Annotated in this window: 232 protein-coding genes, 5 tRNA genes, 1 other RNA gene, 7 pseudogenes and 1 riboswitch (2 of these 246 only partly in view); of the genes and pseudogenes, 111 read left to right on the plus strand and 134 right to left on the minus strand. The window is 69.3% G+C overall.

What is annotated here, in order from left to right:
• From AC0L5F_RS09045 to AC0L5F_RS09065, 5 genes and pseudogenes are all read right to left on the minus strand, one after another.
• On the minus strand, window positions 1–379 hold the 5' portion of the coding sequence (locus tag AC0L5F_RS09045) for a flavodoxin family protein (protein ID WP_473312999.1). The gene continues 323 nt to the left of window position 1, outside the view; 379 of the gene's 702 nt are visible here — the first part of the coding sequence; the start codon lies at window positions 377–379; its stop codon lies beyond the left edge, outside the window.
• Between the two features lie 25 nt (window positions 380–404).
• On the minus strand, window positions 405–1016 hold the full coding sequence (recR, locus tag AC0L5F_RS09050; protein ID WP_473313000.1) for a recombination mediator RecR: 612 nt from the start codon (window positions 1014–1016) through the stop codon (window positions 405–407).
• Window positions 1017–1045: 29 nt separating this feature from the next.
• Window positions 1046–3676 carry a chorismate-binding protein gene (locus AC0L5F_RS09055; protein ID WP_473313002.1) on the minus strand — a complete coding sequence of 877 codons (2631 nt, stop codon included), beginning with the start codon at window positions 3674–3676 and terminating at the stop codon, window positions 1046–1048.
• Window positions 3677–3680: 4 nt separating this feature from the next.
• Window positions 3681–5598 (minus strand): annotated as a pseudogene (locus AC0L5F_RS09060) (DNA polymerase III subunit gamma and tau).
• Between the two features lie 66 nt (window positions 5599–5664).
• Window positions 5665–6654 (minus strand): alpha/beta hydrolase, encoded by a 990-nt coding sequence (locus AC0L5F_RS09065; protein WP_473313003.1) that lies wholly within the window; start codon window positions 6652–6654, stop codon window positions 5665–5667.
• Between the two features lie 109 nt (window positions 6655–6763).
• On the opposite strand from AC0L5F_RS09065, the gene AC0L5F_RS09070 reads away from it, so the two are divergent.
• From AC0L5F_RS09070 to AC0L5F_RS09110, 9 genes and pseudogenes are all read left to right on the plus strand, one after another.
• Window positions 6764–7765: an adenylate/guanylate cyclase domain-containing protein gene (locus AC0L5F_RS09070; protein WP_473313005.1), complete on the plus strand. Its 1002-nt coding sequence runs from the start codon at window positions 6764–6766 to the stop codon at window positions 7763–7765.
• Between the two features lie 64 nt (window positions 7766–7829).
• Window positions 7830–9191, plus strand: coding sequence for a hypothetical protein (locus AC0L5F_RS09075; RefSeq protein WP_473313006.1), 1362 nt, complete (start codon window positions 7830–7832; stop codon window positions 9189–9191).
• Window positions 9192–9234: 43 nt separating this feature from the next.
• Window positions 9235–10545, plus strand: coding sequence for a threonine/serine exporter family protein (locus AC0L5F_RS09080; RefSeq protein WP_473313007.1), 1311 nt, complete (start codon window positions 9235–9237; stop codon window positions 10543–10545).
• Window positions 10546–10687: 142 nt separating this feature from the next.
• Window positions 10688–11467 (plus strand): annotated as a pseudogene (locus AC0L5F_RS09085) (acyl-CoA dehydrogenase family protein); the annotation flags it as partial.
• 82 nt (window positions 11468–11549) lie between these two features.
• Window positions 11550–11822 (plus strand): acyl-CoA dehydrogenase family protein, encoded by a 273-nt coding sequence (locus AC0L5F_RS09090; protein WP_473316177.1) that lies wholly within the window; start codon window positions 11550–11552, stop codon window positions 11820–11822.
• Window position 11823: 1 nt separating this feature from the next.
• Window positions 11824–12972, plus strand: coding sequence for an acyl-CoA dehydrogenase family protein (locus AC0L5F_RS09095; protein ID WP_473313008.1), 1149 nt, complete (start codon window positions 11824–11826; stop codon window positions 12970–12972).
• Between the two features lie 106 nt (window positions 12973–13078).
• Window positions 13079–14173, plus strand: a complete 1095-nt coding sequence (locus AC0L5F_RS09100; protein WP_473313009.1) for a LolA-like protein — start codon at window positions 13079–13081, stop codon at window positions 14171–14173.
• A complete protein-coding gene (locus AC0L5F_RS09105) occupies window positions 14170–15051 on the plus strand; it encodes an ABC transporter ATP-binding protein (RefSeq protein WP_473313011.1) in 882 nt (293 codons plus the stop codon). The genes AC0L5F_RS09100 and AC0L5F_RS09105 overlap by 4 nt, the downstream gene beginning before the upstream one ends.
• Window positions 15048–15863, plus strand: a complete 816-nt coding sequence (locus AC0L5F_RS09110) for an ABC transporter permease (protein WP_473313012.1) — start codon at window positions 15048–15050, stop codon at window positions 15861–15863. The genes AC0L5F_RS09105 and AC0L5F_RS09110 overlap by 4 nt, the downstream gene beginning before the upstream one ends.
• A gap of 1 nt (window position 15864) precedes the next feature.
• Here AC0L5F_RS09110 and AC0L5F_RS09115 read toward each other — a convergent pair whose 3' ends face one another.
• From AC0L5F_RS09115 to ffs, 4 genes are all read right to left on the minus strand, one after another.
• Window positions 15865–16113 (minus strand): helix-turn-helix domain-containing protein, encoded by a 249-nt coding sequence (locus tag AC0L5F_RS09115; RefSeq protein WP_473313013.1) that lies wholly within the window; start codon window positions 16111–16113, stop codon window positions 15865–15867.
• Window positions 16113–16730 carry a hypothetical protein gene (locus AC0L5F_RS09120; RefSeq protein ID WP_473313014.1) on the minus strand — a complete coding sequence of 206 codons (618 nt, stop codon included), beginning with the start codon at window positions 16728–16730 and terminating at the stop codon, window positions 16113–16115. The genes AC0L5F_RS09115 and AC0L5F_RS09120 overlap by 1 nt, the downstream gene beginning before the upstream one ends.
• A gap of 65 nt (window positions 16731–16795) precedes the next feature.
• Entirely contained in the window at window positions 16796–17581 is a 786-nt protein-coding gene (locus AC0L5F_RS09125; protein WP_473313016.1) for a lipase family alpha/beta hydrolase, read from the minus strand.
• 47 nt (window positions 17582–17628) lie between these two features.
• An RNA gene (ffs, locus tag AC0L5F_RS09130) (signal recognition particle sRNA small type) lies at window positions 17629–17725 on the minus strand.
• Between the two features lie 61 nt (window positions 17726–17786).
• Here ffs and AC0L5F_RS09135 point away from each other — a divergent pair.
• Window positions 17787–17874 (plus strand) — tRNA-Ser (locus AC0L5F_RS09135).
• Window positions 17875–17995: 121 nt separating this feature from the next.
• On the plus strand, window positions 17996–18184 hold the full coding sequence (locus AC0L5F_RS09140) for a hypothetical protein (RefSeq protein WP_473313017.1): 189 nt from the start codon (window positions 17996–17998) through the stop codon (window positions 18182–18184).
• A gap of 582 nt (window positions 18185–18766) precedes the next feature.
• Here the strand turns inward: AC0L5F_RS09140 and AC0L5F_RS09145 are convergent.
• From AC0L5F_RS09145 to AC0L5F_RS09200, 12 genes and pseudogenes are all read right to left on the minus strand, one after another.
• Window positions 18767–19576: pseudogene (locus AC0L5F_RS09145) on the minus strand (recombinase family protein); the annotation flags it as partial.
• A gap of 13 nt (window positions 19577–19589) precedes the next feature.
• On the minus strand, window positions 19590–20009 hold the full coding sequence (locus tag AC0L5F_RS09150; RefSeq protein ID WP_473313018.1) for a helix-turn-helix domain-containing protein: 420 nt from the start codon (window positions 20007–20009) through the stop codon (window positions 19590–19592).
• 190 nt (window positions 20010–20199) lie between these two features.
• The gene (locus tag AC0L5F_RS09155) at window positions 20200–20493 is read right to left on the minus strand and encodes a hypothetical protein (RefSeq protein WP_473313019.1); all 294 of its coding nucleotides are present in this window, start codon (window positions 20491–20493) and stop codon (window positions 20200–20202) included.
• Window positions 20494–20627: 134 nt separating this feature from the next.
• The gene (locus AC0L5F_RS09160; RefSeq protein WP_473313020.1) at window positions 20628–21200 is read right to left on the minus strand and encodes an antirestriction protein ArdA; all 573 of its coding nucleotides are present in this window, start codon (window positions 21198–21200) and stop codon (window positions 20628–20630) included.
• Window positions 21197–22135: a DNA-methyltransferase gene (locus tag AC0L5F_RS09165; protein ID WP_473313021.1), complete on the minus strand. Its 939-nt coding sequence runs from the start codon at window positions 22133–22135 to the stop codon at window positions 21197–21199. The genes AC0L5F_RS09160 and AC0L5F_RS09165 overlap by 4 nt, the downstream gene beginning before the upstream one ends.
• 81 nt (window positions 22136–22216) lie before the next feature.
• Entirely contained in the window at window positions 22217–23119 is a 903-nt protein-coding gene (locus AC0L5F_RS09170) for a replication-relaxation family protein (protein WP_473313022.1), read from the minus strand.
• Between the two features lie 276 nt (window positions 23120–23395).
• Window positions 23396–24850, minus strand: coding sequence for a type IV secretion system DNA-binding domain-containing protein (locus tag AC0L5F_RS09175; RefSeq protein WP_473313024.1), 1455 nt, complete (start codon window positions 24848–24850; stop codon window positions 23396–23398).
• Between the two features lie 875 nt (window positions 24851–25725).
• The gene (locus AC0L5F_RS09180) at window positions 25726–25920 is read right to left on the minus strand and encodes a hypothetical protein (RefSeq protein WP_473313025.1); all 195 of its coding nucleotides are present in this window, start codon (window positions 25918–25920) and stop codon (window positions 25726–25728) included.
• Window positions 25917–26447, minus strand: coding sequence for a hypothetical protein (locus AC0L5F_RS09185; protein ID WP_473313026.1), 531 nt, complete (start codon window positions 26445–26447; stop codon window positions 25917–25919). Before AC0L5F_RS09185 ends, AC0L5F_RS09180 begins: the two co-directional genes overlap by 4 nt.
• A gap of 124 nt (window positions 26448–26571) precedes the next feature.
• A complete protein-coding gene (locus AC0L5F_RS09190) occupies window positions 26572–26772 on the minus strand; it encodes a hypothetical protein (protein ID WP_473313027.1) in 201 nt (66 codons plus the stop codon).
• Window positions 26769–27029, minus strand: a complete 261-nt coding sequence (locus AC0L5F_RS09195) for a hypothetical protein (RefSeq protein WP_473313029.1) — start codon at window positions 27027–27029, stop codon at window positions 26769–26771. The genes AC0L5F_RS09190 and AC0L5F_RS09195 overlap by 4 nt, the downstream gene beginning before the upstream one ends.
• On the minus strand, window positions 27026–27328 hold the full coding sequence (locus AC0L5F_RS09200) for a hypothetical protein (protein ID WP_473313030.1): 303 nt from the start codon (window positions 27326–27328) through the stop codon (window positions 27026–27028). Before AC0L5F_RS09200 ends, AC0L5F_RS09195 begins: the two co-directional genes overlap by 4 nt.
• 736 nt (window positions 27329–28064) lie before the next feature.
• Between AC0L5F_RS09200 and AC0L5F_RS09205 the strand changes: the two genes are divergently transcribed.
• Window positions 28065–29387: a hypothetical protein gene (locus AC0L5F_RS09205; protein WP_473313031.1), complete on the plus strand. Its 1323-nt coding sequence runs from the start codon at window positions 28065–28067 to the stop codon at window positions 29385–29387.
• Between the two features lie 909 nt (window positions 29388–30296).
• Window positions 30297–30932 (plus strand): TetR/AcrR family transcriptional regulator, encoded by a 636-nt coding sequence (locus AC0L5F_RS09210; RefSeq protein WP_473313032.1) that lies wholly within the window; start codon window positions 30297–30299, stop codon window positions 30930–30932.
• Window positions 30933–30962: 30 nt separating this feature from the next.
• Here AC0L5F_RS09210 and AC0L5F_RS09215 read toward each other — a convergent pair whose 3' ends face one another.
• Window positions 30963–31976, minus strand: coding sequence for a helix-turn-helix domain-containing protein (locus tag AC0L5F_RS09215; protein ID WP_473313034.1), 1014 nt, complete (start codon window positions 31974–31976; stop codon window positions 30963–30965).
• Window positions 31977–32108: 132 nt separating this feature from the next.
• Here AC0L5F_RS09215 and AC0L5F_RS09220 point away from each other — a divergent pair, with 132 nt between their 5' ends.
• The 3 genes and pseudogenes from AC0L5F_RS09220 (at window position 32109) to AC0L5F_RS09230 (ending at window position 35042) form a co-directional block, all read left to right on the plus strand.
• A complete protein-coding gene (locus tag AC0L5F_RS09220) occupies window positions 32109–32429 on the plus strand; it encodes a 2Fe-2S iron-sulfur cluster-binding protein (protein ID WP_056287516.1) in 321 nt (106 codons plus the stop codon).
• 25 nt (window positions 32430–32454) lie between these two features.
• A pseudogene (locus AC0L5F_RS09225) lies at window positions 32455–33828 on the plus strand (cytochrome P450); the annotation flags it as partial.
• An 11-nt stretch (window positions 33829–33839) separates the two neighbouring features.
• The gene (locus tag AC0L5F_RS09230) at window positions 33840–35042 is read left to right on the plus strand and encodes an NAD(P)/FAD-dependent oxidoreductase (RefSeq protein ID WP_473313035.1); all 1203 of its coding nucleotides are present in this window, start codon (window positions 33840–33842) and stop codon (window positions 35040–35042) included.
• A 51-nt stretch (window positions 35043–35093) separates the two neighbouring features.
• On the opposite strand, the gene AC0L5F_RS09235 is transcribed toward AC0L5F_RS09230, so the two are convergent.
• The 11 genes and pseudogenes from AC0L5F_RS09235 to AC0L5F_RS09285 all read right to left on the minus strand — a co-directional run bounded on the left by AC0L5F_RS09235 (window position 35094) and on the right by AC0L5F_RS09285 (window position 44590).
• A complete protein-coding gene (locus AC0L5F_RS09235) occupies window positions 35094–35636 on the minus strand; it encodes a lysophospholipid acyltransferase family protein (RefSeq protein WP_473313036.1) in 543 nt (180 codons plus the stop codon).
• 131 nt (window positions 35637–35767) lie between these two features.
• Window positions 35768–36349: a PaaI family thioesterase gene (locus AC0L5F_RS09240; protein WP_473313037.1), complete on the minus strand. Its 582-nt coding sequence runs from the start codon at window positions 36347–36349 to the stop codon at window positions 35768–35770.
• Window positions 36350–36389: 40 nt separating this feature from the next.
• Window positions 36390–38021 carry a fatty acid--CoA ligase gene (locus AC0L5F_RS09245; RefSeq protein WP_473313038.1) on the minus strand — a complete coding sequence of 544 codons (1632 nt, stop codon included), beginning with the start codon at window positions 38019–38021 and terminating at the stop codon, window positions 36390–36392.
• A 58-nt stretch (window positions 38022–38079) separates the two neighbouring features.
• Window positions 38080–39147, minus strand: coding sequence for a BtrH N-terminal domain-containing protein (locus AC0L5F_RS09250; protein WP_473313039.1), 1068 nt, complete (start codon window positions 39145–39147; stop codon window positions 38080–38082).
• Between the two features lie 114 nt (window positions 39148–39261).
• Window positions 39262–40029 (minus strand): SDR family NAD(P)-dependent oxidoreductase, encoded by a 768-nt coding sequence (locus AC0L5F_RS09255; protein WP_473313040.1) that lies wholly within the window; start codon window positions 40027–40029, stop codon window positions 39262–39264.
• Entirely contained in the window at window positions 40026–41555 is a 1530-nt protein-coding gene (locus tag AC0L5F_RS09260; RefSeq protein ID WP_473313041.1) for an aldehyde dehydrogenase family protein, read from the minus strand. The genes AC0L5F_RS09255 and AC0L5F_RS09260 overlap by 4 nt, the downstream gene beginning before the upstream one ends.
• A complete protein-coding gene (locus AC0L5F_RS09265; RefSeq protein WP_473313042.1) occupies window positions 41552–42271 on the minus strand; it encodes a transglutaminase-like domain-containing protein in 720 nt (239 codons plus the stop codon). Before AC0L5F_RS09265 ends, AC0L5F_RS09260 begins: the two co-directional genes overlap by 4 nt.
• 470 nt (window positions 42272–42741) lie before the next feature.
• The gene (locus AC0L5F_RS09270; RefSeq protein WP_473313043.1) at window positions 42742–43152 is read right to left on the minus strand and encodes a ubiquitination-like system serine protease family protein; all 411 of its coding nucleotides are present in this window, start codon (window positions 43150–43152) and stop codon (window positions 42742–42744) included.
• The gene (locus AC0L5F_RS09275; RefSeq protein WP_473316231.1) at window positions 43149–43640 is read right to left on the minus strand and encodes a hypothetical protein; all 492 of its coding nucleotides are present in this window, start codon (window positions 43638–43640) and stop codon (window positions 43149–43151) included. Before AC0L5F_RS09275 ends, AC0L5F_RS09270 begins: the two co-directional genes overlap by 4 nt.
• 88 nt (window positions 43641–43728) lie before the next feature.
• Window positions 43729–44313 (minus strand): annotated as a pseudogene (locus AC0L5F_RS09280) (DUF6791 domain-containing protein); the annotation flags it as partial.
• Window positions 44288–44590, minus strand: a complete 303-nt coding sequence (locus tag AC0L5F_RS09285) for a multiubiquitin domain-containing protein (RefSeq protein WP_473313044.1) — start codon at window positions 44588–44590, stop codon at window positions 44288–44290. The gene AC0L5F_RS09285 and the pseudogene AC0L5F_RS09280, both read right to left, overlap by 26 nt.
• A 139-nt stretch (window positions 44591–44729) precedes the next feature.
• Between AC0L5F_RS09285 and AC0L5F_RS09290 the strand changes: the two genes are divergently transcribed.
• Window positions 44730–45029 carry a type II toxin-antitoxin system RelE/ParE family toxin gene (locus tag AC0L5F_RS09290; protein ID WP_473313046.1) on the plus strand — a complete coding sequence of 100 codons (300 nt, stop codon included), beginning with the start codon at window positions 44730–44732 and terminating at the stop codon, window positions 45027–45029.
• A 13-nt stretch (window positions 45030–45042) separates the two neighbouring features.
• The gene (locus AC0L5F_RS09295; protein ID WP_473313047.1) at window positions 45043–46119 is read left to right on the plus strand and encodes a HigA family addiction module antitoxin; all 1077 of its coding nucleotides are present in this window, start codon (window positions 45043–45045) and stop codon (window positions 46117–46119) included.
• A 42-nt stretch (window positions 46120–46161) separates the two neighbouring features.
• Here the strand turns inward: AC0L5F_RS09295 and AC0L5F_RS09300 are convergent, their stop codons facing one another.
• The 6 genes from AC0L5F_RS09300 to AC0L5F_RS09325 all read right to left on the minus strand — a co-directional run bounded on the left by AC0L5F_RS09300 (window position 46162) and on the right by AC0L5F_RS09325 (window position 49878).
• Window positions 46162–46542: a helix-turn-helix domain-containing protein gene (locus AC0L5F_RS09300; RefSeq protein WP_473316178.1), complete on the minus strand. Its 381-nt coding sequence runs from the start codon at window positions 46540–46542 to the stop codon at window positions 46162–46164.
• A 124-nt stretch (window positions 46543–46666) separates the two neighbouring features.
• Window positions 46667–47170 (minus strand): universal stress protein, encoded by a 504-nt coding sequence (locus AC0L5F_RS09305; protein WP_173490374.1) that lies wholly within the window; start codon window positions 47168–47170, stop codon window positions 46667–46669.
• Between the two features lie 25 nt (window positions 47171–47195).
• On the minus strand, window positions 47196–47564 hold the full coding sequence (gene crcB / locus AC0L5F_RS09310) for a fluoride efflux transporter CrcB (RefSeq protein WP_173491098.1): 369 nt from the start codon (window positions 47562–47564) through the stop codon (window positions 47196–47198).
• Complete coding sequence (locus tag AC0L5F_RS09315) at window positions 47564–48079, minus strand: fluoride efflux transporter FluC (RefSeq protein WP_217361347.1); 516 nt, start codon at window positions 48077–48079, stop codon at window positions 47564–47566. The genes crcB and AC0L5F_RS09315 overlap by 1 nt, the downstream gene beginning before the upstream one ends.
• A 10-nt stretch (window positions 48080–48089) precedes the next feature.
• A riboswitch (Fluoride riboswitch) is annotated at window positions 48090–48161 on the minus strand.
• Window positions 48162–48376: 215 nt separating this feature from the next.
• Window positions 48377–48976 (minus strand): uracil-DNA glycosylase family protein, encoded by a 600-nt coding sequence (locus AC0L5F_RS09320; RefSeq protein ID WP_173490372.1) that lies wholly within the window; start codon window positions 48974–48976, stop codon window positions 48377–48379.
• The gene (locus tag AC0L5F_RS09325) at window positions 48973–49878 is read right to left on the minus strand and encodes a LysR family transcriptional regulator (RefSeq protein ID WP_473313048.1); all 906 of its coding nucleotides are present in this window, start codon (window positions 49876–49878) and stop codon (window positions 48973–48975) included. The genes AC0L5F_RS09320 and AC0L5F_RS09325 overlap by 4 nt, the downstream gene beginning before the upstream one ends.
• Before the next feature lie 94 nt (window positions 49879–49972).
• Here AC0L5F_RS09325 and AC0L5F_RS09330 point away from each other — a divergent pair, with 94 nt between their 5' ends.
• Both AC0L5F_RS09330 and AC0L5F_RS09335 read left to right on the plus strand, forming a co-directional pair.
• Window positions 49973–51121: a TDT family transporter gene (locus tag AC0L5F_RS09330; RefSeq protein ID WP_173490370.1), complete on the plus strand. Its 1149-nt coding sequence runs from the start codon at window positions 49973–49975 to the stop codon at window positions 51119–51121.
• Window positions 51122–51160: 39 nt separating this feature from the next.
• A complete protein-coding gene (locus tag AC0L5F_RS09335) occupies window positions 51161–51394 on the plus strand; it encodes a hypothetical protein (RefSeq protein ID WP_173490369.1) in 234 nt (77 codons plus the stop codon).
• Between the two features lie 54 nt (window positions 51395–51448).
• On the opposite strand, the gene AC0L5F_RS09340 is transcribed toward AC0L5F_RS09335, so the two are convergent.
• The 4 genes from AC0L5F_RS09340 to AC0L5F_RS09355 all read right to left on the minus strand — a co-directional run bounded on the left by AC0L5F_RS09340 (window position 51449) and on the right by AC0L5F_RS09355 (window position 54780).
• On the minus strand, window positions 51449–51664 hold the full coding sequence (locus AC0L5F_RS09340) for a hypothetical protein (protein ID WP_173490368.1): 216 nt from the start codon (window positions 51662–51664) through the stop codon (window positions 51449–51451).
• A gap of 88 nt (window positions 51665–51752) precedes the next feature.
• On the minus strand, window positions 51753–51938 hold the full coding sequence (locus tag AC0L5F_RS09345) for a helix-turn-helix domain-containing protein (protein ID WP_367649067.1): 186 nt from the start codon (window positions 51936–51938) through the stop codon (window positions 51753–51755).
• Window positions 51939–52498: 560 nt separating this feature from the next.
• The gene (locus tag AC0L5F_RS09350; RefSeq protein ID WP_473313050.1) at window positions 52499–53005 is read right to left on the minus strand and encodes a hypothetical protein; all 507 of its coding nucleotides are present in this window, start codon (window positions 53003–53005) and stop codon (window positions 52499–52501) included.
• A 131-nt stretch (window positions 53006–53136) separates the two neighbouring features.
• A complete protein-coding gene (locus AC0L5F_RS09355) occupies window positions 53137–54780 on the minus strand; it encodes a SulP family inorganic anion transporter (protein ID WP_473313051.1) in 1644 nt (547 codons plus the stop codon).
• A 74-nt stretch (window positions 54781–54854) separates the two neighbouring features.
• Here AC0L5F_RS09355 and AC0L5F_RS09360 point away from each other — a divergent pair, with 74 nt between their 5' ends.
• On the plus strand, window positions 54855–55190 hold the full coding sequence (locus tag AC0L5F_RS09360; protein WP_473313052.1) for a MerR family transcriptional regulator: 336 nt from the start codon (window positions 54855–54857) through the stop codon (window positions 55188–55190).
• Here the strand turns inward: AC0L5F_RS09360 and AC0L5F_RS09365 are convergent.
• Window positions 55187–56188 (minus strand): AraC family transcriptional regulator, encoded by a 1002-nt coding sequence (locus tag AC0L5F_RS09365; RefSeq protein ID WP_473313053.1) that lies wholly within the window; start codon window positions 56186–56188, stop codon window positions 55187–55189. The two genes, AC0L5F_RS09360 and AC0L5F_RS09365, sit on opposite strands and share 4 nt — an antisense overlap.
• Before the next feature lie 83 nt (window positions 56189–56271).
• Here AC0L5F_RS09365 and AC0L5F_RS09370 point away from each other — a divergent pair, with 83 nt between their 5' ends.
• The 3 genes from AC0L5F_RS09370 (at window position 56272) to AC0L5F_RS09380 (ending at window position 59327) form a co-directional block, all read left to right on the plus strand.
• Complete coding sequence (locus tag AC0L5F_RS09370; RefSeq protein ID WP_473313054.1) at window positions 56272–57774, plus strand: flavin-containing monooxygenase; 1503 nt, start codon at window positions 56272–56274, stop codon at window positions 57772–57774.
• 118 nt (window positions 57775–57892) lie between these two features.
• A complete protein-coding gene (locus AC0L5F_RS09375) occupies window positions 57893–58801 on the plus strand; it encodes a DUF4328 domain-containing protein (RefSeq protein WP_473313055.1) in 909 nt (302 codons plus the stop codon).
• A 10-nt stretch (window positions 58802–58811) separates the two neighbouring features.
• Window positions 58812–59327: a GNAT family N-acetyltransferase gene (locus AC0L5F_RS09380; protein WP_473313057.1), complete on the plus strand. Its 516-nt coding sequence runs from the start codon at window positions 58812–58814 to the stop codon at window positions 59325–59327.
• An 86-nt stretch (window positions 59328–59413) separates the two neighbouring features.
• On the opposite strand, the gene AC0L5F_RS09385 is transcribed toward AC0L5F_RS09380, so the two are convergent.
• Window positions 59414–61567, minus strand: a complete 2154-nt coding sequence (locus tag AC0L5F_RS09385) for a DEAD/DEAH box helicase (protein ID WP_473313059.1) — start codon at window positions 61565–61567, stop codon at window positions 59414–59416.
• 289 nt (window positions 61568–61856) lie between these two features.
• Entirely contained in the window at window positions 61857–62585 is a 729-nt protein-coding gene (locus AC0L5F_RS09390) for a 2-phosphosulfolactate phosphatase (protein ID WP_473313060.1), read from the minus strand.
• A gap of 117 nt (window positions 62586–62702) precedes the next feature.
• Here AC0L5F_RS09390 and AC0L5F_RS09395 point away from each other — a divergent pair, with 117 nt between their 5' ends.
• The 9 genes from AC0L5F_RS09395 to AC0L5F_RS09435 all read left to right on the plus strand — a co-directional run bounded on the left by AC0L5F_RS09395 (window position 62703) and on the right by AC0L5F_RS09435 (window position 72423).
• Window positions 62703–63296 carry a nucleotidyltransferase family protein gene (locus AC0L5F_RS09395; RefSeq protein WP_473313061.1) on the plus strand — a complete coding sequence of 198 codons (594 nt, stop codon included), beginning with the start codon at window positions 62703–62705 and terminating at the stop codon, window positions 63294–63296.
• A gap of 9 nt (window positions 63297–63305) precedes the next feature.
• On the plus strand, window positions 63306–64178 hold the full coding sequence (locus AC0L5F_RS09400) for an AAA family ATPase (protein WP_473313062.1): 873 nt from the start codon (window positions 63306–63308) through the stop codon (window positions 64176–64178).
• A gap of 16 nt (window positions 64179–64194) precedes the next feature.
• Window positions 64195–65292 (plus strand): vWA domain-containing protein, encoded by a 1098-nt coding sequence (locus tag AC0L5F_RS09405; protein WP_473313063.1) that lies wholly within the window; start codon window positions 64195–64197, stop codon window positions 65290–65292.
• Window positions 65285–66427 carry an XdhC family protein gene (locus AC0L5F_RS09410; RefSeq protein ID WP_473313064.1) on the plus strand — a complete coding sequence of 381 codons (1143 nt, stop codon included), beginning with the start codon at window positions 65285–65287 and terminating at the stop codon, window positions 66425–66427. The genes AC0L5F_RS09405 and AC0L5F_RS09410 overlap by 8 nt, the downstream gene beginning before the upstream one ends.
• Before the next feature lie 188 nt (window positions 66428–66615).
• Window positions 66616–67761: a sigma-54-dependent transcriptional regulator family protein gene (locus AC0L5F_RS09415; RefSeq protein WP_473313065.1), complete on the plus strand. Its 1146-nt coding sequence runs from the start codon at window positions 66616–66618 to the stop codon at window positions 67759–67761.
• 114 nt (window positions 67762–67875) lie between these two features.
• Entirely contained in the window at window positions 67876–68361 is a 486-nt protein-coding gene (locus AC0L5F_RS09420; protein WP_473313066.1) for a (2Fe-2S)-binding protein, read from the plus strand.
• Window positions 68358–70823, plus strand: coding sequence for a xanthine dehydrogenase family protein molybdopterin-binding subunit (locus tag AC0L5F_RS09425; RefSeq protein ID WP_473313067.1), 2466 nt, complete (start codon window positions 68358–68360; stop codon window positions 70821–70823). Before AC0L5F_RS09420 ends, AC0L5F_RS09425 begins: the two co-directional genes overlap by 4 nt.
• Window positions 70820–71668: an FAD binding domain-containing protein gene (locus AC0L5F_RS09430; RefSeq protein ID WP_473313068.1), complete on the plus strand. Its 849-nt coding sequence runs from the start codon at window positions 70820–70822 to the stop codon at window positions 71666–71668. Before AC0L5F_RS09425 ends, AC0L5F_RS09430 begins: the two co-directional genes overlap by 4 nt.
• Before the next feature lie 5 nt (window positions 71669–71673).
• Window positions 71674–72423 (plus strand): SRPBCC family protein, encoded by a 750-nt coding sequence (locus AC0L5F_RS09435; protein WP_473313069.1) that lies wholly within the window; start codon window positions 71674–71676, stop codon window positions 72421–72423.
• Window positions 72424–72457: 34 nt separating this feature from the next.
• Here the strand turns inward: AC0L5F_RS09435 and AC0L5F_RS09440 are convergent, their stop codons facing one another.
• The 3 genes from AC0L5F_RS09440 to AC0L5F_RS09450 form a co-directional block, all read right to left on the minus strand.
• On the minus strand, window positions 72458–73264 hold the full coding sequence (locus AC0L5F_RS09440) for a phosphatase PAP2 family protein (protein WP_473313070.1): 807 nt from the start codon (window positions 73262–73264) through the stop codon (window positions 72458–72460).
• 111 nt (window positions 73265–73375) lie between these two features.
• A complete protein-coding gene (locus AC0L5F_RS09445) occupies window positions 73376–74332 on the minus strand; it encodes a helicase HerA-like domain-containing protein (RefSeq protein WP_473313071.1) in 957 nt (318 codons plus the stop codon).
• Window positions 74313–75098, minus strand: a complete 786-nt coding sequence (locus AC0L5F_RS09450) for a helicase HerA-like domain-containing protein (RefSeq protein WP_473313072.1) — start codon at window positions 75096–75098, stop codon at window positions 74313–74315. Before AC0L5F_RS09450 ends, AC0L5F_RS09445 begins: the two co-directional genes overlap by 20 nt.
• Before the next feature lie 48 nt (window positions 75099–75146).
• Between AC0L5F_RS09450 and AC0L5F_RS09455 the strand changes: the two genes are divergently transcribed.
• Entirely contained in the window at window positions 75147–75449 is a 303-nt protein-coding gene (locus tag AC0L5F_RS09455) for a type II toxin-antitoxin system VapB family antitoxin (RefSeq protein ID WP_473313074.1), read from the plus strand.
• Entirely contained in the window at window positions 75446–75970 is a 525-nt protein-coding gene (locus tag AC0L5F_RS09460; protein WP_473313076.1) for a LytR C-terminal domain-containing protein, read from the plus strand. The genes AC0L5F_RS09455 and AC0L5F_RS09460 overlap by 4 nt, the downstream gene beginning before the upstream one ends.
• On the opposite strand, the gene AC0L5F_RS09465 is transcribed toward AC0L5F_RS09460, so the two are convergent.
• Window positions 75963–77462, minus strand: coding sequence for a potassium/proton antiporter (locus AC0L5F_RS09465; RefSeq protein WP_473313077.1), 1500 nt, complete (start codon window positions 77460–77462; stop codon window positions 75963–75965). The genes AC0L5F_RS09460 and AC0L5F_RS09465 overlap by 8 nt on opposite strands.
• Window positions 77463–77561: 99 nt before the next feature.
• Between AC0L5F_RS09465 and AC0L5F_RS09470 the strand changes: the two genes are divergently transcribed.
• Window positions 77562–78428, plus strand: a complete 867-nt coding sequence (locus AC0L5F_RS09470; protein ID WP_473313078.1) for an alpha/beta hydrolase — start codon at window positions 77562–77564, stop codon at window positions 78426–78428.
• 10 nt (window positions 78429–78438) lie between these two features.
• Window positions 78439–79140 carry a lysophospholipid acyltransferase family protein gene (locus AC0L5F_RS09475; RefSeq protein ID WP_473313079.1) on the plus strand — a complete coding sequence of 234 codons (702 nt, stop codon included), beginning with the start codon at window positions 78439–78441 and terminating at the stop codon, window positions 79138–79140.
• Between the two features lie 4 nt (window positions 79141–79144).
• Here AC0L5F_RS09475 and AC0L5F_RS09480 read toward each other — a convergent pair whose 3' ends face one another.
• The 3 genes from AC0L5F_RS09480 to AC0L5F_RS09490 form a co-directional block, all read right to left on the minus strand.
• Window positions 79145–80104: a GGDEF domain-containing protein gene (locus AC0L5F_RS09480; protein WP_473313080.1), complete on the minus strand. Its 960-nt coding sequence runs from the start codon at window positions 80102–80104 to the stop codon at window positions 79145–79147.
• Window positions 80105–80188: 84 nt separating this feature from the next.
• The gene (locus tag AC0L5F_RS09485) at window positions 80189–81310 is read right to left on the minus strand and encodes an aminotransferase class I/II-fold pyridoxal phosphate-dependent enzyme (protein WP_473313081.1); all 1122 of its coding nucleotides are present in this window, start codon (window positions 81308–81310) and stop codon (window positions 80189–80191) included.
• Between the two features lie 46 nt (window positions 81311–81356).
• Window positions 81357–82214 carry an aldo/keto reductase gene (locus AC0L5F_RS09490; protein ID WP_473313082.1) on the minus strand — a complete coding sequence of 286 codons (858 nt, stop codon included), beginning with the start codon at window positions 82212–82214 and terminating at the stop codon, window positions 81357–81359.
• A 66-nt stretch (window positions 82215–82280) separates the two neighbouring features.
• On the opposite strand from AC0L5F_RS09490, the gene AC0L5F_RS09495 reads away from it, so the two are divergent.
• Window positions 82281–82448, plus strand: a complete 168-nt coding sequence (locus AC0L5F_RS09495; RefSeq protein WP_473313083.1) for a hypothetical protein — start codon at window positions 82281–82283, stop codon at window positions 82446–82448.
• 1 nt (window position 82449) lies between these two features.
• Here AC0L5F_RS09495 and AC0L5F_RS09500 read toward each other — a convergent pair whose 3' ends face one another.
• The 4 genes from AC0L5F_RS09500 to AC0L5F_RS09515 all read right to left on the minus strand — a co-directional run bounded on the left by AC0L5F_RS09500 (window position 82450) and on the right by AC0L5F_RS09515 (window position 84717).
• Complete coding sequence (locus AC0L5F_RS09500) at window positions 82450–83172, minus strand: dienelactone hydrolase family protein (protein WP_473313084.1); 723 nt, start codon at window positions 83170–83172, stop codon at window positions 82450–82452.
• Window positions 83173–83255: 83 nt separating this feature from the next.
• Window positions 83256–83837: a flavin reductase family protein gene (locus AC0L5F_RS09505; RefSeq protein WP_473313085.1), complete on the minus strand. Its 582-nt coding sequence runs from the start codon at window positions 83835–83837 to the stop codon at window positions 83256–83258.
• Window positions 83838–83849: 12 nt separating this feature from the next.
• Window positions 83850–84431: a hypothetical protein gene (locus tag AC0L5F_RS09510; RefSeq protein ID WP_473313086.1), complete on the minus strand. Its 582-nt coding sequence runs from the start codon at window positions 84429–84431 to the stop codon at window positions 83850–83852.
• Window positions 84432–84441: 10 nt separating this feature from the next.
• A complete protein-coding gene (locus AC0L5F_RS09515) occupies window positions 84442–84717 on the minus strand; it encodes a dihydrofolate reductase family protein (protein ID WP_473313088.1) in 276 nt (91 codons plus the stop codon).
• A gap of 395 nt (window positions 84718–85112) precedes the next feature.
• Between AC0L5F_RS09515 and AC0L5F_RS09520 the strand changes: the two genes are divergently transcribed.
• Entirely contained in the window at window positions 85113–85697 is a 585-nt protein-coding gene (locus tag AC0L5F_RS09520; protein ID WP_473313089.1) for a TetR/AcrR family transcriptional regulator, read from the plus strand.
• A 16-nt stretch (window positions 85698–85713) separates the two neighbouring features.
• Here the strand turns inward: AC0L5F_RS09520 and AC0L5F_RS09525 are convergent, their stop codons facing one another.
• Entirely contained in the window at window positions 85714–86352 is a 639-nt protein-coding gene (locus AC0L5F_RS09525; protein ID WP_473313090.1) for a ribonuclease H family protein, read from the minus strand.
• Window positions 86353–86421: 69 nt separating this feature from the next.
• Between AC0L5F_RS09525 and AC0L5F_RS09530 the strand changes: the two genes are divergently transcribed.
• Window positions 86422–87399 (plus strand): aldo/keto reductase, encoded by a 978-nt coding sequence (locus tag AC0L5F_RS09530; protein ID WP_473313091.1) that lies wholly within the window; start codon window positions 86422–86424, stop codon window positions 87397–87399.
• Here AC0L5F_RS09530 and AC0L5F_RS09535 read toward each other — a convergent pair.
• Window positions 87372–88829 (minus strand): sensor histidine kinase, encoded by a 1458-nt coding sequence (locus tag AC0L5F_RS09535; RefSeq protein WP_473313092.1) that lies wholly within the window; start codon window positions 88827–88829, stop codon window positions 87372–87374. The two genes, AC0L5F_RS09530 and AC0L5F_RS09535, sit on opposite strands and share 28 nt — an antisense overlap.
• On the minus strand, window positions 88826–89506 hold the full coding sequence (locus AC0L5F_RS09540; RefSeq protein WP_473313093.1) for a response regulator transcription factor: 681 nt from the start codon (window positions 89504–89506) through the stop codon (window positions 88826–88828). The genes AC0L5F_RS09535 and AC0L5F_RS09540 overlap by 4 nt, the downstream gene beginning before the upstream one ends.
• 122 nt (window positions 89507–89628) lie before the next feature.
• Between AC0L5F_RS09540 and AC0L5F_RS09545 the strand changes: the two genes are divergently transcribed.
• The 18 genes from AC0L5F_RS09545 (at window position 89629) to AC0L5F_RS09630 (ending at window position 106558) form a co-directional block, all read left to right on the plus strand.
• Window positions 89629–90030, plus strand: coding sequence for a hypothetical protein (locus tag AC0L5F_RS09545; RefSeq protein WP_473313094.1), 402 nt, complete (start codon window positions 89629–89631; stop codon window positions 90028–90030).
• Window positions 90023–90478, plus strand: a complete 456-nt coding sequence (locus AC0L5F_RS09550; RefSeq protein WP_473313095.1) for a hypothetical protein — start codon at window positions 90023–90025, stop codon at window positions 90476–90478. Before AC0L5F_RS09545 ends, AC0L5F_RS09550 begins: the two co-directional genes overlap by 8 nt.
• A gap of 3 nt (window positions 90479–90481) precedes the next feature.
• A complete protein-coding gene (locus AC0L5F_RS09555) occupies window positions 90482–91432 on the plus strand; it encodes an FAD:protein FMN transferase (RefSeq protein ID WP_473313096.1) in 951 nt (316 codons plus the stop codon).
• Window positions 91429–92919 (plus strand): 2Fe-2S iron-sulfur cluster-binding protein, encoded by a 1491-nt coding sequence (locus AC0L5F_RS09560; protein WP_473313097.1) that lies wholly within the window; start codon window positions 91429–91431, stop codon window positions 92917–92919. The genes AC0L5F_RS09555 and AC0L5F_RS09560 overlap by 4 nt, the downstream gene beginning before the upstream one ends.
• A 108-nt stretch (window positions 92920–93027) precedes the next feature.
• Window positions 93028–94047 carry a LacI family DNA-binding transcriptional regulator gene (locus AC0L5F_RS09565; RefSeq protein WP_473313099.1) on the plus strand — a complete coding sequence of 340 codons (1020 nt, stop codon included), beginning with the start codon at window positions 93028–93030 and terminating at the stop codon, window positions 94045–94047.
• The gene (locus AC0L5F_RS09570) at window positions 94044–94994 is read left to right on the plus strand and encodes a ribokinase (protein ID WP_473313100.1); all 951 of its coding nucleotides are present in this window, start codon (window positions 94044–94046) and stop codon (window positions 94992–94994) included. Before AC0L5F_RS09565 ends, AC0L5F_RS09570 begins: the two co-directional genes overlap by 4 nt.
• Window positions 94994–95398, plus strand: a complete 405-nt coding sequence (gene rbsD, locus AC0L5F_RS09575; RefSeq protein ID WP_473313101.1) for a D-ribose pyranase — start codon at window positions 94994–94996, stop codon at window positions 95396–95398. Before AC0L5F_RS09570 ends, rbsD begins: the two co-directional genes overlap by 1 nt.
• 8 nt (window positions 95399–95406) lie before the next feature.
• Complete coding sequence (locus AC0L5F_RS09580; RefSeq protein WP_473313102.1) at window positions 95407–96897, plus strand: sugar ABC transporter ATP-binding protein; 1491 nt, start codon at window positions 95407–95409, stop codon at window positions 96895–96897.
• Complete coding sequence (locus AC0L5F_RS09585) at window positions 96894–97919, plus strand: ABC transporter permease (protein ID WP_473313103.1); 1026 nt, start codon at window positions 96894–96896, stop codon at window positions 97917–97919. Before AC0L5F_RS09580 ends, AC0L5F_RS09585 begins: the two co-directional genes overlap by 4 nt.
• Window positions 97916–98899 (plus strand): sugar ABC transporter substrate-binding protein, encoded by a 984-nt coding sequence (locus tag AC0L5F_RS09590; protein ID WP_473313105.1) that lies wholly within the window; start codon window positions 97916–97918, stop codon window positions 98897–98899. Before AC0L5F_RS09585 ends, AC0L5F_RS09590 begins: the two co-directional genes overlap by 4 nt.
• Before the next feature lie 111 nt (window positions 98900–99010).
• A complete protein-coding gene (deoC, locus tag AC0L5F_RS09595) occupies window positions 99011–99994 on the plus strand; it encodes a deoxyribose-phosphate aldolase (protein ID WP_473313106.1) in 984 nt (327 codons plus the stop codon).
• A 1-nt stretch (window position 99995) separates the two neighbouring features.
• Entirely contained in the window at window positions 99996–101468 is a 1473-nt protein-coding gene (locus AC0L5F_RS09600; protein ID WP_473313108.1) for an aldehyde dehydrogenase family protein, read from the plus strand.
• Window positions 101468–102367, plus strand: coding sequence for an aldehyde dehydrogenase family protein (locus AC0L5F_RS09605; RefSeq protein ID WP_473313109.1), 900 nt, complete (start codon window positions 101468–101470; stop codon window positions 102365–102367). Before AC0L5F_RS09600 ends, AC0L5F_RS09605 begins: the two co-directional genes overlap by 1 nt.
• Complete coding sequence (locus AC0L5F_RS09610; RefSeq protein ID WP_473313110.1) at window positions 102367–103086, plus strand: polyamine aminopropyltransferase; 720 nt, start codon at window positions 102367–102369, stop codon at window positions 103084–103086. Before AC0L5F_RS09605 ends, AC0L5F_RS09610 begins: the two co-directional genes overlap by 1 nt.
• A 32-nt stretch (window positions 103087–103118) precedes the next feature.
• Complete coding sequence (locus tag AC0L5F_RS09615; RefSeq protein WP_473313111.1) at window positions 103119–103382, plus strand: type II toxin-antitoxin system Phd/YefM family antitoxin; 264 nt, start codon at window positions 103119–103121, stop codon at window positions 103380–103382.
• A 2-nt stretch (window positions 103383–103384) separates the two neighbouring features.
• Window positions 103385–103777 (plus strand): type II toxin-antitoxin system VapC family toxin, encoded by a 393-nt coding sequence (locus AC0L5F_RS09620; RefSeq protein WP_473313112.1) that lies wholly within the window; start codon window positions 103385–103387, stop codon window positions 103775–103777.
• Window positions 103778–103835: 58 nt separating this feature from the next.
• Window positions 103836–106253 (plus strand): ATP-binding cassette domain-containing protein, encoded by a 2418-nt coding sequence (locus AC0L5F_RS09625; protein WP_473313114.1) that lies wholly within the window; start codon window positions 103836–103838, stop codon window positions 106251–106253.
• Window positions 106250–106558 (plus strand): hypothetical protein, encoded by a 309-nt coding sequence (locus AC0L5F_RS09630; RefSeq protein WP_473313116.1) that lies wholly within the window; start codon window positions 106250–106252, stop codon window positions 106556–106558. Before AC0L5F_RS09625 ends, AC0L5F_RS09630 begins: the two co-directional genes overlap by 4 nt.
• 13 nt (window positions 106559–106571) lie before the next feature.
• On the opposite strand, the gene AC0L5F_RS09635 is transcribed toward AC0L5F_RS09630, so the two are convergent.
• From AC0L5F_RS09635 to AC0L5F_RS09660, 6 genes are all read right to left on the minus strand, one after another.
• Window positions 106572–106940, minus strand: coding sequence for a hypothetical protein (locus tag AC0L5F_RS09635; RefSeq protein WP_473313117.1), 369 nt, complete (start codon window positions 106938–106940; stop codon window positions 106572–106574).
• Window positions 106941–107071: 131 nt separating this feature from the next.
• Window positions 107072–108685, minus strand: coding sequence for a peptide chain release factor 3 (locus AC0L5F_RS09640; protein ID WP_473313118.1), 1614 nt, complete (start codon window positions 108683–108685; stop codon window positions 107072–107074).
• Between the two features lie 185 nt (window positions 108686–108870).
• A tRNA-Ser gene (locus AC0L5F_RS09645) sits at window positions 108871–108960 on the minus strand.
• Between the two features lie 24 nt (window positions 108961–108984).
• Complete coding sequence (locus AC0L5F_RS09650; RefSeq protein ID WP_473313119.1) at window positions 108985–110355, minus strand: DUF2254 domain-containing protein; 1371 nt, start codon at window positions 110353–110355, stop codon at window positions 108985–108987.
• A 4-nt stretch (window positions 110356–110359) separates the two neighbouring features.
• Window positions 110360–111862, minus strand: coding sequence for an alanine/glycine:cation symporter family protein (locus AC0L5F_RS09655; protein WP_473313121.1), 1503 nt, complete (start codon window positions 111860–111862; stop codon window positions 110360–110362).
• 38 nt (window positions 111863–111900) lie between these two features.
• Window positions 111901–112551, minus strand: a complete 651-nt coding sequence (locus AC0L5F_RS09660; protein ID WP_473313122.1) for a TetR/AcrR family transcriptional regulator — start codon at window positions 112549–112551, stop codon at window positions 111901–111903.
• 53 nt (window positions 112552–112604) lie between these two features.
• Here AC0L5F_RS09660 and AC0L5F_RS09665 point away from each other — a divergent pair, with 53 nt between their 5' ends.
• The gene (locus AC0L5F_RS09665) at window positions 112605–113471 is read left to right on the plus strand and encodes an SDR family oxidoreductase (RefSeq protein ID WP_473313123.1); all 867 of its coding nucleotides are present in this window, start codon (window positions 112605–112607) and stop codon (window positions 113469–113471) included.
• Window positions 113472–113487: 16 nt separating this feature from the next.
• On the opposite strand, the gene AC0L5F_RS09670 is transcribed toward AC0L5F_RS09665, so the two are convergent.
• From AC0L5F_RS09670 to AC0L5F_RS09700, 7 genes are all read right to left on the minus strand, one after another.
• Window positions 113488–114096, minus strand: a complete 609-nt coding sequence (locus AC0L5F_RS09670) for a CE1759 family FMN reductase (protein ID WP_473313124.1) — start codon at window positions 114094–114096, stop codon at window positions 113488–113490.
• Window positions 114093–115199, minus strand: a complete 1107-nt coding sequence (locus AC0L5F_RS09675) for an LLM class flavin-dependent oxidoreductase (RefSeq protein WP_473313125.1) — start codon at window positions 115197–115199, stop codon at window positions 114093–114095. Before AC0L5F_RS09675 ends, AC0L5F_RS09670 begins: the two co-directional genes overlap by 4 nt.
• A 133-nt stretch (window positions 115200–115332) precedes the next feature.
• Complete coding sequence (locus AC0L5F_RS09680) at window positions 115333–116430, minus strand: GNAT family N-acetyltransferase (RefSeq protein ID WP_473313126.1); 1098 nt, start codon at window positions 116428–116430, stop codon at window positions 115333–115335.
• Window positions 116431–116435: 5 nt separating this feature from the next.
• Window positions 116436–117410 carry an MsnO8 family LLM class oxidoreductase gene (locus AC0L5F_RS09685; protein ID WP_473313127.1) on the minus strand — a complete coding sequence of 325 codons (975 nt, stop codon included), beginning with the start codon at window positions 117408–117410 and terminating at the stop codon, window positions 116436–116438.
• Between the two features lie 7 nt (window positions 117411–117417).
• Window positions 117418–117984, minus strand: coding sequence for a GNAT family N-acetyltransferase (locus tag AC0L5F_RS09690; RefSeq protein ID WP_473313128.1), 567 nt, complete (start codon window positions 117982–117984; stop codon window positions 117418–117420).
• A complete protein-coding gene (tadA, locus tag AC0L5F_RS09695) occupies window positions 117981–118412 on the minus strand; it encodes a tRNA adenosine(34) deaminase TadA (protein ID WP_473316180.1) in 432 nt (143 codons plus the stop codon). The genes AC0L5F_RS09690 and tadA overlap by 4 nt, the downstream gene beginning before the upstream one ends.
• Window positions 118413–118429: 17 nt before the next feature.
• Window positions 118430–118900 carry a tRNA adenosine deaminase-associated protein gene (locus AC0L5F_RS09700; protein ID WP_473313130.1) on the minus strand — a complete coding sequence of 157 codons (471 nt, stop codon included), beginning with the start codon at window positions 118898–118900 and terminating at the stop codon, window positions 118430–118432.
• 46 nt (window positions 118901–118946) lie between these two features.
• On the opposite strand from AC0L5F_RS09700, the gene upp reads away from it, so the two are divergent.
• Window positions 118947–119588, plus strand: a complete 642-nt coding sequence (gene upp, locus AC0L5F_RS09705; protein WP_473313131.1) for a uracil phosphoribosyltransferase — start codon at window positions 118947–118949, stop codon at window positions 119586–119588.
• A gap of 161 nt (window positions 119589–119749) precedes the next feature.
• On the opposite strand, the gene pntB is transcribed toward upp, so the two are convergent.
• The 3 genes from pntB to AC0L5F_RS09720 all read right to left on the minus strand — a co-directional run bounded on the left by pntB (window position 119750) and on the right by AC0L5F_RS09720 (window position 123168).
• On the minus strand, window positions 119750–121144 hold the full coding sequence (gene pntB / locus AC0L5F_RS09710; protein ID WP_473313132.1) for a Re/Si-specific NAD(P)(+) transhydrogenase subunit beta: 1395 nt from the start codon (window positions 121142–121144) through the stop codon (window positions 119750–119752).
• The gene (locus AC0L5F_RS09715) at window positions 121141–122688 is read right to left on the minus strand and encodes a Re/Si-specific NAD(P)(+) transhydrogenase subunit alpha (RefSeq protein WP_473313134.1); all 1548 of its coding nucleotides are present in this window, start codon (window positions 122686–122688) and stop codon (window positions 121141–121143) included. The genes pntB and AC0L5F_RS09715 overlap by 4 nt, the downstream gene beginning before the upstream one ends.
• 81 nt (window positions 122689–122769) lie before the next feature.
• Window positions 122770–123168 carry a cyclic nucleotide-binding domain-containing protein gene (locus tag AC0L5F_RS09720; RefSeq protein ID WP_473313136.1) on the minus strand — a complete coding sequence of 133 codons (399 nt, stop codon included), beginning with the start codon at window positions 123166–123168 and terminating at the stop codon, window positions 122770–122772.
• 148 nt (window positions 123169–123316) lie between these two features.
• On the opposite strand from AC0L5F_RS09720, the gene AC0L5F_RS09725 reads away from it, so the two are divergent.
• The 5 genes from AC0L5F_RS09725 to AC0L5F_RS09745 all read left to right on the plus strand — a co-directional run bounded on the left by AC0L5F_RS09725 (window position 123317) and on the right by AC0L5F_RS09745 (window position 127523).
• Window positions 123317–124315 carry a hypothetical protein gene (locus tag AC0L5F_RS09725; RefSeq protein ID WP_473313137.1) on the plus strand — a complete coding sequence of 333 codons (999 nt, stop codon included), beginning with the start codon at window positions 123317–123319 and terminating at the stop codon, window positions 124313–124315.
• A gap of 22 nt (window positions 124316–124337) precedes the next feature.
• Window positions 124338–124853: an adenylate/guanylate cyclase domain-containing protein gene (locus tag AC0L5F_RS09730; RefSeq protein WP_473313138.1), complete on the plus strand. Its 516-nt coding sequence runs from the start codon at window positions 124338–124340 to the stop codon at window positions 124851–124853.
• Between the two features lie 135 nt (window positions 124854–124988).
• Window positions 124989–125945, plus strand: a complete 957-nt coding sequence (locus AC0L5F_RS09735) for an ABC transporter ATP-binding protein (protein WP_473313139.1) — start codon at window positions 124989–124991, stop codon at window positions 125943–125945.
• Window positions 125942–126742 carry an ABC transporter permease gene (locus AC0L5F_RS09740; protein WP_473313140.1) on the plus strand — a complete coding sequence of 267 codons (801 nt, stop codon included), beginning with the start codon at window positions 125942–125944 and terminating at the stop codon, window positions 126740–126742. Before AC0L5F_RS09735 ends, AC0L5F_RS09740 begins: the two co-directional genes overlap by 4 nt.
• 4 nt (window positions 126743–126746) lie before the next feature.
• Window positions 126747–127523 (plus strand): helix-turn-helix domain-containing protein, encoded by a 777-nt coding sequence (locus tag AC0L5F_RS09745; RefSeq protein ID WP_473313142.1) that lies wholly within the window; start codon window positions 126747–126749, stop codon window positions 127521–127523.
• Here AC0L5F_RS09745 and AC0L5F_RS09750 read toward each other — a convergent pair.
• On the minus strand, window positions 127498–128418 hold the full coding sequence (locus AC0L5F_RS09750; protein WP_473313144.1) for a 1,4-dihydroxy-2-naphthoyl-CoA synthase: 921 nt from the start codon (window positions 128416–128418) through the stop codon (window positions 127498–127500). The genes AC0L5F_RS09745 and AC0L5F_RS09750 overlap by 26 nt on opposite strands.
• Window positions 128419–128477: 59 nt before the next feature.
• Window positions 128478–129122, minus strand: coding sequence for an ACT domain-containing protein (locus tag AC0L5F_RS09755; RefSeq protein ID WP_473313145.1), 645 nt, complete (start codon window positions 129120–129122; stop codon window positions 128478–128480).
• Window positions 129123–129177: 55 nt separating this feature from the next.
• On the opposite strand from AC0L5F_RS09755, the gene AC0L5F_RS09760 reads away from it, so the two are divergent.
• Window positions 129178–129528, plus strand: a complete 351-nt coding sequence (locus AC0L5F_RS09760; protein ID WP_473313146.1) for a DUF3817 domain-containing protein — start codon at window positions 129178–129180, stop codon at window positions 129526–129528.
• On the opposite strand, the gene AC0L5F_RS09765 is transcribed toward AC0L5F_RS09760, so the two are convergent.
• Together AC0L5F_RS09765 and AC0L5F_RS09770 are read right to left on the minus strand one after the other, a co-directional pair.
• Entirely contained in the window at window positions 129515–130144 is a 630-nt protein-coding gene (locus AC0L5F_RS09765; RefSeq protein ID WP_473313148.1) for a Pr6Pr family membrane protein, read from the minus strand. The two genes, AC0L5F_RS09760 and AC0L5F_RS09765, sit on opposite strands and share 14 nt — an antisense overlap.
• The gene (locus AC0L5F_RS09770; protein ID WP_473313149.1) at window positions 130141–130719 is read right to left on the minus strand and encodes an LURP-one-related family protein; all 579 of its coding nucleotides are present in this window, start codon (window positions 130717–130719) and stop codon (window positions 130141–130143) included. Before AC0L5F_RS09770 ends, AC0L5F_RS09765 begins: the two co-directional genes overlap by 4 nt.
• Window positions 130720–130780: 61 nt before the next feature.
• Here AC0L5F_RS09770 and AC0L5F_RS09775 point away from each other — a divergent pair, with 61 nt between their 5' ends.
• From AC0L5F_RS09775 to AC0L5F_RS09810, 8 genes and pseudogenes are all read left to right on the plus strand, one after another.
• Window positions 130781–131530 (plus strand): DapH/DapD/GlmU-related protein, encoded by a 750-nt coding sequence (locus tag AC0L5F_RS09775; RefSeq protein ID WP_473313150.1) that lies wholly within the window; start codon window positions 130781–130783, stop codon window positions 131528–131530.
• A 68-nt stretch (window positions 131531–131598) separates the two neighbouring features.
• Window positions 131599–131730 carry a hypothetical protein gene (locus AC0L5F_RS09780; RefSeq protein ID WP_473313151.1) on the plus strand — a complete coding sequence of 44 codons (132 nt, stop codon included), beginning with the start codon at window positions 131599–131601 and terminating at the stop codon, window positions 131728–131730.
• 60 nt (window positions 131731–131790) lie between these two features.
• Window positions 131791–132693, plus strand: coding sequence for a non-homologous end joining protein Ku (gene ku / locus AC0L5F_RS09785; protein ID WP_473313152.1), 903 nt, complete (start codon window positions 131791–131793; stop codon window positions 132691–132693).
• A gap of 139 nt (window positions 132694–132832) precedes the next feature.
• Window positions 132833–133270: pseudogene (gene ligD, locus AC0L5F_RS09790) on the plus strand (non-homologous end-joining DNA ligase LigD); the annotation flags it as partial.
• 91 nt (window positions 133271–133361) lie between these two features.
• Window positions 133362–134579 (plus strand): non-homologous end-joining DNA ligase, encoded by a 1218-nt coding sequence (gene ligD / locus AC0L5F_RS09795; protein WP_473313153.1) that lies wholly within the window; start codon window positions 133362–133364, stop codon window positions 134577–134579.
• Between the two features lie 20 nt (window positions 134580–134599).
• On the plus strand, window positions 134600–135274 hold the full coding sequence (locus AC0L5F_RS09800) for a hypothetical protein (RefSeq protein WP_473313154.1): 675 nt from the start codon (window positions 134600–134602) through the stop codon (window positions 135272–135274).
• Window positions 135275–135487: 213 nt separating this feature from the next.
• Window positions 135488–136288: a sigma-70 family RNA polymerase sigma factor gene (locus AC0L5F_RS09805; protein WP_473313155.1), complete on the plus strand. Its 801-nt coding sequence runs from the start codon at window positions 135488–135490 to the stop codon at window positions 136286–136288.
• A gap of 60 nt (window positions 136289–136348) precedes the next feature.
• A complete protein-coding gene (locus AC0L5F_RS09810) occupies window positions 136349–136588 on the plus strand; it encodes a hypothetical protein (RefSeq protein WP_473313157.1) in 240 nt (79 codons plus the stop codon).
• On the opposite strand, the gene AC0L5F_RS09815 is transcribed toward AC0L5F_RS09810, so the two are convergent.
• Complete coding sequence (locus tag AC0L5F_RS09815) at window positions 136576–136953, minus strand: hypothetical protein (RefSeq protein ID WP_473313158.1); 378 nt, start codon at window positions 136951–136953, stop codon at window positions 136576–136578. The two genes, AC0L5F_RS09810 and AC0L5F_RS09815, sit on opposite strands and share 13 nt — an antisense overlap.
• A 101-nt stretch (window positions 136954–137054) precedes the next feature.
• Here AC0L5F_RS09815 and AC0L5F_RS09820 point away from each other — a divergent pair, with 101 nt between their 5' ends.
• Window positions 137055–137780 carry a GAF and ANTAR domain-containing protein gene (locus AC0L5F_RS09820; protein WP_473313160.1) on the plus strand — a complete coding sequence of 242 codons (726 nt, stop codon included), beginning with the start codon at window positions 137055–137057 and terminating at the stop codon, window positions 137778–137780.
• Between the two features lie 18 nt (window positions 137781–137798).
• Here the strand turns inward: AC0L5F_RS09820 and AC0L5F_RS09825 are convergent, their stop codons facing one another.
• Both AC0L5F_RS09825 and AC0L5F_RS09830 read right to left on the minus strand, forming a co-directional pair.
• Window positions 137799–138095 (minus strand): WhiB family transcriptional regulator, encoded by a 297-nt coding sequence (locus AC0L5F_RS09825; protein WP_473313162.1) that lies wholly within the window; start codon window positions 138093–138095, stop codon window positions 137799–137801.
• An 89-nt stretch (window positions 138096–138184) separates the two neighbouring features.
• Window positions 138185–138931 carry a cyclase family protein gene (locus AC0L5F_RS09830; RefSeq protein ID WP_473313163.1) on the minus strand — a complete coding sequence of 249 codons (747 nt, stop codon included), beginning with the start codon at window positions 138929–138931 and terminating at the stop codon, window positions 138185–138187.
• A 67-nt stretch (window positions 138932–138998) separates the two neighbouring features.
• On the opposite strand from AC0L5F_RS09830, the gene AC0L5F_RS09835 reads away from it, so the two are divergent.
• Window positions 138999–140327, plus strand: coding sequence for an alpha-hydroxy-acid oxidizing protein (locus AC0L5F_RS09835; RefSeq protein ID WP_473313164.1), 1329 nt, complete (start codon window positions 138999–139001; stop codon window positions 140325–140327).
• 45 nt (window positions 140328–140372) lie between these two features.
• Window positions 140373–140588, plus strand: a complete 216-nt coding sequence (locus AC0L5F_RS09840) for a hypothetical protein (protein ID WP_473313165.1) — start codon at window positions 140373–140375, stop codon at window positions 140586–140588.
• 33 nt (window positions 140589–140621) lie between these two features.
• Here the strand turns inward: AC0L5F_RS09840 and AC0L5F_RS09845 are convergent, their stop codons facing one another.
• The 3 genes from AC0L5F_RS09845 to AC0L5F_RS09855 all read right to left on the minus strand — a co-directional run bounded on the left by AC0L5F_RS09845 (window position 140622) and on the right by AC0L5F_RS09855 (window position 142086).
• On the minus strand, window positions 140622–140897 hold the full coding sequence (locus tag AC0L5F_RS09845) for a DUF7218 family protein (protein WP_473313170.1): 276 nt from the start codon (window positions 140895–140897) through the stop codon (window positions 140622–140624).
• Between the two features lie 49 nt (window positions 140898–140946).
• Window positions 140947–141438 carry an FBP domain-containing protein gene (locus AC0L5F_RS09850; RefSeq protein ID WP_473313171.1) on the minus strand — a complete coding sequence of 164 codons (492 nt, stop codon included), beginning with the start codon at window positions 141436–141438 and terminating at the stop codon, window positions 140947–140949.
• A gap of 159 nt (window positions 141439–141597) precedes the next feature.
• Window positions 141598–142086, minus strand: a complete 489-nt coding sequence (locus AC0L5F_RS09855; RefSeq protein ID WP_473313172.1) for a GNAT family N-acetyltransferase — start codon at window positions 142084–142086, stop codon at window positions 141598–141600.
• Window positions 142087–142151: 65 nt separating this feature from the next.
• Here AC0L5F_RS09855 and zwf point away from each other — a divergent pair, with 65 nt between their 5' ends.
• Together zwf and AC0L5F_RS09865 are read left to right on the plus strand one after the other, a co-directional pair.
• Window positions 142152–143561 carry a glucose-6-phosphate dehydrogenase gene (gene zwf, locus AC0L5F_RS09860; protein WP_473313173.1) on the plus strand — a complete coding sequence of 470 codons (1410 nt, stop codon included), beginning with the start codon at window positions 142152–142154 and terminating at the stop codon, window positions 143559–143561.
• A 10-nt stretch (window positions 143562–143571) separates the two neighbouring features.
• Window positions 143572–145407: a glycoside hydrolase family 15 protein gene (locus tag AC0L5F_RS09865; RefSeq protein WP_473313174.1), complete on the plus strand. Its 1836-nt coding sequence runs from the start codon at window positions 143572–143574 to the stop codon at window positions 145405–145407.
• Between the two features lie 12 nt (window positions 145408–145419).
• Here AC0L5F_RS09865 and AC0L5F_RS09870 read toward each other — a convergent pair whose 3' ends face one another.
• Genes AC0L5F_RS09870 through AC0L5F_RS09890 form a run of 5 tightly spaced genes read right to left on the minus strand, consistent with a single transcriptional unit; the run spans window position 145420 to window position 148551 of the window.
• Window positions 145420–145638 (minus strand): hypothetical protein, encoded by a 219-nt coding sequence (locus AC0L5F_RS09870; RefSeq protein ID WP_473313175.1) that lies wholly within the window; start codon window positions 145636–145638, stop codon window positions 145420–145422.
• Between the two features lie 28 nt (window positions 145639–145666).
• Complete coding sequence (locus AC0L5F_RS09875; RefSeq protein WP_473313176.1) at window positions 145667–146356, minus strand: glycosyltransferase family 2 protein; 690 nt, start codon at window positions 146354–146356, stop codon at window positions 145667–145669.
• Window positions 146343–146906, minus strand: coding sequence for a class I SAM-dependent methyltransferase (locus AC0L5F_RS09880; protein ID WP_473313177.1), 564 nt, complete (start codon window positions 146904–146906; stop codon window positions 146343–146345). The genes AC0L5F_RS09875 and AC0L5F_RS09880 overlap by 14 nt, the downstream gene beginning before the upstream one ends.
• Window positions 146903–147595, minus strand: coding sequence for a PIG-L deacetylase family protein (locus AC0L5F_RS09885; protein ID WP_473313178.1), 693 nt, complete (start codon window positions 147593–147595; stop codon window positions 146903–146905). The genes AC0L5F_RS09880 and AC0L5F_RS09885 overlap by 4 nt, the downstream gene beginning before the upstream one ends.
• Entirely contained in the window at window positions 147592–148551 is a 960-nt protein-coding gene (locus AC0L5F_RS09890; RefSeq protein ID WP_473313180.1) for an acyl-CoA dehydrogenase, read from the minus strand. Before AC0L5F_RS09890 ends, AC0L5F_RS09885 begins: the two co-directional genes overlap by 4 nt.
• Window positions 148552–148713: 162 nt before the next feature.
• On the opposite strand from AC0L5F_RS09890, the gene AC0L5F_RS09895 reads away from it, so the two are divergent.
• Both AC0L5F_RS09895 and AC0L5F_RS09900 read left to right on the plus strand, forming a co-directional pair.
• Window positions 148714–149286, plus strand: a complete 573-nt coding sequence (locus AC0L5F_RS09895) for a type 1 glutamine amidotransferase domain-containing protein (protein ID WP_473313181.1) — start codon at window positions 148714–148716, stop codon at window positions 149284–149286.
• 2 nt (window positions 149287–149288) lie between these two features.
• Window positions 149289–149765, plus strand: coding sequence for a hypothetical protein (locus AC0L5F_RS09900; protein ID WP_473313182.1), 477 nt, complete (start codon window positions 149289–149291; stop codon window positions 149763–149765).
• 6 nt (window positions 149766–149771) lie between these two features.
• On the opposite strand, the pseudogene ppc reads toward AC0L5F_RS09900, so the two are convergent.
• Window positions 149772–152617 (minus strand): annotated as a pseudogene (gene ppc, locus AC0L5F_RS09905) (phosphoenolpyruvate carboxylase).
• Window positions 152618–152709: 92 nt separating this feature from the next.
• On the opposite strand from ppc, the gene AC0L5F_RS09910 reads away from it, so the two are divergent.
• From AC0L5F_RS09910 to AC0L5F_RS09925, 4 genes are read left to right on the plus strand one after another with little or no spacing between them, the layout of a single operon-like run.
• Window positions 152710–153282 carry an ArsR/SmtB family transcription factor gene (locus tag AC0L5F_RS09910; RefSeq protein ID WP_473313183.1) on the plus strand — a complete coding sequence of 191 codons (573 nt, stop codon included), beginning with the start codon at window positions 152710–152712 and terminating at the stop codon, window positions 153280–153282.
• A complete protein-coding gene (locus tag AC0L5F_RS09915; protein WP_473313184.1) occupies window positions 153279–154550 on the plus strand; it encodes an MFS transporter in 1272 nt (423 codons plus the stop codon). Before AC0L5F_RS09910 ends, AC0L5F_RS09915 begins: the two co-directional genes overlap by 4 nt.
• A 2-nt stretch (window positions 154551–154552) precedes the next feature.
• Window positions 154553–155911 carry an FAD-binding oxidoreductase gene (locus AC0L5F_RS09920; RefSeq protein WP_473313185.1) on the plus strand — a complete coding sequence of 453 codons (1359 nt, stop codon included), beginning with the start codon at window positions 154553–154555 and terminating at the stop codon, window positions 155909–155911.
• 9 nt (window positions 155912–155920) lie between these two features.
• Entirely contained in the window at window positions 155921–156670 is a 750-nt protein-coding gene (locus tag AC0L5F_RS09925) for an ABC transporter permease (RefSeq protein WP_473313186.1), read from the plus strand.
• Here AC0L5F_RS09925 and AC0L5F_RS09930 read toward each other — a convergent pair.
• Genes AC0L5F_RS09930 through AC0L5F_RS09940 form a run of 3 tightly spaced genes read right to left on the minus strand, consistent with a single transcriptional unit; the run spans window position 156606 to window position 159479 of the window.
• Entirely contained in the window at window positions 156606–157127 is a 522-nt protein-coding gene (locus AC0L5F_RS09930) for a GtrA family protein (protein WP_473313187.1), read from the minus strand. The genes AC0L5F_RS09925 and AC0L5F_RS09930 overlap by 65 nt on opposite strands.
• Window positions 157114–157923, minus strand: coding sequence for a polyprenol monophosphomannose synthase (locus tag AC0L5F_RS09935; RefSeq protein ID WP_473313188.1), 810 nt, complete (start codon window positions 157921–157923; stop codon window positions 157114–157116). The genes AC0L5F_RS09930 and AC0L5F_RS09935 overlap by 14 nt, the downstream gene beginning before the upstream one ends.
• 5 nt (window positions 157924–157928) lie before the next feature.
• Window positions 157929–159479: a hypothetical protein gene (locus tag AC0L5F_RS09940; protein WP_473313189.1), complete on the minus strand. Its 1551-nt coding sequence runs from the start codon at window positions 159477–159479 to the stop codon at window positions 157929–157931.
• A gap of 90 nt (window positions 159480–159569) precedes the next feature.
• Here AC0L5F_RS09940 and AC0L5F_RS09945 point away from each other — a divergent pair, with 90 nt between their 5' ends.
• From AC0L5F_RS09945 to AC0L5F_RS09965, 5 genes are all read left to right on the plus strand, one after another.
• The gene (locus tag AC0L5F_RS09945; protein ID WP_473313190.1) at window positions 159570–160232 is read left to right on the plus strand and encodes a response regulator transcription factor; all 663 of its coding nucleotides are present in this window, start codon (window positions 159570–159572) and stop codon (window positions 160230–160232) included.
• 17 nt (window positions 160233–160249) lie between these two features.
• Complete coding sequence (locus tag AC0L5F_RS09950) at window positions 160250–161539, plus strand: sensor histidine kinase (RefSeq protein WP_473313191.1); 1290 nt, start codon at window positions 160250–160252, stop codon at window positions 161537–161539.
• Between the two features lie 68 nt (window positions 161540–161607).
• Window positions 161608–162429, plus strand: a complete 822-nt coding sequence (locus AC0L5F_RS09955; RefSeq protein ID WP_473313192.1) for a COG4705 family protein — start codon at window positions 161608–161610, stop codon at window positions 162427–162429.
• Window positions 162430–162495: 66 nt separating this feature from the next.
• A complete protein-coding gene (locus tag AC0L5F_RS09960) occupies window positions 162496–163146 on the plus strand; it encodes a phosphatase PAP2 family protein (RefSeq protein WP_473313193.1) in 651 nt (216 codons plus the stop codon).
• 18 nt (window positions 163147–163164) lie between these two features.
• A complete protein-coding gene (locus AC0L5F_RS09965; protein WP_473313195.1) occupies window positions 163165–163794 on the plus strand; it encodes a VTT domain-containing protein in 630 nt (209 codons plus the stop codon).
• Here AC0L5F_RS09965 and AC0L5F_RS09970 read toward each other — a convergent pair.
• From AC0L5F_RS09970 to AC0L5F_RS09990, 5 genes are all read right to left on the minus strand, one after another.
• Complete coding sequence (locus tag AC0L5F_RS09970; RefSeq protein WP_473313196.1) at window positions 163783–164151, minus strand: ArsR/SmtB family transcription factor; 369 nt, start codon at window positions 164149–164151, stop codon at window positions 163783–163785. The genes AC0L5F_RS09965 and AC0L5F_RS09970 overlap by 12 nt on opposite strands.
• Entirely contained in the window at window positions 164148–165971 is a 1824-nt protein-coding gene (locus tag AC0L5F_RS09975) for a phosphoenolpyruvate carboxykinase (GTP) (protein ID WP_473313197.1), read from the minus strand. Before AC0L5F_RS09975 ends, AC0L5F_RS09970 begins: the two co-directional genes overlap by 4 nt.
• A gap of 111 nt (window positions 165972–166082) precedes the next feature.
• A complete protein-coding gene (locus AC0L5F_RS09980) occupies window positions 166083–167270 on the minus strand; it encodes an EAL domain-containing protein (RefSeq protein ID WP_473313198.1) in 1188 nt (395 codons plus the stop codon).
• Window positions 167271–167318: 48 nt separating this feature from the next.
• Complete coding sequence (locus AC0L5F_RS09985) at window positions 167319–167987, minus strand: PAS domain-containing protein (RefSeq protein WP_473313199.1); 669 nt, start codon at window positions 167985–167987, stop codon at window positions 167319–167321.
• A gap of 289 nt (window positions 167988–168276) precedes the next feature.
• A tRNA-Arg gene (locus AC0L5F_RS09990) sits at window positions 168277–168352 on the minus strand.
• A gap of 263 nt (window positions 168353–168615) precedes the next feature.
• Here AC0L5F_RS09990 and AC0L5F_RS09995 point away from each other — a divergent pair.
• Window positions 168616–170436 carry a phosphoenolpyruvate carboxykinase (GTP) gene (locus AC0L5F_RS09995; RefSeq protein WP_473313200.1) on the plus strand — a complete coding sequence of 607 codons (1821 nt, stop codon included), beginning with the start codon at window positions 168616–168618 and terminating at the stop codon, window positions 170434–170436.
• 34 nt (window positions 170437–170470) lie between these two features.
• Here AC0L5F_RS09995 and AC0L5F_RS10000 read toward each other — a convergent pair whose 3' ends face one another.
• The gene (locus AC0L5F_RS10000) at window positions 170471–171238 is read right to left on the minus strand and encodes an enoyl-CoA hydratase-related protein (protein WP_473313201.1); all 768 of its coding nucleotides are present in this window, start codon (window positions 171236–171238) and stop codon (window positions 170471–170473) included.
• Window positions 171239–171282: 44 nt separating this feature from the next.
• On the opposite strand from AC0L5F_RS10000, the gene AC0L5F_RS10005 reads away from it, so the two are divergent.
• The 3 genes from AC0L5F_RS10005 to AC0L5F_RS10015 are packed head-to-tail and all read left to right on the plus strand — an operon-like array spanning window position 171283 to window position 173351.
• The gene (locus tag AC0L5F_RS10005; RefSeq protein ID WP_473313202.1) at window positions 171283–172053 is read left to right on the plus strand and encodes a thiolase family protein; all 771 of its coding nucleotides are present in this window, start codon (window positions 171283–171285) and stop codon (window positions 172051–172053) included.
• A 17-nt stretch (window positions 172054–172070) separates the two neighbouring features.
• Window positions 172071–172427: a hypothetical protein gene (locus AC0L5F_RS10010; RefSeq protein ID WP_473313203.1), complete on the plus strand. Its 357-nt coding sequence runs from the start codon at window positions 172071–172073 to the stop codon at window positions 172425–172427.
• Window positions 172428–172466: 39 nt separating this feature from the next.
• Complete coding sequence (locus tag AC0L5F_RS10015; RefSeq protein ID WP_473313204.1) at window positions 172467–173351, plus strand: TrmB family transcriptional regulator; 885 nt, start codon at window positions 172467–172469, stop codon at window positions 173349–173351.
• A gap of 28 nt (window positions 173352–173379) precedes the next feature.
• On the opposite strand, the gene AC0L5F_RS10020 is transcribed toward AC0L5F_RS10015, so the two are convergent.
• From AC0L5F_RS10020 to AC0L5F_RS10055, 8 genes are all read right to left on the minus strand, one after another.
• Window positions 173380–175020 carry a (2,3-dihydroxybenzoyl)adenylate synthase gene (locus AC0L5F_RS10020; protein WP_473313205.1) on the minus strand — a complete coding sequence of 547 codons (1641 nt, stop codon included), beginning with the start codon at window positions 175018–175020 and terminating at the stop codon, window positions 173380–173382.
• A 33-nt stretch (window positions 175021–175053) separates the two neighbouring features.
• The gene (locus tag AC0L5F_RS10025) at window positions 175054–176022 is read right to left on the minus strand and encodes an ABC transporter substrate-binding protein (RefSeq protein WP_473313206.1); all 969 of its coding nucleotides are present in this window, start codon (window positions 176020–176022) and stop codon (window positions 175054–175056) included.
• Window positions 176023–176102: 80 nt separating this feature from the next.
• Window positions 176103–177113, minus strand: coding sequence for a dihydrodipicolinate synthase family protein (locus tag AC0L5F_RS10030; protein ID WP_473313207.1), 1011 nt, complete (start codon window positions 177111–177113; stop codon window positions 176103–176105).
• A gap of 21 nt (window positions 177114–177134) precedes the next feature.
• A complete protein-coding gene (locus tag AC0L5F_RS10035; protein WP_473313208.1) occupies window positions 177135–177920 on the minus strand; it encodes an ABC transporter ATP-binding protein in 786 nt (261 codons plus the stop codon).
• Entirely contained in the window at window positions 177913–178710 is a 798-nt protein-coding gene (locus tag AC0L5F_RS10040) for an ABC transporter permease (RefSeq protein WP_473313209.1), read from the minus strand. Before AC0L5F_RS10040 ends, AC0L5F_RS10035 begins: the two co-directional genes overlap by 8 nt.
• On the minus strand, window positions 178707–179504 hold the full coding sequence (locus AC0L5F_RS10045) for an ABC transporter permease (protein WP_473313211.1): 798 nt from the start codon (window positions 179502–179504) through the stop codon (window positions 178707–178709). Before AC0L5F_RS10045 ends, AC0L5F_RS10040 begins: the two co-directional genes overlap by 4 nt.
• A gap of 11 nt (window positions 179505–179515) precedes the next feature.
• Window positions 179516–180277, minus strand: a complete 762-nt coding sequence (locus AC0L5F_RS10050; RefSeq protein ID WP_473313212.1) for an SDR family NAD(P)-dependent oxidoreductase — start codon at window positions 180275–180277, stop codon at window positions 179516–179518.
• A gap of 14 nt (window positions 180278–180291) precedes the next feature.
• Window positions 180292–181134 (minus strand): amidohydrolase family protein, encoded by an 843-nt coding sequence (locus AC0L5F_RS10055; protein ID WP_473313213.1) that lies wholly within the window; start codon window positions 181132–181134, stop codon window positions 180292–180294.
• Between the two features lie 74 nt (window positions 181135–181208).
• Here AC0L5F_RS10055 and AC0L5F_RS10060 point away from each other — a divergent pair, with 74 nt between their 5' ends.
• The 3 genes from AC0L5F_RS10060 to AC0L5F_RS10070 are packed head-to-tail and all read left to right on the plus strand — an operon-like array spanning window position 181209 to window position 182873.
• Window positions 181209–181373 carry a hypothetical protein gene (locus AC0L5F_RS10060; protein ID WP_473313214.1) on the plus strand — a complete coding sequence of 55 codons (165 nt, stop codon included), beginning with the start codon at window positions 181209–181211 and terminating at the stop codon, window positions 181371–181373.
• Window positions 181374–181380: 7 nt separating this feature from the next.
• Window positions 181381–182421: an AbrB family transcriptional regulator gene (locus AC0L5F_RS10065; protein WP_473313215.1), complete on the plus strand. Its 1041-nt coding sequence runs from the start codon at window positions 181381–181383 to the stop codon at window positions 182419–182421.
• A gap of 56 nt (window positions 182422–182477) precedes the next feature.
• On the plus strand, window positions 182478–182873 hold the full coding sequence (locus AC0L5F_RS10070; RefSeq protein ID WP_473313216.1) for a YccF domain-containing protein: 396 nt from the start codon (window positions 182478–182480) through the stop codon (window positions 182871–182873).
• Between the two features lie 455 nt (window positions 182874–183328).
• Here AC0L5F_RS10070 and AC0L5F_RS10075 read toward each other — a convergent pair whose 3' ends face one another.
• Window positions 183329–186463: a bifunctional glycosyltransferase/CDP-glycerol:glycerophosphate glycerophosphotransferase gene (locus AC0L5F_RS10075; RefSeq protein ID WP_473313218.1), complete on the minus strand. Its 3135-nt coding sequence runs from the start codon at window positions 186461–186463 to the stop codon at window positions 183329–183331.
• Window positions 186464–186496: 33 nt separating this feature from the next.
• On the opposite strand from AC0L5F_RS10075, the gene AC0L5F_RS10080 reads away from it, so the two are divergent.
• Window positions 186497–188239, plus strand: a complete 1743-nt coding sequence (locus tag AC0L5F_RS10080; protein ID WP_473313219.1) for a glycosyltransferase — start codon at window positions 186497–186499, stop codon at window positions 188237–188239.
• Window positions 188240–188242: 3 nt separating this feature from the next.
• On the opposite strand, the gene AC0L5F_RS10085 is transcribed toward AC0L5F_RS10080, so the two are convergent.
• The 3 genes from AC0L5F_RS10085 to AC0L5F_RS10095 are packed head-to-tail and all read right to left on the minus strand — an operon-like array spanning window position 188243 to window position 191278.
• Window positions 188243–189691 carry an MFS transporter gene (locus tag AC0L5F_RS10085; protein WP_473313220.1) on the minus strand — a complete coding sequence of 483 codons (1449 nt, stop codon included), beginning with the start codon at window positions 189689–189691 and terminating at the stop codon, window positions 188243–188245.
• A gap of 25 nt (window positions 189692–189716) precedes the next feature.
• Entirely contained in the window at window positions 189717–190634 is a 918-nt protein-coding gene (locus AC0L5F_RS10090; protein WP_473313221.1) for an alpha/beta hydrolase, read from the minus strand.
• Window positions 190631–191278, minus strand: a complete 648-nt coding sequence (locus AC0L5F_RS10095; protein WP_473313222.1) for a DUF998 domain-containing protein — start codon at window positions 191276–191278, stop codon at window positions 190631–190633. Before AC0L5F_RS10095 ends, AC0L5F_RS10090 begins: the two co-directional genes overlap by 4 nt.
• 59 nt (window positions 191279–191337) lie before the next feature.
• On the opposite strand from AC0L5F_RS10095, the gene AC0L5F_RS10100 reads away from it, so the two are divergent.
• Complete coding sequence (locus tag AC0L5F_RS10100; RefSeq protein WP_473316181.1) at window positions 191338–191769, plus strand: VanZ family protein; 432 nt, start codon at window positions 191338–191340, stop codon at window positions 191767–191769.
• A gap of 166 nt (window positions 191770–191935) precedes the next feature.
• On the opposite strand, the gene AC0L5F_RS10105 is transcribed toward AC0L5F_RS10100, so the two are convergent.
• The 5 genes from AC0L5F_RS10105 to AC0L5F_RS10125 form a co-directional block, all read right to left on the minus strand.
• Window positions 191936–192022: transfer RNA gene (locus AC0L5F_RS10105), tRNA-Ser, on the minus strand.
• Between the two features lie 95 nt (window positions 192023–192117).
• The gene (locus AC0L5F_RS10110; protein ID WP_473313224.1) at window positions 192118–192540 is read right to left on the minus strand and encodes a hypothetical protein; all 423 of its coding nucleotides are present in this window, start codon (window positions 192538–192540) and stop codon (window positions 192118–192120) included.
• A 4-nt stretch (window positions 192541–192544) separates the two neighbouring features.
• Window positions 192545–192633, minus strand: a tRNA-Ser gene (locus tag AC0L5F_RS10115).
• A gap of 53 nt (window positions 192634–192686) precedes the next feature.
• Window positions 192687–193742 carry a hypothetical protein gene (locus AC0L5F_RS10120; RefSeq protein WP_473313225.1) on the minus strand — a complete coding sequence of 352 codons (1056 nt, stop codon included), beginning with the start codon at window positions 193740–193742 and terminating at the stop codon, window positions 192687–192689.
• Window positions 193742–194521 carry a carbon-nitrogen hydrolase family protein gene (locus AC0L5F_RS10125; RefSeq protein ID WP_473313226.1) on the minus strand — a complete coding sequence of 260 codons (780 nt, stop codon included), beginning with the start codon at window positions 194519–194521 and terminating at the stop codon, window positions 193742–193744. The genes AC0L5F_RS10120 and AC0L5F_RS10125 overlap by 1 nt, the downstream gene beginning before the upstream one ends.
• Before the next feature lie 57 nt (window positions 194522–194578).
• On the opposite strand from AC0L5F_RS10125, the gene AC0L5F_RS10130 reads away from it, so the two are divergent.
• Genes AC0L5F_RS10130 through AC0L5F_RS10140 form a run of 3 tightly spaced genes read left to right on the plus strand, consistent with a single transcriptional unit; the run spans window position 194579 to window position 196727 of the window.
• Window positions 194579–195550 (plus strand): NAD(P)H-quinone oxidoreductase, encoded by a 972-nt coding sequence (locus AC0L5F_RS10130; protein ID WP_473313227.1) that lies wholly within the window; start codon window positions 194579–194581, stop codon window positions 195548–195550.
• A 19-nt stretch (window positions 195551–195569) separates the two neighbouring features.
• Entirely contained in the window at window positions 195570–196136 is a 567-nt protein-coding gene (locus tag AC0L5F_RS10135; protein WP_473313228.1) for a proteasome activator, read from the plus strand.
• 33 nt (window positions 196137–196169) lie between these two features.
• Entirely contained in the window at window positions 196170–196727 is a 558-nt protein-coding gene (locus AC0L5F_RS10140; protein WP_473313229.1) for a WhiB family transcriptional regulator, read from the plus strand.
• Window positions 196728–196992: 265 nt separating this feature from the next.
• On the opposite strand, the gene AC0L5F_RS10145 is transcribed toward AC0L5F_RS10140, so the two are convergent.
• Window positions 196993–197772, minus strand: a complete 780-nt coding sequence (locus AC0L5F_RS10145) for an HAD family hydrolase (protein ID WP_473313230.1) — start codon at window positions 197770–197772, stop codon at window positions 196993–196995.
• A complete protein-coding gene (serS, locus tag AC0L5F_RS10150; RefSeq protein ID WP_473313231.1) occupies window positions 197769–199037 on the minus strand; it encodes a serine--tRNA ligase in 1269 nt (422 codons plus the stop codon). The genes AC0L5F_RS10145 and serS overlap by 4 nt, the downstream gene beginning before the upstream one ends.
• Before the next feature lie 91 nt (window positions 199038–199128).
• On the opposite strand from serS, the gene AC0L5F_RS10155 reads away from it, so the two are divergent.
• Window positions 199129–200748, plus strand: coding sequence for a bifunctional phosphatase PAP2/diacylglycerol kinase family protein (locus AC0L5F_RS10155; protein WP_473313232.1), 1620 nt, complete (start codon window positions 199129–199131; stop codon window positions 200746–200748).
• Between the two features lie 132 nt (window positions 200749–200880).
• Complete coding sequence (locus AC0L5F_RS10160) at window positions 200881–203019, plus strand: putative Ig domain-containing protein (protein WP_473313234.1); 2139 nt, start codon at window positions 200881–200883, stop codon at window positions 203017–203019.
• A 46-nt stretch (window positions 203020–203065) separates the two neighbouring features.
• On the opposite strand, the gene AC0L5F_RS10165 is transcribed toward AC0L5F_RS10160, so the two are convergent.
• The 4 genes from AC0L5F_RS10165 to AC0L5F_RS10180 form a co-directional block, all read right to left on the minus strand.
• Window positions 203066–203554 carry an SRPBCC domain-containing protein gene (locus tag AC0L5F_RS10165; RefSeq protein ID WP_473313235.1) on the minus strand — a complete coding sequence of 163 codons (489 nt, stop codon included), beginning with the start codon at window positions 203552–203554 and terminating at the stop codon, window positions 203066–203068.
• Window positions 203551–203901, minus strand: a complete 351-nt coding sequence (locus AC0L5F_RS10170) for an ArsR/SmtB family transcription factor (protein WP_473313236.1) — start codon at window positions 203899–203901, stop codon at window positions 203551–203553. Before AC0L5F_RS10170 ends, AC0L5F_RS10165 begins: the two co-directional genes overlap by 4 nt.
• 31 nt (window positions 203902–203932) lie before the next feature.
• Window positions 203933–204949, minus strand: a complete 1017-nt coding sequence (locus AC0L5F_RS10175; RefSeq protein ID WP_473313238.1) for an adenosine deaminase — start codon at window positions 204947–204949, stop codon at window positions 203933–203935.
• Window positions 204950–205316: 367 nt separating this feature from the next.
• Complete coding sequence (locus tag AC0L5F_RS10180) at window positions 205317–205799, minus strand: hypothetical protein (protein ID WP_473313239.1); 483 nt, start codon at window positions 205797–205799, stop codon at window positions 205317–205319.
• Window positions 205800–205805: 6 nt separating this feature from the next.
• Here AC0L5F_RS10180 and AC0L5F_RS10185 point away from each other — a divergent pair, with 6 nt between their 5' ends.
• The 3 genes from AC0L5F_RS10185 to AC0L5F_RS10195 all read left to right on the plus strand — a co-directional run bounded on the left by AC0L5F_RS10185 (window position 205806) and on the right by AC0L5F_RS10195 (window position 207737).
• Window positions 205806–205961, plus strand: a complete 156-nt coding sequence (locus AC0L5F_RS10185) for a hypothetical protein (RefSeq protein ID WP_473313240.1) — start codon at window positions 205806–205808, stop codon at window positions 205959–205961.
• Window positions 205962–206014: 53 nt separating this feature from the next.
• Entirely contained in the window at window positions 206015–206476 is a 462-nt protein-coding gene (locus AC0L5F_RS10190) for a hypothetical protein (RefSeq protein ID WP_473313241.1), read from the plus strand.
• A gap of 130 nt (window positions 206477–206606) precedes the next feature.
• The gene (locus tag AC0L5F_RS10195) at window positions 206607–207737 is read left to right on the plus strand and encodes an HNH endonuclease signature motif containing protein (RefSeq protein ID WP_473313242.1); all 1131 of its coding nucleotides are present in this window, start codon (window positions 206607–206609) and stop codon (window positions 207735–207737) included.
• A 16-nt stretch (window positions 207738–207753) separates the two neighbouring features.
• Here the strand turns inward: AC0L5F_RS10195 and AC0L5F_RS10200 are convergent, their stop codons facing one another.
• Both AC0L5F_RS10200 and AC0L5F_RS10205 read right to left on the minus strand, forming a co-directional pair.
• A complete protein-coding gene (locus AC0L5F_RS10200) occupies window positions 207754–210252 on the minus strand; it encodes a glycoside hydrolase family 65 protein (RefSeq protein WP_473313243.1) in 2499 nt (832 codons plus the stop codon).
• On the minus strand, window positions 210249–210959 hold the full coding sequence (locus tag AC0L5F_RS10205; protein ID WP_473313244.1) for an HAD family hydrolase: 711 nt from the start codon (window positions 210957–210959) through the stop codon (window positions 210249–210251). The genes AC0L5F_RS10200 and AC0L5F_RS10205 overlap by 4 nt, the downstream gene beginning before the upstream one ends.
• Window positions 210960–211017: 58 nt before the next feature.
• Between AC0L5F_RS10205 and AC0L5F_RS10210 the strand changes: the two genes are divergently transcribed.
• Window positions 211018–212196 carry an arginine deiminase gene (locus AC0L5F_RS10210; protein ID WP_473313245.1) on the plus strand — a complete coding sequence of 393 codons (1179 nt, stop codon included), beginning with the start codon at window positions 211018–211020 and terminating at the stop codon, window positions 212194–212196.
• A 136-nt stretch (window positions 212197–212332) separates the two neighbouring features.
• On the opposite strand, the gene AC0L5F_RS10215 is transcribed toward AC0L5F_RS10210, so the two are convergent.
• Together AC0L5F_RS10215 and AC0L5F_RS10220 are read right to left on the minus strand one after the other, a co-directional pair.
• Window positions 212333–213172, minus strand: a complete 840-nt coding sequence (locus AC0L5F_RS10215) for a DUF5926 family protein (protein ID WP_473313246.1) — start codon at window positions 213170–213172, stop codon at window positions 212333–212335.
• Window positions 213173–213182: 10 nt separating this feature from the next.
• Complete coding sequence (locus AC0L5F_RS10220; protein WP_473313247.1) at window positions 213183–213572, minus strand: ATP-binding protein; 390 nt, start codon at window positions 213570–213572, stop codon at window positions 213183–213185.
• A gap of 98 nt (window positions 213573–213670) precedes the next feature.
• Here AC0L5F_RS10220 and AC0L5F_RS10225 point away from each other — a divergent pair, with 98 nt between their 5' ends.
• Window positions 213671–213991: a rhodanese-like domain-containing protein gene (locus AC0L5F_RS10225; RefSeq protein ID WP_473313248.1), complete on the plus strand. Its 321-nt coding sequence runs from the start codon at window positions 213671–213673 to the stop codon at window positions 213989–213991.
• 70 nt (window positions 213992–214061) lie between these two features.
• Here AC0L5F_RS10225 and AC0L5F_RS10230 read toward each other — a convergent pair whose 3' ends face one another.
• From AC0L5F_RS10230 to AC0L5F_RS10240, 3 genes are all read right to left on the minus strand, one after another.
• Window positions 214062–214340 (minus strand): HU family DNA-binding protein, encoded by a 279-nt coding sequence (locus AC0L5F_RS10230; protein ID WP_473313249.1) that lies wholly within the window; start codon window positions 214338–214340, stop codon window positions 214062–214064.
• 112 nt (window positions 214341–214452) lie between these two features.
• The gene (gene aat, locus AC0L5F_RS10235) at window positions 214453–215100 is read right to left on the minus strand and encodes a leucyl/phenylalanyl-tRNA--protein transferase (protein WP_473313250.1); all 648 of its coding nucleotides are present in this window, start codon (window positions 215098–215100) and stop codon (window positions 214453–214455) included.
• Complete coding sequence (locus AC0L5F_RS10240) at window positions 215097–216059, minus strand: aminoglycoside phosphotransferase family protein (RefSeq protein WP_473313251.1); 963 nt, start codon at window positions 216057–216059, stop codon at window positions 215097–215099. The genes aat and AC0L5F_RS10240 overlap by 4 nt, the downstream gene beginning before the upstream one ends.
• 125 nt (window positions 216060–216184) lie before the next feature.
• Here AC0L5F_RS10240 and AC0L5F_RS10245 point away from each other — a divergent pair, with 125 nt between their 5' ends.
• The gene (locus AC0L5F_RS10245; protein ID WP_473313253.1) at window positions 216185–216790 is read left to right on the plus strand and encodes an EcsC family protein; all 606 of its coding nucleotides are present in this window, start codon (window positions 216185–216187) and stop codon (window positions 216788–216790) included.
• Here AC0L5F_RS10245 and AC0L5F_RS10250 read toward each other — a convergent pair.
• The 3 genes from AC0L5F_RS10250 to AC0L5F_RS10260 are packed head-to-tail and all read right to left on the minus strand — an operon-like array spanning window position 216779 to window position 221147.
• Window positions 216779–217699 (minus strand): hydroxymethylglutaryl-CoA lyase, encoded by a 921-nt coding sequence (locus tag AC0L5F_RS10250; RefSeq protein ID WP_473313254.1) that lies wholly within the window; start codon window positions 217697–217699, stop codon window positions 216779–216781. The two genes, AC0L5F_RS10245 and AC0L5F_RS10250, sit on opposite strands and share 12 nt — an antisense overlap.
• Window positions 217696–219570, minus strand: a complete 1875-nt coding sequence (locus AC0L5F_RS10255; protein WP_473313255.1) for an acetyl/propionyl/methylcrotonyl-CoA carboxylase subunit alpha — start codon at window positions 219568–219570, stop codon at window positions 217696–217698. The genes AC0L5F_RS10250 and AC0L5F_RS10255 overlap by 4 nt, the downstream gene beginning before the upstream one ends.
• A 5-nt stretch (window positions 219571–219575) precedes the next feature.
• The gene (locus AC0L5F_RS10260) at window positions 219576–221147 is read right to left on the minus strand and encodes a carboxyl transferase domain-containing protein (RefSeq protein WP_473313256.1); all 1572 of its coding nucleotides are present in this window, start codon (window positions 221145–221147) and stop codon (window positions 219576–219578) included.
• 57 nt (window positions 221148–221204) lie between these two features.
• Between AC0L5F_RS10260 and AC0L5F_RS10265 the strand changes: the two genes are divergently transcribed.
• Window positions 221205–221392 carry the 5' portion of a TetR/AcrR family transcriptional regulator gene (locus tag AC0L5F_RS10265; protein WP_473313258.1) on the plus strand. It continues 358 nt past the right edge of the window, so the window shows 188 of its 546 coding nt (coding positions 1–188); its start codon is at window positions 221205–221207; its stop codon lies off the right edge, out of view.

Raw genomic sequence — 221392 nt, forward strand, 5'->3', positions numbered from 1 at the left:
TGCCGTAGAAGGCGTACTGGCCGGCGTCGTTGAGGATGCCCGACGCCGAGTACAGGCGCTCGATCACCTGCTTCATGATGCTGCTGTTGTCGCCCAGCCAGATCGGACCGGCCAGCACCAGGATGTCGGCGGCCAGGATCTGCTCGAGGATGCCGGGCCACGCGTCGACCTCCCACCCGTGCTCGGTCATGTCGGGGTAGACGCCGGTGGCGATCGGGTGGTCGATGGCGCGGATCTCGGTGACGGTCACGCCGTGCTCGCGCATGATGGCGGCGCTCTTGGTCACGAGGCCGTCGGTGTGGCTCGGCTCGGGGGACTTCTTCAGGGTCGCGTTGATGAAGATCGCGGACAGGTCGCTGACGTCGGGCGCATCGCTCATGCCCCGAGTCTGACGTACGGAACGGTCAGGCGGGAGTGGTCGTGGCGATGGACGTGCGGCCCTCGAACGCGCGGCCCAGGGTGAGCTCGTCGGCGTACTCCAGGTCGCCGCCGACCGGCAGGCCGCTGGCCAGCTTGCTGACCTTGATGCCCAGGGTCGACAGCTGGCGGATCAGGTAGGTGGCCGTGGCCTCGCCCTCGAGGTTCGGGTCGGTGGCGATGATGACCTCGGTGATGCCCGGGTCGTTGAGCCGCGCGAACAGCTCCTTGATGCGCAGCTGGTCCGGGCCGATGCCCGCGATCGGCGAGATGGCCCCGCCGAGCACGTGGTAGCGACCACGGAACTCGCGGGTGCGCTCGATGGCGATGACGTCCTTGCTCTCCTCGACCACGCACAGCACGCTGACGTCGCGGCGCGGGTCGGCGCAGATGCGGCACTCGGTGTCGACGGTGACGTTGCCGCAGGTGGCGCAGAAGTGCACCTTGGCCTTGACCTCGACCAGCGTGGCGGCGAACCGGTTGACGTCGGCGGGATCGGAGTCGAGCAGGTGGAAGGCGATGCGCTGGGCGCTCTTCGGACCGATCCCGGGCAGCTGCCCGAGCTCGTCGATGAGGTCCTGGATCACGCCGTCATACATGCCTGCAGCCTAGTCGGACCTGCCAGCGATCACCGGGACGCGAGGAAGGTGGCGACGAGATGGTGCCCGTGGGTGGTGAGGATCGACTCGGGGTGCATCTGGACTCCCTCGACCGGATGGACGCGATGCCGCACGCCCATCAGCAGCCCCCCGGCGGTGCGGGCGGTGGGCACGAGGTCGGACGGGAGGGTCGACTCGTCGATGACGAGCGAGTGGTAGCGGGCGAACGTGGCCGGGGTGGGCAGGCCGGAGTACACGCCGGCGCCGTCGTGGTGGATCAACGACGGCTTGCCGTGCACGACCTCGGGCGCACGCACGACGTCGGCGCCGTACGCCTCACCGATGGCCTGGTGACCGAGGCAGACGCCGAGCGTGGGCGTGGTGGGGCCGAGTCGTCGGATCGCCTCCACGCTGATGCCGGCGTCGGACGGTGCCCCGGGACCCGGCGACACGATCAGGTGGGTGAAGTCGCCTCGCCCGCGCGCCGCGACGAGGTAGTCGACCGTGGCGGCATCGTTGCGCACCACCTCGCACCCGGCCCCGAGCTCGGCGACGTACTGCACGAGGTTGAAGACGAACGAGTCGTAGTTGTCGATGAACAGCACCCGCGCGCCCGCCGCGTGTGCTCGTGGGGCGTCGATGGACCCGGCCGGCGGTCGGCCGCGCCAGAAGTCCCACAGCTCGTCGCGGATCCACGCGGTGGTGCGACCGATCGGCCAGGTGTGGGCGTCGACCGCCGTGACCGGCACGACCCCGCGCAGCGAGTTGGCCACGAACACCTCGTTGGCTCGGCCCAGGTCGGCGGCGTCGAGGCGGCGCTGGAAGACCGGCACGCCGCGGGCCCGCAGCAGCTCGACGACGCGGGCACGAGCGGTGCCCGGCAGGATGCGGCCGTCGGTGGGCGGGGTGTGGACACCGTCGTCCATCACCAGGAAGACCGACGCGCGACCGGCCTCGAGCAGGGAGAGGTCGGCGTCGACGAGCAGGACGTCGGCCGCCGGGCCGAGGGGGTCGCCGAGTGCCGAGCGGTCGTTCCACTTGTGCTCGCCGAGGCCGCCGGCGACGGTGCGCGTGTGCAGCGCCCACGCGTCGACGTCGTCGTCGATCGGTCGGGTGTCCAGGGTGACGGCGACGCCTGCCCCCTGCGGCAGGGCATCGATGCGCAGCCGGTGCCGACCCTCGAGCCGGGCGACCCGCCGCGCGACGGCCTCGTCCAGCCCCGCGCGGACCGTGCTGCCGTAGACCGAGCGCACCGAGGCGTCGAGCCGAGCGAGGTGCGCGTCGAGGTCGATCGCTGTCCCGTCCTCGACCAGCACGGTGTCGTAGACGCCCGCCGCAGGGTCGGCTGCTGCGAGGGGCAGGGCGCGTTCCCACGGCTGGCTGCTCGGCTCCACAGTCGCGGCCCGCAGCTCCAGCCGCCCGCCGATCGCCTCCACGAGCGGGCGCGCCTTGACCAGGCACTCGGCGAGCTCGCCCTCGGGCGTGGAGTCGGCCACGATCCCTCCACCGACTCCCAACCAGATGCGACCTCCGGAGATCTCGAACGTGCGGATGACGACGTTCAGCTCCAGCCCGGCCGCCGGGCTCACGTGGCCGATGGCGCCGGTGTAGGCCTCGCGACCGGTGGCCTCGAGCTCGTGGATGATCTGCATGGCCCGCACCTTGGGGGCACCCGTGACCGACCCCGGCGGGAAGGTGGCCCGCAGCAGCTCTGCGTCGGTGACGTCGTGGTCGAGGTGCCCGACGACGTCGGAGACGAGGTGCCACACCGCGTGCCGCTCGGCTCGCACCATGGCCGGCACGCGGACCGAACCCGGCACGCTCACCCGGCCGAGGTCGTTGCGCATGAGATCGACGATCATGACGTTCTCGGCGCGGTCCTTGGCCGACGCGACCAGCTCGGCGGGGTCGGAGTCCAGCACTGCGGTGCCCTTGATCGGCGACGTCAGCACCTCGTCGCCGGTGCGCCGCAGGAACAGCTCGGGCGAGAAGCTGACGAGGGCCCCCTCGGGCGACGTGACGAAGGCCGCGTACGCAGGCTGCAGCTCCTCGAGGCCGGCACAGAACGCGTCGATCGGGTCTCCGGACCACGCGGCCTCGAGTCGGGTGCAGAGGTTGGCCTGGAAGATGTCGCCGGCCCCGATGTGCTCGACGACCCGGGCCACGGCGGCACGGTGCGCCTCGGGGCCGGGCGTCATCTCGAACGTCCCGACGTCGAACGCGCGCGGCGGCGGGGCGGGTGCCTCGAGCACCGCCCGGATCGCCGCGTCTCGTTCGTCGTCGCGGGTCAGCGACTCCAACCACCACCGGCCGTGGACCCGACGCAGCACGTGGTCGTAGAAGGCGATGCGGTGGTCCGGCTGGGGCGCCGGCCGGTGCGGTGCCGGCGGGAGTCGCTCGAGCCGAGAGCCCAGCTGGTAGCCCCAGGCACCGATCCACCCGCCGCCGAACCCTCCCGGCGCCGGCACCGGGTCGAGGTCGACGTCGAACGGGTCGCCGTCGAGCACCCGCGCCGGATCGAAGGCGATCAGGGCCTCGCCGTGGTGCCACGCACCCACCAGGGCGACGAGGCGGCCGCGGCCGCGGAACCGCCGCAGCACGTCGACCGGCGCCCCGGACACCTCCGGGGGGAGCGTCAGCGGCGTGCGGTGGACCGGCACGGTGTCAGTCGTGGGTGGACTCGTCGATGACCTGGGCACCGAGCTCGCGGGTGAGCAGCTCCTCGGGATCGGTGGATCCGTCGTCGACCACCTCGTCGTCGGGGCGCGCGTCGGCGTCGGGGTCGCTCGGCTCCTCGACGGGAGCGTTGAGCTTGTCGCGCACCGCCTGGGCCGCGGCGCCCGTGGACTCGGCGCGGGCCGTCGGCGCGGCCGCACGGGTCGGCTCGGCCGGCGTGGGGGTGGCGGTGACGTCGATCATCGTGTCGATGGTCCAGGTGCCGCCGAGGACCTCGCTGAGGGCCTGCGCCAACGGCTCGCTGACCTTGTTGGCCACGAACGAGTCGCGCGCTCCGGCGTTGCTGAGGCCGATGGTGAGCTGCGATCCCTCGAGATCGACGACCTGGGCGTTCTGGCTCAGCATGACCCACGCGAAGCGGCGGATCTGCTGCACCTTGGCCAGCACGTCGGGCCACAGGCGTCGCACGTCGGCCACCGCGAGGGTGCCCGCGGGAGCGGCAGGCTCGGGCTCGGGGGCCGGCTGGGGTTCGGGTACGGGCTCAGGCACGGGCTCGGGTGGAGCCGGTACGTCGGGCACGGTCTGGGACGGAGGCACCTCGCCGGCCGGAGCCGGAGCCTCCTCGGGAGTGTCGTCGGGCTCGGCGGTCGGCTGCGGAGCAGCGGGTGGTGCCGCCTGTGGAGGCGGCGCCGGAGTGGGCGGCTCGGGCCGGCGTGCGGGCTCGGGGGTGGCGGGGTCGAAGGACATCCGCTTCTCGATGCGGTCGAGCCGGGCCTGCATCCCGAGCACCGAGTCGTCCGCACCGGGGATCAGGATGCGGGCGCACATCGAGCTCGAGCAGCATGCGCGGGGCCGTGGCGCCGCGGAAGTCGACCAGCGCGGTGTTGACGATGTCGGCCGTGCGCGCGAGCTCGGCCGGGCCGAACCCGGACGCCTGGGCGGACAGCGGCGCGACCCGGTCGCCGGGCACCTCGATGAGGCCTTGGGCCGCGGCGTCGGGCACGACCGAGATGACGATGAGGTCGCGCAGGCGCTGCAGCAGGTCCTCGGCGAACCGGCGCGGGTCCTGGCCGGACTCGATGATCTTGTCGATGACGCCGAACACGGTGCCGCCGTCGCGGGCCGCCATGGCGTCGGCCACCTCGTCGAGCAGCGAGTCGGGCGTGTAGCCCAGCAGCTGCACCGCGAGGTCGTAGGTGAGCCCCTCGGAGCCGGCTCCGCCGAGCAGCTGGTCCAGCACGCTGAGGGTGTCGCGCACCGACCCCTGGCCGGCGCGGACCACCAGCGGCAGCGCGGTGGGCTCGACGGCGACCTGCTCGGCGGTGCACAGCTGCTTGAGGTAGTCGGTGAGCGCGGCCGGCGGCACGAGCCGGAACGGGTAGTGGTGCGTGCGCGAGCGGATGGTGCCGATGACCTTGTCCGGCTCCGTGGTGGCGAAGATGAACTTCAGGTGCGGCGGCGGCTCCTCGACGAGCTTGAGCAGGGCGTTGAAGCCCTGCGCCGAGACCATGTGCGCCTCGTCGATGATGTAGACCTTGTAGCGGCTGCTGACCGGCGAGAAGAACGCCCGCTCACGCAGGTCGCGGGCGTCGTCGACACCACCGTGGCTGGCGGCGTCGATCTCGAGGACGTCGACGCTGCCGGGTCCGCCGCGGGCGAGGTCGCGACAGCTCTGGCACTCGCCGCACGGGTCGGCGATGGGCGCCTGCTCGCAGTTGAGGGCACGCGCCAGGATGCGGGCGCTGGTGGTCTTGCCGCAGCCACGGGGTCCGCTGAACAGGTACGCGTGGTGGGTGCGGTTGGCCGCCAGGGCGTGCCGCAGTGGCTCGGTGACGTGGTCCTGCCCGATGACCTCGGCGAAGGTCTCCGGCCGGTATCGGCGATAGAGAGCGAGGGGGGCGTCCACACGTGAACCCTATAGACGCCCACCGACGACGACCAGCGCGGTCGGCACCCGTCCGCTCGGTTCCCGTTAGCCGCCGAGGTCGAGGTCGCGCAGCCAGGTCTCGACGGTGGCGTACGCGGCGTCGCGGGCGGGCTTGGGCGAGAGGAACACGTCGTGCTTGGCTCCCACGAGCGGGCGCACGGTGATCTCGTTGCCCAGGCAGCCGGACCACCGGGCGATCTGCTTGACGTCGAGCACGGCGTCGGCGCCGACGACCTTCTCGCCGAAGCCCCGCGAGAACCAGCTGCGCGACGAGTGCAGCACCAGCGACGGCACGCCGACGTCGTGACCACGATGGAACGCCGCCTGGGCGCGCCGGATCGCGTTGAGCCAGCCGTACGTGATCGGGAACCCGTCGAGCGGCTTCCACTGCAGGTCGTAGTCCCACTCACCGTGCGCCCCGACGTAGAGGCTGGAGCCGTACGCGTCGGTGTGCGGCAGCTTCATCACGTCGCGCGACCGGAAGCGGGACACGCCGCGGATCAGCTGGGTGCCGAGGCTGCGCATCCACGCCGCCCCCTGCAGGTCGAACCACGGGCTGTTGAGCACCAGGCCGGCAACACCCTGCCCGCGCGAGCCGCCCGGAAGCCGCTGCAGCCGGGTCAGCCACATCGGCAGGACCAGCCCGCCGGTGGAGTGCGCCGACAGGACGACCGGCGCGTCGTCGGTCTCGGCCCGCACGGTCGCCAGCGCGACGTCGAGCTCGGCGTCGTAGAACGCGAGGTCGGAGACGTAGTGCGCGGTATGTCCCTCGCGCCGCGAGCGGCCGCACTTGCGCAGGTCGAGGGCGTAGAAGCTGAAGCCGTGGTCGATCCAGAAGTCGGCCAGCTCGCGCTGGAAGAAGTAGTCGGAGTAGCCGTGCACGTACAGGACGGCGCCGCGACGCTCATTCGGCTGCCGGACCGCGCGCACCATGGTGGCCACGATCTGGCCCTCACCGTCCGGGTCGTCGCCGAGCTCGATGGTGGACGACTCGTAGTCAGAGCCCAGCGCTGCATCCTCGACCCACTCGGTCATCTCGCTCGCCCCTCAGTCGTGTCCGGCCCATCGCATCCGCCGCGAGCCTACCGGCGCCCGCGACAGCCCGTCGGCCGTAGCATCGGGTGAGCACTCCCGAGGAGCGACCATGCCCGCAGGCGACGACCCGTCCGACGAGGACGAGTTCGCGTTCGACCCGGCCCTGCTGATCGACGTCGCAGGGCACTACCTGTTCGACAGCGCCCCCACCCTCACCCAGGCCGAGGTGGCCGACGCGGCGGGGGTCTCGCTCGACCAGGCCAACGCCATGTGGCGCTACCTCGGCTTCCCGACGGTCGGCGACGACAAGATCGCGTTCACCCAGGCCGACGTCGAGGCACTGCGGATCACCCGACGCCTGATCGAGCTGGGTGTCGTCGACGAGGAACGCATGCCGCAGTTCGTGCGATCGATGGGCCGATCGTTCTCGCGCCTCGCCGACTGGCAGACCCGCCTGCTGCTCAGCTCGATGTCGGCCGGCGACGGTTCGGACCTTCCGCCGCTGGAGATGCTCAGCGAGGTCATCCCGATGGTCGAGGAGGTCCAGGGCTACATCTGGCGTCGACACCTGCTCAGCACCGCCAGCCGCATCGCCCTCAGCGGCAGCGCCACCGCGTCGAACGCCACGATGGCGGTCGGCTTCGTCGACATCGTCGGTTACACCTCGCGCAGCCGGCAGATGAGCGCCCGCGCCCTGGGCGACATGGTCGAGGTGTTCGAGCGGGTCGTCACCGATCTGGTCGTGGAGCACGGCGGCCAGGTGGTCAAGACCATCGGCGACGAGGTGCTCTACCAGCTGACCGATCCGATCGACGCCGCACTGCTGGCCCTCGAGCTCACCGAGCGGGCCGACACCGACGACCGCTTCCCCGAGGTGCGCGTGGGGTCGGCGCAGGGCCCCGTGCTGGCGCGGCTCGGCGACGTGTTCGGGCCCACCGTCAACATCGCGTCGCGACTCACGTCCCTGGCTCGGCCGGGCACCGTGCTGCTCGACACCGAGCTCGCCGAGGTGCTGCGGGACGACGAACGGTTCAAGGTCCGGCGCACCCGCCACCGCTCGGTGAAGGGCTACGAGCACCTCGAGCCGTGGCGGCTGAAACGTCGCACCTGACGATCCCCCTCGACCGTCTGCGGCTCGCCCTGCGCGTTGCACCCTGACCTCTACAGTCGACAGCGTGAACCAGACGCCAGACGCCGACCTCCTGGAGAGCCCCGGTCGCTCCTGGGTCCCGTGGACCGGACTGCTGGTCACGCTCGCGATCATCGCGGCAGCCTTCACGCTGCCCGAGGTGTTCGGCTGGAAGGTGTACCCGCGGGCGACCATCGGTCCCGACGACATCTCGCCGCTGCACGGCCTCTGGGAACCCAAGTTGTTCGGACCCGGCACGATCCCGGCCGTCCTCATCGCCGTGCTCGGGTGGCACTACGGTCCTCGACTGGCCCAGCAGCTCACCTGGCGCCGCCTGCTGCTGGCCGGATTCGTCGTCGGCCTCGCATGGATGGTGTCGCTGGCCTACGTCGACGGCAGCAGCGGCATCAGCCGGGTGCTCGGCAACCCGTACGAGTACCTGCGCGACGCCCGCACCATCACCGACGTGCCCGCGATGCTGTCCGAGTACGTCAGCCGCATCCCGTACTCGGCACCGGACAACTGGGTCACCCACCTCGCCGGCCACCCGCCCGGCGCGCTGCTGTTCTTCATCGGGCTGGTCAAGATCGGCCTGGGCGGGGACTACGCCGCCGGCATGACCGTCACGGTCATCGCCGCCACCATCGCCCCGGCCGTCATGATCACCCTGCGCACGCTCGGCCACGAGGACTTCGCCCGCCGCTCGGCGCTCTTCCTCGTCCTGTCGCCCGCCGCCGTCTTCATGGCGGTGTCGGCCGACGCGATGTTCGCCGCCGTGGCCGCCTGGGGCATGGCCTGCCTGGCCATGTCGGCCACGCGTCGCCGCACCGCCCCCACGATCGGCTGGTCGATCGCCGCCGGGCTGCTCCTGGGCTACTGCGTGATGATGTCCTACGGCCTCCCGCTGCTCGGGATCCTCGCGCTCGCCATCGTGCTCGCGGCGCGTCGTTGGCAGCCGCTGCCGGGCGCGGTGGCTGCAGCCCTCGCCGTCGTGCTCGTCTTCGCCGCCTATGGCTTCCGGTGGTGGGATGCCTACCCGGTCCTGCGCGAGCGCTACTACGACGGCGTCGCCAGCATCCGGCCGTTCTCGTACTGGGTGTGGGCGAACCTCGCGGCGCTGGCCATCAGCGCGGGTCCGGCCGTCGGCATGGGTCTGGCGCGGCTGCTCGCGCTGGGCCGACGCCTCGACCGCACCCTGCTGCTCGTGATCGGGAGCGGCTTCCTGATGATCGCGGCGGCCGACCTGTCCGGCATGAGCAAGGCCGAGGTGGAGCGCATCTGGCTGCCGTTCATCCCGTGGATCACGCTGTCGCTGGGCCTGCTGCCCACCCGCTGGGCCCGGCTGGCGCTGGCGGTGCAGCTGATCAGCGCCCTGCTGGTGCAGCACCTGCTCTACACCAGCTGGTGACCGGCGTTTGGTAGGACGGGCCGCCAGCCGACACCATGTGACCATGGCCGACTCACACACCTACCGCGTGCTCGACCTGTCCTTGCGGATGGGCGAGATGCTGCTGGCCAACGGGGCCGGCGCGGCCGACACCACCGCGACGATGTCGACCGTGGCGCACCACCTCGGCGTGCGGGACGCCCGCGTGGACCTGACCTTCACGACGCTGACCATGAGCCACCAGCAGGGGCCCGACCAGCCGTCGGCGACCTCGGTACGGCACGTCAACCACCGCGAGACCGACTTCGACGACCTCACCCGCGTCGACCAGCTGGTCGGCGACCTGCTCGACGACGTCATCGACCTGGACGAGGCGCAGTGGCGGCTCGCGCAGATCGCGTCCACCGGGCATCGGGCGCCCCGCTGGGCGGTGTCGATCGCGTGGGCAGCGCTCGGTGCGTCGGTGGCCCTGCTGATCGGCGGAACGCCGCTGGTGCTGCTGATCGCCGCGGTGGCCGCCGCCGGTGCCGACCTGATCCGCCGCTACCTCGCTCCGTTCCGTCTCCCCGACTTCTACCTGCAGATCGCCGGCGGGATGTTCGCCTCGCTGCTGGCGGTGGCGAGCGCCGCCTCGGACCTGCCCGTCGACCCCGGCCGCGTGATCGTCTCGGGCATCGTCACCCTGCTGGCCGGCCTCGGCTTCATCGGTGCCTTCCAGGACGCCCTGTCGGGCTTCTACGTCACGGCCAACGCGCGCATCCTCGAGGTGATGCTGTCGACCGCCGGCATCCTCGCGGGCGTCAGCGCCGGCCTCGCCGTGGGCTCGATGTTCGGCGTCGAGGTGTCAGCCGGCACCTCACCCATCTCGCTGGCGCCGGTTCCCGTCGCGGCACTCGGCGGCGCACTCGCGGCAGCCGCGTTCGCCATGTCCTGCTACGCGCCGACCCGGTCCGCGCTGCCGATCGCGGCGGTCGCCGGCGCCGCCACGGCCATCTACGTGGCCATCGCGAACCAGAGCAACAGCATCGCCTGGCCCTCCGGCGTCGCCGCGCTGTTCGTGGGCATCGTCGGATACGGGGTGGCCCGCCGCGTCCGGGTGCCCGTGCTGGTGGTCGTCGTTCCGGGCATCGTGCCGCTGCTGCCGGGCCTGTCGATCTATCGCGGGTTGTCGCAGCTGTCGGCGGACAACTTCGTGGGGATCCTCTCGCTCATCACGGCCGTGGCCAGCGCCATCGCCCTGTCGTCGGGCGTCATCCTCGGCGAGTACCTCGTCCAGCCGCTGCGCCGCGAGGCTCGGCGTCTGGAGCGCCGGCTCAGCGGACCCCGTCTGGTCGGTCCGCTCCGCACCAGGTCACGCCGCCGGCGCGAAAAGTAACTACACGCCTTGTGCAGGAACCGACCGTGTGGGCAGACTGACTCCGGAGTAACGTTCGAACCAGACTTCCGTCCCCACCCGCCGCCAGGAGTATTCGATGCATCTGCAGCTGTCGCCGGAGGACGTGGCATTTCGCGAGGAGATGCGCACGTTCTTCACCACCCAGGTTCCGCAGCACATCCGAGACACCGTCGCCGCTCGTCGTGAGCTCTCGAAGGAGCAGATCGTCGAGTCGCAGCAGGTGCTGAACGCCGCCGGCCTGGCCGTGCCCAACTGGCCGGTCGAGTGGGGCGGCAAGGAGTGGACGCCGCTGCAGCGCCACATCTGGCACGAGGAGATGCAGATGGCGCACGTGCCGATCCCGCTGGCGTTCAACGCCAGCATGGTCGGCCCCGTCATCGCCGCCTTCGGTTCCGACGAGCTGAAGGAGAAGTTCCTGCCCAAGACGGCCAACCTCGACATCTGGTGGTCGCAGGGCTTCAGCGAGCCCGACGCGGGCTCCGACCTCGCCTCGCTGCGCACCACGGCGGTCCGGGAGGGCGACGAGTACATCGTCAACGGCCAGAAGACCTGGACCACGCTCGGTCAGTACGGCGACTGGATCTTCACCCTCGTGCGCACCGATCCCGACGTCAAGAAGCAGGCCGGCATCTCGTTCCTGCTCATCGACATGAAGAGCGAGGGACTCACCGTCCGCCCGATCGAGCTGATCGACGGCAGCGTCGAGGTCAACGAGGTGTTCTTCGACAACGTGCGCGTGCCGGCCGAGAACCTGGTCGGCGAGGAGAACAAGGGCTGGGACTACGCCAAGTTCCTGCTCGGCAACGAGCGCGTGGGCGTCGCACCGGTGGGCTCGACCAAGCGCGTGCTCGCCAGCGCCAAGGAGGTCGCCAAGACGGCCGGCCCCGGTGGCTCCTCGCTGCTGGACGACCCGCTGCTCGCGGCCCAGTTCGCTGACCTGGAGAACGAGCTGCTGGCGCTCGAGCTGCACGGCGCTGCGCGTCGTGGCCAACTCCGCCGACGGCAAGCCGCACCCGGCGTCGTCGGTGCTCAAGCTGCGTGGCACCGAGCTGCAGCAGGCGGTCACCGAACTGGTCGTCGACATCGCCGGACCCGAGGCGCTCGCCTCCGGCCACCCCGACGGCTCCGACGTGCCCGACTGGGCACAGGTGGCCGTGCCCAACTACCTGAACTACCGCAAGGCATCCATCTACGGCGGATCCAACGAGGTGCAACGCACCATCATCGCCGGAACGATTCTTGGACTGAGGGCCTGACATGGACTTTCTCTACGACGACGAGCAGGACGCACTGAAGGACGCGGTCCGCGGACTGCTGGGCAAGGCGTACGCCTCCTCTGAGGACCGCCGCGCCGTGACCAAGACCGACCCGGGCTGGGACGAGAAGACCTGGCAGCGCCTCGCCGAGATGGGAGCCCTCGGGCTGCCGTTCGCCGAGGCCGACGGCGGCATGGGCGCGGGCCCGGCCGAGGTCGCGATCGTGGCCGAGGAGATCGGACGCGTCATCGCACCGGAGCCCTACGTCGAGGTCGTCGTGCTCGCGGGAAGCCTCGTTCAGGCGGCCGGCACCGACGAGCAGCGCGGCGAGATCCTCGGCGGCATCGCCGAGGGCACGCTGGTCCCGGCCGTGGCCCACAGCGAGCCCGGCGCCCGCTACGCCACCGCTGCTGCCGGTGTGAAGGCCAGCGGCTCGGGCGACTCGTGGACGCTGACCGGCGTCAAGGAGCCGGTCATCACCGGCGAGCGTGCCGATCTGCTGATCGTCACCGCCGCCCTCGAGTCGGGTGGCACGGGCCTGTTCCTGGTGCAGCCCGACGCGTCCGGCCTGACCCGCAGCGGCTACCGCACGTTCGACGGCGGGCGTGCCGCCAAGGTCGAGCTCTCCGACACCCCGGCCACCCCGCTGGGCGAGGCCGGCGCCGACCAGACCGACGCCATCGCGCTTGCCGTGGCCAAGGCGCAGATCGCGTACTCGCACGAGGCGCTCGGCGCGATGGACACGGCGCTGCAGACCACCACGGAGTACCTCAAGACGCGCAAGCAGTTCGGCGTGCCGCTGATGACCTTCCAGGAGCTGACGTTCCGCGCGGCCGACATGTACGTGTCGCTCGAGCTGGCGCGCAGCACCGTCATGTGGTCCACGTTGGTCCTGATCGACAGCGACGACCCGGCCACCATCATCGAGGCGGCCACGCGCGCCAAGCTGCAGGTGAGCAAGGCCGGCCGGCACATCGGTCAGGACGCGATCCAGCTGCACGGCGGCATCGGCATGACCGCCGAGTACAGCGTGGGGCACTTCACCGCACGGCTCACCGCCATCGACCACGTGCTGGGCGACGGCCGCACCCACCTGGCCACCCTGGCCGGATCCCTCGACGACCACGACGTCGTCGAACCCCTGCCCTAATCACCAAATTTTGCGGGCCCAAGCACCGTTTCACCTCATCGATTCGGTGCTTGAGTCCGCAGAATTCGGTACCTCGGGATTGGGAGGATGTCGGTAGCGTGGCCGAATGACGGCTGGGCGACGGTGGGTGGTGGTCGCGGTACTGGCCGTGGTCGCACTGGCGGCACCGCTGATCGCGGCCGTGATTCCGGCGAGCGGCTCGGACGCGACGGCCGCACAGGTGCTGCAGTCGATCCGCGCCTCACGCTCGCTGGGGTGGTCCGGAGACGTCGTCACCCGCGGCACGCTGCAGATCCCTGACACCGACTCCTTCGCCGGCGTCGCGCGCCTGCTGGGCGAGCAGAACGACGTCCGCGCCTGGTGGCGCGACCCGGAGCACTGGCGGGTCGACCGGGTCCGGCAGACCGGGGAGACCGACCTCGTCCGCGACGGCGCGCAGGTGACGTCGTGGAACTTCGAGTCGAACACGGCGACCGTCTCGCCGTACTCGGCCGTGCGACTCCCGGACATCAGCGACCTGCTGCCCAACCAGCTCGCCCAGCGGCTGCTCGCCGGCGCCACGGCGGACGAGATCAGCCGCCTCCCCGCCCGACGCGTGGCCGGGCGGGACACCGTGGGGCTGCGTCTGGTGCCGGCCGGCACGGCGACGACGATCGACCGCGTCGACCTCTGGGCCGACGCCGGCACAGGACTGCCGCTGCTGGTCGAGGTGTCGGACTCAGGCGGCTCGCGTCCCGTCCTGACCTCGGAGGTCACCCGCCTGGACACCGACCGCCCGTCGGCCGACGTCGTCTCGTTCACCCCCGCCCCCGACGCCAGGGTGCGCAGCCGCGACGCCGTCGACCTCGCGGCCGGGGCCAACGTCTTCGCACCCTTCACGCTGCCGGACTCCGTGGCGGACCTGGCCCGACGCGGCGATCCAGCGGACCTCGGCGCCGTGGGCATCTACGGCCGGGGCCCCACGGCGTTGGTGGCCATCCCGTTGCGACGCAGCGTGGTCGGCAAGGTCCGCGATCAGCTGTCGGCGTCGGCCGCGGCCCGACAGACCAGTGCGGGCACGTCGCTGAGGATCGGTCCGCTGTCGGTTCTGCTGACGCAGGGGCGCCGTGGCGGCGGGACGTTCCTGCTCGCCGGCACCGTGACGCCCGAGACGCTCGCCCGCGCCGGTGACCAGCTGATCGCCGAGGTGCAGGTCCGATGATCCGCACCCACGGCCTCACCAAGCGCTACGGCGGCCTGACCGCGGTCGACGGCATCGACCTCGACGTTCGCGCCGGCGACGTCTACGGCTTCCTCGGGGCGAACGGGTCGGGCAAGACCACCACCGTGCGCATGCTGCTCGGACTCGTGCTCGCCACCTCGGGCGAGGCCGAGGTGCTCGGCGAGCTCATGCCGGCCGCGAGCCAGTCGGTCCTTCCGCAGGTGGGCGCACTGGTCGAGGGACCCGGCGCCTACGACCACCTGTCAGGTCGCGCGAACCTGACGACCTTCGACGCCGCCGGAGCCGGCCAGCGAGCAGGCCGTGCGCGCATCGACGAGGTGCTCGACCGGGTCGGTCTCGACCCGTCGGACCGTCGGCCGGTGCGCACCTACTCGCTCGGCATGCGTCAGCGACTCGGGCTCGCCTCGGCCCTGCTGCGTCGCCCGAAGCTGCTGGTCCTCGACGAGCCGACCAATGGGCTCGATCCGCAGGGCATCCACGAGATCCGCGACCTGCTGCTCGAGCTCAACGCGCAGGGCACCACGATCTTCCTGTCCAGCCACCTGCTCGCCGAGATCGAGCAGATGTGCACCCGTGTCGGCGTGCTCGATCGGGGTCGGCTCGTGCTCCAGGATGACCTGGCCACGCTGGTCGCCCCCACCGGTCGCCTGGTGGTGCGCACCCCGCAGGCCGAGTGGGCGGCCGAGGTGCTCGGCGAGCGTGTCGAGTCCGTCGACGGCGGACGCCTTGTCGTGCGGTCCGACGACCCGGCCGCCGTCAACGCCGAGCTGGTCGGCGCCGGCCTCTCGGTGACCGAGCTGGGCCCGTTGCGCGTGAGTCTCGAGGACGTCGTGCTGCGCGCGAGTGAGAGCGCATGATCCGCGTCGAGGTGATGCGGCTGCTGCGACGCCGGCGCACGTGGGTCACCATCGCCATGCTCAACGCCTTGCCGCTCGTGGTGGCGGTGCTGCTGGCACTGACCGCCCTCGGCCCCCGACCCGGCACCGGACCGCCGTTCCTGTCGGCCGTGCTGACCGACGGCACCTTGTTCCCGCTGGCGGCGCTGGGCATCGTGCTGCCCCTGTTCCTGCCCGTCGCCGTCTCGGTCGTGGCCGGCGACTCGATCGCCGGCGAGGCTCAGGCCGGCACGTTGCGCTACCTGCTGATCCGCCCGGTCGGGCGCACCCGGCTGCTGGCCGCCAAGCTGATCGCGGTGATCGTCTTCGTGCTCATCGCGGTGCTCATCGTGGCGTTGCTGGCCTATGCCGAGGGCCGCCTGCTGCTCGGCAACGGTGACCCGTCGGGCGCCGTCACCAGCGTCTCCGGATCGACGTTGACCCAGGGCCAGACCATCCAGCGCACGTTCCTCGCGCTGGGCTACGTGACGTTCATGATGCTCGGCGTGGCCGCGATCGCGCTGTTCTTGTCGACGGTGGTCGAGTCGGGTCTCACCGCGGCCCTGGGCACGATCGCGATCCTGATCGGGTCGACGGTGCTGCTGGGCCTCGACGCCGCCGACGTGCTGCAGCCGTACCTGCCGACGCGCTACTGGCTGGCCTTCGTCGACCTGTTCCGCGACCCGATCCGATGGGGAGACGTGGTGCGCGGGCTGATCGCCCAGACCAGCTACCTGGTGGTCTTCGTGGGTGCGGCGTGGGCCAACTTCAGCACCAAGGACATCGACACCTGAGCTAGGCCGATCCGCTCGGCACGGTGGCGGTGGTCAGCAGGTCTCCGACGTCGCACGAGAGCGCCTCGCAGATCGCGAACAGGGTCGAGAAGCGGATGGCCCGGGCACGGTCGTTCTTCAGGACGCTGAGGTTGACCACGCTGACGTCGACCAGCTCGGACAGCCGGGTCAGCGTCATGCCGCGGTCCGCGAGCAGCTCATCGAGGCGGCAGTGCACCCCGGCGGGTCCGGCGTCGGCAGCCGGCGCCATCAGATGAGTCCCTCGGTCTCGCGGCGGAGGCGGTCGCCGACGGCGAACACGGTGCTGGTCAGGGCGGCGACGAAGGCGGCCAGGATCAGGCCGGTGACGTCGGCCGACATCACGACGTTGTCGAAGGTGCGGTCGCTCAGCCGTGCGAATGCGCCATTGGCTCCCATGTTGCCGAAGAACGGCACCAGCGCGTAGGTGACGAACGCCGTGATGCTGGCGGTGGTGGCCAGTCGAGTGCTGCCCGGGCTGAACACCCGGCCGGCCAGGATGTTGCGGATCAGCAGGGCGAGGCACACGACCAGGGTGACGACGCCGACGGCCAGCACCACCTGCTGGATGACGATCGCCCCCACCGACGCACCGGGAAGCGACGGCACGGTCAGCGTGGCGCGGTCCAGCTCGACCGTCACCGGTGAGCCGTCGGGACCGATGGGCGCGACGGCCCGGGTTCCGGAGAAGTCGGCCGGGACCTCGACGTCCTGGTTCGGCAGCACCTCGACGATCCTGGCGACGGCGCGCCAGACGGTGACCGCCGCGAGAGCAGCGCCCAGGACGACGAAGGCCCACAGGCCGCTGCGGTCGGCCGTACTCATGCGGTCGTTCTCGATCTCAGACATCCTCGAACCTCACGTTTGTCGATAACATCGATAAACGATAAACACGGATCCGGCCAGAGGTCAACTCACGCGCAGCGCACGTTCACCGGGATGCGCGGGTCGGCCGGGCCGAGCGTGGTGGTCAACGTCTCGAGCACCACGGGATCTGCGGGCAGCGCAGAGTGACCGGTGGTGAGATTCGGACAGAACTCCTGGACGACGATGTTGAGTGCGTCGGCCAGCTCGGCGGACTCGGTGGGCGTCACCACGCGGTCGGCGGTCGAGCTGACCGTGATCCAGCGCGGCCCCTCGGGCGTCTCGTCACCGGCGTTGAGGGCGCGCAGCAGGTCGCTGTCGGGGGCCAGCTGCTCGCACGCGACCGGACAGCTGCCGGCGACCTCGACGGCCAGCGCCGCGACGTCGGTGCCGTGCTGCGGCGATCCGATGGACACGACGCGGCGGGCGATGTCGGCGCCGCCCTCGTCGCGCACCCAGAGCCGGGCCACGACACCACCGGCGGAGTAGCCGACAACGTCGACCGTGCTCGCGCCCGCTCGGTCCATGGCGTCGCGGGCCGCGGTGTCGAGCCGCTTGGCCTGGGCGACGAGGTCACCGGTGCCACCGTCGACGGGGGTCACGACCGTCACGTCGCGCCCCTCGCCGCGCAGGGCCGTCACCAGGGGCTCGACGCTGGAGACCTGACCGCCGTAGCCGGGGACGACGAGGACCGGACCGAGCTCGCTCTGGTCGGCGGTGGACGAGGTGACGCGGTCGACCACGAACGCGCCGGCTGCACCCAGGAGGGCGAGCCCGACCAGCGCCGCGACCATCAGTGCCATGCGTCGGCGGGCGGGGGCGAGGGAGTCGAGCACCGCTTCATCGTCGCCGCACGCACCAAACCGCGCCAGTGCGCTCGGACGTGAAGGACCCCTCGCGCACCCGACAGAGGTCACTGACCCTTGCTGCCTTCCGGCCCTGGGGGAGTTGGGTTACATGTCGCCGCGCGAGGGGCTGCCGCCATCATACGGATCGATCCCGATTCGTCCCACCCCGGTGGCGACCGGTAACCTCATCGACGGAGGATTCGCATAGTGGCCTAGTGCGCTCGCTTGGAAAGCGGGTTGAGTGAAAGCTCTCAGGGGTTCGAATCCCCTATCCTCCGCCATGAGGCGCTTATTCCAACCACGTGAGGTTTTACCTCCGCGGATCGGGAGTAGGTGACTCAAGGTCAACGCAGCGCCTCGGGGCGCGGTCACATCGTGATCGCCCGCCGGGGCGCTGTTTGCATGTGCGACATCTGCCGCCGCACGCCCATGCGCTTGGTCGGCATCGAGGACCTCCTCGAACGGCGGGCGAACCTCGGCGTCGCGGATGCCGTCCTCATCGAGGAAGAGCCGTTTGAAGATGGCATCGTTCAGGCTGCCACGCGCTGCGTCGTTCGCCTGACGGTAGAGAGCACCGACATCTGCGAGTAGCGCCAGGCACTCCTCGAGTAAATCGGCACCGGCCGCGAGCGCCTTGCCCGCGTGGTTGCGCTCGGCTTCGACTCGCTCCCGATCTTCGCGTAGCTGGTTGATCCGTTGCCGGATCTTGTGCTGCGGGAGACCTTGCTCGGCAAGATCGAGTAGCCGCTCCTCGCGCTTATCGAGCTCGAGAAGTCGTTTCGTCAGCACGGTTTCGAGCTCGCGGATACTCGACTGTTCGTCGGCCATCGCGTCGCCCATGCTGTGCGTCACCAAGCTAGCAAAACCGTCGGCGAGATCGAGAGTGTCGTAGTGCTCGACGACGTGATGCTCGACCATCGCGACGGGGAGGTTCGGTAGGTCACAGAGGCCCTTCTTGCGGTTGACGCAGAAGTAGTACTCGTACTGTCCGCCGTTGCCAGTGGCTTGGGTGTAGACGAGCTTGCTGCGCCGCCCCACCTGCTCGCAGCGTTCGCAGTAGAGCAGCTTTTTTAGGTAGTGGAAATGGGTGCGGTCTCGCCTCGTTGGTGCGGAACGTTCTTTGAGGATCTCCTGGACGATCGCGAACAACTCAGGTTGTACGAGCGCCTGGTGACGTCCTGGGAACAGCTCACCCTGGTAGCGGACAAGACCCATGTAGTACGGGCTGGCCAGCATGTTGTGCCACTTGTTGACTGAGACATGTTTGGCATCTGGATGGCGTCTAGTGCTCCGAGTTGTGAGTCCACGGTCGACCATGGTCTGCGCGAGTCGTTCGAGTGAGTAGTCACCGGTGGCGTACAACTCGAAGCCTTGGCGGATGAGTGGTGCTCGAAGTTCGTCGAACGCGACCGCACTGACCATCCGGCCCTCGACGTCCTCCTTGACGTTGAGGTAACCCAACGGCGCACGCCCGATGGTGCCGCCGAGCTTGGCCTTATGGGCGAGCTTGCGGGCGATGTCCTCACCTTCGGAAGCCGAGCGGTACTGGTTGATCGCGGCGAGAATGCCCCGAGTCATCTGTCCAGCTGGCGAGTCGTCGATGTTCTCGGTCGCAGAGACAAGTTGCACCTTGGCCGCGTCCATCTGGAGCATCACGAGCGCGTCGTCGATCCGGTTGCGGTTCAGACGGCTGAGTTGGTAGACGATCACGTATTCGACGTCGCGTTCGGTCGAGATGCGCTTCATCATGGCCTGGTACTCCGGCCGGTTCTGCACCGTGGTGGCGCTGCGACCCGGTTCGACGTACTCGTCCACGATGGTGAGTCCGAGGAGATCGGCCTTGCGTTGACAGATCGAGCGCTGAGCCGGGATCGACAGGCCTTCGGGGTCGTAGTCGGTGTCGACCTGCGACTTGCTCGATACACGCAGGTAGAGGACGGCAGGAGGCGCGGTACTCGAGTTGACTGCTGGTGTGGCGTTCACGGCGACCCCCTTCCTACTCGTTACTAATGTCGTTGTTCGGTTCGTCGATCTCGACCGGGACGAAGGCCACCTGACTTTCGTTTGATCCGATAGCCAGGTAGTCCTCGACCAGGGCGACGACGCTCTGGAACGCTTCGGGCGAGAGCCCCTTAAGCGTCTCGACGAGATCAGACTCGTGATCGGCCAGTTCGGTGAGTGCGTAACCCGCTGCCGCGTAGAGGCCTGAGACCGGGATGTTTAACGGGCCGGCTACTGCGGCAAGGTGTGCCGGGTTGACCTTCTTGACGAGATCGTTTTCGAGCTTGCTGAGCTGCCCGAGAGAGATTCCGGCCTGTTCTGATAGTGCGCGCACTGAGAGTCCGGCGCTGATTCGTCCCTGCTTCAGGACGCCACCGAGCGACGGCCCGGGTTCATCATTTCGATGGTTTGTCATGTGAGTTTAGGTCTCCTATTGCCCGGAATTCCAGTATAAACCGTCCGTTCATTGTTGTGAACAGCGATTGTGAATTCCACATCATCCAGGGCAGGCTGCCCTCCTGTTGGTAAAGGTGAGGGCCAGCGGATCGCAGTACGCGACGCCGCTGACCCTCACTGGGGAGGAGACGATCCTGGTAGTCAGGACCTCACCCCTTCGCGCCAGTTCGGCTGCCACGCGCGGCGGCAGACTTGATGGCACTTTCCTTGGTTGACGAGCCGAGCAAAGCCGCCAGGGCCTTGCGCTGCAGTTCGGCTTCCTTGTCGATCTCAGCGGTGAGCTCCTGTGCCTTGGCGGTGATCGCGGGGTCGTTCGCCAAGACTTCGAGGTGCTTCTCGACGGCGGTACGGATGGTGTCCGTGACCGTCGTGCCACTGAGCTTCGACAGCAAGCCCAGTCGAGCGTGCAGGTCGTCGTCCAGTCGGACGGCAAGTGTCTTCATGACATGTCCTCCTCCTTCCTGAGTGGTTCGTCCGAACGAGTGGATCGTTCAGCCACTTCCTCAGGGTGGTGCGGCCGGCGAAGGCTGGTGCCTTCGCTGAAACGGCCGCAGGCCCCTGACGAAGCCCTGCATCGTCAGAGGCGGAAGAGGTAGATCCCTCCGTCTGAGACGTCCTCGACGTGGAAGTCGACCAGGAGATCGCGTAGCAGGCCCTCGCGGTCGATCGAGATGTGCGGCAGCAACCAGCCGGGCATGCCCATAGCGAGCGCGTTGTCGATGCCGAAGTCGGCCAACAATTCGTCGAGAAAGGCGTCCTTGGATTGCCAATAGCCGACGAAGGCATCGACGTAGCCGGTCTCCAGGTCATCGCCACGCGCACCGGAAAGTTCGGCGTAGGCCGCGAATGCCTCGCCGTGCTCGGCAATCCCCCGGGCGACTTCGGCCACGTGGCGAAGATCTTCATACTCGCCGACGCGGTAGGCACTGAAGTTGTCGTAGTCGAAGATGGCCCATTCCTCGGCCCCTGACTCGGGACTCGAAGCGAGGATGGCTTGAGCGGCCGCAACAAGCTCGTCACCTTCGATGGCAGCGTCGACCCATTCGCCGTGCAACCGGCCATCGTTGTAGTCGGCCAGGCTGGCGATCCAGACGCGTGGGCGCTCGGCAGTCGGCTCTCGCTCTGAACTGATTGGTGAATGCTCATTCATGCCACCTCCTTTCGTTGATTGGTTGATGTCTGACGCTTGGCGCGTTCTTCGCTGATTCGCTCGGTAGCGAGATCGACAAAGCTCGGATTCAGCTCGATGCCCAGCCAGTCGCGGCCGAGCTTCTCGGCGGCAATCGCTGTCGTGCCTGATCCCATGAACGGGTCGAGGACCAGTCCCGGTTCGCTGGGTGCAGCGCAGTCACACATGGCTTGAAGAGCCAGTCGGGTCGCAATGGCTCCCAGTCGACGGACCGGTCGCCGGTAGGCGGTCCGGCATGCCGTGCAGCGCGCCTCCGGGGTTCCAGCGAGCACCATCCGCTCCACGAGCCGGACCGGATAGGTTGCGAAGTGGGCTCCTCGGTAGCTGCTCACGGCGAGTTGCCAGACGTCAGCTGGGTTCTTCCCGAGCGGGTGGCCCTGCAGGCCTGCCGTGTGGAGGGCTGCCAGGCCACGGTCGCCGTCGCTGTTGGGACCGAGCCAGTCCGGGCGCTCCCCCGGCAACCTGACGGGTCGTGGCTTCGGCGGTCGCCCGGTATGCGGCACGCGAATCGCGTCGAGGTCGAAGAAGTACTTCGGTTGCTTCGCGAGCAGGTAGATCACTTCATGCTTGGTGGCGAGGCGGTCGGTGACACTGGTCGGGATCGTGTTGGTCTTGGCCCAGACGATCTTGTTGCGGATCGTCCACCCGTCGTCGATGAGTTTGAGTGCCAACCGCTCCGGCCCGAGCAGCAGGCTCTTGCGGGATGCGCCTTCGCGCTGGTGAGTGCTGTAGCTGTCACCGAGGTTGACCCAGATCGTGCCGGTCTGCGTCAGCACTCTGCCCAGTTCGTTGATGAGGCCTCGCAACTCCTCTGCCCATTGGTTGACCTGTCCTTCCAGACCGAGTTGCCCACTCACGCCGTAGTCGCGAAGTCGGAAGTACGGCGGCGACGTCACGATGCTGTCGACTGAGGCCGTCGGCAATGTGCGCGTGCGCGCCAAAGCGTCGCCGAGCAGGATCTCGTTTCGCGGAAAGCTTCACGAGGCGCCCCCGGCCAGGACGTGCGTCAACGTCTCCGGCGTGGCGACGCGGTACATGGCGTCGGTGAGTTTGCCTGTACGACGGACTGCCGCCGCGAGTCGCGCGGCTCGGGATTCGTCGAGGAACAGCCACACCACGAGTGGGAAGCTGCCGTGGCGATCTTGCTCCAGACCCGAGCGTCGATACTCCTCGTACTGGTGACACTTCTTCAGCAACGTCGGCAGCGACTCGGTACCAAGATCGACCTCGATGAAGTGCCGGTCGACGAAGTCGCTGCTGGTGATCTCGGCGTACAGGTCAGGCTGCAACCAGCGTCGTTCACCGCCCGCGCCTTGATAGGTACGCCACGAGGCAGGCTCGACCTCGACGGCGACGTCCTCGATGGCTTCGATCCGCCGGTGCTGGTGCAACAGCACATGGACGTCGGCGATGGCCAGGCAGTGATTCAGAAACCGCCCTGAGGGCTCCGCTGGTCTCCGTCGCTTGTCGTCGCCGTAGACGATGCGGGCGCCCGCGGGAGCCAGACGCCAGATTGTCGCGGCGCTCCCCGCACGCACTCCTCCGACTCGGCGCGACAGTGGACGGAGCAACCCCGCCTGTTCGAGTCGCCGCACGACGCGTCGAGTTACTCGGGCTCCTGTGGCGGCGCTCTGGTGATCCAAGAAGCAGAAGTGCTGCAGCTGCGAGGTGGTCAGGTAGCGGTGCTGGGCGACGAAATCGAGCACGGCGCGGTCGCGATCGGAGAGGCGATCTGTCAGCTGATGGAGTTGGCGAGCACCAACCCGAGAGACCTGAGTGGGGGAAACTTCGGGCAGCGAAGCGGCCGAAGTATTCGGCTCCCTAGATTGAGCGAACTCGCCGCTGACCTGCTCAGACGATCCCCCATTGTCGGTGCCCATCGGTACAGCGAGCGGTAGCCCTGCACCTGGGGTGTAAGTGCGACGTGCTCGTCGTTCGGCGGCACTCATGACGTCGCTCCGGGCGGTCGTCGCGTGCGCCCGAAGGCCTCGTCCCGCGCACCTCGATCGAGGCCGAGGGTAGCCAGCAGCTCGGCCTCCACTACGCCAATGGGGCGGCCGTAACGAGCACGCGAGCTCGCGCGAACTGATTCGGCCGACTGTCGCGGTTGGGAGAGCCGCCGCGTCCGGATCGTGCACCACGGCATCCGGTCACCCTCAGTAAGCAGCGACACCTGCGCGGTAAAAACGGGCAGTTCCTGAAGGTCGCGTGCGGTGAGCGCACCGCCCGAGGTCGACGCGATGTCTTTGGCGTCTTGCGGGCTGAGCTGGAAGCAGATTCGGCTCCGCGCGTGCGCCATGACGGCCTGGCGCATCGACGGCGTCAGCTGGGTCAAGCTTCTGGTGGGCCAGCGCGGCGAACGCGACACCGAGCCCACGGGCTCGTCCCAGCGCATCAGCAAGGTCACCGAGGCGGACGATCTCCTGGAACTCGTCCAGGTACAGCATCACGGGATGGCGGGCGGCTTGCGGCAGCGTCGTTCGCTCTTGGGCGGCTTGCCAGATCAGAGCCAGCAGGATGGAGCCCATGAGGCGAGCGCCCTCGGGTCCGAGCTCAGCGCTTCCGAGGCTGATGAGGACGATGGGCCGCTTGCTCGGGTGCATGAACAGATCCCGGAAGCTGAACTTCGGCTGCGGCTGTCCAAACATGGCGCGCAGGCCAGGTCGGAGGGTCAGGATCGGGTCGAGCTTGTTGCGCAGCGGCGCGACGACATGCGCCTGTTCGGCATCCGACAACGACTCGAAGTGCGCCCAGAAGGCTCCCAAGCCCATCGGGTCGGGCGGGCCAACCTTGGCAACCACCGGCCGGCGAACCGCTGCGTTGCTGAGCAGCATCGGCAGCATGGACAGTGAGCAGTTTCCGGCCCGGGCCAAGGTCAAGATCGCGGCGTGCGCGATGTCGCTCGAGCGTGGGCCGAGCTGGTCGCCGTAGAGGCTTCTGATGACGCCGTAGATTACGTCGGCTGAGCGTTCGGGATCGCCACCGAACACATCGACCCCGATGGGAGTTCGGTCCGTGGGATCGAAGACCACGACGTCATCACGACGCTTCGGATCGACCCGCTCGAGGAAGTCAGTGACGGCATCTCCCTTGCCATCGAGCAGGACGACTGAGCGCCCAGCTGCGGCATCTTGGAGCGCCAGATTCACCAGCATGGTCGACTTGCCGGTTCCGACTGGTCCGATCACGTGAGTGACGCGCTTGGCCTCCTCGATTCCCTGCCCGACCGATCGCTTCGGGTCGACGACCGAATCGCCGAGGATGCGTCCGATCTTCGGGAGTCGGGCTGCCACTGGCAGCATGCGCGGATGCAGGGGCGGTACCCCCGGGAGTTCGACATCCTTGGCGGCGATCGGCCACCCAAGTAGTGCGGTGACCTCGGAGACGCCGAGCTCACTCGGCCAGAGCAGTGGATCGCGAACTTGGTCGAGGGCCCGTAGTGAGGACTTCTTGATGCGAATCCCGACACCCGGCGATTCGAGAGGTCGCAGTGCACCCGTGACGTTCTGGATCAGTCGCCCTGCGCGCAGCACGTCATCGGCCTTGGCGCCGATCCGTAGCTCGCACGAAAAGCGATGCTCGGCGTACTTCGCGGACAGCCGCGATCGCATCGCTGCTGGGACAGCTTGCGGCACCCTTGGCCGGTGTCGAGGTCCAAGGATGAGTTGCAGTCGAACGAGCTCGCCGCGCCTGGCGCCCGACAACGCTCCGAGCACACTGCGGGCGACCTCTTCGGTCACGGCGCTGGCGAGCGGCGACTGCCGGTGACCCGGGAGTCGCACGGCAGCAGCAGCGGTCGACGCGTCGAGGCGGCCGCCGCTGCGAGAACGGAGGCCAGCGAGGTGATGCGTCAGGACCGTCACAGCTCGACGCGCGGCAGCCTCTTCGGCACCGAGGTACCAGCTGACCCGGCCTCCCTCACCTCGCGCTTCGAGGACGAGACGAGGGTGCCCGGATATCCCGGCCAGCGCACCGACAGCGGCGCGTGCGGTGTCGACAGTCAGAGGAACCGGCAGGTCGAGCCGCGTCCAGCGAAATGGACCTCGACTATTCATCGGCCGACCTTTGCTCGCGGCCCGGAGCGCTGCCATCCGCCGCTGCCTTCGCCTGAGTCTCACGCTCGGCCTCGACCATCGCCATCGCGATGATGGCACGGGCGACCTTCCGGACGTCGGGCTGCTCACGCAGTTCGGAGCGGACGGTCAGTCGACGTTCCTTCCCGCTTCGCGACGTTCTGCCTCGTTGAGCGGCCCTCCGGCTGCTGCGGTACGGCGCGTTTCGGTTAATATCTGTGTCGTCAGAACTGTCGTTGGGCATGACTGACCTCCTCTCCACCGGTTAGCTGATGCGATCGATCCCAGAAGCGTTCACAAATAGAAACGCGGATCGTGCGACGTACTATGAGTTCACAATCGGAAACAGTCAAGGGCGAAATGGCCTTCGTTGTGCATTCCGCAACAGCGGCCGGCATAGCGTCCACGGGAGATCACCAGCCCCTATATCTGGTGGCTACCAATCGCCACACCAAGGCGACGAGGCCTCCGACCGCGACGAGGATGCAGAGGAAGATCCAGATGGCCCTGAGGATCGCGATTGCGCCGTAGAGCGCCATCGAAGCCAGCAGCAGTCCGACGCACAGGTCCACCAAGCGACCGCCAGCCTGCTCCGGCTCCCTGCTCATGCGACTCTCCGCAGCTCGCGCAGGATTCCCTGATCGAGCCCGACCTCGGCACAGGCGCGCACGAACTCGACCTGCTCGAACGGAAACCGGCCCGCCACGCCGAGCAAAATGATCTGCCCGATGGCGTCGAGGCGAAACAGCTCGTATTCAAGCGACCCCGGCCCCAAGCCGACTGCCGTGAGCTGCAACAGGTGCCACAGCGACAGTTCCCATTCATCCTGAAGGCTGAAGCTCATTCCGAGGCGACAGTGCGGGGCGTCGTGCCAGAACCGGAACGCCAAATTGTCGGCAGACTCCAGGTAGATCGTGTCGTCGCAGTACAGATTCGAAATCGGGAGCGGCTCACCCGTTCGCTGTGAGTGCTCGAACGCACCGCGCAGCTTCTGGTACGTCGACGGCGCATTGGGCACACCGATCCAGCCCAAGCCCTGGGCGTCGGCGGACTCATCGGCCTGTTCTCGGACGAATCGACTCAGGTTGACCCGAGCGCCTTGCGAGCCTCTGGCCTTGCGGTAGGCAACGGACATAGCGGGTACTCCCTACTCCTTGACTTCTCTCATTGGCGTGAGGTGGTGGGGATAGCTGTGACCGAGCGGCCTCGTCGAGGGGAGGTACAAGCCCCGCGACCTGGCACACCCAGACTGTGGACCGTCAGTCGATGATGTTGCGCCAGGACTGATCCGCGGCGTCGTTCATGGCTCGCCGCGCCTGCTTGTACTCGTTGTCGACTACGGCCGCAGCCGCCGCCGTCCGAGCGTGCAGCTCCTCGACGCGGCGCTTCTTCCCGTCGCCGCGCTCTGCGACCAGGAGTGCAAGGCCGATGACGAGAAGGGTCAAGACTCCCGCGATCACGCCTGCTCACCTCGCTCGAACATCCGCAGACGCTCACGCAGCACCGGGTCGTCACCCGCCAGTCGGTCGGCGAAGCCGCTGACCTCGTCGCGCAGGTGGTTGATGTGCGCCGCGAAGTTGACCTCGATCAGGTCACGATCCTCATCGAGCACATCGACCGGGCCAGGTTCGCGCCGACGTCGGAGCCTCGCGGCGAGGTCTGCGATGGTCGCGCCCAGCACCACACCGATGGTCAACCCCACGGCCAGCCCGGTCACAGCGGGAACTCCGAGCCGAAGTTCTTCTGGACGCGCTGCGCCTTCTCGACGAAGCCGAGCTCGATGCGGGTCAGCACCATGTTCAGGGTCTCGTCGTTGCCCGCCAGGCTCTTGCGGTACTGGTCGATGTCGACCGCCCGCTCCATGATGCGGCCGGTGAGGGCCGCCTCGGCGTCGACCTTGAGGCCGGCAAACTTGGTCTCACGGACGAGGTTCGCGACCGCGCGGTTGTGCTGTCGCTCATCCTTGCTCGGCACAATGCTGGACGTACCTGCCGCCCAGCGCTGGAGTTCGTTCATGACTGTCTTCCTTTCGGTGAGTCCGACCGCTGGAGTGCGAGTCGCTGACACCACTGGGCAGGGTCACAAGCCGTCACACCAGGCGGAGTCGCGTGTGACGACGAACCTCAACTGCTGCTCGGGCATGAAAAAAGCCCGCAGTTCCGACGATGGAACCGCGGGCTGGGTGGCCCAAGCTTTTTCTTAATGTATTGCCGCGAGCAGCGTAGTCACAGGCCGTCACAGTTGTGACAGTTCACTCAGCCAGCTGAACGAACGAATCGGGATCGAACGCGGGGTGCTCGAAACAGAACCTAGCCAAGTCTCTGACCGCGCTCGCAGCTTCGCTGTGCTCTCGAGATGCCAAAGGCACGGCGTGTCCGTCTGGATCCGCCGGCCAACGTGGCCAGATGGACGTTAGACCAAACGAGTTTCGGTTGTCCGAAACTGCCCACTCCCCGATGATGTTGATAACGACCAGGAGGTAGTTCTCGTAACTGCCACAGGCGACAACGGCGTCACCGTGCTCCAGCCAGTGTTGGATGGAATCCAACAGGTTCGGTTCCTGCTCGTGACCGGATCCGAACCGCCAACCAAGGTAGATTCCTCGGTCAAGATGTACATGGAAGTCACCAATCGCCGTATCCAGCAGCCCGATTCGACTAGTTTCAAGGGCCATAGGTGGCCTCCCTTCAGATGGGGGCCAACCCGTAACTCATTATCTTATAATTGAGAATGATTGTCAATAGGAGCTAGCTTGGACTCCGCAGAACACGCCGAGATGGAAGCCATGCTGTTTTCCGACAGAAGTCCCGCCTCGCGACTCGTGGGACACCATCTCATTGCCGCAACACGGCAAAGGTTGGGTTCATCGCAGACCGCGACTTCGGACTTGGGATGGCGCATCCTCTGCGACCTTGTCGCCGGTAGTGACCCAATTGACGAACGGGGTCACCACCCCTACCTCGCAGCGCGGCATCTTCTGGGGCAGGTGGAGTATCCGACTGATCCGAGGCAGGAGGTGCCCTACGCCAAAGGGCTCTCTTGGAATGAACTCAAGAGGCGGTACAGCAATGAATTTCGATCCGCGCCGCCGAGGATTCCTCTCACGCCGTCGTGCCGAACGGTGCTGGCCGTACTCGGCGGCAACTACGGCACCAGTCGCTCGCTGTTGCTCACAAAGGATCACCGGCCACGATTGGTCGCGAGGATCACGGAAGATTTCCTAGCAGCACTCGATGCCAAGGCTGCAATGGTCGCGGACGACGGACTGCGAACCGGAAACGAGCATGCTCGCCCGACGCGCGCGCTCGACGCGCGGGACGGCTTGAATGCGAGGACTAAGCCCAGCCGCCTCAGTCGATCAACGATGATCTCGGGAATCACAGTCCTGGTCCTCGCGTCCTTTCTCGCTGGTGTCTTTTGGATCGGTCTGCGGCCGCCGAGCAGTGGAATCGGTGTGCAGCGGGACGTTCCTTCGCCTGGGTCGTCCGCGTACTGGGAGGCGGGCTGGGGTCCAGATCGAAAGATGTTTCTTGTCGAGGACTCGCCGTCGTACCCAGTGTTCAATGCCACGAAAGACGGCCCAATCGGAGATGAGCGGAACTTTGTGTCACTGAAGATGGCGGACGACACACGATCAGGGTCATGGACAGAGGATCTCTGGGTGCACCCGGGCGATGAGGTGTTGGTTCGAATCTACGTCAACAACTCTGGCGATAGCCTGGGAAATGTTCCCGCCCAGAGTATCCAGGATGCTTCACTGAAATTGGGGCTAACCGGCAGAAAAGATAAACACTCGGTGTCGGCAGTTCTTTCGGCGGTCAACGCTCAAGAGGTCTGGGACGGCGCCACCATCCGCGGCGACGGCACATTCGCGGTGGAGTGGGAGTCCCATTCGCTCAAGCTAGAGAGCAATGCCCACCCGGGTCCGGTCGGGTTGGCGCTCAACCTTCGAGACGCGGTCGATGGCGGCGTTCCACTTGGCGGCAAGAAAATGAACGGTGTCATCGCGCCGGGCTACGGAAGTGCAATGTATGTGACCGCAAGACTTCAGATCGGAAGCTTAGTCCTGAGTTGAGCTGACGAGAGCAGCCTTCGGACGCTCAGATCCCCTACCGCTCGCGAGCAGTAGGCGAAGCGAATCCCGCGCACGACCGACGGCGGATCATCGAACCGTACAAATCCGGACCGAGCCATCGGGCGGTGGCCGCGGAGCTGGCGTGTCCAGAGCCAGCCTGCTCAACGTTCTGGAGTCTGCCTCGATCGAACGGCGGCCATCTGGTGGCGGCGCGGCCGATTGAACCGTTCCACATCGAACGACCGACGCGTGGGCAATCGCGGTGAATCAACGCGCCCGAGGATTAGAATCGGAGAACGTAGATCCGACTCGCCCCATCGAAGAACCCACCCCATAGCGCAATGTCCTCGAACGTCTAATTACCAAGCCGCCGCCCGTCGGACGCGAGGTTCGAGTACTGCCGTGGGAAGGAAGACAGAGTCAGTGCCGGCCCGAGAAGGTACGACGCGGTCCCCCTTTGCCTACCCAGAGGGGACGTACTTCCCTGGGCCACAGTCAGGTGGCGATCCGTCGTCACTCGGGATTGTGGATTCAATGTACCGAGCCTTCGCAGCGGTCACAGGGGCTCGCATCCTGCCGGGGCGCCTTCGCCGACCCGGGCTGACGTGAGATAATGCGTCCCCGCCTGCCTCGAGCGGCTGATTCGCCAGTGAGCATGCCGCGCTGGTCACGGTTTCGCGCGACTCACCGTCGGCGCCAAACCCCCGTCCGATATTCCTGTCGGTTCTACTCTCCGTCGCTTGGCGGCGTTCGAGCGACTGTGTAGGTGTCCGAAAGAACCGCTCACCGACATGGTCGAGCGATGGCCCGACGACGCTGGGCCTTCGAGGCCCCGTCTCTCAGGTCGGTCAACTGCGATCTACCCTGTGCTATCACGTTTCAGTCGTGACATTCCACTAACATTTGTTCATGACGACACCGCTGAGGGAGTCCTACCGCGCTCACCTTCGGAAGCGAGCCCTAGAGGCCGCATACAGCGAAACGGTCGATAAGGGATGGGACAAGGTGAGGGTCGGGCAGATTGCTGCCTTGATCGGTGCTCCCCGCGCGATGCTCTACAAGGAGTTCGGAGACAAGCAAGGGCTGGGCGAGGCACTCGTCCTCCATGAGGCCGACCGATTCCTCGCTGGCATTAGGGAAGTCCTTGAGAGGTTCTCGACCGATGCGGCAGGTGGGATTCAGGCATCAGTTCAGTTCACTCTGGCCGAATCTGAGAAGAGCCCGCTGCTGCGAGCCGTGCTGGTGTCCTACCGCGACCCGGTGCTCGATCCCGGAGCGCTAGACACGCGGAAAGGCATGCTGCCGCTGATCACGACGTCGGGAAGACTGCTGGACGTATCAAGCGAGACCCTTGCCGCGTGGCTCCACCACCAGTTTCCTCAGCTCAACGGGTCGGACGTCCAGGATGCGACAGACGCGTTGGTGCGTCTCACGGTCAGCCACCTTGCACTCCCTGGGGCAGACGCTGTGGCCACCGGCCAGCAGATCTCGGAAGTGGCGTTGCGGTACCTGGGCCTGCAGCGGTCCGAAGCACCATCGCTGTGAGACTGCTCCTAGGACCGGGCCGGTCCTGCGTCATCGATCTTCTTCATCGCGCCGAAATTGGCTCGGGGACTGGCCCGTCCATCGCTTGAAAGCGTGAGAGAAGTTGGCCACGTCGCCGTAACCGAGGTCAGTGGCTATCTCGCTCACCGATACCGATCGCTCGAGCAGGAGCAACGTTGCACGCTCTTTAAGCGAGGCTTCACGTATGTCGCGAAATGTCATCCCCTCACCTGCGAGACGCCGCTTGAGAGTGCTGACGGACATCGACAGCTCGGCCGCAACGGACTGGCCGCTTCTCAGCACTGCTCCTTCATCTATCAGACTCCTCACAGCTCGCGAGAACGTCCTGGCCCCCCGACGATGCTCGAGATCTTTCTCGAGGTCGGATATCGCGTGTCGGTACGCGATCGGGTCAGAGAATCGGCACACCTCGGTGAGCGTCGCGGCCGGAACGCGAAGAAACGAGATCGGGGCGTCGAAAGTCAGCCGGCCGGCACGAACGTCCTCGTGATCATCCATCGACGATGGTCTCCGCCAACTCAGGTGGAGCGTGACGGTAGACATGTCACCAACGAGCAGTTCAAGTAGGCGAACGAGTGCAGATCCACAGTAAGTGATTGCCAAACGGTCCAGGTCTGGGTCGCCCGAGAGCCCGTTGAGTGCCACAGTGAGACCACGCTCACTCGGATGCATCTGAGGGCTCAGGGCAGTTGTGATCAGCGGCAAGAAGGTCAGCAACTCGACGATCTCAGAGACCGAGCCGGCGCTGACGAGGGGGAGGCTCAACGGGCCGAAAGAGGTCAGTTGCGCTTGGTCCGCGCACGCCAGCCCAAGCCGTGTGGCCTCGTCTGAGTCAAGTTCGGGGTAAACCTCCCGGAACCATCGCAATGGCGCCTGCACATCGCGCTCGACGAGCGCTCGAGCATCCAGTCCTTCGCGAGCCATGATGTCGTCGAATCGTGCGACGGCAGCTGGGTCGAGAGCCGCGCTTGCCAGGAGTTGGGCGAACGCCAAGGGAGGCACGCCCACTTCGTCGCGATACACCACCGACTCCCCACATGCTCAATGAGCCAAATTCACAACATCTTGACCCGGGTGACACTAGTCACAGCCACCTGCCGTGGCAACACTGGGGCGAGGATCTTTCCACACTTCCGACCACATCAGGAGTTCTCCATGGCAGTTGTCACCTTCGTGTCGTACGACGGCGAGAAGTTCGAGGCCACGCTCAAGGAGGGTCAGTCCTTGATGCAGGTCGCTGTCAACGACGCAATTCCCGGAATCGACGGGGACTGCGGAGGGGAAGCGGCGTGCGGCACCTGTCACGTGGTGGTTGACCCGCAGTGGTCCGAGACTGTCGGCCTCTCGAGCCCAGAAGAAGAGGAGATGCTCTCGATGAACCCTGAGCGTCAACCGACTTCTCGCCTTTCGTGCCAGATGGCGGTATCCGCGGCATGGGACGGATTGACCGTCGAACTCCCCGAATTCCAGATGTGACGACGAGAGACCAGGACACCTCACGATGAAGATTTCCGATGCGATCACCAACAAAGCCCAGTCGGCCATTCCGGTCGACCGTCAGATCCAGGGCGCCCACTTCTACGACAAGACGCGTCGATGGGTGACGGGCACGAACGGTCAGAAGCTCTTCGTCGAGAAGCCGATCCCTCCCGTCGAGACCGTCGAGCTCACCGACATCGACATGAGCAACCCGTTCATGTATCGGCAGGGACGCTGGCTCTCCTACTTCGAGCGGCTGCGTCAAGAGGCCCCGGTCCACTACCAGGCGAACAGCCCCTTCGGTCCGTTCTGGTCCGTCACGCGTCACGCCGACATCGTGGCCGTGGACAAGAACCACGATGCCTTCTCGGCCGAGCCATTCATCATCATCGGCACTCCGCCCCGCTTCCTCGACGTTGCGATGTTCATCGCGATGGATCCGCCTCGGCACGACCTCCAGCGAGCTGCCGTCCAAGGTGTGGTCGCCCCCAAGAACCTGCGTGAGATGGAGGGCCTGATCCGATCACGTGTCCGTGAGGTCCTGGACGACCTGCCGGTCGACCAACCGTTTGACTGGGTCAGCAAGGTCTCGGTCGAGCTCACGGCCCGGATGCTCGCCACACTGCTGGACTTCCCGTACGAGCAGCGCCACAAGCTTGTCGAGTGGTCGGACCTTGCTTCGTCGATGGAACAGGCCAACGGCGGACCGTCCGACAACGACGACGTGTTCCGTGGGATGCGCGACGCGGCGCTAGGCCTGAGCGCCCTCTGGCGCGACAAGGCGGCACGGACCGCGGCCGGCGAGGCGCCCGGCTTCGACCTGATCACCATGCTGCAGAGCAACGAGGACACCAAGGACCTGATCGACCGGCCCATGGAGTTCATCGGCAACCTGACCCTTCTGATCGTCGGTGGCAACGACACCACTCGGAACTCCATGAGCGGCGGCGTCCTGGCGCTCAATCGGTTCCCCGACCAGTTCGAGAAGCTGAAGGCAAATCCCGATCTGATCCCCAACATGGTCTCGGAGATCATCCGGTGGCAGACACCGCTTGCCTATATGCGCCGTATTGCCAAGAAGGACGTCGTCCTGAACGGCCAGTTCATCCGCAAGGGTGACAAAGTCGTCATGTGGTACGCGTCAGGCAACCGCGACGAGGCACTCTTCGAACGGGCCGACGAGCTGATCATCGATCGTTCCAACGCGCGCAACCACATCGCTTTCGGGTTCGGCGTCCACCGTTGCATGGGCAACCGTCTGGCAGAGCTCCAGCTGAAGATTCTCTGGGAGGAGCTGCTCCCGCGGTTCGAGAACATCGAGGTTGTTGGAGAGCCCGAGTACGTGCAGTCCAACTTTGTGCGCGGCATCAGCAAGCTGATGGTTCAGCTCACCCCGAAGTCCGAGGGGTGACTGTCTCGCAGGCAGTCATCATTGGCGCAAGTCATGCTGGTGCGCAACTTGCGGCCAGTCTGCGCCAAGAGAAATGGGACGGGGATATTCTCCTCATCGGCAATGAGTCCGCGGTGCCATACCACCGCCCTCCGCTCTCCAAGGCCTATCTCGCCGGGAGAAGCACGCTGGAGGAGCTCGAGATCCGCAACCTCGAGTTCTACGCGAAGCAGGACATTCAGCTTCTCAACGCAACAGTGGACGAGATCAATCGCTCTGCAGGATTCCTTACCTTGAGCAATGGGGAGACTGTGGCGTATGACGAGCTCGCGCTCTGCCTCGGGGCCCGCGCCCGAAGGCTCCCCACACCCGGCGCTGACCTGGCCGGAGTCTTCTATCTCCGCACGGCAGCGGACGTCGAGCTGATCCGCGAAGCCGCCACGACTGCATCCAACGCTGTGATCGTGGGTGGCGGCTACATCGGGCTGGAGACAGCGTCCTCGTTGCGCGCTCTCGGGTTGCACGTCACCGTGCTGGAAGCGACTGAGCGAGTCCTCGAGCGCGTCACCGCACCCGAAGTCTCGGCGTTCTTCCATCGCATCCACCAAGAGGCGGGCGTCAGCATCAGGACGGGCGCTCTCGTCGAGGCAATCACGGGCGAGAACCGGGTTGAAGAAGTCATCTTGGCCCACGGCGAGTCCATTCCCGCCGATATCGTCATCGTCGGCATCGGTGTCGAGCCGAACACGGAGCTGGCCGCGGCCGCAGGCCTCGTAGTGGACAACGGAGTGGTGATCGACTCCCACGCACGCACGAGTGACCCACACATCGTCGCAGCCGGTGACTGTGCCAGCCACGACTACGCGCGATACGGCCGTCGGATTCGCTTGGAGTCCGTGCCCAGCGCTGGCGAGCAGGCCAAGGTCGCCGCCGCAACGATCAGTGGGAGGTCGAAGGAAATTGCTGCGTTGCCATGGTTCTGGTCGGACCAGTACGACCTCAAGCTTCAGATTGCGGGCCTCAACATCGGCTACGACGAGGTCATCCTCAGCGGCGATCCCAGCCGTGACCGCGACTTCAGCTGCTTCTACCTGCGGCAAGGGCAGCTCATCGCGGCCGATTGCGTCAATCGTCCACGTGACTTCATGTTCAGCAAGAAGGTCATCACGCAGCGAACGCCGGTCGAGCGTTCCGACCTCATCCGTGTGCCTGCCAACTGACCCGGTTCCAGCATCGATCTGCGCGCCTTGCGATCCCGCAGGCTGCTGCCGTCACTTGTGGATTCGCTCACGCGCCAACTCATCCACCATTCGCGTCAGGGTTTCGTGGAGTTGTCGCGTGCCTTCGCTGACAGCATCGGAAGTCGACAGGCCCTCACTCAGATCCGCCAGGCGGAGCGGAAGCCCGACGTCGATGCTGACTCGGGGCCGTCCCAGAAGGCTCGGACGACGGCTGTATGCCGGAAGAATTTCTTGCGCCCCCCACTGCGCCACCGGAATGAGTGGGGCCCCCGACTCGAGTGCTAGCCGGACCGCTCCTGTCTTCAGAGTCATCGGACGCCCGCGCTGGTCTACCGTGATCGAGCCCTCGGGGTAGACCACGAGAAGCGCGCCTCCCTGTAGCGCCCTCAACGCTGCGCCGAAGCCATCACCGCCGTGATCGCGATCAACTTCGACATGTCCGGCCGCACGAAACCAGGTTCCCACCAGGCCCCGACTGAAGAGACTGGTCTTGGCGAGGAAGGCAGGAGTTCGCCCCCTCGCCAGTACAAGTTCGGCGATCAGCAACGGGTCGATCTCGGAGACGTGGTTCACGGCGAGCACTGCACCACCCCGCGAAGGGATCCTGTCCACGTCACGCCAGTCGCGACGACGCACAGCGACCAGAATGGGCTTGCAGACTACGTACGCAATCCACCACGCCACTCCCCGTCTCGGGATCGCGATCACAAACCGCCCACTTCATGATCCGGTGGGGCCGCCGCAAAGTGGGCCGACTCGACCACCACGAAAGTGGCGTCGGCCGAGCCTGCCTTTCGACCTGCTGAGTCCCAAGCATCGGCGTGGAGCAGAAGCCGACGTCCTGTGCGCTCGACGACCTCTGCGTTGAACTTGTAGGGCTGGTACAGGCGGAACGGCGCTTGATACTCGACTGTCAAACTTCGTGTGACGGCGAGCGTGCCCACCGTGTACAGCGCGAACCCAAAGAGGTCGTCGAACGCGAGCGCCACCGCTCCCCCGTGCGCGATACCTGGCGCACCGACCTGACCGTCACCGAAGCTATGGGTCGACTCGACACCGTTCGCTGTGCGAATGACCTGCATCCGCAGTCCAGACGGATTGTCTGGACCGCAGCCTGCGCAGTTCAACGAGTGCGGAGGCAGCACCTGCCCTACCTCTACAGCTTCCAACAAGACAAGGTGATCGGACCACCGGGAGATGACGTCCGCGCGCTCGCGGTTGTCCGCGTCACCGGCGATATCTGCCTGGTCGTCGCCACGACCTTGCGGCTCGGTCTTGCCTGACAATTTCCACTCCGTTCGATATGGGCCCAGCGAAGATGAGGTGCTAGATCTCGACGACGCTCAACTCTCCGTCAGCGTGGAGGGCCCTCAAACGCTTCTTGTCAAACTTGCCGACCGAAGTCTTAGGCACCTCGGAGACGAAGCACCATCGTTCAGGCAGCCACCACTTCGCGACCTTACCGTCGAGGAACCTCCGCAGGTCTTCAGGCGATGGCTCACGACCGTCCCGTACGACAATGACTGCCAGGGGCCGTTCCTGCCACTTCTCGTCCGGCACACCGATCACCGAGGCCTCGAGTACGTCTGGGTGGCCGGCGAGCAGAAGCTCGAGCTCAACTGAGGAGATCCACTCTCCGCCGGACTTGATCACGTCCTTGGTCCGGTCGGTCAGCGTGACGAAGCTGTGTTCATCGATCCGACCGACGTCGCCGGTTCGCAACCAGCCCTCGTGGAACTTCTCGTCGTCCGCTTCCTCGCCGACGTACGATCCAGTGATCCAAGGGCCGCGTACCTGTATCTCGCCGACCGACTTGTCGTCGTGCGGGAGATCGTGCCCCTCGTCGTCAACAATCCTCAGCTCCACCCCTGCGACCGGCCGACCCTGCGTGGCTCGAAGTCGCCACTGCTCGTCAGCGTCGAGTGATGTCGATGGCCGGGCAATGGACGCCAAAGGAGAAGTCTCGGTCATGCCCCACGCCTGCACCACGTTGATGCCGTACTTCTCCTCAAATGCCTGCATCAGGTGGAGAGGCACTGCGGAACCACCGCATGCAACCAGATCGAGGGAGGTGACGTCGAAACTCGGGTGAGCCTCCAAGAAATGAAGGACGTCGTTCCAGATCGTCGGGACTGCGCCGGCAATGGTCGGTTTCTCGCTGTCGATGAGCCGAACCAGCGGCTCAGCCTGCAAGAAGCGCTCAGGCATGAGCAGGTCTGCACCAGCCATCAACGCGGCGTAGACCAGCCCCCACGCGTTGGCATGGAACATCGGCACGATCGCTAGAACTCGGTCGTCACTGCTGACTCGCAGCCCGTCGGCAGCGCATGCTGCCATCGAGTGCAAGTATGTCGATCTGTGGCTGTAGGCGACGCCCTTCGGATTCCCAGTGGTGCCGGAGGTGTAACACATCGCCGCGGCTGAGCGTTCATCCAGATCGGGCCAGTCGAACGTCTCAGGCTGACCTGCGATGAAGTCCTCGTAGCCCACGACCGTCAGACCGTCGCGGCGGAGCGGAGTGAGGTCCACCCCACCTGTCACGACAACTGTGTGGACAGCAGCGAGTTGTGGCAACACCGGGGCGAGAAGGGGCACAACGCTCCCATCCACGATGACGACCTGATCATCGGCGTGGTTCGCAATGTAGATGATCTGATCCGCTGTCAGGCGCAAGTTGAGGGTGTGCAGCACAGCACCCATCGACGGTACGGCGCAGTACGCTTCCACGTGCTCCTGGTTGTTCCACATAAACGTCGCCACACGGTCGTCCCCGGTGACCCCGCACTCTCGGAGGGCATTCGCGAGCTGGGCCGATCTCCGCCCGACCTCGGCAAACGTGCCAACTTTCACGCTCCCGTCGGGCTGCAGCGTCCGCACGGTAGCCGCGCCGTGCACGGTCGATCCATGGCGCAGTATGCCCGCTGTGGTGAGGGCGACGTCCATCATCGTGCTCCGCATGAGACTCCTCTATTGGTGATGCCTTCAAAAGTCGCTGTCCCTGATATCAATTCCGCAATCAGGCACGAGAGCGAGACAGCGACGTTGCTGCTGCCTCCAGGGCGCCGACCACGTCTTTCTCGAGCTGCGGCAGCAGGCTGACCGCCGCGACAACCGAGTTCACGCGAGTCCGCACGTCGACATCTCGCTGGATACCGGCACGTGCGGCCTTCGTCCACGCTTGGGCACATCGGCCGGCAACGTCGGCGAGTTCCTTGGTGGCGACGTCTCCGGTCAGCCGAGCGACGTCGTCAGAACCGTCCGCGAGCAGCTGGCGGAAGAGTCCTCCGCCGGTCCCTGCCTTTTCGATGAAGGCACTCAAACTGAACAGCAGAATCTCGAGCTCATCGAGCGGGAGCCCAGCCCAGGTCTCGACATCGGACGCCAGGAGGGTGACGGCAGCCAGACCTTCGGCTCCGCTCGTTGCTCCCTTGAGGTTCACGATCCCCCCTCCTGAGGGGTGGCGCATGCTTTCCGCCGACTGCTGGAACGCGGTGGATGCGGCCACCGTGAGGTCCGGCAGTTCATCGGGCCACTCGATTCGATAGGTGCAGTGGCGGGTCGGCTCGGGGAACGACTTGGATGACCGCGCGCGCGCCAGTGCGTCAAGCGGGACCTCCTGCACCTCAGCCCGGTCGTTGTCCACGACGAAGGCCACACCCTGATCTTCGTCGTAGCCGATCACGACGATGTCGTGGCGACTCATCTGCAGCTTGACCCTCAAGTACGGCAGTTCGGCAATGTCACCCCACACCAAGCTGGGTCGCCCCGCGTCGACCTCTTGGCGCACCCAGGACCACCCCTCGTCGGCGTCGTCGGTGGTGAGCATCTCAACGTCCCCGCCGAGGCGCGTGGGCAGATCTACTTCGAAGTCCGCACCACGCCCGACCAGGTAGATCGGGGGGATGAGACCGCTCGATCGGACATATGAGAGCCCCAGTGCCCCTCCTAGGGCGAACACCAGACCCTCACTGGGAGGTCCGTCCCACCCGAGACCATGCCAATGCAGCAGGTCGCGCATGGCGCCGGATCCACAGTGCCCTCCGATCTGATGCGGGTAGTCCTGCAGGCGGGTCGTGTGCGGCATGTGAATTCCTTCGAGTGGAGGCAGGGTTGGCGGAGATCCGGAGGTCAGTTGTCTCTGATTCGGTCCAAGTAGGTCTGGCGGGCGCCCATGTCGACATCCGTAAGGAACACTGAGTCAGCGCCAAGTGCGGAGCCGAGGCCCGTTGCGAGCCGGCCGGGAACGAACTTCATGGCCGCGATCACGCCACCAGCGAGCCGCGTGACGCGTACGAACGGTCGAGGGTTCTCGATCAGATCTGCCGTGGCTCGTCCGATCTCCTCCGGCTCTGCGTTCCGGAGCCCCTTCGCCCCAGCGGTGCCCGCGACGAGCTCGGTGTTGGTGAAGGTTGGCCGGACCGTGGAGAAGCTGAACTCCCGACTTGCGGTACTCCTGGCGCGCTGCCTCCGTGAAACCGATCACCGCGAACTTGGTGGCGCAGTACGTCGCCAAGCCCGGGACGGCAAGCTCGCCAGCCAACGAGGCAGTGTTGATGATGTGACCTGTACGCCGCGGCAGCATCCGCTGGAGCGCAAGTTTGGTCCCAAAGATGACACCGAGGATGTTGATCTCGACCTGCCGGCGAGTGATTGCGTCTTCCTCTTCGTGCGCGTATCCGGTGGGCATGATGCCGGCGTTGTTGATCAGCACGTCGAGAGGCCCGAGCTCGGCCTCGACCAGGTCCAAGAAGGTCCGGAATGATTCGGGATCGGTCACGTCGAGGTGGGTCACCACTTTCACCCCGAGCTCGTCAGCGGCCTCCTTGGCCCGAGCTTCGTCGACATCACCGATGGCGACGCGGTGACCACGGCCGATCAACTCCTTGGCGGTTTGATACCCGATCCCACGGGCCCCGCCAGTGATCGCCACTGTCTTGGGGATGGTTCGTGTGCTGCTGTTCGTCATCTGCTCTGCTCCTTGTTCAGTCCGAGTCGTTGCTTCACACCGCGACCAGCTGCCACTCGCAACACCCGTCCAGCGATGGCCGTACGCCGGGAGGTGTACGGGTACCAGTTGATCTCCTGCGTCAGCACAGGCAGGCGCGGCTCCGTCACGGCCTGGACCCGGCAGTACTTGCGCATCCCTTGCGCGCCACCTAGCCGCGCACCGATCCCTGACGACTTCCAACCGCTGTGGGGCAACGTGGTGGCGAAGAGGTTGCTGAAGACGTCGTTGATGTTGACCGCGCCCGCCTGCAGTCGCCGCGCGACACGTCGCGCTCGCGCGTGGTCGCGTGTCCACACCGTTGCAGACAGACCGTAGGTCGAGTCGTTGGCCAACCGGATGGCCTCATCTTCGTCGGTAACACGCATCACCGGAATGGTCGGGCCGAACGTCTCTTCGGTCATGCACGCCATCGTGTGATCGACATCGACGAGTACCGTCGGAGCGTAGTAGTTGCCCACAGCACCGCGCGTTCCGCCAGCCGCGACGCGCGCTCCGGCGAGAACGGCCTCGCTGACATGACGATCTGCGATGTCGACCTGATTCTCGGTGACCATTGCCCCCACGTCACTGCCTAGCGCCGACCCCTGAGACAGGGACTGCACGCGCTGGGTGAGTCGAGCCACGAAATCGTCGTAGATCTCGGCGACGACGTACACGCGTTCGACCGAGATACAGACCTGGCCGGCGTTGAAGAGGCCGCCCCACGCGATGCCCTCCACCGCCCGCGACAGGTCGGCGTCCTCGAGCACTATTGCCGGGTCTTTTCCGCCGAGTTCCAAGCTCAACGGTTTGAGCAGCTCAGCGCAACGTATTGCGACCGCGCGACCCGTAGCCGTCGAGCCCGTGAACTGCACATAGTCGACGGCGTCGACCACAGCTGCTCCCGTGCTGCCGGCACCGACGACGTGGGCAAGAACCGGAGGTGCCCCGATCTCATTCCATCCCTCGACGACGCGCGCGCACGTCAAGGGGGTCTCCTCGGACGACTTGGCCAGGACTGCACACCCGGCGGCTAGAGCCGGGGCGGCGTCCATAAGGAAGAGGGTGATCGGGAAGTTCCACGGCGTGATCAGTCCCACCAATGGATAAGGGTGGTAGGACGTGGACAGTCGCTTCGGAAGGCTCAGGAGACCTGACGACCTCACTTTGTTGTCGGCGAGGAACTGCTCCGCGTGATCGGCGTAATAGGTGATGAACTCGCATGACGCTGTCGTCTCCACGAGCGCGTCGGGGCGGACCTTGCCGGTCTCGGCCTGCAACAAGTCAGTGAGCTCATCAGTGTGTGCCAGGATCCAATCGCGCCACTGACGCATCCATCTCGCTCTCTCGCGGGGGGCCGTCTCTGCCCACGCACCTTGCGCAACTCGGAGCCCATCCGCGATGGCGTTCACCGACTCGCGATCGTTCACTTCGACGGTCGCGACCGAACGTCCATCTGACGGGTTGCGCACGTCCAGGGCTGCCGCAGTGCTCGCTATGGTCATGGGATCTCCGACGTCGAGGGCGTTGTTCGAATGTTTACGGCATGGTCGGCGCTGGGCACCTCGGTGAAGGCATCGGAGACCGCGGGTATCGAGGCCCCCATCAGCAGTCCGTAGTGAAGTTGGAGTTCCGTCAGGATCTCGGCCAATGGCAGGTCGTCGAAGACGCCACGGTCTCGTACGTACTCCATGTGCTGGGTGCCGTCAGCGGTAAATGCGTGCATCAGCGCGTCGTTCTCGCCGTCGAACTCAACGGGGGGGACCCCGAACCGAGCACACAGCTCGCGGTTAAATGCCGGGGTGGCCTTGACCCATCGTCCATCGATGTACAGGGAGCTATAACCGTGGAAGACGAAAAGATCTGACCCGCTCATCAACTCACGCAACGAATCGGTCTGAAGATGGTTGCGCACATCAGCGAAACCCAGGCGCGCCGGAATGCCGGCTGCGCGGCAGGCCGCAGTCAGCAGCACCGCCTTGGGAACGCAATAGGCACGCCCAGCCTCCAGGACGTGACTCGCTCGGTAGTGCGATGGGTCATCAGACACCTGATAGGGGTCGTACCAGATCTGGTCACGGACGGCGACAAACAGTCGCATCGCCCTCTCCCTGTCGGTGAGCGCGCCAACGATCGAGTTCGCGGTGAATTCACGAACGGCCTCGTGCTCGATGTCGAGATACTCCGTTGCCTCAAGGAATGTGCGGGTCGGCTCGCTCATATCCTTTCCGAGCCGCTCGACGACCAACCAACCCTTGCCACTGGCATCGCCTCGAAACACTTGGTTCTAGCGGCACTCGGACGACCCCGAGCCTCCCAGGCATTCGGAAGACGCTCTCCTTCTCCACAGCAGCTTGAAGTCACTCGCCGACAGAAACTGGCCACTATGAATCCCTTCGGCCTGGTCTAATTCATCGAGTTCGTCATTCATCGTCGAACAAAAGTCAGTTTTTGTCAATGGAACGACAGGGTCCGCAGTTTGTTGCCTCTGGCAGATGCGCGCCGCTTGCCAGGGCCGCAGCAAGCGGACGCCCGATCTGCGAGATTCGGGACTACCAGCACCGAACCCAGTTGACCCAGCGTCGAGCGGCCACAGGTCTCCACACCTGTCCCCTGTGGTCCTTATTCGGACCACGAGGGGACCCGCCGGGTCGGGTCGATGGCCACTCGGCTAGGTAACGACGATTCAGATCAGTCGCTGCTACTACCTTTGAGGCGACGCCACATGCGGGTCACCAGACGTACTTCGGGCTGCGTCGCGGGCGCTCGGCGATCTTCGACTGCACGTCGATCCGACGCTTGGACGCGGGCGGCCTTGACCGCGCTCAGCTTGTGATGCCAGTCCACTCTTCCCCGAGTGATGAAGTAGTGGGAGTTGCATGGCAGGCCTGTCGCCGCCACTGACGGCTTGAGTGAGACTTCGCCGTCGAAGATGAGCTGGTAGCGAGCCGGAGACAACTTGGTGACGACGTCTCGGCCACATCCGCACGGACATACGTGCCCGGCCGTGGAGTAGGCAGTTGATACGTAGACGACACCGGGACGCATGGGCTGCGGGAAGGATTCAACGAACTCGAGGGCGTAGTGATCGATCTGTGTCATTCGGCGTCCCCGTTCCGCAGTTCGTTGAGATAGAGCTTGTAGATCGTCTGGTTTGAATCTTCATGGGTCGCATAGAAGCCCAGATGGCGCTTCCAGCGGATCACCGCGAGCGTTGCATTGAGCGAGTTCAATTCCGCGATCTGGACGTTGCTGCTGTAGTCATCCTCTCCCGGTGGGAGGGCTGGCGCCGTCGGCACAGCAATGTCGCCGCCGGGCAGGTACGCCGAGACCTTTGCCATTCCCGTGAGCCCACCTTCCCCTTCTCGGAAGCTCATCCCTACATCGATGAATGGCACGTCCCGCTCTTGGAGCCAGCGCATGATCTCTGGCCTTGTCTCCGCATCGGCGGCAGCGAGAAACACAAACGTGGCTTCTTCGAGAAGGTGCAGATTGTCGGGTGTGAGCGCGACGGGGTGGGCCGTGACGCCTCGGTGCATTCGCTGATACTCCTGAGCGAAGTACTCCGCCTTGTTTGGCTTGGACAGCACCGTCTGTTCTGCCGCGGCACCTGGAGCTTCGAAAGGCGTTGTGATGCTCGAAGACGTCGCCGTCGATGAGGATGATGCGGTCGACCCACGTCTTGGCGAGGTGGTCGAGGATGTAGCTGCCTGTGCCGCCGACGCCGACAATGGCGATCGTGTGGCCGCGGTAGAGGTTGTTCAGATTCGTCAGCCCAACGCGGGCCGTGTTCGTGTCGGAGTACACCAGCGGCAAGTCATCTGGGACGACCTGGAACGAGCCTCCCGGAGTGTTGACGAGGTCGGCGTCGATCTCACGAGCGGCGCTGAGCAGAATGTGTGCGTAGTGCCGGATCTTCTCGGCAAGGCTCGCGTAGGCACCGCTCGGGGGCTTGAACGAGAGCATGTGGTCAGCCGTCTCGCCGTTGCCGAATCCGTGCGCTTGGCCGGCGCTTCCGAGCGCCCCACCCCGATCGTCTCGAGGTTCCTCGCCGGCGAACCAGATCCGGTGATCCGTGGCGTCTGCCACCACACCTGCCGTGTAGGTGACGGGCAGCACCAGACGCCCGTCTCGCCGAAGTCCAGTCGGCGACATGTACGGGAGCCGACGTACGACAAGGTGTCCGCCTGCGAGCACCATGTCGTAGCCGTCGGCCACCAGCCGAGCGATCTCCTCGTCAGGAGCGGTTGGCGGGCTCGACATCGAAGACCATCCCGTCCTTCACCACGACGTCCTTGCCGGGACGCAACGAGTGGTCTGGGCCGTGACCTCGGCTGTACTCGACGAGCGTGCCAGCCGGATCGTAAGGCTGACCAGGGAAGGCCAGTTCGACCACCTGCTCGAAGCTGATCTTCTTGTCGGCCCACTCGTGCTGCCTGGTGTTGACGACGATCGTGGCGACCTTCGACGGGGGTTTGGCCGTATTCGTTGCAGTCATGACGCTCTCTTCTCTCGTCCGGTGATCGGCGGATCCGACCAATTCCGATAAGCGTAGCACAATCATCACCTCAGGGGTGATGGACCTAGGTTGACTAATCGTGTCGGTCGCGTAGGATGGTCGTCAGAGGCGTAGAGTGCGCATCACCGAATCAGCCTTCAGGTGATGGAGCAGGGACTGCGTGCAGATTGAATATGGCGACGAGGAGCTGCGTCGTCTGGCGGAGGACAGCGATGCCCGCGCTCCGGACTGGGGCGAGGACCTATTGCGGTCGTACCGCAAGAAGGTCCAGATCCTCACGGCAGCCATGGACGAGCGCGACCTTGCGGCGCAGCGCGGCCTCCGTTTCGAGAAGCTGAAGGGGGATCGGCGTGGCACCTTTTCCATACGTCTCAACGACCAGTACCGACTGATCCTGCGCTTCCGGACCGAGAGTCCAGGGCGCGTGGTCACCGTCATCGAAGTTGTCGACTATCACTGAAGGGAGGCCCGAAATGAACACTCGCCTTGCGGAAGCTTTCCCGGCCGGGGAGTTTCTAGCTGACGAGCTTGACGCTCGCGGCTGGACCCAGGTCGCGTTTGCCGAGATCTTGGATCGGCCTGCACAGTTCGTCTCCGAGATCATCTCGGGAAAGAAGGAGATCACGCGCGAGTCTGCAGTTCAGATCGCGGCCGCTCTGGGGACTTCGCCCGAGTACTGGCTGAACTTGCAGAACACCTACCTGCTGTGGACTCAGCAGGGCGACTCCGAGGTGCAGAGTCAACTACAGGCGGTTCGCCTCCGTGCCCGCCTCCAGGAATTGGCCCCGATCTCTCTCCTGGAGAGCCGTGGCCTGATCCCTAGCGGTGACCTCGACGGTCAGCGTCGGGCGCTAGAAAGGCTCTTCGGCGTCCCAGATATCTTCGACGAGCCACCGTTGCTGATGGCAGCTCGGCGAGCCAATGCGCACGAACCGGTCATGAACACGCAGCTGGCCTGGGCCGCGTTCGCGCGCCGCCAAGCGGACAACATCGAGGTTGGGCCTTACAGCACCAAGGGACTTGCCGCCGTTGCCTCGCAAGTGACAACCATGGCACGAGTTCCCGACGGAGTTCTCAGCCTGCCGGCTGCGTTTGCCGCCGTTGGTGTTCGATTGGTCTACCTTGAGGCATTCCCTTCCAGCAAGATCGACGGGTGCTCCCTGAAGCATGCCGATGGCGGACCCATCATCTGCGTCTCCGGACGAGGTAAACGTCTGGACAAGGTCCTGTTCACGATCTTGCACGAGGCAGGTCATATTCACAGCGGCCACCTTGAGCAAGAGCAGTACATCGTTGACGATCAGGAACGGGGGCCCACTCTCGGACTCGAGCAGGAAGCTGACCAGGCTGCTGCAACATGGGTTCTCCCAGGGGACCTTCCGCCGGTCCCCCAGCGTGTTACGTCGCAGTGGATCAGATCCGAGGCCGTCGAGCTGGGGGTTCACCCCATAGTCCTCATAGGGCAACTTCAGAAGGCAGGCCGGCTCCCGTGGAGAACAACGCTGGTAAAAGGTGCCCCTCCAGTCACCGAGTACCTAGCCGCTTGGTAGCACCGACCGCCCAATCCAGAGGTTGCGGAGGCATGGTGAATCTCATGGTTGGGAAGTGCTTCCATCTCGCTGACTATCACGAGCCAATCGCAGCGACACAGCCGACCGACTCACCCCGAACCGATCTGCTATCCGCTGATGACTCCAGCCATCCGAGCGAAGCCGCCGGACTTCGATCATGTCCTCGGTCGAGAGCTTCGCCCCACTTCGAACCTCAACACCTTGGCGCCGCAACCAGTCCAGCAAGGTGTTCACCGGAACTCCGTACTTCCTCGACAGCGACACCGATCCCATGCCCGCTTCATAGTCTGCTCGTACAGACGACTCGTAACCTGACAAGACCTGCCGAGTCCCGTTGCCTCCGCCGAGTTTCGGTGTCCTCCACGGCTCACTCCGGACGTTCTTGGCCACCCGACTTCGCATCGCGTGCACCTTCGCCCCTGTTTCACCGAGGTTGGAATACCGTCCCAGCGCCTCCGCCAATCTGACCCCCTGAGGAAGCTATTCCAACCGGCGACGCGCGGGATGACTCACAGTCGAGGCTCGGCTACTCCCTCATCTGATCAGGTACGACGAGCACCCCGCAGGGTGGTCTTCCGCTGAGGAGTCGGTGCTCGATCGAACCTTCGAGAAGGTGCGTCAGCGCTGTGCCTATGCCTTGGCCGTGGCTGCCGACGACGATCATCAGGGCCTCGGTCTCTGACGCGACCTTGATCAGGAGGTCGGCGGGGTCTGCTCGTCCGGCTTGGTAGGACCACACGCAGTCGAAACGGTCAAGGACGTCGTGGACGGTGCGTTCTTCGTCCCGCAACGTGGCTCTCGCCTCGTTCTCCCAGTCGGGGCCGTCTGGGTCGATCGGGTAGTCGCGCAGGTCGACCGCGTGCACGACGTGAAGAGGTATCAGCAGCCGGGTTGCCAGTTGGGCTGCTCGTTCCAGCGCCTCCACGGACGACCTGTCTCGGTCGAACCCGACGACGAGACCGCCCGCGGACCCGTCTGCCTCGCGCAGGTTGATGCGCATGTCCGCCGTTTCCATGCGGTTGTCCTTCATCTGGCTACTTCCTTTCAGAAAGGTGTTATGACGCGAGGGCCAGCTCGTATCCGCCGGCGCACATGACGATGGTCAGAATCAGGCTCAGTCCGACGTTCAGCAAGGCCGTCGGCACGTGATGCTGCTCGATCAGCCTGACCGTCTCGAAGCTGAAGGTGGAGAAGGTCGTGAGGGCCCCGCAAAAACCGGTGCTGATCAGTGCCACCACTACCTGGTCGACATCCGAGGTGGCCGCGAGTCCCGCGATGAGGCCGATGACGAATGACCCGATCGCGTTGACGGTGATGGTGCCCCACGGCAGGGACGAGGAATGGCGAGACTGGACGAACAGATCGACCAGGTAGCGGGTCGGCGCTCCTACCGCTGCGCCCAGGGCGACCACGAGGACCGTCATCACGAGGCCACGCGATGTACTCGGCGGACGACTGACCGGGCGCCGGCAAGGCCGCTCCACACCGCCAGCAACGACAAGGAAACGCTCAACACCAGATAGGCAGCCGCGACGGCCACGTGCCCAGTGCGCAGCAGCTCGTGCACGTCCAGCGCTGCGGTCGAGAAGGTCGTGTACCCACCCAGGACGCCCACGCCCAGGAACGGCCGCAGCAGACGTTGATCTGGCAGCACATCAACCACCACGACCATGAGGACGCCCAACAGCAGAGATCCGCTCGCGTTGATCGCCACCGTCGCCCACGGCAGCTCACCCAGCCGGTGCGGGAACGCATCCAGCAGCGCCCCGCGCCCGATCGCACCCGCAGCGCCACCGGCGGCAATCACGCCAAGAATGTCCCAACGCTCGCAGAGCACAGAAGTGACTGCCCGCAGGCGATGGCCTGCACGACCTCGATCAATAACGCGGTCGGACGATTCGACGTCCGGATCGACGGGCTGGTCATCGAATGTGGACACACTTCTCCTGCGAGTAGCAGGAGCCATCAGCGCAATGCGGTTCGAGTCTGAGACTCAGGCGGGGTCCATCGCCAAGGACGATGGTACCGGCGAACCGTGTGGGATGCCATGCACAATGGGCAAGCGCGCGATCCGACCCTCCCAATCACGAAGGAATTGCCAGTTGGGTGTCCCTACCCTCGTGGTCGTACCGCGAGATGACATTGCCGCAACATTAGCCCTGGGGCGCAACGACAGCCTGCGCGCCGAACGAGTGCGACAGGTCGGCGGCGGACGTGAGTCAAGATCTTCACGCTCTCAGGAGGTCGCGATCTCCTGGGCTCGTTCAAGAGCCACACGCAGTCGATTGAAGGCTTCTGCGCGAGCGTGGGCGTTGCGTGGTGACGGGTGCGGTGCGCCCAGCGCGGGCACGACTCGGGCAGTCTCGTCGATCGTCATCAGCCGCATGACACCTTGGAGGGCTGGTGTCCCGACGGCGACGACGACCTGGAGGGCGGGCAGAGCCGCCCACAGCGCGGCCAGCGCCGGACGCGCCTCTTCAAGATCTCGTACCAGCGGAGGGCGGCGGTGGCCGGCAGCGTCGTAGGTCGGCCACGGCACCACGTTCCACCGCAGATACCCGTCACGGGCCATGCCCGCAGAAACTCGCGCGGAACGGAGTGCGGCCGCCGTCGGGTCGTCGTTGTCCTCGGTGCTGAACCCGAGGTCACCCGCGGCGACGGTGCGAGGGCCGGGCGACTCCATCAGCACCAGGATCCTCGCGTTCACGCCAGGACCGTCCGGGTCGAACCACGGGACGAACCGCTGTTCGTCGCCCACCGCGCGCCACGCACGGACCAGCGCATTGAGCGCGAAGACGTGCGGCTCGTCAACTCGCGACCGGCGATCGGTGCTCATCTCGTGCGGGCCTTCGTGGCGATCGCCAGCAGATCGCGGACCGGACCGGCGGGCGGGCGGCCGCTGCCGACCCACAGCGCGGTGAGGTCGCGCGAAAGGTCCAACCCGGTGATCGGTACCTCAACGAGCCGGCCCGCCTCCACGTCGCTGCGCACCGAGCTCCGGCTCATGAACGCTGGCGGGCTTCCGGCGCTGACCGCCGATCGGATGCCGGACGTGGTGGTCAGCTCGACGGCTGGCGCCATGGCGGTCAAGCCGAGCCCTGCGAGCGCGTCGTCGACGACGCGACGGGAGCCTGACCCTTGCTCACGCCACGTCAGAGGCCGTGTGACGAGCTCATCTGGAGTCAGCGGCGAGTCCTGTTTGGCCCATGGGTCGTGCGGTGCCGAGTACAGGCCCAGCTCGTCGCGAGCGACGACCAGTGACGCCAAGTCACCGGGGTCGGCACCGTCCTCGACGAAACCGATGTCGACCGACCCGTCCGCCACGGCCGTCCGCACGTGCTCGCTGTTGGTGGCGATCAGGCTGACGACGGTGTCGTGCTGCTGGCGAAGCCGAACCAGCCACAGGGGAAGCAGGTGCTCGGCGACGGTCATGCTCGCCGCGATGCTCAGCTGGTGGGCCCGGTCGTCGCGCAGGGTCGCGATCGACTCGTCGATCTCGTGCGCGAGATCAATCAGACGTGCGGCCCAGCCGACCATCAGGACACCGGACTCGGTGAGCGTCGATCCTCCGGCAGCACGACGCAGGAGGGTCAGTCCCGTCTGGGCCTCGACGGCTCTGAGCCGTTCGGATGCCGATTGCTGGGTGATGCCGTTCGCTCGGCCCGCAGCGCCGATGCTGCCATGAGTGGCCACGTCGACCAGTAGCTGAAGAGCAGCCAGATCGGGGATGTTGCGCATCTGCCTAGACTACCCGTCCTCCACAGGTCTGCCCTGTGGAGCCACAGGGTGACGGGTTCTACCGGCAACCCCGCATCGAGACCACAGTGGAGTCATGACCACCGCACACCTCACGACGACCAGCGAGCACGCCGCCCGCAGCACCCGCGACCGAACGGGCTGGCTCCGCGATCTCGAGGGCGCTCCGGCTCTCGGCTTCATCGGACCCAACTGGTTTGCCTCGGTCATGGGCACCGGCATCGTCGCAGTCGCCGCTGCCTCCCTGCCCTTCACGGTGCCCGGGATCACGGTCTTCGCCACCACCGTCTGGGTCCTCGCCCTCCTGCTGCTCGTCGTGGTGGTCGTGGCGACTGCCGGCCACTGGACGTTGCATGGCGAGGTGGCCCGCGGTCACCTGGACGATCCGGTGATGTCGCACTTCTACGGCGCGCCCGCGATGGGACTCATGACCGTCGGTGCCGGCGCAGTGCTGGTGGGACACCACCTGATCGGCATGACTGCCGCGCTGACGCTGGACTGGGTGCTGTGGACCGCTGGGACCCTGCTCGGTCTGACCACGGCCGTGCTGGTGCCGATCCGTGCCTTCACCTCGCACGAGGTCCGCGAGGACTCCGCCTTCGGCGGCTGGCTCATGCCCGTGGTCCCGCCCATGGTCAGTGCCGCCACCGGCGCTGCCCTCATCCCGCACCTACCGGCCGGCCAGGCCCAGCAGACGATGCTGCTGGCCTGCTACACGTTCTTCGGCCTCACACTCATGTGCAGCATCATCATGATCGCGTTCATCTGGAACCGGCTCCTGCGCCACGGCATCGGAGCGGCCGGCGCCGTGCCCACCCTATGGATCGTCCTCGGCCCCGTCGGTCAGTCGATCACCGCGGCCCACCACCTCGGCAACGTGACCCCCGACGTGCTCGACAGCCCCTACGGCACCGCGTTCCACGCCTTCGCCCTCGTCTACGGCATTCCCATGTGGGGATTCGCGATGCTGTGGTTGGCGATCGCCGCCACCCTCACCGCCCGCACCGCCAGGGAAGGACTTCCGTTCAGCCTGACCTGGTGGTCCTTCACCTTCCCGGTCGGCACCGTGGTCACCGGCACCTCCGGGCTGGCCCAGCTGACCGGCAACCACGTGCTCCAGATCGCAGCCGGCGCACTGTTCATCCTCCTTCTCAGTGCCTGGGCCGTCGTCGCCGTCCGCACCCTTCGCGGCGTACACACCGGCAAGCTGCTCAAGAAGCCCTGAACTCAACAGACCCAACCGTCCATGAGAGGAAAGCTCCTGATGAAGACACTCCGCAAGAGCACCATCGAGTGGTCGGTCGGCGTCCTCGTCGCCGCCGCCATGTTCATCTGCGGACTCATGCTCATAGTCCTGGCGCAGAACGACACGCTCCAAGCCCTCCCGTGGACCTATCTCGGCCTCGCCCTGGCCGGCTTGAGCGCCGTCATGGGAATGGCTCTGGCCATCGCCGAAGCCGACATCACCTCGAGCAGCACCAGCGAGGAGTCCGACTGAAGGCACGGCGTCAATGACCCTGCCGCCGCCTCACGTCAGCCTGAACTGCCCAGATCAGACATCGACGAGCAGCGAGATGAGCAGCGTGAGGAGGATGGAGACGGTCAGGACGGCGGCCGCTGTCACCGGACCGACCGTCGACCGCCCTGTCTCGAAGCGCCCATCTTCCAGCTCTCGCGCGGTGGCTCGATACCTGAAGCTGCCGTACACCACGACGCCCGTACCAGCGATCACAAGAATCCCGCCCGCCAGGACGCTGCCGGCAGACACAGTGCTGTCCACATCCGGGCGAGATGGGTTCTTTCGTTCGCGAGGTGACCTCGCGGACTCCCGACATCGTTCAGGGATCTACCTTGGGTCATCGCTCACGACTCAACCGCAGCGACACCGCCGACCGAGTCACTCCGAACTGTTCAGCGATCCGCTGGTGGCTCCAACCATCCGAGCGAAGCCGTCTGACCTCGAGCATGTCTTCGGTCGAGAGCTTGCCGCCGCTTCGGATTTCGATGCCCTCTCGTCGCAGCCAGTCCAACAGGGTGCTCATTGGGACGCCGTACTTCGTCGACAAAGACACCGATCCCATGCCGGCTTCGTAGTCGGCGCGGACGGAAGACTCATGTCCCGACAGGACCCATCGAGTCCGGCTCCTACCCGTTAGCTCGGGCACCTTCCAAGGCTCGTCTCGAACATCCTTGGCCACTTGGTCTCGCATCGATCGCACCTTCGCCCCTGTCTCACCGAGGTTGGAATACCGTCCCAGCACCTCCGCAGGTGCCAGTGGCCCGCAGCGCTCTTTGCTGCGGGCCACTGGTGCCTTTGTCGAGCGGAGCGGATTCGGGGAGGAGCGAGGAACGAGCGACGGAGTCCCCTATCCCTGTTGCCACGCAATGAGCCACATCAACGATCCCCATCGAGCAGTTGCGCTGGTCTGGTCGCTGACCGGCCCCGGAAGGGCGAAGCCTCCGCCGAAACGCGCGGAACTGCCTGGCCGCATCGTCGAGGAGCTCCTGCAGGAACGCCTCGATCTGCGCTCGCGTCGGCATCTGGAACGGACAGTCGGTCGAGAACCTGCAGCCATCGAAGCCTCGGCAGGCTCGAGGACGGTCAGGACGGCTGCTGCAGACCCAGGTCGTCGCGCGGGCGGTCCGTGAGCCGGTTGACGACATCCTTCGGGGCGTCGATGCACCCGCCCCGGATCGACAGGTTGATGGCACCGCCGTACTCGGCCCGCAGGGCCAGCCCGTCCTTGGACGCCTGGACGACCTCGCTGGTGGGAGTGTCGACCTTCCAGCCGGCATCGGTGAGCGCCGACGCGATCAGGTCGGCCTGCTCGGATCCGCTCGTGCCCGCCTGCGTGACCGCGACGTCTGCGACGTACTCGACCCCGGAGGGGCTCGGCGCCATTCCGCAGATGGTCCACCGACCGCCTCCGGTGCTGCTGTAGCCGGCCGCCTCGACCGCCTCGCCGATCGTCGAGAACGCATCGCGGGCCGCCACCTGGGTCATCTCGGCCCGCTGGGCCAACCTCGGATCAGGTTCGTCCGACCCGCCACCGCACGCGGCCAGCGTCCCGACCATCACCACGACCATCGCCACCGCCACGCGTCTCATCGCCGCTCCTCCAGTCGGGCGGCAGCACGTGCAGCCTCGGACGGGACACGTCGATGGACCGCGCTGCGGACCGGGTCGTTCCCGACCAGACCTTCGCCCCCGTCAGCCATGGGCAGACCATAGCGCGATCGTTACTGGCTGGCACCTTTCATCCAGCCACGGCTCAGTGCCCGGAGAAGCTGCCCGCTGAGCCGCCCGTGCATCGAGGCGCTGGCGGTGTTGAGCCCGATGATCTCGACGCTCTTGCCCTTGCGGTCGTACTTGGTGCTGATGCTGTCCAGCGCCGCGACCGTGGAGGCGTCCCACACGTGGGAGGCGGTCAGGTCGATCACCACGAGGTCGGGGTCGTCGGCGTACTCGAACTGCGTGTAGAGGTCGTTGCTGGAGGCGAAGAACAGCTCTCCGTGCACGCGATAGACAGCACGCGCGGTGCCGTGCTCGTCCTCGACGATCTCGCGCTCGACCGACGCCAGGTGTGCCACGCGGCGCGCGAACAGGGTCATCGCGACCAGCACGCCGACACCCACGCCGATGGCGAGGTTCTCGGTGGCGACCACGACGGTGACGGTGGAGACCATCACGAACGTCTCGCTCTTGGGCATGCGGCGCAGCGTGGCCGGCGCGATGCTGTGCCAGTCGAAGGTGCCGACCGCGACCATGATCATGACCGCCACCAGCGCCGCCATCGGGATGACCGCCACCACGTCGCCGAGGCCGACCACCAGGATCAGCAGGAACACGCCGGCCAGGAAGGTGGAGATGCGCGTGCGTGCCCCCGAGACCTTCACGTTGATCATGGTCTGGCCGATCATGGCGCAGCCGCCCATGCCGCCGAAGAATCCGGTGATGATGTTCGACGCACCCTGTCCCCAGGCCTCGCGGGTCTTGTGCGAGTGGGTGTCGGTGATGTCGTCGACGAACTTGGCGGTCATCAGCGACTCCAGCAGGCCGACCACGGCGAGCGCGAGCGCGTACGGAGCGATGATGCGCAGCGTCTCCAGCGAGAACGGCACGTCGGGGATCAGCAGGTGGGGCAGGCTGTCGGGCAGCTCGCCCTCGTCGCCCACGTCCGGCAGGCTCAGGGCGGCGGCGAGCGTGAAAGCCGTCAGCAGCACGATCGCCACGAGCGGCGCCGGCACGGCGGTGAACACGCGCGGCAGCAGCACCATGACCGCAATGCCCACGGCCACCATCGGGTAGACGAGGAACGGCACGTCGATCAGGTACGGCATCTGCGCCAGGAAGATCAGGATCGCGAGCGCGTTGACGAACCCGACCATGACCGAGCGCGGGATGAACCGCATCAGCCTGGCCACGCCGAGCAGCGCGAACACCACCTGGATGGCCCCGCCGAGCAGCACCGTGGCGATCAGGTAGTCGAGGCCGTGGTCGCGCACGACCGGGGCGACCACGAGCGCCACGGCACCGGTGGCCGCGGAGATCATCGCCGGTCGCCCGCCGAGGAACGAGATCGAGACGGCCATCGTGAACGCCGCGAAGAGTCCGACGCGAGGGTCGACGCCGGCGATGATCGAGAACGAGATGGCCTCGGGGATGAGCGCGAGCGCGACCACGAGGCCGGCGAGCACCTCGATGCGCAGGCGCGTGGGCGAGCGCAGGGCGCTCATCACGCTGTTGTCGTCGCGCGTCGACGTGGCGGCGCGCACAGGAATGTCGCGGGACATGAGGCTCCAGACGAGAAGGAAGGCGGGGCCGAGCCCCGGTGGGACGATCGTGCGACGTGCCGCGAACGACGGGCACGGGCCGGAGCGCATCCGGCGGACGTCTGGTCCCACCCTACCCTCACGTGAGGGTAGAGTTCGCATCCATCCCGCGTGAGAGGCCCCACATGATGCAGATCGGCGAGGTCGCCGAGCGGACCGGTCTCTCGTTTCGCACCTTGCGCCACTACGACGAGATCGGCCTACTGTCGCCGTCGGCGCGCAGCGAGGGCGGGTTCCGGCTCTACACCGAGGACGACGTCGACCGGCTCCTGGTGATCCGCCGGATGAAGCCGCTCGGCTACAGCCTCGACGAGATGCACACGGTCATGCATGCACTCGAGGGGCGTGACGACGCCGATCCGATCGCGCCGATGATCGCCGAGGCCCGCGATCGCAGGGACCGACTGCGCCGACACCTGGTGATGGCCGACGAGTTCATCGCCCTGCTCGAGCAGCGCTAGCGGCCGGCGCGCACCTCGCTGGGAGAACGGCCCCACCAGCGTCGGCAGCTGCGACTCAGGGCGGACTGCTCGGACAGCCCCAGGGCGGCAGCCACCTGGCTCATCGGCATGTCGGTCGAGGTCAGGTAGCTGTGGGCGCGAGCCGCGCGCAGGCCGTCGAGGATCGCCGCGAAGGACGTGCCCTCGTCCTCGAGGCGGCGCTGCAGCGTGCGCGGGTGCACCGCCAGCAGTCGGGCGATGTCGGACACCTGCACCGTCGTGGTGCCGATCGACTGGTCGAGCGCGGCGCGCACCTGGGTGGTCACGTCGTCCCCGCGCTGACGCCCCTGCTGCTCGAGGTGCTCCAGCGCCAGCTGTCGTGCCGCCGCGTTCGCCGCCCCGATCGGCTGGGCGAGCAGGCTCGTCGGCACCCGCAGGATCGCCGCCTCCCGGCCGGCCACCACCGGCACACCGAAGAACTCCTCGTAGCGCGAGAGCGGCGCCAGCGGATGGTGCGGCAGCTCGACGCCACGCAGCCCGTACGCACCGGACGACAGATAGCGCGACGAACGGTGCAGGAAGCCCAGGCCCACGTCGAGCCCCTGGCGGAAGACGTCACCCAGGCCGGCCTGCCCGTACCGGATGCCCACCACCCCCGCGACCCCGCGCGGGTCGGGCACGACATCGACGCTGAGCGCACGCGAGTGGATGAACAGGTAGCGCGAGGTGCACTCGATCGCCTCGCCGAGGGTCGGGGAGTTCTGGATCGCGACCGACAGCGTGCCCAGCATAGACAGGTCCTGCCGCTCCGACAGCAGGAGCCCGAGGTCGGGCAGCCCGAGGTCGGCCGCGGCGATCTCCAGGACGGTGCCGAGGGCGACGTCGTCGACCAGCAGGTCGTCATCGTGCAGGGCCTGCGGCGCCAGCCCCGCCCGCTGCGCCATCTGGTCCGGATCGCCGCCGTGGTCGACGACCAGCTGCGCGAAGCCGCGGATGCCGGCAGCGCGGATCAGTGCCACGGCGACTCCGTCATGTCGTCCAGAGTCAAACTGTTGTCGCGCAAAGTCAAGTGACGCTGGTGCGCCTGGACGATACTGAGACCATGAGCACTTCAGATCAGTCGTCAGATCACGTCGACGTCGTCGTCGTCGGAGCCGGTCTCTCGGGCATCGGCGCCGCCCACCGCATCATCAGCGAGCGCCCCGGAAGCACCGTCGCGATCCTCGAGTCGCGCGAGCGCATGGGTGGCACGTGGGACCTGTTCCGCTACCCCGGCGTGCGATCGGACTCCGACATGTACACGCTCGGCTACTCGTTCCGGCCGTGGACCGGCGACAAGACGCTGGCCGACGGCGACTCGATCCTGCAGTACATCCACGAGACGGCCGCCGAGACCGGCGTCGACAAGCTCATCCAGTACTCCAGCCGCGTCGTGGGTGCCGACTTCGACACCTCGGAGTCGCGGTGGAACCTGACGGTGGAGGACACGTCCACCGGCGCCCAGCGAGCCATGACCGCGTCATTCCTGTACTCCTGCGCGGGCTACTACAACTACGACGAGCCGCACGCACCCGAGTTCGTGGGATCCGAGGACTTCACCGGCCAGATCGTGCACCCACAGTTCTGGCCCGAGGACCTGGACTACGCCGGCAAGAAGGTCGTCGTGATCGGGTCCGGCGCCACCGCCGTCACCCTGGTCCCGTCGCTGCTCGAGGGCGACGGCCCCGCCGGCCACGTCACGATGCTGCAGCGCACGCCCACCTGGATCAGCTCGGTGCCGACCATCGACAAGAACGCGGCCCGCCTGAAGGCGCTGCTGCCCGACGCCCTCGCCGACAAGGCCATCCGCGCCAAGAACATCGGCTTCATGGTGACCACGTACCAGTTCTGCCAGCGCTTCCCGAAGGTCGCCCGCAAGGTGCTGACCGGGAACGTGGCCAAGTTCGTGGGTGAGGAGCAGGCCGCCGCTCACTTCAGCCCGACCTACGATCCGTGGGACCAGCGCCTGTGCGCCGTGCCCGGCGGCGACCTGTTCAAGGCCATCAAGAGCGGCGGTGCCGACGTCGTCACCGACCACATCGCGCGGTTCGTCCCCGAGGGCATCGAGCTCGAGTCGGGCACCGTGCTCGAGGCCGACATCATCGTCACCGCGACCGGACTGAAGCTGTTGGCGTTCGGCGGCATCGAGCCGTTCGTCGACGGCCAGAAGGTCGACCTCGCCGACCAGTTCATCTGGAACGGCGCGATGATCACCGGCGTTCCGAACTTCGCGGTCTGCGTCGGCTACACCAACGCGTCGTGGACGCTGCGCGCCGACCTCACGCACCGTGTGGTGTGCAAGGTCCTCGCGTGGATGGATCGCGAGGGTCACCCGGCGGTCGAGCCGCTCGTCGACGGCGCCATCGAGGCCCGCCCCCTCCTGGACCTGTCATCGGGCTACGTGCAGCGCTCGCTCGACGAGTTCCCCCAGCAGGGCAACCGCCGCCCGTGGCAGATGGTGCAGAACTACGTGCTCGACTCGATCGTCTCGCTGCGCGTCGACCTCGACAAGACCCTGGCGCCCGTCCCGGCTCGTCGGAGGAAGTCGGCCGCGCCGGCAGCCTGATGCAGACAGCCCGGCACGGTGGTGGGACCGGCGGCCTCTGATGTGATTCACTCGTCCCGCACCATGACACGGTGCGGGCGCTCGACCGCTGGTTGCTGCGCAGTCATCGGGAGGAAGCATGTCGCAGACACCACCGGAGCCTGGCCCGACTGGTCCCGACCCGAGTCGCCCTGAACCGACTCGGCCGGTCTACCCGGACTACCCCGGCGAGATCCACGACTCCCCTCCTCCGGCGTACCCGCAACAGCCGTACCCGGCCCAGCACTACCCGGCGTACCCGCAACAGCCGTACGCGGCGCACCCGCAACAGCCGTACCCGACGTACCCGCAACAGCCGTACCCGGCTCCGCAGTACCCGATGGCCTATCCGGCTGCGCCGCGGCCGCCGCTGGTCCCGCTGCGGAAGTCCGCCATCGTGGTCACCGCCTTCAGCGTGCTCTACGCCCTCGCAGCAGTGGTCTCGGCCGCGTTGGCCTGGTCCGCGCAGCAGACCTACATCGACGAGGTCAATGCCGGAGGGACGACGCTCGACGTCGTCACGCCCTACGAGCTGCTCAGTCTGCCGTTCTTCCTGGTCATGGTCGGCGCCTTCGTGTCGACCGGCATCTGGCTGCATCGGGCGCACCAGGCAGCTGCGACCATCCGGCCCGACCTCGCACAGAGCCGCAGCGCCGGCTGGGCGTGGGGCGGCTGGATCGTGCCGGTCGTCAGCCTGTGGTTCCCCTTGCAGGTGGTCCGCGACGCATGGCTCCGCACCACGCCTCGGACAGGGCGCGCCCTGCGCGGCTGGTGGTGGGCCTTCTGGCTCGTCACCATCGGCCTGTCCCAGGCTGGCGGCGCCGTCATCTCCGACGACACGTCCTTGCTCTCGGCCGTCGGCCCCACCGAGACCGCGTCTGCCGTGGTGCACCTGGTCGCCCTCGCCCTGTGGCTCAAGATCGTGTGGACGATCACGCGCAACCACGACCGAGCGATCGGCGCCGTCGGAACGCCCACCAACCTCGGCGGCCCTCCAGCGCAGCTCTAGTGTCGATCGCATGTCTCGCCAGCGGGTCCGCGTCGTGCACCTCGACCTCGCCGCCCTTCGCGCCCTGGCCGATGGTGACCTCGTTGCTGCCAACTCCGCGGCCCCCGTGCCGTTGACCGCTGCGTTCATCGCCCCGGGCTTTCGCCGGGTGTGGGAGATGCGGGCACACCAGGTTGTCGACGAGCCCGCGAGCGCGGCGTGGATCACCGGCGTCGTGTGGGACGAGGAGGGCGGGTTCGCCGTCGGCAGAGCGGGCTTTCACGGCCCACCGGATGCCGAGGGAATGGTCGAGATCGGCTACGAGGTGGTGCCGGAACACCGTCGACGTGGTTACGCGCGAGCGGCCCTCGAGGCGCTCCTGGACAGAGCGGACCACCACCCCGACGTCCGCACCGTGCGCGTCACGATCGCTCCCGCCAACACTGCTTCGCGCGACCTCGTGCTGCCGTACGGGTTCGTCGAGGTCGGCGAGCAGTGGGACGACGAGGACGGGCTCGAGATCATCCACGAGCGACCCACCCGCTGATCCGCCCCACCAGTTCCCGCTGAGTGTCACGTTTCGACGGGTTCTGGGCCTCAAAACCGGTCGAAACGTGACACTCAGCGGGAACCTCAGGCCGAGCGGTCCTCGAGGGCGTCGGTGAGCAGGGTGACCAAGGCCTCGAGCTGGACGTCGACCGACGAGCCGACCTCCTCGTCGGAGCCGTCGAGGGCTCGGGCAGCGAGGCCGGCCTTGCTGTCGATCAGCTCGGCGATGCGGCCGTCGATCGTCTGCGCGGCGATGATGCGCCACGCGGTGACCGGCTTGTCCTGACCGATGCGGTGCACGCGGTCGATGGCCTGGGTCTGCTCGGCGTCGGTCCAGGACAGCTCGGCGAGCACCACGTCGGACGCGACCTGCAGGTTGATGCCGACGCCGGCTGCGGTGACCGAGCAGACGATCACCTTGACCTCGGGGTCGTTGAGGAAGCCGTCGATGGCCTTCTCGCGGGCCGACTTGCTCTGGTCACCCCGGATCGAGGTGTACCCGATGCCACGCTGCGCGAACGCCGCCTCGGCGGTGTCCATGACGTCGATGTGCTTGGCGAAGAACACCACCTTGCCGACGCTGCGCGCCAGCTGGGCGGTGTAGTCGGCGGCGAGCCCGGCCTTGGCCTGGCCGATGCGCCGCATCATGCTGAAGACGTTCTCCTCGTCCTTGGAGCCCTCGGCGTCCTCGCGCTCCCACAGGGCGACGCGCCGCACCAGGTCGAGGTCGATCTGGTCGGACGGCGACACTCCCTTGGCCTCGGCCTTGGCAGCAGCACCGGAGTCGTAGCGGCGCAGCATGCGGGCCACCAGGACGCGCTCGGCCTCGGCGATCGAGCGACCGATCTCGTCGTCGAGGTCGACCGGCAGGTCGGCGATGCGACGGGCCGGGATGTCGGCAGCCACGTCGACCTTGCGTCGACGCACGATGCCGCGGTCGATGACGACCCGGCGGGCCGCGGAGTAGAAGCCGTGGTCGATCGGCGTCAGCCCGGTCTCCTCCAGTGCCGCCATCAGCTCGGCGCGGGGCTTCTTCTCGTCGATCCAGCCGAGGAACTGCCAGATGGTGCGGAAGTCCTCGATGTCGTTGATCAGGGGGGTGCCGGTCAGCGCCATCATCAGCGGACGGCCGACGCGCTGGCGCAGCCGGTCGGCGAGAGCGAGCACCTGCTGCGATCGCTGCGACGACTTGTTCTTGATGAAGTGCGCCTCGTCGACGACCATGCCCTTGAAACCGAGCTCCCCGAGCCAGCCGACGTGCCTGTCGAGCACCTCGTAGTTGACGATCACGATGTCCGCGAACGCGTCGAGGGTGTCGCCGTCGCCGTGGATGACCGTGGCCTTGCGGCTGGGGGTCCACATCGCGACCTCGTGGGCCCAGTTGGCCTTGACCACGTTGGGGGCCACGACCAGCAGCGGGTAGGCGTCGGCGGCGTGGGCGGCGAGCAGCGCCTGGGCGGTCTTGCCCAGACCGGGCTCGTCGGCGAGCAGGAAGGTGCGGTGACCGGCGGCGGCCGCCTCGACCAGCTGCGCCTGGTGCTTCATCAGCTCCCGACCCGACGGGGTCATCAGCCACTGCGGATCAGGCAGCGCCATACACGACGGCGAGCCGTCGGAGGCCTTCTCGAACGCGGTGAACAACGGACCGAGCAGCTCCCACGTGGACAGCCGGCCGTACTGGCTCTCGCGAGGCGCCGCGTTGCTGAAGTCGGGGGCGAGGAACGGGTTGGCGAGCTGGCGAGAGATGACCGACTGCGGGACGACACGCTTCTCGACGGGAGCCGGGGCGTCCGAGAACGTCTCGTCGGCGACCGGCTCCGTGGGGGCTGCCTCGAGTCCGGCGGCCGCCACCATCTCGCGGCGCAGCGCGCGCGCCTCGTCCGACATCACGACGTCGTCGCCGAGCAGCGAGAACAACGAGGGGTCGCGCGTGGCCGTCTTGGCCAGGATCGTGGCCACACCGTCCAACCGCTTGAGCTGTTCGGCGCGGGCCGACTCGCTCATCTCGGGGTCGGCCTTGACGCGGTTGCGCTCCTCGCGCACCAGCAGTCCGACCACCTGGAAGCGCGTGCGCTGGTCGTGGTTGAGCGCTCCGCGCTGGGCGCGCGACTCGACGTCACGCACGGCCCGGGCGAGCACCGGCATGATGCCCTCGTTGTCGACGGGGCGCGCCTTGCGTCGGTTGCCCGACTGGCGGGTGCGGGTGGCGCCAGACTGGCGTCGGCCTGGTTGGGCCACTGAGGTCCTCCCCAAGAAATTGGGCCCAAGACGGTGGGCACTGAGCTGGGTACTGAATTCACGTCCGGGTGCCGGTACGGTCGGCCTGCCTGACGACACCCGTCGAGGTGGCAGGAAGCCGTCTCGCGAGCGACACGCGCCCACCGCTCGGCGGCCGGCACGTCGGCGGTGATCGTGTGGGACCCACCGAGAGGCGGGAGTCAGAACCCGCCCGATGAGCGGCACGACGACAACCGTGTGGGGCCTACGATACCGCGATGTCGGGTCGGATATCGATCTCGGGGCGAATTCAGGGTGTGGCGGCGGTGAACCCGTCGGCGCCGAGCACCGGCACCACGATCGACGTGTCGACCTCGGCCGCCAGTGCGACGTCGCCCCCGAACCCCGTCTCGTCAAGCTCCACACCGCTGGTCGAGGCCATGAGGTGCCCACCCAGGCGGCCGGCCACGACCCGGTAGGCGTCGGCGGCCGCCGCGGCCTCCGGGGACAGGTCGAGGTCGAGCTCCTCCAGCGCGGCGAGCACGGCACCTGCTCCCCAGAAGTCCTCGAGACAGGGACGCAGCGAGTCGTCGGGCCAGCGCTCACCCGCCGCGACGACGGCGATCGTCGGGCCGTGGTCGGCCGCCCACGCGGCCGCCGCGCGGGCATTGCGCAGCGACGCGGCGGCCACCGTCGTGAGGTCGGCCAGACCGGCGGTGACGGTCGCCCCGTTCGGCGACGGCAGCACCAGGCGGTGCGGGGGCGGGTCGACCTCGCGCAGGCTGACCGGGGACAGGCTCACGCCGATGCCGCGCGGCCCCGCCAGGGCAGCGCCGTGCTGGGCCGCGACGGTCTCGGCCGCCTCACCGGCCGCGGGGTAGGGGATGACGGTGATCCCGCGCTCGACGGCCACACCGACCGCGGTCGTGAAGGAGAGGACGTCGACGACCAGGGCACAGTCGGCCCCGGTGGCGATCGCGGCGCCTCCCGTGGAACCCCACTCGAACCGCACGGCGTACCCGGCCTGCACCACGTCCATGCGCCATGCATACCACCGCCGCCGCTCCCGCTCGCCGGCGACGAGCCCTGCGAGGAGCGTGAGGAAGCGAGGCACGAGCGACCGAGGCGCAGCCGGGGTTCGGCGTAGGGTCGGCGCATGTCGTCGACCGTGGGCCTGGTGCTGGCCGCCGGAGCCGGGCGCCGCTACGGCCGGCCCAAGGCGTTGGTGCCGGGTTGGTTGGGGCACGCGGTCGAGGTGCTGCGCCTGGGGGGCTGCGACCAGGTCACGGTGGTCATCGGGGCGGAGGCCGGCACCGTCCGGCCGACGGTGCCGGGAGGCGTCGACGTCGTCGAGGCGACCGACTGGGCCCACGGCATGGGCGCATCGCTGCGAGCCGGGCTGCGCTCCCTCGAGGAAGGCGACGCCGATGCCGTGATCGTGCACCTCGTCGACCTGCCCGACGTGGGCCCGGACGTCGTGGCTCGCGTGCTCGACGCAGGGAGCGGGCCCGGGTCGCTGGCGCGAGCAGCCTTCGGTGGTCGCCCCGGCCACCCGGTGCTGATCGGTCGAGATCACTGGGACGGCGTGCTCGCCGAGTCGTCGGGGGACGCCGGTGCCCGCGACTACCTGAGGACGCACGGCCCCGACCTGGTGGAGTGCGGCGATCTGTCCACCGGGATCGACGTCGACACACCGCCGGTTGCCGGTCCACCCGACGAGCCAACCCGTGACCAACCTCACACTGAGTAACGTGGCCGAGTGACGTCACCAGAGGACACGGCCGCCGCGCTCGCCCGCACCGGCTACCTGGCCGACGACGCGCTGTCGACCGTGGTGTTCCTCGCCGCCGAGATGCAGCGCCCCCTGCTGCTGGAGGGCGAGCCGGGCACCGGCAAGACAGCGCTGGCCGAGGCGCTGGCCGAGGACGCGGGCATCCCGCTCATCCGCCTTCAGTGCTACGAGGGCATCGACGCCAGCCAGGCACTGTACGACTGGGACTTCCCCCGCCAGATCCTGCACCTGCGCACGCTCGAGGCTGCCGCCGGCGACGCCACCTTCGACGCCGCCGATGCCGAGGCGTCACTGTTCGACGAGCGCTTCTTGCTGGCTCGCCCGATCCTGCGCGCCCTGCGCGAGAGCCCGGCCGTGCTGCTCATCGACGAGATCGACCGCGCCGACGACGAGTTCGAGGCGTTCTTGCTGGAGGTGCTGTCGAGCTGGTCGGTCAGCATCCCCGAGATCGGCACCGTCACCGCCACCACGGCACCCACCGTGGTGCTCACCTCCAACCGCACGCGCGAGCTGCACGACGCCCTCAAGCGCCGCTGCCTCTACCACTGGATCGACCACCCGGGGCTCGAGCGCGAGGTCAGCATCGTTCGCAGTCGCATGCCCGAGGTGTCCGCGAAGCTGGCCGAGCAGGTCGCCGCGGCCGTCCAGACCCTGCGCGGCGAGCAGCTGCTCAAGCCCCCGGGCGTCGCCGAGACCCTCGACTGGGTCCGCGCGCTCGACCGGCTGGGCGCCGACGAGCTCGACCTGGAGTCGGCGGCGCGCACCCTCGGCGCAGTGGTCAAGTACCGCGAGGACTCCGACCGGGTCAAGCACGCCCTCGACCGCCTCCTCGCCTCATGACCAGGAGTGTCAACAGGTGAAGCAGCCCGACGAGGTCCTGCTCGGCTTCGCCCGGGCACTGCGCAGCTCCGGCGTCGACGTCACGCCCGACCGCGCGTCGGCCTTCCTCACGGCGGCGTCCCTGGTGGGCGTGGGCGGCCTGGCCGGCACCTACACCGCCGGCCGCACCACCCTGTGCTCCGGGCCGGACGACCTCGACCGCTACGACCAGGTCTTCGAGGCCTGGTTCGCCGGGCGCGACGAGCTGCCCCGCACGGCACCCCGCGGCACCCCGCGCCAGGTTCGGTCGACGCTGCCACTCGGTGATCCCGGCGAGTCCGGCGAGGACTCCGCGTCCGACCCGGTCGCCTCGGTGGCCAGCGACGTCGAGATCCTGCGGCACCGCGACGTGGCGGCTGCGACCGCCGACGAGAAGGCGCTGCTGGACCTGCTGATCGGGCTGCTGCGCCCGCGAGCGCCCCGACGCCGAGCGACACGGCACACCCCGGCCCGCCGAGGCGACGTCGACATGCGTCGCACGCTGCGGCGCACCATGCGCACCTACGGCGAGCCGGCCCCGATCGCGTACCGCCGCCGCACGCACCAGCCACGTCGCGTGGTCCTGCTCGTCGACGTCTCGGCCAGCATGGAGCCGTACGCCGACGCCCTGCTGCGGCTGAGCCACAGCATCAGCGCGGCGGTCCCCCGTACCGAGGTGTTCACACTCGGCACGCGGCTGACCCGGGTCACCGCTGCGATGCGGACCCGCGACGCCGATCGCGCCCTCGTGCGCGCCGGCGAGCAGGTTCCCGACTGGTCCGGAGGCACCCGGCTGGGCGAGACGCTCGGCGCGTTCCTGAACCGTTGGGGCGCGCGCGGCATGGCCCGCGGCGCCGTGGTCGTCGTGTTCAGCGACGGCTGGGAGCAGGGGGACACCACCGAGCTCGCCACCCAGATGCAGCGACTGAGCCGACTGTCCCACCGGGTCGTGTGGGTGAATCCGCACCGCGGCAAGACCGGCTACGAGCCGGTGCAGCAAGGCATCGTCGCGGTCCTGCCGCACTGCGACGAGTTCATCGCCGGCCACTCGGTCCGGTCGTTCGAAGAGGTGCTGGAGGTGATCGCCCATGCGTGAGGTGCTCGACGAGCTGATGGGCTGGTACGACGCCGGAGAGACCATCGGCATGGGCACGGTGGTGGCGACCTTCCAGTCCGCGCCCCGCCCGGCCGGCGCCTCGATGCTGGTCGGCCCCGACGGCGAGGCCGTGGGGTCGGTGTCCGGCGGCTGCGTCGAGGGCGCCGTGTACGAGCTGGCCGGCGAGGTCGTGGCCTCGGGCCAGCCCGTGCTCCAGCGCTACGGCATCTCCGACGACGACGCGTTCGCGGTCGGCCTCACCTGCGGCGGCATCCTCGACCTCTACGTCGAGAAGGTCAGCCGCGAGACGTTCCCCGAGCTGGCCGGCATCGCCGACGACGTGCGTGAGGGTCGCCCCGTGGCGGTCGCCACCGTGGTCGAGCACCCCGACGCGGCCTGGGTGGGCCGCCGCATGATCCTGCGCCCTGACACCGACCAACCGGTCTCCGGATCGCTCGGCTCACCCCGTGCCGACGACGCCGTGGCCGACGACGCCCTCGGCCTGCTGGCCCAGGGGCACCACGCCACCTTGACGTACGGCCCCGACGGCGAGCGGCGCGGCGAGGGCATGCGCGTGTTCGTGTGGGCGTTCGCGCCGGCCCCCCGCATGCTGGTGTTCGGGGCGATCGACTTCGCGGCCGCCGTCGCTGACGTCGGCGCCTTCCTCGGCTACCACGTCACGGTGTGCGACGCGCGGCCCGTGTTCGCCACCGCCACCCGGTTCCCCGAGGCCGACGAGGTGGTCGTCGACTGGCCGCACCGCTACCTGACCGCCGAGCTCGACGGCGGACGCATCGACGAGCGCACGGTCGTCTGCGTGCTCACCCACGACCCCAAGTTCGACGTCCCTCTGCTCGAGGTGGCGCTGCGCATGCCGCGGGTCGCGTACGTCGGCGCCATGGGCTCACGCCGCACCCACGACGACCGGCTCCAGCGGCTCCGCGAGATCGGGTTGTCCGACGACGAGCTGGCACTGCTGTCCAGCCCGATCGGTCTCGACCTCGGCGCCCGCACCCCGCAGGAGACCGCCATCAGCATCGCCGCCGAGATCATCGCCGGTCGCTGGGGCGGCAGCGGGGGTCGGCTGGCCGAGCGCGACGGCCGCATTCACCACGCGTTGGACCTCGAGACATGAGAGTGTGGCCTCCGTCACACCGTGCGAGGTACCGTGACGGCGAGGAGGCGGCATGACGGCATCGAGCGAGATCGCACGTCGCGGCCCGGCTGATCCGGCACTTCGCGAGCGCCGCACCGAGGTGGCGCAGGCCTGGAAGCTCGTTCGTCGAGCAGCGCCGCGACCCGGCGCCGCCCGCCCGGACGCAGGTGCGCCCCGAGATCCTCGACAGCTGGCAGCGGTCGTCGACCGTCGACCTGCTCGACGTCGCCGAGGCCCCCCTGGCCGACGAGTCCGAGACGGCCTCGTTCTGGAACGACTCCCCCCTGCAGGTCGCGGTCGGACGCATCGAGCACGAGCTGCGCCAGACCGCACAGGACGGCGACCTGGTGCTCGCCGTCACCGACAACCACGCCCGCATCCTGTGGACCTGCGGCGGACGCGTCATGCGCCGCAAGGCCGAGAGCGTCAACTTCGTCGTCGGCGGACGCTGGGACGACCTCAGCGTCGGCACCAACGCCCTGGACCTGGCAGCGCGCACCGCGCAGACCTCGATGGTCTTCGCCGCCGAGCACTACGCCCCCATGGTGCACAACTGGGTGTGCTGGGCCGCTCCGGTCAACGACCCGCTGACAGGTCAGCAGCTGGGCGTCATCGACCTGTCGACCACCTGGGACCGCACCCACCCGATCGGCTTGGCCACCGCACGCGTCATGGCACGCCTCATCGAGACCGCGATGCCGGGCTCGGAGCACCACCCCCAGCTCAGCACGCCCAGCGGCCCGGTCACTCCCGGCCTCAGCGTCACCCTGCTCGGCCAGGCCTCTGCGGTGCTCGACGGCAAGCGCCTGCTGCTCAACCGGCGCCAGACCGAGATCCTCGCCCTGCTCGCGATCCACCCCGAAGGACTGTCGCTCGACCGCCTCCACGCGCTGCTCTACGGCGACGAGCGGGTCACTGCGTCCACCCTCAAGGCCGAGGTCTCGCACCTGCGCGCGGCCCTCGGGGGAGCCCTCTCGTCGCGCCCGTACAAGCTCGAGATGCCCGTGGAGCTCGACGTCGACCGGGTCATCCGCATGATCCGCTCCGGCCGGGTCCGCGAGGCCGTGGCGGCCTACGCCGGCGACCTGCTGCCCGGGACCAACTCGCCCGCCCTGACCGAGCTGGCCGACTACGTGGCCGTCGCGGTGCGCGAGGCCGTGCTCGCCGACCCGGACCCGGACGCCGTCGTCGGATACGGCGCCATCGCGCCGTGGGACACCGAGGTGCTCGAGGTCTGCCTGGCGGCGCTGGGCACTCGACCCCACCCGGCCAAGGCGCTGCTGCGCGCCCGGCTCACTGCCGCCGGGGGCTGAGCTCGCCGCAGCCGACCCACGGGATTGGCCAACCATTCGCCAACCCTGCCGTGCCTAGGTTGTGACTCAGGACACACGTCTGCTTCCACTCGTCACACCTCAGGGAGACGCTCCATGACCAAGATCAATCTCACCGTCGACGGGGCCTCGGTCTCCGACGACGTCGAACCCCGGATGCTGCTGGTGCAGTACCTGCGCGAGTCGCTCGGCAAGACCGGCACCGTCATCGGGTGCGACACCAGCAACTGCGGCGCCTGCACCGTGCACCTGAACGGGCGCAGCGTGAAGTCCTGCAACGTCCTGGCCGTGCAGGCCGACGGCGCCGAGGTGACCACGATCGAGGGACTCGCGGCCACATCGGGTCGGGAGGACGGCCAGCTGCACCAGGTGCAGGAGTCGTTCCGCCAGTGCCACGGCCTGCAGTGCGGGTTCTGCACCCCCGGCATGATCATGCAGTCGGTCGACCTGCTCAACGAGAACCCGAACCCCACCGAGGACGAGGTCCGCGTCGGCATCGAGGGCAACCTCTGCCGCTGCACGGGCTACCAGAACATCGTCAAGTCCGTCCTGCACGCCGCCGCCGAAGGAGGAGCGAAGTGACCGTCGTCGAGGAACCCACGACCACGCCCGAGATCGGGCGCGATCGCCGCCGCAAGGAGGACCAGCGCCTCATCACCGGTCGCACCAAGTGGACCGACAACATCGTGCTGCCCGGCATGCTGCACATGGCGATGGTCCGCAGCCCGTTCGCGCACGCCACGATCACCCACATCGACACGTCCGCGGCGAAGTCGTCGCCCAACGTCGTCGCCGTCTACACCGGCGCCGACCTGGACGAGTCGGCCGGCGTCCTCATCAACGCCTGGCCCATCACGCCCGACCAGGTCACCCCGGCCCACCCGCCGATCCCCGCCGACCGCGTCACGTTCGCCGGTGAGATCGTCGCGGTCGTCGTGGCTCGCACCGCCGCGGAGGCACGTGACGCCGCCGAGCTGGTCGACGTCGACTACGACGAGCTGCCCGCCGCGATCGACATGAAGGAGGCCCTGGAGGCCACGCCGGAGAACGGTGGCGCGCTCGCGCACCCCGACCTCGGCACCAACAAGTCGGCCTACTGGGTGTTCGACTCCGCGGCCGCCGGCACCGGGAGCGACGTCGAGGACGCCATCGCCAAGGCCCGCACCGACGGCGTGGTCGTCGAGCGTGAGTTCCGCCAGCAGCGCCTCATCCCGGCCTTCATGGAGCCGCGCTCCGTGGTGGTCGACCCCACCGGCGAGCAGCTGACGATGTGGTCGGCCACCCAGGTGCCGCACATCGTGCGCTTCGCGCTCGCCGCCACCACGGGCGTCCCCGAGTCCAAGATCCGGGTCATCGCCCCCGACGTCGGCGGCGGGTTCGGCGGCAAGCTCCAGGTCACCCCGGAGGAGTGGATCGCCTGGTGGGTCGCACGCCAGGTCCACAAGCCGGTCAAGTACACCGAGACCCGCTCGGAGTCGCTGATGGCGGCCCACCACGGCCGCGACCAGTGGCAGAAGCTGACCCTGGCGGCGGAGAAGGACGGCACCGTCACCGGCTTCAAGGTCGAGCTGACCGCCGACCTCGGGTCGTACGTGTCGGTCGTCGGCGGCGGTGTGCCCGTGCTCGGCGCCTTCATGTTCAACTCCATCTACAAGTTCCCCGCCTACCACTTCGCGTGCCAGACGGTGCTGACCAACAAGGCCTGGACGGACGCCTACCGCGGCGCCGGCCGGCCCGAGGCCACCTTCGGCATCGAGCGGATGATGGACGAGCTCGCGGTCGCCACCGGCATCGAGCCCATGGAGCTGCGGCAGAAGAACTGGATCAAGAACGACGAGTTCCCGTTCACCACCGTCGCCGGCCTGGAGTACGACTCCGGCAACTACGAGGCCGCCACCGAGGAGGCCATGGCCACGTTCGGCTACGACGAGCTGCGCGCCGAGCAGAAGCAGCGCCGCGAGTCCGGCGACCCGGTCCAGCTGGGCATCGGCATCTCGACGTTCACCGAGATGTGCGGTCTGGCACCGTCGCGCGTGCTGGGCTCGCTCGACTACGGCGCCGGCGGCTGGGAGCACGCGAGCGTGCGCATGCTGGCCACCGGCACGGTCGAGATCGTCACCGGCGCCAGCGCCCACGGCCAGGGTCACGAGACGGCGTTCAGCCAGATCGTGGCCGACCGGCTCGGCGTGCCGTTCGAGGACGTCGAGGTGCTGCACGGTGACACCCAGATCGCGTCCAAGGGACTCGACACCTACGGCTCACGCTCGCTCGTGGTCGGTGGCGAGGCGCTGGTCAAGGCCGTCGACAAGGTCATCGAGAAGGCCAAGCCCGTCGCGGCCCACCTGCTCGAGGCGTCGGTCGACGACATCTCGTTCAAGGCCGGCAAGTTCTCGGTGTCCGGCACCGATCAGGGCCTGACCATCCAGGAGATCGCGCTGGCCACGTTCGCGGCGCACAACCTGCCCGACGGCATGGAGCCGTCGCTGGACGCCGACGCCACCTTCGACCCGATCAACTTCAACTACCCGCACGGCACCCACCTGTGCGCGGTGGAGATCGACACCGAGACGGGCCGGGTCCAGATGCGCAAGTACACGTGCGTCGACGACATCGGCAACGTCATCAACCCGCTGATCGTCGAGGGCCAGGTGCACGGCGGCCTGGTGCAGGGCATCGCGCAGGCCCTGTTCGAGGAGGCCGTCTACGACGACGCCGGCACCCTGGTGTCCGGCAGCTTCGTGGACTACCTCGTGCCCACCGCGGCCGACCTGATCCACTTCGACGTCAGCCACCGCTCGACGCCGTCGTTGACCAACACGCTCGGCACCAAGGGTGTGGGCGAGGCCGGCACGATCGCGTCCACCCCCGCCGTGGTCAACGCCGTGATCGACGCCATCCGCCACCTCGGTGTCGAGGACGTCCAGATGCCCTGCACGCCCGAGCGGGTCTGGAAGGCACTACAGAACGCAGGCGGTGGCGGCACCGAGCCGACCACGGCCGACGCCATGCCCCACTTCGATCCGGCAGAAGGAGAAGCCCGATGATTCCCGTGCAGTTCGAGTACGCGGCACCGACCAGCGTCGAGGAGGCGCTGAGCCTGATGTCCGAGCACGGCGACGACGCCAAGATCCTCGCCGGCGGGCAGTCGCTGCTGCCGGTCATGCGGATGCGGCTGAACGCACCCGAGTGGGTGATCGACCTCGGTCGCATCGACTCCCTGCGAGGCGTCCGCGACGACGGCGACGCCATCGTGATCGGCGCCATGACCACCCACCACGACGTGCTCCACGACCCACTGGTCCGCGAGCACGCCCTGCTGATCACCAAGGCCGTCGAGCACCTCGCCGACGCCCAGGTGCGGCACCGCGGCACCTTCGGTGGCGCCCTGGCCCACGCCGATCCGGCCGGTGACCTCGGCGCACCGGCGGTGGCGCTGAACGCGGAGTTCGTCATCCAGGGTCCGGGCGGCACCCGCACGGTCGGCGCTGCGGACTTCTTCGTCGACCTGTTCGAGACCGCCATCGGCGACGACGAGCTGCTCGTCGCGGTGCGCGTGCCCAAGCACACCGGTTGGGGTGCGCACTACGAGAAGTTCGTGCGCGTCGCGCACCAGTGGCCGATCGTGGCCGTGGCCGCGACGGTCAAGATGAGCCTCGACACCATCGAGGAGGCACGAGTGGGTCTCACCAACATGGGGTCCACACCGGTGCGGGCCACTGCCGTCGAGGAGGCGCTGCGAGGCGCCTCCGAGTCCGGCATCGCCGATGCGGCCAGCCACGCCGCCGACGGCACCAACCCGCCGAGCGACCTCAACGGCGACGCCGACTACCGCAAGCACCTGGCGGGCGTCCTGACCGGACGCGCCGTGCGGGCAGCGGCGAAGGGATAGGGCCCGTGGAGCTGTCGCACTCATTCAGCGTGCCGGCGTCGATCGACGAGACCTGGGCGGCGTTCCAGGACATCGAGTCGGTCGCGGCCTGCTTCCCCGGAGCCCAGGTCACCTCGGTCGAGGGCGACACGTTCGAGGGTTCCTGCAAGGTCAAGCTCGGACCGATCGCCCTGGTCTACAACGGCACGGGTCGCTTCGTCGAGAAGGACGAGGCGGCGCACCGCATGGTGCTCGAGGCCAAGGGCAAGGACAAGCGGGGCAACGGCACGGCCGGGGCCAACGTGGTCGCCCAGCTGACCGACACCGGCGGCGCGACGGAGGTGTCGGTGGTGACCGATCTGGCCATCACCGGCAAGCCGGCGCAGTTCGGACGTGGGGTCATGCAGGACGTCAGCGACAAGCTGTTGGGGCTGTTCGTCGACTGCCTGCAGGACAAGGTGGGCACCGGCGCCCCGGCCCCGGCCGCGGAAGCCGCACCTGCGGCCGACGCGACGGCGACCGCGCCGGCGGAGGCGCCCGAACCGGAGGCGACCCAGCCCTCGGGCGAGCCCGCCGTCGGAGCGGCCACGGCGTCGGCCGTCGGTCCGGTCCCACCCCGGGCCCCCGCCGAACCGGCCGCGCCCCAGCGGGAGGTCGAGGCGCTCGATCTCGGCGCCACCGTGCTGCCGGTGCTGGCGAAGGCCTACTGGAAGCAGGCGCTGGTCGCGGTGGTGGCCGTCGTGGTCGTCGTCGTGGTGCTGGTGGCGGTGCTGTGACGCAGCAGGTCTGACGCACGACCACCGAAGCGGGTCATTCGACGAGATCGGATGGCCCGCTTCGTGCGTCCTCGTGGGCCACCACGGGGCTGCGCCGCTCCCAGACGGCGATCAACCCGAACGACACCAGCACGATGACCCAGCCGACCACGACGTCGACCACCCAGTGGTTCGCGGTGCCCACCACGACCACGGCCATCATCGCGGCGTAGACCACCCCGGCCACCTGGACGATCCGACTGACTCCGGCGCGGATCAGGACCAGGGCCACCCACAACGCCCAGCCGGCGTGCATGGACGGGAAGGCCGCCAGCTCGTTGGTCATGCCGCCCAGGCCCTTCGGGGCCGATGCGTCCGCACCCCACCACCCGCTGGCCGCATGCAGGTTGAGCACGTCGGTGAATCCGCCGATCATGCGGGGAGGGGCGGTCGGCGCGGTCAGGTAGAAGAACAGGCCGACCAGGGTGGCGACGACCAGCGCCCGGCGAGCCGTCACGTACTGGCTCGCACTGCGGCGGTAGATCCACACCAGCACGACGGCGGTGACGGCGTAGTGGGTGGTGGCGTACCAGTAGCTGGCGAAGAGCCCGAGCCAGTCGTGCTGGACGAACTCACGGTTCAGCCAGGCCTCGGCGTCGATGCGCCACGTCGACTCGAACGCCAAGAAGTCGAGCGCCCGACCGCGGGCCGGAGCGAACTCGTCGGACGCCAGCAGCCGCGAGGCGCTGTACCCGACGTACAGGAAGGCCAGCAGCGCCAGCTCGATGGCGGCCCGCTTCACCCACGGAGCCCGCAGCCGCGACAGCGCGTCGAACTCACGCTGCACCGAAGGCTGGGACATGACTCCTCCTGTCGGTGTGGCCGGCCCACGACGGCGCGAGCACACGTCCATCGTGGACTGCCCCGTCAGGAGTGCCAACCCGGGATGACCCTGATCTGTTCCCGGCCGTGCTCAGCGGCGGCGCTTGAACAGGTTCTTGACGATCTCGCGCGCCAGGGTGCGCGATGCCTCGCCGACGGCCTTGTCGAGGGTCGACGTGCGCCGCGACCAGGAGCGTCGGGTGGTGGAGCGACCGCGCTGCTTGGCGATGCGGTCAGCCTCGCGGGCGACCTTCTCGGCCTCCTCGGTCTCCCACTGGCGCTGGGTCTCGGCGGCCGTCGCGGCATCGGAGGCCTCGGCGACCTTCTCCAGCTTCTCCGCCGCCGACACCGGGTCGACCGCGGTGCCGTACTTCGCCTGGAGCGGGGACGTGGCGACCGCCGCTGTCATGGCCGCCGCGGGCGTCGGGTCCATCGAGCCCTGCGGTGCTCGCACCCGCGTCCAGGCCACCGGGGTGGGCGCCCCGCGATCGTTCATCACCGTGACGATCGCCTCGCCGATCGACAGCTGCTGCAGCACCTCGGCCAGGTCGTACGACGACGTCGGATAGGTCGACACGGTCGCCTTGAGCGCCTTGGCGTCGTCGGGCGTGTGGGCGCGCAGCTGGTGCTGCACGCGCGAGCCCAGCTGGGCCAGCACGTCCGACGGGACGTCCTTGGGCGTCTGGGTCACGAAGAACACGCCGACCCCCTTGGAGCGGATCAGTCGCACCGTCTGCGTGATCGTCTCGAGGAAGTCCTTCGACGCGTCGCGGAACAGCAGGTGCGCCTCGTCGAAGAAGAACACCAGCTTCGGCTTCTCGACGTCGCCCACCTCCGGCAGCGTGCTGAACAGCTGCTGCAGCAGGTACATGAGGAACGTCGAGAACAACGCCGGCTTGTCCTGGACGCCGGGCACCTCGAGCAGGGACACGACGCCGGCTCCGTCGGCCGTACGGAGGAAGTCGGCCACATCGATCTGCGGCTGTCCGAAGAACACGTCGGCACCCTGGTCGCCGAAGGCGATCAGCTCACGCAGGATCACACCCACCGTCGCGCTGGACAGCCCACCGAGCTCCTTGCAGCTCGGCCTTGCCCTCGTCACCGGTCAGGTGCACCAGCACCGCACGCAGGTCGGCGAGGTCGATCAGCTCCAGATCGGCGTTCCTGGCGTAGTGGAACACCAGGCCGAGCGACGACTCCTGGGTGTCGTTGAGGCCGAGCACCTTGGCCAGCAGGGTGGGTCCGAAGTCGGTGACCGTGGCGCGCAGCGGCACGCCGGTGCCCGTGCCGCCGAGCGTGAAGTACTCGGTGGGAGCAGCCCGCGGCACCCAGGCCTGACCGATGCTGTCGCACCGCGCGGTGAGCTTGTCACTGGCCGTGCCCGGTGTGGCGATGCCCGACAGGTCGCCCTTGATGTCGGCGGCGAACACGGGCACGCCGGCCGCCGACACCTGCTCGGCGAGCACCTGCAACGTCTTGGTCTTGCCGGTTCCGGTGGCACCGGCGATCAGTCCGTGCCGGTTGAGCATGGCCAGCGGGATCCGCACCTGCGCCGACGGCACCGCCTCGCCGCCGTCGACAAGCGCACCGATCTCCAGCGCCTCCGCCTCGAACGTGTAGCCCGCGGTGACGGTCGCCACCGTGTCGTCGTCGGGGGCGGGCGCGGTGCTGGTGCGTGCTGCCGCGGCGGCCTTCGCGGCGAGCTCGTCGGCCCGCTGCTGGGCGACAGCGGCTGCCGCTTGCGCCTCCGCAGCACGCTGCGCCGCGGCCTGTGCCTCGGCTGCGGCCTGCTGCGCGTCGTCGCTGGTCGTCATGGCAGCAGGCTACCGGCGTCCGTGACCTGCCCTGACTACACTGACGACGTGATCTTTCGGCGGGTGAGCGACGGGCGTCCCTACCCTGAGCACGGGCTGTCACAAAGTGCGTGGGCCGCGATCCCCCCTTCGCAGGTCCGGCTCGACGACCTGACCACCACCAAGACCCAGCTCGACCTCGAACAGCTGCTCGACGAGGACTCCACGTACTTCGGCGACCTGTTCGCCCACGTCGTGGGCTGGAACGGCGAGCTGTTCCTCGAGGACGGTCTGCACCGAGCCCTCCGGGCGGCCCTGCAGCAACGCTCGGTGCTGCACGCCCGCGTGCACTCGATCGGACGCACCGCGTGAAGCCTGCCGGATTCCTGCTCATCCTGGTGACGATCGGCGCCTTCGTGGGCGGGAGCGTGGTGGGCTTCAACCTGCTCACCTCCAGCGCCACCACCACGGTCGCCGCGCCCACCTGCACGCCCAAGACGATCAACGTCGGCGACGACGTCACCCCCAACCTGGTCACGGTGAACGTCTACAACGCGTCGCGCACCGCGGGCCTCGCCAACCGGGTGTCGACGCTGCTGCAACGTCGCGGCTTCCTGGCCGGAACGGTCGCCAACAACCCCACCGAGATCACCTCCAACGACATCGTCATCATCGCCGAGGACGAGAAGGACCCGCGCGTGCAGCTGGTGCGGGCCCAGTTCGGCGGCAAGATCTCCGTCCAGGGCCCGCCGGCCGGATTCGACGCGACCAACGTGAGCGTGCTGGTCGGCAGCAACTACGCCACCAAGGGACTCACCAAGAAGGGCGAGACCGCCAAGGCCACCGCCGACCGACAGATCGACGTGTGCCTGCCGATCCTCCCGGTCACCTGACCGGACCGTTCGACGGCCCCCAGCCCGCAAGACGCCCGTGGCGTCCGACCGCCCGGATGCGCTGCTCGGTGGCTTCACGCACCTGACGGGCCGCCACGACCAACAGGTCGTCGTGCATCGCCAGCCGGGTCGTGCGGTGCGGCACGAACGTGCTGCCGTCGCGCACCACGAGCGAGACCGATGCGCCGACGGGAAGCCGCAGCTCACCGACCTCGACGCCGATCAGCCGCGAGCCCCTGGGCACCCGGATCTGCAGCAAGTCGGCGGAGATGCGTTCCAGCGGCGCTGCCTCGACGTCGGCCTCGCGGATGTCGTCGGACAGGACACCGCACCAGCCCGCGAGTCTGGACAGCGGCGCCGCCTGCACCAGCGTGTAGACGACCACGGCGACGAACACGATGTTGAACAGGTCGCGGGAGCCCTCCACGTCGGCCGCCAGCGGGATCGTGGACAGCACGATCGGCACCGCGCCACGTAGACCGGCCCAGCCGATGAACAGCTGCTCGCGCAGGCCCCGTCTGAACCACACGGCGCACAGGCCGACCGACAGAGGACGCGCGACGAAGGTGAGGATCGCGCCGGAGGCGAGTCCGGTCCACACGTGCCACCACTGCAGCTCGTCGGGGTTGGCGAGCAGGCCGAGCATGACGAACAGGCCGATCTGCGACAGCCAGCCGACACCCTCGACGAACGACCGGGTGGCCATGCGGTGCGGCAGCTCGGTGTTGCCCAGCACGAGGGCCGCGACGTAGACCGCCGCGAAGCCGCTGGCGTGCAGGCTGGCCGCCGATCCGTACGCCAGCACCGTGAACCCGAGAACCACCAACGGGTACAGGCCCGACGCCGGCAGGGCGACGCGGCGCAGCAGCTGCGCAGCCAGGAACCCGATGGCGAGGCCGATGACAGCGCCCACGACCAGCTCGAAGACGATCAGACCGGTGAACTTCCAGACGCCGCCGTCCGTGATCTCCCCGAGGCTGACGGCCGTGACCAGCACCACGATCGGGGCGTCGTTGAGACCGGACTCGGCCTCCAGGGCACCGCTGACCCGGTGCTTGAGCGGCACGGCACGCAGCACCGAGAACACCGCCGCAGCGTCGGTCGGCGTCAGCACCGCGCCCAGCAGGATGGCCAGGCGCCAGTCGAGGTCCAGCAGGTAGTGGGCTCCCGCCGAGACCACCAGCACGCTGAGCGCCGACCCGAGGGTCGCCAGGAGCAGGCCCAGGCCGAGCGAGGGTCTGACGTGCTCCCATCGCGTGGTCAGACCACCCTCGGCCAGGATCAGCACCAGAGCTCCGAAGCCGAGTGCCAACGCGAGATCGGCGTCCTGGAACTCGATGCCCAGGCCCGAGCTGCCGATGATCAGACCGAGCGCGAGGTACATCATCAGCGACGGCATGCCGGCCGTGACCGAGACTCGAACGGCGAGGACCGCCAGGATGAGGACCGCCGCGCCGACCAGGAGGTAGAGATCCAGGTCGTAGGACTCCATGGACATCTCCTCCCATGGACCTCGACGGACTCCGATCCTACCGAGAGCGCCGCGGTCGTTCCGATGGCGACCGGCCGCACGGTGCGGTTGAGTGGGTGGGTGGACCCCCGTGACGCGTCGATCAGTCGCCGCACCCTGCTGGGTCTCGCGGCAGCCGTGGCACTGGCGGCGTGCACCAGGATCAGCTCGGCACCGAAGGGCGATGACGTGGAGACCATCTCGTACGGCGACGACCCGGCGCAGTTCTTCGAGATCAGCCGGCCCACCGGGACGGCCGCCCCGGGCACGTCCAAGGGCGTGGTCGTGGTGATCCACGGGGGCTTCTGGCAGTCACAGTACGACCTGTCCCTGGGGCGGCCACTCGCGACCTCGCTGGCCGAGCACGGATGGACAGCGGTGAACCTGGAGTACCGCAGCCTCGGCAACGGCGGCGGATGGCCCACCACCTTCGACGACGTGGCGGCCGGACTGGACGCGCTCGCCGGGGTGGACGATCTCGACACGTCCACCGTCATCACACTGGGCCACTCGGCGGGCGGTCACCTCGCCGTGTGGGCTGCGGGCAGGTCGAAGCTCGACAACCCCGACTGGAACCAGCCCGCCGTCCCGGTCACGGCGGCCGTCGCACAGGCCGGCGTCCTGGACTTCGCCCTCGCGATTCGCGACGGGCTCGGCGGCGGGGCGGTGGAGGCCCTCATGGGCGGAGCCCCCGACACGGCCGAGCTGGCCGCCCGGTACCGCGACGGTGACCCCTACGAGCGCATACCGCTCGACGTGCCGGTGCGCTGCGTGCACGGCAACGACGACACCACGGTGCCGCCCAACCAGTCGACGAGCTACGTCAGGAAGGCCACGGCGGCCGGAGCCGACGCCACGGTGACCATGGTCGAGGGTGACCACTTCACCCTGATCGACCCGAGCACCGAGGCGTGGACCACCACGCTCGGCCTGCTGGACCAGCTGTGAGGTCCCACCCGTGACCTACTGGTTCGTGGTCACGGTCTTCCGGCTGTTCAACCTCGTCGGCGGGCACCAGGTCATCCGACTCGGGTCGCGCCGCCTGCCGTCATCCGGCGGCGCCGTCCTCGCCGTCAACCACACCAGCTACGTCGACTTCAGCTACATCGGACTCTCGGCGCTGGACGTCGACCACCGCCAGATCCGCATCCTCGCCAAGGCCGAGCTGGCCCGCAATCCCGTGCTCCGACTCCTGATGAAGGGCTGCGGTGTCATCCTCGTCGACCGATCCGCTGGTCGGGACGCCTACCTCGCCGCCGTCGACCAGCTGAAGGCCGGAGAGGTCGTGACGGTGTACCCCGAGGCCACCATCAGCCTCAGCCTGGAGATCAAGGAGCTCAAGAGCGGTGCTGCACGCATGGCTCTGGAGTCCGGCGCCCCGATCGTCCCGGCGATCGTGTGGGGATCGCAGCGCATCGCACCCAAGAGTGCGCCGCGGCACCTCGGACGCACCCGCATCCCGGTGATGGTCGCGATCGGAGACCCCATCACGGCGACCGGATCTGCCGCCGACCTGACCGCCGCGCTCGCCGCCGCCATGACCGACCTGCTGCACGAGGTGCAGCGGGCCTACGGCCCCCATCCGGCCGGCGAGCCATGGGTGCCCGCGCGGCTCGGCGGTTCGGCGCCGACACCGGACGAGGCGGCCGCGGCCGACTGAGCGGTCAGCTCGCGGTCCGGGCCGCCTTCTGCCGGTACATGCGCTCGTCGGCACGATGCATCAGCGTGGCCAACGTGTCGTCGACGCGTGCCTGCGCGACGCCCGCCGACCAGCCGATGTCGGTGCCGACGCGCAGCCGCCGCTTCACGGCGAAGGCCTCGAGGGCTGCGGCCCCGGGCAGGATGACGACGAACTCGTCCCCACCGAAGCGCCCGAGGATGTCGTGCTCGCGGATGCCGGACTTCCAGTGGTGGACCGCCGCGACGAGGAGGGCGTCCCCCGCATGGTGGCCCTGGAGGTTGTTGACCTCCCGCAGTCCGTCCAGGTCGATCGAGATGATCGAGAACGGGACACCCTTCTCCTTCATCCGCGCCAGGTGCCGCTCGCAGATCTCGACGACCTGACGCCGGTTGGCGGTGCCGGTGAGGACGTCTCGGTAGGCGGCCTGCTGGTCCCTCGCGCGCAGCCGGGTGAAGATCTCGGTGACGACCAGCACCTCGACGACCACGATCAGCGCGATCGCGCTGAGCTGGGGGTCCTCCCGCAGGACGATGGCCAACCACCACAGGGCACACCCGCCATAGAGCAGGGCGCGTGCAGCGAGGGACGGGAAGAACCAGACGACGAACAGCGCCATGATCGGCAGCGTGGCCCCGTTGGCGAGAGCCGCCAGGTCCATGTCGGTGCGCCACGTGAGCAGCCCGGTGACGATCATCGTCGCCACCACCATCGGCGCGACCTCCGCGATCGTCAGACGTCGGCCGCGCGTGTAGGCGTACAGCGACTGGACCGCAGCACCGATCGCGAACGTGACGAGCATCCAGCGCGGACTCATCTCCGGCACCCACAGGATCGAGGTGCTGGAGAGCAGCACCGCACCTCCGGCGTAGATGGCCGCCGTCGCGTTCGACAACGACGAGCCCGTCCGCGCCGGTTCTCCCTGTGCTCCCCTGCGTTCCATCATCGAAACTCCCTGCGGGAATTCTAGGAAGAGATCGGCCGTACCGGCTGCTCGCGCGGACAAATCACCCGATCTGACTAGGTGCGGTCATCCCATCCGGGTCAGACGACGCAGTGCCTCGTCCAGCACCTCGGGCGTGGTGGCGTAGTTGAGCCGCACGTGTCCACGTCCACCGGCGCCGAAGGGCAGACCCGAGTTGAGCACCACCCCTGCGCGGTCGGCGATGGCAGGCGCCGGGTCGTCGCCGAGCCCCGAGACGTCCAGCCACGCCAGGTACGTTCCGTCGTGCTCGTTCCACGTGAATGCGGTCAGGCTCTGCAGTCCTGCCGACAGCTGGGCCCGGTTCTCGGCCAGGTCGGTGTGCAACGCGTCGAGCCAGGCCCGACCGTGGCGGAAGGCAGCACCATGGGCGATCATCGCCAGGTGGCTGGGGCCGTGGCTGACCATGTCGTGCAGATCGGACAGCCGCGAGCGCGGGCCGCCGACCAGCAGGGCAGCCTTCAGCCCGGCCAGGTTGAACCCCTTCGAGGCGGACGTGACGATGATCGCGTCGGCGGCGCCCTCGACGCTCAGGTACGGGACGAAGCCCGATGCGACGATCGGTCCATGGATCTCGTCGACCACCACCGTGATGCCGTGCTCGTGCGCGAGAGCCGCCACCCCTTCGAGCTCAGCACGAGAGTGCACGACCGAGGTCGGGTTGTGCGGGTTGCTGAGCAGGTGCGCGGCGCCGGGCCCGGCCGCTCGGTACGCCTCGTCCACGGCGTCGAGGTCGAGGCGGCCGCCAGGGCCGAGCGGGGCGTCGATGGTCGGCCGTCCGGCGTGGTCCATGAACCCGTAGAACGGCGGGTACACGGGCGGATTGACCACGACCGGGCGACCGGGCCGGCTGACCAGCGCGACTGCCTCGGTGACGCCGGTCATGACGTCGGCGACCATGGCGGTCCGGCTCGGGTCCATCGCCCACCCCCACCGGTCGGCGGCGAATCCTGCGAACGCGTCGGCGTAGTCGCGCACGCTGGCCGGGTAGCCGGTGTCCCCCGAGCGCATCGCCGCGGTGACCGCCTCCACGACGGCCGGCACCGGATGCGCGTCCATCTCCGCGACCCACAGCGGCAGGTCGTCCGGTCCGAGGTCTGCCCACTTGACGCTGGTGCGTCGACGCAGCACGTCCAGCGGCAGGCCCCGCAGGGGTCGCAGGTCGCTCATGGGCTCATTCCATCAGAGCGGGACGATCAGGGCGACGGTCACGTCGCTACACGGCGTCGGCCAGCGCCTGCTGCTCCTCGGCCGACAGCTCGATGTCGGCGGCCCCGAGGTTGTCCTCGAGGTGCGAGACGCTCGACGTGCCGGGGATCGGCAGCATCACCGGCGAGCGGTGCAGCAGCCAGGCGAGCGCCAGCTGCGCCGGGGTCGCTTCGTGCTGGGCGGCGAGGTCGGACAGCACGCTGCCGTCCTTCGACAGCTCACCGGTGGCCAGGGGGAACCACGGGATGAACCCGATGCCCTCGGTGGTGCAGTGGTCCAGCAGCGGCTCGGCGTCGCGGCTGGTCAGGTTGAACATGTTCTGCACCGACACGATCTCGGCGGTCTTCTGCGCCTCCTTGAGCTGCTCGACGCTGACCTCGGACAGGCCGATGTGGCGCACCTTCCCGGCGTCCTGCAGCTCCTTGAACGCGCCGACCTGGTCGGCCACCGGCACCTGGGTGTCGATGCGGTGCAGCTGGATCAGGTCGATGCGGTCGGTCCTGAGCTTGCGCAGGCTGAGCTCGACCTGCTGCTTGAGGTACGCCGGGCGGCCGCACGGGACCCACTCACCGGGGCCCGTGCGGGTCAGCCCGGCCTTGGTGGCGACGACGATGCCGTGCTCGTACGGCGCCAGTGCCTCACCGATGATCTCCTCGGAGACGTTGGGCCCGTAGGAGTCGGCGGTGTCGATGAAGGTGACGCCCAGGTCGACGGCACGTCGCAGCACGGCGATGGCCTCGTCGCGGTCCTTCGGCTCGCCCCAGACCCCGTCACCGGTGATCTGCATGGCGCCGTAGCCGAGTCTGACGACGGGCATGTCGCCGCCGAGGGTGAACGTTCCGGATCCTGATGCGTTGACGGTCATGTCTGTTCCAAGACCCACCGGCCGCGACGTATTCCGCCCACCGGCTCACGGACGTAGCATCGACGGGTGCGCAGTCAGCTGAACCTCGCGGAGGCCGCCGAGACCCTCGGGGTCGACATCGCCGAGGTGCAACGACTCATCACGCTGGGCCGTCTGGAGTTCCAGCAGGTCTGCAGCGGCCGGTGCGAGCTGCTGGTCAGCCGTGACTCGGTCCTGGCCCTGCTGCCGACATGACTCAGGAGCCGATCGTGCGCGCGAGCAGGGCCGCCAGCTCGGCGAAGTGCCGTTCGGCCCCCTCCTGCTGGTACATCGAGGTGTCGGCCATCGAGAAGCCGTGCGGCGCCCCGGGGTAGATCGCCGTGGTGCGCGTGACGCCCGCCGCGTCCAGTGCGTCGTCGAGGGCGGCGACCGCCTCGGCCGGGTTGGAGGAGTCCTGGTCGGCGTGGCCGGCCAGGACCTCGGCTCGCAGGTCGCCGACGCCGAGGTGGGGGCTGTCGTCCGCGTCGGTGACAAGCCCGGCCGCGTGGAAGAACGCGGCGGCCGCGAACGACTCGGGCATCCACTCGGCGGCCTGCAGGGACAGTCGCCCGCCCATGCAGTACCCGGTGACCGCGAACGGACCTAGCACGCCTGACTCCGCCGCCAGCGCGTCGACGTACTGTGGCAGGTCGGCTCGCGCCCGGTCGGGCGTGTGGGCGCGCATGGTCGCCATGGCGCCTTCGAAGAACGCCTCTCGCGCTCCGGGGGCCCGCAGGTCCTCCTGCGGCGCCAGCTCGGCGGCCGGACCCTCTCGGTAGAACAGGTGAGGGGCCAGCACCACGTATCCCCAGCCGGCGATGCGGTCGGCCATCTGCTCGATCTGAGGTCGCAGGCCGATGGCGTCCGGGAACAGCAGCACACCCGGATGGGGCGCGTCGTCAGGCCGCGAGACGTACGCCTCGCCCGTGCCGTCGTCCATCGCCAGGGTGATCGTGCGGGAGCTGATGCGACCGACGCTACGCCCGGCTGGTGAATCGGACTGGTCGGATCAGCCCGGTCGATTCACCGTGGTCGGGGCATGGTGACCGTCGGCGACGGGAGTCCCCAGACCTCGCCACCGAGGCGAGCGACCGGCCGCATGAGGTCGTAGTCGGGCTCGCCGTCGACCATCACGGAGTCCTCGACCGTCATCATCACCACCTCGCCGATGACCAGCTCGGAGTCGCCGACCCGGAGGATCTGGTGCACCCGGCACTCCAGGGAGGCGGGCGATCTCGCCACCCGTGGCGGGGCGACCACCACGCTCCGCGCCATCTCGACGTCGACCGCCGCCGCCTCGTCGACCTCGGGGCCGAACGAGGCGGAGGTGTCGTTGACGGCGTGCATCATCGCCTCGGTGGAGGTGCTGATGACGAACTCACCGGTCTCCCGCACGTTGCGCACGGTGTCCTTGTGCCCGACCGAGGTGAACGTGACCATCGGCGGGTTCGCGCTGGCGACGCCGAAGAACGAGTGCGGCGCGAGGTTGCCGACTCCGTCGACCGACAGGGTCGAGATCCACGCGATGGGCCGCGGCACCACGATGGCGGTCAGCAGTCGGTACGCGTCGATGCCGTCAGCGCCCGGTTCGAGGGAGAGTCGCACGGCGCCAGTGTGTCAGGCCACCTCGACGCGGTTCTGCTCGACGACGCGGCGGTCGATCAGGAGCACGAACGCGGCCCAGCCGGCGGCGAGCAGCAACATCGCGATCGGCCCCTGCGGCCGGAACACGTGGTACTCCCACAGCCCGACGGCCCCGACCATCACGGCCGCCGCCGGCAGCGCACCTCGCAGCCATCCGGTGGCGTGCAGCCCGATTCCGGCTCCGAGGGCGCAGGCGACCACGAAGGCGATGCCGCCGATCTGCTCGAAGTCGCCGGCGATCGGCGAGATGATCCCCAGGCCGCCTGCCTCGGCCTTGGTGATCGCTCCGGCCGCAATCCCGCCGATGATGTCGAGCGCGCTGTAGAACGTCGCATAGGCATAGGCCGCGATCGCGACCAGCCAGGCGGCGCGCCGATCGACGGCCCGCGCCACGAGCCACGGCCCGAGCGCCAGCAGCGGGAACCAGACCAGCAGCCACACGTGGACGTGCTTCCAGTGCTGCGCCGACTCGACGGTGAGGAACTGCGGGTGCGACAGCGCGGTCACGAAGATGACCAACGGGGGGACCACGACGGCAGCAAGCACGGAGCGCATGCTGTCGACGCTAGCCGCGATGAGCCGTTCGGGCTGGACGGACGTACTCGTTGACGACGACCCCGGAGTCGTGGGGTGTGCTGTTCACGAGCTCGAACGCTCCGGCACCGGCTGGCAGGTCGAACAGCGGTCGACCGCGGCCGAGCAGAACGGGGTTGACCTTCAGCACCAGTCGGTCGATCTCGTCGACGAGCTGGGCGGCGAGCCGTCCACCTCCGCACAGCCAGATCCCCGTGCCGGGCTCGGACTTGAGGCGCTGGACCTCGGTGCCGGGACTGGAGGTCACCAGCCGCACCCCGGGCGGGACGTCGACGGCGGCGTGAGCCTCGGGTGAAGACCACCTGCTCGAGATGCGGGTACGGATCGGTCACGCCGTGGTCGAAGCCGGACGCATAGGTGTTCCAGCCCATCAGCACCGTGTCGAACCGATCGCTGGTCGGTTCCACGCCCATCGCCGCGAGGGCATGGGCCGGAAGGGTGTCACGGAAGTCCCGCACGATCATCTCGATGTGGTCGCCCTCGACCGGGAAGGCATCGAACCGTCCGTCGGCGTCGGCGATGCAGCCGTCGAGCGAGACGGCGACGAAGTAGGTCAGCTCACGCATGGGCCCTCCAAGAACTACGACAGATGTTGTGGTAGAGAATATACAACATCCGTAGTGGTTGAGCTAGGGTGAGGTCGTGGCCCGCAACGACGACCGACGCGCCGCGTTGGCCGATGCCGGGCTGCGTGTTCTGGCGCGAGAGGGCGCCCGGGGCCTGACCCACCGAGCTGTGGACCGCGAGGCCGGCACGCCGCTCGGGACGGCCTCCAACTACTTCGACACACGCGCTCGGCTCGTCACTGCACTCGTGTCCCGGATCGCCGAGCGGCTCACGCCGGATCCGGTCGTGCACGCCGAGCTCGCCGCTCGAGCGCCGTCCAAGGCGCTGTTCGCCGAGTACGTGCGTGACATCGTCGAGCGACTCACGACGCATCGCGACGTCACCCTCGCCCTGCTCGAGCTGCGCCTGGAGTCGGCCCGCAACGCGGACGTGGCCGAGGCTCTCGGCGCGTGGCGGCGAGAGGCCTTTGCCGCCGACGTCGCGTTCAACACCGAGGCGGGGCTGCCGGGCGGACGGGCCGACATCGCCCTGTTCCACTACGCGATAGACGGCCTCCTGCTGGACCGACTGACCATCTCCATCGATCCTGCGACGAGCACCGACGCCGTCGTCGACGCGCTCGTCCACCGCCTGCTCCGAGACCGATCCGCGCGGAGCTGAACCAGGTCCGGCCGCATCAGGCCTGCTGGGAGGCCAGCCGCGCAGCGGCGCCGGCGAGCTCGTCGACGAGCTCGTTCATCTCGTGGCCGGCGTGGCCCTTGACCCACTCGAAGGTGACGTCGCCGCGCTCGAGGACCAGGGCGATGAACGGTTCCCACAGGTCGCGGTTGGCCACGGGCTTCTTGGCGCTGTTGAGCCAGCCTCGCGCGTGCCAGCCGCGGTACCAGCGCTGGGCGAAGCAGTTGACCACGTACTGCGAGTCGCTGACCACGTGCACCGGGCCGTCGGGGTGAGCCTTGACCGCCTCGTGCGCGGCGCGGACCTCCATGCGCTGGTTGGTGGTCGACGGGTCGGACCCGGAGTCGTGGTCGTCGGAGTCGACGGCCCACGCCCAGCCGCCGGGGCCGCCGGGATTGACCAGGCACGAGCCGTCGGTGAACACGACCGTGGCGCCCGCGGGGGCGGCGTCTCCGGGCTCCTTGCCCGCCGGGAGGACGGCCGGTGCGGCCGCGGGTGCCGCCTCGGGCGTCAGCGTGCCCTGCGTGCCGCACGCCTGGTGGATCCACTGGCGCGAGGCTCCGACGCCGGTGATGTCGTCACCGACCGCGATCGGCTGCGAGCAGACGCCGCACGTTCCGGGGTACTGGGCGCGCATGACCGTCCTGCTCAGGGAGTTTCCGATGGGGCGGTCACAGTCTAGGGAACCGGGTGCATGATCGAGACCATGGAACCCGTGCGGCTCGGCACCAGCGACCTGTTCGTCTCCCCGATCATCCTCGGCTGCATGAGCTACGGGGTGCCCGACCGTGGCCCGCACCCGTGGTCGCTCGACGAGACCACGAGTCGCGCGTACTTCGAGCAGGCCCTCGAGGCGGGCATCACCACCTGGGACACCGCGAACATGTACTCCGACGGCACCAGCGAGGAGTTCGTCGGTCGGGCCCTGGCCGACCTCGCCCGGCGCGACGAGGTGCAGATCGCCACCAAGTGCTTCTTCCCGCTCGACTCAGAACCCGGCAGCGCCGGACTCTCCCGCGACGCGATCATGACCGCCATCGACGGCAGCCTGCGGCGCCTCGGCGTCGACCACGTCGACCTGTTCCAGATCCATCGCTGGGATCCGGAGGTGCCGATCGAGGAGACGATGGAGGCGCTGCACGACGTCGTGCAGGCGGGCAAGGCGCGCCACCTCGGCGCGTCGTCGATGTGGGCCTGGCAGTTCGCCAAGGCGCAGGAGGTCGCCCGCACCCACGGGTGGACCCCGTTCGTGTCGATGCAGGACCAGTACAACCTCGTCCAGCGCGAGGAAGAGCGCGACATGCACCCGCTGTGCGTCGACCAGGGAGTCGGGGTGATCCCGTGGAGTCCGCTCGCCCGCGGCCGTCTGACGCGCGACTGGGAGGACCAGTCGACCGAGCGCAGCTCCTCTGACCTGGTGACCCGCAACCTCTACCAGGACGCCGAGGCGTCGAACCGTGCGATCGCCTCGGCCGTGGCGCAGGTGGCCGACGGCCGCGGCGTCTCGCGGGCGCAGGTGGCGCTCGCCTGGGTGCGACAGCAGCACGCCGTCACGGCACCCATCGTCGGCGCCACCAAGCCGCACCACCTGCAGGACGCGATCGCGTCGGTCGACCTGACCCTGAGCGCCGACGAGCTGACCGCGCTCGAGGAGCCCTACACGCCGCGCGAACCGGGATTCTGATCGTTCTCGACCGGTGTCGTGTCGCGCGGCTGAACCTGGTCGGGCGCACGCTCGAAGAGCGCCGTGGCCACGACCCCGCGACCGACGCCGGGCTGCAGGCTCACCGACGCACCGCTGACCGCGGCCAGGCGAGCGACGATCGCAAGGCCCAGCCCCGTGCCGCTCGAGTCCGAGTCGGCCCTCCAGAACCGGTCGAAGGCGCGCGCGCAGTCCTCGGCGGACAGACCGCGACCCTCGTCGACCACCCGCAGGCCGACCCCGGCGCCTGACGACTCGACCCTGACATCGATGGCACCTCCGGGCTCGCTGGCCGACATGGCGTTGTCGATGTAGTTGTCGACGATCTGCTCCACCGACGTGGGCGCCGCCACGGTCGGCGCGCTCGCCGGCGCGTCGAGCGTCAGCGTCAGCCCGAGCTCCTCCGCCAACGGCTGCCAGTGCTCGACCCGGCCGCGAACCACCTCGGCCACGTCGACCACCTCGCGAGGGACGTCCGAGGCGTCAGCCCTGCTCAGCAGCAGGAGCCCGTCGATGAGCGTGCCGAGCCTCTCGGCCTCGACGTCGGCCGCGGCTACGCGTTCCCGCGCCGCGGCAGGGTCGGTCTCCAGCAGGTCGATCGCCCGCTCGAGGCGCAGCCGCAGGGCCGTCAGTGGCGTGCGCAGCTGGTGCGACGCGTCCGACGCGAAGGTGCGCTGCTGGGTGACCAGCGTGTCGAGACGGGTCGCCATCTGGTTGAACGAGGCAGACAGCGCCCGGACCTCCGGGGCACCGTCGGTCTCGTTCGCCCGCACCGACAGGTCGCCATCGGCCAGGTCGCCGGTGACGGCCCGCAGGGCGTCGAGCCGTCGGGTCACCCCCAGCGACAGCACGTAGGCCACGACACCGGCGAGCAGGACGGTGGTGAGCGCGACGACGGCCAGCTTGCGCAGCTGGGCGTTGACCGCCCGGGTCACCGTCGCCTGCGGATAGGTCAGGCGGACCGCGCCCAGCACCTGGTCTCCGCTGAGCACCGGGACGGTCACGTACAGCAGCTCGAAGCGCAACGTCTGCGAGTATCGGCTGCCCGTGGCCACCGTCCCCTTCAGCGCCTGGGCGATCTCCGGCCTGCTCCCGTAGGCCGATCCGACGGTCGTGGCCTGGTCGTCGTCACTGGACGCCACCGCGGTACCGGCCGCGTCGACGACCACGACACGGGCACCGCCGTTGTCGCGGTACCGCTGCGCGAGGGCGATGACGCCGGCGTCGTCCGCGGTGTCGGGCGACTGCAGCGCCTCCTCGCTGCGCCCCGCCAGCACGAACGCGTCGCGCTCCAGCGTCGTCATGATGCGGTCGGTCTCGACGCCGCGCAGGTACTCGGCCAGGGGCACGTCCTGCACCAGCAGCACCAGCAGGCCGAGGGCGACGAAGGCCGCCATGAAACGGCGCTTCACGGCGCTGTCGGCTCGACGAGCCGGAAGCCGACGCCGCGGACCGACTCGATCCAGCCCGGGTCGCCCAGCTTCTTGCGGATCGCAGCCACGTGCGCGTCGAGCGTCTTGGTGGTGCCGAACCACGGCGTCTCCCACACGTCGTGCAGGATGTCGCTGCGCCGGTGCACCGCGCCGACGTCGGCGGCCAGGTAGCTGAGCAGGTCGAACTCCTTGGGCGTCAGGTGCACCTCGGCGCCGTCCAGCTCGACCCGCCGCGTGCGCTCGTCGACCGCCAGGGGACCGACCCGTACCTGGGGACGCGCCGCCACCGGCCCGTCGCCGACGGCGCGTCGGGCGACCGCGCGCATCCTGGCCACCAGCTCGCGCATGCCGAACGGCTTCACCAGGTAGTCGTCCGCTCCCATCTCCAGAGCGAGGACCCGATCGATCTCGTCGCCGCGGGCACTGACCACGATGATCGGGACGTTCGACTGCTCCCGCATCCGCCGACACACGTCCGTGCCGTCGACGTCGGGAAGGCCCAGGTCCAGCAGCACGATGTCGGGCGAGAAGTCGTCGAGCGAGCTCAACCCGTCGAGGCCGGTGTCGACTCGACGGGTGGTGAACAGCGCCGGGTCGAGGCCATCGACGATGCCCGACGCCACCGCGTCGTCGTCCTCCACCAGCAACACCCGCATGGGCTCAGTGTGGCGCTCCGAGGAGGTCAGCGCGCCGACTCCGAACCCCTGCAGACCGATCTTGGACGAATCTTGGATCTTCGACGGCACGGCCTTGGATCTGCGGTCCCTAGCGTGAGGACATGAGATCACGAGCAGTCACCATCCTCACGATCGTCGGCGTCCTCGGCGCCGGATCGGCAGCCATGGCCGTCAACGCCGACACCTTCTCCTCGGGACCAGAACCCATCGGCAACGCCGGTACCGTCCTGGTGCCGGAGGTCGACGACGTTCCCGACGCGACGCCCAGCCCGTCGGCCACACCCACGACGGAGGCGACCGAGGACACCCCCGACCCGGAGCCGGCACCGGTGGCCCCGCGCGTGACGACGCCGGCGGCTCCTCCGGCCGTCGCCCCCGCGCCGAGGAGGACGACGCCGCGACCGGCCACGACCTCCCGTCCGAAGTACGAGGACCACGAGTCGGAGGATCACGAGTCCGAGGACCACGACGAGCACGAGCACGGGGCCGAGGACGATGACTAGGGACCGGACGCGGCGCCCCGAGCCTGCTCGCGGCGCCAAGATGGTCACGGCCACCGCCACGGCGGTCGCGTTCGTCGCCATCGCGTCCGGGCTGCAGTCCGCGACCGCCGCCGAGGAGGCCGTGCAGCAACGCCAGCGCCTGGTCGACGACCTCACCGTGCGCGACTGGCGCCAGGCGGTGCAGGCCCGCGACACCGCCGACTCGGTCGAACGGGTGGCTCGCGAGAAGGCGGAGGCCGCGCGCCTGAAGGCCGAGAAGAAGGCACGCAAGGCAGCCACGAAGCTCGCCCAGCAGCGTGCCGCCGCGCAGCAGCGGGCCGCAGCCGTGCAACGTGCCGCCCAGGCGCCAGCGGTGCGCCGCGCTCCGGCAGCCGCGGCGCCGCGTGCAGCCGCGCCTCGTCCCGCTGCACCCCGCGTGAACGCGACGTCCGGCGGGTCGGGCGGGTAGTCGATGACCACCACCCCTCACGAGCAGGCCGACGCCACCTGCTCGTCGCGCACCGAGCCGCTGATGGGCGGCACGGCGACGATCAGCGTCGTCGACGGTCCGCCGCTGCTGCTGGACGCCGCCTTCGAGCTGGCACACCGCTGCGAGGCGCTCTGGAGCCGATTCGTCACGACGAGCGACATCATGCGACTGAATCGTTCGGAGGGCCGCCCGGTCCACGTCGACGATCTGACCGTCGCGCTGGTCGAGTCGATGATCGAGGGGCACCGCATCACCGCGGGTGCGTTCGACCCGACCCTGCTGCCCGACGTGATCGCCGCCGGCTACGACCGCTCGGTGGTCGAACCAGCGCTGCAGACGGTGCTGCCCGCATCGGTGACCACGCCCGGCCGGATGCAGGACGTGCGGGTCGACGGGTGCGACGTCGTGGTGCCGCGCGGGACCACGCTCGACGCCGGCGGCATCGGCAAGGGCGCGGCGGCTGATCGCGTGTGCGAGCTGATCATGGCGGGCGGTGCGGCCGGCGCCCTCGCGGAGATCGGCGGCGACATCGTCGTGGCCGGACAGTCGCCGCAGGGAGGACCGTGGCTGCTCGGCGTGGAGAATCCGCACGCCGCTGCCGACGCCGCCCCCGAGGACCTGCACATCGACGTCGTGCAGCTGACCCACGGATCGCTGGTCACCTCCAGCGTGTCCAAGCGCGTCTTCACCGTCGACGGCAGGCCGACGCACCATCTGGTCGATCCCGCGACCCACCGCAGCGCGACCACCGACGTGCAGACCGTCTCGGTCGTCGCCGCGACCGGCCAGCGTGCCGAGGTGCTGACGAAGGCCGGCTTCCTGGCCGACCCCGATGAGTACCTCGCGTGGGTCGACGACGTCGGTGCCGCCGGACTGCTCGTGCTCCGCGACGGCAGCCGGCTCGAGTCCGAGGGATGGGGAGAGCTGCGATGAACGATCCACACCTGTGGTGGTACGTCACCCGATCCAGCGCCGTCGTGGCGTGGGTCCTGATGACTCTGTCGGTGCTCTGGGGCGTGCTGCTCGCCACGCGGGTGATGCGCCACATCGACAACCCGGGATGGCTGCAGGACCTGCACCGCTACCTCAGTGGCCTGTCGGTCCTCATGGTCGCGCTGCACGTCGTGTCGCTGATCCTCGACACCTACGTCAGCTTCAGTGCGCTCGACGTCCTCGTGCCGTTCTCGACCGGGTACCGACCGCTGGCCTCCGCACTCGGCATCGTCGCGATGTACGTGTTCATGGCCGTGCAGGGCACGTCGATGGTCATGCATCGCCTGCCCCGTCGATTCTGGAAGCTCATCCACCTCGGCAGCTACTCCCTGCTCGGCGTCGTCGCGTTTCACGCCGGACTGATCGGCAGTGACGTCGGCGCTGTCTGGTACACCGTCTTGTCCGTCACCCTGATCGTGATCGCCGCACTGACGGTGATCCTGCGTGTCGTCGTCAAGGAGCGGGTGGAGGCGCTGGCGGCCACCGCGTCGAGGCATCGCGCGCGCGAGACCCGCACCATGATCGTGGTGGACGCCGACCCCATCGCCGAGGGCGTCCTCGGGGTGCGCCTCGCCGCGATCGATGGCGGCGTCCTGCCGCCGTGGCAGCCCGGAGCCCACCTGACGATCCACCTGTCGACCGGCACCCAGAACCAGTACTCGCTCTGTGGCGACCCGGCCGATCGCGCGCTCTACGAGATCGCGATCCGCCGCTCCGACGACGACCTGAGCGGCAGCGTCTGGTTGCACGAGAACCTGCGCAGCGGCGACACCGTGGAGGTGTCAGGCCCGCTGAACCACTTCGAGCTGGTGCCGTCGTCCGCCTACCTGTTCGTCGCCGGCGGCATCGGCATCACCCCGATCAAGGCGATGATCGAGTCACTTCCGGCGCGGCGAAGCTGGACCCTGCACTACGCGGGGCGCAGCCGCCGCTCGATGGCGTTCGTCGACGAGCTCGTCGAGGCGTACCCGGGACGGGTGTTCGTGCACGCCGGCGACGAGGGACGACGGTTCTCCGCCGGTGCCGTCGTCAGCGGCACCACCTCGGTGGTCTACGCGTGCGGGCCCGAGTCGCTCATGCAGGACGTGGCCGATCACGTGCCTCACGAGCGCATGCACCTCGAGCGGTTCGTCGCGCTCGAACGCGTGGGAGCCCCGCCCACCCCGATCGCCGTCACCTGCGCCCGCTCGGACCGGACGATCGACGTCGCTGCCGACGAGAGCGTGCTCGACGCACTCGAGGCCGGGGGCATGCCGGTGCTCGGTTCGTGCCGCGAGGGCGTGTGCGGATCGTGCGAGGTGCGGGTGCTCGGCGGCGCCGCGGAGCACCTGGACTCGGTCAGCGACGACGCCGACAAGGACGCGGCTCGCGTCATGTACCCGTGTGTCTCCCGCGCCCGCGACGGCGCTCTCGTGCTCGACCTCTAGTCGCGCCTCCGTCCGCGTTGACACTGCACCGGGCGGCTCGGTACCGTCACTGTCATCGTTAACAGTGTCATCGATGACACCCCATCGTCCGAGTCGCGCGCAGGAGCCATGACCACCATCCACGACGTCGCACGCGCGGCCGGAGTCTCCACCGCCTCGGTGACCCGGTACCTCGCCGGGCAGACCGTCCGCAGCGCGGACGCGGTCGGTCGCGCCATCGACGAGCTCGGGTACCAGCCCAACCAGGTCGCGCGCAGCCTCAAGTCCGGCCGCCACCACTCGATCGGGGTGATCGTCCCGGACATCTCCAACCCGTTCTTCGCAGCCCTGGTCAAGGGCATCGAGCGCGAGGTGCGTCCGCACGGCCTGCAGGTCATCCTCGGGAACAGCGACGAGGACGCGCAGCGCGAGGAGTCGCTGGTGCAGGAGCTGTCCCAGCGCACCGACGGCATCATCATGGCGCCGCTGTCCGAGCACGACCGGATCCCGCTGCAGCTGATGCGCAGCGGCAAGGCACTCGCGTTCGTCGATCGCGACATCTCCACCGGCCCCGACGTCGACCGCGTCCTGGTCGACAACACCTCCGGAGTGCACCAGGCGATCGATCACCTCGTCGGGCTCGGCCACACCCGCATCGCCGCGATCAGCGGCCCGCTGGACTCCACGCCGGGCCGCATGCGGCACGAGGCCCTGCTGGCCGCGCTGGAGCAGCACGGACTGACGCCGGACGACTCGTTGATCCGGATCGGCGACTTCCGCGAGGCGAGCGGACACGACGCCATGCAGCAGCTGTGGCAGTCCGAGCGTCGCCCCACCGCCGTCTTCGTGGCGAACAACCTCATGACCGCCGGCGCGCTGACCGCCCTCATGGAGCTCGGCGTGTCGATCCCCGACGACCTGTCCATCGTCGGGTTCGACGACCTGCCGCTGGCCGCACTGCTGGACCCACCGCTGACCGTCGTCATGCGTCCGGACGTCGACCAGGGCGCAGCCGCCGCCCGCCTGCTGGTCGATCGCCTCACCGCGACCGACGCACCGCCGACCTCGAGCCTCGTCCTGCCGGTCGAGCTGATCGTGCGCGGCTCCACCTCCGCACCCACCACGACATCGGAAGGCGCTCCCGCATGACCACCCCCTCTCGGCCCGGCGGCGTCCTGGTCATCGGCAGCATCACCGCCGACGTCACCTCCTTCTCCCAGCGTCTGCCCCGCCCCGGCGAGACCCTGCTGGGCGACGACCTCACGCTGGTGCTCGGCGGCAAGGGCGCCAACCAGGCGCTCGCCGCGTCACTGGCCGGCGCCGACACGCAGATGGTCGGGTGCGTCGGCACCGACGCCTTTCAGACGCTGACGCTCGGCGCCCTGGGTGACTTCGGCGTCGACGTCGCCGCGGTGCGCATCGTCGAGGGACCCACCGGGGTCGCCCACATCCGGGTCGACGCCTCCGGCGAGAACGACATCGTCATGGTGCCGCTGGCGAACCGCCACCTCGGACTCGACGACGTCGACGCCGGCGTCCGTGCCGCCGAGGGTCGCGCGTCGGTCCTGCTCACCCAGCTCGAGACCCCGATCGACGTGATGGTCCACGCCGTCCGATCCGCACGGGCCGCCGGGATGACCGTGGTGCTGGACCCCGCGCCGGCCGCCGCCCTCGACGAGTCGATCTGGGCCGAGATCGACATCGTCACCCCCAACGAGACCGAGGCCGCCACGCTCACCGGCATCGCCGTCCACGACGTCGAGTCCGCGCAGGCGGCCGGACAGTGGTTCGTCGACCGCGGCGTCACGCACGCCGTGATCACCTTGGCCTCGCAGGGCGTGGTCGTCGTCGACGCCAGCGGCCCGCGGCACCACCCGGCGATCCGTGTCGACGCCGTCGACACCACGGCAGCCGGAGACGCCTTCGCCGGCTACCTCGGTGCCGGACTGGCCAGCGGCCAGTCGCTCGACGACGCCCTCCCCCGAGCCATGGCCGCCGGGGCCATCGCGGTCACCCGGCGGGGCGCCTCGCCCAGCCTGCCGGCCGGTCCCGACGTCGACACCTTCATGAACACCCACCGCCAGGAGCTGGTCTGATGCGCAAGAACTCCGCGACCCTCAACGGACAGCTTTCCCGGGTCATCTCCGAGACCGGTCACACCGACCTCGTGGTCGTCACCGACGCCGGGCTGCCCATCCCGCCCGGCGTCGAACGAGTCGACCTGGCCGTGCGACCGGGCCTCCCCGCCTTCCTCGACCTGCTCGACACGGTGCTCGACGAGCTCGTGGTCGAGGGCGCCACGGTGTCTGCAGAGATCCGTGAGCACAGCCCCGACATGCTGCGGGCGCTCGAGCAGCGGCTGACCCCGCTCGGCGTGACGATCGACTTCGTCCCCCACGTCGAGTTCAAGGACCGGACCCGTGGCGCCCGGGCCGCGGTCCGATCAGGCGAGTTCACGCCCTACGCCAACGTGATCCTCCACGCCGGCGTGGCGTACTGAGGCCCGCCATGCGCATCGAGCTGCACGACATCCACAAGAGCTTCGGCGACAACGAGGTGCTCTCCGGCGTCGACCTGCACGTCGAGGGCGGCGAGGTGATCGCCCTGGTCGGCGAGAACGGTGCCGGCAAGTCGACGCTGACCCGCGTCATCTCCGGCGCCCACCAGCCCGACCGCGGACGCATCGTGATCGACGGCGAACCGGTGACGCTGCCCACGCCGCAGTCCGCGATGGGACACGGCATCCAGGTCATCTACCAGGAGTTCCGCCAGAACATCTTCCCCCACCTCTCGGTGGCCGAGAACCTGTTCACCCTCGACGAGCAGGCCGAGTTCGGCCGCTGGTTCGTCAACAAGTCCAAGATGGCCGCCCGCGCCCGCGAGCTGCTGGACCTGATCGGGCTCGACATCGACCCGATGACTCCGGTGGACCAGCTGTCCGTCGCACAGATGCAGATGCTGGAGATCGCCAAGACCGCCGGTCACGACATGCGCCTGCTGATCCTCGACGAGCCGACGGCCGCCCTGGACGAGCAGGAGTCGGAGCGCCTCTTCGAGCAGATCGAGCGCCTGCGTGCCTCCGGCGTCGCGATCGTCTACATCAGCCACCGACTCGAAGAGGTCTTCCGTCTCTCCCAGCGCATCGCGGTGCTGCGATCCGGCGGCGTGGCGCTGGAGCGCGCGACGTCGGAGCTCAGCGAGCGCGAGGTCGTCTCGGCGATGGTCGGCCGCACGATCGAGGACTTCTATCCCAAGGAGACCCACACCAGCGACGAGGTCGCGCTCACCTGCACCGACCTGAGCGGCGCGGACTTCTTCGGCGTCGACCTCACGGTGCGGGCCGGCGAGGTGCTCGGCATCGGCGGCGTGTTCGGCTGCGGCAAGGGCAGTGTGCTGCGCGCCCTGTTCGGCCTGACGCCCACGACGGCGGGCGAGGTCGCGGTCGCCGGAACACCCTTCCGGCCGAGCTCGCCGGAGCGCGCCATCGCGGCCGGGCTGGGCTACATCGCGCCGGACCGGCAGGCCGAGGGGCTGTGCCTGCAGCAGTCGGTGTCCGACAACATCTCGCTGGCCAGCCTGGACCGCTTCACGACCGGCGCCGTCGTGCGGCGTGCGGCCGAGCGCGCAGCCACCGACGAGATCATCGACCAGCTGGCCATCCGCACGCCGAGCGGCGCGGCGGAGGTCGGCACCCTCTCGGGCGGAAACCAGCAGAAGGCGCTGTTCGGCGGGTGGGTGATGACCGGCCCCAAGGTCCTCATGATGGAGGAGCCCACGCGTGGCGTCGACGTCGGCGCGAAGGCCGAGATCTACCGGATCATCAACGAACAGGCCGCCGCCGGCGTCGCGGTCATCCTCGTCTCGTCGGACCTGCCCGAGCTCGTGGCGATGTCCGACCGTCTGCTGGTGATGCGGCAGGGCCACGTCGTGGCCGAGCTCACCGGCGACGACCTCACCGAGCAGAAGCTGCTCGAACACGCATTGGAGAGTGCCGCATGAAGACCGTGATCTCGTCCCTGAACCGCGAGCTGCGGGCCGTGTGGATGCTGCTGTTCGTCTGCGTGATCCTGTTCATCGCCACGCCACTGTTCCTGACCGGCAGCAACCTGTTGAACGTCCTGCTCGCCGTGTCGGTCACCGCGATGCTGGCCGCCGGGCAGACCTACGTGATCATCCTGGCCGAGATCGACCTGTCGGTCGGCGCCATCCTGGGCATCTCCAGCATCGTGGCCGCCTTCGTGCTGCGCGACCAGCCGCTGATCATCGGCCTGCTCGCGGGGTGGGCCGTCGGTGCGCTGGCCGGTCTGATCAACGGCCTGCTGGTGACCAAGCTGCGGATGCCGTCGTTCATCGCCACGCTCGCGATGATGTCGGTGCTGGCGGGCCTGACCCTGCAGTTCAGCCAGGGCAACCCCGTCTCCATCGACAACCGGGGCTTCCTGGACATCGGCCAGTCCCGCGTGCTCGGCGTCCCGACGCCGGTGTGGATCATGCTGATCGCCTTCGTGATCTTCGGACTGCTGCTGTCGCGCTCACGGTTCGGCCGCCACGTCTACGCCGTCGGTGACAACGCCGACGCGGCTCGACTGGCCGGCATCAAGGTGCACCGGGTCAAGATCCTGGCCTTCGTCATCAGCGGCGTGCTCTCCGCGACCGGCGGCTTCATCCTGGCCGCCCGCCTCGGCACCGCCCAGCCCACCGCCGGCAGCGGCCTCGAGCTGGCCGCGATCGCCGCGGTCATCATCGGCGGCACCAGCCTCGCCGGCGGCCGCGGAGCACTGGTCGGCACCCTGATCGGCGCCCTGCTGCTCGGCGTCATCGACAACGGCCTGAACCTGCTGGACGTCTCCCCCTTCCTGCAGGGGGTCGTCAAGGGTCTGGTGATCCTGCTCGCGATCTTCCTGGATCGCAACTCCGATCGTGTCCGGTCGCTCGTGCGCCTGGTCCGTCCACCGCGAGGGCCTGGCTCGGGCAACCCCGCTGACATCGCAACACCCACCACCACTGGAGGAACACCGTGAAGACACCCAAGAAGACCGTGGCGATCGCGCTCACCGCGATCACCCTGCTCGGGGCCTGCGGCCGCGGCGGCGACGAGACCGGCGCCGACAAGTCCGTCAAAGCCACCCTGGTCATCAGCACCCTGAACAACCCGTTCTTCGTGTCCGTCGCCGACGGCGCGAAGGAGGCCGCCAGCGAGGCCGGAGCGTCTCTGGACGTCCAGAACGCGAACAACAGCGACCAGACCGCGCTCAACGCCACCACCACCGCGCTGACCAAGAAGCCTGACGTCCTGATCATCGATCCGGTCGGCAGCGAGTCCGGCGGCACGATGACCGAGGCGGCCAACGCGGCCAACGTCCCGGTCGTCGCCTTCGACCGCGAGCCCGCCAGCGGCAAGCTGGCCAGCTTCATCGGCTACGACGCCATCCAGGCCGGCAAGGAGGCCGCCAAGTCGCTGGCCGAGGCGATCGGCGAGAAGGGCAAGGTCGTCGAGATCCAGGGCATCCTGGGCACCAACGTCGCCCAGGACCGCAGCAAGGGCTTCAACGAGGGCATCGCGGAGTACCCGAACATCCAGGTCGTGGCCAAGCAGTCCGCCGACTTCGACCGTGGCAAGGCGCTCGACGTCATGACCAACGTGCTGCAGGGCAACTCCGACATCGACGGCGTGTACGCCGCCAACGACGAGATGGCCCTCGGCGTCGTGGCCGCGCTCAAGGCGCGTAACCTCGACGGCAAGGTCAAGGTCGTCGGCAACGACGGCATCGGGGACGCCCTCAAGGCCATCCAGGCCGGCACGATGTACTCCACGCACGCGGAGTCGCCGTTCGTCCTGGGCAAGAAGGTCGTCGACCTGAGCCTGAAGGTCGCCGCCGGCGACACGGTCAAGAAGAACACGGTGCTGGAGGGGACGCTGGTCACCAAGGACCAGGTGGCCGAGTTCTGCGCCTTCCTCACCAAGGAAGGCGATACTGAGACCTGCAAGGGAATCAGCTGATCCACGTCATCGGCTGAGGTCGCACCTGCCACGCGGGTGCGACCTCGGTCGCGGTGGGCGCCCCACCAACCCAGCCACCAAGCCACCAGCCACCCAGCCCAGGAGCACATGATGAGCGCGACACCCCCCGCCACCGGGGACCGCACCGCGGCAGACCTGCGCGCAGCCGTTGGCCTGACCGACACGGACGACGCCTCGCTGCGCGGGTTCCTGCAGGGTCTCCCCGCCGTCGACCCGGTCGGCCTCGAGGCGCGGGCCGCCCAGCTGGCGAGCCGCTCGATCAAGAAGGACACCAAGCGGGCGCTGATCGACCTCGCCATCAGCATGGTCGACCTCACGACGCTCGAGGGTGCCGACACCCCCGGCAAGGTGCAGGCGCTGTGCCGCAAGGGCGTCAACCCGGACCGCGAGGTGCCCGGCACCCCGTCGGTGGCGGCCATCTGCGTGTATCCCGACCGCGTCGCCATCGCCAAGGAGGCGCTGCAGGGAACCGGCGTGAAGGTGGCCTCGGTGGCCACGGCCTTCCCTGCGGGCCGCTCCTCGCTGGAGATCAAGCTGGCCGACACCCGCCTGGCCGTCGAGGCCGGTGCCGACGAGATCGACATGGTCATCGATCGCGGCGCGTTCCTCGCCGGTGACTACGCCACCGTCTTCGAGCAGATCGCCGCCACCAAGGAGGCCTGCGGGACCGCACGCCTCAAGGTGATCCTCGAGACCGGCGAGCTGGCCACCTACGACAACGTGCGGCGCGCTTCCTGGCTGGCGCTGCTGGCCGGCGGCGACTTCATCAAGACGTCCACCGGCAAGATCGCCCCCGCGGCCACCCTGCCCGTCACCCAGGTGATGCTGCAGGCGGTGCGCGACCTGCGCGACCTCACCGGAGCCCAGCGCGCCGTCAAGCCCGCCGGCGGCATCCGCACCACCAAGGACGCCATCGCCTACCTCGTGCTGGTGCACGAGGTCGCCGGCCCCGAGTGGCTGGACCCGCACTGGTTCCGCTTCGGCGCCTCCGGCGTGGTCAACGACCTGCTGATGCAGCGCCGCACCCAGACCCAGGGCCACTACTCCGGCTCCCGCTACGTGAGCGTGGACTGACATGAACGAGGACACCCCCACCACCATGGACCTGACCTACGCGCCGGCGCTCGAGTCGGCCGCCATCGCGGCGATCAAGCCGCGATACCAGATGTTCCTCGACGGCGAGTTCGTCGACGGCGGCGGCGACGACCTCGACAGCATCAACCCCGCCAGCCTCGAGGTCCTGACCACCGTCAGCACCGCGTCGTCGGCCGACGTCGACCGCGCGGTGGCTGCCGCACGCAAGGCCTTCACCGGACCGTGGTCGCGCATGGGCGGCGCCGAGCGCGGCAAGTACCTGTTCCGCATCGCGCGCGCCATCGCCGAGCGCTCGCGCGAGCTGGCCGTGGCCGAGTCGCTCGACAACGGCAAGCCGATCCGTGAGTCGCGTGACTTCGACGTGCCCACCGCAGCACAGCACTTCTTCCACCACGCCGGGTGGGCCGACAAGCTCGGACACCTCGGCTACGGCCCCGATCCCCGTCCGCTGGGCGTGGCCGGGCAGGTCATCCCGTGGAACTTCCCGCTGCTGATGGCGGCGTGGAAGATCGCGCCCGCCCTCGCGGCCGGCAACACGGTGGTGCTGAAGCCGGCCGAGACCACGCCGGTCACGGCCCTGATCCTCGCCGAGATCATCGCCGACGCCGGTCTGCCGCCGGGTGTCGTCAACATCCTGCCCGGCGCCGGCGACGTCGGCTCCGCCCTCGTCGGCCACGACGGCGTGGACAAGGTCGCCTTCACCGGCTCCACCCCGGTCGGCAAGCGCATCCAGTCCGAGCTGGCCGGCACCGGCCGCAAGCTCACGCTCGAGCTGGGTGGCAAGGGCGCCAACATCGTGTTCGCCGACGCCGCCATCGACCAGGCCGTCGAGGGCGTCGTCAACGGCGTGTTCTTCAACCAGGGTCAGGTCTGCTGCGCCGGGTCGCGTCTGATCGTGCAGGAGTCGATCGCCGAGGAGTTCGTCGACCGGCTCAAGAAGCGCGTCGAGACGCTGCGGGTGGGCCAGCCACTGGACAAGAACACCGACGTCGGCGCGGTCAACTCCCAGATGCAGTTCGACAAGATCACCGGGCTCACCGAGGTCGGCACCGACGAGGGCGCCACCGCCTGGACCAGCAGCTGCGCACTTCCGGAGCAGGGCTGGTTCGTCGCACCGACGATCTTCACCGAGGCTTCGGCCTCCATGCGCATCGCGCGCGAGGAGATCTTCGGCCCGGTGCTCACCACCATGACGTTCCGCACGCCCGAGGAGGCGCTGGCCAAGGCCAACAACACGCCGTTCGGCCTCTCGGCGGGCGTCTGGACCGAGAAGGGCTCTCGCGCCATGGGCATGGCCGCGGGCCTGAAGGCCGGCGTCATCTGGGACAACACCTTCAACCGGTTCGACCCGACGGCGTCGTTCGGCGGGTACGGCGAGTCCGGCTTCGGCCGCGAGGGCGGACCGTCGGGCCTGGCGGCCTACCTCGACACCGACGACGAGGGAGCGCTCTGATGGCACGCATCACCGTGGCCAAGACCTACAAGCTGTACATCGGCGGCGCGTTCCCGCGCTCGGAGTCCGGCCGCACCTACCAGGTGCACGACGAGAAGGGCACGCTCATGGCCAACGCCGCTCTGGCGTCGCGCAAGGACGCCCGCAACGCCGTGGTCGCGGCCCGCAAGGGCTTCGGCTCGTGGGCCGGTGCCACCCCGTACAACCGGGGCCAGGTGCTGTACCGCGTCGCGGAGATGATGGAGGGGCGTCGTGCCGAGCTGGCCGACCTGCTCGTCAGCTCGCGCGGGCTCACCGCAGCCCAGGCGCGCGCCGAGGTCGACGCCTCGGTGGACCGCGTCGTGCACTACGCCGGCTGGACCGACAAGCTGCCGGCGGTGTTCGGCGGCGCCAACGCGGTGTCGGGCCCGTACTTCAGCTACTCGGCCCCCGAGCCGTGCGGTGTCGTGGCAGTCGCGGCGCCGACCGACTCCGGGCTGCTCGGCCTGGTCTCGGTGGTGCTGCCGGTGATCGCAGCCGGCAACAGCGTGGTGGTCGCGGCGTCCGAGGCCGACCCGTGCGTGGCCGTCACGTTCGCCGAGATCCTCGCCACCAGCGACCTGCCCGGCGGCGTCGTCAACGTGCTCACCGGGCGCCTCGCCGAGCTGATGCCCTGGCTCGCGTCGCACGCCGACGTCAACGGACTCGACCTCACCGGTGTCGACGCCGCCGACCGTCCCGACCTGGAGCGCGCGGCGTCCGACACCGTCAAGCGCGTGCTGGCACCCGGCACACGATCAGGCCGCCAGCCCGACTTCACCGCCACTCCCGGGACCATGCGCCTGCGGGCGTTCCTCGAGACCAAGACGGTGTGGCACCCGGTCGGCGCGATCTCGCTGGCGGGTGGCTCGGCCTACTGATGGGCCTGTTCCGCGAGATCGACTTCCAGAGCACGCCCATGGGCGAGCTGATCCTGCGCGAGCGCTGGGACCCGATCGCGCAGCAGGACCTGCTGGAGATCAAGCTGAACGACGAGTTCCTCATGTCGAGCCTGTTCACCGTCTCCGAGACGGCGTTGGGCACGCTGGCCATGCAGGAGTCCACCGCCTTCGACGAGCTGGACGTGGTGGTCGGCGGCCTCGGCCTCGGCTGCACCGCGCTCGCCGTGCTCGAGGACCCGCGGGTGCGCCATCTCGTGGTCGTCGACAACCTGCCCCAGGTGATCGACTGGCACCAGCGACACCTCATCCCCGCGGGGATCACGCTCTCGACCGATGAGCGCTGCCGGCTCGTGCACGGCGACTTCTTCGCCGGACTGCGCCCCGATGGCGAGCTCGACGCCGAGCAGCCCGGCCGCCTCTGGCACGCCGTCGTCCTCGACGTCGACCACACGCCGCGACACCACCTGCACCCCAGCCATGCCGACCTCTACACCCCGGCCGGGCTGGCCCGGGTGGTCGAGCGCCTGCACCCCGGCGGCGTGTTCGCGCTGTGGTCCGACGACCCGCCCGACGACGACTTCATGACGACGCTCTCCGCGTCGTTCGCCGAGGCCCGCGCCGAGGTGGTCGAGTTCGACAACCTGCTCACCCGCGGCACCTCCAGCGCCACCATCTACCTCGCCCGCACGCCCGAGTGATCTCGTTGCTACACTCTGCTACGGAGGGTGGCATGGACACGATCCCGCACCGCGAGCTGCGCAACAACAGCAGCAAGATCTTGGCGCGCGTGAAAGCCGGCGAGACCATCGCCGTATCCAACAACGGGGAGATCGCGGCCGTCCTCGTGCCTCCCGGAGCCGATCCGTACGACCAGATGATCGCGTCCGGCCTCGTCACCCCGGCTGCGTCGCCCGGCCGAGCCCGGCAGATCGCGCGATCACGCACCTCCGTCTCGTCCGCCGACGTCCTCGACGACCTGCGCGGCGACCGTTGAGCGTGCTCCACTACGCCGACACCTCGGCCTGGCTCAAGCTGGTGCACGACGAGGCCGAGACCGAGGCGATGCTCGACCACCTGGCCGACGTGCAGGGCTCTGGCGGACGGTTCGTCGCCTCTCACCTGCTCGTCACGGAGCTGGTCCGTGCAGCACGGCGGCTCGACGTCACAGCGGAGGCGATCAACGACGCGATCGGCGAGATCGACCTCGTCCTGCCCACCGCGCAGACCTACGGTCTCGCGGGCCGACTTCCCGGCCCCACGCTGCGTTCTCTCGACGCGCTGCACCTGGCCGCGGCCATCGAAACTCGGGCCGATGCCTTCATCACCTATGACGAACGCCAGGCCGCAGCAGCCGTCGATGCCGGCATCCGGGTCGTGAGCCCGCGCTGACCGTCGGGTCCGCGCCCGGCCATCTGCCGCGTCCGTCGAGCCCCCGTAGGTTGGACAGGTGCCACAGACCCCTGACACCGATCTGCACGGCACCTCCCTACCTGCCGGATCCTCCGGCTGGATCCGCGTGCGTGGCGCGCGCGAGCACAACCTGCGCGACGTCGCGCTCGACCTGCCGCGCGACTGCTTCGTGGTGTTCACCGGCGTGTCCGGATCGGGCAAGTCCTCGCTCGCGTTCGGCACCCTGTTCGCCGAGTCGCAGCGGCGGTACTTCGAGTCCGTCGCGCCGTACGCACGCAGGCTGCTGTCACAGGTGGGCGCCCCCGAGGTCGACACCATCGACGGACTGCCGCCGGCCATCGCGTTGCAGCAGGCCCGCGGGTCATCGAACGCCCGGTCGACGCTCGGTACGCTGAGCTCGCTGTCAGACGTGCTGCGCCTGCTCTACAGCCGCGCAGGCACCTACCCCGACGACGCGGCGCATCTGCCGGCCTCGGCGTTCTCCCCCAACACCGCAGACGGCGCATGTCCCACCTGCGCAGGCAGCGGCGTGGCGCGCAGCACCACCGAGGAGCTGCTCGTCCCGGATCCGACGCTGTCGATCGACGACGGCGCGATCGGCGTCTGGGCCAACCGGGCATGGGTGGGACAGAACGCGCGACGCATGATCACCAAGCTCGGCATCGACATCCATGTCCCCTGGCACACCCTCGACCAGGCCGACCGCGACTGGATCCTGTTCACCGACGAAGAACCGCGCATGCTCCTGATGGGCAACAAGGGCGGGGAGCAGAGCCAGTACCACGGCCACTGGTCGTCGGCGGAGAAGTACCTGATGCGCAACCTCGCCCGGACCCAGTCGGACTCCCAGCGCGAGAAGCTGGAGGCGTTCCTCGCCGAGGGCCCATGCCGGACCTGCCACGGCAAGCGACTGCAGCCCGCCGCACTCGCCGTCACCTTCGACGGCATCGACATCGCCGACATGAGCGCGATGGCGCTGTCGCAGGTGTGCGAGCTGCTCGACTCCGGCCTCGAACAGCAGGCGCTCGGAACCGATCGCCACGGCGCCGCCGCCTCGTCGGCGGCACGCTCGCTCGTCAAGGACTTCGCGGCCCGCGTCGAGGCGATCATCAGCCTGGGCCTCGGCTACCTGTCGATGGACCGGTCCAGCACGGCCCTGTCGCCCGGCGAGCTGCAGCGGGTGCGACTGGCCGGACAGGTGCGGGCCGGCCTGTTCGGGGTGCTGTACGTGCTCGACGAGCCGTCTGCCGGACTGCACCCCGCCGACTCCGAGGCGCTCTACGCGGCGCTGCGCGAGCTGGTCGCCACCGGCAACTCGCTGTTCGTCGTGGAGCACGACCTGTCGATCGCCCGCAACGCCGACTGGGTGGTCGACGTCGGCCCGAGCGCCGGCGTGCTCGGCGGCGAGATCATCCACAGCGGGCCGCCCGAGGCCCTCGCCGACGTCGAGTCGCTGACCGCCGACTTCATGTTCGATCGTGTCGACGCTCCGGCGGTCGCGCCGCGCGACCCCCGCGGCTGGCGCACCTTCGACCACCTGACGCTGCACAACCTGCAGGACGTCGAGCTGCGGCTTCCCCTCGGTGTCCTGACGGCGATCACCGGCGTCTCCGGCTCGGGCAAGTCGTCGCTCCTGACGGCGATGACCGAACGTCTGCAGTCCGACGGCGACGTGCGCATCGTGTCGATCGACCAGAAGCCCATCGGCCGGTCGCCCCGGTCGAACCTGGCCACGTACACCGGCCTGTTCGACGCCGTGCGTCGCATCTTCGCGGCGACCGACGAGGCGACGGCGCGGGGCTGGGGCGCGGGACGGTTCTCGTTCAACGTCGAGGCCGGCCGCTGCCCCACCTGCGAGGGCGAGGGCTTCGTCGCCGTCGAGCTGGTCTTCCTTCCCACCAGCTACTCGTCGTGCCCCACGTGCCAGGGCTCGCGCTACAACCCCGAGACGCTCGAGGTGACCTACCGCGGCTGCGACGTGGGGCAGGTGCTGGCGATGACGGTGCAGGAGGCTTCGGAGTTCTTCGACGACGTGCCCGGCATCGCCCGTGCCCTCACCACGCTGCTCGACGTGGGCCTGGGCTACCTGACCCTCGGACAGCCGGCCACGGAGCTGTCCGGCGGCGAGGCGCAGCGCATCGAGCTGGCCACCGAGCTGCAGCGTCCTCGCCGCGGCGACACGGTCTTCGTGCTCGACGAGCCCACAGGCGGACTGCACCCGGTCAACGTGCGTGACCTCGTTCGGGTGCTGGGCAGGCTCGTCGAGACCGGCGACACGGTGGTGACCGTCGAGCACGACATGCAGGTCATCGCGGCGGCCGACTGGGTCGTCGAGCTCGGGCCCGGCGGTGGCGGCCAGGGCGGCACGGTCGTCGCCGCGGCCACGCCGACCGACCTGCTCGACGTGCCCGGCAGCGTCACCGCGCCCTACCTGAAGCGTGCACTGTCGCGGTGACCGAGGGGGACGACGCGCGGTGGATGGTCATCAAGGGGCGGCGATGGAGGAGAACCGACCCGAGCCTGCCAGCCGACCTGGTCGAGGCTCTGACGTCCCATCTCGGCCGCGGCCGCTCGGGCGTGCGCAACGCCAAGAAGCACGGCGACGACGACGCCGTCGCGGCCGCACGAAGGCGCACCGACCTCGCCAAGCACGGCCTTGGCGAGCGCGGCCCGACGTGGTGGGACGAACCCGAGTCAGCGCGCCTGGAGCGCGCCCGCGAGGCGCTCGGCCTGCTCGACGCGATGGACCGGCCGACGTGAGCGCACGGCGAATCTAGTCGCGGTCCTCCGCACGCCAGGCGCGCCACTCGTCGATGTCCGCCTGCCGCCAGCCCCAGATCTCGACCGCCTCGACCTCGGAGATGGCCTCAGTGCGCACGAGGTCCAGGTGATGGGCGTAGCCGGTGGCCCACTGGCCGACCGCCCACATGAGGCGGCCCACGCTGAGGCGCCGCCCGAGCCCGAGGTTCCAGGCCCACGGCTTGGGATCGATCAGGCAGAACGAGTCGCAGCAGTCGCGACCCTCGTGCGTGCAGCACAGCTCGTCGATGACCAGCGCGATCATGGCCACGAGTCCCGACGCCTGTCGCGTCTCGACCGTGAACTCGCCGGATGAGTGGAGGTGGCTCTCGCAGATGTACACGGACTGCTCCCGTCAGGTATGCCCGAAGGCTGAACGAGACCGGCCCTAGCTGGGCTGGCCTGGCTCGTACATCTGACGGATCTGGCTCACGGGTTCACCGTAAGGCTTCAGACGCCGGCCGACCAGCTTCGTCACGCGGCGTCGGCGGCGAGCGACTCGAGCTCGAGCATCGGGTGGTCGCGCACGATGCGCTGCATGCGCCACTTGTCGACGAACACCGCCAGCAGGGTGCCGTCGGTGCGGGTGAGCACCTCGGCGCCGGGTTGGTCGTTGACGGTGGCCGCGCCGGCCGCGCTGACCTGCCGCGCCAGCTGGTAGTCGAGGTGGTCGAGGCTGACCTCGGTGGAGAACTCGCGTCGGAGGCGGTCGACGACCACCTCGAACTGCATCGGTCCCACGGCCGCCAAAACGGGGGCCTGGTCGCCGCGCAGGTCCGAGCGCAGCACCTGGACCACGCCCTCGCGGTCTAGCTGTTCCATGCCGCGGCGGAACTGCTTGTGCCGGCCGGTGTCGCGTGCCCGGATGACGGCGAAGTGCTCGGGCGCGAAGCTGGGGATCGGAGGGAACGTCACCGGGGTCTCGGCGTAGAGGGTGTCGCCGATGGACAGGGCCGAGGCGTTCACCAGGCCGATCACGTCGCCCGGGTAGGCGATCTCGGCGGTCTCGCGGTCGCGGCCGAACACGCTCTGCGCGTACTTGGTGGCGAACGGCCTTCCGCTCTGCGCGTGGGTCAGCACGTCGCCGCGGTGGAAGACGCCCGAGCAGATCCGCGCGAACGCCACGTGGTCGCGGTGGGCGGTGTTCATGCCGGCCTGGATCTTGAAGATGAAGGCACTGAAGTCGCTGTCGACGGGCCGCGGCTTCTCGTCGGCGTCGGGTCGAGCGCGAGGTGCCGGGGCGATCGTCAGCATCACCTCGAGCAGCTGGCTGACGCCGAAGTTGAGGGCTGCGGCCGCGAACAGCACCGGGGTGGTGCGGCCGGCGAGGAAGGTCGTCTCGTCGTGGGTGCCGCCAGCTTCCGACAGCAGCTCGACCTCCTCGGACGCGGCGGTCCACACGTCGCCGAACAGCTCGGCGGCCTCGGCCGGGGTGTGGATCACCTGCCCGGCGATGGTCGCGCCGCCGGCCGTCCGCTGGTACTCGATGCAGGTGCCGTCGCGACGGTCGAGCACTCCGCGGAACTCCCCCGCGATGCCCACCGGCCAGGTGAGCGGGGTCGGGGTGATCGCGATGCGCTGCTCGATCTGGTCCAGCAGCTCGAGCGGATCGAGGCCGGGGCGGTCCCACTTGTTGATCACGGTGATGACCGGGATGCCGCTGCGCCGGCAGACGTCGAACAGCTTGAGCGTCTGCGGCTCCAGGCCCTTGGCGCCGTCGAGCAGCATCACGGCGAAGTCGACAGCGGACAGCACCCGGTACGTGTCCTCGGAGAAGTCGGAGTGGCCGGGGGTGTCGACGAGGTTGAACACCCTGCCCTCGTACTCGAACTGCAGGGCGGTCGAGGAGATCGAGATCCCTCGCGCCTGCTCCATCTCCATCCAGTCCGACACGGTGGCCTTGCGCCCCGCCTTGCCGTGCGTGGCGCCGGCCTCGGTGATCGCGTGCGCGTGCAGCGCCAGCGCCTCCGTGAGCGTCGACTTGCCCGCGTCCGGGTGCGAGATGACGGCGAAGGTGCGGCGCCGAGCGGCCTGCACCATCACGTCGGTCGAGGATTCCGGCGCGGTCGTCGAATGGCCAGAGCTCATGGTGCGACGGTAACGGACGCCGCGGTGTGGCCGGCGTCGCGTGGTGGTCTCGATCCTGCGTGACCGCGGCGTCGGTCCACGGGCGACCGGTCAACCCGCCGACTTCCTGCCGCGCATTCGCACCGATAGACATGCGAAGACCCCCGATTCTGCGGACATCTCAGCAGGTCTCGGGGGTCTTCATCTGGCGGTGGCGGTGGGATTTGAACCCACGGAAGGGATGAACCTTCACACGATTTCGAATCGTGCTCCTTAGGCCGCTCGGACACGCCACCGCGGGGAACCTTACCGGACGGAGGTCAGGCGCTCGAATCGCGGTGGGCGGCACGGGCGCGACCGGTCTGGTCCCAGCGGCCCTCGAGCGCCTCGTCGACGCTGGCGGCCTCGGCCTGCAACCGCGCCAGGTCCACCTCGTCGTGGTCGGCCGCCTCCACCAACCGTCGAAGCCGCGCCAGCTGCACGCAGACCGCCTCCGTCGAGTGCGGACCCTCGGTCCATGCCACCTCGCGCAACAGCATGAACAGCCGCGACATCACCTGGGGATCCTTCTGCCCGTAAAGCGCCGGCTGCTCGACGGCCAGCGCCAGCAGGTCGGCGAAGACCGGGCGCGACACGATGACCCGCACCGCACCGTCGTTGCCGTCACCGTCGCGCAGGATGCGCGGTCCGAGCGTCACGCCACTGAGGTCGCACAGCAACGACGACATGTAGCCCAGGGCATGCACCGCCGTCGTCGGGTCGTTGATGCCCGGCGACAGCGCCTTGACCGCGACGTCGGCCAGCTGGCGCAGCCCCAGCTCGAGGTCCGACGTGGAGGTGCGCTCGAAGCCGGTGGTGATCCTCGAGCACACCGCTGCGCGCAGGTCGTCCAGCTCGTCGTCGTCCCATGGTCCGCCGCCGGCCCGCCAGACCCAGCCGATCGGGGTGCCGCCGATGATGGAGTCGCCCGGGTTGCGCTCGATGTAGACCACTGCGTCGTGCTCTGTCGCCTGCGCGACCAAGGCCTTCTCGTCCACGTCGACGAGGAAGCCGGTGGAGGTGGCGGTCAGCAGCACCGCGTCGTCGGGCACCAGCTCCTGCGCCGCCTCGGGCGTGAGGCGGTCGCCGCCGGCGAAGCGCGCCGCGATGCCGGCCGACCCCTGGTGGACGCTGCGCAGCATGCTCTCGACGCGAATGGTCTGCGTCAGGTGCGCCAGGAAGAACACCAGCGCGAGCACGCTGACGACGGCCAGCAGGTAGGCGAACGTCACCGAGAACCGCGGGACGAACGCCTCCTCGCCGCCGGTCTCGGTGCGCACCGTGCGCAGCACCGTGAGCGCGAACGTGAAGGTGCCGAGGAAGATCGCCATGGTGCCCTGCACCACGAGGTCACGGGTGAAGGTGCGCAGCAGCCGCGGCGAGAACTGGCTGCTGGCCAGCTGCAGGGTGACGACCGTCAACGAGAACGTCAGCGACGTGACCGTGATCAGCGACCCGGCGATGGCGCTGAGCACCGTGCTCGCCGCGTCGGCCCCGCCACCGAACACCACCGTCGAGACGTTGTCGGAGATCCTCAGGTCGATCTTCGGCAGCACCAGCCCGAGCACGAGCGCAGTGACCACGCCCAGCGTGGGGATGGGCCACAGGTTGGTGCGGAACGCGTCCCGCAGACGAGCCGAGGTGAGGCTCACCCGGTCAGCTCTTCTGCTCGGCCTTCAGCACCAGACGGCCCTCGCGGCGGTCCTCCCAGTACTCGTCCAGCTCCTTCTTGACCACCGGGAACAGCAGGTACAGACCGAGGATGTTGATGAAGGCGCACGTGAACAGCATGGCGTCCGCGAGGTTCACGACGTCGCTGAGGGCGACCACGGACCCGAACACGGTGAACAGGCAGAAGATCACCTGGAAGAGGCGCTCGGTGAACGCCGAGCGACCGAACACCGAGGTGAACGCCTTCTGCGTGTAGTACGACCACGTGATCAGCGTCGAGAACGCGAAGAGCGCGACCGCGACGGCCAGCACGTACGGGAACCACGACACGACGCTCTCGAACGCGTCCGACGTGAGCACGACACCGTCCGGGTTGGGGGTGTCGCCCGCCGCGGCCTGGGCACGGGCGTTCAGCCACGACTCGGGCTTGGCGATGACGATGGTCAACGCCGTCATGGTGCAGATGACGACGGTGTCGACGAACGGCTCGAGCATGGCGACGAAGCCCTCGGTGACCGGACGCCGGGTCTTGACCGCGGAGTGGGCGATGGGCGCCGAGCCGACGCCGGCCTCGTTGGAGAACGCCGCTCGCTGGAAGCCGATGATCAGCACGCCGACCACACCGCCCGTGACGCCGTCGGGCGAGAACGCGCCACTGATGATGTCGCCGAACGCGCCCGGGATGGAGGTGAAGTTGCCGAGGATGACGACCAGGCAGGCGGTCACGTAGATGATCGCCATGGCCGGCACGAGGCTGGCCGTGACCCGGCCGATGGACTTCATGCCGCCGATGATGACCAGCCCGACCAGCAGGGCGAGCACGATGCCGAAGCCGAGCGCGGCGCCGCCGCCGGCGAGCCAGCCGTCGTCGCCACCGGTGACGTTCTTGGCCTGCGCGTAGGTCTGGTTGGCCTGGAACATGTTGCCGCCGACCGCACCGAAGAAGAAGATCGCGACGGCGAACACCGACGTCAGTGCGGTGGCCACACCCGTGCCGAAGCGAGCGAACGCGATGGGCAGGTACTTGAACGGGCCGCCACTGACGGTGCCGTCCTCGTGCTCCTCGCGATACTTCACGCCGAGCGTGCACTCGACGAACTTGGTGCACATGCCCAGCAGTCCGGCGAGGATCATCCAGAACGTGGCACCGGCACCGCCGAGCGACAGCGCCACCGCCACGCCGGCGATGTTGCCGAGGCCCACCGTGCCGGACACGGCCGACGTCAGGGCCTGGAAGTGCGAGACCTCGCCGGGGTCGTCGTCGCTGCCGTACTTGCCCCTCACGAGCTCGATCGCGTGCCGCACGCCCCACACCTGCGGGCCGCGGAACGCGATGGTGAAGATCGCTGCTGCCAGCACCAGCCAGCCGACGATGATCGGGAAGGTGACACCCCCGATCGTCACCGTGAAGAAGATGACCGACGAGACCGCATCGGAGATCGGAGCGAAGAAGCCGTCGATGGCTTCCTGGATGCTGGAGGTGTCCATGCAGACCCACCCCACCGCACCCGGGCCGATTCGGCAAGTTACCGACGGGTTGTCGCGCCCTCGCCACGGCGCCGGGCCACGTCCCCGTCCGTCGTCAACAGGCTCCACAGGGCGTTGATCGCCCGGCTGACATCCTGCGGATCAACCGCCCGGTCACGCTCCAGTACCCAGCGATCGAGCGACTCCAGCAGGGCGACCAGCCACGACCTCAGCAGCTCGGCCGGCAGGTCGGCACGCACGACTCCCAGGCGTCGACCCGTCTGCAGCGCCTCGTCGATCCAGGCATGGACCGCGGCGCGTACCCTCGTGATCTCGCGGTCGTCATCGAGGTCGGCGGCCCCGTGGAAGATCCGCCCGAGCTCGGTCAGCTCGGGGCGCTCGGCCGCGACCTGCCTCAGTCGGCCCGCGGCTGCGAGCAGCTCGGACCGGAACGTGTCGGCATCCAGCACGTCGAGTGCTGGGGGCCGAACGATCTCCAGCACGTCTGCCGCGAGCCCCGTCACCACCCAGTCGTGCAGGGCGCCCCGGTCATCGAAGTAGTGGTAGAAGGAGCTCTTCGCGAGCCCTGCGTCGCGCAGGATGCGGTTCAACGACGCCCCCTCGTACCCGTCACGGGCAAACGCAGCGGCCGCCGACGCACGCAGGCGATCGGCGCGATCCGGCGCGAGCGGTCGGGGTGGACGGGCCATGCGGACCATCCTAGACTGATTCGTGGACCAGTCGGTACAGGAAAGGGCGTCCCATGTCGCAGCTCGTCACGCTCGCCGGCGCCACCGGGTACGTCGGCCGTCACGTCGCCGCCGCCCTGCACGCACGCGGGTGGCGCGTTCGCGCCCTGGTCAGGTCGCGGGGCGCGGCGCAGCGCCCGGGATCCTTCGGCGCGCCGTCGCTCGCGGGGACGGTGAGCGAGTGGGTCGAGGTCGACTACGCGGACCCGTCCACCATCAGCGGCGTCAGCCGCGGCGTCGACCACGTCGTCTCGGCGCTCGGCGTCACCCGGCAGAAGGCCGATCCCTGGGACGTCGACTTCATCGGAAACCTGCAGCTGCTGCGCGACGCCGAGAGCGAGGGCGTGTCGACGTTCCAGTACGTCAACGTGCTGCACGTCGAGCACGGCACGTCGAGCACCCTGCGCGCGAAGCATGCGTTCGTCGAGGTCCTGCGGCGCAGCCGGGTCGCCGCCCAGGTCGTCAACCCGTCCGGCTACTTCTCCGACATGACCGAGATCTTGTCGATGGCCGAGCACGGGCTGGGCGTCACGCTCGGCCGCGGCGCCAACCGGATCAACCCGATCCACGGCGCCGATCTCGCCGACTTCTTGGCCGAACAACTCGCTGGCCCCTCGGGGGAGTGGGACGTGGGCGGGCCCGATGTGTTCACGATGGAGGAGGTCGAGCGCTTGGCGTTCTCGGTCGTGGAGCGGCGACCCCGCGTGCTGCACGTGCCACCTGCGGCGGCCCGGCCCGCGCGGTGGCTCGCCGACCGCGCCGGCCCGCGCGCCGGCAACCTGGTCCGGTTCTTCACCGAGTCGATGACCGCCGACGCGGTCGGCGAGCCGATCGGGACCCGGCGTCTCGAGGACCACTGGCGCGCGCTGCGTTCGGCGTAGCGACCAGCAGCGAACGTCAGGTGCCTCGCGGCGGGTCCGAGATGCTCAGCATGGTCTCGCTGAACAGGTCGATCGAGTCGTCGGCGGAGCGTCCGGTGCCGGCGCCTCCGAGCACGCTGGTCAGCTCGGCGACTGCACGCGCGATGCGCTGGTTGAGCGCATTCGCACCCTCGCTGCCCCAGTCGTGCGGCGACGCGAACACGCCCGTGGGCATCACGAACGCCTGCAGGTACGCGAACACCGGACGCATGGCGTGGTCGACCACCAGGGAGTGCCGCGCCGTGCCACCGGTGGCGCCCAGCAGGACCGGCTTGCCGATCAACGCGTCCTGGTCGAGCGCGTCGATGAACGACTTGAACAGCCCCGAGAAGGACCCCTGGTAGGTGGGGGTCACGAAGACCACGGCATCGGCGGCGGCCACCTGGTCGAGCACGTTCTGCAGCCGCGGTGCCGCGAAGCCGACCACGTTGGCCTCGGCGATCTGCTGTGCCAGCTCGCGCAGCGTGACCACCTCGAACGAACCCGACGGATCGGCCGCCGTGATCGCCTCACCGATGCGCTGGGCCAGCATCGTCGTCGACGACGACTCGCTGAGTCCGGCCGACACGGCGACGACGCGGCTCATGCCTGCACCGCCTCGGCCTCACGTGCCCGCTTGGCAGCAACCCGGTTGGCGTGCGTGGGTGCGTCGGGCACACCGGCCGGCCGCCGCGCGTCGAACTCGGCCCGCAGGGTCGGCAGGATCTCGCCGAGCAGGTCCAGCTGCTCCAGCACCGTCTTGAGCGGCAGCCCCGCGTGGTCCACGAGGAACATCTGGCGCTGGTAGTCGCCGAAGTAGTCCGCGAAGGACAGCGTCTTCTCGATGACCTCCTGCGGGCTGCCGACGGTCAGCGGGGTCTGCGCCTGGAAGTCCTCGAGGCTGGGTCCGTGGCCGTAGACCGGAGCATTGTCGAAGTACGGGCGGAACTCGTTGATCGCGTCCTGGCTGTTCTTGCGCATGAAGAACTGGCCGCCGAGTCCGACGATCGCCTGTTCCGGCGTGCCGTGACCGTAGTGCTCGTAGCGCTGCCGGTAGAAGTTGATCAGCCGGATGTAGTGCTCCTTGGGCCAGAAGATGTTGTTCGCGAAGTAGCCGTCTCCGTAGTAGGCGGCGATCTCGGCGACCTCGGGCGTGCGGATCGAGCCGTGCCACACGAACGGCGCGACGCCGTCGAGCGGACGCGGGATCGCCGTGAACCCCTGCAGCGGCGTGCGCAGCTTGCCCTCCCAGTCGACGACGTCCTCGTCCCAGAGGCGGCGCAGCAGCTGGTAGTTCTCGATCGTCAGCTCCACGCCCTGGCGCGGATCCTTGCCGAACCACGGGTACACCTGCACCGTGTTGCCGCGCCCGAGCACGAGGTCCGCGCGACCTCCGGACAGGTGCTGGAGCGTGGCGTAGTCCTCGGCGATCTTGACCGGGTCGTTGGTGGTGATGTGCGCGATCGAGGTCGACAAGATGAGCCGCTCGGTCTGCGCCGCGATGTAGGCGTGCAGCGTGCTGATCGACGGCGACACGAAGCCGGTGTCGTGGTGCTCGCCGATGGCGAAGACGTCGCCGCCGATGTCCTCGACCTTCTTGGCGATCTGCACCAGCGCCTTGAGCTTCTCGTGCTCGGTGGGGATCGAGCCGTCGGTCGGGTCGACGGTCAGGTCGCCGACGCTGAAGATGCCGAACTGCATCGTGCTCATGGAGTGCTCCTTCGCCTCGGCCGGCGGATGCCCGCCCGCATTGTTGAATGTTCAACCAATCTAGCGGATGCGTTGTTCCGTGGTCACTGCAGGTGCCGCTGACCTCTCCTGGTCAACGAGGCGGCGCCGACGATCATTCCGGCGCGTCGGCCGCAGCGTCCGCTGGCCGAGCCAGCCACGTGCCCTCGTACCCGACCGGCCGGAAGCCCAGCTGCTCGTTGATGTCGAGCATCGGACGGTTCTGCTCGACGTTGTAGGTGACCACCTGCTCGACGTGGGGATGGCGGTTCACCATCTCCTGGGCGGCGGTGGCCTTGACCAGCGCGCCGAGCCGCCGACCGCGGTGCTCGGCCAGCACGAGGGTGTCCTCCTGCACGGCCACGACGGCGTCGGCCGACACCAGCACCTCGGTCATGGCGACCAGCCGACCTGTCGCGACGCTCTCGGCCACGACCGTCACGGCGTGATGGCCGGCGTCGAGGGCACGCAGGTCGTGAGCCGCCACCCGCTCGGCGTCCCACGGGTCGACGCGCGCTCCGACGCCGCCCATCGGCGCGTCCGTGCTCATGCGCGTGCGCAGCACCGCCAGGTCATCGAGCCACGGGCGCGGTGTCGGCCCGTGCCAGGTGTGCAGCAGGTAGTCGGCACCGGCCACCGCTGCGGCGGAGTCACGCAGCGGCGCGAGCCGAGCGACGAGGCCGTCGGTCGACAGCATGCTGATCCGGTTGACGAGCTCGAGCGCGAAGCCGCGCGTCGTCAGGAACCGCGCGCCCGGGTCGTCGGCCGGCACGTCGCCGAACCCGGTGGGCGGTGCGATCCGGTCTCCGCCGGCCCGGGTCGTGTGCGGGGTGTTGACCAGCAGCCGCGAACAGCCGGCGTCACGCGCCGCGGCGATCGCGGCGTCGAAGAGCGCCGCGCCGATCCCGGCTCGTCGGGCGTGCGGCAGCACGTCGGCCGCCACGTAGGCGCCGGCGTCGAGATCGTGGACGCGCACGGTGGCCATGCCTCGCCCGACCGGCACACCGTCGAGTCGCGCCAGCAACAGGATCCGCCTGCGGTTGGGGTTGTCGGCGAACTCCGGACGAAGCGCACGTGCCGACGGCGACAGCAGGTCGGTGCCGAGGGTGTGCGCCTCGACCGCGTTGCGCACCTCCACGTACTCCAGGAACGTCGCTGCGTCCGGCGCGTCGACCGAGTCGGGGACGACGACGGTCTCGATCGTGGCGTTCACGCGCCTCAGGCTACGAGATCGCGCAATGCGGCATCGGAGGCGAACAACGCCTCGCGGTCGTGCGTCGACGTGGAGGCGAGCAGCTCGTCGGCGCCGGTGCGGAGCTGCAGCTCGTCGAGCATGCCGCGCACCGTCGTCGTCGAGCCCACGACGGCCTGGTCGAGCGACGCCTCGACCCGCGTGCGCACCTGGTCGGTCCAGCGCTGGGCGCGGATCGCGTCGACCGACTCCAGCGCCGGGAACTCGCCGGTCTGGCGTGACCGCGCCATGGCCCAGGCCTCCGGCAGCGCGAGCTCGCGGGCAGCGGCATCGGTGGCGGCGATCGTCACGTCGAGCGAGATCGTCACGTGCGGGTCTGCGGCCTGCTTGCTGGGCCGGAAGTCGCGCCGGTAGGCGGCCAATGCCTCCGCGCCGTCGGCCGACCACAGCATCGGCCCGCCGACCACCACCGGGAGACCGAGCCGGGCAGCGATCTGGACGCCACTCCCGGTCGCGATCAGAGACATCGGCACCGGCCCGGCGCTGGGTACCGGGTGCGCCGTCACGTCACTCGAACCGTCGAGCAGGTCGCGCAGCTCCTCGAGGTCGGACTCGAACGAGTCGGCCGCGTCGAGGTCGTGGCGCAGGGCGGCGCGCACGGGTGCGGTGAAGCCGATCGAGCGGCCGAGCCCCAGGTCGACACGCCCCGGGTGCAGCGCCTCGAGCATCAGGAACTGCTCGGCCACGACGAGCGGCTGGTGGTTGGGCAGCATGACGCCGCCCGACCCGAGCCGGATGCGTTCGGTGGCGGCGCCGATCGCTGCGAGGAGCACCGCGGGTGCGCCGCTCGCGATGCCGGGGACGCCGTGGTGCTCGGCGACCCAGAACCGCTCGTAGCCCAACGCCTCGGCGTGGACCGCACGCTCGACCGATCCGGTGAGCCCCTCGGCCTCGGGCCGGCCCGCACGGGTGCGCGACCGGTCGAGCAGCGAGAGCCTCATGCCGGGTTCAACGGCCCGACGGCGACGGATCTTCCCCGCGCCATCGGTCGCGGCGCAGCACGTGGTGCAGCGGCGGGTCGATCGGGTTGTCCGGCTCGGCATCGCCTGAACCCACGATGCGGAACCCGGCCTTCTCCAGGGCACGCCACGAGCGGCGGTGCGCCGCGACGACGGCCACGAGCAGGTACGGGACGTCCGGGTCCTCGAAGGTCGAACGGGCCACGGCGTCGATCATCTGCGGGCCGAGTCCGTGGCCGCGGTCGTCGGGCGCGCCGACGAGGTAGTCCAGCGACGTCGCGCCCGGCGCCACCGGGCCGGCGATGCGGGTGAAGATCTCCAGATCCTCCGGATACGCACCCACCCGGGCGCGCTGCACCAGCCCGACCGGTCGACCGTCCAGCTCGGCGATCAGGTCCTCTCCGGGTTCTTGGCCGTCGACGCCCGGCCCGAAGTCACGCTCCACGCCGGCCGGCGACGGGTCCTGGTTCCACCACCGGCGCACCTCGGGGTCGGCGAGCCACTGACCGACCAGCTCGAAGTCGTCGCGGGTCAGGGAGCGGAAGCTCCAGGTCACCGGTGGCCCTCGAAGAAGGTGCGCAGCAGGGCTGAGCTCTCGTCGGCCAGCACCTGGCCGACCACCTCGGGGCGGTGGTTGAGTCGGCGGTCGCGCACGACGTCCCACAACGAGCCGACCGCCCCGGCCTTGTCGTCGAAGGCGCCGAACACCAGGCGCTCCAGACGCGAGGCCACGATCGCACCGGCGCACATCGTGCACGGTTCCAGCGTGACCACCAGGGTGCAACCCTCGAGCCGCCACTCGCCGCGGGCAGCCGCTGCTTCACGGATGGCGACGACCTCGGCATGGCCGGTGGGGTCGCCGTCGCGCTCGCGGGTGTTGCGGCCGCGACCGATCACCGTGCCCTCGGCATCGAGCACGACCGCGCCCACGGGCACGTCGTCGTCGGCCAGCGCGTCGTGCGCCAGCGCCAGGGCTTCGCGCATCGGCACCTGCCAGTCGGTCAATCCAGCAGCTCTTCCAGCTCGTCGGCGAAGCCAAGGCGTTCGGCCAGATCCAGCAGCATGTCCTCGGCCGAGGCGTCGTCACCGTCGTCGCACACGTCGGCGAGGTCGGTGGCGGTGACACCCAGGTCGGCGAGCAGGTCCAGGTCGCCGCCGGGCTGTGGGTCCTCGTCGTCGTCGATCTCGGCCAGGTCCATCACGTCGGCGGCGTCGGCGGCCAGATCGGACTCCTGGACGGCGGTCACGTCGGACAGCACCAGCCGCATGCCGGTGGAGTCACGCCGTGCCAGCACGAAGAAGTCGTCGTTGACGGACACCATCGCAAGCACCCCGGCGTCGGCGCGGAAGCGGGCCAGCGCCTCGCCGAGCTCTTCCAGGTCGTAGCCGAGCGAGGCCTTCATCTCGGCGACATGCCACTCGTCGCCCGTGCGGTATGCCGCCACCGCGAAATCGACCTCGTCGTCCGCCATGCACTGATCGTGACAGACCCCGCCGCGACGCCGCTAGTCTCGTCCCATGCAGGTTCACGTCGCCGACCACCCGCTCATCTCCCACAAGCTGACGCTCTTGCGCGACGAGACCACCGATTCGCCGACCTTCCGACGCCTCGCCGACGAGCTGGTGACGCTGCTGGCCTACGAGGCCACCCGCGACGTGCGGGTGGTGCCGGTCGACGTGACGACGCCGGTCGCCACGACCCAGGGAGTGCGACTGTCGCAGCCCCGTCCGCTCGTGGTGCCGATCCTGCGCGCCGGTCTCGGCATGCTCGAGGGCATGCAGCGGCTGATCCCCACCGCCGAGGTGGGCTTCCTCGGCATGGTGCGCAACGAGGAGACGCTCGAGGCGGTCACCTACGCCGAGCGCCTGCCCGACGACCTCACCGGCCGCCAGTGCTACGTCCTGGACCCGATGCTCGCCACCGGCGGGTCGCTGGCCGCCGCCATCGACTTCTTGGTGCAACGCGGCGCCGACCACATCACGGCCATCACCCTGCTCGCGGCGCCCGAGGGCGTGGCGCGCCTCGAGGCGGACCTGGCGTCGGTCTCCGCACCCGTGACACTCGTGACGGCCGGGCTGGACGAGAAGCTCAACCAGCTCGGCTACATCGTCCCGGGCCTCGGCGACGCCGGCGACCGCCTCTACGGCGTCGTCGACTGACCGCCAGCCCGCTGACGAGTCACGCAGGTCCGCTGACGAGTCACGCACGGCGACCGACGAGTCACTCAAGTGCGCCGGCGTGACTCCTCACGTGCGCTGGGTGACTCCTCACGCAACCTCCGTGACTCGTCAGCGGACCTGCGTGACTCGTCAGCGGATGGCTAGAGCGCGCGAATGATCTCCTCGACCTTGTCCTTCGCGTCGCCGAAGAGCATCTGGGTGTTGTCGCGGAAGAACAACGGGTTCTGCACACCGGCGTAGCCCGCGGCCATCGACCGCTTGAACACGATGACGTCGTGGGCCTCCCACACGTGCAGCACCGGCATGCCCGCGATGGGGCTGCCCGGGTCCTCGGCCGCCGACGGGTTGACGGTGTCGTTGGCGCCGATGACCAGCACGACGGACGTCTCCGCGAAGTCGTCGTTGATCTCGTCCATCTCGAGCACGATGTCGTAGGGCACCTTGGCCTCGGCCAGCAGGACGTTCATGTGGCCGGGCAGCCGTCCGGCGACCGGGTGGATGCCGAAGCGCACCTCGACGTCGCGGTCACGCAGCTTGCGGACCAGATCGGCCACCGGGTACTGCGCCTGCGCCACGGCCATGCCGTAGCCGGGCGTGATGATGACCGACGACGCGTTCTTCAGCAGCTCGGCGGTGTCCTCGGCACTGATCTCACGATGCTCGCCGTAGTCGGTGTCGTCGGCGGGTCCGGCCTCGATGCCGAAGCCACCGGCGATCACCGAGATGAACGAGCGGTTCATCGCCTGGCACATGATGTACGACAGGTACGCGCCGGACGAGCCGACCAGGGCGCCGGTGACGATCAGGGCATCGTTGTCGAGCAGGAAGCCCGACGCCGCGGCAGCCCAGCCCGAGTAGCTGTTCAGCATCGACACGACGACGGGCATGTCGCCGCCGCCGATGGACGCGACCAGGTGCCAGCCGAGCGCCAGCGCGACCACGGTGACCGCGATCAGCAGCCCGAGGCTGGGGGTGATGACGAACCAGATGGTCAGCGCCACGAACAACGCCAGCGCACCGAGGTTGATGTAGTTCTTGCCCGGCAGCATCAGCGGGCTGGACTTGATGCGCGCCGACAGCTTGAGGAAGGCCACGATCGAACCGGTGAAGGTGACCGCGCCGATGAAGACGCCGACGAAGACCTCGGCGTTGTGGATGTTCTCCAGCGACTGCTGCGCGAACGCCTTGTGCTCCAGGTAGCCGTTCCAGCCCACCAGCACCGCGGCGAGACCGACGAACGAGTGCAGCAGGGCGATCAGCTCGGGCATGCCGGTCATCTCGACCACCCGGGCGCGCCACAGGCCGATCGAGCCGCCGATCACCACGGCGACGATCAGCAGCACCACGGCGGTGGCGTCGGCGACATCGGCGACGGCGATGAACGTGGCCAGCAGCGCGATGGTCATGCCGGCGATGCCGAACACGATGCCGTTGCGCGCCGTCTCGTGCTTGGACAGACCGGCGAGGCTCAGGATGAACAGCAGGGACGCGACGATGTAGGCCGCGACGGCGATGCTCTGTGAATCCACGTTCATCCCTCCTTCGAGAACATGCTGAGCATGCGCCGGGTCACGGCGAATCCGCCGAAGACGTTGATGGAGGCCAGCAGGATCGCGATGAAGGCGAGCACGCGGATGACTCCGGAGTTGTCGACGTCACCGACCTCGCCGATCTGCACCATGGCGCCGACGACGATGATGCCGCTGATGGCGTTGGTGACCGACATCAGTGGCGTGTGCAGCGCGTGGTGCACCTTGCCGATGACGTAGTAGCCGATGACGATCGCGAGCACGAGCACCGTGAAGTGCTCGGGCAGCGGCTCGGGGGCGAACGCGTTGACCAGGAACAGCGCGAGGATGCCGGTGCCGATCAGGGCCCAGCGGTGCCAGGCCGGCGCGGGCTCCTTGGGTGGTTCGGGCTCCTTGGGCGGCGCCGGGGCGGCGGCCGGCGCGGCCGACACGCTCACCGGGGGCGGCGGCCAGGTGGTCTCGCCCTGCGAGACCACGGTGATGGTGCGCTGCACGACGTCGTCGAAGTCCAGAACCAGCTGGCCGTCCTTCTCCGGCGTCAGCAGCTTGAGCAGGTTGACCAGGTTGGTGCCGTACAGCTGCGACGCCTGCGTGGGCAGGCGGCCGGCGAGGTCGGTGTAGCCGAGGATGGTCACGCCGTTGTCGGTGACGATCTTCTCGCCCGCCACCGAGCCGACCACGTTGCCGCCGTTGGCCGCGGCCATGTCGACGATGACGCTGCCGGGCTTCATGGCGGCGACGTCGGCCTCGGTGATCAGCACCGGGGCGGCGCGGCCAGGGATCAGGGCGGTGGTGACGATGATGTCGACCTCGGCTGCCTGCTCGGAGTAGATCTCGGCGGCACGACGGTCGTACTCCTCGCTGGTGGCCTTGGCGTACCCGTCGGTGGACTGCTCGGTCTCGACCTCGACGGGCAGGTACTCGCCGCCCAGCGAGGCGACCTGGTCGGCCACCTCGGCACGCGGGTCGGTGGCGCGCACGATGGCGCCGAGGCTGTTGGCGGTGCCGATGGCGGCCAGGCCCGCGACGCCGACACCGGCGACCAGCACCGTGGCGGGTGGCACCTTGCCGGCGGCGGTGATCTGACCGGTGAAGAAGCGGCCGAACTCGTTGGCCGCCTCGATGACGGCGCGGTATCCGGCGATGTTGGCCATCGACGACAGCACGTCCATGGACTGGGCGCGCGAGATGCGGGGGACGGCATCCATCGCGAGGACCGTCAGGTTGCGCTGGGAGAGTTCGGCCAGCAGGGCCTCGTTCTGGGCCGGAGCGATGATGCTGATCACCGTGGCGCCGTCGAGGAGGCGGGCGATCTCGTCCGAGGTGGGCGCGTTGACCTTGAGCACGATGTCGGTCTGCCAGGCGTCGTCACCGCTGCCGACGGTGGCACCGGAGGCCGCGAAGGCCTCGTCGGTGAAGCTCGACAGCTCACCCGCACCGGACTCGACGACCACCTCGTAACCGAGCTTGATCAGCTGCTCCACCGTGGCCGGCGTGGCAGCGACGCGCGTCTCCCCGGCCAACGACTCCCGTACGACACCGATGTTCATCTGGTGCACGTTATCTGTTCGTCACATACAGCGACCACCCCGTGAGACGTGTGTCTCACCGGGCGGTCGGAGCGCGGTTCGCTACTTCTGGCGCAGGTCGGCGCCCTCGGCCAGGGACGCGGCGAAGTCCGGGTTGTCGTCGGCGATCTTCTGCAGACTGGCGGCGTCGAGCCGCAGCACGGTGATGGGGGAGACGGCGACGACCGACGCCGTGCGCAACGAGTGCTCGAGCAGGCCGACCTCTCCGAAGATCTGGCCCGGCGGCAGGGTGGCGACCGGCTCGCCGGCCTTGCGCACCTCGACCTCGCCCGCCAGCAGCACGTAGGCCATGTCGGCTGGGGTGTTCTCGGCCATGACCGACCAACGCTCGGGGATGTTGACCTTGGCACCGGACAGGGCCATCGCCGAGATCACGTCGTCGCTGAAGTCGGTGACGGCCTTGAGTGCATCGACGGTCTCGCGATCGGGCTTGCGCGCCATGGGTGGTTCCTTTCGGGGGTGCAACTGGGAGTCAGGTTGCCAGTACAGCGTCCCGGCACCGTACGACACCTGTCAATCGCCTGCACGCGATCCGCCGCCGCTTCGTGGGACCATGTGGCGTGCTCACCACGCCGGAACGCCAGCCTCGATGAACCGCACGGTCCGCCGCGCGCAGGCGCGTCTGCTGGGCCCGGAGGGTCAGGAGGTGCGCGTGCTGCGCCGCCGCATCCAGGTGCTGCTGACGGTGCTGCTGGTGTTCACGAACGTCATCGGCGCGATCGTGGTGGCGTCGTTGAACTATCTCGTCATCCCCGGGGGTGGCCCGTCGGACGAGTTCCTCGGCGCCATGGTGTTCGCCGTGCCGCTGTACGTCGTCGCCGCCGTCGTCTTCGGTGCCGTCACGATCACCAAGCTGACCCTCAACGAGCTGTCCTGGGCGCTCAGCGACCAGTCGCCGACCAGGCAGCAGAGCATCAGCGCCCTCAAGCTGCCGTGGCGCATCACCGTCATGCAGCTCGTGCTCTGGATGGTGGCTACCGCCGTGTTCACCACCATCGCGGCGATCCTGCAGCCCGGAGCGGCGCTGCCGACGTTCTTCAGCGTCGCCATCGCGGGCATCGTCGTCAGCGCCATCGCGTACCTGTTCACCGAGTACGTCCTGCGCCCCGTCGCGGCCCGGGCCCTTGCCGACCAGCGCGACGCCGCTTTCACCAGCGCCGGCGTCAGGCGGCGCATGGTGGTGTTCTGGTTCCTCGGCACCGCGGCGCCCACGCTCGGCCTGATCGTGGCCGGGTTCGTCGTCCTGACCCGTCCCGATGACGTGCAGCTCGACCAGTTCGCCTACGCGGTCCTGAGCCTCTCGGCCGTGGTGCTCGTCTTCGGTCTCATGGTGACGCTGCTCAACGCAGGAGCAGTCGTCACGCCGCTCGACGCCGTGCGCGACGCCCTCACCAAGGTGCGCGACGGCGACTTCCAGACCCGCATCGTGGTCAACGACGCCACCGAGCTGCGGCCAGCTGCAGGCCGGCTTCAACGACATGGCGGAGGGGCTGGCCGAGCGCGAGCGCATCCGCGACCTGTTCGGGCGTCATGTCGGCGAGTCGGTCGCCAAGGCCGCCACCGACAGCGAGGTCGCCCTCGGGGGTGAGACGAGGGTGGTCTCGGTCCTGATGATCGACATCATCGGCTCGACGACGTTCGCCACCGACCGTGCGCCGTCGGAGGTCGTCGACATGCTGAACCGGTTCTTCACCGTCATCGTCGAGGAGGTCGACCGCCACGACGGACTGGTCAACAAGTTCATGGGCGACGCGGTGCTCGCGATCTTCGGCACCCCCAAGCACATCGACGACCACGCCGGTGCTGCCTTGGCCGCGGCCCGCGCCATCGCCGACCGGATGGTCACCGAGGTGCCCGAGGTCGGCGCCGGCATCGGCGTCTCCACCGGGGAGGCGGTGGCCGGCAACGTGGGGGCCCGGTCCCGCTTCGAGTTCACCGTCATCGGCGACGCCGTCAACGCGGCGGCTCGACTCACCGAGCTCGCCAAGGACGTCCCGGGCCACGTGCTCGTCTCCCGCCGCAGCGTGAGCGAGGCGCCCGCGGACGAACAAGGCCATTGGACCGACCACGGCAGCGAGGTCCTGCGTGGGCGCCACGACTCCACGGACCTGTCCATCCGCGCCTGACACCCCCTCGAGTGGCGCATTCTGTCCCGCGACTGGCGCAGAATGGTCAGTTTCGACGGTCAATAACGGCCAGACTGCGCCACTCGGCGGGACTGGCTTGACCTTGACGCAGCGTCATGGTTTCACCATGAGCCCATGACATCCACGACATTGGCGATCGAGATCGCCGGACTCACCAAGTCCTACGGCGATCACGCCGTGCTCGACGGCATCGACCTGGCCGTTCCCGAGGGCACCGTCCACGGCCTGCTCGGCCCCAACGGAGCCGGCAAGACGACCCTCGTCAACATCTGCTCCACGCTGCTGGCACCCGACCGCGGCGACATCCGGGTCGGCGGCTTCGACGTGCGTCGCGAGTCTGCGGGCGTGCGCGCCGCCATCGGCGTCACCGGGCAGTTCTCCGCGATCGACGAGCTCCTCACCGGCCGCGAGAACCTGCGTCTGATGGCCGACCTGGCACACCTCGATCGGCCTGCCGCACGGCGGACGGCCGACGACATGCTGGAACGGTTCGACCTCGTCGACGCAGCCGACCGACGGGCCCAGACCTACTCCGGAGGCATGAAGCGACGACTGGACCTGGCGATGACGCTGGTCGCCCGGCCGCGGCTGATCTTCCTCGACGAGCCCACGACCGGCCTCGACCCCAGGAGCCGACGCGACCTGTGGACGATCGTGCGCGAGCAGGTCGCCGACGGGGTGACGGTGCTGCTCACCACCCAGTACCTCGACGAGGCCGACCAGCTGGCCGACCGCATCGGTGTCCTCGACCGTGGCCGGCTGGTGGCCGAGGGCACACCCTCCGAGCTGAAACGGCAGGTTCCGGGCGGGCGGGTGTCGGTCCAGTTCACCGACCCGGAGCGCCTTGCCGCCGCGGCAGCATCGCGCCCGGGTGCCGTCACCGACGACGACCAGCTGACGCTGCACCTGCCCCACGACGGCAGCGTCGCCGATCTGCGACGTCTGCTCGACGGTCTGGACGACGTCGCCGTGGGCGGCGTCTCCGTCGAGACCGCCGATCTCGACGACGTCTTCCTGGCACTCACCGGTCACGCGGCCCAGGGGCCCAGCACGGCGGAGGTCCCCGCATGAGCACCCGCCACACCGTGAGCGACTCGGCCACGATGCTGCGCCGCAACCTGCTGCACATTCGCCGGTACCCGTCGCTGTCGATCCTGCTGGTCGCCCAGCCGATCATCTTCCTGCTGCTGTTCGTGTACGTGTTCGGCGCGACGATGGGTGCCGGGCTGCCCGGGCGACCCGGCGGCGGCCGCAGCGACTACCTGGAGTTCATCGTTCCGGGCGTCCTGATCCAGACCGTCGCGAGCGTCGCGCTCGGCACCGCGATCGCGACCGCGACGGACATGACCACCGGCATCATCGCGCGGTTCCGCACGATGGACATCGCGCGAGCGTCGGTGCTGACCGGACACGTGCTCGGAGCGGTCATCAAGACCACCTTCGCCGTCGTGGTCGTCACGGCCGTCGCGTTCCTGCTCGGTTTCCGCTCCGACGCCGGAGTGCTGAGCTGGATCGGCGCGATCGGACTGCTGGTCCTCATCGCGTTCTCCCTCACCTGGTTGACCGTCGGGATGGGGCTCGCCGCCGACAGCGTGGAGACCGCCAGCAACACGCCGATGTTCCTGGTCCTGCTGCCCTTCGTCAGCAGCGGCTTCGTGCCGACCGACGCGATGCCGGTCGGTCTGCGTCAGTTCGCCGAGCACCAGCCGTTCACACCGATGATCAACAGCCTGCGGTCGCTGGTCACGGGAGCTTCCGACGGGCTCGGACGTGTGGCTGGCGCTCGGGTGGTGCGCGGTGATCTCGGTGGTCGGTCTCCTCTGGTCGCGCAGGCTGTTCCTCCGCGTGCCCGCCACGTAGGAGACTGACACCGTGCTCACGATCAGCCAGCTCGCGTCGTCCGCGGGGGTCACGGTGCGTGCCGTGCGGCACTACCACGCGACCGGGCTGCTGCCCGAGCCCGAGCGCGACCACTCCGGCTACCGCCGCTACCGCGCGGACGCCGTCGTCGACCTGGTGCGGATCCGCACGCTCGCCGACGCCGGCGTGCCGCTCGCGCGGGTGCGCGAGCTGTTGGTGGCCGACGACGCCGAGTTCGCCGCCGCGATCGACGACGTCGACCGGCGCCTGCGTGCCGAGATCCGCCAGCGACAGGGGCACCGGCGGGACATCGCCCGGCTGGCCGCCGGCGACAGTCTCGCCCTGCCGTCGGAGGCCGTCGCGTACCTCGAGCGGCTGCGCTCCCTGGGCATCCGCGAGGACATGATCGTCGGCGAGCGCGACGCCTGGATCCTCGTCGCCGCCCAGCTGCCCGAGGCGATGCCTGAGTTCATGGCGCTCAAGCAGCAGCAGCTCGACGATCCCGGCACGCTCGAGCTCTACCGGGACCTGGCCGAGGCGATCGCGTGGGACGTCGACGACCCACGGCTGCTCGGGATGCGCGACCGGCTGGTCGACCTGCTGGAGACCCAGGACACCGCCGCCTGGGAGCAGGGGCCGCAGATCGACCCGGACCTGGCCGACCTGCTCGACGAGGTGTTCCTCGACTCGATCCCGGTGGCCCGCCGACTCCTGGAGCTGCTCGAGGAGAAGGGCTGGCGAGGCTGGACCCGCTTCGAGCGGATCAGTAGTACCAGGGGTAGTCGCTGAAGTCGGGGTCGCGCTTCTCGAGGAAGGCGTCGCGGCCCTCGGCGGCCTCGTCGGTCATGTAGGCCAAGCGGGTGGTCTCGCCGAGCAGCACCTGCTGGCCGACCAGTCCGTCGTCGATCAGGTTGAACGAGTACTTCAGCATGCGCTGCGCCGTGGGGCTCTTGGCGTTGATCTTGCGGCCCCACTCCAGCGCCTCGGCCTCGAGGTCGGCGTGCGGCACCACCTTGTTGACCATGCCCATGCGGTGCGCGTCGTCGGCCGAGTACTCGTCGCCGAGCAGGAAGATCTCGCGAGCGAACTTCTGGCCCACCTGGCGGGCCAGGTACGCCGAGCCGAATCCGCCGTCGAACGAGCCCACGTCGGCGTCGGTCTGCTTGAACCTGGCATGCTCCTGCGACGCCAGGGTCAGGTCTGCCACCACGTGCAGGCTGTGGCCACCACCGGCCGCCCACCCCGGCACCACGGCGATGACGATCTTGGGCATGAAGCGGATCAGGCGCTGGCACTCCAGGATGTGCAGTCGGCCCAGCTTGCCCTTGTCGACGGTCTGTGGCGCCTCGCCCTCGACCTCGTACTGGTAGCCGACCTTGCCGCGGATCCGCTGGTCACCGCCGGAGCAGAACGCCCATCCGGCATCCTTCGGCGAGGGGCCGTTGCCGGTGAGCAGCACGCAACCGACGTCGGAGGAGGTCCGGGCGTGCTCGAGCACGGTGAGCAGCTCGTCGACCGTGCCCGGACGGAAGGCGTTGCGCACCTCGGGGCGGTCGAAGGCGATGCGGACCGTGCCGTGGGCGTTGGCCCGGTGGTAGGTGAGGTCCTGCAGGCCCTCGAAGCCGGGCACCGGCGTCCAGGCCGAGGCGTCGAAGATCTCCGAGACGTTGTCGAGGGCGCTCATGGCCGAGAGGCTACCGGCCCCCCACCGCGCCCCCGTCCGCTCGGTTCCCGCCGGGCCACTCAGACCGCTTGGACGGAGGCGGCGAGGGAGACCATGTGGCCGATGCGGGCGACCTCGGAGGCCAGGAAGTCCGGGCCGCCGTGCCGGCCGACCACGACGACCACGGCCCGGTCGTCGCGGTCACGGGCGGGCGCGGCGGCGAGGACGGTGGAGTCCCACTCCGGCGCCGCGTCGAGCATCTGCGGACCGGTGATGTCCATCCACGCCTCCGCCGACGGGACGAGCTGCGGCGCCGCGGCCGTCTGGGCCCGGACGGAGACCTCGCCGTCGACGACCTCGAGGGCGAGGGCCCAGTCGGTCCGGAAGGTGGACGGCAGCACGTCGACCATCGCGTCGATCGCGTGCTTCGGGTCCTCGGTGAACTGCTCGACCGCCTCCAGGTCCATGCTCAGGTTCGCCCCGGCGGTGTACCGCGAGATCCACTCCACCGCCACGCCGTCGAGGGCGTGGCACGCGGTCACGAGCGCGTCGGGCATCACCCGCGCCGGGAGCTCCAGCAGCACGTCGTCGACGACCTGCCCGTCGGGTCGGCGCTCGACGACCTCGATGGCCTCGATGTCGGCTCCCGCCCCGCCCAGCGCAGTCGCGAGTGCGCCCAAGGAGCCCGGGACGTCGGGCAGCGCGACGCGCAGCAGAAAGGCCATATGACCATTGTCACGGGTCGATGTTTCGTGCAGGTGTCGCAGGTACCGTGGCGGCGTGCGCATCCCTCTGCCCCCCGTCTCCCGCAACGTCTTTCGGTCCGTGGCGATCGCCGAGGCCGTCTCCTGGGCGCTCCTGCTGTCGGCGATGTACTGCAAGTACGTCACCGAGTCCGAACCGTTCGGCCTGCGCGAGGGCGGCGTGCCGGTCGCCGGGATGATCCACGGCATCGTGTTCATCGGCTTCGTGGTCGCCGCCTTCGCCGCCTGGCACCACAACCGCTGGAGCGCCAAGGTGCTGCTGGTCGCGCTCGTGTCGAGCATCGTGCCGCTGGCGACGGTCCCGTTCGAGATCGGCGCCGATCGTCGGGGCCTGCTCGAGCGCCCCGCCGAGGTCACCCCCGCCTGACACCACCGAGGCGCAGGTAGAACGCCGCGAGCACGGCGGTGAAGACCGTGACGAGCAGGCAGGCCACCACGACCGACGGGACGCCGTTGGCGTCGAAGTCGAGGAACCCGTACGGCACGCGCGCGGTCTCGGTGTCGGACATCGGGAACGCCGGCGAGACCGCCACGGCGCGGATCAGGGTGTAGACCAGCCACGCGATGGGCCAGACCAGGAACCACCACGCGGAGCGGTCCAACGGCGTGCGCGGCTGGATCAGCACGTAGCCGACGACCGCCGCCACCGGGACGATGTAGTGGAAGATCGCGTTCAGCACCACGTCGGCGCCGGTGAGCTCCAGCGACCCGGCCAGCACGGTGGAGTACACGATGCCCGTGACGGTGATCCCGACCAGCCCGGCCAGCCGGATCGCGCCGAAGACCCGTCCCGATCGCATCGGGTCCAGGGCGACCCCGGCGGCTCCCACCATGACCAGCAGGTTCGACTGAATGGTGAAGTAGCTGAACAGGTTGACCAGGCTGCGGTCGGTGTCGAGGTTGACCACCACCTGCCAGACGACGGCGACGGCGACCAGGAGGGCGAGCGCGCCGTGCCACGCACGGGTGATCGTGGGGCTCATCGGCCCTGCAGAGCGTCGAGGGCCACCGCCATGGCCGCGGCGACGCGCCAGTCGAGCTGCCACCCGTTGGCCAGGCGCGGCGACGTGACCACGTATCGGTCGCGGAGCGACCTCTGACGCTCCGAGCTCAGGATCACCTGACCGTCCGGAGCCGTGAAGTCGAAGTGGAACAGCAGGAACGGGATGTCGGCGAACCGGCGCACCAACGACACCGTCAGGCTGCGCTCCTGGCCGATCGCGGTGAGTCCGTCCGGGGTGGTCAGGTGCCAGGTCGACCGGAGCAGCGACTTGCCGAAGTCCTTGCGGAACTCGCCGATCGGCGCTCCCTGCGCGTCCATGACGTCGTAGGTGGCGGCCAGGTCGAGCCGCTTGCGCGCCTTGAACGAGAAGACCGGCTGCGTCCGCGCCTCGTCGGAGTAGAACGTGACCTCTTCCTTGAAGGCCAGCCGCTTCTGCTGTGCCATCGCGAGCAACGGGCCCTCCGAGCCGTCGGGCTGCAGCGCGCGGAACTCGTACCGGTTGACCATGGGCGTGATCTTCTGGCGGAGCGTGTACTGCTCGGGGCTGGTGTCCACGGCGCCATCTTGCCAGTCCCGTCACCCGCGGGCTCGCGATCAGGGGCGATAACCTTGTCGGGTGGAAGAGCACGCGCGGGGCGCCCAGCACATCGTGCGTGTGGGCTCGTCCCGGGTGCTCGTCGAGGCCCCGGTCCGTTTTCTCGGCAGGTTCCTGGTGCGGTCGACGACCCGCATCGGCTGCTTCACCGAGTTCGGCCAGCACGTCGAGGCGCAGGCCGCCGACTTCGGCCGCTACAGCGAGATCGGCAACAACTCCACGCTCGGCGCGACGGGCCATCCCCTCACCTGGCTGAGCGTGAGCGCCTCGCAGTACAAGCACGCCACCTTCGGCTGGCACCCGGCGGCGGCCGAGGCGGAGCTGGTCGAGCCCGAGGCCGGCGGGCGCCAGTCGTTCCGCAGCATCGGTCCGGATCGGGCCCGCATCGGCAACGACGTGTGGCTCGGCGCGGGCGTCGTGGTGCTGCGGGGAGTCACGATCGGCGACGGGTGCGTGGTCGCGGCCAACGCCGTCGTGACCAAGGACCTGCCTCCGTACACGATCTGCGGCGGTGTTCCGGCGCGCGTCCTCAAGCAGCGCGTGCCCGACGACCTGCGCGACGACCTGCTCGACCTGCAGTGGTGGCGCTACTCCCCCAACCAGCTGGCCGGAGTGCCGTTCGACGACGTGCCGGCTGCCGCAGCCGAGGTGCGGCGCCGCGTCGAGTCCGGCCTCGAGCCCTACGAGCCCGGTGAGGTCGAGCTGGTCCGGCCGACGCCGGCCCCGGTGTCACGGTCGCGGCGCGTCGCACGGCGCCTCACTGGTCGCTGACGGCTTGTCTGCACAGCCGTCAGGAGGTACGAAGGAGGCCACGACCTTCCGGGGTGAGAAGGAGCGACATGAGCACCGACCAACCGACGCCTGACCCAGACGAGACCGAGCCGGCCAGTCCGCCCGACGACCCCGAGCCGCCAGAACGCCCGGGCGAACCCTTCGAGGATCCCCTGCACCTGCCTCGTCCGATCATCTGAGCGCGGATCCGCGCCACCCACCTGCTGGCGCCGGTCCCCCGGGTAGGAAACACTGGGCCCATGCGATCGATCTGGAAGGGCGCCATCAGCTTCGGGCTGGTCAACGTGCCCGTGAAGGTCTACAGCGCCACCCAGAGCCACGACGTGTCTCTGCACCAGGTGCACGGCGAGGACGGTGGCCGCATCCGCTACCAGCGCAAGTGCGAGATCTGTGGCGAGGTCGTCGCCTACGACGAGATCCAGAAGGCCTACGACGACGGTGAGCAGACGGTCGTCCTGACCCCCGACGACCTCGCGTCGCTGCCGGCCGAGCGCAGCCACGAGATCGAGGTCATCGAGTTCGTGCCCTCCGACCAGGTCGACGTGCTGCGCATGGACAAGAGCTACTTCCTCGAGCCGGATGCCAAGGCGCTCAAGCCGTACGCCCTGCTGCGCCAGGCACTCGAGGACACCGATCGCACCGCGATCGCGCGGTTCGCGCTGCGCCAGCGCACGCACCTGGCGGCCATGCGGGTGCGCGGCGACGTCCTGATGCTGCAGACGCTGCTGTGGGACGACGAGGTGCGCACCCCCGACTTCGAGGTGCTCAAGGAGAAGGTGTCGGTCACCAAGAAGGAGTCGGACATGGCCGGGCAGCTGGTCGAGTCGCTGTCCGGCGACTTCGACTCATCGGACTTCACCGACGACTACCAGGTGCAGCTGCGCACCCTGGTCGAGGCCAAGCTGGAGCAGGGCGACGCTCTGGACACCGAGGCCACCTTCGGGCGCGAGGCCGGCAGCGACGACGCCGAGGTCATCGACCTGATGGAGGCTCTGCGGCGCAGCATCGACGAGCGCAAGAGCGGCGGTGGGTCCGCGTCGAAGACGTCGAGCACCCCCAAGAAGAGAGCCGCCAAGAAGAAGGCCCCGGCCAAGAAGAAGAGCGCCGCCTCGAAGAAGGCCCCGGCCAAGAAGACCGGTTGACGTGGCGCCTCCCGGCCCGTCGCAGACCGTCTCGATCGACGGCCACCGGCTGCGCCTGACCCACCCGGACAAGGTGGTGTACCCCGAGACCGGCACCACCAAGGCCGAGGTCATCCAGTACCTGGTGACCATCGCTTCGGTGCTGCTCCCGCACCTGGCGGGCCGGATCGTCACGCGGAAGCGGTGGGTGCACGGTGTGGGCACGGTGGGCCAGCCCGGCGAGGTCTTCTTCGAGAAGAACCTGCCGTCCTCGGCTCCCCGCTGGATCCGGCGGCAACGCATCAGTCACGACCGGCACGAGGCCGACTACCCGCTGGTCGAGCGTGCCGCCGACCTCGCGTGGCTGGGGCAGGTCAACGCGCTCGAGCTGCACGTCCCCCAGTGGAGGGTGCAGCCCGACGGCACCCCGGGCCATCCCGATCGCCTGGTGCTCGACCTGGACCCCGGTCCCGGAGTGGGTCTGGCCGAGTGCGCGGCCGTCGCGCACGAGGCCCGCTCGATGCTCGGCGACGTCGGGCTGACGGCGCTCCCGGTGACCAGCGGGTCGAAGGGGCTGCACCTCTACGCGGCGCTCGACGGCACCCACGACTCCGACTACGTCAACACCTTCGCCAAGACCCTGGCGGAGGCGTTGCAGTCCCAGCTTCCCGGAGCTGGTCGTCAGCTCGATGGCGCGCAGCATCCGGCGCGGCAAGGTGCTGGTCGACTGGAGCCAGAACAACGGCAACAAGACCACCATCTGCCCGTACTCGCTGCGCGGCACCGCGCTGCCGCACGTGGCTGCACCCCGCAGATGGGACGAGATCGACGACGACCTGCAGCAGCTGAGGTTCGACGAGGTGCTCGAGCGGGTCCGGGCCGACGGTGATCCGCTCGAGCCTCTGGGTCGGCGCGCTGCCGCGTCGGGCGTGGCGGACGCGGGGGGCGGCGTCATGCTCGCCTCGGTCGGTCGCGAGTCGTCGGTGGATTCGCCTGCGCGGTGGGCGTACGAGATGAAGTGGGACGGGATACGGGCGCTCGCCACCGTGAACCCCGAGCTGCCCGACGACCAGGTGCGCCTGGTGAGCCGCAACGGCAACGACCTCACCGCGTCGTACCCGGAGATCACCGAGGCGCTGGCACGGCTCGACCGCGGCGCGCTGGCGCTCGACGGCGAGATCGTCGCGTTCCGCGACGGCTCCGTTCCCGACTTCGGCCTGCTCCAGCAGCGCATGGGCCTCACCCGACCCCGGGAGGTCGCGGCTGCCGCCGGGCGAACCCCGGCGCACTACCTGGCCTTCGACCTGCTGGCCGAGGGCTCGACGTCGCTGCGCAGCGAGCCGTACGACGCGCGGCGCGCGGCCCTGGAGGCGCTCGGCATCGGCGACGCCGAGGACGCCACGATCCGGGTCCCGCCGGCCTTCGACGGATCGCTCGACGACGCCGTCGAGCACAGCCTCGGTCGGGGCCTGGAGGGCGTGATCGCCAAGCGACGCCGGAGCCCGTATCACGACGGACGCTCGTCGTCGTGGGTCAAGATCAAGCACCAGCGCACCCAGGACGTCGTGGTGTGCGGCTGGCGCCCGGGCAACGGGGTCCGCGCGAGCACCCTCGGTTCGCTGATCGTGGGCGTGCACCGCGACGACACGCTCTCCTACGCGGGCCGGGTGGGAACCGGGTTCTCCGACGCCGACCTGGAGTCGTTGCACCGTCGACTCGCGGCGATCGAGACCGATGACGTGACCCTGCCCGATGCTCCGCGGGACGTGGCTCGCGAGGCGCACTGGGTCGAGCCGATCCTCGTCGGCGAGGTCGCCTTCGTCGAGTGGACGGCGGCGGGCCATCTGCGGCACCCGACCTGGCGCGGCGTGCGCGAGGATGTACCCGTTTCAGGTGTGCGCGTCTGAATCCGCGTAGGCTCAAGCCCATGAAGCCGTTCACGTCCAAGAAGAAGTCCGACAAGCTCGTCGAACGCCTGCAGGCCGCCGGCGGCGAGATCGCCGACCAGCTGTCCGACCTCGGGCACACCGTGGCCGAGCGTGCTCCCGGCGTCCGCGACCAGATCACCGAGCAGGTCACCCAGCTGGGTCAGAGCGCTCGTGAGAAGGCGCCCGTGGTCCGCGACCGCATCGCCGAGCGCGCTCCGGTGGTCGGTGCGCAGATCGCCGATCAGGCGCGCGAGCTCACCCGCGAGGCCCGCGACCGCATGCCCGACCTGAGCGAGGTCAGTCCGCCCGAGGCGCTGATGACCAAGTCGCAGAAGAAGGCCGTCAAGAAGCAGCGGCGACGCAAGCGCGTCCGTCGCCTGGTCTCGTTCACCGCCCTCACGGCGGCCGGCGCCGCGGCCGTCTCGGCCTACCGCAGCGCCCAGTCGGCCGCCAACTCCGCACCGCCGCCGCCCGCGCCGGCACCCGCCCCGCCGAAGGTCCCCACGCCTGCGGCGAAGGAGAAGGCGCCGTCGGCACCTGCTGCGAAGACCGCGGCCCCGAAGGCGCCCGCGGCCAAGAAGGCACCCGCGGCCAAGAAGGCGCCGGCGGCCAAGAAGACACCTGCTGCGAAGAAGGCGCCGGAGGACAAGCCCCCGGCCGGGCCCACCAGCTGACCTCACCTCCGAGACCCCGGTCACGTCGACGACGTGACCGGGGTCTCGCGCTGTACGGACATTGACAAATCGACAAAGCGACACCAGATCACTTCCGAAATGCCCCAGGAGAGCGTGCTCACCCGAAGGGTTGTGCCCACGGGCAATTGATGCCACGCTGAGCGAACGGTTGCGCAGAAGCCGTTCACTGAATCATTGCCCTTGGGGGGCATCGTGGACGCAGCTTCAGACCACCGAATTCGCACACTCTTCGCCGCACGCATCGGCGCATCACCTGCCGATCGACGACGCGCCGAGGACGAGATCATCCGCCAGCACCTGCCGATGGCGCGCTCCTTGGCGCGCCGCTACGTCGACCGGGGCGCCGACCTCGACGACCTGGTGCAGGTCGCCAACCTCGCGCTCGTCAAGGCGATGCGCGGCTTCGACGTCGAGAAGGGGGCCTTCGCCCCGTTCGCCACCGCCACCATCCTCGGCGAGCTCAAGCGACACTTCCGCGACCAGTGCTGGAGCGTCCGACCTCCTCGGCGTCTCCAGGAGCTGCAGGCCGACATCAGCCGCGCCAGCGCTGCCCACTGGCAGGAGCACGCCACATCGCCCACCTCGCACCAGCTCGCCGAGCACCTGGACGTCGACGTGGCGCAGGTGCGCGAGGCACGGGCGGCGAGCGGTTGCTACCACGCGGCGTCACTCGACGTGTCCGCGCGCGCCGACCTGCAGACGGCCGGCGACCTGCTGGTCGACGAGACCGACGACGTGGGCCACGTGGACGACCTCGCCACGATCTCGCGTGCCATGCGCGACCTCGACGACACCCAGCGCGAGCTGATCGGCATGCGGTTCTTCGACCACCTCACCCAGCAGCAGATCGCCGACCGCACCGGCATCAGCCAGATGCAGGTGTCGCGGAGACTCGCCCGCCTGCTGGACCAGCTGCGCGACGCGGTGGGCGTCGTCGACGGTGCACCGTCCGGTCCGCTGGCCCCGGCGCTGGTGGGAGCACACGGCCAGTAGAATGTGAGCACCGGTTCAGCAGCAGCCGGTCCGTCCGGATCGGAAGGCTGCCGTCAGCACGTGCACACCCTCATGCTGGAGTTCCAGCTCCATGACACGTCGGTCACCGACGACCTGCTCCACGACCTGAACCTGCGCGACGACGTCGAGGCTCGCCTCCGCACGTCCGGGGCCGGCGACGACGCGACGTTCCTGCTGGTGGCCATCGCCGACACCGCCGAGCTGGCGTGGGACGTGCGCTCCACGGTCACGCTGTTCGACCCGCTGGCCGTCGAGACCTCGGGCGGTCAGGACCGATGAGTCGTCAGGTCCTCGGCGACTCGCGCGACGACGTCGTCCTCCTCCTCGCGCACCATGACCAGGTCGTGCCGCTCGATGCATCGATCGCACAGGTCCTCGGCGTCGACGTCCGAACCCTCCACGACCAGGGCGACCACGTGGGCGGCCGTGGTGTCGAGATCGCACAGAGCGCGCACCGCGGACATGCCGGCGCGCGAGTCGAGCACCAGCAGCGCCCTCGACACCGAGTCGACCCACCCCGCCTCGACCGAGATCGTGTGCGTGCCGGCGCCGCGCGAGCGGATCTCGTCGGCGATCAGGTTCACCAACGTGCCGTGATTCGCGAAGATCGTCACGGTCGGGCTGTCATCGGCCAGGGTGGACATCGGCAGCTCCTCTCGGGTCGTGACGTACCCATCGCCTCCACCACGAAACTTCCGCGAGGTCGCAGCCTCGATGACCTCGATGAGGTGCTTTCATGATCCCCATGGAGAACAGGTCCCATGATCGGGCGATCGGAGAGGTGGACGCGTCCACGTTCTTCTCCCAGATGGCGCTCGAGCTGCACGACGAGCCCGACGCCGACGCCACCGTGCAGCGCATCGCGGAGTACGCCCGCATCGCGGTGGGCTGCAACGACGCGGGCATCATGCTCGTGCACGCCCGCAAGCAGATCGAGACCGCCGCGGCCACGTCGCAGCGGGTGGTGGAGTCGCACGACCTGCAGATCGTGCACGACGAGGGCCCGTGCCTCGACGCCATCGACGGCGACGGCGTCTACGTGGTGGTGGACACCTCGAACGATCCTCGCTGGACGAAGTGGGGGCCGGCCGTGCACGAGCTCGGGATGCGAAGCGCCGTCAGCGTGCGTCTCGAGACCCGCGAGCGCCGCTACGGTTCGCTGAACCTGTACGACGAGAGCGCCGGCGCCTTCGACGACGACGACATCGCCGTGGCCACCATCTTCAGTCGCCACGCGTCCGTGGCGCTCGCCGCAGCCCACAACGAGGACGGCCTCCAGGTCGCCATCGACGCGCGCAAGCTCATCGGCCAGGCGCAGGGCATCTTGATGGAGCGGTTCGACATCGACGACGACCGGGCCTTCACCTTCCTGCGCCGCCAGTCGCAGGACCGCAACCTCAAGCTGCGCGACATCGCCCAGTGGATCGTGGACCACCGCGGCGACCCCGCGGCGCGCTTCGACGCCGAGTGACCCGACCGCGGCTGCGTCTCAGGCAGCCGTGCCCTTGGAGCGCCGGTCGGCCGCCAGGTCGGAGCGCTCGCGGGGGTTGAGCCCTCCCCAGACGCCGTGCTCCTCCCGTACGCGCATCGCGTGCTCGAGGCACTGCTGGACGACCGGGCAACGCTCGCAGAACGCCTTGGCCGCGCTCTCGCGACGCTCGCGGGCGAAGCCGCGCTCGTGCTCGGGGGAGAAGAAGCGATCGGTGTCGGTGTCCGCGCAGGCACCGTCGTACTGCCACTCGTAGGACTCCCAGATGGGAGCGGGAAGCCGCTTGATGCTGACCACGGCGACGTCCTTTCTCGCACGGTGCGCCGCATCCGCGGCACGATCACTCCTTTCCTTACCCCGTGAAGAGCACGTCAAACATCTGGCGGTCAGTGGATCGCGAACACCCGCGCGGGGAATCCGGATCCGCCCTTCGGCTTGCCCCACGACGCGACGACCAGCGCGCCCGCCTCGGGAACCTGGTCCAGGTTCGCCATCAGCTCGATCTGCCACTTGTCGTGCTGCAGCAGCAGCAGCTCGAGCCCGTAGTCGCCGGCCGAGGTCGACGAGCCCGGGTCGGTGTCGGTGGTCTCGTGGCCGATCGCGGTGATGCCGACGCGTTCGATCAGGTCGACCACCACCTCTCGCGACCAGCCCGGAAGGTGCGCGACACCGTCGTCGTCGTGGTTGGCCATCGCGTCGGGGTCGGGCCAGCGCTGGTGCCAGTCGGTGCGCAGCGCCACGAAGCATCCGGCCGGCATCGGACCGTTGCGCTGCTCCCACGCGGCGACGTCCTCGAGGGTGGGGACCGCGTCGGGGTCCTCGCGCACGCGGTCGGAGATGTCGAGGACCACCAGCGGCAGGATCATCTGCTGCACCGGGATCTCGTCGATCGGGCGAGCACCGTCGACGAAGTGCGACGGCGGGTCGCAGTGGGTGCCCCACTGCCCCACGATCTCGTAGCGGTGCACGGCGAAGCCGTCGGGATCGACCTGGAAGGTCTGGTTGCGCTCCTCGTCGGGGAACGCCGGAAAGTGCGGCATGCCCGGGAAGAAGGCATGCGTGAGGTCGGTGAAGGTCCGGGCCTGCAGCTGCTCGTGCAGCTGCCACAACGGTCGGTCGGGCGATGCGGTCACGTGGGACTCCCCTCGGTGGGCACCCAGAATCGCACAGCACTGCCGAACCCACCGGTACCGTCGGCTCGTGAGCGCTTCCGATCCAGCCCCCTCGCCGGTCGGCCTCGGCCGGGCCCGGCAGTCCGAGATCTACGGCCAGGGCGTCCTCGGGCGGCGCCCCGCGGTGCCGACCAGCTTCGCCGACCTGGAGCGACGTGCCGAGGAGGTCAGCTCACGCACGGCCTGGGCGTACGTGGCCGGCGGCGCGGGCGAGGGCCGCACCATGCGCAACAACCGCGCCGCGTTCGACCGGTGGGCGATCGTTCCCCGGATGGCACACGGCATCACCGAGCGCGACCTCAGCACGACCGTGACCGGCACGGCGCTGCGGGCACCACTGCTGCTCGCTCCGGTCGGCGCCGGGGCGCTGGTCGCGGACGACAGCGATCTCGCCATCGCTGCTGCGGCCGAGGCCACCTCGGTGCCGTACATCTACTCCAACCAGGGCTGCAACCCGATGGAGGACTGCGCCGCGGCCATGCCGACCACACCCAAGTGGGTGCAGCTGTACTGGAGCACCGACGACCAGCTGGTGAACAGCCTGATCGGGCGGGCGGAGAAGATCGGCGCCGAGGCGCTGGTCGTCACCCTCGACACCACGATCCTCGGCTGGCGGCCACAGGACCTCACGCTCGGCTCCCTGCCGTTCGCCCAGGGTCTCGGTCTGGCGCAGTACACCAGCGACGACCGCTTCCTGCAGATCGTGGCCGACCGCATCGAGGCAGCCCGCACGTCCGACACCAGGGCCGACACCGAGGTCACCGTGGGGGCGATCCGGTCGCTGCTGCGGATCTCGACGAACTTCCCCGGACGGTTGATGTCGAACCTGCGGGCCCCCGAGCCTCGCAAGGCCGTCGAGACGTTCCTCGACATCTACTCGAACCCGGGCCTGTCGTGGGCGCACCTGGCGACCCTGCGCGACCGCACGTCGCTGCCGATCGTTCTGAAGGGCATCATGCACCCCGACGACGCCGTGCGGGCCTTCGAGCTGGGCGTCGACGCCATCGTCGTGTCCAACCACGGAGGACGTCAGGTCGACGGATCGCTCGCCTCTCTCGACGCGCTGCCCGGGGTGCGCGAGGCGGTCGGACCCGACGCCACCGTGCTGTTCGACAGCGGCATCCGCACCGGTGCGGACGTCTTCACCGCGCTGGCGCTGGGCGCGAACGCCGTGCTCCTGGGTCGGCCCCACATGTACGGCCTCGCCATCGCGGGTCAGCGCGGCGTCGAGGAGGTCGTGGCCAACGTGATCGCGGAGCTGGACCTCACCATGGCGCTGACCGGGACGGCCACGATCGCGGACATCACGCGCGACCTGCTGGTGCCCAATCCCTCGTTCGGCGGCCGAGGCGACTGACGTCGGACCCTGTTGTTCTGCCCGAACTCGACGTACGGTCGCACCATGGCGGATCGCACCTCCTCGGACCTGGTGTCAGAAGGCGTCCTCACGATGGTCGTCGGTGTCGCCGCGCTCGTGGGTGCGGTCATGATCGGCGGTGCCCGCAACCTCGTGGGCTCGTCGCTGCAGATCGTCGGCACGCTCGCACTGGCGGTGGCCTGCGTGTGCCTGTTCCGCGCCCTGCTGCGGCGCGCGCGAGACCTGCATCCCGGACGGTGACGCCAGCGCGCCGACGCAGTCCGGTGGTCCCGGTCAGTGCTCGCGCAGCTGCTCGACGAGCTCGTCCTTGGTGAGGTCGGAGTAGCCGGTCAGGCCCAGCTCCTTGGCGCGCTCACGCAGGTCGTCGACGGTCCAGTCGTCGTAGGATCCGGCGCGACCGCCCTTGGCCCCGACCGACTTCTCCGACCGCCCCTTCTGGGCTGCTGCGTTGGAGATGCGGGCAGCCTTCTGCTTCGAGGCACCGTCGTCACGCAGGGCCTCGTACATCTCGGGATTCTTCAGGCTGGGGTTCTGCTCGTCCTTCGGCACGGGTACCTCCTGAGGGTGTTGCCCCAGAGGTACCCGCACCGACGACGGGTCAATCGCCGTCGCGCACCCGTTCGGCGAAGCGCGCGGCCCGCTCCCGCAGGCCGAGGATCCGTCCGGCGACGAACGTCTCCGGATCCCGTCCCCTCTCCTCCGGTGTCGGGGGCCGCCTGGCATGGGTCGAGCAGGTCAGGTCGGCGTGGATCATCGCGCCGACGGAGTTGCCCTGCTTGCCGGCGGCGCCGGCGCGACGAGCCACGTACAGGACGACGTCGTCCGTGGCCTGCGGGTCCTGGCACCAGTCGCACATCGCGGGGCGGGTGGCACCGCGACTCTGGGTCCGCAGGAGCAGGCCGATCGGACCGGCGTCGGTCGGCACGACCACGTAGGCGCGCTGCGGGGCCTTCGGATCGGTCCAGCCGAGGATGTCCAGGTCGTCCCACGGCCGGTCGGGCAGGTCGGGAGGGACCGGTGCCTGGGTGGCCTCGCGGCGGGAGGCGTTGATGAAGCTGGCGCGGATGTCGCGCTCGGTGAGGGCATGCATGACGAACTTCTCTCGATGAGTGGGGGCAGGCGGAACGGGCCGGCCCGCGGTTGTCGCGTCAGCCGGCGATGGCGTCGTGCCTGGAAGCGGCCGTGGTGGCCGCCCCGCTCTCCGCGCCTCGCATGCGCTCTCCTCGAGATCGTGTCGTCAGAGGCGACGCTACTGCGTCGCCCCCAGCGATGCCAGCGCATCGCCGGTCATGCGGTAGGTGGTCCACTCGTCCTGCGCCGCGGCGCCCAGCGACTCGTAGAACGCGATGCTCGGGGCGTTCCAGTTCAACACCCACCACTCCAGGCGCGGCAGCCCACGGGTGACGCACTCGGCCGCCAGCGCCGCCAGCAGGTCTCGGCCCAGCCCGGTGCCGCGGTGATCCGGGGAGACGAACAGGTCCTCCAGCCAGATGCCGTTGGTGCCGGTCCACGTGGAGAAGGTCAGGTACCAGACCGCGATGCCCACGACCTCGCCGTCGACCTCGGCGACGTGCGCGAAGGTCGCCGGATGGCCGTCGGCGGGGAACAACGCCCGGCCGAAGTCGTCCTCGGTCGCCTCGACCTGGTCCGCGGCCTTCTCGTAGGCGGCCAGGTCGTGCACCAGCTCGAGGATGCGGGGGACGTCGGCGGACGTGGCGGGGCGCACGAGGGAGCTCATGACCTCATCGTCCCTCACCCGCCGGTGCCCTGCGGGACGTGCACCGCGACCGTACGCTGGCCACGATGGCCACCTCACCGGATCAGACCCTGCCTCCTCACGTCTTCGTGCTCTTCGGAGCGACCGGAGACCTCGCCGCCCGCAAGCTGTTCCCCGGGATGTACCACCTGGCCGCCGCGGACCGCCTGCCGAGCGACTACCGCATCATCGGCACGGGTCGGCACTCCCCGGGCTCGGACGAGGAGTTCGCCCAGCAGATTCGCGACGGACTCGACGACACCGTGGACGACCTCGACCCGGAGGTCGCCGACGACCTCGTGGGTCGCCTCTCGTTCCAGACGTCCGACGCCGACGACGGCTCCGACCTCGCCGACGCCGTGCAGTCCTTGGTCGACGAGCTCGGCGACGGCACCCAGCGCGTCGTGTACCTGTCCGTCCCACCGTCGGCCATGGAGCCGATCGTCCGGATGCTGGGCCGCGAGGGCATCGCCGACGGCGCCCGACTGGTGGTCGAGAAGCCGTTCGGCAGCGACCTGGAGTCGTCGCGCAGCCTCAACGCCACGCTGCAGGACGTCGCCGACGAGGACCACGTGTTCCGCATCGACCACTTCCTCGGCAAGGAGGCGGTTCAGAACATCCTCGCGCTGCGCTTCGCCAACGGCCTGCTCGAGCCCGCGTGGAACGCCAGGCACCTGGAGTCGGTGCAGATCGACGTGCCCGAGGAGCTGAGCATCGAGGGACGCGCCGGGTTCTACGAGAGCACGGGCGCGCTGCGCGACATGATCTCGACCCACCTGTGCCAGGTGCTCGGGTTCGTGGCGATGGAGCCACCGGTGCACCTCGACGCGCTGAGCCTGCGCAACGAGAAGGCCAAGGTCTTCGAGTCGATGCGACTGCTCGACCCCCAGCGCGTCGTCCGCGGTCAGTACGCGGGCTACACCGACGAGGAGGGTGTCGACGCCGACTCGACGACCGAGACGTTCATCGCGCTCGAGGCGTGGGTCGACACCGAGCGGTGGGCCGGGGTGCCGTTCTACCTGCGCACCGGCAAGGCCCTCGCCGAGACCCGGCGCACGATCACCCTGCGGTTCCGGCAACCACCCCTGGCACGGTTCGGCGACGAGGTCGAGCCGGCCAACGAGCTGGTGCTCGACCTGTCCGACACCCCGAGGGTCCGCGTGGAGCTGCAGGCCAAGCGACCCGGACCCGAGCTGAGCCTCGAGGGCGCCACGCTCGAGCTGAGCCTGGACCACGACGGCCACGACGGCGAGGAGCCGCTGGAGGCCTACGAGAAGCTGCTGCTGGACGTGATGCGCGGCGACCAGACCCTCTTCACCCGCGCCGACGAGGTCGATCGCCTCTGGCAGATCGTCACCCCGGTGCTCGACGACCCGCCGGAGGTCCTCCCCTACGAGCAGTCGTCGTGGGGACCGGACGCCGCCCTCGAGCTCACCGACTGGCGGCTCCCCGAGTGAGGGGGCGCGAGTGAGCGCCCAGCTGCCGATCGCCGACCACGGCCTGATCGGCGACCTGCGCACGGCCGCCCTCGTGGGCGCCGACGGCACGATCGACTGGTTCTGCCCGGGACGGTTCGACGCACCCAGCGTGTTCGCCGCGCTGCTCGACTCCGAGATCGGCGGCGGCTGGCGGCTCGGACCCGTGGGCGGCAGCGTGCGCACGCAGCAGTTCTACTTCCCCGACACGGCGATCCTCGCGACCCGTTTCCTCACCGAGCAGGGCGTCGTGGAGGTGCACGACTTCATGCCGGTGCTCCGTCCTCATGACGAGGACCACCGCCAGCGCGTCGTGCGTCGAGTCCGTGCCGTGCGCGGCTCGGCGCGCGTCCGGTCCGTCATGTCCGCTCGCCCCGACTACGCCCGGGCCGGCGCCGGGCTGCGCGAGCACGACGGCCACGTGCTGGTGACCGGCGACGGCCTCCACCTCGCCCTCAGCTCCACGGTCGACCTGGCGATCGACGGTGACGACGTGGTCGCCGACATCGAGCTGGTCAGCGGGGAGTCGGCACTGTTCGTGCTCGAGGTCCTCGACGCCGACGCCGAGCCCCCGGCCCCGTGCACTGCGACGGACACCGACGAGCTGTTCGACGCCACCAGCCGCTTCTGGCACGACTGGATCGCCCAGTCGGTCTACACCGGTCGCTGGCGCGAGACGGTCCACCGCGCTGCCATCACGCTCAAGCTCTTGACGCACGAGCCGACGGGGGCGGTGATCGCCGCACCGACCACGAGCCTCCCGGAGGCGATCGGCGGCGGCCGCAACTGGGACTACCGCTACGTGTGGATCCGTGATGCCGGCTTCACCCTGTACGCCCTCCTCCGTCTGGGCTTCACCGACGAGGCGCGCGACTTCGTGCGCTGGCTGTCCGAGCGCATGGGCGAGCACGCCTCGGACGCAGGCGCCGACCACGATCTCGGCCCGCTGCGGGTGCTGTACGACATCGACGGCAACGCCCCGGTCGACGAGCACGAGCTCGACCATCTCGCGGGCTATCGCGACTCTCGGCCCGTGCGCGTCGGCAACGGCGCCGTCGACCAGCTCCAGCTGGACATCTACGGCGAGATCATCGACTCGGTCTACCTGTTCAACAAGTACGGACCCGGCCTGTCCCACGACGCCTGGCGCGACATGCAGCGCGTGATCGACTGGCTGCTGGAGAACTGGGAGCGCGAGGACGCCGGCATGTGGGAGATCCGCGGCGGCACCCGCGCGCACACCACGTCCCGGCTGATGGCGTGGGTGGCGGTCGAGCGCATGATCCGCATGGCGCGTCAGCGCGGTCTGCCGGGCGACATCGAGGCATGGTCCAGCGTGCGGGACCAGATCTACGCCCGCATCATGGACCACTCGTGGAACGAGGACCTGCAGGCGTTCACCCAGACCGAGGGCGGCGACTCGCTGGACGCCGGAGTCCTGCTGATGCCCATGGTCAAGTTCTTGTCGCCGTCGGATCCACGGTTCCTCTCGACGCTGAAGGCGGTCGAGGACCGACTCGTGGCCGACAGCCTGGTGTTCCGGTACGACGTCACGGACTCACCGGACGGGGTCGAGGACACGGCCGGAACCGGTGAGGGCACGTTCAGCCTCTGCTCGTTCTGGTACGTCGAGGCCCTGACCCGCGCCGGTCGACTCGACGACGCGTCGGTGGCGCTGGAGAAGATGTTCACCTATGCGAACCACCTCGGCCTCTACGCCGAGCAGATCGGCGGCACCGGCGAGCAGCTGGGCAACTTCCCGCAGGCGTTCACGCACCTGGCGCTGATCAGCGCGGCCACCAACCTCGACCGCGCACTCGGCGCCTGATCCCGGCTCCGGTCAGCCGAGCGTGTCGGCGACCGAGACCGTTCCGTCGCTGGACTCGATCGCTTCGGCGAGAGTGGCGACCTCCGCGGAGTCCAGGCTGATGCCGGCCTCCTGCAGACCCTTGGTCAGCTCGGTCTCGACCGTGCCCTCGGGGGCTCCGTCCTGGTAGGCGCCGACGCGGTCGACGACGCCCTGGATCGCTTCGAGCTCGTCTGGAGTGTGTGTGCTCATGGCCACGACGTACCCACGTCAGCGCGTCCTACGCAGGTGCCGCGACCGACTCGGGTGGTTCCTCGCCCGCCGCGAGGTCGAGGGCGACTCCGGCCGGGACGCGCGAGACGGTGCGCGGCGAGGTGAGCACCGTCAGGTCCGGCAGCCACGCGACCGACGCTCCGTCGTGCTCCAGGCGGTCCACGAGGTCGATGTCCTCGTGGGCCTCCATCGGGCGGAAGCCGCCGGCGGCCAGGTACGCGTCGGCGCGCACGCCGAGGTTGGCGCCGTGCACGTGGCGTCGCCGGCTCGCGTAGCGCTCGGCCCACTCGCGGTGGTGCCGCAGGGCCTCGGGCGGCAGCGTGATGGCGCCCAGCACGGCGTCGAACCCCCGTGCCGCCCACTCCAGGTGGGTCGCCAGCCAGTGGCACGGGACGGTGCTGTCGGCGTCGGTGCACGCCAGCCACAGTCCGTCGGTGCCGTGGCGGGTCGCCCAGGCAGAGGCGAGGGCTCGCGCCATCCCGACGTTGCGTCCCGGCTCGGCGAGCACCACCGCACCGAGGTCAGCGGCGATCTCCGCCGTCCGATCGGAGCATCCGTTGGCCACGACGACGACGTCGACGGGCACGTCCACGCGATGCACGGCGGCCCGGATCGCAGCGAGGGCCGCACCGACCGTGCCCTCCTCGTCGGCCGCGGGCACGAGCACGGCGACACGATCGATCTCAGACGTCGCCATGCGCGAACACCTCCAAGCGGAAGTCGTCCTCGACGTGGGAGACGAGCGTGCGAACCTCGGGCCTCGACGACACCTCACCGTGCGCATCGTCACCCGTGCACGTGGCGACGTCGAACGCGTGACGCCAGTGGACGAGCACGAGGTGGCCGTCGGGGCGCAGGCTCGCCAGGCTGTGGGCGATCACGTCGTGACGCTGGCTCGCGTCGAGATAGTAGAGCAGCTCGGAGAGCACCACGAGGTCGAAGGCGTCATCGGGCCAGTCCTGCGGAACGCTGCCGCGCTCGAACCGCACCGTCCGGTCGGGCACTCGCCGACGCGCCGATTCGAGAGGCGCAGCCGGGTCCGTCGCGAGGATGCGGTCGCACCGCTCGGCCAACAGCTGCGTGAGGACGCCGATCGAGCAGCCCGGCTCGAAGGCGTGGTCGTAGTGCGACCGCGGCAGGCTGGCGACCGTCAGCTCGTGCTTGCGGCGCTCGTAGACACGCTCGGCCAGCTGCCACGGGTCGTCGGACTCGGCGTAGAGATGTTCGAAGTGCAGGGGGTCGGTCACGTCACCACCACCTCCGGCGCCGCGAGGGCGTGGGCCACCACCTCGGGTCCCACCACGGGACCATCGGCGGGTGCATCGCTCAGTGGCTCGACCTGGGACACGAACTCGCGAATCGCCAGCGCCTTGAGCCGGAGCGCTTCGTCCGTGCCGGGCAGCCGCGCCGCGTGCGCGAGCCATGGCTGATCCGCCGCGGCCGTCCACGCGAAGGTCCAGATCGGGAAGCGCCACACGGGCACCGACGGGGCGCAGGCCGTCATGGCTGCAGCCCCGACGGCCTCATGGTCGGGATGGCCGTCGCCCTCGAAGGGCGCCAGCACCAGCGCGGCTCCTGCGACGTGGGCGGCGAGCAGCTCGCAGACCTCGTCGCGCCGATCGGTCAGACCGCCGTCGGGCAACGACAGTCGATCGATCTGCGGGTCGGCGATGCCGAGCACGCCGAGAGCAGCGACCAGCTCACCGGGGCGCCGGGCCCGCAGGTCGTCCGGCGTCGTGGTCGGGCTGTCGGGGTGCGACGCCTCCCCGTCGGTGGCGGTCACGAACACGAGATCGCGGTCGGCCACCGTGGACAGCCAGCCGCCGATCGCCAGCACCTCGTCGTCGGGGTGGGCCGAGACGACGACGATCCGCCCCGGTGGGACGGTCCCCACGTCGGGCAGCTGGCCCAGCCGCGTCGACCAGTCGTCGGTCATGGCATCCGCCCGAGCTGCTCGAGATCGCGTTCGGCGTGGTGCTGTCGGACGAAGGCGCCGAGGTCGGCCACGCGGGCGGAGTGTGCGGCGTCGAAGGCGAGCGGACCGGGTCCGGTCGCCCGTCCCACCCGGCTGACGACCTCCTCGACCAGGTCGGCGGCCCGAGCCCGCATCACCAGGGCGAGCCGCTGCGCGTCGGTGACGGTGAGCCCGCGATCGGCACGTTCCGCCGCGGCCACCAGTGCGAGGTCGTAGGTCTCGACGGCCGCGCGGATCGCGCCCAGGTGCGCCAGCGCATGAGACCCGAGCCGCGCCTGCCCCGCCTCCAGCGTGTCGGCCACCCCGAGAGCGCCACCGAGCCAGCACGCCGCGATGCCGATCGCACCCCACCAGAATCCCGTGCGGTCGGTGTAGGCGCCCGCACCGCCCACGGGATCGGCCGGGACGTCATCGAACCGGAGCGTGACGGTGCGGGCACGAGCCATCCCGGGTCCGACCCACGATGCACCGGACTCGTCGACCGCCAGGCGGTCGCCGTCGAGGCGCACCCGGATCGCGAACAGCCGCGACCCGTCGACGGTCTCGGCGGTGACCAGGGCGTGCGACACCAGGTCCGCTCCGGAGCAGAAGGCCTTGCTGCCGCTGAGCCGCCAGCCCTCGTCCGTCGCCTCGGCTCGCAGCACGGCGAACGGCGGTTCGGCCGCCCACACCGCCCAGAGGTCATCGGTCCCGACCTGGTGGGCCGCGACACCCGGTGCGCCGAGATCGTGCAGGATCGCGACCGCGTCGTGGTGCGGCTCGACGATCTTGGCCAGCGGGAGGTCACGCCGCCCGAGGCCCACCAGTCGGTTCCATCGGTCGTGCGTGGCACCGCCGGCGGGCAGCGGCCACGGTCCGCACTCGACCGCGACCTCGGCTCGCGTGATGGCGTGTGGCGCGTCGGTGGGGGAGTTCACGAGTCCTCGGTTCGATCGGTACCTCACGCACCATGCGCCGGGTGCTCCGTACCCCGGACCAGCGTTCGTCAACCTGTGAGATCGCCCGCGATCGCGCGGCGCGTCAACCAGGTCGTCACGGGGTACGTCGCCGGTGAACCGCACGCCGACCCAGGAGGTCCCATGTCCGTCGCCGACGCCACGATCGCGATCCTCACCGACCAGACCGGGGTGGAGCGCCCCGAGCTCGAGCGGCCACTCGAAGCCCTGAAGGCTGCCGGCGCCCGCGTCGTGCACCTCGCCCCTGAGCTCGAACCGGTCCAGACGATGCTGAACGACACCGACAAGGACGCGACCTTCGACCCCGACCGCCGACTGGCGGACGCCGTCGTCGAGGACATCGACCTGCTGGTGCTGCCGGGCGGCACCGTCAATGCCGACAAGGTCCGCGGCGACGCGGCATCGGTCGCCTTCGTGACGCGGTTCGCGGAAGCCGGAAAGCCCGTGGCGGCGATCTGCCACGCACCCTGGTCGCTGGTCGAGGCCGGCGTGCTGCCCGGCAAGACCCTCACGTCCTTCCCGAGCCTGCGCACCGACATCACCAACGCCGGAGGCACGTGGGTCGACGAGGAGGTCTTCGTGTGCCCGGCCAACGGGTGGGACCTGATCACGTCGCGTACTCCCGACGATCTCGACGCGTTCATCGCGGCCATCGTGGCTCGACTCGGGTCCGACAGCCCCGACGGAACGAGCTGATCGTGGACCCGCTCGGCCACTACATCCGCATCCACCTCACCGGCGCGGCCAGCGGCATCGAGCTGTTCGCGCGCGGACGATCGCTGCACGACCCGGACGCGCGCGAGGTCACCGCCACCATCCGGCGCGAGCTGCGCGACGAGCGACGACGCCTGCTCGAGATCGCCGGAGACCTCGGCGTGCGACCCGCGCCGCTGAGCGCCGTGAGCGTCAAGGTCGGCGAGCGCGTGTCGCGCCTCAAGCCGAACGGTCATCCGATCAAGCGCACACCGCTGGCCGACCTCGTGGACCTGGAGGCGATGCGGGTCGCGCTGGCCGGCAAGATCTCCGGCTGGGACGCGCTGCTCACGGTGACCGGTGTCCACCGGCACCTGCCCGAGCAGGAGATCGACGACCTGCTGCACCAGGCTCGCCGCCAGCACGAGCAGGTGTCGGAGCTGCACCGGGACGCCGCCGCGCGGGCCCTCGGCGAGCGCTGAGCCCGATCAGCCGGTGTTGCGCAGCCCCGCCGCGATGCCGTTGATCGTGAGCAGCAGCGCGCGCTCGAGGTCGGGTGACGCCTCGCTCTGACGCGCCTTGGCCAGCAGCGAAACCTGCAGGGCGTGCAGCGGAGCGAGGTACTGGTCGCGCAGCTCGAGGGTGTGCCGCAGCACGGGCGCGGACTCCAGCAGGGACTCCTGGCCGGTGATCCGCAGCACCTGCTCGACGGTGCGGGCGTGCTCGTCCTTGATCTGGTCGAACAGGTGGCGAGCACCCTCCGGGACCAGCGCGTGCACGTACTCGGCTGCGATGTCGAGGTCCGTCTTGGCCAGCGTCATCTGCACGTTGGACAAGAAGGTGCGGAAGAACGCCCACGATCCGTACATCTCGCGCAACGTGTCGGCCCGCCCGTCGTCGAACGCGGCGGCCAGGCCGGTTCCCACGCCGTACCAGCCCGGCAGGATGATGCGCGACTGCGTCCAGCCGAAGACCCAGGGGATGGCGCGCAGGTCGTCGAGGCCGCCTTCGCCGCCGGGCCGCTTGGCGGGACGAGAGCCGATGTTCATCTTGCCCAGCTCGTCGACCGGGGTGGCGGCCACGAAGAACTTGACCAGGTTGTCGTCGCGCACCAGAGCGCGGTAGCGCTGCTTGCCCTGCTCCGCGACGAGGTCCATCGTGGCGTTCCACCCGTCCAGCAGGTCCCGGGGCAGCAGCGAGGTGCGGTGCAGGGTGGACGCCTCGATGACCGCCGCCAACGCCTCCTCGAGGTTGCGACGTCCGAGTCCGGGCAGGGAGTACTTGTCGGAGATGACCTCGCCCTGCTCGGTGATCTTGATCGGGCCGTCGAGCGAGCCGTAGGGCTGGCTCATGATCGCCTCGGCCGTGGGGCCGCCGCCGCGTCCGGTGGATCCCCCGCGGCCGTGGAACAGGCGCAGCACCACGCCGTGCTCGCGCGCGATGTTGCGCAGCTGACGCTGGGCGCGATGCACCTGCCACTGCGAGGCGGCGATGCCGGCGTCCTTGGAGGAGTCGGAGTAGCCCAGCATGATCTCCTGCACGTCGCCGCGCGCCGCCACGATGCGTCGGTAGGACGGATCGCTGAGCAGCGCCTCGAGCAGCGGACCGGCCGACTCCAGCTCGGCGACGGTCTCGAACAGCGGCGCGAAGCCGATGCGAGCCACGGCTTCGTCGGCAGCGAGATCGACCAGCCCGACCTCGCGGGCCAGCACGACGACGGCGAACAGGTCGTCGACGTCGTGGGTCATCGACACGATGTAGGTCTCGATGACGTCGGGTCCGTAGGTGTCGAGTGCGGTGCGGATGGTGCTGAGCAGGTCCAGCGACGCCGAGGCGGCCTCCCCCAGACCCGTGGTGCCGGTGCCCGTGAGCGGTCGCGGCTCGGCCATCTCCTCGCTGAGCCGGGCGATGCGATCCGGACGATCGAGGGTGCCGTAGGTGTCGTCGCCGAGGCGCTCGTACAGCTCGGCCAGAGCGGTGTGGTGCTTCTCGGAGTGCTCGCGGACGTCCATGGTGGCCAGCCCGGCGCCGAACGTGACGGCGGTGCGGATCAGCCGCAGGATCGCACCGTCGCCGGTCAGCAGGTCGCCCTCGGCCAGCATCGAGTCGCGCACCAGCACCAGGTCCTGGACCAGCTCGGCGAAGGAGAGGTAGTCGCGGCCGGGCTCGTGGGGGGTGTCGTTGACGAGGCGGTCCTGGGTCCGCAGCAGGCGGACGCGCACGAAGCTGGCTTGAGCCGGTAGGGCTCGTCGGCGTTGAGCCGCCGAATCGTGTTCCACGTGATCGGCAGCGCCTCGGCGTCCTCGGCCAGGCTCGCGGCCAGCTCGTCGGTGGCGTCGACGATGCGGGTCGAGGCCGTCATCTCGGTGAGGATCTCGTCGACGGCGGCGACCAGCTCGGCGATGCCCGAGGTGTGCTGCAGGTGCAGGATGTCCAGCGTGACGGCGGGGGTGACGTTCGGGTTGCCGTCGCGGTCACCGCCGGCCCACGTGCCGAACCGCAGCGGGCGAGCGGTGGCCGGGAGCTTCACGTCGATGCGCCCGAGCTGGACGTCCAGCTCCTCCAGCAGCTCGGGGACGACCTCGGAGGCGATCGACCGCAGGTAGTACACCGCGGTGCGAGCCTCGTCGGACGGCTCCGGCCGCACGACCCGCAGCTCGTCGGTCTGCCACACCAGGTCGACCAGCTCGGCGAGCCGGCGCTCGGCAGCGGCGACCTGGGACCGCGGTAGCCGGGGGTCCTCGAGTGCACGGACGGCCTCGGCGACCTTTCGCAGCAGGCGCAGGACGGTGCGGCGGCTGGCCTCGGTGGGGTGGGCGGTGAACACCGGTCGGTACTCGACGCGTTCGAGGACGGACGTCAGGAGGTCGCGGGTCAGGCTTCCCTCGTCGAGAGCGGCGGAGATCCGGTCGATCGTGCCCGACAGCGGCCCGTCACCCTCGGCGGTCAGCTCGTGCCATCGGTGCAGCTGCTCGGTGGTGTTGACCAGCTGGAAGTACGCCGTGAAGGCCCGGGCCAGCACCACGGCCGTCGACGGATCGAGGTCGGCGAGGACCGCGCGCAGATCGGCGTCGTCGGGCTGGCGCGCCAGGCGGCGCACCTTCTCGACCAGGGCGAGCAGCTCGTCGCCCTCGTGACGGGCGAGCGCCTCGCCGAGCAGGGTGGTCAGCTGGCGCACCGACGACCGCAGCGCCGCGTGCTCGGAGTCCGACGACACTCCGCCGCCGAAGGATCCGGCGTCGGGCTCACGCCGGTCGGACTCGAGGATCTCTTCGGTGGCCCGGCTCTTGCCACCCTTGTTCTGGGCGGGTCCGGCTCCGGCGTGCGACGTCATGGCACCAGTCTGCCGGTTCCGTATTTCAGACGCGTCTCACCATATCTACAAGAACTATTGTGCAATCAGTCTTGTGCATCTACGGTGGTGGCATGGCCCGCCCGGAGATCCGCACCCTGAACGACGCCGCCTCACTGGCCGCCCTGGCCCATCCGTTCCGCGCCCGCATGATGGACGCGCTGAAGGTCGACGGTCCGTCCACCGCCTCGATGCTGGCCGCGCGGACCGGTCAGGCGGTGGGGAACGCCAGCCACCACCTGAAGGTCCTGGCCGAGGCGGGCCTGGTGGAGGAGGCACCCGAGCTGGCACGCGACCGGCGCGAGCGCTGGTGGCGCCTGGTGTCGGCCGGGACCCGGTGGAACAACCTCGACCTCGCCGCGGACCCGGCGGCTGCCGCGGCCGGGCGCGAGGCCGCTGCGCTGCAGCTACGACGACAGATGGAGCGGGTCACGGCGTGGCTGGCCAACGAGGGGACCGACGCCCAGTGGGACGACGCCGCGTTCGCGACCCAGAACTGGCTGAACCTGACTCCGGACGAGCTGCGCGAAGTGTCACAGGAGCTGATCGACGTCCTGGTCAGGTGGTCCGAGCGCGACGTCCCCGACGACGGGGCCGATCGCGAGCCGATCCTGGTCTTCGCCCGAGGGTTCCCGTGCCAGCCATGACCGCGCCGCCGTCGGTGCTCCACGGCTCGCTGGCCGACAACCGCGCCTTCCGCCTGCTGTGGTTCGGCGAGGGCGTCAGCGTGCTGGGCGCGATGACCACGACCGTCGTCATCCCCCTGATCGCGATCACCCGATTCGACGCCGGACCCGGGTGGCTCGGACTCCTGACCGCGGCGTCGTGGCTGCCATGGCTGCTGGTCGGACTGCCCGCCGGCGCCTGGGTCGATCGCCTCGACAACCGGCGGGTGATGATCTGCGCCGACCTGGTCGCGTTCGCAGGGATCGGATCGGTTCCCGTCGCGCACCTGGTCGGCGTGCTCACGCTGCCGCACCTGCTGGTCGCGGCGCTGCTCGGCGGCACGTGCTCGGTGTTCTTCCGCACGGCCTACGGGGCCTTCGTGCCTCGGGTGGTGCCCGACCGCGACCTCGACGCGGCGAACGGTCGCCTGTACGGAACCGAGTCGGCCATGCAGGTCGCCGGTCCCGGCGTCGGCGGACTCGCCGTGCAGGCGTTCGGCGGCGCGCTCGCCCTGCTCGTCGACGCGGTCAGCTTCCTGGTGTCGGCGGCGTGCCTGTGGCGGATCGACCCCCGAACGCTTCGGCCACGTGAGCGGGAGGTCGCGCGAACCACGCTGCGTCAGGAGATCGTCGAGGGAGTCCGCGTCGTCCGCGCGGATCGGCACCTGAGGTTCTTCACCCTGCAGGGGGCCGCGTCGAACTTCGCGCTCACCGGCTACGGCGCGCTGACGGTGCTCTTCCTCGTCCGCGACCTCGATGTCGGACCGGCGGCAGTCGGGCTCCTGCTGTCGGTCGGGAGTGTCGGCGGACTGCTCGGCGCCCTCGTCGCCAATCGCCTGGCCAGCCGACTCGGCGGGGCCGCGGCGATGCGCTGGCTGCAGGTCTTCGGCGGTCCGTCCGCGATGCTCATCGTGCTGGCCCGCCCCGGGCCGTTGGTGGCACTGGTGCCGATCGGCGTCGCGTGCGTCGGTCTCGGGGTGGTCGGCGCCAACGTGATCCGCTCGGCGTTCCGCCAGCGCTACGTCCCACCCGTGCTGCTCGGCCGGACCTCAGCGGCGTCAGCGGTGATCAACTTCGGGACCATGCCGCTGGCCGGGCTCGTCGCCGGCTGGCTGGGATCGACGCTCGGGATCAGGCCGACCATCGGACTGATGACGGCACTGCAGGCAGTCGTCAGCCTCGCCGTGCTCGTGGGTCCGTACCGGTCGGGCCGCGACCTGCCCGACCCGCCGATGTCACATAGCGTCTAGCCATGTTCGCCGACCTGCCCGACGAGATCGTCACGACCGACCCGGACCTGCTCGCCGGGTACGCGCACGACGAGTCGCAGCTGACGGATCGCGCGGTGCCGGTCGCGGTGCTGTCGCCGCGGTCCACCGACGAGGTCGCAGCCTGCGTCCGAGCCGCGTCGGCAGCCGGGCTTGCGCTGGTGACGCGCGGCGCGGGCACCGGGCTCAGCGGCGGGGCCAACGCGCCGGCCGGATCGGTGGTGCTCAGCACCCGACGCATGACGTCGATCGAGGTCGACCCGGTCGATCGACTCGTGGTCGTGCAGCCCGGAGCGGTGACCGGGCACGTGCGCGCAGCCGTCGCCGAGCACGGCCTCTTCTACCCACCCGACCCGGGCAGCGTCGACACCTGCACCATCGGCGGCAACGTGGCCACCGATGCCGGTGGCATGTGCTGCGTCAAGTACGGCGTCACCGGCGACTACGTGCTCGCCCTGGAGGCGGTGCTCGCCGACGGACGCGTGCTGCGCACCGGACGACGGACGGTCAAGGGCGTGGCCGGCTACGACCTGACCAGCCTGCTGGTCGGGTCCGAGGGCACGCTGGCGGTCATCACGGAGATCACGCTGGCTCTGCGCCCGGCGCCCGAGCCCGCCTCCACGCTCGTCGCCACGTTCTCCTCGCTCGCCGACGCGGGGCGCGCGGTCGCGGACCTGACCTCGCAGGGTGTCGACGTCTCGTTGCTGGAGATCATGGACCGCACCACGCTGGCCGCCGTCGACGACCTGACCGGCATGGGACTCGAGGCCGAGGCGATGGTGCTGCTGCAGGACGACTCCCGCGGGCGGTCCCACGTGCTCGACGCTGCGCGCGGCGTCTGCCTGGGCCAGCGCGCCGTCGACATCGCCGTCACGGACGACCCGGCCGAGGGCCACCAGCTGCTCGAGGCTCGCCGCCAGGCCCTTCCCGCCCTCGAGCGCCTGGGCGACTGGCTGCTCGACGACGTCTGCGTCCCCCGCTCGCGCGTCGTCGACCTCATCGAGGCCGTGCAGGGGGTCGCCGACGACGAGGGACTGACCATCGGGGTGTTCGGCCACGCCGGAGACGGCAACATGCACCCCACCGTGATCTTCGACCGCAGCGACCCGGCCAGCACCGACGCGGCGCGGCGGGCGTTCGACCGCATCACGCGGGCCGCGCTCGACCTCGGTGGCACCATCACCGGCGAGCACGGGGTCGGCCGGCTCAAGCAGGGCTGGCTCACCCACGAGCTCGACGACACCGCACTCGCGGTCCACCGAGCGGTCAAACAGGCGCTCGACCCCACCGGGATGCTCAACCCCGGCTCCGTGCTCGACGTCGCCAGTCGGCTCGGGCCCTAGGCTCCAGCCATGCCCGCGCACGAACCCTTGGGGCCGACGGTCCTCGGAGTCGGCCTGCTGGTCGCCCTGACCATCGCCGTGCTGTGGAGCACGCGGACCCCGCGACCGTTCGCGCCGTCGTGGGCGATCCTGCGCGGTGCCCTGCAGCTCGCACTCATCAGCCTCGTGCTGAGCCAGGTGATCGGCAACGGCTTCTACGTCGCCCTGGCGCTGCTCGTGATGTTCTCCGTTGCGGCCGCCACCGCGACCCGGCGGATCGGTTGGAGCCTGCGCCACCTCGCCCTGCTGGCCGGGTCGATGGCCACCGGCGTGGGCGTGACGCTCGCGATCGTGTTCGCCAGTGGCGCGCTCGACCTGACGGCGCGCTACGGACTGGCGATCGGTGGCATCGTGATCGGCAACGCGATGTCCATCGCCACACTGACCGGACGGCGGCTCAACGAGTCGATCGACGAGCACTGGGACGAGGTCGAGGGCTGGCTGGCCCTGGGCGCGACGCCCCGCCAGTCGACGATCGACCTCGCCCGACGAGCCGTCTACTCAGCGCTGATCCCCTCCACCGACCAGACCAAGACCACCGGCCTGGTGACCCTGCCCGGCGCCTTCGTCGGTGCCATCTTCGGCGGGGTCTCACCGCTGGAGGCAGGGCGCTTCCAGATCGTGGTGCTCGCCTCGGTGATGGCAGCCGGTTCGATCACCGCCACGCTGATGGCGCGGGCGCTGGCGCCAGTCCGGGTGCGCCCGGAGCCGCTGGGCTGACCGACCGGCCGCCGCGACTCGTCCGAGCGCCGGTGAAGACGAAGCGCCGGTAGGACCAGAAGCGGAACGCCGTCCCGAGGGCGACACCCACCACGTTGGCCGAGATGTTGTCGTCCACCGCACTGGTGAGGCCGAGCAGGTGGTGCGACACGAACAGCGAGACCACCGACATCCCGAGGCCGATCACGTTGAAGACGACGAACAGCATGACTTCGCGACGTCGGTCGGACGAGGCGTCGTCGCGCCAGGTCACCATGCGGTTGCCGATGTAGGTCACCACCATCGCCGCGGCCACGGCGAGCGTCTTGTCCAGCGTCGGGTCGAGACCGGCCAGTGCCGGTGTCGACCGCAGCAGGTTGAAGGCGAGGACGTCGACGACGTAGCCCGCACCCCCGACGGCGAGGAACGACAGGACCTCGGGAGAACCGGCGATCCGGCGCAGGTCAGCGGGCGACATGGAACACCCGGCGTCCGATCCTCGCTGGACCGCGGCCCCGGTCGAGGATCTCGTGCCACCGCCAGCCGGCCACGCGCAGCAGCGCCTCGGCCGCGATCGAGCCGGTCATCTTCGACTGGCCGACCGTGCGGTCGACGAACGTGATCGGCACCTCGACGATGCGCAGGCCACGTCGCGAGGCCCGCCAGGCGTTCTCGATCTGGAACGCGTAGCCGTCGGACTCCGACGCCGTGACGTCCAGGCGCAGGAGCGCATCGCGGCGGTAGGCACGAAATCCGGCGGTGGCGTCGTGCACGTCGATGCCCAGGACGAGACGCACGTACGCGTTGCCGCCGCGGGAGATGGCCCGACGGGATCGCTTCCACCCCTTCACGTCGCCGCCGGGCACGTAGCGCGAGCCGATCGCCACGTCGGCGTGCTCGAGCGCGTCGAGCAGCTCGGGGATCTTCGCCGGCGGGTGCGACAGGTCGGCGTCCATCTGGACCACCACGGCATAGCCGTCGGCGAGCGCGCGAGCGAAGCCGGCCCGGTACGCCGCTCCGAGGCCGTCCTTCTCGGCCCGGACCAGCAGCGAGATCCGATCGCCGAAGGCGGGATGCGCGGCCACGAGCTGCGCGGTGCCGTCCGGGCTGGAGTCGTCGACGACCAGGACGTCGCTGGTCGGCGCCGCGGCGAGCACCCGGTCGAGCAACGCCTCGATGCCGCTGGCCTCGTCGTAGGTGGGCACGATCACCAGGCTTCGCGCGGGCGTGGGGAGCCCGTGGTCCAGGTGGGTGGTGTCGGGTCGATCTGTCATGTCCGTCATCCGTTCGCAGAGCTCGATGTGGTGCACGTGGTGGGGGTCGGGAGCGCCGGGCGATCGACTCCCCTGAGCAGGAAGATGCGCCGGTCGCAGAACCGGCCGACCTCGGCGTAGCGGTCGGACACGATCTGCCCCGCGGCAGCCGTGCTCAGCCCCCACGACCGCAGGCCCGAGTCGTGCGAGCCTGGACCTGTGACCAACCAGGTCGGGGCCGCCGGTCCGCTCAGCACCTCGTCGAAGTGGTGCAGGTCGGGGTCGAGCGTCTTCGCCGGCAGGCTCCACAGCTGGTCGTACGGCGAGGTGAGACCGGACGCGTAGACGATGTCGGGATGGCCCCAGGCGCTGACGACGGTGTCACCGGGAGCTGCGACCGCACCGATCGCTGCGCCGACCTCCTGTCCGGGCGAGTGGTCGCCGGCGCCGAGGTGGTGGCCCCACGTCAGCGCCGCCACCGCGACCGACCCGACGACGATCAGCTGCGAGACGCGGGTCCGCGCGGCCAGGACACCGGCGACCACGGCCAGCGGGACGACCGCCTCGACGAGGTAGTGGTGCCAGTAGTTGCCCCCGGCCGCGATCGACAGCACGGAGAACACGGCGGTCGCGGTCAATGCCCACCACAGGGGCGATCCGTCCCGATGGCGCAGGAGGCGCAGCGTGTGGGCAGCGAGATGGAGCCCGACCACGCCGATTCCCGAGACGAGGGCGACACTCGCAAGACTGACCAGGCGGATCGGAGCGTTGCCACCGCCGGCGGCGAGGGCCTGCCCGGCCCGGATCCGGAACGGGTACATCGCGTCGAAGACGCCACTGATCGAGGTGCCGTGCGCGACGGTCCACACCGCCATCAGCGCCAGCATCCCGGCCGCGCCTCCGAGCGCGGCGAACGTCAGGAGGGTGAACCGCCGGCGGGTGATGCGGCGGGTGGCGACCGACAGGATCAAGGCCACGGCCCCGAACACCAGGGCCTCGGCGAGGTTCTGCTTGACCAGGATCGCGGCCGTGGCGAGCATCGCCGCCCCTGCCGCCAGCAACGCGGCTCGCCGCGCGTCGCGGGCCCGAAGGGCCGACGTGGCGGTCACCATCGCGACGATCGTGAAGGGTGCCGCGAGCAGCTCACCGTTGACGGCGTAGCCGCCGAGCATCGGACTGGCGCACCACGCAGCGGCGCACAACCCCGCCCAGCGGCCCGCCTGGTCGCCGGCGATCATCCGCGCGAGCCGCGACGACCCGAGCACCACCACCACGACCGCGACACAGCCGATGAGACGCAGCGCCGGGACGCCGCCCAGGCGGCCGGCGAGCTGGAAGATCGTGACCAGCAGGGGCGGACGGTCCACGAAGTAGCTGCCGTACAGCGAGCTTCCCGCTCCGTGCCACTGCGACCCCACCAGCAGGTAGCCGGCCTCGTCCGGCGACGGGGCGATCGCCACGAACGGCAGACGCGCAGCGACGGCGAGCAGCACGGCCACCGGGACGGACCACGAGGGCAGTCCGCGTGCGCGCAGCGCCGACGGTCTGCCGGGGGTCGCGTCGAGCAGCGTGGCCATGGCTCCAGCGTGTGTCCGTGAACCTGACACGTACCTGACTGTGGTGCGTGACATCCACCACGGCAGCCGGGGATCGGGCACGATGACGCCATGCCGGTGGTCGGGATCTGCGAGGACGATGCCGACGTCCGGCGCGTCCTCACCGACGCGCTCAAGATGGCCGGCCACGACGTCGTCATCGCGCGCAACGGCCGCGAGGCTCTCGGCAACCTCGGAACGGCCAGCGGTGTCGAGGTCCTCGTGCTGGACATCGGCCTGCCCGATGCCGACGGCCGTGACGTGTGTCAGGCGCTGCGCGCGGCCGGACAGCACGCCCCGGCCCTCTTCCTCACCGCCTACGGCGGCCTGCAGGACCGCATCTCCGGCTTCCACGCCGGCGGCGACGACTACGTGGTCAAGCCGTTCGCGATCGCGGAGGTCCTCGTGCGCATCGAGGCGCTGGTCCGGCGCGCCCGCACACCGCCGGCGGCGACCAGCGGCCTCGTGCTGGACCCGCAACGCCTGTCGGTGCGGTCCGGTGAGCAGGAGGCACAGCTGACCCCCACGGAGTTCCGCCTGCTGGCCGCGATCGCCGCCGAGCCCGGTGTGGTCGTGCGGCGGCGCACCGCCGTGGCCGCGGCCTGGACCGACGGCGCCATCGTCAACGAGAACACGATCGACTCCTACGTCCGCAGGCTGCGGGTGAAGCTGAGCGCGATCGAGTCTCCGGTCGAGCTGGTCACGGTCCGCGGCGTCGGGTTCACCCTCCGATGAGGTGGCGCGGCAGATCGGTGCGTGAGCGCATCGTGCGCTCGACCGGGGTCATCACCGCCATCGCGATGGCGGCGATGATCAGCACCGTCATGCTGGTGCTGGCCGGCCTCAACCGCACCAACGTCGAGGCACGGCTGGACGACCAGGTCGCCGCCATCACGACGACGCTGAGCGTCGACGGTGCGGGGAGGCTGTCCGTAGCCGAGGCGCCCGACGACACCATCGACGACACCACGTGGATCTACGACAGCGCGGGAGTGCTGCTCGACGGCCCCCGTGCCGGACGATCGGTCACGGCGTTCGTCGACTCGATGTCCACGGTCACGACGCGCCAGCGCAGCGAACGGTTCGACCGTGCATTCCTGGCGGCTCCGGTCCGCGTGCAGGGCGACGGCACCGCCGTCGTGGTGGTCTCGACGTCGCTGGACGGATACGAGGAGACGCGCGACGCCGTGCTGATCGGCCTGCTGCTGCTCGGCACGGTCGTGACTCTGGGCGCCTCCGCGCTGGCCGCCTGGGCCGTGCAGCGCACGCTGGCGCCCGTGGAGTCGATGGCCGCACGAGCTGAGGAGTGGAGCGAGCACGATCTCGACGCCCGATTCGTGGGCAGCGACACCGGTGATGAGCTCGACCGGCTCGGCCACACCCTCAACGTGCTGCTCGACCGCGTGGCGGGCGCCTTGCGCAACGAGCAGCGACTCACCGCCGAGCTGGCGCACGAGCTCCGCACCCCGTTGACCGGCATCCGCGGCGAGGCCGAGCTGGCACTGATGTCCCAGCCACCCCCGGCGATGGCCGAGCGCCTCGGCCGCATCGTCGACGCGGTCGATCGGATGAGCGTCACGATCAGCTCCCTGCTCGACCTCGCAAGGGGCGACGACCAGCAGGGACACACGGCCGTCGCCGACGTCGTGGCGTCGGTCGTCCCGCTCGACGCCCACGCAGGGTCGGTCGGCGTGCGAACAGCACGGGTCGACGACTGCATCGTGTCCGTGCCGGTCGAGATGGCCACGCGAGCCCTTGCGCCGCTGGTGGAGAACGCGATCCGCCACGCCGCGTCGCAGGTCACCGTCTCGACCGAGCTCGACGAGCGCTCCGTGCGCATCCTGGTCAGCGACGACGGCGCGGGCGTCGCCGACCACGCGGTCGACGACCTGTTCGAGATCGGACGGCGTGACGCATCGAGCCCCGGAGCAGGCCTCGGCCTGGCGCTGTCGCGCCGGGTGGCTCGGGCGCTCGGCGGCGACGTGGCACTCACGTCCGCGGCCTCTCCCACGACCTTCACCCTGACCCTGCCGCGCTTCTGAGTCAGAGCCGCATTCCCTGGGTTGTCACAGTCAGGTCGCGGGCAGGTTCAGCCGGTCAGGCTTCCTCCATGACCCACCTCCCCGCTTCCGAGCGACTCGAGTCCACCGGCACCACCAGCGCCTGGACGACCCTGCTGCTGAACAAGGTCCCCCAGGTCACCGTGCTGTTCTGGGTGGTCAAGATCCTGTCCACGACCGTCGGCGAGACGGCCGCGGACTTCCTCAACTCCAACGTCGGCCTGGGCCTGTCGGCCACGACGGCACTGATGGCCCTGATGCTGGCCGGGGCGCTGGTGTTCCAGCTGTCGTCGCGCCGCTACGTCCCGGGCATCTACTGGCTCGTCGTGGTGCTGATCAGCGTGGTCGGCACCCTGTTCTCCGACAACCTCGTCGACAACCTCGGCGTCAGCCTCTACACGACCACCGGCATCTTCGGTGCGGGGCTCCTGGTGTCGTTCGTCGCCTGGTACCGCTCGGAGAAGACACTGTCGATCCACACCATCGTCACCCGTCGTCGCGAGTCCTACTACTGGCTCACCATCTTGTTCACCTTCGCGCTCGGCACGTCCGCCGGGGACCTCGTGGCCGAGAAGCTGGCCGTCGGCTACCTCCCGTCGGCGCTGGTCTTCGGCGGCGTCATCGCCCTGATCACGGTCGCGTTCTACGGCCTCAAGGCCAACGCCGTGCTGGCCTTCTGGGCCGCCTACATCGTGACGCGTCCGTTCGGCGCCTCGATGGGCGACTTCCTCACCGCCCCGACCAAGGACGGCGGACTGGGCATCGGCACCAACGGAACGAGCGCGCTCTTCCTCGCGATCATCGTGGCCTGCGTCACCTACTTCACCATCCACGAACGTCGCGGTCGTCGGGCCGATCTCGCGACCGCCTGACGCCTCACCCTTCCGCGCTGCCCGTCGCCGCCCTGACGCCGGGCAGCCTCAACGAGGAGTTATGACATGGCCACGTTCACTCGCGCCGACCGACGTCCCACCAGCGCGTGGGTGATCGCACCGCTGGCCGGCGTGGCGTTCGCCGTGCTCGCCGTCGCGGTGCACACCCACGCCACACTGACTCGGCTCGACCCGCGGGTGGCCGGCGACGTGCTGACCATGCGCCACCCGTGGTCGACCCACGTCGCCCACGTCCTCACCCTGATCGGCAGCGAGGTGGTGGTGGGCGCCGGCGCCCTGCTGCTGCTGGTCGCCGCGCTCGAGCGGCGCGGTCCACGGTCGGCCGCCGTCGTCGCCGTCACGATGACCACCTCGGCGGCGCTCACGGTGTCGGTCAAGCTCCTGCTCGGCCGGCCCCGTCCCGGGGCGGTCGATCGGCTCGGCCCGTTCGACGGCTCCTACTCCTTCCCCTCCGGTCACACGCTCAACTCGGCGGTGTTCCTCGGACTGGTGTGCCTCGTGCTCGTTCCGCTCGTCGCACGCCGGACTGTCCGGTGTCTCGTGCTGGGGGCCTGCGTCGCGCTGGCCGTGGGGATCGGGGCCAGTCGGGTCTACCTCGGGTACCACTGGACCACCGACGTGCTCGCCTCGTGGTGCATCGCCGCGGTGCTCCTGTCGCTGGCACACGTCGCGCTGGTCAGGCGGCAGTCAGGTTGACGGCACGACGATGAGCTCATGACCGCCATCCTGACTCCACTGCTGTTCGCACTCGGGCCGGCGGCCGTGCTGCTGGTGATGGCCGTCGTCTTCGCCGAGAGCGGACTGCTCGCGGGGTTCTTCCTGCCCGGCGACTCCTTGCTCTTCCTCGCAGGTGCGTTGGTCGCGTCCCACGTGATCAACCTGCCGATCTGGGTACTCGGCCTCGCGGTCTTCGTGGCCGCCGTCGTCGGGGACCAGACCGGCTACCTGATCGGCCGACGTCTCGGACCCCGGCTGTTCTCGCGCCCCGACTCACGGGTGTTCTCCCGGGGCAACGCCGAACGGGCGCAGGCCTTCTTCGCGACCCACGGACCCAAGGCGGTCATCCTGGCCCGATTCGTCCCGGTGGTGCGCACGTTCGTCCCCGCCACCGCCGGCGTGGGTCGCATGGATCGGGCGCGATTCACCGCCTACAACGTCGTGGGTGCAGCCGTCTGGAGCGTGGGCATCGTGGCGGCCGGGTACTTCTTCGGCGTGATCCCCATCGTCGCCCAGCACGTCGAGCTGATCACGATCGCGCTGGCGTCTCTCTCGGTCGTCCCGGCGTTCGTGGCCTACCGTCACTCCCGCCGCGACGACCGGCAGCCGGTGCCCTCAGGAGTCTGACCGGTCCTCGGCCAGCCAGTCGCCGAGCTCGGGGGGCACGTGCGCCAGGAGCTCGCGGCCAGCTGCCAACAGGCTGGCGACCTCGGGCGTGGCCAGCGTGTACTCGACGGTGCCGCCGCGGCGGTCCGACGTGACCAGCCCGGTGCGACGGAGCACGGCCAGCTGCTGCGACAGGCTCGAGGCCTCGACCTCGACGTCGTCGCGGAGCTCGTGCACCGGCCGCGGACCGTCCACGAGCATCTCGAGCACCCGGACGCGCACCGGGTGCCCGAGCGCCCGGAACAGGTCCGCCTTCGCCCGGTTGAGCGGGACGTGCTCGGGTCCCGTTCTCGTGTGGCCGGTCCTGGCGCGGGTCACGCGTCGTCGAGCGCCGCGGCAACCCGGCGGTGCGCCTCCCAGATCCGCTCGGGAACACCGGTGAAGCCGTCGAGGTGCTTCTCGCGGTGCGTCATCTCCTGCTTCCAGCGATCGATGTCGATCGTCAGCACGGTGTCGAGGTCGGCGAGCGCCTGCTCGTCGAGGCCCTCCAGCAGCAGCTCGTCACGCGCGGGGATGACGCCGACCGGCGTCTCGACCCCGGTGACCTCACCGTTCTTGTACTGCATGAGCCACACCAGCGGGCGCAGGTTCTCGCGGTAGCCGGGCCACAGGAAGCGGCCGTCGTCGCCACGCTGGAACCAGTTCACGTGGGCGAAGATCGGCTTGGTCGTGACCCGGTCGAAGACCTCGAGCCAGTGGGCGGCGTAGTCGCCCTCGCCGTAGGACATGAACGGCCGCATCGACATCGGGTCGTAGCGCAGCACGCCCTCGAGACCGTCGGCCGCAGCGGTCGCCTCGGCGCCCAGCGTCAGACCGTCGTAGACACCCTCGGCGACGTCGTTGATGGCCCGCACCAGCGGCTCGCGGTCGCGGGTGCGACCGCCGAAGATGACGCCGTGGATCTCGACCCCGGCCGGGTCCTCGAAGTCGCTCGCCACGTTCGGGACGTTGGCCAGCGTGGTGGTGAACCGGCTGTTGGGGTGCGCCCACGGGGCGTCGACCTCGTCGGCGGCGCGATCGGCGATGACGTCGCCCTTCCAGTCCTCCCAGCCGTCGAGGTCGGTGGGCTTCGGGCCCTTGCCCTCCCACCAGACCTCCTGGGTCTTGGCGTTGTACGCGACGTTCGTGTAGATGGCGCCGGTGCCCTCGACGATGGAGTCGACGGCCGTCGGGTTGGTCTTCTCGTTGGTGTCCTTCGCGACGCCGAACACCCCGTTCTCGGGGTTCATGCCGTAGAGCTTGCCGTCGTCACCGACCCACAGCCACGCGATGTCGTCGCCGTAGAACTCCACGTGGTAGCGGTCGCCGAGGGCGTCGGGTGCCAGCGTCATGGCGAGGTTGGTCTTGCCCGAGGCGCTCGGGAAGCCGCCGCAGATGTGGTACTTGGCACCGGTCTGCTTGTCGACGATGCCCAGCAGCATGAACTGCTCCACGAGGAAGCCGTTCTTCCAGCCGTCGTACGAGCCCTGGCGCAGGCCGTGGGCGATCTTGCCCAGCAGCGCATTTCCGCCGTACGAGGAACCGAAGTGGAGGATGGTGCGCTCGTCGGCGACCGTCACGAAGTAGCGCTGGTCGTCCGGGGTGCCCTGGCCGAGGTTCTCCAGGTCGCCGGTGACGTGGACGGCGCGCACGAACGAGTCGCCGAGGTCGTTGATGTACTCCACGCCGACACGAGCCATGCGGATCATCTGCAGCACGACGTTGCGGTTGTCGGTCAGCTCGACGCCGGCGGCGAACTCCTCCAGCGGCGAGCCCTTGGGCGCCATCAGGTAGGGGATGACGTACATGGTCTTGCCCGCGGAGGCCCCGGTCATGAGGCCGACGAGCTTGTCCTTCATCTCCGCGGCCGGACGCCAGTTGTTGTAGACGCCCTTGTCGCTCTCGTCGCTGGTGGCGACGATGGTGCGCTCCTCGGCCCGGGCGGTGTCCTTGAAGTAGCTGCGCGAGTAGTAGCGGCCCTCGCCCGCCGGCATGAGCTCGCCGGCCTCGAGGCACTCCGCGATGAGTCGAGCGTCGTCGGCCTCGCCGACGACCTCGATCCGGTCGGCGCCGGTGATCCCGGCCCAGTGCTCGACGTACTCGCGCACGCTCTCGTTGGTCAGACCTGCTGCATCGAGCGCTGCCTGGACGTCGGCCATCTGGGAGTTCCTCTCGGTGGGCACTGCGGTGTCCGGCACGCTACCCGACTTGAAGAATTCTTCATGAGCGGGGGTCTGCTCTGCGGACCTTGTCAGGACAAGCGGGAGGGATCAGAACGGGGCCGGCATCCCGAGGTGATAACCCTGGGCGTAGTCGACACCGAGCTCGACGAGGAGGTCGAGCGTGGCAGCATCCTCGACACCCTCGGCCACCGTCTTCATGCCCATCCCTTGAGCGAGCGTCACGACGGCCTCGACGACGAGGCGGCTGGCCGCGTTCCGGCTCAGGTCGCGGATGAACTCGATGTCGATCTTCACGAAGTCGACCGGGAACTGCTTCAGGTAGGCGAACCCGCTGTACCCCGCACCGAAGTCGTCGAGTGCGACGCGACAGCCCAGCTCGTGGATGCCCTCGACGAACCGTCGGCCCTCCTCCTCGTTCGCGATCACGGCCGTCTCGGTGATCTCGAAGACCAGGAGCGCCGGGTCGGCGCCAGACGTCTCCAGGTGGTGCGCAATGTCCCGCAACAGGGCGCAGTCACCGATCGAGGCTGCCGACACGTTCACCTCGACCGGACGGCCCCGGGCCGCGAGACGCGTCGCGGCGCGGATGACCCGGCGGTCGATCTCGCCGGTCAGCCCGTGCTCCTCGGCCGCTGCGAGATACTCCCGGGGCCCGGAGACCGAGCCGTCCTCCTCGACGACACGCAGCAGCAGCTCGTGCTGGGCAACCGTCATGGTCGACAGCTCCACGATCGGCTGGGCGTACAGCTCGAACAGCCCGTCGGCCAGCGCCGACGCGAACAGCTCGGTCCACTTCTTGGCTCGCGTCTCACGATCCTTGCGCTCCTGCGCAGCCCGCGCGCCGGTGGCGTCCTCGAAGACCACCACCCAGCCGCCGGCCCGATCGGGGTCGGCGAGGGGAGTCACGGTGTACGAGACCGGGACGGAACGACCGTCACGGCAGATGAAGGTGTCCGAGCGCACCCGCAGGACACCGGACGCATCGGCTCCGGTGATCGTTCCGCCACCGCCGATCGGGCACCGGGCGGAGGCGTGGGCGAGCCCCTCCGGCCACTGGTGGCTCGTGATGTCGTGCAGCCGCATGCCGCGCACCTCGTCGATCGACCAGCCCAGGATCGACTCTGCCGCGCGATTCATCAGGGTCACGCCGCCATCGGGTCCGAGCGCGAACAGCCCTTCGTTCATGCTGTCGGTGACGGTCTGCAGACGCCGACGGGCGTCGTGGCTCTGCCGCTCGACCTCCACGTGCGCGGACACGTCCATCGCGACGCTCATGGTGCCGGCGTACCGACCATCCCCGTCGGTCAGCTCGGTCCAGCGGACCTACGCGACCCGCCGTTCACCCTCCTTCGTGACGGACTCCCAACGACCACTCGCCACGTCACCCTCCCCCTCGACGAAGGCCACGGGCCGGGGGTTGACGAGCTCCACCACCGGTCGGCCGATGGCCTCCTTCGCCGACCAGCCGTAAAACTTCTCGGCGCCGGCGTTCCACCCCGAGATGTTGTGGTCGGCGTCGACGTTCACCACGGCGAGGTCGAGCTGGTCGAACAACGCCGACTGCGCCCGGGACTCGACCTCAAGCCGCCGGATGTCGGTGACGTCTCGCCCGGACACGTACCAGCTCTGTCCGTCGCTGGCGCCGTTCCACGAGATCAGGCGGTAGTCCCCGCCGGTGGTCCGTGCTCGGAGCTCGACCGCCTCGAAGTCCTCTCCGGCGTGACGTTCGCGGATCGCCTCGAGCAGAGCGGGTCGGTCGTCCGGATGGATCAGGTCCACGAACCCGCGTGCGGGCTGGTCCTCCACGGCCCACCCGAGGATGCGTCGCCAGGCAGGGTTCACCGCCGTGAGCATGCCCTCGCCGTCGGCCACCAGCAGCATCGAGTTGGACGTCGCCCAGAAGACGTCCAACACCTGCGGGGAGGCAGTGAACACCGACGGGCGTGACGTGCGCGCCGGATCTCCGGCCTGCCGATCGAGAGCCTCGGCCACCGCTGCCCTCCCTTCTCGTCGCGCTCGTCCGAGAAGCGGCGATCAGCACCTGTCCCCCGTCCGAGGGGCAAAACTGCATACCCACGGTACGACGGTTTCCGTTCCCGGACAGGAAAATGGGCCAAAAGACCCGTTCGACGTCGAACGAGCACCGCAATCACAGCAGTGGATCGCCGCCCGGCAACAGTGCCACCCGAGACAAAGGTCCTCGGCACGCACCGGTCGAACGATCGGGCGCTCGCCCGTTGAGACCACGAAGCCGCCGACCACGTGGGTGGCGGCGGCTGTCTGGTGCGCCCGAAGGGATTCGAACCCCTAACCTTCTGATCCGTAGTCAGATGCTCTATCCGTTGAGCTACGGGCGCACGCTCCGCGAACGGAACCAGGCGAGTCTAGCGTGAGGCGGCCCGCGGCGAAAATCCGGTGCACCCACAGACCGCGACCTGACATGGATGTGACCATGTTCACCCGTCCGGCATGGTTCTGGACACGTCTGTCCGCGTAAGGTCGTCAGATCGTCATCTCGGTGACGAACCCATCAACCATCAGCTGGCCGCGCCCCCTACCTGGCGCGGAGGTGCGACCCCATGCGCTGGGGACGCGATGCGCGAGAAGGAAAAGTACACACATGTCTGCAGACACGATCACGACCACCTACCGATCGAGCTACGCCAAGCTCCAGGACTGGGTGGACGAGGTGGCCGCTCTCACGAAGCCCGCCGACATCCACTGGTGCGAGGGCACGCCGGACGAGTGGGTGACGGTCACCGACCGACTGGTCGAGGCAGGCACCTTCAAGCGCCTCAACGAGGACAAGAAGCCGAACTCCTTCTACTGCGCCTCCGACCCCACGGACGTCGCCCGCGTGGAGGATCGCACCTACATCTGCTCGCTCGACGAGAAGGACTGCGGGCCCACCAACAACTGGATGGCGCCGGACGAGATGAAGCAGGTCATGACCGACCTGTACGACGGCTGCATGGCGGGCCGCACCATGTACGTCATCCCGTTCGTGATGGGCCACCTGGAGTCCGAGCACCCGATGTTCGGCGTCGAGATCACCGACTCCGCCTACGTCGTCGCCTCCATGACCGTCATGGCTCGCATCGGCAAGGACGTGCTGACCAAGATCGAGCAGACCGAGGCCGACTACGTGCCCGCGCTCCACTCGTTCGGCGCGCCGCTCGCCGAGGGCGCGACGGATGTTCCCTGGCCGTGCAACGACACCAAGTACATCGTGCAGTTCCCCGAGGAGCGCATGATCTGGTCGTACGGATCCAGCTACGGCGGCAACGCCCTGCTCGGCAAGAAGTGCTACGCGCTGCGCATCGCCTCGGTGATGGGTCGCGACGAGGGCTGGATGGCCGAGCACATGTTGATCCTCAAGCTCACCAACCCCGAGGGCGTCGTCAAGTACGTGGCGGCCGGCTTCCCGAGCGCGTGCGGCAAGACCAATCTCGCGATGGTCGAGCCGACCATCCCGGGCTGGAAGGTCGAGACCATCGGCGACGACATCGCCTGGATCCGCGTCGGCGCCGACGGTCGGCTCTACGCCGTCAACCCCGAGTTCGGCCTGTTCGGCGTCGCGCCCGGCACGGGTTGGGACACCAACGCCAACGCCATGCGCACCATCGAGCAGGGCAACAGCGTGTTCACCAACGTGGCGCTCACCGACGACGGCGACGTGTGGTGGGAGGGCATGACCGACGAGCCGCCGGCCCACCTGACCGACTGGAAGGGCGGCGACTGGACACCCGAGAGCGACCACCTGTCGAGCCACGCCAACAGCCGCTTCTGCACGCCCATCAAGCAGTGCCCGACGCTCGCGCCCGAGTACGACGACCCCAACGGCGTGCCGCTGGACGCCATCTTGTTCGGCGGTCGCCGCAAGACGACCATCCCGCTGGTCACCGAGGCCCGCGACTGGACCCACGGCACCTTCATGGGCGCGACGCTGAGCTCGGAGACCACGGCTGCCGCCACCGGTGCGGTCGGCGTGGTGCGCCGCGACCCGATGGCGATGCTGCCGTTCATCGGCTACGACGCCGGCGACTACTTCGGTCACTGGATCTCGATGGCCAAGAACAACGACGAGTCGAAGTTCCCCAAGATCTTCTACGTCAACTGGTTCCGTCGCGACGACGACGGCGGGTTCCTGTGGCCCGGCTTCGGCGAGAACAGCCGCATCCTCAAGTACGTCATCGACCGGGTCGAGGGCAAGGTCGAGGCGCACGAAACGCCGATCGGCCTGGTGCCGTCGGCCGGAGCCATCGACACCGACGGTCTCGACGTCACCGCCGACCAGCTGGAGCAGGCTCTGCGCGTCGACACCGACGAGTGGGCTGCCGAGATCCCGCAGATCGTCGAGTGGTTCGAGAAGTTCGGCGACACCCTGCCGGCCGTGCTGTGGACCGAGCTGGACGGACTCAAGGCCCGTCTCGGGCTCTGAGCCGACCGGGCCGCGCCGCGTCAGGCGCCCGGGTTCAGCTCGATGAGATCCGGTCGAGCAGAGCTTGGGTTGCCGTCACGAACTCGGGGCGAAGCGTCGACTCGCGCTGACGCTCCGACTCCATCGTGAAGGCCTCGGCGTGCGTCGGCATCTGGGCCGAGGCACGAACGGTGTCGACGACGGTGGTGACGAACGCGGTCTCCAGCCCGTCGACGCCACTGGCCAGCTCCACCGCACGATCCACCAGCTGATCGTCGTCCCAGACCTCCAGCACGAGCCCGGCCGACAACGCCTCACGAGCCGACAGCGAGCGGCCGAACACCGTCATCACCGTGGCCCGCTGTCGCCCGACCGCCTGCTGCAGAAGCCACGCGTGCCCACCGCCCGGATGCAGCCGCAGGGCGGGAAATCGGCTGTCGAACACCGCCGACTCGCTCGCCAGTCGCACGTCGCAGGCCAGAGCGAGATTCAGTCCCGCTCCGACGGCCGGGCCGTTGACGGCGGCCACGACCGGGAGCGGACAACGCAGCACTCGCATGAACCCTTCGTAGACCACGCGGACATCGTCCAAGGCGCCGCTGCTCGCATCGATCAACGTCGACAAGTGGGCTCCGGCACAGAACGCACTTCCCGAACCGGTCAGCACCACCGCCCGCGCCCACTCGCTGGCCTCGATCGTCTCGAAAGCGTCGGCGATCGCCCCCACCATGGACTCGTCCAGCACGTTGCGCCGTCGCGGCTCGTCGAGCTCGACCACCGCCACTGCCCCGCGACGGTGCGTCAGCACTCCCGGCATCGCCATCACCCCTTGTTTTCATACCTACGGATGTAGGTAGTATGACATCCATGGACGACGTGCTCATCGCCTCCGCCCGCCGCAGCCCGATCGGCCGCGCCATCAAGGGGTCGCTGGCCTCTGTACGCCCCGACGACCTCGCGGCCAGCGTGGTCCGTGATGCCGTCCATGCGGCGGGGATCGACCCGTCCCTTCTCGACGATCACGTGCTCGGCACGGCGTATCCCGAGGGCCGGCAGGGCAGCAACCTCGCCCGGCGCGTCGTCCCACTCGCCGGGCTGCCGATCGCCATCCCCGGAACCACGGTCAACCGGTTCTGCGCGTCGAGCCTGCAGGCCATCCGTATCGGCTTCCACGCCATCGCCACAGGCGAGTCGCGTGCTCAGCTGATCAGCGGAGTCGAGTCGATCAGCCAGGTGGGGCGAACCACTCGCGAGGAGGACAAGCACCCGGACCTGACGGCCGACGGCCTGGCCGACATGTACATCCCGATGGGCCTGACTGCCGAGAACGTGGCACGAGACTTCGATGTGAGTCGGGCCGACATGGACGACCTGGCGCTCCGGTCACACCAGCGGGCGATCGCCGCCGTCGACGACGGATCGACCGCGCGTGAGATCGTCCCGATCACCCGGCCGGACGGCGAGACGATCCGCAGCGACGACGGACCCCGACGCGGGACGTCGCTGGACGCACTGGCCTCTCTGAAGCCGGTGTTCCGCGAGGACGGCAGCGTGACGGCCGGCAACTCCTGCCCCCTCAATGACGGTGCGGCCGCCGCCGTGCTGGTGAGCTGGAGCTCGCGCGAACCGAGGGCCTAACCGCCCGCGCGCGGATCGTGGCGACCGCGGTGAGCGGGCTCGCGCCCGAGATCATGGGCGTCGGGCCGATCGAGGCGGTGCGGCGCGCTCTCGCCGCAGCCGACATGAACGTCGGCGACCTGGACGCGATCGAGTTCAACGAGGCGTTCGCCGCGCAGGTCCTGGCCTCGGCCCGCGCCACCGGCATGGACCTCGAGCACCAGGTCAACCTGCGCGGTGGCTCCATCGCGCTGGGCCACCCGTTCGGCATGACCGGCGTGCGCCTGGTCACGACGTTGCTCACGACCCTCGAACAGATCGACGGTTCCGTGGGCATGGCGACGCTGTGCGTCGGCGGGGGCCAGGGAATGGCCCTGATCATCGAGCGCGTCTAGTGGTTCCGCATCACTACCTACTGCAGTAGGCTGTCACACATGAATCTGCCCGAGAACCGCGACAGCAGCCCGGGGGAGCGGCTGTCAGGCGCCTTGCAATCCCTCGGATTCTCGTCCTACGAAGCCCGCTGCTACGTGGGCCTGGTGGGATCAAAGCCGCAGACCGGCTATGCCGTCGCCAAGAAGACCGGCGTGCCGCAGCCGAAGGTGTACGAGACGCTACGGCGTCTCGTCGCACGAGACGTGGCGATCGAGGTCGGTTCCGATCCCGTGCTGTTCAGCGCCGTGCCGGCCGAGGACCTGCTGCGCCGCCTCGAGTCGGAGTTCGAGCAGTCTCGGCGCGACGCGGCCACCGCCGCCAGCGACCTCACTCCCGACGTCGACGCCAGCAGCGTCGTGGCCGTGCCGACCCTCACCACCACCTCGGCCGTGATCGACGCCGCGATGGAGGCGCTGTCGCACGCGACCCGTCGCGCCTACGTCTCGGCCAGCCCGGACGAGATGGCCGCCCTGCACGACGTCATCACCCAGCGCGCAGCGTCGGACGTGGACATCATCGCCCTGGACTTCGCCCGCAAGCCACTGCAGATCGAGGGCGTCCGGGTGTTTCGGCACGCCAGCAACGAGAAGGCCATCTATCGCCACCACCAGGCGCGACACGTCGCCGTGGTGGTCGACTCCGCCGAGATCGTGTACGCGGTCGCCGCCGACGGTCACACCTGGCACGGCGTCCGGTCGGGGCACGAGGCGATCATCGCCGCTGTCAAGGGCCTCATCAAGCACGACATCGACGTCCAGCAGATCTACGCCGACTTCGGCCCACAGCTGGTCTCGGCCTACGGACCGGGTCTGCAGGGCCTCGAGCGGTACCGCGGGGAGACGGCCGAGAACGTCGAGCTGGTCGAAGAGGCCGCCCAGGCCTGATCCCCACTGCGGACGAGGCACCGGCCGATCAGGCTGTCGAGACCTCGTCCTGCAGCTCGGCGACCAGGTCCTTCTTCGACACCTTGCCGACGGGTGACAGAGGAAACTCTTGGTAGACCCGCAGTCGCTCGGGCATCTTGTGCTTGGCGATCTCGAACGTCGACAGGTGGGCCAGAAGGTCATCGAGCTCCAGCGTGGCACCGTCCCTGAGCACGACGCAGGCACACATTCGCTCACCGAGCACATCGTCCGGATACGGGACGGCGGCCACGTTCACGACGGCGGGGTGGCTCAGCATCAGGTTCTCGATCTCCTCAGCAGAGATCTTCTCGCCACCGCGGTTGATCAGGTCCTTCTTCCGACCCGCCACCACGTAGTTGCCCGACTCGTGCTCCCACATCAGGTCACCACTCATGTAGAAGCCGTCCGGCGAGAACGCGCGGGCGTTGTGCTCCTCGGCGTTGAAGTAGCCGCGCAGCGTGTACGGCCCGCGGGCCCACAGCTCTCCGACCTCACCAGGCTCGACGTCCAGACCCTCCTCGTCGACCAATCGCACCTCGTCGTGGTCGCAGATCGGACGCCCCACGGTCTCGAGCCGCACCTCCTCCGGGTCGTCGAGGCGGACGAACATCAGCAGGCCCTCGGCCATGCCGAAGTTCTCCTGGACCGTCGCGCGCTCGAAGGCGGTCTGCGCACGCAGCCGCGTCTCGGGCTGCAGCCGCTGACCACCGCTCTGGATCACCCGCATCGAGGTGAGGTCGGCGCCCTGGACCGCGGGGTCGTTCAACAACTTGATCAGCAGCGCCGGGACGACGTGCATGTGGGTAGCCCGGTCGCGAGCGATGCGCTCGATGATCGTCGCCGAACGCGGCACCGACACCAGCGACACGGTGGCACCGCGAAACAAGAAGCCCTGCATGCCAGGACACGCGAGTGGCAGGTTGTGCGAGATGGGCAGCACGTCCAACAGCACGTCTCCGTCGCGCACGTCGCACACCGAGACCGCGAGGTGCGAGTTGAAGGCGTAGTCGTTGTGGCTGCGCGGGATGAGCTTCGGGACACCGGTGGTGCCGCCGGAGAGCTGGAAGACCGCCGGATCCTCCGGATCCAGCCCGGCACGCAAGGCCCGCACCTGCTCCTCCGAGGTCCGAGGGGTGAGGTCGTGCAGGTCCTGCAGCGTCACAGCCCTCTCGCCGACGGTCTCGCCGCCGTCGACCACGTGCAGACGAAGGGACCGCTCGGTCGCTGCCACGCGATCGAAGATGGTGGTGTAGTCGACGTCCTTGCCCCGGACCGGCGATGCCATGGCCACCGCTCCGGAAAGCCGGACGAACTGCTCGACTTCACGGAAGCGGTGGCTCGGCAACGCCATGATCGGGATCGCACCCAGGTGCTGCAGACCCAGGTAGAAGCTGGCGAACTGGGCCGTGTTCGCCAGCTGCACGACCACCCGGTCGAGTGGGCGGATCCCGAGGTCGTGCAGGTTCCGCGCCACGACCAGGGATCGGCGCTCCAACTCGCCGTAGGTGATCGACTCACGATCGTCGATGATCGCGATCCGGTCGCCGTACTGCGCAAAGGCATCCTCGTAGTGCTCGATCAGCAGCCGGTCGTCCCAGTACCCTGCTGCGCGGTAGGTGGCGGCGTCCTGCTCGGGGAATCGCGTCATGCCTTCGAGAGTCACGCGGTGGATCCTTTCAGCTCACTTGCCGGTGTAGATGGCCGCGTCGACGTCGGTCGGTCCATCGATGACCTTCAGGCCCACCAGCAGCTTGTTGTAGATGTCGAACACGCTCTTGTCGATGGTGGTCGTGTACTCCGGGAGCAGGATCTTGTCGGCAATCGCGTCGGTGCCCTCCATGTAGGTGGGCACGATCTTGCGGACCTCGTCGAGGTGCTCCTGCGCGTACTGGTTGCTCTTGTCGACCGCGCGGGTGAAGGCAGCCACGACCTCGGGGTTCTCCGCAATGTACTGCTCCGAGGCGACCCAGATGACCTGCGTCGCGGCCGGACTGAAGCCCTCGCCGTTCGAGATCAGGTCCGTGAAGCCCTGGCCCAGCGCCTGGCTCAGGAAGGGATCACCCATGTCGGCCGCATCGACCTTGCCGCTCTTCACCGCGTCGATCATCGACGGGTAGGGGATCTCGGTGAACTTGATCTTGCTGGTGTCCACCCCCTTCGCCTGAAGTGCCTGGATCAGGCTGAGCTGCGGCAGCTGGAAGAGTGTGTCCACCGCGATGGTGGCACCCTCGAGCTGCTTGACGTCGGTGATCTTGCTGTCCGGAGCGGCCATCAGGCGGATCTGCGACTCCGCGAGGTCACTGGGGTAGCCAGCCGCGGGCGCAACCGCCTGGATCGGCAGCTTGTTGGCTCGCGCGTTCAGCAGGGGTGGCACACCGGTGAAGGCGAACTGCGCCTTGCCGCTGACCACTGCCGGCACCGTCGACGGTGCCGGCAGGCTCTCGATCGTGACGTCGAGACCCTCGTCGGAGAAGAAGCCCTTGTCGACGCCCAGCACCAGGCCGGCCGAGTTGGTCACCGCCAGGTTGGCGACGGTGATCTTGGTGGGTCCGTCCGAGCTGGAGCCGCCGGAGGAGCCGGTGCTGCCGGATCCACAGGCTGCCAGCGCCAGGAGGGACGCCACTGCTGCCACGCTGAGTAGCTTCTTCATCGGAACTCCTTTAGTACCTACTTGGGTAGGTATTAATCTAGTGACGTGGTTCACGTCCTGTCAAGGTGCGCAGGAACGGATCAGAACAGCTCGAGGCGATCCATCTCGGCGTTGATCTGCGCCTCGTCGATGACGTCGAGGTCGGCCGCGCGGAGCAGTTCGATGAGATCCGCCACCTCGCTGCGGCGAGGCTTCGGCATCGGCGGGCGCATCGCAGGGCTGGGGATGAGCCCGCGCAGCCAGGCGGCCGTCTTGTAGCGGACGTGCAGCCGACCGAAGTCGCTGAAGACGTGGGCCTGCAGCTGCCGCAGTCCGCCGTTCCAGATCTTCGAGGCACGCTCGACGTCGCCGGCCCGCCACGCCTGGATGTGCTCCATCATCGGTTCGAGGGCGTAGTTCCACGCTCCGGACGAGGTGCCGTCCATCGAGTCGTTCAACAGGTTCTCGTGGAAGTACTTCGCCACGGCACCGAGGACCTCGACCGGACGGTCCTGGCTGCGGATCACGTCGGTGATCGTGCGGTACCCGTCGTAGTTGTAGGTCATCTTCCAGCCCACGACGTTGGGCACCTCGCGCAGGATCGTGCGCGTCACCTCCGACGTCAGTCCGACCCCGTAGCCCGGCGTCATCTGCGCGACCGGGTGGATGATCATCGGGAGGTCCACCTCGGCGGCGATCGCCTGGAGGATGTCGACGAAGATCTCCGGGTAGGCGTCGGCGTTCCAGCACGACGTCACGTCTTGCGCACCGACCGGCGGGAAGATGAACAACCCGTCTGCGCCGTCCTCCGCCGCGTCCTTCGCGCCCTGCACGAAGCCCGCCGTGGTCACGTCCACGACACCGGCCACGATGGGGGCCCGGCCGGCGACCTCATCGACGACGATCGCCATGGCACGACGGCGCTCGTCGCGGTCGAGGTAGAACAGCTCGCCGGCCTCGGGGTTGGCGATCAGGGCGATGCCGGCCTCCAGGTACTCGTCGGTCAGGAATCGGCGCAGGAAGGAGCGGTAGGCGGGCTCGTCGATGCTTCCGTCGGCCTGGAACGGCAGGACCGGCGTGACGAACAGGCGTCCGAAGGGTTGGTGCGGCATGGTGTTCTCCTCAGTGATCGATCACGGTTGGCTGATGCGTTGGTTGATGCGGCGCCGGTACTCCTGGAACTGGGGCAGACCGCGGGTCTCGAGCTGGGTACGCGGGCGCTCGAGCTCGATGTCGAGCACCTCGAGCACACGGCTGGGTCGGTTGGACAGCACGATGACGCGATCGGCCATGTAGATCGCCTCGTCGATGTCGTGCGTCACGAGGATCGCGGTCCAGCCCGAGCTCGACCACAGGTCGACCACCATCGACTCGAGTGACGTACGGGTCTGCGCATCCACCGAGGCGAACGGTTCGTCCATCATCACCAGGCGTGGATCGCTGGCCAGCGCCCGGGCGATGGCGACGCGCTGCTGCATCCCGCCCGAGAGCTGCCAGGGGTAGCGACCGCCGAACTCATCGAGACCGACCGCGTCCAGCGCCTCATCGGCCTTGGCGCGGCGCTGCGAGCGCGACGCAGCGCCGAGGCCGAGCTCGACGTTCTTGCGCACGCTGAGCCACGGCATCAGACTGCGCGTGTAGTCCTGGAAGACGACGCCGAATCCCGACTGCACCCCGGTCACCGGAATCGAGTCGAGGGCGATGTCACCGGACGTGGGCTGCAGCAGCCCCGACAGGCACCGCAGCAGGGTGGTCTTGCCACACCCGGAGGGACCGACGATGGCCACGAACTCACCGGGCTCGATGTCGAAGGTGAGGTCGTCGATCGCGACCGTGCCCTGGCTGCCGCCGTAGACCTTGCGGACCCCCTTGACGCTCAGCGCTGCCGCGGACCTCGCGGGTGTCCCGTGCTCAGTCATGGATCATGCCTTTCTGCTCGTGGTACCAGCCCAGGACGCGTCGCTCGACCAGGTTGAAGGCGACGGTGAACAACCCACCGATCACGGCCAGGACCAGCACGCCGGAGTACATGTCCAGCAGGGCAAAGGAGCGTTGCGACCTCAGGACGAACTGCCCCAGCCCCGAGTCGGCCGACACCATCTCGCTGACGACCATCATCACGATGCCCAGGCCGAGACCGATGCGCATGCCGGCGAAGACCTGCGGAAGGGCTGCCGGCACGTAGATGCGGCGGATGCAGTCCCACCGGCTGAATCCCACGATGCGCGCCGCGTCGACGAAGCGTGTGTCGACCGCACGAGTGCCGTCGATCGCATTGAGCATGACCGGCCACGAGACGGCGAGGCCGATCAGTCCGATCCGTGCACCGTTGTCGGCGCCGAAGATCTCGAACACCACCGGTATCAGGATCGGAACAGGCGTCGAGCGGGCGAACTCCACCGCCGGGCGGGTCCATCGCTCCAGGCGAGGAGCCACGCCGAGCGCCGTGCCGACCACGTAGCCCACGAGGCTGCCCGCCAAGAATCCCGCCAGGGCCCTGGCCACGGAAGGCAGGACGTCGATGGTCAGCTGCGGCCCCGTGACGAGATCGATGGCTCCGCTGAAGGCGTCGGTGAACGGCACCACGAACGGCACGATGGCGCGGACGCCGATGACCTGCCAGGCGACCAGCAGCAGGGCGAGCACCACGGTGCCGAGCACGAGTCGACGCGCACGACCGGCGCGCCACAGGGTCGCGACCGCGTTCATGCGAGAGCCTGCCGATCGACGTGCCACGAGGTGAGCCGCAGCTCGACGGCTCGGACGACCGCGTTCACGACCGTGCCGAGGATCGCGGCGAGCAGCACGCCGCTGAGCGCCGACACCTCCTGACCGGCGTCCTGGGAGGTCGACACGTAGTAGCCGATGCCGCTTCCCGACGCCACCAGCTCGGTCACGATCGTGAGCACGACCGCCACGGCAGCCGCGAGACGGACACCGGTCATGATCGACGGCAGGGCCTCGACGAGGTAGATGCGAACGAACATCTGCAACCGGTTCAGTCCGCTGAGCCGGGCCGCGTCGGCGTGCAGCGGGTCCACGTGCTGGGCGCCGTATCGGGCGTTGTAGACCACGGGCCACAGCGAGGCGAACACGACCAGCGCGACCTGCATCGTGAGTCCGAGCCCGAGCACGACCACGGCCACAGGGACGAGCGCCACGGCGGGGATCGGTCGCAGCAGGTCGAAGGTCACCCCGAGGGCGTCATCGGCCAGGCGGATCCGTCCCACCAGCATGCCGATCGGGATCCCGAGGGCGATGGCGACGATCAGGCTCACCAGAAACGCGGTGACGGTTTCTCCGAGCGGTCCGAGCAAGGTTCCGTCGCCGAGGCGGGTGAGCAGGCCCCACACGATGGATCCGGCGCTCGGGACGTCGGGCAGGACACCCACCAGGCGGGCGAGGTCCCACAGCAGCCAGCCGGCCGCGATGCAGGCCACCACCGGCAGCACCGCCCCGACGATCCGCGACGTCCGTCGCCCGGTCGTCGTCGGCTCAGCCACGGGGGGACTCATCACGTCGTGGCCGTGAATCCACCGTCGATGACCACGACCTCGCCCGTCACGAACTGGTGATGCACGGCGAGCGCATAGATCGAGTCGGCGACGTCGTCGAGCGTGACGTTGCGCTTCATGGGCGTGTGTCGGGCCCTGCGGTCCATCAGATCGTCGTAGCGGTCGCCCAACGTCCGCTCCATCCACTCGCCGGCAATCCATCCAGGCGCGACGGCGTTGACCCTCACCTCGGGCGCCATGACTCGCGACAGGGTCTTGGTCAGGCTGACCACGGCCGCCTTGCTCGCGGCATACGCCAGCGGCTGTGGGCCGGGTCGTAGACCGACGATGCTCGCGACGTTGACGATCGATCCGCCAGCGGCTCGCAGCGAGGGGGCCGCGGCCCGGGTCGCCTGGACGAGCCCGCGCACGTTCACCTGGAACACGCGATCGAACTCGTCGGGGTCGACCCCCTCGAGGTCGTCCGGCGGCGTCTCGCTGGTCATGCCGGCGTTGTTCACGAGGACGTCGAGGCGTCCGGAGTCCCCCACCGCCGTGGCGACCAGCTCGCGCACCGCGGCGTCGTCGCTGACATCGGCGGCAACCATCCGGTGCTGTCCGCCCAGCGCATGCAGCTCGTCGAGCGTCGCGGCGGCGCGATCTCGCGACCGGCTGTAGTTGATCGTGACGTCGAATCCTTCCTGCGCCAGCCGAAGCGCGGCGGCCCGGCCGATTCCGCTCGCCGAGCCGGTGACGAGGGCGGTGGGTCGGTCCGTTGACATCTGTTGCCTCCCTCTCAGAGCCCGAGCACGCGCTCGGCGTTGGCGTGGAACACCTTGGACATGACCTCGTCGCTGTACTTCAGATCGTCCCACTCGCGCAGAACTCGCTCGAACGGGATGCTCGGATGGTCCGTGCCGAACATGATCTTGTCCTGCAGGCGGCTGCGGATGTCGACCTTCAGCTGGTCGGGGAAGTACTTGGGCGCCCACCCGGACATCTCCCAGAAGACGTTGCCCTTGTGGAGTGCCACGGCGGTCATCTCGTCCACCCACGGCCAACCCGGATGGGCGGCGATGATCGTGAGGTCTGGAAAGTTCGCCGCGAGAGCATCGATGGCCATCGGGTGGGCGTGATCGATCCGACTGCCGAGGCCGCCCGGAAGTCCCGCCCCCATTCCGGTGGTGCCGACGTCGACCATGACCGGCAGACCGAGACCGTTGATCGCGTCGAACAGCGGCCGGTGCTGCTCATCGTCGACCCGGAAGCGGCCCATGATCGGGTGGAAGTGGAAGCCCAGGACTCCGTCCCGCTCTGCCGCCTTCACGGCGTCATCGATCGCCTCGGCGCCCTTCAGCGGATCGACCGCTCCCCAGGCGCCCACGAAGGTGTCCGGGTAGCGATCTCGCAGCGCAGCCACCGACTCGTTGGAGCAGGGTTTGGCACCGGTCAACGACTCGATGTCGAAGGCGACCAGCACGGCTTGTAGCCCGTGCGCCCTGATGTCGGCGACGACGTCTTCTTCCGGACGACCGACCCACGGCTTGTTCCAGTACTTGGCCAGAGCCTCGGCGAAGGGGCCTTGGGAGTCCACCCATTCCTGGGTTCCCGGGTAGCAGTGCAAGTCGATGCGCCTCATGGGACGAACCTACCTACTGCCGTAGGTAGGTGTCAACGAGTCGGTGCACACTTCTTCGCCCTACCATCGACGACATGCCCCCCAGCACTGTCCGGGCCCCCGAGATCGGCCACGTCAGGCTGCGCTCAGCGGCGCCACCGGTGTGCCACCTGTACCCGCGCAGACGGGCGACGAGCTCCTTCGTCATCACCGACGTAGTCGTCCGGGTGCCGGTCGATTCCGACATGATCAACGGCTGAAGCTGCCATGACGTCTGCCCGCCCGTGGGCCGCGCTGCTCGCTGCCGTGGCTGCCAGCATCGCCGTCCTGACGCTCCTCGAAGCGCCCACCCCCGCGCTGTTCGGTGCGCTGATCGGTTCGGTGGTGGTGGCACTCGCCACGCCGCGTCCGCCTGAGCTGCCGAACCTCGTGGTGCGCGGCAGCCAGGCCGTGATCGGAGCGCTCGTCGCCAGCGAGGTCGACGTGCAGGCCCTCGGGGACCTCGGATCGGCGTGGCCGGCGGTGATCGGGGTCATCGTGCTCACCCTGGGTGCGTCGATCGCGCTCGGGCAACTGTTGCGCCGCGACGGCGTGAGCGGCAATACGGCGACGTTCGCCTCCGTGGCCGGCGGCGCGTCGGCCATGACGGCGCTCGCCCGCGATGCCGGCGCCGACCCACGGATCGTGGCCGTGGTGCAGTACGTGCGGGTGCTTGTGATCCTGGTGACCCTGCCGGTGGTCGTCGGACAGGTGTTCGCCACCTCGACGTCGACCACCGCTGCTCCGGCCCTGCTGTCCGGGCTGACCGGCCGCGACATCGGGTTCGTCCTTGTGGCCGGTGTGATCGGTCCCCTGCTCGGAAGGCTCGTGCGTCTCCCCTCGCCGGCACTGCTGGGCGCGTTGCTGGTCGGCAGCGCAATCACCGTGCTGGGCTCCTTCGAGGGCGCCGCGGTTCCGCCCCTGGTGCAGACGGCCGCCTTCGTCGTCATCGGCGTGCAGGCCGGCATCGGCTTCAATCGCTCGACGGTCCGAGTGCTGCGAGGCATCGCGGTGACCGTCGTCGGCTCAGCCGTCCTCCTGGTGGTGTTCTGCGGCCTGCTGGCCGTCCCGCTCGCGGAGCTGACGGGAACGAGCCGCCTCGACGCCTACCTCGCCACCTCGCCGGGCGGGCTGCCGGTCGTGCTCGCCACCGCCACCGAGTCCGGAGGCGACGTCACCTTCATCTCCGCTGTCCAGCTCCTGCGTCTGCTGATGGTCATCGTGGCGCTGCCGCTGGTGGCCGGCTGGATCCGCAGGCGGGCGTCGTAGACGACACGAGGCGGGTTCCGGACTCTGATCGGCGCCCGACGTGAGAGATTCGGGTCATGCGAGTTGTCCTGAACGTGATCTGGCTGGTCCTTGCCGGTTTCTGGATGTTCCTCGCCTACATGGTCGCCGGTGCGCTGTGGTGCCTGACGATCATCGGCATTCCCTTCGGTCTGGCGTCGTTCCGGATCGGCATCTATGCGCTGTGGCCGTTCGGGCGTGAGGTGGTGCGCCGCGTGGACGCAGGCGCGCCCAGCGCGATCGGCAACGTCCTGTGGTTCATCTTCTCGGGGCTCTGGCTGGCGCTCGGCCACCTGATCACCGGCGCGCTGCTGTGCCTCACCGTCGTCGGCATCCCACTCGGCCTGGGGAGCTTCAAGCTGGTGCCGGTGTCACTTCTTCCACTCGGTCGAGTCATCGTCCCGGTCGACCGCCCCGGGGCGTTCGCCTCCTGACCAGCCCGGGGGCCGGGCCTCAGCATCGGGTCATGTCTCCACAGCACCATCTCAGCCCTTGCGGACTCCAGCCGATCGCTGGCAGCACGTGGTCGGCGAGCGCACCCGCAGGCGGACGTGGTGGTCGACACCGAGCTGGTGCACAGGTCCGCAAGAGCCGACTACGCTCCCGATGCGCCTGGACCGAGAAAGATCTCGTAGAGATTCGCCAAGACGACAACGGCGACCGCCCCCGCGAGAAGTTGGCCCCGCCTCTGTTCCGGCATCGAGAATCTCGGCGAAAGAATGAGAACTAGCGCGCCAGCAGCGAGTCCCACCTGCCACATCAGTGAGTGCTCCCGCCGAAACTCAATCTGCTCCACCGCAAGCCAGATCAAGACAGTCACACCGATCAGGACCGGCCTTGCAGTTCGAACACGGCCACGCATGCGCTAAGACCTCCGGCCCCGTCGGACTCAGCGCTCGCCGGCGGCCGGCTGCTGCACCGCGGCGATCCGGTCGGCCAGGCGGGCGGCGGCGTGCCCGTCGTGGTGCGGGTTGAAGCGCTCGGTGAACAAGCGGTAGGCGTCGGCGTGGTCGTCGCGCCACGCGTCGAGGGTGCGCAGTGCATCGAGCACACCGGCGGGTGTCTCGACCCACGGGCCGGGAGCGGTGCCCTCGTACGGGAACAGGAAGCCGCGGGTCGACCCCTCGTACTCGGCCAGGTCCGGCACGAAGAACACCATCGGCTTGCCCGTGGCCGCGTAGTCGAACCGCAAAGACGAGTAGTCGAGCACGGCGACGTCGGAGGCGAGCACCAGGTCGTTGATCTCCGGGTGGTCGGTCACGTCGACCACGCCCGCCCGGTCACCGTGTCGCCGGTCGGTGCGGGCGACCGATCCGTGGCTCCGCTGCAGCACCACGAAGCCGTCTCCCAGCTCGCGGGCGAGGGCCTCGACGTCGAGGTGGTCGACGTCGCGCGACCCCATGGGCCCCGACGCCCGGTCGTCGCGCCACGTGGCGGCGTGCAGCACGGCCACCTGGTGGTCGGCGATGCCCAGGGCTCGCCGGGTGTCGGCGCGCACCCGGTCGGCCTCGGAGGCCAGCAGCGAGTCGGTGCGGGGCATGCCCAGCTCGAACGCCGGCCCGTCGTAGTCGAACTGCTCGCGGTAGTGCAGCGTGCCCTCGGCGTGCGGGCTGACGATCAGGTCCCACCGCGCCGAGCGACGCTCCACGCACTCGTACGCCACTCGCCACTCGGGCCAGTTGCGCTGTCCGCCCCACAACGCCCGCCCCATCGACTTGAAGGGCTGGCCGTGGAAGGTCTGCACGTGCACCTGTCCGGGGCGCTTGACCAGGTAGGCGGGCAGCTCGATGTTCTTGACCAGCAGTCCTGCCGTCGCCATGGCGTCGTACCAGGCGCGGGTGCCGGCCACCAGCGGCACGGCCCCCTCGGGCAGCGGCACGGAGTGGTCGACCACGCCCCACCACAGGGTCCACGACCGATCACGGCGCCACAGCTCGTGGTGCAACGCGGCAGGTGTGTCGGTGGCGACCTCGGCGCCGTAGCACTGCAGCAGAGCCGCGTGGGGGTCGACCTCGACCTCGGCGCGCTGGTAGGCGGCGCGCAGACGGCGCTGCCCCCACACGCTCTGCTCGAGGTCGGTGCGCGGCTTGTCGAGACGCACGACGACCCTGCCGGACTCCAGCACGACGCGACCGCGGGTGCGGGTCAGGCGGAACGTCAGCGGCAGCGACAGCGCGAGATCGTGCGCCAGCCCGACGCGACGACCGTCGACCTCGATCCGGTAGTCACCGATCGGCGCCGGGAACGTTCCCCGGTCGAACACCGCCGCCTCCAGCCGCACCAGCCACGACCCGTCGACGAGCACGCCGGGAAGGCGCACCCGCGAGGACACCAGGGCGACGTCGGCCGCCGGGCCGTCGAGCACCACGCGGGCGCCGGCCTCGTCGAACGAGATCGCTGCCAGCGTGGTGCCGGCCGGCGCGGCTCGCGGTGCGGAGCCCCGCTCGATCACGAACGGACCCGCAGCCCGGAGGCGCCGCCCGGCGGCTGACTGCTCGACCGCCGCCGATCCCATCGCGTCGCGGTCGGTGACCACGCCGGTGCGGGTGTGGCCGAGGTGGGTGACGGTGACCTCGAGACGCAGGGAGCCGTCGTGCGCCGGCCACGGACCTCGCACCCGCCAGACCGCGTGCTCGTTGCTCTCGCGCACCGTGCGCAGGTGGTGCCCCACCGACTCGTCCGATCGTTCAGCAACGAGCTCGGACACGCTCCGGCCGGCGGCGTCGACCCAGCGGAACGTGGCGACCGATGCCTCGGGGCCGTCCAGGTGGCGCAGGTACGCCCACACCTCGAGGTCGACGCCGTCGTCGAGCAGGCGCGCTCTCAGCACCCGCGCGTCGAGCACCACCTGGCGGGGCGAGAGCACGAACGCTGCCGGATCGATGCGATCGTCACCCCAGAACGGCAGGTGGACCGACGGCCCGGCCGGCTCCGGCGCCGACTCGTGCGCCGACAGGTCGAGCCCGTCGTGGGTGAGGAAGTGGTGCAGGTCGTCGATGCGCCCCTGCTCGATCAGGGCGAACGCGACCCGCATCTCGGCCGGACACTCCCGCTGCAGGTCGGCAGGCTCGACCTCGGCCAGGAGGGCCGGCAATCGCTCGAACAGCGCGTCGGCGAATCCGGTGTCGGCCACCCGCGGCAGCGCGCGCACGTAGTGCGGCACGTCGTTGCTGAGCACCTGTCGGGCCCGTTCACGACGGGCGCCCGGCACGGCGTCGAGGACGTCGAGACTCGTGGCCACCGCGTCCATGAACCCGTGCATCGTGAAGCCGCTGAACTCGCGGGTGATCGACTGCGGCCGGTGGCGCCACACGTAGGTGGTGACCGGCACGACGTCGACCCCGGACGCCGCGACGTGCGCAGCCGCGGTCACGTCCTGGTCCTCGTAGAGGATGCCCTCGGTGAAACGCAGCTGCGCGGAGTCCCAGAACGCACGTCGGTAGACCTTGGACCACGCGGTGGCGTGCACGAGCAGGTCCGGGTCGGTCGCGATCGTGACGCCGGTACGGGTGCGGGAGTACAGGTCGCTGATCCAGCGCGGCGTCTGCCGCTCGCGCCCGCGAAGCCGCTCGTACGGCAGGATCGCGAAGTCCGAGCCCGACGCCTCGAGCGACTCCACGGCTGCCCGGTAGCCCTCCGGCCTGACGAGGTCGTCGGAGTCCACGAACGTCAGGAGCTCGCCGGTCGCGTGCTGCACGCCGGTGTTGCGGGCGGCGCTGAGACCGCCGTTCTCGCGCTGCACGACGGTGACGCGGCGATCGCGACGGGCGTGCCGCTGCGCGATCGCGAGGCTGCCGTCCGGCGACCCGTCATCGACCACGATGATCTCGACGCGGCGATGGTGCTGGCGGCACAACGACGTCAGGCACGCGTCGAGGTAGGCCTCGACCTCGTAGACCGGCACGACGATGCTGAGCGTCGGACCCGTCCACCGGGTGCGGCGCCAGCGGCCGACCGCGCCGCGGAGGCGTCGAGCGGCTGCGCGGGACAGAGACCGCCCAGCCGGCTGCCCAGTCGCCCGCATGGTGTGTCCTCTCCACGACCGTAGGATGAGCCGGTGCCCTCGACCGCCCTGCCTGACGGCGCCTACTTCTCGGTGATCGGGAACGTACGCCTCGAGGCCGGCGGCCAGACGCGGCTGGCGCTCCTGCGCCACCGATTGTTCACGCTCCACGCGGGCGTCAGCCTACCGATCCTCACGTACAACCCGGTGCCGTCGTACGAGCCGATCCGCCGCGCCCTGCTCGACGAGGGCCAGCTGCTGCCCACCAGCGAGCTGCGCAACCTGCACGAGGAGCTGCGCGTGTGGCCGACCGACGAGCTGGGTGAGCGGCTCGCGCCCCTCGCCGACCACGGGCCGATCGAGGGCGATGTCGACGACGGCTACCGCTGGCGGGAGCGCCGCGCAGTCGGCACCGACACCGAGGTCTGGGACTACCTGCGCCCCGACGGCACCCGGTACCTGCGCACACCGCCGACCGACATCCAGGGTGACGTGCACCTGTGCGGCCCTGACGGCGAACCGGTCATGCAGTGGTCCGGACTCGGGGGCCTGTGGCGCTGGTGGACCATGAGCGTCACGCCCACCGGGCCGGTGTTCCTGATCAGCGACTCACGCTTCATCGCCGCCGAGCTGGGACTCATCGACGATCCGCGGGTGCACCTGATGCACCAGATGCACAACCCGCACCTCACCGGCGCACGACGCTGGGACTCCCCGGTCAGCGCCACCTACCGCGACGCCATGGGCCGCATCGCCGACCTGGACGGGCTGCTCAGCCTCACCGAGCGCCAGCGCGACGACATCGCTCGACGCTACGGCGCGACCGCCAACCTGTTCGTCGTGCCCAACCCGGTCGAGCCTCCCAGCGACCCGGTTCCGCCACCCGAGCGCCGGCCGCACGCCATCGCGATGATCGCCCGCCTCGACGGGCAGAAGCGCATCGACCGGGCCATCGAAGCGTTCAGCCACGTCCGGCGGGACCTGTCCGGGGCCACGCTCGACATCTACGGCGACGGACCGCTGCGCGCCGATCTGCAGGAGCAGATCGACTCGACCGGGCTCACCCACGCCATCACGTTGCACGGTCACGACCCCCGTGCACGCCAGGCGTTGTGGACGGCCTCGGCGTTCTGGCTCACCAGCCAGTTCGAGGGCTATCCGCTCTCGACGCTGGAGGCGATGAGCCACGGCTGCCCCGTCGTGAGCATGGACATGCCCTACGGGCCGCGCGAGCAGATCACCGACGGTGTCGACGGACTGCTCATCGAGTTCGGCGACGTCGGGCAGATGGCCGAGCGCACCGTCGGACTGCTGCGTGATCCGGACCGGGTCGCCCAGATGGGCGCCGCCGCACGGGTGACTGCGGCCTCCCACGGACACACCCGCTTCCTGAGCGACTGGCGCGACGTGCTCGAGGCGGTCGTCGCCCGCAAGCCCACCCGGCGCATCCTCACCGACGCCTCATGGGAGCTGGAGTCCACGACCCGGTCGGGAGGCGTGCGGTGGTCCGGGCAGCTGGTGCTCACCACCCCCACGCCCGACCTGCTCGACGAGGTCGACGTCGTCGCCCAGGCGTGGTCACCCGACCACGGCGACCTCGTCACCGTGCCGATGACCGTGTCGCGTGACGGTGACACCGTGACGATGCACGGCTCGCTGGACCGCGCCGCCCTGCGCTCGCTGGTTCCCGACGCCCTGCGGGTGCAGCTGCGGATCGGCTACGTGTGGGCCCAGCACGCCGGGTTCACCGACATCACCGAGCAGCCGGTGTCACTGCGCCGGCGATTCTTCGGCTGAGCGTCAGGCCGTGACGGCCACCGGCACGCGGCGGCTCGAGACGCGACGGGTGGGTCGGCCGGGAATCAGCAGTCCGGCCGCCGCGGCGACCAGCATCATCACCGCCAGCACCGTGAAGCCGTTCGTGTAGCCGCTCTCGAGCGGCACTCCGGTCTGGCCGGACTGCGAGGTCACGATGGTCGACATGATCGCCGATCCGATCGATCCACCGATGGTGCGGATGTTGGCGTTCATGCCGCTGGCGACGCCGGTCTGCTCCGGGGTGACCGCCGCGATGATCAACGCGGCGAGGCTCGAGAACGCCAGGCCGATGCCGAAGCCCAGCACACCGTTCGAGATCAGCACCGACACCGGGTTGGAGTGGAAGTTGACCAGCAGCATCATGCCCGTCGCTGCCAGCAGACAGGCGGTGACCACGACCCGCTTGGCGCCGAAGCGCGATGCCAGCGGCGCAGCGATGAGGCCGCAGACGAACGACGCCGCGGCCATGGGCAGGATCAGCAGCCCCGAGACCGTGACCGAGGCACCGAGGCCGTACCCGGACGACTCGGGCGTCTGCAGCAGCTGTGGCAGGAAGCCGAACGACGCGTACATGCCGAAGCCCACGAGCAGGGCGACCAGGTTGGTGGTCCACACGCCGCGCAGTCGCATCATGCGCATGTCGATCAGCGGCACCGCGATCCGCTGCTCGACGCGGATCCAGATGGCGGCGATCACCACCGCGAGGGCGATCAGGCCGACCACCTGGGGCGAGGTCCAGCCCCATCGGGGCGCCTGGCTCAGCCCCAGCAGCAGCGCGACCAGCCAGCCGGCGAGCAGGAAGGCCGGCAGCACCGGGATGCGGCCCGGGGTCTTGACCGGCGACTCGGGGACGAAGCGCCACGCGCCCACGGCGGCGATGGAGGTCACGATGAACGGCAGCCAGAACAGCCAGTGGTAGCCCAGAGCGTTGACGATGGGTCCGGCGATCACGATGCCGGCGCCGAAGCCGACCGCCATGAGCGACGAGACGAGGCTGACGGCGCTGCCCACGCGGTGTGCCGGGAACTCGTCGCGGACGATGCCGAACGACAGCGGCAGCACGCCACCACCGACACCGGTGATGACACGGGCCCCGATGAGCACGCCGATGGTGGGCGCGAGCGCGGCCAGCAGGGAGCCGAGCGACAGGCACACCAAGGAGAAGACGAGCATGCGCTCCTTGCCGTACGCGTCCCCGAGGCGACCGATGATGGGTGTGAACACCGACGCCGACAGCAGGTAGGCGGTCAGCACCCAGGTGACCGTCGACTGGCTGGTGTCGAACTGGGCCTCGATGCGCGGCAGCACCGGCACCGTCATCGACTGCATGAGGGCGAAGGACGCCACGGCGACCGCGAGGATCGCGTAGGTCAGCAGGTAGTGGGATCGGACCGACGTGCGCGCGGACGTGACGTCGGAACCTGGTTGCATGATGCACCCATCCTACGGGCTGGCGTCATGCTGTCGCGACCAGATGGCGCGTGAGAAAGCCCACCTGTGCCTGCACGGAGGCCTCGAACACCCGGCCTCCGTAGATGTCGAAGTGCGGACAGTCGAAGCTCACGACCTCGGCGGCAGCACCCACCCGTCGGGCGGCCTCGCGGACCGACGACGGCGGAGCGATGGTGTCCTGCTCGGCGACCACGAACAAGGTCGGGCACTCGACGCGCGCGGCGCTGCGGACAGCCCGGTTGAACGGCAGGCCGAGCACGCTGCGGGCGCAGACCTCGTTGCGCCACGTGGGCCCCATCAGCTGTAGGTAGTCGCGAAAGTCAGCGGCCGTCAGCAGCGCGAAGCCGCCGGGCGGACCCACGGCATCGACGGTGACCGGTGCGCGGCCGGTGGCAGCGTGGAGGAGATCACGCAGCGCCGCCCCCACGACACGGGCACCCTTGCCCGGAGGCGTCGTGGGGTCTGCCTTCTCCGGCTTGCGCAGGATCGCCAGTCCGTCCACCGCCGCACCCTGCGAGACGACCGCCGCCACCCGGTGGTCGCGTGCCGCCACGGCCACCACGTGCCCCCCGGAGTACGACGTGCCCCACAGGGCGATCCGGGCCGGGTCCACGCCGTCGAGGCCACGGGCGAACCGCACCGCTTCCCCGTAGTCCTGGCGCTGCCGCCGAAACGACACGCGCTGACGCGGGGTGCCGTCCGAGGTGCCGAATCCTCGGTAGTCGAAGGTCAGCACGTGGCACCCGGCCGCCGCGAACCGCTCGGCAAAGGGGTCCAGCCCGCCGTCTCGGGTGCACCCGAAGCCGTGCGCCATCACGACGCACGGGGTTCCGGTCGGTCCGGTCAGGTCGTCGGTGGCAGCTCGGTGCAGCGTCGCCCCACAGCGGACGCCATGACTGTCGAAGGCGACCAGCTCGCTCACGTGGTACCTCCGTCGCGGTCCGTCGTCAGCTGCTCCGCACCGACGACCGCCAGCGCCACGAACACCGGCCACAAGGCGATGCGCTCGGTGATGCCGATGCCGTGGTCGATCTGGATGAACGCCACCGCGGCCACGGCGCACGCCACACCGGTCGCGATCAGGGCGACACCGGTTCGACTCGACTCCCCGCGCAGGGTCAGGCCCAGGAGGACCAGCGCGACCGGCTGCGCCACGAACAGCGGCGTGGCAGCGAGGACGTGACCGTCGGGGTGCAGGTCCAGGGGCGTGAAGCCGACTGCCATCGAGCTGATGCCCGACACCACCAGCAGGGCGGTGATCGCCACGCCCATCGGCCCGCGTCCGAACCTGCCGTGCAGCAGCACCGCGCCGAGCGCCAGCAGCGCCCCGAAGACGATGAATCCCGCGTTCATCCAGTCGTGCCCCGGTGAGCAGAGGGGAACCGGGTCGCCGAAGCGCTCGATGCTGGTGCACTGCGCGGCACCGAGGTCGCTGATCGTGTTGTCGACGAAGCTGTACGGCGCCGTGCTCGCCACGGCCACACCCACCTCGACCACGAAGTACAGGGGTCGGAGCATCCACAGGATCGCGCCGAGGCGCTGGAACCGCTTCAGGTGGCTGGGCACCCCGCGAGCGTGACACACGGTGTTCATGCGCGCCCACCTAGAATCGGCAAGTGCCCCAGATGACGCGACCGCTGCTGATCGGCGGCAGTCTCTACGGGCTCGCCCTGGCGATCATCGCCCTGTGGCCCACCCACGTCGACAGCCGGTTCAGTGCCGTCTACGGCACCGCGATCGGCCGCTGGATGCTCGGTCTGGGCATGTCCTACGACGCGGTCTACCGCGTGATCGAGTTCTCGTCGAACGTGCTGATGTACCTGCCGCTCGGCATCTTGACCATGATGGCGTCGCCGCTGGCCCGGTGGTGGCATGCCGTCGTGGTCGCGGCCATGGTCTCCAGCACCTTCGAGCTGATGCAGGCCGCCTTCCGCCCCGGCCGCACCGCCGACATCTCCGACGTCGTCTCCAACACGTTCGGTGCCGCCATCGGCGCCGGGTGCTTCCTGGTCTTCCACGCCCTGCGTGCGCGCCGCTCCCAGCCCGCGAACCGCTGACCGCAAGCCGCCCGGCTGTGGTTCGCCTCGCTCCGCTCACGCTCCTCGCAGAGCTCGTCACTGGCGAACGGCACTCGGCAGCGGAGCGAGCTCCTCTGTGGTCGCCCGGCCTTGGACCAGCGCAAGGATGTCGGGTCTCGCGCTGGCACGGCTTCGTGGCTGTCAGCGGAGATGGCGGGATTTGAACCCGCGAGAGGTTTGAACCTCAACCCGCTTAGCAGGCGGGCGCACTAGGCCACTATGCGACATCTCCTTCGTCGCCCACCGCAGCAGGCAACCTGAGCAGGATACCGACCGACAAGGCGTCGGGACCAATCGCCCCTCGCCGCGAGGCCGGGGTCACGGCGGTCAGTCGAGCTGGAACCGCTCGTAGCCGTGCGCCGTGTTGAGACGGTCGTACACGTCGCGCAGCAGCTCCGGCGCTCGCTCGCCCGCGTAGACGAGCGGGAACGCGAGCACCGACTCGCCGCGATCCAGGAAGACCCGCTGGGCGTCCGACGTCACGTTCTCGATCTCGGTCCACTCGATGGACACCGGCTTGATCGTCAGCGAACCCCCCAGGGTGACACCCTCGGCGTCGGTCAGGGCCACCACGGGCGGGCGCACCCACAGCAGCACCGCCCGCCCCAGCAACGCGGCAGCAGCGATCGCAGCCACCAGCTGGACCCAGGGCACGGACACCACAGCGGTCAGCGCCAGGGCAGCAGCAGCCACCAGCAGGTTGATGCCGATGCCCTGCAGCACGAATCGTCGGTCCAGTCGGTAGCTCATCAAGCAGAGGGGGCGGGATTTGAACCCGCGACTGGCATTTCTGTCAGTGACCGCTTTCAAGGCGGTTCCGTTCGGCCGCTCCGGCACCCCTCCCAGCACCCGGGTCGCCCCGGGTACACGCACATTCTCCCACTTGCGTCAGGCGACTACCTCAGGGGTGCGAAACGTCCCGGCTCGACGCGGCTCAACGGCTCGATCTGGCGGGCCGCGCGCGACGACCGAGGCGACATCACCTGCGAGCGCACGGCCAACCCGACCGCCAGGCCGAGCACCACCGAGTAGAGCGTGGAGAGTCCGATGTAGGTGGGAAAGGCTCCCGGGGTGACCAGCGACGTGGCCATCACGGCGGTGCCGATGACGGCGAAGACCTGGATCCACCACCCTTCGCGGCGCTGCGACCGCACGGAGACCCCCACCAGCAGCGCCGGGAAGCCGAGGAACACCTCCACGGGCCGCGGCACGCCGCCGAAGGTCTCCCGCAGCCAGATCACCGCGTTGGTGAACAGGTCGATCAGGGACTGCGAGCCGTGGGTGCGCACGAAGCTGCTGTACGCGAGCACCAGCACCAGCAGCACGGCCGCACCGACCAGGATCGCAAAGTTCTGTCGACCCAACCCGTGCAGACCGGCACCGAGGCTCCAGACGAGCGCGATCACCAGCCCCAGTGCGGCGCCCAGCACGATCAGGTTGAACCGCTGGTAGTTGACCGGCGCGTTCCACGCCGCCACCGCGACGGTCCCGCTCAGCGCCACCACGATGGCGATCAGGAACTCGCCCACGGCACCGGCGATGCCGTCGGCCGGGCGCGTGACCAGCACGGCCCACACCGCAGCGGTGACCGCCGTGACCACGGCCGCCGAGGCCAGGATGCCGTTGCTGTGGACCACCACACCCAGCACGCCGAGCACGATGGTGGGTGGCACCCACAGGCGCATGCGGCCACCACCTCGGTGCACCAGCGCCACCACGAAGACGACCATCAGCACCGCCGCGGCCGGCCGCTGGACCCACGACGGCGCTCCGACGGCGACGACAGCGGTTCCGGCGCCGATCACGCCGACGATCCACGCGACGAACGTCGCGGTCATGACGGCGGACGCCACGCGGGGTGACGAGATCCGCGGGACCCGGGTGGGCACGTCGTAGTCGGGCGGCACCGACGAGTCGAGTCGGCGGCGACGGCCCTGCTGGTTGACCGCCATCAGCGCATCCGCCGGTTGCTCAGCGACGGGTTGACCTCGCGCACCGCTCCGACCTCGTCGCGGTCGATCTCGACCACCAGGGTCTCGTCGGCGCCCTCGGCCTCGGCGAGCACCAGGCCCATCGGGTCGAGCACGGTGGAGTGCCCGGTGTACCGGTCGCCGCCCTGGGCGGATGCGACGACGAAGACCGTGTTCTCGATCGCGCGCGCCGACAGCAGGGTGCGCCAGTGGTGGAGCTTGTGCTGACCGGCCACCCAGGCGGCCGGCACGACCAGGACCTCGGCGCCGTCGTCGATCAGGGCGCGTGACAGCTCGGGGAACCGCAGGTCGTAGCAGGTCATCAGACCGACCTGGATGCCCACGACGTCCAGCACCGTGGGGGTGATCTCGCCGGGTGCCAACCGGTCGGACTCGCGGTAGCCGAACGAGTCGTACAGGTGCACCTTGCGATACGAGCCCTTCAGCTTCCCGTCCGGGCCGAGCACCACGAGGGTGTTGTACGGCAACGCCTCGGTGGCCTCGAACATCCCGCCGATGATCGTGGCGCCCAGGCGGCGGGCGTGATCGGCGAGCATCGTGACGAAAGGGCCGTCCAACGGTTCGGCAAAGGCGGCCAGGTCGTGTCCCGGCTCGCCGAAGTCGCGCATCGCGCCCTCGGGAAGCACCACGAGATCGAGGCCGAACGGCAGCTGTTCGAGGCGGTCGGCGATGCGGTCGCGGTTGGTCGACGCGTCCAAGGCGGACTCGAGCTGGATGACGGCGACACGCATGAATCCCATCTTGGCAGGTGACCGGCTGCCGGGGCGAGATGCCCGCAGCACGCTACGGTGACCTCCATGCGTGCCGTCGTCGTCGGTCAACCCGGCGGAGTCGAGGCCCTCGAGGTCGTCGACCGTCCCGTGCCCGAGCCCGGACCCGGCGAGGTCCTGATCAAGGTCGCCGCAGCCGGCGTCAATCGCGCTGACCTGCTGCAGCGGCAGGGCCTGTACGACCCGCCGCCGGGAGCCACCAACGTGCTGGGACTGGAGTGCTCCGGGGAGATCGCCGCCGTCGGCGAGGGCGTCACCGACTTCCCGGCCGGCACCCAGGTGTGCGCGCTGCTGAGCGGCGGCGGCTATGCCGAACACGTCGTGGTGCCGGCGGGCCAGGTCGCCACCGTCCCCAAGGGCATCACCCTCGTCGAGGCGGGCGCCCTGATGGAGGTCGCGTCCACCGTCTGGTCGAACGTGTTCATGATGGGCAAGCTCCAGCCCGGCGACACCGTGCTCCTGCACGGCGGTGCGAGTGGCATCGGCACCATGGCCATCCAGCTGTGCAAGGCGTTCGGCGCCACGGTCGCCACCACCGTGGGGACGCCGGAGAAGGCCGAGTTCTGTCGCGATCTCGGCGCCGACGTGGTGATCAACTACCGCACCGAGGACTTCGCCCAGGTGCTGCGCGAGCGCGACATGGCCGCCGACGTCATCCTCGACATCATCGGAGCCAAGTACCTGCAGTCCAACATCGCGGCGCTGGCCACGGCCGGCCGGCTGATCGTGATCGGACTCCAGGGCGGCATCAAGGCCGAGCTCGACCTCAGCGCCCTGCTGGCCAAGCGAGCGGCCGTGATGGCCACCTCGTTGCGCGCACGGCCGACGGCCGAGAAGTCCGCGATCGTCTCGGCGATGGTGGCGCAGGTGTGGCCGCTCGTCGCCGAGCACACGGTGCGCCCCATCGTGCACGCGACCTTCCCGCTGGAGCAGGTCCGCGAGGCGCACCAGGTGCTCGAGGACTCCAGCCACACCGGCAAGGTGCTCCTGACGTTCTGAGCCTCGTTAGGCTGGCGTCATGACGTCCGCCCACGAAGAACCCACCACCGACGGCGCCCCGAAGCACGACGACGGCCCGCAGGTGATCGGACCCGACGGTCGCCAGATCGCCGTTCCTCCGTCGAGCTCGGACGGCGGGACCGGGGGCACGCCGCTGGGCGACCTGGTCGAGCAGCCGGCCAAGGTCATGCGCATCGGCAGCATGGTGCGCCAGCTGCTGGAGGAGGTGAAGGCCGCCCCGCTCGACGAGGCCGGGCGCACACGGTTGCGCGACATCCACGTGCAGTCGATCAAGGAGCTGCAGGACGGACTCGCTCCTGAGCTGGTCGACGAGCTGGAGCGTCTGAGCCTGCCGTTCGAGGAGGAGTCGCCGTCGGAGTCCGAGCTGCGCGTGGCGCAGGCACAGCTGGTCGGTTGGCTCGAAGGCCTCTTCCACGGCATCCAGGCCGCGATGTACGCCCAGCAGGTCCAGGCGCAGCAGCAGTTCCAGAACATGCGGCTGGCGCTACCGGGGTCAAACGACGCCAACGGTGACGAATCGGATACTTCATCGGAATCGCCAGCATCAGGAGGCATGTACCTCTAGTGTGGGGCCCGATGTGACGGGAAGAGGGAGCCCATGACCATCGTGTCCGACACGATTCTGCCGCCGTGCGCGCATGCGCCGGAGGTGTACCAGCACGAGTCCTTGCACCACCCGCCGTCGCGGCGCGACCTGACGGCCAGTGAGTGGAGACAGTTCACCGAGCGGCGCGCCGAGGTGCACCGTCAGTGCGCCGGGTGTCCGCTGCTCGTCGACTGCCTGTACCGCGCGGTCGTCGAGGTGGACGTCTCCGGCTTCGTCGCCTGCACGACCGAGCGCGATCGCCGCCGCATCCGCCGCGAGCTCGGCATCGAGGTCGAGCTGTCCCCGGCTGCCATGGGCGTGCCGAACGTGGGTGGCGGCCCGGTGAGCCAGGAGTCGGTCATCTCCATCCGGCAGGCCTACCCCAAGGACACCTGCCTGCAGCTGGCCGACCGCCTGGGGTGCTCCACGTCCACGATCAAGCGTCACCTGCGCCGCGCCCGCGAGGCCGAGGCGCTGGCCCGTCCGGTCGAACCCACCACCAGCTCGGCCCCGAGCGTCGACGCGGTGCTCGACTGCTTCGACAAGCTGGAGTCGAGCCGCGTGGCGTGAGCGAGCTCTGCGAGCGAACCGACACGCGCGCCAGCGAAGCGTGAGTCGGGTCGCGCCGTAGGCGCCCGGACGCGAGGCGTGGCGAGGCGAGGGGCTCGCTGGTGCCCGAGCCACGGTGGCGTGGTTCGCCTCGGGCTTCGCCCTCACAGTCGCTTCGCTCCTTGGCGAGCGGATGCGGTCAGATCGCTCCTTGGCGAGCGGATGCGGTCAGATCGCTCCGTGGCGAGCGGATGCGGTCAGATCGCTCCTCGGCGAGCGGATGCGGTCAGAGGTAGCGCTGCAGCTCGGTGACGGCGCCGTCGTCATCGATGCTGCCGGTGATCGCGTTGGCGGCGACCTTGACCGCCTCGGGCGCCTGGCCCATGGCCACACCCCGGCCGGCCCACGCCAGCATCTCGATGTCGTTGTTTCCGTCACCGATGGCCAGCACGTCCGCGCGGGCGATGTCGAGCCGCTGGCAGAGCCACTCCAGGCCCGACGCCTTGGACACGCCCTCGGGAGCGATGTCCAGCCACGCCGTGTAGCCGATGTAGTAGTTGGTGTCGTGCAGGCCGAGGTCCTTGACCAGGCGGTGGAAGTCGTCAGCACTGCGCTCCGGCGCGCGGATGACGACACGGGTGACCGGTTCGGCGACCAGCTCCTCGACGGTCTGGACCGTCATCGTGCCGTTGATCTCGCCGTCCGGGAAAGGCTGGCTGACGCGGTAGCCGACACCGATCTCCTCGACCGCCACCAGGGCGTCGGGCACGTGCTCGAGGATGCGGCCGACCGCCTCGGACGCGTCGAAGGTGACCGCGTGCAGCACCTCGACCGGGCTGTGGGTGAGCACCAGGGCCCCGTTGCTGGCGACGGCGTACCCGTCGAGGCCCAGCTTCTGCGCCGTGTTCACCACGCCGGGCACCGCGCGACCGGTGGAGATGACCACCTCGACCCCCGACGCGTGCAGGGCCCGCACGGCCTCGCGGACCGCGTCGGACATGACGTTGTCGTGGTCGACGAGGGTGCCGTCGACGTCGAGCGCCACCAGGCGAGGGCGCCAGCTCACGCGATCGGCCTCAGGACCTCGCCGAGCATCGGGTGCAGGGCCGCCGGCATGCGCACCGACCCGTCCGCCTGCTGCCCGTTCTCCAGCAGCGCCACGATGGTGCGCGGCATGGCGCACAGCGTGCCGTTGAGGGTGGCGGCGGGCACGGTGCCGTCGGCCGTGCGAACCCGGGTGTTCAGACGGCGGGCCTGGAACTCGGTGGTGTTGGACGCCGACGACACCTCGCGATACTTGCCCTGGGTGGGCACCCACGCCTCGCAGTCGAACTTGCGGATGGCCGACAGGCCGAGGTCGCCGGTGGCGACGTCGATGACCCGGTACGGCAGCTCGAGGGCGTCGAGCCAGGCGCGCTCCCAGCCGAGGATGCGCTCGTGCTCGGCGTACGACTCCTCGAGCGTGGTGTAGACGAACATCTCGACCTTGTCGAACCAGTGCACCCGCACGATGCCGCGGGTGTCCTTGCCGTACGAGCCGGCCTCGCGGCGGTAGCAGGGGCTGAACGCGGCGTACCGGCGCGGCAGCGAGCCGGCGTCGAGGATCTCCTCGGAGTGGTACGCCGCCAGCGGGACCTCCGAGGTGCCGACCAGGTACAGGTCGTCCTTGGGCAGGTAGTAGACGTCGTCGGCAGCCTGACCGAGGAAGCCGGTGCCCTCCATGGCGGCGGGCTTGACCAGCGCGGGCGGGATCATCGGGGTGAAGCCCCACTCGGCGGCCTTGCTCATGGCCAGCTGGGTCAGCGCGAGCTCGAGCTGTGCGCCGACGCCGGTGAGGTAGTAGAACCGCGCTCCGCTGACCTTGACGCCGCGCTCGGTGTCGATGGCCCCGAGCAGCTCGCCGAGCTCGAGGTGGTCGCGCGGCTCGAAGCCCTCGGCCGCGAAGTCGCGCGGGGTGCCGACGGTGTCGAGCACCACGAAGTCGTCCTCGCCGCCCTCGGGTGCGTCCGGCGACGCGGGATTGGGCAGCTGCTTGAGCAGCTGGTCGAACTCAGCGGCGGCGGCGCCCTGGTCGGCCTCGGCCTGCTTGACCTGGGCGCTGAGCTCCTTGGTCTGGGCCAGCAGCTGCTGCTTCTCGTCACCCTGCGCCTTCGGGATCAGCGCACCAAGCTTCTTCTGCTCGGCCCGCACCGCCTCGAAGGCCACGATGGAGGATCGACGTCGCTCGTCGGCGCTGACCAGCTGGTCGACGATCTCCTCGGGCGCACCGCGTCGGCGTTGGGCGGTGCGGATGAGGTCGGGGTCGTCACGCAGGAGCTTGGGGTCGATCACCCGGCCACCCTATCGCCGGGCGCACACACTCCCGCGTCTCGATTACCCTTGATCGATCCCGTGACCGCACCGTACGTCGAAGAGGAGCTCCGTGTCGTTCGACCTGCGTCGTGCCACCCCTGCGCGTCCGACGGTCCTGCTGTGGGTGCTGGCCGCCCTCGCCGCGGCGTTCGCCGTCCTGGCGTTGTTCGCCAACACCGGCTGGTGGCCGGTCGGACCCCTCGACCGCGAGATCGCGGACCGCGCGTTCGACTTCAGCGCCTCGCGCCCGCGCTTCGTCGATCTGCTCAACGGTGCGGCCGAGGTCTTCAGCACCACCGGGTGCATCATCGGCCTGCTGGGCTTCCTGGTCTACGCCGCGTGGCAGCGCGAGGGCCGCATCGCCATCTGGATCGTCGCCAGTGGTGTGGCGGCGCTGCTCGGCAACGCGCTGATCAAGCTGGTGTTCCGCCGCGACCGACCGCCGACGGTGGGTGAGCTCAACGAGATCGGCGGCTTCTCGTTCCCGAGCGGCCACGCGGCAGGCTCCGCGATGTTCTTCACCGTCGCGATCCTGGTCACGATCGTGCTCACCGGACGCGGCTGGCGCCGCCGCACCCTCATCGCCGTGTTCGCCGTCCTCGGACTCTTCGTGGCGGCCAGCCGGGTGTTCCTCGGGGTGCACTGGACGTCGGACGTGCTCGCCGGCGTGGTGTTCGGGGTCGGCGTGACCCTCGGCCTGTGGGTGCTGCTGGTGTCCGACACGGTCCGGTTCCCCACCGAGCTGGCGCGTCTGACCGGTGCCGGCAACCGGCAGGTGGCCGTGGTGCTCAACCCCAGCAAGGTCGGCGACGTCGAGGACTTCAAGACACGGGTGGCCGCGGTGGCGGCCCTGTCGGGGTGGAACGAGCCGCTGTGGTTCGAGACCACCGTGGAGGACATCGGGCACGGCCAGACCGCCGAGGCGCTGCGCGCCGGCGTCGACCTGATCGTCGCTGCCGGCGGCGACGGAACCGTGCGCGCGGTGTGCGAGGAGGCCGCCCTCACCGGTATCGCGGTGGGCATCCTGCCGCACGGCACCGGCAACCTGCTGGCGCGCAACCTCGGCATCCCGCTGAACGTGCGCGACGCGCTCGACGTGGTGTTCGACGGGCAGGACAAGGCCATCGACCTCGGCACCTACCGCACCGACTCCGGCATCGACACGTCGTTCCTGGTGATGGCCGGCCTCGGCATGGACGCCGCGATCATGACCGGCGTCAACGACCAGCTCAAGGAGAAGGTCGGCTGGCTCGCCTACTTCGTGTCGGGCCTGAAAGCGGCGCGCTTCCCGGCGATGAAGGTACAGATCGCCGTCGACGGCGGCGAGTTCAAGAAGTTCCGTGCCCGCACCGTGGTGGTCGGCAACGTCGGCTTCCTGCAGGGCGGCATCCCCCTGCTGCCCGACGCCCAGCTCGACGACGGCCAGCTCGACGTCGTGGTGCTGGCGCCCAAGCGGTTCATCGGCTGGCTGGCCATCATCGTGCGAGTGCTCGGCCGGCAGAAGCGCACCAACGACAAGCTGGACCGACTCACCGGCACCACCGTGGTGATCAAGGCCGAGAAGCCGATGCCGATGCAGCTCGACGGCGACGCCGTGGGCGAGGGCCAGGAGATCAGTGCCTCGGTGCGACCCGGCGTCCTGCTCGTGCGGGTGCCGATCACACCGGCGCCGGTGCCACGCCGGCTCTAGGTCCTCGAGATGGCCCGTTCGAGCCATCTTGCGCAAATCGCGCACGGCGTCGCGGCTGCTCTGACAGAGTGACGCTGCTCGGCAGTCGTCGGGTTCTCGGGTCCATCATCACTCCCACTCAGGATCGCCCCCATGCATCGTCTGTCTCATTCGCTGCGCGCTGTCGTCGCGCTCCTCCTCACCCTCGGCGGAACCTTCGCCCTGTCCATCGCTCCGGCCCAGGCCAACACCACGGTCGGTACGTGCACCGTGGTGAGCAACCCGACGCCGTCGAGCCACACGTCCTGCGCAGGGCAGAACCTGCCCAACGCGAACTTCTCGGGCCTGGACCTGTCGTACGCGAACTTCGCCGGCGCCAACCTGGCACTCGCGAACTTCTCCGGCGCCAACCTGTCGTACGCGAACTTCGCCGGCTCGAACCTGGCACTCGCGAACCTGAGCAACACCAACGTGCTCGGCGCCAGCTTTGCTGGTGCGAACCTCTCCGGAGCCAACACGTCGGGACAGACCGCAGGTACCCCGGCCGCCATCTCCGGCGCCCCGACCGCGCTGGCCGTGCAGGGAGCGTCGTTCTCCTACACCGCGACGGTGACCGGCACGCCGGCTCCGAGCGTCACGTCGGTCGGCGGACCGCTGCCCACCGGCCTCTCGGTCTCCTCGGCCGGCGTCATCAGCGGCACCACGACCGGCATCCCCGGCACCTACCCCGTCACGCTCCGGGCCACCAACGTCGGCGGCTCGGCCGATCTCAACCTCACGATCGTGGTCGTGACCGTGCCGACCATCACCGGTCCGGCCACCGCGTCGGGCGAGGTGGGCGTCCCGTTCAGCTACGTGCCGACCGTCACCGGCGACGACGTCCCCGAGGTCACCGTGACCGGTGACCTGCCCGGCGGTCTCAGCCTGGACTCGAACAGCGGCCAGATCAGCGGCACTCCCACGGCCGGCGCCGGCGGCGAGTACCCCGTCACGTTGACCGCGACCAACGCAGCCGGAGCGGCCTCGCTGGACGTGCTGATCACCATCAACGAGGCGCCGAGCCTCACCGGCGCACCCACGGCCACGTTCACCGAGGGCATCGACGGCACCTACACGCCGACGCTCACCGGCTTCCCGGCGCCCAAGGTCAGCATCAAGACCGGTGTGCTGCCCGACGGCCTCAGCCTGGACAAGGACACCGGTGAGATCACCGGTACGCCGGACCCCGACACGATCGGCGTGTACCCGATCACGCTGCGCGCGAAGAACGGGACCGCACCCAACTCACGGCTCGACGTCACCATCACGGTGAACCGCGCTCCCACCCTGATCGGGGCGCCCACCGCCACCTTCGTCGAGGGTGACAGTGCCGCCACCTATGCACCGACGGCCGTCGGCGGATCACCGGCTCCCACCGTGACCGGCTCCGGCCTGCCCAGCGGGCTGGTGGTCGATCCCACGACCGGTGAGATCACCGGCACCCCCGCTCCGGGATCCGCCCAGGACGCCCCGTACTCCGCCGTCCTGACGGCCGCCAACGGCGCCGGCACCGACGCCACGCTGGACGTGGCCATCACGGTCAACAGCGTGCCGACCATCACCGGACCGCCGCCGGTCGACGGCGTGCCGGTCGGCACCTCGTACGCATTCACGCCGACCCTGACCGGCTTCCCCGCGCCCACGGTGTCGATCAGCGGCGTGCTGCCGCCCGGACTGTTCGTGTCGTCGTCCACCGGCGAGATCACCGGCACCGTCGGCCCGAACGCCGTCGGCAGCTACCCCGTCACCCTCACCGCGACCAACGTGGCGGGCTCGGCCGACCTGTCGTTCACCATCGAGGTCGTCGCAGGCCCCACCGCCACGATCGAGGCGACGCCGTCCAGCACGACCGCGACGGTCGGTGACACGATCACCGTCGGCGTCCAGGGCTTCGACGAGTTCGGCAACCCGACGGACGACCTGACCACGGAGTCGACGTTCGCCAGCGACGTTGCCACCGACGACGTCGTCGGCAACGAGGTCACGTTCAACCACGCGTCGCCGCACACCATCACCGCGACGTACGTGACCAAGGCCGGAGAGCTCACCGACTCGACCATCATCGAGGTGAGCCCGGCTCCCCTGGCGGCGCCTTCCAGCAGTGGCGGTGGCAATGGCCTGCTGCCCGACACCGGCGGCCCCGTGCTGTGGCCGTTGACCACCGGTCTGATGCTGGTGCTCGCGGGCACACCGCTGGTGCGGCGTGCTCGGGGCGGCGCCCACGCGCTCATGCGTGGCATGCATCGCGCCTGATCGGAGTGTGACTGCGAACGGCCGGCCCCTCGGGGCCGGCCGTTCGTCATTCCGCTCGCAGCAGGGCGTCCAGCTTGGCGTAGCCGGCGTTGACGCCGCCGGCCATGCCGCTATCCCACATGCCGTCGCGGTCCTCGACGCCGAGGAACACCGTCGTGGCGTGGGACCGGGTGCGGCCGCCGCCGATGTCCTCCAGGCTCAGCCGCTCGAACGAGACGTGACCCGGCATGCCGAGCCACTCGAAGGTGCGCAGGCTCAGCTCCGGCGTGGGGTCGCCGTGGATCACCCCGCGGAAGCCGAACTCGTTGCCGTCCTCGTCGCGCTGCACGAGGGTCCAGGTTCCGCCGTGCTCGTTGACCTGGGTGACCTCGTTGCCACCGTCGAACCGGTCCGGGCCGATCCACTGGGCGATCAGGTCGGGCTCGTGCATGGCGCGGAAGACGCGGTCGACCGGGGCGTCGAACTCACGCGTGATGGTGATGGCGTGGTCGCCGACCTTCTCGATCGTGGCCTCGCGGCTGGTGGTGCTGCTCATGGTCGTTCTCCTTCGTCGGTCGAGTCGTCGAGACGACTCAAGAGGTGGTCGAGACGCGCGAAGCTGGCGTCCCAGTACTCGCGATAGGTGCCCAACCAGCCGGTCGCCTCGGCGAGCGGCCGAGCCTCGAGGTGGCTCAGGCGCATCTGCCCCTGTCGCGTGCGCGACACCAGGCCGGCGACCTCCAGCACCTTGAGGTGCTTGGAGATGGCCGGCTGCGAGATGTCGAACAGCGCCACGAGGTCGCCGACGCTGGTGTCGCCGTCGGCCAGCCGCGCCAGGATGCCGCGCCGGGTCCGATCGGCGAGGGCGCCGAACACGAGATCGAGCCGGTCATCGTCTATCACCCTTTAGTTATATAACTAGAAGGTGATGCGGTCAAGCCCTCGTGTAGGCGTCGATCTCGGCGAGGATCTCGGTCATCAGGGCCCGGTCGGCGAACGACGCGCGCACGCCCGCCCGCGCGAGGTCGGCGACACCGGACTTGTCCAGGCCGAGCAGGTCGGCAGCCACCTGGTACTCGCGATTGAGCGTGGTGCCGAACATCGGCGGGTCGTCGGAGTTGATGGTGATCGGCACACCGGCCGCCACCAGCTGGGGCAGCGGGTGGGCCTCGATCGACGCGACGGACCGGGTGCGGACGTTCGAGGTCGGCGAGACCTCCAGCACGACGTTCTCGTCGGCCAGCCGCTGCATGAGGGCGGGGTCCTGCACGGCGGTGATGCCGTGGCCGATGCGCTCGGCGCCGAGCTCGTCGAGCGCATCGATGATCGTCTGCGGGCCGGTGGACTCGCCCGCGTGCGGCAGGCTGTGCAGCCCGGCGGCGCGGGCGGCGTCGAAGTGCGGCTTGAACTGCGGTCGCGGCACTCCCACCTCGGGCCCACCGAGTCCGAAGCCGATCAGGCCGTCGGGCTGCAGGCGCGTGGCGACGTCGAGCGTCACGTCGGCTGCCGGCACACCGGACTCGCCGGGGATGTCGAAGATCCACCGCATCGTGATCCCGAAGTCGGCCTCCGCGCGGCGGCGGGCGTCCTCGATGGCCTCGCAGTACGCCTCGGCGCTGATGCCGACGGCCATCGAGGTGTAGGGCGTGCAGGTCAGCTCGACGTACCGGACGTTCTGCGCGGCCAGGTCGCGGGCGACGTCGTGCGTGAGGGTCCACAGGTCCTCGGGCGTGCGGAGCAGGTCGACGGTGGCGAGGTACACCTCGATGAAGTGCGCGAAGTCGGTGAAGGTGTAGAACTCGGCCAGCGCTGTCGGGTCCGTGGGCACGGCGGTGGTCCCGGCGTGACGCTCGGCGAGCGTGGCAACGGTGTCCATCGACGCCGATCCCACGTGGTGCACGTGCAGCTCGGCCTTCGGCAGTCCCGCGATGAAGTCAGTCAGATCAGTCACGACATCGAGTGTTCCACGACCACCCTGTTCGCTACGGAGACGTCCCCGTTCATCAAGGAGCCCACCCCACCTGTTCGCCAAGGAGGCCGCCCGCGCCCGACTGTGCCACCCCACCTGTTCGCCAAGGAGGCCGCCTGCGGCCGACAGCCCCACTCCACCCTGTTCGCCAAGAGGCCCCCGCGCCCGACTGCCCCACCCCACCTGTTCGCCAAGGAGGCCGCCTGCGGCCGACAGCCCCACCCCACCCTGTTCGCCAAGGAGGCCGCCTGCGGCCGACTGTGCCACCCCCACCCTGTTCGCCAAGGAGGCCGCCTGCGGCCGACTGTGAGCGGAGCGAGGCGAACGCCCCGAGGCAGGCTGCACGAACCTAGTGGGAACCGACCTTGGTCGCCAGCTTGCTCGAGATGCTGCCGATCCGGCCCGAGGCGCGCATCTCTGCGAGGACCTCACGCAGAAATGGTTGCGTCTCGTGCGTGATCGGGCACCTGATCTCGAGTCCCCGAGGGAAGATGAAGACCGCTTCCGGTACCCCGTAGAGCATCCACTCGTACGAAGCATCGAGAATCCCGGACAAGCGTGCCTCGATGACCTGTCCGGAGCGTTCATGGCCAAGGACGCCGCCATCGATCCAGAGAGTCGTCGGACGGCTGAACGCGCGCGAGGCGAACCACGTGACCACGGGCGCGATCACCGTCGCGATCGAGACAGCCACCACCACCCAGGCCGGGACGTCACTCAGCAGGACGAAGAACCACGCGCCGAGAACCCCGATCCCGCACAGCACGAGGTCGTTGATCAGTGCGTCTCGCGTGCTCCCATGAGGTTCGACTTCGAGGCGCCCGATGCTCATGGCGAGATGCTAGGCGGATTCGGCCCGGTGGGCTCACGCTTCCGCGAAACCTCGGCTCCCCGCTCCGGCGGTGGTCTGCACCTGTTCGCCAAGGAGGCCGCCCGCGCCCGACTGTGCCACCCCCACCTGTTCGCCAAGGAGGCCGCCTGCGGCCGACTGTGAGCGGAGCGAGGCGAACCACGCCCGACCGCACCAACCCGTGCCACGATCGAACGGTGTCCCTCGCAGACCCACCCCGCACCCGCGACGACCTGCGGCGAACCCTCCACACGATGGGAGTTCGCGAAACCGCCTTCCACCTCTCCGGCTCATACCGCGAGGACGCTCACGTGCTCGACCACCGCCCCGAGGGGTGGGTCGTCTTCTACGCGGAACGCGGCACCCAGTCGATCGTGGGCACGTTCGAGACCGAGGCCGAGGCGTGTCGAGTCCTGTTCGAACGTGTCACTGCCGATGCCCACAACTTCTTCGACCTGGTGGTTGGACCCGCGCTGCCCGCCGCCGCCGACGCCTCCTTCGACGCGTGGCTCACCGAACACCGAACATCGCGCCCCGAGCTGGCAGCCAACGAGTGGAAGCACGACGACATCCCGCTCCTGGCGGACGCACCACGTCATCGTCGCTACTTCGTTCGCATCACGACGATTCGCCGTCTATCGGGCGACGTCGACGTCTGACGAGAGACCACAGTCAACGAGCCCGCCCGTATTGCCTTGGTGACGACATCTTCACCGCCCGCCACGACCGGTTGTGGACATCTGTGATCGACGAAGGTGGAGTGTCACAGGGGTGTTCTAGGTTGGAAACATGCAGCAATCGCAGGCAGAAACCGAGATCCGGATGGTCGCCGCGACTCGTGCTGCCGCGATCGCCGAACACGCCGCCTGGGCTGCCGTTCTTGACCACAGCGAAGCGCTCGAGGCCGAGTACTCCCACACCAGTGAGCACTTCCTGCGCCAAGCACAGCTACGGTCCATCGCCCTGGACATCGGATACACCCTCAACCTCTCCGAGGGCCAGGTCCACCGGATCCTGACCGCCGCCGAACGCCTGCGCGACCACACCCCCACCGTCTGGGCCGCGTTCGCCGACGGCGTCCTCGACGGACGGCGTGCCCAGCTGATCAGCGACACCATCGGACGCCTCCAACGACCCGAATCCATCACCCGCCTCGACCACCGGGTCGTCGCCTACGCGGCCGACCACACCAGCATCGAGCTCAAGACCTGGCTCAAGAAGTTCGTCGCCCGGGTCGAAGCCGACCTGGCCGTCGAACGAGCCGAGACCCAACGCGCCGAACGGCGCGTCGTGATCGAGCACGTCGACGACGGCATGGCCTGGCTGTCGGCCTACCTCCCATCGCACATGGCTGCTGCGATCGACAAACGGCTCGACCGCGAAGCCCGAGCCTTCGAGCACGACGAACGGACCATCGCCCAGAAGCGGGCCGACCTCCTCGCCGCCTGGGCCACCACCACCGACAACGGACAACCCGCCATCGGCGCCGACATCGCCGTCGTCATCCCCGCCACCACGCTGGTCGGACTCACCGACGAACCCGCGGTCGCAGCGGATGGGACGTTCATCGTCCCCGCCCACTGGATCACCCACGACACCGCGAACCCGTTCTGGCACAAGCTGCTCACCGACACAGGCGGCAACACCCTCGAACACCACTACACCGGCCGCTTCGCCCCCGACACCCTCCGCAAGGCCATCACCTTCCGCGACGGCACCTGCCAAGCACCCACCTGCACAAAACCAGCAGACCGGTGCGAGTACGACCACCGACAACCCTGGCCCCACGGCCACACCGTCGGGGCGAACCTCTGGCCACTCTGCGCCAGACACCACCAGATGAAGTCACACGACGTCATCACCTGGACCCTGCCATCAGGCCGCACCGCCCCCGCCGAACCCACCCAGCACGCCGCCTGAGCCGCAGCGACCCGCCTCAGGTGCCGGGAACGATCGCCGAGATCGTGGTGCCGTCCGACCGCTTGCGGCCGGGCACCGGCGGAGGGGTGCCCTCGAGTCGCGGACCCTGTCCGTCGAGCTTGATCGTCACGGGCTCACCGGCGGTCACCGTCACGGGCTCACCGCGCACGGAGAATCCCGCGCTCGTGCCGTCCTCGACCTCCAGCTCGAGCGCGGCGTCGGTCACCGTGACCTTCACGCGCGTGCCCTGCAGGGTGATCCGGTAGATCAACGAGTCCCACGACTCCGGCAGCCGCGGGTCGATCGTGAACTGGCCGTCGTGGTCGCGGAAGCCACCGAACCCGCTGACCAAGGCGTTCCAGACCCCACCGGTCGACGCGACATGCACGCCGTCGGTGGTGTTGCCGTGCCGGTCCGCGAGATCGACGAACAGCGCCGCGTTGAAGTAGCGCAGGGCGAGGTCGTGGTAGCCGACCTCGGCCGCGATGATCGACTGCACGACCGCCGACAACGTCGAGTCACCGGTCGTGATCGGGTCGTAGTACTCGAAGTCGGCACGCTTCTGCTCGGCCGTGAAGTGGTTGCCCTGCAGGAACAGCGCCAGCACGACGTCGGCCTGCTTGAGCACCTGGAAGCGGTAGATCACCAGCGGGTGGTAGTGCAGCAGCAGCGGCCGCTTCTCCAGCGGCGTGTTCTCCAGGTCCCACACCTCGCGGTCCAGGAAGTGCTGGTCCTGCGGGTGCACACCCATGTGCTCGTCGAACGGGATGGCCATGTCGTCGGCGGCCTTCTCCCAGGCGGCGACCTCGTCCAGGTCCAGCGCGAGCCGCGTGATCATCTGCTCGTACTGGATGCCGTCGCGCTCGGCCAGCTCGCGCACCGCCCTCGCGGCGTGCCGCAGGTTGAAGCGCGCCATCACGTTGGTGAAGAGGTTGTCGTTGACGACGGTCGTGTACTCGTCCGGGCCGGTGACGCCGTGGATGTGGAAGACGCCGTCCTCCTCGTTGCGCCAGAAGCCCAGGTCCACCCACATGCGAGCGGTCTCGACGAGGACGTCGATGCCCTCGCGGGTCAGGAAGTCGATGTCGCCCGTGGCCGCGATGTACTTGCTGAACGCGAACGCGATGTCGGCATCGATGTGGTACTGCGCCGTCCCCGCTGCGTAGTACGCCGACGCCTCCTGGCCGTTGATCGTGCGCCACGGGAAGAGCGCGCCGTTCTGCGCCAGCTGCTCGGCTCGCTCGCGAGCGGCGTCGAGCAGCGTGTACCGGAATCGCAGGGCGTTGCGGGCCGCTCTGGGTGTCGTGTAGGTGAGGAACGGGAGCACGTAGACCTCGGTGTCCCAGAAGTAGTGGCCTCCGTAGCCGGAGCCGCTGACCCCCTTGGCCGAGATCCCGGTGCCCTCGGCGCGCGCCGCGGCCTGTGCCACCTGGAACAGGTTCCAGCGCACCGCCTGCTGCACCTCGGGCTGACCGGGGATCTCGACGTCGGACCGCTCCCAGAAGCCGTCGAGCCACTCGCGCTGGTCCTGGAACTGCTTGTCGACACCCTCGTCGTGAGCGCGGTCCAGCGTGCGCCGGCACCGGTCGAGCAGCTCGCGCGACGGCACACCGCGCGACGTGTGATAGCTGACGAGCTTGGTCAGGCGGATCGGCTTGCCGGGCTCGGCGTTGATCCGATACGTCATCTTCGCGAGGTCGTCGTCGGTCTGGATGCGCTGCGTGAAGCTGTTGGCCGTCTCGAGTCGGTGGTCGGCGGCGACGGCGATGGTCATGCCGCTGTCGGCGCAGCGGTACCCCAGCGTGACCCGGCCCTCGCCCAGGTTGCCCCAGTTGCTCTCCGGGATCAGCACGCGCTCGTCCAGCGTCTCGGCCTTGCGCGGGTCGGCGCCTTCACCCATCGACTTGGACCGCACGTGGTACTCGTCCTCCCCGTCCTGACGATTGAGGATCTGCGACGAGATGGCCACGGGGGCGTAGTCGTCGAGCAGGGTGACCTCGAAGGTCATCACCGCGAGATGACGCACCGCGAACGACACCATGCGCTGCGAGCGGATCTTGACCCGCTTGCCGCTGGGCGTGCGCCACAGGATCTCGCGGCTGAGCACGCCGGAGCGAAAGTCCAGTCGTCGTTCGTACTCCAGCAGGTCCGCGATCGAGATCAGCAGCGGCTCGTCGTCGACGTACAGCCGGATGACCTTGGCGTCGGGCACGTTGACGATGGTCTGACCCACCCGTGCGAACCCGAACGCCTCCTCCGCGTGCCGGATCCCCCACGTCTCGTGGAAGCCGTTGACGAAGGTGCCGTGGGTGTGGGACTCACGACCCTCCTCGACGTTGCCGCGCATGCCCAGGTAGCCGTTGCCGACCGAGAAGAGGGTCTCGGTCAGTCCGAGTGTCTCCGGATCGAGGTTCTCCTCGGTCAGTGCCCACTCGTCGACCGGGAAGCGCGACCGGTCCAGCTGATCGGTGGCAGCCGGCGCGACGTGCGACGGCCCCTTCTGGCCGGCACTCACACGAGCTCCTGCAGGTCCGAGACGACGACGTCGGCGCCGTGCTCGGTGAGCGCCTCCGCACCGGCGCCCCGGTCCACGCCGACCACCAGGCCGAACCGGCCAGCACGCCCGGCCTGCACGCCGGAGAGGGCGTCCTCGAACACCACGGCCCGGTCCTTGGCCACGTCCAGTTGCACGGCGGCGTCGAGGAAGGTGTCCGGCGACGGCTTGCCGGCCAGGTGCCGCGTGGCGGCCACGGCGCCATCGACGATCACCGGGAAGTGCTGGATCATGCCAGCCGCCTCCAGCACCTTGGGTGCGTTGCGCGAGCTGGACACGATCGCCATCTTGATCCCGCGCTCGATCAACGCCTCGACCAGAGCCACCGAACCGGGATACGGCTCGACGCCCTCCTCGGCCAGGATCCGCTCGAAGTCGTCGTTCTTGCGGTTGCCGAGCCCGCACACGGTCTCGGCCGACGGGTCGTCGGACGGATCGCCCTCGGGCAGCTCGATGTCGCGGGACTCCAGGAACGACCGCACGCCCTCGTAGCGCGGCTTGCCGTCGACGTAGCGGTGGTAGTCGTCCAGCGTGTAGTCCTGCTCGAGCCCGCGGCCGCCGAGGAAGGCGTTGAACATCGCCGACCACGCGCGCTGGTGCACGTCCGCGGTCGGGGTGATGACACCGTCGAGGTCGAACAGTGCAGCGTCGAAGTCATTCCAGTCCACGTGGCGAGCCTAGGCCCGACACGTGTCGGGGCGGTAAACGGTGCACTAGCGTGGCCGCATGCCTGTGGGAGCCTCGAGCGAAGTCGGCCGTCTGCGCACCGTGATGCTGCACCGTCCGGGTCCGGAGATCGCCCGGCTCACGCCGCGCAACAACGACAGCCTGCTCTTCGACGGCATCCCGTGGCTCGGACGGGCGCAGGAGGAGCACGACGCCTTCGCCGAGGCGCTGCGGGACCGCGACGTCGAGGTGCTCTACCTCGTCGAGCTGCTGACCGCGACGCTCACCGATCCGACCGCGCGCGCCTCGATCATCGAGAGCACCACGGCCAGCCTCCGACTCGGCGACAGCCTGCGGGCGTACCTGACCGCACAGCTGGGCGACCTCGACCCGACTGGCCTCGCCCTGGTGCTGACCGCCGGCCTGCGCAACGACGAGACGGCCGCGTTCCGCAGCATCGTGACCAGCCTGCTGCAGCCCGAGGACTTCCTGATCGACCCGCTGCCCAACCTGCTGTTCACCCGTGACTCCTCGGTCTGGCTGCCGGGGCACGTCGCCGTCACCAGCCTGGCGATGCCGGCGCGGGTGCGCGAGACCCAGCTGACCGACCTGATCTACCGCCACCACCCGCGCTTCGCCGACGTCCCGCGCGTGCACGGACCGCACCTGGAGCACCTCGAGGGCGGCGACGTCCTGCTGCTCGCCCCCGGAGTGATCGCCGTCGGCGTGGGTGAGCGCACCACCCCCGCCGGCTTCGAGCGGTTCGCCCGACAGGTGCTCGGCGCCGGGCTGGCCGAGAAGGTGCTGGCGGTCCCGATCGCACAGGAACGCGCCACGATGCACCTCGACACCATCGTCACCATGGTCGACGTCGACACGGTGGTCATCTACCCGAACATGGCCGCCGGTCTGCGGGCGTACCAGGTGACGTGGGACGAGGACCTGGTCATCGGATCGGAGGGATCGTTCTTCGAGATCGCCGCGACCGCCATGGGCATCGACACCCTGCACCAGATCGACACCGGCCTGGACCCCGTCACCGCGGAACGCGAGCAGTGGGACGACGGCAACAACACGCTGGCCATCGGTCCGCGCCTCGCCGTGGCCTACGAGCGCAACGAGCAGACCAACGACCGCCTGCGCGAGCACGGCATCGACGTCGTCGCGATCAGCGGGTCCGAGCTCGGCTCGGGTCGCGGCGGCCCCCGCTGCATGTCCTGCCCGGTGCTGCGCGACTGAGCGGTTGGCTGGTCCGCAGCCGACGGCTTGGGCGACCACGTCGACTCACCACGCCTCGCGTCCGGGCGGCTTCGCCGCGGCGCGACTCACGCTGCGCTGGCGCGCTTCGACGCTCGGGCGAAGAGCGCCCTCGGTCTCAGCGAATCGAGACCTGGCGGCTGACGATGTTGCTGCGGGCGGAGCGCTGCTCGGACGTCAGCGGGGTGGAGTCGGCCATGGCAGCGGCCAACCGCTCCTCGAACTCGGCGGCGGGCTTCTCGAGAGCATCGGCGTCGACCTCGAACTCCCAGACCGGGACCAGCAGACCGTGGGCCCGGAAGTGCCCGATCAGCTTGCTGTCCTCGGTCAAGGTGTCCTCGCCGGCGGACTGCAGCCGAGCGAGTCCGTCGAGCAGGTCGGTGTCGTCGTGGGTCATGACCCACCGCAGATAGCGGTGGGCACCCATCTCGGTCCAGTAGGCACCCTCGACCGACGACAGCCGCGTGGTGGGGGCGACGGTCTCGTTGGCCTCCTCGAGCAGCGCCTCGCTCTCCTCACCGGCGTCGATCCCCTCGAGCCAGAAGTCGAACCCCTCGTGCACCGTGACGTCGAAGGTGGCCGACGGGTCGATCAGGTCCTGCAGCCGCGGGCCGACGCCCGGATCGGTCATGACGATCGGGTTGCCCGGTTCGACGCCCTCGGACAGCTCGACCACGTGGGCGAGGTCGCGCGAGATGTCGCCGAAGTTGTGCATGACCTGCAGGCCGACCCACACCTGTCCGTCGGGCCGCACCAGACCCGCACCTCCGCCGGGCAGCAAGGAGCAGATCGTGACCTCGCCGCCGGAGGCGAGAGGAACCACGGCCGTGGCGGACGGCACGAACTCACGCAGCGCGATCCAGTCGGTCTCGCGCGGCAGCCCCTCGAAGGTGCGTGCCACGAACGGCATGCGCTCCTTCTTGGTGGCGCGGTTCTTCAGTCTCGATTTCTTGCCCATGGGCAAGACCCTAGGTCAAGGACAGCTCGGCGTTGACGCGCGTGCCCTGGGTCATGTCGACCCACCAGCGATCGGCGATGCGGCTGATGATCGAGAGTCCGCGTCCGCTGAGCGAATCCTCGTCGAAGTCGATGGGCGTCAAGGACGCACCCGCGCCGGAGTCGAGGACGCTGAGCTCGAGCAGGCCGGCGTGGATGGACCAGCTGATCTCGATCCCGTCGTCGGCGGTCGGGCTGCCGTGCCTGACCGCGTTGGCGATCATCTCGCTGATGACCAGCAGAGCGTCGTCGATGACCGATGCCGGCGCCATGTGCACCGTGAGAAATGATGCGAGCCGCGTGCGGGCGATGGCCGGAGTGGAGGTGGCGAAGGGAAGGACGATGACCTCATGGGCATCCACTCGCAGCACCTCCCGGATCGATGGCTTCCGCCCAACCTAGTCACATCAGACCCCGAAATGCCAGCCCCCGCGCTCGCGGGTGAGCGCATGATGGAGCCATGCACAGTTCCGAGATCCCCACGGTCCAGGTCGCCACGCTGCCGGTGGACCTCGCCTCCGCGATGACGGTGCTCGACGTTCGCGAGCCCCACGAGTGGAACGCCGGGCACATCACCGGCGCGGTGCACATCCCGTTGAACGACCTCCCGGACCGGGTCGGCGAGCTCGACCCGCAGGCGCCCACGGTGGTGGTGTGCCACGTCGGCGGCCGGTCGGCGGTGGCGACCCGCTGGCTGCAGGCCCACGGCCACGACGTGACCAACCTGGCCGGTGGCATGGAGGCGTGGGAGGAGGCCGGGCGACCGATCGAGGTTCCGTGACGTCGCCCGTACACGCGACGACGCCACCCGATCATCGAAGATCGGATGGCGTCGTGTGACGTGCGGGGTGCTACTTGGCCGCAGCCTTGAGGCGCGAGCCGACGCTGACCTTGACGCCGAAGCCGGCGGGGATGTCGATGGTCTCGCCGGTGGACGGGTTGCGACCCGTACGGGCGGCACGGTTGACGCGCTCCACGGACAGGATGCCGGGGATCGACACCTTCTCGCCCTTGGCGACCGACTCCAGCAGGATCTCGCTGAAGGATGAGAGGACGGCGTCGGCATCGGACTTGGTGGTGCCGGCCTTTTCGGCGAGGGCGGCCACGAGGTCGTTGCGTGAGATAGCCACTAGAGCTCCTAGAGAAAACGGTTCGATTGAATTCGTCGGTCAGTCTATGGATGCCACCCCATGGCTCGGCACACCCCCCGGCTGAAAAGTCCCGGCGTGTCGGGGTAAGGGGTCACCAGGCGTCGCGCGGTGGTTGCCCGACGAGGGTCTCGATCGTGGCCAGGTAGGTCGCTCGATCGATCTCCTCGACGCCCAGGGAGGCCAGGTGCGGGGTGCTCCACTGGGTGTCGATCAGACCGTCGCCCCATCGCCTGGCGAGGTCCACGAGGGCGACCTTGGACGCGTCGGTGGCTCGGTGGAACATCGACTCGCCCGCGAACAGTCCACCGATCGCGAGTCCGTACAGCCCGCCGACCAGACGGCCGTCGGCGTCGCGCGTCTCCACCGAGTGCGCCCACCCGAGGTGGTGCAGCCGCACGTAGGCGTCCCGGATGCCGGTGTCGATCCACGAACCCGGTCGCGACGGGTCCGCGCACGCGTCGATGACCTCCTCGAAGGATCGATCCACCGTGACGTCGAACCGCCGCACCGACCGTGCCAGGGAGCGGCTGACCTTCAACCGTCCCGGGAGCAGGACGCCGCGTGAGCGAGGCGACCACCACAGCAGCAGGTCCTCGTGCGGCATCGGGAACGCGCCGTGGCGGTAGGCGTCGACGATGGTCGCCGGCTCGAGATCGGCTCCCGCGGCCACGCAGTCGTCGTCGGGCCACTGGTCCGGGTCCAGGTCCCATCGCGAGGGTGGCAGCCGGCTGGGCCTCATGTGTCGAGCACCCTCGACAGGTGCGTCACGGGACCCTCGCCCCACTGCTGCCACTCCGCGGCCGTCGCGTCGGCCAGGCATCCCCACCAGGTGAGCGAGCGGTTGACGGCGTGGGTGAGGCCGACGGCGTGCCAGTCGGCGGCGAGATCGTCGACGCGGACACCCCACTGCTCGGCGTAGGCCGCCAGCACCGGTTCCCACCGGATCTGGGTCAGTGAGGTGATCCAGCCGTACGGCACGACCAGCACCTCCAGGGCGTGCGCCCACTGACTGTCGCCGAAGTCGAACAGGCGCATGCCGGCACCGTCGACCGAGCGGAACGCGTTCCCCGGATGCAGGTCGCCGTGCTGCCAGGTGACCGGCAGGGCGGACCGGTCCAGCTGCTCGACCGCGTCGACGAGCCGGGGCCTCGCGGCGAGCAGCCGGACGTGCAGCTCCTGCGGAACGTGCGCAGGGTGCTGGTCGGGCAGGTCGGCGTACAGCGACAGCAGGCGGTCGAACCGGTCGAGCGTCGTGCCCGGTGCGCAGTCCGGCACGCCGATGCCGACGACCCGGTCACGATGCAGGGTCAGCGTCTGCTGCAGACGAGCGCTCTCGGCGGCCATCGCCTGCCAGTCGCCGGGCGACGGCTCACCGTGCTCGTGCAACGTCGGGCCGTGGTCCGCCGTGAGCAACCAGCCGCGCTCGGCATCGATCGCCAGTGGGCGGTCCACCGCTTCCGGCACCAGCTCGGACAGCGCGGCGTGCAGGCCGGGCTCGAACGCCATGGACCGACAGTTCGCCTTGAACCACCACCGACCTTCGTCAGTCGGCACCACCAGCTGGGTCGACCACGGGCGGATCCGCGGTTGCTCGATCTCGCCGACCAGGCGGCGCCCGTGTCGCTGCAGGTGCTCGGCGATCCACGCCGTCGCCTCCCCGCGCCACGACGTCTCGGCGACGCGCTGCGAGAACGGCATGGCGCCAGCCTATGGGCTCCCTGCGCCCCTGCGGACGTCCTCATATGCTGGTGCGATGGGAGTTCGCCGCAAGGCCGCCGTCACGGCGGGGTCCAAGCTTCGCCCCCCGGTATGCCAGCTCGTTCGTGCGCGGCACGCTCGACCGGGCGATCGACGGCGTCGGTCCGCTGCGGTCCGCCGCGGCCGCCGCCGACGCCAGGCTGGTCGATGCCGACGGTGACGTGGCGACCGCGATCTCCGGTCTCGTGCGCCAGCACGCCGCGATGGCGGGCGTGCAGGGGTTCGTGACCAACCTGGGCGGCCTCGCCACCTACGCCGTGTCGGTCCCGGCCAACGTCGTCGGCGTGACGCTCGTGCAGTGCCACCTGGTGGCCGGCATCGCGCACCTGCGTGGCTACGACCTCGAGGACGCCCGCGTGCGCAACGCCATCCTCGCCTGCATGCTCGGCGAGGACTCCGTGGCCTCGCTGGTCAAGAAGCACCGCCTGCCGTCGTCGCCGATGGCGTTGGCGACCTCCCCGGTGCACGACCCCGAGCTCGACCACACGCTGGGCCGCGAGGTGACGTCGGAGATCATCTCCCGCGCCGCCGGCAAGCGTGCCGTGACGCTGATCGGTCGCAAGGTTCCCCTGGTCGGAGGGGCGGTGGGAGCCTCGAGCGACGCCCTCGCCACGTGGCAGATCGGGCAGTACGCAGCCGACGAGCTGCGCGATCGGCGTCTACCGCTCTGACGCCAGAGCCCGCACGACCGCCGAGGCCGGGGGCTTGCCGAGGTGCTCGGCCATCCAGGTGCTCGTCCGCACCACGGCCATGAGATCGATGCCGTGCTCGATGCCCAGCCCGTCGAGCATCCACACCAGGTCCTCGGTGGCCAGGTTGCCGGTGGCGCTCTCGGCGTAGGGACAGCCACCGAGCCCGCCGGCCGAGGCGTCGAAGGTCGTGACGCCGTGCTGCAGAGCCGCGTACGTGTTGGCGAGCGCCTGGCCGTACGTGTCGTGGAAGTGCATCGCCAGCCGATCGACCCCCACGCCGGCGGCGCCGAACGCGTCGAGCAGGGCGCCCACGTGGCCCGGGGTGCCGACACCGATCGTGTCCCCCAGCGACAGCTGACTCGCGCCGAGGTCGAGCAGACGCGCACCGGTGTCGACGACCTGGTCGATCGCGACGTCGCCCTCCCACGGGTCGCCGAAGCACATCGACACGTACGCGCGCACGTCCAGGCCGGCGGCCAGTGCCCGCTCGACGGTCGGACCGAACATCTCGAACTGTCCCTCGAGGGTGGAGTTCAGGTTCTTCGCCGCGAAGGTCTCCGTGGCGCTGGCGAAGATCGCCACGTGCGAGCAGCCCGCTTCCAGCGCGCGATCGAGGCCACGCTCGTTGGGCACGAGCACGGGCATCGGGACGGACCCGGCCAGATCCAGCCGCGCCACGACCTCGGCGGCATCGGCCAGCTGTGGCACCCATCGGGGGTGCACGAAGCTGGTGGCCTCCACGATCGGCAGTCCGGCTGCGACGAGGCGCTCGATCAGCTCGACCTTGACCTCGACCGGCACCACGGCCGACTCGTTCTGGAGGCCGTCGCGCGGTCCGACCTCGTAGACGGTGACCCGGCTCGGCAGGTTCGGGGCGGGGCGGCTCATGCGGGCTCGACCTGCAGCAGGGGTGCGGCCATCGTCACCTGCTGGCCGGCCGCGACGTCGACGCGGGCGACCACGCCGTCGAAGGGTGCCGTGACGGGCAGCTCCATCTTCATGGCCTCCATGGTGCACAGGACGTCCCCGGCGGCGACGGTGGCACCGACCTCGACCCGCACCTCGAGCACCGTGCCCGGCATCGGCGCGGTCAGGGACCCGTCGCCGACCGCGGCCGCTGTGGTGTCCCGATCGGGGGCGGTGAAGACGTGGCGCTGTCCGAGGTGCGCCACCTCGACGACCCCCGGCTGCGCGTTGACCGTTGCCGTGACGCGCACCCCGTCGACGTCCGCGACCAGCACGTGGTCCTGGGCCGACAGCTGACGGACCCGGTGGTCGTCGACGGTGCCGCGGGCCCGGTCCACGAGCACCTCGCGGTCCATCTGCACGCGTGTGGGCGCGGGCGGCCCACCGAGGCGGAATCCGTCGGCACCGAACGCGTCGGCCTGCTGGGCGGCGAGCATGGCCACGATCCATGCGCCCATCACGCGGGGGATCTCCGGGTCGGGGACCGCGATCTCGGCATCGTCGAGCCATCCGGTCTCGATGGTCGCGTCGCGGAACTCGTCGGAGGCGGCCAGCACGCGCAGGAACCCGGTGTTGGTGGTGATGCCGAGGATCGCGGTGTCGTCGAGCGCCGCGACCAGGGCTCGACGTGCGCTCTCGCGGTCCGGCCCGTGCACGATCACCTTGCCGAGCATCGGGTCGTACGACGTGGAGACGACCTGGCCGGACTCGAGGGCAGCATCGACGCGCGCGTTCGCGGGCCACCGCACCAGGTCGGCGGTGCCGGCCTGCGGGAGGAAGCCGCCGAAGGAGTCCTCGGCGTAGACCCGCACCTCGATGGCGTGGCCGTCGATCGACAGGTCGTCCTGCCCGATCGAGAGTCGCTCGCCTGCGGCGATGCGGATCTGGTGCTCGACCAGGTCCATGCCGTCGATCGGGCCACCACAGATCAGCTCCGTCACGGGATGCTCGACCTGCAGCCGCGTGTTCATCTCCAGGAAGTACGCCTCGCCGGTGTCGGCATCGAGCAGGAACTCGACGGTGCCGGCATTGGTGTAGCCGACGTGGCGCGCCAGGTCGACGGCCGCCGAGGTGATCCGCTCTCGCGTCGCGGCGTCGATCGTGGGAGCGGGCGCCTCCTCGATGACCTTCTGGTGACGGCGCTGGGTGGAGCAGTCGCGCTCGAACAGGTGGATGACGTGTCCGTGGTGGTCGGCGAGCACCTGCACCTCGATGTGACGCCCGTGCTCCACGTACTTCTCGATCAGCATCGTGTCGTCGCCGAACGAGGACGCCGCCTCGCGTTTCGCGGCGGCCATCGCCTCGTCCATCTCGTCGGCCGACCGCACGACGCGCATGCCCTTGCCGCCGCCACCGGCGGCCGCCTTGACCAGCACCGGGAACCCGGCGTCGTCACCTGTCGGGACCACGGGGACCCCGGCCGCGATGGCGATCTCGCGAGCCGCGTCCTTGCGACCCATCTGGTCCATCACCTCCGCCGATGGTCCGATCAGAGTCAGGCCCGCGTCGGCCACGGCCGCGGCGAAGGCGGACCGTTCGGACAAGAACCCGTAGCCGGGGTGGATCGCGGTGGCGCGGGCCTCTCCCGCTGCCGCGATCACCGCATCGATGTCGAGGTAGCTGTCGACCCGCACGGCGGCGTCGGCGGCCCGCACGTGCGGGGCATCGGCGTCGGCATCGGTGAAGATCGCGACCGACCGGATGCCGAGGCGTCGGCAGGTGCGCATGACGCGCAGCGCGATCTCGCCGCGGTTGGCGATCAGGATGGTGTCGAACAAGCAGGGCTGGGTCATGGCGCTCACATCCGGAAGACGCCGAAGTGACCGGGCGTCTGGGTCGGGGCGGGGGTGTTGACGACCTGCAGGGCCATGCCGAGCACCCGGCGGGTGTCGGCCGGCTCGATGATGCCGTCGTCCCACAGGCGGGCCGTGGAGTAGTACGGAGAGCCCTGCCGCTCGAACTGCTCTCGGATCGGTTCTCTGAAGGACGCCTCGTCCTCGTCCGACCACGACTCGCCGCGCGCCTCCATGGCGTCGCGGCGGACGGTGGCCAGCACCGAGGCGGCCTGCTCGCCGCCCATCACCGAGGTGCGGGCGTTCGGCCAGGTCCACAGGAACCGGGGGTCGTAGGCGCGGCCGCACATGCCGTAGTTGCCGGCACCGTACGACCCGCCGATCACGACCGTGAGCTTCGGGACGACCGACGTCGCGACCGCGGTGACCAGCTTCGCGCCGTCCTTCGCGATCCCCTTGTTCTCGTACTCGCGACCCACCATGAATCCGGAGATGTTCTGCAGGAACAGCAACGGCACCCCGCGCTGGTTGGCCAGCTCGATGAAGTGGGCGCCCTTGAGGGCGGACTCGCTGAACAGGATGCCGTTGTTGGCCACGATCGCCACCTGGTGGCCCTGGATGTGCGCGAACCCGCAGACCAGGGTCTCGCCGTACAGCGGCTTGAACTCGTGCAGGCGTGAGCCGTCGACCAGCCGCGTGATGACGTCGTGCACGTCGTACGGCGTCCGTCCGTCGGTCGGCACGACGCTGCCCAGCCCCGCCGGATCCTGCAGCGGCTCGACCGGGGGACGATCGGGCTCGACATCGGCGCGCGGCACCGTGTCCACGATGGATCGCACGATGTCGAGCGCGTGCGCGTCGTCCTCGGCGAGGTGGTCGACGACGCCGGACACGGTGGCGTGCACCTCGCCGCCGCCGAGCTCCTCGGCCGTCACCACCTCACCGGTCGCTGCCTTGACCAAGGGGGGGCCGGCGAGGAACACCGTGCCCTGATCGCGCACGATGACCGTCTCGTCGCTCATCGCCGGCACGTAGGCACCACCAGCGGTGCACGATCCCATGACCGCGGCGATCTGCGGGATGCGCTGCGCCGACATCTGCGCCTGGTTGAAGAAGATGCGGCCGAAGTGCTCCCGATCCGGGAAGACCTCGTCCTGCATCGGGATGAAGGCGCCACCGGAGTCGACGAGGTAGATGCACGGGAGATGGTTCTGCTGCGCGATGGCCTGTGCGCGCAGGTGCTTCTTGACCGTGAGCGGGTAGTAGGTGCCGCCCTTGACCGTGGCGTCGTTCGCCACCACCACGCACAGACGGCCCGCCACCCGACCGATGCCGGTCACGATCCCCGCGCCCGGGACGTCGTCGTCGTAGACGTCGTGGGCCGCCAGCGGCGACAGCTCGAGGAACGGCGAACCGGGGTCGAGCAGGCGGTCGACACGGTCGCGAGGCAGCAGCTTGCCGCGGCCGACGTGACGTTCGCGGGACGCCTCGCTGCCGCCGAGGCGAGCCACGGCGAGGCGATCGCGCAGCTCGTCGACCAGGTCGCCCATGGTCGGGGTCGGGGGACTCGACGTCATGTGCCAGACACTAGCACCGCCGGTTAATGATCGTTAACCTGCGGGTACGCTCGTCCCATGAACCGCCGCGCCCAGATCCTCGAGACAGCCGCCGGGCTGTTCGCCGAGCGCGGCTTCCACGGCGTCTCGGTGCACGACATCGGTGCCGCCTGCGGCATCAGCGGGCCGGCCATCTACAAGCACTTCCCGGGCAAGGACGCGATCTTGACCGAGTCCCTCACCTCGATCAGCGAGCGGCACGTCGC

The organism is Aeromicrobium sp. 10G20-16, assembly GCF_055809665.1.

Excerpts from the sequence above, each read along its gene's own strand:
- recR (WP_473313000.1), bottom strand. The coding sequence starts at position 1,016 with ATGTATGACGGCGTGATCCAGGACCTCATCGACGAGCTCGGGCAGCTG.
- AC0L5F_RS09065 (WP_473313003.1), bottom strand. The coding sequence starts at position 6,654 with ATGACCGAGTGGGTCGAGGATGCAGCGCTGGGCTCTGACTACGAGTCG.
- AC0L5F_RS09070 (WP_473313005.1), top strand. The coding sequence starts at position 6,764 with ATGCCCGCAGGCGACGACCCGTCCGACGAGGACGAGTTCGCGTTCGAC.
- AC0L5F_RS09080 (WP_473313007.1), top strand. The coding sequence starts at position 9,235 with ATGGCCGACTCACACACCTACCGCGTGCTCGACCTGTCCTTGCGGATG.
- AC0L5F_RS09095 (WP_473313008.1), top strand. The coding sequence starts at position 11,824 with ATGGACTTTCTCTACGACGACGAGCAGGACGCACTGAAGGACGCGGTC.
- AC0L5F_RS09100 (WP_473313009.1), top strand. The coding sequence starts at position 13,079 with ATGACGGCTGGGCGACGGTGGGTGGTGGTCGCGGTACTGGCCGTGGTC.
- AC0L5F_RS09105 (WP_473313011.1), top strand. The coding sequence starts at position 14,170 with ATGATCCGCACCCACGGCCTCACCAAGCGCTACGGCGGCCTGACCGCG.
- AC0L5F_RS09110 (WP_473313012.1), top strand. The coding sequence starts at position 15,048 with ATGATCCGCGTCGAGGTGATGCGGCTGCTGCGACGCCGGCGCACGTGG.
- AC0L5F_RS09115 (WP_473313013.1), bottom strand. The coding sequence starts at position 16,113 with ATGGCGCCGGCTGCCGACGCCGGACCCGCCGGGGTGCACTGCCGCCTC.
- AC0L5F_RS09120 (WP_473313014.1), bottom strand. The coding sequence starts at position 16,730 with ATGTCTGAGATCGAGAACGACCGCATGAGTACGGCCGACCGCAGCGGC.
- AC0L5F_RS09140 (WP_473313017.1), top strand. The coding sequence starts at position 17,996 with ATGTGCGACATCTGCCGCCGCACGCCCATGCGCTTGGTCGGCATCGAG.
- AC0L5F_RS09150 (WP_473313018.1), bottom strand. The coding sequence starts at position 20,009 with ATGACAAACCATCGAAATGATGAACCCGGGCCGTCGCTCGGTGGCGTC.
- AC0L5F_RS09155 (WP_473313019.1), bottom strand. The coding sequence starts at position 20,493 with ATGAAGACACTTGCCGTCCGACTGGACGACGACCTGCACGCTCGACTG.
- AC0L5F_RS09160 (WP_473313020.1), bottom strand. The coding sequence starts at position 21,200 with ATGAATGAGCATTCACCAATCAGTTCAGAGCGAGAGCCGACTGCCGAG.
- AC0L5F_RS09170 (WP_473313022.1), bottom strand. The coding sequence starts at position 23,119 with ATGGGCACCGACAATGGGGGATCGTCTGAGCAGGTCAGCGGCGAGTTC.
- AC0L5F_RS09175 (WP_473313024.1), bottom strand. The coding sequence starts at position 24,850 with ATGCGATCGCGGCTGTCCGCGAAGTACGCCGAGCATCGCTTTTCGTGC.
- AC0L5F_RS09180 (WP_473313025.1), bottom strand. The coding sequence starts at position 25,920 with ATGAGCAGGGAGCCGGAGCAGGCTGGCGGTCGCTTGGTGGACCTGTGC.
- AC0L5F_RS09185 (WP_473313026.1), bottom strand. The coding sequence starts at position 26,447 with ATGTCCGTTGCCTACCGCAAGGCCAGAGGCTCGCAAGGCGCTCGGGTC.
- AC0L5F_RS09200 (WP_473313030.1), bottom strand. The coding sequence starts at position 27,328 with ATGAACGAACTCCAGCGCTGGGCGGCAGGTACGTCCAGCATTGTGCCG.
- AC0L5F_RS09210 (WP_473313032.1), top strand. The coding sequence starts at position 30,297 with ATGACGACACCGCTGAGGGAGTCCTACCGCGCTCACCTTCGGAAGCGA.
- AC0L5F_RS09220 (WP_056287516.1), top strand. The coding sequence starts at position 32,109 with ATGGCAGTTGTCACCTTCGTGTCGTACGACGGCGAGAAGTTCGAGGCC.
- AC0L5F_RS09245 (WP_473313038.1), bottom strand. The coding sequence starts at position 38,021 with ATGCGGAGCACGATGATGGACGTCGCCCTCACCACAGCGGGCATACTG.
- AC0L5F_RS09250 (WP_473313039.1), bottom strand. The coding sequence starts at position 39,147 with ATGCCGCACACGACCCGCCTGCAGGACTACCCGCATCAGATCGGAGGG.
- AC0L5F_RS09255 (WP_473313040.1), bottom strand. The coding sequence starts at position 40,029 with ATGACGAACAGCAGCACACGAACCATCCCCAAGACAGTGGCGATCACT.
- AC0L5F_RS09260 (WP_473313041.1), bottom strand. The coding sequence starts at position 41,555 with ATGACCATAGCGAGCACTGCGGCAGCCCTGGACGTGCGCAACCCGTCA.
- AC0L5F_RS09265 (WP_473313042.1), bottom strand. The coding sequence starts at position 42,271 with ATGAGCGAGCCGACCCGCACATTCCTTGAGGCAACGGAGTATCTCGAC.
- AC0L5F_RS09270 (WP_473313043.1), bottom strand. The coding sequence starts at position 43,152 with ATGACACAGATCGATCACTACGCCCTCGAGTTCGTTGAATCCTTCCCG.
- AC0L5F_RS09295 (WP_473313047.1), top strand. The coding sequence starts at position 45,043 with ATGAACACTCGCCTTGCGGAAGCTTTCCCGGCCGGGGAGTTTCTAGCT.
- AC0L5F_RS09300 (WP_473316178.1), bottom strand. The coding sequence starts at position 46,542 with ATGCGAAGTCGGGTGGCCAAGAACGTCCGGAGTGAGCCGTGGAGGACA.
- AC0L5F_RS09305 (WP_173490374.1), bottom strand. The coding sequence starts at position 47,170 with ATGAAGGACAACCGCATGGAAACGGCGGACATGCGCATCAACCTGCGC.
- crcB (WP_173491098.1), bottom strand. The coding sequence starts at position 47,564 with ATGACGGTCCTCGTGGTCGCCCTGGGCGCAGCGGTAGGAGCGCCGACC.
- AC0L5F_RS09320 (WP_173490372.1), bottom strand. The coding sequence starts at position 48,976 with ATGAGCACCGATCGCCGGTCGCGAGTTGACGAGCCGCACGTCTTCGCG.
- AC0L5F_RS09325 (WP_473313048.1), bottom strand. The coding sequence starts at position 49,878 with ATGCGCAACATCCCCGATCTGGCTGCTCTTCAGCTACTGGTCGACGTG.
- AC0L5F_RS09330 (WP_173490370.1), top strand. The coding sequence starts at position 49,973 with ATGACCACCGCACACCTCACGACGACCAGCGAGCACGCCGCCCGCAGC.
- AC0L5F_RS09335 (WP_173490369.1), top strand. The coding sequence starts at position 51,161 with ATGAAGACACTCCGCAAGAGCACCATCGAGTGGTCGGTCGGCGTCCTC.
- AC0L5F_RS09345 (WP_367649067.1), bottom strand. The coding sequence starts at position 51,938 with ATGAGCACCCTGTTGGACTGGCTGCGACGAGAGGGCATCGAAATCCGA.
- AC0L5F_RS09350 (WP_473313050.1), bottom strand. The coding sequence starts at position 53,005 with ATGAGACGCGTGGCGGTGGCGATGGTCGTGGTGATGGTCGGGACGCTG.
- AC0L5F_RS09355 (WP_473313051.1), bottom strand. The coding sequence starts at position 54,780 with ATGCGCTCCGGCCCGTGCCCGTCGTTCGCGGCACGTCGCACGATCGTC.
- AC0L5F_RS09360 (WP_473313052.1), top strand. The coding sequence starts at position 54,855 with ATGATGCAGATCGGCGAGGTCGCCGAGCGGACCGGTCTCTCGTTTCGC.
- AC0L5F_RS09370 (WP_473313054.1), top strand. The coding sequence starts at position 56,272 with ATGAGCACTTCAGATCAGTCGTCAGATCACGTCGACGTCGTCGTCGTC.
- AC0L5F_RS09375 (WP_473313055.1), top strand. The coding sequence starts at position 57,893 with ATGTCGCAGACACCACCGGAGCCTGGCCCGACTGGTCCCGACCCGAGT.
- AC0L5F_RS09380 (WP_473313057.1), top strand. The coding sequence starts at position 58,812 with ATGTCTCGCCAGCGGGTCCGCGTCGTGCACCTCGACCTCGCCGCCCTT.
- AC0L5F_RS09390 (WP_473313060.1), bottom strand. The coding sequence starts at position 62,585 with ATGGACGTGGTGCAGGCCGGGTACGCCGTGCGGTTCGAGTGGGGTTCC.
- AC0L5F_RS09395 (WP_473313061.1), top strand. The coding sequence starts at position 62,703 with ATGTCGTCGACCGTGGGCCTGGTGCTGGCCGCCGGAGCCGGGCGCCGC.
- AC0L5F_RS09410 (WP_473313064.1), top strand. The coding sequence starts at position 65,285 with ATGCGTGAGGTGCTCGACGAGCTGATGGGCTGGTACGACGCCGGAGAG.
- AC0L5F_RS09420 (WP_473313066.1), top strand. The coding sequence starts at position 67,876 with ATGACCAAGATCAATCTCACCGTCGACGGGGCCTCGGTCTCCGACGAC.
- AC0L5F_RS09430 (WP_473313068.1), top strand. The coding sequence starts at position 70,820 with ATGATTCCCGTGCAGTTCGAGTACGCGGCACCGACCAGCGTCGAGGAG.
- AC0L5F_RS09440 (WP_473313070.1), bottom strand. The coding sequence starts at position 73,264 with ATGTCCCAGCCTTCGGTGCAGCGTGAGTTCGACGCGCTGTCGCGGCTG.
- AC0L5F_RS09450 (WP_473313072.1), bottom strand. The coding sequence starts at position 75,098 with ATGACGACCAGCGACGACGCGCAGCAGGCCGCAGCCGAGGCACAGGCC.
- AC0L5F_RS09465 (WP_473313077.1), bottom strand. The coding sequence starts at position 77,462 with ATGGAGTCCTACGACCTGGATCTCTACCTCCTGGTCGGCGCGGCGGTC.
- AC0L5F_RS09480 (WP_473313080.1), bottom strand. The coding sequence starts at position 80,104 with ATGATGGAACGCAGGGGAGCACAGGGAGAACCGGCGCGGACGGGCTCG.
- AC0L5F_RS09485 (WP_473313081.1), bottom strand. The coding sequence starts at position 81,310 with ATGAGCGACCTGCGACCCCTGCGGGGCCTGCCGCTGGACGTGCTGCGT.
- AC0L5F_RS09490 (WP_473313082.1), bottom strand. The coding sequence starts at position 82,214 with ATGACCGTCAACGCATCAGGATCCGGAACGTTCACCCTCGGCGGCGAC.
- AC0L5F_RS09500 (WP_473313084.1), bottom strand. The coding sequence starts at position 83,172 with ATGGACGACGGCACGGGCGAGGCGTACGTCTCGCGGCCTGACGACGCG.
- AC0L5F_RS09510 (WP_473313086.1), bottom strand. The coding sequence starts at position 84,431 with ATGCGCTCCGTGCTTGCTGCCGTCGTGGTCCCCCCGTTGGTCATCTTC.
- AC0L5F_RS09525 (WP_473313090.1), bottom strand. The coding sequence starts at position 86,352 with ATGCGCGCCCAGTACCCCGGAACGTGCGGCGTCTGCTCGCAGCCGATC.
- AC0L5F_RS09530 (WP_473313091.1), top strand. The coding sequence starts at position 86,422 with ATGGAACCCGTGCGGCTCGGCACCAGCGACCTGTTCGTCTCCCCGATC.
- AC0L5F_RS09540 (WP_473313093.1), bottom strand. The coding sequence starts at position 89,506 with ATGCGGGTGTTGCTGGTGGAGGACGACGACGCGGTGGCGTCGGGCATC.
- AC0L5F_RS09545 (WP_473313094.1), top strand. The coding sequence starts at position 89,629 with ATGAGATCACGAGCAGTCACCATCCTCACGATCGTCGGCGTCCTCGGC.
- AC0L5F_RS09550 (WP_473313095.1), top strand. The coding sequence starts at position 90,023 with ATGACTAGGGACCGGACGCGGCGCCCCGAGCCTGCTCGCGGCGCCAAG.
- AC0L5F_RS09555 (WP_473313096.1), top strand. The coding sequence starts at position 90,482 with ATGACCACCACCCCTCACGAGCAGGCCGACGCCACCTGCTCGTCGCGC.
- AC0L5F_RS09560 (WP_473313097.1), top strand. The coding sequence starts at position 91,429 with ATGAACGATCCACACCTGTGGTGGTACGTCACCCGATCCAGCGCCGTC.
- AC0L5F_RS09565 (WP_473313099.1), top strand. The coding sequence starts at position 93,028 with ATGACCACCATCCACGACGTCGCACGCGCGGCCGGAGTCTCCACCGCC.
- AC0L5F_RS09570 (WP_473313100.1), top strand. The coding sequence starts at position 94,044 with ATGACCACCCCCTCTCGGCCCGGCGGCGTCCTGGTCATCGGCAGCATC.
- rbsD (WP_473313101.1), top strand. The coding sequence starts at position 94,994 with ATGCGCAAGAACTCCGCGACCCTCAACGGACAGCTTTCCCGGGTCATC.
- AC0L5F_RS09580 (WP_473313102.1), top strand. The coding sequence starts at position 95,407 with ATGCGCATCGAGCTGCACGACATCCACAAGAGCTTCGGCGACAACGAG.
- AC0L5F_RS09585 (WP_473313103.1), top strand. The coding sequence starts at position 96,894 with ATGAAGACCGTGATCTCGTCCCTGAACCGCGAGCTGCGGGCCGTGTGG.
- deoC (WP_473313106.1), top strand. The coding sequence starts at position 99,011 with ATGAGCGCGACACCCCCCGCCACCGGGGACCGCACCGCGGCAGACCTG.
- AC0L5F_RS09600 (WP_473313108.1), top strand. The coding sequence starts at position 99,996 with ATGAACGAGGACACCCCCACCACCATGGACCTGACCTACGCGCCGGCG.
- AC0L5F_RS09605 (WP_473313109.1), top strand. The coding sequence starts at position 101,468 with ATGGCACGCATCACCGTGGCCAAGACCTACAAGCTGTACATCGGCGGC.
- AC0L5F_RS09610 (WP_473313110.1), top strand. The coding sequence starts at position 102,367 with ATGGGCCTGTTCCGCGAGATCGACTTCCAGAGCACGCCCATGGGCGAG.
- AC0L5F_RS09615 (WP_473313111.1), top strand. The coding sequence starts at position 103,119 with ATGGACACGATCCCGCACCGCGAGCTGCGCAACAACAGCAGCAAGATC.
- AC0L5F_RS09640 (WP_473313118.1), bottom strand. The coding sequence starts at position 108,685 with ATGAGCTCTGGCCATTCGACGACCGCGCCGGAATCCTCGACCGACGTG.
- AC0L5F_RS09655 (WP_473313121.1), bottom strand. The coding sequence starts at position 111,862 with ATGGACACCTCCAGCATCCAGGAAGCCATCGACGGCTTCTTCGCTCCG.
- AC0L5F_RS09660 (WP_473313122.1), bottom strand. The coding sequence starts at position 112,551 with ATGGCCCGTCCACCCCGACCGCTCGCGCCGGATCGCGCCGATCGCCTG.
- AC0L5F_RS09665 (WP_473313123.1), top strand. The coding sequence starts at position 112,605 with ATGTCGCAGCTCGTCACGCTCGCCGGCGCCACCGGGTACGTCGGCCGT.
- AC0L5F_RS09670 (WP_473313124.1), bottom strand. The coding sequence starts at position 114,096 with ATGAGCCGCGTCGTCGCCGTGTCGGCCGGACTCAGCGAGTCGTCGTCG.
- AC0L5F_RS09675 (WP_473313125.1), bottom strand. The coding sequence starts at position 115,199 with ATGAGCACGATGCAGTTCGGCATCTTCAGCGTCGGCGACCTGACCGTC.
- AC0L5F_RS09685 (WP_473313127.1), bottom strand. The coding sequence starts at position 117,410 with ATGAGGCTCTCGCTGCTCGACCGGTCGCGCACCCGTGCGGGCCGGCCC.
- tadA (WP_473316180.1), bottom strand. The coding sequence starts at position 118,412 with ATGCGCGAAGCCCTGGCGCTGGCGCACGACGCGCTGGCCGACGACGAC.
- AC0L5F_RS09700 (WP_473313130.1), bottom strand. The coding sequence starts at position 118,900 with ATGGCGGACGACGAGGTCGATTTCGCGGTGGCGGCATACCGCACGGGC.
- upp (WP_473313131.1), top strand. The coding sequence starts at position 118,947 with ATGCAGGTTCACGTCGCCGACCACCCGCTCATCTCCCACAAGCTGACG.
- pntB (WP_473313132.1), bottom strand. The coding sequence starts at position 121,144 with ATGAACGTGGATTCACAGAGCATCGCCGTCGCGGCCTACATCGTCGCG.
- AC0L5F_RS09715 (WP_473313134.1), bottom strand. The coding sequence starts at position 122,688 with ATGAACATCGGTGTCGTACGGGAGTCGTTGGCCGGGGAGACGCGCGTC.
- AC0L5F_RS09720 (WP_473313136.1), bottom strand. The coding sequence starts at position 123,168 with ATGGCGCGCAAGCCCGATCGCGAGACCGTCGATGCACTCAAGGCCGTC.
- AC0L5F_RS09725 (WP_473313137.1), top strand. The coding sequence starts at position 123,317 with ATGAACCGCACGGTCCGCCGCGCGCAGGCGCGTCTGCTGGGCCCGGAG.
- AC0L5F_RS09730 (WP_473313138.1), top strand. The coding sequence starts at position 124,338 with ATGATCGACATCATCGGCTCGACGACGTTCGCCACCGACCGTGCGCCG.
- AC0L5F_RS09735 (WP_473313139.1), top strand. The coding sequence starts at position 124,989 with ATGACATCCACGACATTGGCGATCGAGATCGCCGGACTCACCAAGTCC.
- AC0L5F_RS09740 (WP_473313140.1), top strand. The coding sequence starts at position 125,942 with ATGAGCACCCGCCACACCGTGAGCGACTCGGCCACGATGCTGCGCCGC.
- AC0L5F_RS09750 (WP_473313144.1), bottom strand. The coding sequence starts at position 128,418 with ATGAGCGCCCTCGACAACGTCTCGGAGATCTTCGACGCCTCGGCCTGG.
- AC0L5F_RS09755 (WP_473313145.1), bottom strand. The coding sequence starts at position 129,122 with ATGGCCTTTCTGCTGCGCGTCGCGCTGCCCGACGTCCCGGGCTCCTTG.
- AC0L5F_RS09765 (WP_473313148.1), bottom strand. The coding sequence starts at position 130,144 with ATGAGCCCCACGATCACCCGTGCGTGGCACGGCGCGCTCGCCCTCCTG.
- AC0L5F_RS09780 (WP_473313151.1), top strand. The coding sequence starts at position 131,599 with ATGAGCACCGACCAACCGACGCCTGACCCAGACGAGACCGAGCCGGCC.
- ku (WP_473313152.1), top strand. The coding sequence starts at position 131,791 with ATGCGATCGATCTGGAAGGGCGCCATCAGCTTCGGGCTGGTCAACGTG.
- ligD (WP_473313153.1), top strand. The coding sequence starts at position 133,362 with ATGGCGCGCAGCATCCGGCGCGGCAAGGTGCTGGTCGACTGGAGCCAG.
- AC0L5F_RS09800 (WP_473313154.1), top strand. The coding sequence starts at position 134,600 with ATGAAGCCGTTCACGTCCAAGAAGAAGTCCGACAAGCTCGTCGAACGC.
- AC0L5F_RS09815 (WP_473313158.1), bottom strand. The coding sequence starts at position 136,953 with ATGTCCACCCTGGCCGATGACAGCCCGACCGTGACGATCTTCGCGAAT.
- AC0L5F_RS09820 (WP_473313160.1), top strand. The coding sequence starts at position 137,055 with ATGGAGAACAGGTCCCATGATCGGGCGATCGGAGAGGTGGACGCGTCC.
- AC0L5F_RS09840 (WP_473313165.1), top strand. The coding sequence starts at position 140,373 with ATGGCGGATCGCACCTCCTCGGACCTGGTGTCAGAAGGCGTCCTCACG.
- AC0L5F_RS09850 (WP_473313171.1), bottom strand. The coding sequence starts at position 141,438 with ATGCATGCCCTCACCGAGCGCGACATCCGCGCCAGCTTCATCAACGCC.
- AC0L5F_RS09855 (WP_473313172.1), bottom strand. The coding sequence starts at position 142,086 with ATGAGCTCCCTCGTGCGCCCCGCCACGTCCGCCGACGTCCCCCGCATC.
- zwf (WP_473313173.1), top strand. The coding sequence starts at position 142,152 with ATGGCCACCTCACCGGATCAGACCCTGCCTCCTCACGTCTTCGTGCTC.
- AC0L5F_RS09870 (WP_473313175.1), bottom strand. The coding sequence starts at position 145,638 with ATGAGCACACACACTCCAGACGAGCTCGAAGCGATCCAGGGCGTCGTC.
- AC0L5F_RS09875 (WP_473313176.1), bottom strand. The coding sequence starts at position 146,356 with ATGGCGACGTCTGAGATCGATCGTGTCGCCGTGCTCGTGCCCGCGGCC.
- AC0L5F_RS09885 (WP_473313178.1), bottom strand. The coding sequence starts at position 147,595 with ATGACCGACGACTGGTCGACGCGGCTGGGCCAGCTGCCCGACGTGGGG.
- AC0L5F_RS09895 (WP_473313181.1), top strand. The coding sequence starts at position 148,714 with ATGTCCGTCGCCGACGCCACGATCGCGATCCTCACCGACCAGACCGGG.
- AC0L5F_RS09910 (WP_473313183.1), top strand. The coding sequence starts at position 152,710 with ATGGCCCGCCCGGAGATCCGCACCCTGAACGACGCCGCCTCACTGGCC.
- AC0L5F_RS09915 (WP_473313184.1), top strand. The coding sequence starts at position 153,279 with ATGACCGCGCCGCCGTCGGTGCTCCACGGCTCGCTGGCCGACAACCGC.
- AC0L5F_RS09920 (WP_473313185.1), top strand. The coding sequence starts at position 154,553 with ATGTTCGCCGACCTGCCCGACGAGATCGTCACGACCGACCCGGACCTG.
- AC0L5F_RS09925 (WP_473313186.1), top strand. The coding sequence starts at position 155,921 with ATGCCCGCGCACGAACCCTTGGGGCCGACGGTCCTCGGAGTCGGCCTG.
- AC0L5F_RS09930 (WP_473313187.1), bottom strand. The coding sequence starts at position 157,127 with ATGTCGCCCGCTGACCTGCGCCGGATCGCCGGTTCTCCCGAGGTCCTG.
- AC0L5F_RS09935 (WP_473313188.1), bottom strand. The coding sequence starts at position 157,923 with ATGACAGATCGACCCGACACCACCCACCTGGACCACGGGCTCCCCACG.
- AC0L5F_RS09940 (WP_473313189.1), bottom strand. The coding sequence starts at position 159,479 with ATGGCCACGCTGCTCGACGCGACCCCCGGCAGACCGTCGGCGCTGCGC.
- AC0L5F_RS09945 (WP_473313190.1), top strand. The coding sequence starts at position 159,570 with ATGCCGGTGGTCGGGATCTGCGAGGACGATGCCGACGTCCGGCGCGTC.
- AC0L5F_RS09955 (WP_473313192.1), top strand. The coding sequence starts at position 161,608 with ATGACCCACCTCCCCGCTTCCGAGCGACTCGAGTCCACCGGCACCACC.
- AC0L5F_RS09960 (WP_473313193.1), top strand. The coding sequence starts at position 162,496 with ATGGCCACGTTCACTCGCGCCGACCGACGTCCCACCAGCGCGTGGGTG.
- AC0L5F_RS09965 (WP_473313195.1), top strand. The coding sequence starts at position 163,165 with ATGACCGCCATCCTGACTCCACTGCTGTTCGCACTCGGGCCGGCGGCC.
- AC0L5F_RS09975 (WP_473313197.1), bottom strand. The coding sequence starts at position 165,971 with ATGGCCGACGTCCAGGCAGCGCTCGATGCAGCAGGTCTGACCAACGAG.
- AC0L5F_RS09980 (WP_473313198.1), bottom strand. The coding sequence starts at position 167,270 with ATGAGCGTCGCGATGGACGTGTCCGCGCACGTGGAGGTCGAGCGGCAG.
- AC0L5F_RS09995 (WP_473313200.1), top strand. The coding sequence starts at position 168,616 with ATGTCTGCAGACACGATCACGACCACCTACCGATCGAGCTACGCCAAG.
- AC0L5F_RS10000 (WP_473313201.1), bottom strand. The coding sequence starts at position 171,238 with ATGGCGATGCCGGGAGTGCTGACGCACCGTCGCGGGGCAGTGGCGGTG.
- AC0L5F_RS10005 (WP_473313202.1), top strand. The coding sequence starts at position 171,283 with ATGGACGACGTGCTCATCGCCTCCGCCCGCCGCAGCCCGATCGGCCGC.
- AC0L5F_RS10015 (WP_473313204.1), top strand. The coding sequence starts at position 172,467 with ATGAATCTGCCCGAGAACCGCGACAGCAGCCCGGGGGAGCGGCTGTCA.
- AC0L5F_RS10020 (WP_473313205.1), bottom strand. The coding sequence starts at position 175,020 with ATGACGCGATTCCCCGAGCAGGACGCCGCCACCTACCGCGCAGCAGGG.
- AC0L5F_RS10025 (WP_473313206.1), bottom strand. The coding sequence starts at position 176,022 with ATGAAGAAGCTACTCAGCGTGGCAGCAGTGGCGTCCCTCCTGGCGCTG.
- AC0L5F_RS10030 (WP_473313207.1), bottom strand. The coding sequence starts at position 177,113 with ATGCCGCACCAACCCTTCGGACGCCTGTTCGTCACGCCGGTCCTGCCG.
- AC0L5F_RS10035 (WP_473313208.1), bottom strand. The coding sequence starts at position 177,920 with ATGACTGAGCACGGGACACCCGCGAGGTCCGCGGCAGCGCTGAGCGTC.
- AC0L5F_RS10040 (WP_473313209.1), bottom strand. The coding sequence starts at position 178,710 with ATGAACGCGGTCGCGACCCTGTGGCGCGCCGGTCGTGCGCGTCGACTC.
- AC0L5F_RS10050 (WP_473313212.1), bottom strand. The coding sequence starts at position 180,277 with ATGTCAACGGACCGACCCACCGCCCTCGTCACCGGCTCGGCGAGCGGA.
- AC0L5F_RS10055 (WP_473313213.1), bottom strand. The coding sequence starts at position 181,134 with ATGAGGCGCATCGACTTGCACTGCTACCCGGGAACCCAGGAATGGGTG.
- AC0L5F_RS10060 (WP_473313214.1), top strand. The coding sequence starts at position 181,209 with ATGCCCCCCAGCACTGTCCGGGCCCCCGAGATCGGCCACGTCAGGCTG.
- AC0L5F_RS10065 (WP_473313215.1), top strand. The coding sequence starts at position 181,381 with ATGACGTCTGCCCGCCCGTGGGCCGCGCTGCTCGCTGCCGTGGCTGCC.
- AC0L5F_RS10070 (WP_473313216.1), top strand. The coding sequence starts at position 182,478 with ATGCGAGTTGTCCTGAACGTGATCTGGCTGGTCCTTGCCGGTTTCTGG.
- AC0L5F_RS10075 (WP_473313218.1), bottom strand. The coding sequence starts at position 186,463 with ATGCGGGCGACTGGGCAGCCGGCTGGGCGGTCTCTGTCCCGCGCAGCC.
- AC0L5F_RS10085 (WP_473313220.1), bottom strand. The coding sequence starts at position 189,691 with ATGCAACCAGGTTCCGACGTCACGTCCGCGCGCACGTCGGTCCGATCC.
- AC0L5F_RS10100 (WP_473316181.1), top strand. The coding sequence starts at position 191,338 with ATGACGCGACCGCTGCTGATCGGCGGCAGTCTCTACGGGCTCGCCCTG.
- AC0L5F_RS10110 (WP_473313224.1), bottom strand. The coding sequence starts at position 192,540 with ATGAGCTACCGACTGGACCGACGATTCGTGCTGCAGGGCATCGGCATC.
- AC0L5F_RS10120 (WP_473313225.1), bottom strand. The coding sequence starts at position 193,742 with ATGGCGGTCAACCAGCAGGGCCGTCGCCGCCGACTCGACTCGTCGGTG.
- AC0L5F_RS10125 (WP_473313226.1), bottom strand. The coding sequence starts at position 194,521 with ATGGGATTCATGCGTGTCGCCGTCATCCAGCTCGAGTCCGCCTTGGAC.
- AC0L5F_RS10130 (WP_473313227.1), top strand. The coding sequence starts at position 194,579 with ATGCGTGCCGTCGTCGTCGGTCAACCCGGCGGAGTCGAGGCCCTCGAG.
- AC0L5F_RS10135 (WP_473313228.1), top strand. The coding sequence starts at position 195,570 with ATGACGTCCGCCCACGAAGAACCCACCACCGACGGCGCCCCGAAGCAC.
- AC0L5F_RS10140 (WP_473313229.1), top strand. The coding sequence starts at position 196,170 with ATGACCATCGTGTCCGACACGATTCTGCCGCCGTGCGCGCATGCGCCG.
- AC0L5F_RS10160 (WP_473313234.1), top strand. The coding sequence starts at position 200,881 with ATGCATCGTCTGTCTCATTCGCTGCGCGCTGTCGTCGCGCTCCTCCTC.
- AC0L5F_RS10165 (WP_473313235.1), bottom strand. The coding sequence starts at position 203,554 with ATGAGCAGCACCACCAGCCGCGAGGCCACGATCGAGAAGGTCGGCGAC.
- AC0L5F_RS10180 (WP_473313239.1), bottom strand. The coding sequence starts at position 205,799 with ATGAGCATCGGGCGCCTCGAAGTCGAACCTCATGGGAGCACGCGAGAC.
- AC0L5F_RS10185 (WP_473313240.1), top strand. The coding sequence starts at position 205,806 with ATGCTAGGCGGATTCGGCCCGGTGGGCTCACGCTTCCGCGAAACCTCG.
- AC0L5F_RS10195 (WP_473313242.1), top strand. The coding sequence starts at position 206,607 with ATGCAGCAATCGCAGGCAGAAACCGAGATCCGGATGGTCGCCGCGACT.
- AC0L5F_RS10210 (WP_473313245.1), top strand. The coding sequence starts at position 211,018 with ATGCCTGTGGGAGCCTCGAGCGAAGTCGGCCGTCTGCGCACCGTGATG.
- AC0L5F_RS10215 (WP_473313246.1), bottom strand. The coding sequence starts at position 213,172 with ATGGGCAAGAAATCGAGACTGAAGAACCGCGCCACCAAGAAGGAGCGC.
- AC0L5F_RS10225 (WP_473313248.1), top strand. The coding sequence starts at position 213,671 with ATGCACAGTTCCGAGATCCCCACGGTCCAGGTCGCCACGCTGCCGGTG.
- aat (WP_473313250.1), bottom strand. The coding sequence starts at position 215,100 with ATGAGGCCCAGCCGGCTGCCACCCTCGCGATGGGACCTGGACCCGGAC.
- AC0L5F_RS10240 (WP_473313251.1), bottom strand. The coding sequence starts at position 216,059 with ATGCCGTTCTCGCAGCGCGTCGCCGAGACGTCGTGGCGCGGGGAGGCG.
- AC0L5F_RS10250 (WP_473313254.1), bottom strand. The coding sequence starts at position 217,699 with ATGAGCCGCCCCGCCCCGAACCTGCCGAGCCGGGTCACCGTCTACGAG.
- AC0L5F_RS10255 (WP_473313255.1), bottom strand. The coding sequence starts at position 219,570 with ATGACCCAGCCCTGCTTGTTCGACACCATCCTGATCGCCAACCGCGGC.
- AC0L5F_RS10260 (WP_473313256.1), bottom strand. The coding sequence starts at position 221,147 with ATGACGTCGAGTCCCCCGACCCCGACCATGGGCGACCTGGTCGACGAG.